Source organism: Bradyrhizobium guangxiense, from assembly GCF_004114915.1.
GTDB lineage: Bacteria > Pseudomonadota > Alphaproteobacteria > Rhizobiales > Xanthobacteraceae > Bradyrhizobium > Bradyrhizobium guangxiense.
The window spans coordinates 402,501-628,482 of sequence record NZ_CP022219.1 but is presented as its reverse complement, the minus strand read 5'-3'; the positions used below and the strand labels follow the sequence as shown (position 1 = coordinate 628,482).

Below are 225,982 nucleotides of genomic sequence, written 5' to 3'. Positions count from 1 at the left end.
GAAGCGCTTCCTGTCGATATCGGGCAACCCCGACGATGCCATCGCCGAGCTGCGTGCACTCACGACCGACGCGAAGCTCGATCTCGCCTCGGCAATCGACCAATTCGAGAGCCGGGTCGGCTTCATGGCGGCACGCGGCATCGACGTGAAGCAGACGCGCTTCTCGACCGCGTTCGGACGCGGCCTCGATTATTACACCGGCTTCGAATTCGAGCTGCATCACCGCGGCAACGGCGCCGAGCCGCTCGTCGCCGGCGGCCGCTATGACGGGCTGATGACCCAGCTCGGATCGGCGGAGCCGATCCCCGCAGTGGGCTTCTCGGTCTGGGTGGTTGCGCTGACCAAGATCGGCCGCAAGGTGGGAGCGTAATATCATGAGCGCGCCGTTCGTTCTGGCCGTTCCCTCCAAGGGCCGCCTGCAAGAAAACACCGAAGCCTTCTTCGCCCGTGCCGGGCTCAAGCTGTCGAAGGCCGGCGGTGCGCGCGACTATCGCGGGACCATCGCGGGCCTGGATAATGTCGAGGTCGCCTATCTCTCGGCGAGCGAGATCGCATCGCAACTGTCGCGCGGCTTCGCGCATCTCGGCGTCACCGGCGAGGATCTGGTGCGCGAGAATATCGCCGACGCCGACAAGCGCGTGTCGCTGATCGAGGGTCTCGGGTTCGGCTATGCCGACGTCGTCGTCGCGGTGCCGCAGGCCTGGATCGACGTCCGCACCATGGCCGATCTCGACGACGTCACCACCGGCTTCCGCGAGCAGCATCACATGCGGATGCGGGTCGCCACCAAGTTCGTCAACCTCACGCGCGCGTTCTTCCAGAGCCACGGCATCACCGATTACCGCATCGTCGAAAGCGCAGGGGCGACCGAAGGCGCTCCGGCGGCCGGCAGCGCCGAGCTGATCGTCGATATCACCACGACGGGCGCGACGCTTGCCGCCAACGGCTTGCGCGTGCTCGACGACGGCGTGATCCTGCGCAGCCAGGCCAATCTCGTGGCGTCGAAAGATGCCGACTGGTCGCCGCAGGCGCGGGAGACCGCGCGCGTCATCCTCGATCACATCGCGGCAAGGGCGCGCGCCAACAAATACCGCGAGGTCCGCACCCGCTTCCGACAGTGCGATGCCGCCCTGCTCGGCGAAGCCCACAGTCGGTACGGCGTCGAGGCGCCGTTCGGCGGACCGACCTCGTCAGGCATGCTGACGTTGCATTGCCCGCCGGGGCAGCTCTATGCGCTGGCGAGTTTCCTGCGCGAGCATGGCGCCGAGACCGTCTCGGTGGTTTCGCTCGACTACGTGTTCGACCGGGAGAACCCGCTGTTCGCCAAGCTGGAAGCGTTCCTGCGGCGGTGAGTCCCAGGTCCATTCAGCTTTGCGACAGCAAACGGCAGCTACCATATGCTGTTGAGATGATTTTGAACGCCTCTGGAACCTCGATCGATGACGCTGGGCTCTGACGTTTCCGGCATGACGACCACCGCGAGCAGCGCTGCCGCGCAAGGGCTGTCGATAGTCGTCCCCGTCTACAACGAGGCGGCGGGCCTCGCCGCCCTGCATCAGCGCATCTGTGATCTCGCCAAGACCGTGCGGCAGCGCTATCGGCTGTCTTGCGAGGTCGTCTATGTCGACGACGGTAGCAAGGATGCGACGCTGGCGATCGCCCGTTCGCTGCCGGCCGACGCGATCGACGTCCAGGTGGTGTCGCTGTCGCGCAATTTCGGCAAGGAGGCCGCGCTGATGGCCGGCCTCGACCATGCCCGGCTCGGCGCCGTCATGTTCATGGACGGCGACGGCCAGCATCCGCCCGCTCTGATCGAGCAGCTGGTGCGGCACTGGATCGACGATGGCTATGACGTCGTCTATACCGCCAAGGCGCATCGCGACAACGAGAGCTTCCTGCGCCGCGTCTCTGTGCACGGCTTCTACGCGCTGATCAATTGGGGCGCCCGCCAGAAGATTCCGGAGGACGCCGGCGACTTCCGCCTGCTGTCGCCGCGCGCCGTCGCAGCCCTCAGGCAATTGCCCGAGCGCAACCGCTTCTTCAAGGGGCTGGCAAGCTGGATCGGCTTCCGCCAGATCCGCGTCGACTACGAGCCTTCGGCGCGCGCCCACGGCGTCACCACCTTCAATGCCGCAAGCCTGCTTGGCCTGTCGATCGAGGGCCTGACCTCGTTCTCAGTGGCGCCCCTGCGCTTCGCCAGCCTGCTCGGGGTCATTCTCGCCGGAGGCGCTTTCCTGTTCGGCCTCTCGATCCTCTGGGAGGTGTTCACGACCGGCAAGCAGGTGCCCGGCTATCCCTCGCTCGTGATCGGCCTGATGACGATCGGCGGCGTGCAGCTCATCATGATCGGCATCGTCGGCGAATATATCGGCAAGATCCTCTCCGAGTTGAAGGCGCGCCCGATCTACTTCGTCGCCGAGCACAGTGAGAAGCACTTCGAGGCCGACGACGCCGCCAAGAGGACGGCGGCCGAATGAGCGCGGCCGCGGACCTGCGGCGGATCTGGCTCTGCGCCGACGATTACGGCATCAGCCCTGGCGTCAACCGCGCCATCCGCGACCTGATAGAACGCGGCCGCCTCAACGCCACCTCGGTGATGATGGTGGGCCCGGCGATCGAGCGCAGCGAGATCGAAGCGCTGCAGGCTTCCGCGACAGCGAGCCCGCGTTGCGCGATCGGATTGCACGTGACGCTGTCGGCGCCGTTCCGCCCCCTCACCATGCATTTCCGTCCGCTCGACGGCGACATGTTCATGCCGTTTCCAAAACTGTTGCGCGCCGGATTGATGCGTCGGCTCGATCGCGAGTTCGTCCGCAACGAGGTCAAGGCGCAGCTCGCCGCCTTCATGGACGCGTTCGGCCGCGCGCCCGACTTCGTCGACGGGCATCAGCATGTGCAGCTCTATCCGCAGGTACGCGACGGCTTTGTCGATGCGGTCAGCGAAGGCGCGCCAAACGCCTGGGTGCGCCAGGGCGGGCGCGACCTGCCGCTGAAGCAGCGGCTGGCCTCTCCCAAGGCCATGGTGCTCGATATCTTCAGCGCGCAATTCCGTCGCCGCGCCGGCAGCGCCGGCCTCAGCTTCAATCCCGGCTTCGCCGGCGCCTATGACTTCACGCGGGCGGCCGATTTCGGCGAGTTGATGCGGCAATTCCTGGAAGGCCTCCCCGATGGCGGCCTCGTGATGTGCCACCCCGGCTTCGTCGACGATGTCCTCAAAGGCCTCGACCCCATGACGGATGTCCGCGAGCGCGAGCACGCCTATCTCTCGGGCGATGCCTTCGCGCGCCTGCTGGCGGTCAGCGGCGCCACATTGGAATGAAACCGGCAGAAAGCAAGCGGCGAGGCGGCTTGTCGCATACCGAAATTTAATCCGGCCGGCACTGTTGGGGCCACAATGGAACCCTACATCTCCTCTCGCGCTTGGTTTTGCGCGAAGGAGACAGATCATGACGCCGCAGGAACGCCAGCTCGTCGACGACCTTTTCGACCGGCTTTCAAAGCTGGAAAACGCACCCCGTGATCCCGACGCGATCGCTGCGATCTCCGATGGGCTGCGCAAGGCGCCCGGCGCGGTCTATGCTCTGGTGCAGACCACGCTGTTGCAGGACGAAGCGCTGAAGCGCGCGAATGCCCGGATCCAGGAGCTGGAGGCGGCTCATGCGCCCGAGCAGGCGCAGTCCGGCGGATTCCTCGATACCATGCGCGACACGCTGTTCGGCGGCGGCCCGTCGCGCGGCTCGGTTCCGAACGTGCCGCCACGCGACGCGCGGCCGGTGTGGAACAGCGGCCAGGCGATGCAGCAGGCGCAGCCGGGCTACGGCGCACCGCCGCCTTACGGGCAGGCTTACGGCCAAGGTCCGGGCCAGGGTTATGGTGCTCCGCCGGCCGGCGGTGGCGGCGGCTCGTTCCTCGGCACGGCCGCGGCAGCTGCGGCCGGCGTCGTCGGCGGTTCGCTGCTGCTGTCCAGCATCCGCGGCATGATGGGCGGAGCGCACCAGCAGGGTTTTGGCGACAGCAGCCTGATCGAGGACCGTGGCGGCGGCAACAGCCCATGGGGCGGTAGCGACCAGTCCGGTGGCTCGCTCGCGCGCGATGCCGGCCTCAACGACATCGGCTCGAGTCGCGATTCCCGCCAAGATTCCGGCCAAGGCTTCTTCGACCAGGCCTCGAACGATCGGGACAATAACGATCAGAACTACGGCGATGATCGCGACGACGACACGGACATGGCCGACGACAGCGATTTCGGCGGCGGCGATGATGGCGGCAGCGATTACGCGTGACTCTTCTCCCTCTCCCCGCTTGCGGGGAGAGGCGAAGCATCCACATCACATCACCACGACCTTGGTGCCGACATTGACGCGGCCGTAGAGGTCGATGACGTCCTCGTTGCGCATGCGGATGCAGCCGGAGGAGACGTTGGTGCCGATGGTCCAGGGCTCGTTGGAGCCGTGGATGCGATAGAGCGTCGAGCCGAGATACATCGCGCGGGCGCCGAGCGGATTTTCCGGGCCGCCTTCCATGTGCCGGGGCAGATCGGGCCGGCGCGCCAGCATTTCGGCCGGCGGCGTCCAGTCCGGCCATTCGCGCTTGGCCGTGATCGACTTCACGCCCGACCAGGTGAAGCCGGGACGGCCGACGCCGATGCCGTAACGCATCGCCCTGCCATTGCCCTCGACGAGATAGAGGAACTTGTTCGGCGTATCGACCACGATCGTGCCGGGACTTTCCTTGCCGCTATAGTCAACGAGTTGCTTCTCGAATCTCGGATCGAACGGGCGCTGCCGAGGATCGACCGCGTCCTGCTGGAGCGCGCCTTGCTGATATCCGCCTTGTTGATATCCACCCTGCATCTGCGGCTCGCCCATCGGCGGCAGGCGGCGCTGATCGTAGTAACTCGGCTGCTGCTGATAGACCGGCCGCTCGGGCGCGTAGGCCGGACCGCGGCCGGGGCCATCACCGAACAGGAACTCGATGAAGCCGCCGCCCATGTTGGAATTGGAGGCGACACGGACCGGCGCCGGCGGCACCTGCGGCGCATAGAGCACCGCGGGCGGATCGTTCGGCACGGTGTTGTCGAAGGCGCAGGCGCCGTTCGCGCCGGCAAAAAAGGTGCAAGCGCTGCCGAGCAGCGCGACAGACATTCTCTTGAACATCGACGTACTCTGTACTGTTTCGTCTAGATCACATGCGCCGTGGAGCTGATGGCTGATCCGCCCCCTCGACGTGGTCAATAAAAGGCAAAAGCCGTTTTGTTTGGTAAACGAAACCGGCGTTTGGATTCACCACGTCGCGAGCGAAGCGGCAATTTGGCGATCAGCGTTTATTTTCGATGAACGCAGCGGAGTGATGGTTAATCGCCTCTTTGCCCGGCGTCGCGCGACGCCGCACAACAGTTCCGGCTGTGAACTTCGTGTTAAATCGCTTCTGCCTACAAAGACGCGTGAGTGAGGTGGGGGGAGTATCCTGATGGCTGTTCACCGCAAGCGTTTTCGCGTCGAGGATATCGTCAGCGGCGAGATGCCGATAATGGACGTTACTGAAGAGGCAGGCCCGATGCATAGCGAGATCATGGCTGAGCTGCGCGCGATCCGCGCCCAGATGGCGAAGGGCGTCACGGCGGCGCCGCTGTCCGGCAGCGCGGCCATGGCGGCGATCGACGCCTCCACTGCCCACGAACTTGCCGAAGCGCGCACCATGCTCGAGACCTATCGGGCGCAGATCGAGCAGTGCGAAAAGCTGAAGGTTGAACTCGACCTCATCCACGACGCCATCGACCGCACCAAACGCGAAATCGCGACGCTGCACGGCAAGAGCTTCGACGGCGGCGAAATGGCCAAGGTCAACGGCGAGCTCGGCGCGGTGGTCGGCGGCACCGAGCAGGCGACCCAGCAGATCCTCGAAGCGGCGGAATCGATCGACCAGGCCGCCAGCGCCATGTCCAAGGTGGACTCGATCGACCAGCAGAAGCGGCTCGCCGACGACATCCAGGAACGCGTCATCTCGATCTTCGAAGCCTGCAATTTCCAGGACCTGACCGGCCAGCGCATCAGCAAGGTCATGACCACGATGAAGTTCATCGAGCAGCATATCAACGCGATGATGGACATCTGGGGCGGCGTCGACGCGATCAAGTCTCACGTACCGGCGCAGGTCGACAATCGCAGCGAGGACGAAAAGCTCCTCAACGGCCCCAAGCTCGCCGGCGACGTCGGCCACGCCTCGCAGGACGACATCGACGCGCTGTTCGACTGAACGGACGCGACATGGGAAAAAGCAAAACGCCGGCCTGAGGGCCGGCGTTTTTGTTTTTGGAGTTGTGCTTCGCATCGTCATTCCGGGGCACGCGAAGCGTGAACCCGGAATCTCGAGGTTCCGGGTTCGGTCCTGCGGACCGCCCCGGAACGACGATCAGCACATCACGCCCTTGGCGCGCAGCGGACGTAGACCATGTTGCCGTAGCGGGTGGCGGCATCCTTGTCGATGAAGCGCGTGATCAGGACGCGGCCGTCGAAGGAGACGATCTCGCGGTCCTGCTCGCCGGGGGTCGGACCGGCCGGCCCGATATAGTTCTTGCCGCTCGGCGAGCCCTTCAGCCGCAGCTCCTGGGGCGTGGCTTGGTCGGCTAGATGCATGATCACACCGCCGGAGGAGCCGGCGGTGATCACGTAGGGATTCTTGCACTGGGCCCGGGCGGCAGCCTCGGTGCGGGCGCGGTCGGCCGGGTTCTGGAACGAGGCCAGGCCCCAGCGGCCCACGATCTCGTCGGCGCGAATGGTCGCAGGCATTTCGGGCGCGACGCCGGGCTCGGCGTCAGGCGGCGGCGAGGACGACGAGAAGGACGGCAGGTTCATCCCGCCGCCGCAAGCGCCCAGCAGCAGCGCCAGACAAGAAGCGGCCGCCAGATTGGCAACCGTGCGCGCGTGAGCTGAACTGATCATGGCATTCCCCCGAGCAAGACCATGGCCGCACCCCTCTCGCAGCCAAGCGCAAAACCGCTGCCGGAGCAATGACGTCCTTTGATACGCCGACGCCCCGAACAAGTTTCCAATGCCACCATCCTATATCCGCCTCACCAATCGCTTAACCACCTTTGCTTGACAGGATCGCGGCAAAGCCATATTTCCGGACCCACTATTAGCACTCGGAAAGCCCGATTGCTAAGCGCGCCGTTCGATCCTCGGGATAGGGGTTGGACGGAAGCGCCGCCCCACCCACTTCCACTACTTCCGAAGCGAGCCTCCAAAGGGAAACGTCATGGCTAAATCCAAATTTCGTCCGCTGCATGACCGTGTCGTGGTCAAACGTATCGACGCCGAGGAAAAGACCAAGGGCGGCATCATCATTCCCGACACCGCCAAGGAAAAGCCGTCCCAGGGCGAAATCGTCGCCGTCGGCCCCGGCGGCCGTGACGAGGCCGGCAAGCTGATCCCGATCGACCTCAAGGTCGGCGACCGCGTGCTGTTCGGCAAGTGGTCGGGCACCGAGGTCAAGATCGACAACGAAGACCTCCTGATCATGAAGGAGTCGGACATCATGGGCGTTCTGGCCTAAGGCCGTCCGCCTGAACGGCCGCTGAATGTCATGCCCGGATCCAGGCGATCCGGGCATCCATCATTCCGCCGTGCAGCACAAAAGCCGTACAGCACAAAACAAGACACATCACGACAGACGAGGGATTGCAGACATGGCTGCCAAAGACGTCAAGTTTTCCGGAGACGCGCGCGATCGCATGCTGCGCGGCGTCGACATTCTCGCCAACGCCGTCAAGGTGACGCTCGGCCCGAAGGGCCGCAACGTCGTCATCGAGAAGTCGTTCGGCGCGCCGCGCATCACCAAGGACGGCGTCACCGTCGCCAAGGAGATCGAGCTCGAGGACAAGTTCGAGAACATGGGCGCCCAGATGGTGCGTGAGGTCGCCTCCAAGACCAACGACCTCGCCGGCGACGGCACCACCACCGCGACCGTGCTGGCCCAGGCCATCGTGCGCGAAGGCGCCAAGGCCGTTGCCGCCGGCATGAATCCGATGGACCTCAAGCGCGGCATCGACACCGCGGTGGCCGCCGTCATCAAGGACATCGAGAAGCGCGCCAAGCCCGTCGCCGCCTCCTCCGAGGTCGCCCAGGTCGGCACCATCTCGGCCAACGGCGATGCCGCCATCGGCAAGATGATCGCCCAGGCGATGCAGAAGGTCGGCAACGAGGGCGTCATCACCGTCGAGGAGAACAAGTCGCTCGACACCGAGGTCGACATCGTCGAGGGCATGAAGTTCGACCGCGGCTATCTCAGCCCCTACTTCGTCACCAACGCCGAGAAGATGACGGCCGAGCTCGAGGACGCCTACATCCTCCTGCACGAGAAGAAGCTGTCGGGCCTGCAGGCCATGCTGCCGGTGCTCGAAGCCGTGGTGCAGTCGGGCAAGCCGCTCGTCATCATCGCCGAGGACGTCGAGGGCGAGGCGCTGGCCACCCTGGTCGTCAACCGGCTCCGTGGCGGCCTCAAGGTGGCCGCGGTGAAGGCGCCGGGCTTCGGTGACCGCCGCAAGGCCATGCTCGAGGACATTGCGATCCTCACCGGCGGCCAGCTGATCTCCGAAGACCTCGGCATGAAGCTCGAGAACGTCACGGTGAAGATGCTCGGCCGCGCCGGCAAGGTCGTGATCGACAAGGAGAACACCACGATCGTCAAGGGTGCCGGCAAGAAGCCGGAGATCGAGGCCCGCGTCGGCCAGATCAAGGCCCAGATCGAGGAGACCACCTCGGACTACGACCGCGAGAAGCTGCAGGAGCGCCTTGCCAAGCTCGCCGGCGGCGTCGCGGTGATCCGCGTCGGCGGCGCCACCGAGATCGAGGTCAAGGAGAAGAAGGACCGCGTCGAGGACGCGCTCAACGCCACCCGCGCCGCGGTGCAGGAAGGCATCGTCCCCGGCGGTGGCGTCGCGCTGCTCCGCGCCAAGAAGGCGGTCGGGCGCCTCACCAACGCCAATGACGACGTCCAGGCCGGCATCAACATCGTGCTGAAGGCGCTCGAGGCTCCGATCCGCCAGATCTCCGAGAACGCCGGCGTGGAAGGCTCGATCGTGGTCGGCAAGATCCTGGAGAACAAGTCCGAGACCTTCGGCTTCGACGCCCAGAACGAGGACTATGTCGACATGGTCGAGAAGGGCATCATCGACCCCGCCAAGGTGGTGCGCACCGCGCTGCAGGACGCCTCCTCCGTGGCCGGCCTCTTGGTCACCACCGAGGCCATGGTCGCCGAGATGCCGAAGAAGGAAGCCCCGCCCGCCATGCCCGCCGGCGGCGGCATGGGCGGCTTCTGAGCCTCCGACCCATTACGATGTTGCGAAGGCCGCCTCCGGGCGGCCTTCTTTTTGCCGACGATGGGCTCCGCTTTCCGATTCAATCCACGGCCAAAACCAACTACGGTTGCGCCGATTCTATTGTTTGAGCGTGATCTTTTCGGAAAACCGCTTCGCGCTTTTCCGGATCATGCTCATTGCTCGAGGATTTCGTCGATGCGCGCGCTTCTGGTTTGTTCGACAGCCCTGTTGGCAGTTCTGCTGGCAGCCTCGCCGGAGGTTGCCTCCGCCCAGATGAAGCTATCCCCCAAGGCCACGGCGCCCGGAGGCGTGGAGACGCGCTATTTCACCTCGATCGACGGGCTGATGGACGGCAATGCCGACGTGATCCTGAAGGAAACGCGCCAGGGCAAGACGGTCACGGCGGCCGTGCTCGACGTCTGTTACCCCATCGCGAAAAACTCCGACCGCAAGGACCGTTTCGTCGTCAATCTCCAGGTCGCAGGCCAGACGCTGACCGGCACGACGCAGAGCATCGGCGAGAAGGCGCCGGTCAGCGTCAAGCTGCTGCGCAAGCAGGCCGGGGACACCTTCGAATTCCGCGGCCAGATCAGCATCGGCCAGGTTGTGACCGAGGTGACCTCGCCGGACAATTCCGATCTCAGCGAGAAGGAATTCCTGGACAACCAGATCTCCGACGACGGCATCACGCCGCAGCCGAAGGATTTCACCGACGTCTCGCCGGAGGCGATCGCAGTCAAGGTCAAGCTGGATGCGGCGACCGACTTCCTGAAGAGCCTGAAGGGCCAGGAGGTCGAGGTGACGCTGGCGAGCCTCACCGTCGGCTGCGATGCGCTGCGCGCAGGCGAGCAGACCATCAACATGTCGGTCGATCCCGAGCGGGCTGGCGCGCTGCTGGCGAAATTCAAGGCGATGCCCGGCGTCACTGCCGCGGGCTGGACCGCGGGCATGACCGAGATGGACCGCACCATCCGCTTCGCTGCGGCCGACTGGCGCGAGGGCGACAAGATCAACCGCAACAAGCTCGCGACCGCGGTTGCGAACGTCTTGAGCCGGACGCTTGCGGCAAAGCCGGTCTCGCAGACCTTCAATCCCGCTACGGGCAAGCTCAAGCTGGTCTTCAAGCGGCCGAACCAGGATTTTCCGGCGCTTGAGCTGACCGACACCATCGAGGTCACCGGCCTCGTCTCGCCCGACAAGCCCGGCACGACCGACAAGCTCATGCTCTGGATCGGCAGCCCCGCGACGACGACGGCCGACGAGAGCAGCGGCGCCAAGCTCAACCTCTCCGACGACACCTCCGTCGACGAGGAAGGCGAGCAGCCGGACGACAACGGTTCGATCGAGGCGCTGACCAAGGAGCTCAAGGGCCAGCGCTGGGATGCCGACAAGTCGGTGTGGAAGTGAGGTCGTCATTCCGGGGCGACGCGTCAGCGTCGAAGCCGGAATGACCTGACGGTCAATTCCCGTTCACGCGAAAGCGCAGCGGCTTCGGGCCGATCAGCGTCAGCACGTCGCCCTGGCGCTTCCAGGTCTCGACGCTGCCCAGCGCTGCGACGAGATCGTCGTCGGCCTGCGCCTTGGCCTGCGGGCAGGAACGGTCCTGGATCTGCCCGGGAACGAAGATCACGGTGTTGCCGGCGACCGAGAACTGGCCCTTGCCACCCTTGCACCAGAGCTCCAGCACGACCTCGCCATGGTCGCCGATCTCGATGTTCGGAATCCGCTTGGAGCCGGCTTGCGGCAACGCTTCCAGCGTCATCTCGGTGCCGAACGGAAAACCGTCCTCGGCACGCGCGAGCGTGGACATCGCCAGCATTGCAACCGCAGCACACACCAACCGCTTGAGCGAAACCATGAAACCTCTCGACCGACCTGATTTGCGGCACCTTCTATAAGACGGCGGTGCCATTGAGAAGGTTCGCGCAACCTGGAGCGCGATCAGACCTTGATGAATCGTCATCGCGCTTCAGGTCGTTGATTACGCATGATCTCTCCGGAAAACCGCTTCGCACTTTTCCGGATCATGGTTTGGATGCAAAAATCCCCGGGGGGGGGGCGAACCTCGCGGGGATCTGCGTCGAAACCGGGCGTGGACTGCTACTTCAGGACCAGGGCCGTGAACGGATAGACATAGGCCTGCAACGTCACCAGCACACCGACGAGGCAGGCCAGCACGATCGAGTGCCAGAACACGAAGCGCAGGATGGTGCCTTCGTGGCCGTACCAGTTGGTGGCGGTGGACGCGACCACGATCGACTGCGCGTCGATCATCTTGCCCATCACGCCGCCGGACGAGTTCGCCGCGCCCATCAGGATCGGCGACAGGCCGAGCTGCTCGGAGGTGATCCTCTGCAGGTTTCCGAACAGCACGTTGGAGGCGGTGTCCGATCCCGTCAGCGCCACGCCGAGCCAGCCGAGCAGCGTGCCGAAGAAGGGATACAGCACGCCGGTTGCGGCGAACGCCAGACCAAGCGTGGCGTCGACGCCGGAGAGCCGCGTCAAGGTGCCGATCGCGAGCATCGCCGAGATCGTGATCAGCGAGATCGCGCACAGGCGGATGGTGCGGCCATACTCGGTCACGAGCCGGCCGGGTCCGACGCCCATCAGGAAGCCGGAGATAATCGCCGCGATCAGCATGCCCGTGCCGGTGAACGACAGGTAGGTGAAGCTGAACACCGCAGCCTCCTTGGTCGGCCCTGGCGCGACCGGCGGCATCTTGTTGATCATCTGGTGCAGCTCGGGCACCGGATAGTTCCAGATGAAGATCGAGTTCGCCCAGGCCTTGAAGGCGCCGTTGCCCCAGATCAGCATCACGATGCAGACGATGACCCACGGCAGCAGCGCGCTGAACAGCTCGCTCTGCGTCAGCGGCGTCTTGTCGAGCGGCTTTGCCGCCGCCATCGTCGCCGCCGATTCGTCGCGGCCGCGGAGCGCCGGCGACAGCCACAGCTGCCTGGGCTGCCAGACCTTCAGGAACAGGATCAGCGCACCCATCGAGATCAGCGACGCACCGATGTCGACGATCCAGGGGTTGATGTGGTTCGAGATCACATATTGCGGGACCGCGAACGACACGCCGGTGACGAGGATCGCCGGCCAGACGTCCTTCATGCCCTTCCAGCCCGCGAACGCCCACACCACCCAGAACGGCACGATCAACGAGAAGAACGGCAATTGCCGGCCGACCATCGCGCCGAGGATGTAGGGATCGAGCCCGGTGACCGAGGCGAGGCCCTGGATCGGCGTGCCCAGCGCGCCATAGGCGACCGGCGCGGTGTTGGCGATCAGCGAGAGGCCGGATGCCGCGAGCGGCGAGAAGCCGAGACCGATCAGCACGGCGCCAGTGATCGCGACCGGCGTGCCGAAGCCCGAGGCGCCCTCGAAGAACGCACCGAACGAGAACGCGATCAGCAGCAATTGCAGCCGGCGGTCCTCGGTAACGCCACCGACCGCGCGCTTGAGCAATTCAAACCGCCCGGTGCTCACCGTCACCTGGTAAAGGAAGATGACGTTGAGGACGATCCAGCCGATGGGGAAGAAGCCGGTGACGATGCCCAGCACCGAAGCGCGGATCGACATGTTCGCCGGCATGGTGAAGACGAAGATCGTGATCAGATTGGTCACGATCACGGCGATGACGGCCGCGATATGGGCCTGGACGCGGCCGCTCGCGATCAGGACCAGCAGCGTGACGACCGGCACCGCCGCCGCGATCGTCGACAGCACCGGGCTGTGCAGCGGGTCATAGATTTGATTCCACATGATCTTCCTCCCCCACGCATGTTTGCGGCAGGCGGCGCGCGTGGACAGCCGAACCTGCTTGACGCTGGAAGCGATAACCCCCGAGCTGGACGCGAATTCCTCGCGAATGCAGCGGTTCCCGTCCGCTCACAAGCTCGCGAAATCCCGGAGCACCCCACCCCGCGCCGTCGAACCCCATGCTAGGGTTGCAGGCTGCGACAAGCCAACGCAAATTGCAGACCTTGCGACTTTAGTCTAAGCGCGCCCATTTCCGCCATTGCCTCAGGTCGTTGGCACCGGGCATTTGTGCACACCCCCTGAGGAGACTCTGCTCTGTGAAGAACATCAGCGCCACGCTCGCGATCGTCTGGCGAATCGCCGTCCCCTATTTCCGGTCGGAGGACAAATGGGCCGGCCGCGGCCTGCTTGCCGTCGTCGTCGCCATGGAGCTGGTGCTGGTCGCGATCAATGTGCTGCTCAATCAATGGCAGAACCGGTTCTACAGCGCGCTGCAGGCCTACGATCTGCCCGAGTTCATCAAGGAAGTCTGGATCTTCCTTGGCCTTGCCTTCACCTTCGTCGCACTGGCCGTCTACAAGCTCTACCTCAATCAGTGGCTCCAGATCCGCTGGCGGCAATGGCTGACGCAGCATTATCTCGGCGAATGGCTCGACGGCGCCACCCATTACCGCATGCAGCTCAAGGGCGACGCCGCCGACAATCCGGACCAGCGCATCACCGAGGACGTCAAGACCTTCGTCGAACAGACGCTGACCATCGGCCTTGGCCTTCTGTCCTCGGTCGTGACGCTGGCCTCTTTCGTCGTCATCCTCTGGGGCCTGTCCTACAAGGCCCCCTTGTACCTCTACGGTACCGATATCGTCGTCCCCGGTTTTCTGGTCTGGTGCGCGGTGGCCTACGCCATCGCGGGTACCGCGCTGACTCACTGGATCGGCTCCCCGCTCATCAACCTCAATTTCGAGCAGCAGCGCTTCGAAGCCGATTTCCGCTTCAACCTGATCCGCGTGCGCGAGAATTCCGAGCAGATCGCACTTCTGAAAGGCGAGAACGCCGAGCGAGGGCGCCTGCTGCAGCGCTTCGGCTTCGTCATCGGCAATTGGTACGAGATCATGAGCCGGACCAAGCGCCTGACCGCCTTCACGGCAAGCTACAGCCAGGCTGCAACACTCTTTCCCTATGTGGTGGTGGCGCCTGCCTACTTCGCCAAGCGCATCCAGCTCGGCGACATGATGCAGACCGGCTCGGCGTTCGGCAGCGTGCAGGACGCACTGTCGTTCTTCGTCACCGCCTATCGCTCGCTCGCCGAATGGCGCGCGGTGATCGCCCGCCTCGACGGCTTCGAGATGTCGGTCAGCTCCGCCGCGCGCGGCGCCGCGCTCGAACCCTCCATCGAGGTCGCGCCGTCGAAGGGCAGGGCCATCGCCCTCGAGCAATTGCTGGTCAAACTGCCGAACGGCACGCCTCTGGTCGCAGCCGATGGCTTCACGATCCAGCCGTCGGAACGGGTGCTGGTGACCGGCGCGTCTGGCTCAGGCAAGTCGACGCTGTTCCGGGCCATTGCCGGCGTCTGGCCGTTCGGCACCGGCACGATCGCCATTCCCGAGAAGTCGAAGCTGATGATGCTGCCGCAGCGGCCGTATTTCCCGATCGGCCCGCTCGGCGACGCTGTGATCTACCCGGCCGAGCACGGCTCGATCCCGCCCGAGAGGATCCGCGACGCGCTGATTGCAGTCGGCATGCCGCGGCTGGCGGACCGGCTGGACGAGGACGGTCACTGGAACCGGACATTGTCGCTCGGCGAACAGCAACGCCTTGGGCTCGCGCGAGCGCTGCTGCACCTGCCGGACTATCTCTTCCTCGACGAGGCGACGGCCTCGCTGGACGAGCCGTCCGAGGACCGGCTCTATCGGCTGCTGACGGAGAAGCTGCCCCAGGCCACCATCGTCTCGATCGGCCACCGCTCGACGCTGGACGCCTTCCACACCCGCAAGGTGGGGTTGGTGGAGGACGGCGAGATCCGCGTCCTCGGCAAGGCCGGCGCGCCGGCCGAGAAGGAGCCGACGGCGGCGCGTTGAGGCGAGCCGGGAACGGCGCGCCGAACACCAGCTCGCGCCCGCGCTGACACACCCGGCCCCAAAAGCAAAAGGGCGGCAGGTTGCCCCGCCGCCCTCGTGAGTTACTCCCGAGAAGAAACTTACTTCAGGTTGGTCATCGCCGTCAGGTCGAAGGAAAGCTTGGCGACGCCGGCCGCGCTGCACCAGTTGGAGCCGAAACCGCCCGGGTTGATCGCGGTGAAGCTGCCGGTGAACTTCGCGGTGTGATCGCTGGTGAAGGCGTTGCAGTCGCCCTTGCTCAGGTCGGTGTCGTAGTAACGCAGATCGAGCGTGAACACCTTGTAGGTGAAGCCGACGCCGACGTTCCAGGTGTTATAGCTCGGCTCCTTGATGCCGTTCGCGTACACCGGATCGCCCGCGATGCCGTAGAAGATGTCGGACGTGCCGAACCACTGACGGCCGAACTCGCCCGACACATACATGCCGACGCCGCTAGCACCGAAGGTCGTGCTCGGCGCGGTCCACTTGGCGGTGATCGAGGCGTAGTTGCCCCAGGCGCCGAGGTTCAGGAAGTTCGGCGAATAGTACTCGTTGAAGCCGACGGTCCACTGGTCGTTGATGTTGATGTTCAGCTTGGCATAGCCTTCGTAGAAGCTCGCGCTCTTCTTGGCGAAGTTGCCGTTGATGGGAAGGCCGATCGCGCCCTGCGAGTAGTCGATGTCGCTGCCGCAATTGCCCTGCAGCAGGGTACCCTGCGAGCCGAAGCATTGTCCGCCCGGATAGAGGTAGCCCCAGATACCGAAGTCGAAGGCGAACATGCCGAAGGTCGGGCGGATACCACCGTAGATATCGACTTCCGCCGCGGCGCGGTTCGGGAAGGAGATGCTCTCAGCGGACGCACCGATGTAGAGCTGGAGGTCCTTGTTGACGTTGTAGCGCGGCTCGAAATAGGCCGTGACCGACGGTTTATGGTTCGACTGGGTGATACCGCGGAAGATGTAATCGCTCATGATGCCGCCGCCGAAGGCGATGTCCCAGGGATCGAAGGCCGGGGGCGGCGGGGCCTTCAATGCCTTCACGTGCAAATCCGCTGCGAAAGCCGAGCCCGTCGTCACCATTGCCAGCGCCGTTGCCAACAAAGCCACTTTTTTCATTTCGATCCCCATCACCAGTTCTTACCCAGTCGGATCCCGGAAGCCCCCCGGAGCAAACGACTTGTGTGCAAAATTGCGTTACTGCGACAATCTGGATCGAGCGATGAGGCCCGTGAAGCAAAAAACACGAGCATCTGCCGACTTTTTAGGCGTTTTGGCGATTCCACGGAAGGTTGTCGGCCTGTGTGTCTTCTCGATCACATTATTTGCACTCCAAAGTGCGCGGACGGACCGTGCAAGTACGGAGAGGCAACTGGTGTGTCAGCCGGGCCACGAATCGCCCTGGCGCTGAACAGCAACGGCTTCCGGAGGTGGTTGCGGCAATGCAAAAAAGGCCGCAGCGTCACCGCAGCGGCCTTCCTGTTGGCGATCGCGGTCTCGGGCAGGGACCTAGCCTTGCCCCTCGGCCGGCGCCGCTTCCGCAGAAGACGAAGGCATCGCCCAGCTTGTCTCGGCTGCCGGCTCGGGAGCCGGAGCTGCCGGCGGTGCTGACGGCTTCGGCGCGGGCGCTGCCTTCGCCTTCTTCGGTGCCGCCTTCTTCGCGGCCTTCTTCGGTGCAGCCGGCTTGGCGGCCTTCTTGGCCGATGCCTTCACCGCCTTCTTGGCCCCCTTCTTCGGGGCGGCTTTCTTCGAAGCTTTCTTGGAAGCCTTCTTGGCAGACTTCTTGGTCGATTTTTTCGCGGACTTCTTGGCTGCCTTCTTCGCGGACTTCTTCGCCGCTACAGCCTTCTTCGCCTTTTTGGCCTTCTTGCTTTTCTTCTTCTTCGCTTTCGCCATCGTGGTCCTCCTGTTGCCGCCGAACAATGGTCGATCGGGCGTCTTCAGCCGTCACCCCGGGAGGAAAGCTCAGCTCGACGTGTTGAGTGCCGGCCGCGACCCGCCCGTAGCCCAATCGAGAAGCTCAATCGTGTGTACGACCGGAACTGACGTGCCACTGGCAATCTGCACCATGCAGCCGATATTGCCTGCGGCAATCATGTCCGGCTTGACGCTTGCGATGTTGGCAACCTTGCGATCGCGCAACCGGCCCGCAAGCTCGGGCTGGAGAATGTTGTAGGTCCCCGCCGAGCCGCAACACAAATGGCTCTCGGGCACATCTTTCACCACGAATCCATTCTTGGAAAGCAATTCTTTCGGAAGGCCCGTGATTTTCTGCCCATGCTGCAACGAACATGCGGAGTGATAGGCAACGACGATGTTGTCCTGTCGCGCGGTCGGCTCGAGTCCGAGGCCGGCGATGTATTCAGTGATGTCCTTGGCGAGCGCGGACACCTTGGCCGCGTCGGCGGCGAACGCAGCATCCTCGCGCAGGAGATAGCCGTAGTCCTTGATCACCGTGCCGCAGCCGGACGTGGTCACCAGGATGGCGTCGAGCCCCTCGCCGACCGCTTCCTTCCGCCACGCCTCGACGTTGGCCCGCGCCCGTGCCAAGGCATCATGGTCATTGCCGAGATGATGGGTCAGCGCACCGCAGCACTGCTCGTCCCGAACCAGGACAACCTCGATGCCGTGGCGGGGGAGCAGACTGATGGCCGCCTGGTTGATGCGCGGTGCCAGCACTTGCTGGGCGCACCCCTGGAGCAGTGCGACGCGGCCGCGCTTCTTGCCCAGCGCCGCGAACACGCTGCCGCCGGCAGGCCCCGGCGGCGGCAGCCGGTTCGGAGCCAGCGCCAACATCGCCTTGATGCGCTGGATCAGGCCGGGCGTGGCCGAGGGCGGCGGCGTCGGCAGGAACACGGCAAGCGGTCGGGCGAGCCGGGCCAGCCACATGCTGGCGCGAAAACGCTGCGGGTCCGGCAGCACGAAGGCCAGCACCTGGCGCAGCAGCCGCTCGGCCAAAGGGCGCTGATAGCGCTGCTCGATCCTGACCCGGGCCTGGTCGACGAGGTGCATGTAGTTCACCCCGGACGGACAGGTCGTCATGCAGGCCAGGCACGACAGGCAGCGGTCGACATGCTTGACCACCTCGGCTGTCGGAGCCTGGTCCTTCTCCAGCATCTCCTTGATCAGATAGATGCGGCCGCGCGGGCTATCGAGCTCGTCGCCGAGCAGCACATAGGTCGGGCAGGTCGCCGTGCAGAAGCCGCAATGGACGCAGGCGCGCAGGATCTTGTCGGCTTCCGCGATGTCGGGGTCGGCGAGCTGCGCCAGTGAGAATTCGGTCTTCATCAGCCAGCGCTCCGCGTGAGCCGCCCCCGGTTGAGAATGGTCTTCGGGTCGAAGCTGGCGCGCACGCGCTCGCTCAGCGCGGCGATGCCGGCCGCCTGAGGATGGAACACGTCGACGTCGCGCCTGACATCGTCGGCCGCCCGGATCAACGTGGCGTGCCCTCCGACCGCGTTCGCACGCGCGCGCACCGCCGCGGCATGCGCGTCCGGCTTCGGCGGGAGCGCCGCCCAGATCAGGCCGCCGCCCCAATCGTAGATCACGTCGCCCCCCGTCTCGCCCGCCAGCTGCGTGCCGAGTGCCGCGCCCGAGGCCGGCGGGCAGACGATCCGCCAGACCGGCCAGTCGCCGAGCGCGCCGCTGGCCGCGAACGGCAGCACGTCGCGGACCGTGGCCCAAAGCGTCGCGGAGGCAACGTCCTCGGCCAGCGTCGCGGCTCCGAACGGCGCCAGCAATTCGCGCAGCGAGCCGGCGCGGTGGGCGGCGGAAGCCGTGATGCCCTCGAGCCGCAGCGCTGTCAGCGCCTCGCCCTCCCCTGCGAGATCGCCGAGCCCCTCGGTCTTGGCCCGGAACGGCGATTTCGGCAGATGCGCGGCACCGGAGACGTCGAAGGGCGAGCCGAGCGCCGCGGTCATGGCCTTGTTGGCGGCGGCATCATCGAGCCCGCGCAGCAGCAGCGTCCGCTCGGCCTCCGGCTTGGGCATCACCTTCAGCGTGACCTCGGTCATCACCGACAGCGTGCCCCAGGATCCCGCAAGCAGCTTGCAGAGGTCGTAGCCCGTGACGTTCTTCACCACCTTGCCGCCGGTCTTGAAGCTGTCGCCGAAACCCGAGACCGCATGCGCCCCCAGGAGATGATCGCGGGCGCCGCCCGCCCTGATCCGCCGTGGCCCGGCGAGCCCGGCCGCAATCATGCCGCCGACGGTACCTGATACCGGCGTGCCGAGCAGCGGCGCGGTGTCCATCGGCTCGAAGGCGAATTGCTGGTTCTTGGCGTCGATCAGCGCCAGCACGTCGTCCAGCGGCGCGCCGGCCTGCAGGGTGATGATGAGCTCGTTCGGCTCGTAGGAGGTAATGGCACTTAGCGCCGAGAGGTCGAGCACGGCATTGGTTGCCATCGCATGGCCGATGCCGCGCTTGGAGCCATGGCCGACGATCTCGAGCGGCTGCTCGTTGGCAATCGCCGCGCGCACCACCTCTTCGACGTCTTTGGCGTCTCTGACCCTGAGCGTATCCACGGGAAAAGGCGGTAGCGAAATTCGCCGCCAAAATCAAATGCGGCGTGACGCTGGCGACGATCATCGCCGGTGCAGTCGGGGCCCTGCCCGATGCCGACGACGCTTCGATCATCATCGATGCGTTCACGACATCGACACTTCGATCGCCGGCGAACCAAAGCCGACGGGCCCTCGCTACAAATCTGCGCCGATCGCGATCGAGACCAGCCGATGGAGACAGACATCATGAACCATTATGCCACGCAGAAATCTCTCAGCGACGCCGTCGACGGCGACGGCCTGCTCGTCGTCGCGCAATGGGAGGCAAAGCCTGATGAGGCCGACAGGGTTGCAGGGATTCTCGACCGCTTCCTACCGGAGGCGCAGCGCGAGGACGGCGTCAAGCTGTTCCTGATCTCGCGGGCGAAGGACAATCCGGCCCAGTTCCTGTTCTACGAGCTGTTCCGCGACGAAGCCGCTTTCAAGGCGCACCAGGAGAGTGCGCATTTCAAGACCTTCATCGCCGGTGAAGCCCTGCCGCTGCTGGCGAAGCGCGAGCGCGCGCAGTACGGATTGCTGTGAGCAATCTCATTCCCTCTCCCCTTGCAAGGCAGAGCAAATCGCAGATGGGAGTGATATCGCCTGTGGCCATCCTTCGAGACGCCCGCCGTTGGCGGGCCCTCAGGATGAGGACCGAGTGCGTTTCGCTGGTTTCAACGGGCTTCGATGCCGCTAAGCCTCATCCTGGGGAGACCGCGAAGCGGTCGTCTCGAAAGACGAGGCGCGCGCCCAGCTCGCGCAAAGAGCCAATGCGATAGCCCTGCCTTGCAAGGGGAGAGGGTGCTCCGTCACAGCGGACTAAAACCGCGGCAAATCCGGAAATGCCAGCTTGCCGGCATGCACATGCATGCGGCCGAGCTCGGCGCAGCGATGCAGGGTCGGAAATACCTTTCCGGGGTTGAGCAGGCCCTGCGCGTCGAAGGCGCATTTCAGACGCTGCTGCTGATTGAGATCGATCTCGCTGAACATGTCGGGCATCAGGTCGCGCTTCTCGATGCCGACGCCGTGCTCGCCGGTGAGCACGCCGCCGAACTCGACGCAGGCACGCAGGATGTCGGCGCCGAACGCTTCGGCGCGCTCGATCTCGCCGGGCTTGTTGGCATCGTAGAGGATCAAGGGGTGCAGATTGCCGTCGCCGGCATGGAACACGTTGGCGCAGCCGAGCTGGTACTTTTCCGAGAGCTCGCGGATTCGCGCCAGCGCTTTCGGCAGCGCGCCGCGGGGAATCGTGCCGTCCATGCAGAGATAGTCGGGCGAGATGCGGCCAACGGCCGGGAACGCGGCCTTGCGGCCGGCCCAGAACAGGTTGCGCTCGGCCTCCGAGGTCGAGATCTGGCAGGTGGTCGAGCCGCAGCCGTTGGCGATGGTCTCGACCCGTGTGATCAGCTCGTCGACCTCGATCTTGGGACCGTCGAGCTCGATGATGAGCAGCGCTTCCACGTCGAGCGGATAGCCGGCATGCACGAAGGCCTCCGCGGCGTGGATCGCGGGCTTGTCCATCATCTCCATGCCACCGGGAATGATGCCGGCGCCGATGATGCGCGCCACGCATTCGCCGGCGGCCTCGACCTCGGCAAAGCCCACCATCAGCGCGCGTGCCGTCTCCGGCTTTTGCAGGATGCGCACCGTGATCTCGGTGATGACGCCGAGCAGGCCCTCGGAACCGGTGATGACGCCCATCAGGTCATAGCCTGAGCTCTCCGCCGACTTGCCGCCGATGCGTAGGATCTCGCCGCTCATCAACACGATCTCGCAGCCGAGCACGTTGTTGGTGGTCATGCCGTATTTCAGGCAGTGCACGCCGCCGGAATTTTCCGCGACATTGCCGCCGATCGAGCAGGCGATCTGCGAGGACGGATCGGGCGCGTAGTAGAAGCCGGCATGAGCGACCGCCTGGCTGATCGCGAGGTTGGTGACGCCGGGCTCGGTGACGACGACGCGATTGTCGAAATCGATCTCGCGGATTCGCTTGAACTTGCCGAGGCCGAGCAGAACGCCGTCCTCCAGCGGCAGAGCGCCGCCGGACAACGAGGTGCCCGAACCGCGCGGCACCACCTTGATGCCTTGCTCTGCACAATATTTCAGGATGAGCGAAACCTGCTCGGTCGTATCGGGCAGCACGACGACCATTGGCGGTTGCCGATAGGCGGTGAGCCCGTCGGACTCATAGGCGCGCATCTCGGCAGGCGTATCGATCACGCCTTCGCCGGGCACGATTCTACGCAATGCAGCAACGATCTCAGCGCGCCGCGCGAGCACGGCCTGGTCGCTCGCGGGCATCATGATGGCCATATTACGAAGCTTTCGTCCACGGATGGAATTGTCCCGGCAAATCAATCATGTCTTGCCGCCTTTGGGTAGGTCCTCCGAAGGTCGCATTGCTTTGTTGCAGCGCAAGTTCTCTCTGGGACAAGTCTGCTACCAGGAAACCTGTCAAGGTTTCGCGGCTTGTCCCCTTGCACCGGACCTGCCAAAACCACAACCCTCCATCTGACCCCGGGAAGAGACGAAGAGCACACTTATGACAAAATTGACTTTCGGCGCGCTGACGATCCTCACCGTGATGGCCACCGCCCCCGCCGCGATGGCGCAGGATGTTGCGGCCGGCAAGACATCGTTCAACAAATGCCTGGCCTGCCACGCGATCGGCGAAGGCGCCAAGAACAAGGTCGGCCCCGAGCTCAACGGTCTCAACGGCCGCAAGTCGGGCACGGTTGAGGGCTATAGCTACTCGGACGCGAACAAGAATTCCGGCATCACCTGGGACGAGGCCACGTTCAAGGAATACATCAAGGATCCCAAGGCCAAGATCCCCGGCACCAAGATGGCGTTCGCCGGCATCAAGAACGAGACCGAGATCAACAATCTCTGGTCCTACGTCTCCCAGTTCGACAAGGACGGGAAGATCAAGCAGTAAACGCGCAAGCAGGCGGCCGCTAACGCATGATCCGGAAAAGTGCGAAGCGGTTTTCCGGAAAGATCATGCGCAAACAAAAACCTAAAGCGCGATGACGATTCATCTAAAACTCATCGCGCTTTAGTCTGCGGCCGCCTGTGCCGGGACGATTCTCCCGATCATCGTCTCGATCTCCGCCTTGACGCGGTCCGGCACGGCGTTCTGCACCATGTGGCCGAGATCGGGCAGCACGATCAGCTTCGTATTCGGCACCATGGCCGCGAACGGGCGGGCGTGGATGCCGGTCCTCACCGTCTTGTCCGGCTCGCCGGCGATGATCGTGACCGGGGCTTTGATCTCGCCATAGCGCGGAGCTTGCGCGGCGACGGCTTCCTTCAGCGTCACCAGGTCATAGGCATTGGCGATGAATTCGCGCGGACGCAGCAGCAGCGGCGTCGCGGAATCCTGCACGAACCCGTCAGGCATCATCTGCGGCAGAAAGACGCTGCGCGCGCCGGGCTCGGCGAGAAAATAGCCGAGCGGCAGGGTGATGGTGTAGGCGAGCAGCGGGCCGATCACCGGCGTCGCGATGATCTCGTTGTAGCGGCCGACGCCGCCACGCCAGGGATGGGTGACGGGCGCGAGCATGACGAGGCCCGCGACGCGGCCGGGATGATCGAGTGCAAGCCGCGCGCCGAGCGCACCGCTCCAGGAATGCACGACGAAGACCGCACGCTCGATCCCGAGCTTGCGAAGCGCCTCGTCGATCATCCGTGCCTGGATCTGCGGCGTGGAATCCTCGCGCCGCGCGCGCGTGCTCCAGCCGTGGCCAGGACGGTCGACCAGAATGACGCGACGATCCTTGGCAAGCAGATCGCCGAGCGGGCGCCGCATCGCTTCGAGATTGGAGCTTGCGCCGTGCAGCATCACGATCGGCAAGCCCGCGTCGCGCGGGCCGATGTCGACGACATGAAGCGTCGCGCCGTCGACCTCCACCATCTCGCCCTGCGGCGGAAAGGCACGCTGCACGGCGACGATTCCGGCCTGCGTGACCAGCGCCAGCAGAACCAGCGCCGTCACGACTGACATTACGATCATGGAGACAATCCGGGAGATCCAGGGCACACGGCAGCTACGGGTCTGAGAGGCGGCAGTTTCGCACCGCCGGCTTTCCGTGCTTCCACCGAAAATGCCGGGGCTGTGGATATGTGCACAATTCCAGAACGTAAAAGCCCAATGGAATCAACAATATTCCGCGGGGACCCGCAAGTCTCGAAACAGCTTCATGCGGCCGTCATCGCGGCCTCCATATAATCGCCATGGTCGGTTCCGCCATCTAGGCACGGGTGGGCGCCGATCCTCCTCGCAGGCCTCAGGGGATGTGGGAACGACCGGCAGAATTGTCCTGGTTTGAACCGGAGGATTTTCGATGAGCTTCAGATCGAACGACACTGCGATCGACGAGATCGTCGCGAGCTGCAACGGTGACCTGCGTGGTGCCGTGCGGGCGCTGCTCCTGATCAACGAGCATCTCGAGGCGGAGCTGGCAAAGGCCTACGCCGCGGTCGCCGATCGCGGCCTCGTCGAGCGCGGCGGCAGCGCGCTGCATTGAGCGCAGGCTAGTCCGTCCCGTCCTCGTCTTTTTCCTCGTCCGGCGTGAGTGCGGGACAGACACGGATCGTCGAGCGGGCGAGCTTGGCATCCGCCCTGGACTTGTAGGGACCGTCGCCGAACCAGATATCGCCGATGATGACCGGATTGCTGGTCACGATATTGCATTTTCCGGTGGCGCGATTGCCGACCACCCAGAACAGTCCGTCGGCGAAGCTCAACGTCCCCGACGCGAGCAGCAAGCACCCAGCAAGAATCAAACGTTTCATGGCTTTCGCTCCTGCCATGCAGGTAGGCCTGCGGCGGCACCGACAATAGCCCTCACGAGGCCGCGCTTCCGATCGTGGTTAATCCGAAGACGCCGCGTTCGCTCAAGAAATGATCGAGTTCTAGGCTAGATGTCGCGACCTTCGACCTTCTCGGTCAGCGCCTTGACCTGGTCGGGGATCTTTTCGAGATGCGGATTGACGGCAAGCGCCTTGCGATAGGCATCGAGCGCGCGCTTTTCGTCCCCGACCTCCTGCATGATCATGCCGAGGCCCGCGAGCGCGCCGAAATGGCGCGGCTCCCGGATCAGCACTTGCTGGATGTCCGCAAGCGACCGGCCATAGTCGTTCTGCATGTAATAGAGCGTGGCGCGCCGGTTCCAGGCCTCGATGTAGTCGGGCCTGAGCTTGATCACCGAATCGAGCAGCTTGATCGCGACCTCGATCTTCTTCGCATCGACCGCGGTCTTGGCGCGTGACATCAACAGCGCCGCGGTGTCGCTTGGGGTCTGCAACCAGATCGCCCAGATCCGCGCCTCGACATGCTTGGCGCTGACCTCGTCGGGCGCCGCCTTCAAGGCGCCGAACAGGAAATCGAGATTCTTGGTGCGATCGACCTTGGGCAGCTTGGCCGGCGCCTCGGGGAGCTGCTTCTGCTTGCCGGGCGGCTCAACCTGCTGCGCGTGGGTTGGCGCGAGCCCAATGGCTCCCAGCACGACGGCCAGACACAAAATGCGCGCAAAAGGGAATCTCACTGCCATGGGCAAAGTCTAGACGCGCAAAGCCGCCCTTGCAAAGCAAAGGCGGCGTCAAACAAGTGTGAGCCGTGGTCTTGCGGGGCGCGCGAAGGCGACCGGCAGGGCAAATTCAGCCCTGGCGAGCCTTGAAGCGGCGCTGCACCTTGTTGATCACATAGACCCGGCCCTTGCGGCGGACCAGGCGGTTGGCGCGATGGCGACCGCGCAGCGATTTCAGCGAGTTACGGACCTTCATGGCGGAATCCTGAACGTTCGAAAGGCCGTGTTCGGCACTACCGTTGCGGCACGCGCGAATGTGGCAAAATGAGATCTTTCCCGCTGGCGGACCGGCCGCCCGGGACGGGGCGGTTCTTAAGGCATGGCGGGCGGTGATGTCAATGTTAACTGCCCCGTTCCGAACCGGCAAATTCGTGAAAACAACCCCATGCACAGTCAAAGCGCCCGGATCGGCCCGATTTATCGTCCAGGAAATCAGAGCCTTTCGACGACGCCTTGCCAAATTCGTTATATCATATAATCAATTCGGCAACCTGTCGGGAGGAAACCCATGCCGAAGCTGAAGCTGCCTGATATCGACAATGTCGTCGCCATCGACATCCACACCCATGCCGAGGAGCCCTGCGGCTGTCATCCCGACGACGGCTATGACGACTTCCAGGCGCAGATGGCGGAATATTTCAAGTCGCCGAACAAGCATCCGCCGACGGTGCCGGAGACCGCGGCCTATTACCGCTCCAAGAACATCGCCGCGGTGATCTTCCCGGTCGATGCCGAGCGCGAGCCCGGCTTCCGCCGCTACAACAATTACGAGATGCTGGAGGTCGCTTCCGACCATCTCGACGTCCTTATCCCCTTCGTCTCGATCGATCCCCACAAGGGCAAGTTAGGGGCGCGCGAGGCGCGCAAGCTGATCGAGGAATACGGCGTCCGCGGCTTCAAATTCCACCCGACCATGCAGGGCTTCTACGCCAACGACCGCATGGCCTATCCGCTCTATGAAGAGATCAACAATGGCGGCGCGATCGCGCTGTTTCATACCGGGCAGACCGGCGTCGGCTCGGGCATGCCCGGCGGCATGGGCATGCGGCTGAAATATTCCAACCCGATGTACATGGACGACGTCGCGGCCGATTTCCCCGACCTCAAGATCATCCTCGCCCACCCCTCCTTCCCCTGGCAGGAAGAGGCGCTTTCGGTCGCGACCCACAAGCCGAACGTCTATATCGACCTCTCGGGCTGGTCGCCCAAGTATTTCCCGCCGATCCTGGTGCGCTACATCAACTCGATCCTGCAGGACAAGATGCTGTTCGGCTCGGACTGGCCGGTGATCACGCCGGACCGCTGGCTGTCGGACTTCGCCAAGATCGATATTCGCGACGAGATCCGGCCGAAGGTGCTGAAGGCAAACGCGCGCAAGCTGCTGGGGATCTAAGCGCTCCTCAAGCAACGCAGCGCATCGAGGGCTTCGATCGAGCAACCGAAGCCCTCATGCTCAAGACCTCAGACTTGCGCGAGGCCTCCATCGACGAAGACCTCGCCGCCGGTCATGTAGCTGCTGTCCGACGACGCCAGGAACGCCGCCACCGCGCCCGTCTCGGAGGGATCGCCGACACGCCCGATGGGCGTGGCGCTCCCAAGCGCATCGAAGGCTTCCTCGCCGACAATCTCCAGTGCCAGCTCCGTCTTGGTCGGCCCTGGTGACAGCACGTTGACGCGGATACCGGTGCCGCGCAGGTCCTGTGCCCAGCTCCGCGCCAGATTGCGGATCGCGGCCTTGGTCGCGCTGTAGATGCTGAATTGCGGCGTTCCCATCACACCCGTGCTCGACCCGGTGAGGATGATCGACGCTCCCTTCATCATCAGCGGCAGGGCTTTCTGCACCGTGAACACCAGCCCCTTCACATTGACGTCGAAGATATGATCGTAATGCTCGACCGTGATCTCACCGAGCGGCGCGAATAACCCGGTGCCGGCATTGGCGAACAGAATGTCGAGCCCGCCCCGTTCGGCCTTCACCGTCGCATAGAGCCGGTCGAGATCGGCCAGATCCGTCACCGAGCCCCTGACCGCTCGCGCCGAGGATCCCAGCTTCGCCACGGCGGCGTCGAGCTGCTCCTGTCGCCGGCCGAACAGATAGACGAAGGCGCCTTCGTCGACGAACCGTTTCGCCGCGCCAAATCCGATGCCGGTGCCGCCGCCGGTTACCACTGCCGTCTTGCCTTTTAGTCTGCTCATGATGTGCTCCTTCACTGAGGTTGCACTGAGCTGGCGGCGTACCCAAAAAATGTCAGACACGACTTTCCCGCCTGCACAGGCTCCGGCACCGGTCCAGAGCTGCACGCCGACTTTGCCCGGCTTCACCTGCGGCTTAGATGCGACCCTGCGGGTCATCGCCGGCAAGTGGAAGCCGCTGATCCTGTACTTCCTCGCCCAGGATGGACCGACCCGTTACGGCGAGCTCCGGCGCGCCATACGCGACGTCAGCGACAAGGTGCTGATCCAGCAGCTGAAGGAGCTGGAGGCCGATGGCCTCGTCAAGCGGACCGACTACAAGGAGGTGCCGCCGCGGGTGGACTATAGCCTCACTTCCTTGGGGCACAGCCTCGCCCAGGCTCTCGTGCCGCTCTGCGCGTGGGGCACGGAGCACATGGCGGAAGTCAGCCAGGTGTTCGCCGAACGGGCGACCTGGACGCGGCGAGAACGTCCGCCGGCTGTCTAGCTTGCGCGGCTCTTCGTTCGAGGTCTGCTCCGTCCCTGATCGCAGCGCGTTGATGCAACTCAGTCTGGCTTGGGCTTGGAGGCCAGAAGCACGAAGTTTTCGATGTAGAATAGTCTGGAGGTCCAGGTTTCGGGTCAACGACACCTCTGCTCTCAAACGTCGCCGGCTGTTTGTGCTGGCTGGCGCGATAGAAGAAGGGCAGATTCAAGCCGGTATGATTGCGAGCGCGCCGCTGAACTCTTCGCTATCTGTCTCTGGACTAATCCATAGCGTCGAATATGCCCGGACGGCCGATGGCCGAGAAGACGTCTGCCTTTGCATCGCCTACGAAAATTCCGACGAACTCGACATGTGGAAAGGCCTCAATCTTCAAAACGAGACGTTGGAAATAATGCCAGCAACGCGATCCATTTAGCCCTCTGCTGGCGGTCTTCGAGCGGCCACGATGTCCGCCCCGGGTCAAATCTCAACGCGAGTAATTCGCGTCCGCAGGATGCTGAAACAGACGTCAACTGGCGAGCCGTAGCTTCGCCGACGGCGCCGCTAAGTGACAGCTGAAGGAGAAACGCCGCCACTCAAGTCGAAGCTGGCGACGTCGCCAGCGAGACGGGCTGCGAGGTATCATTGGCCAACCGCCATAGAATACGAGCGGCGAACAACGGCAGGATCAGTCCAGCAATGGGCATTTTCGCGAAGCCAAATGGAAACATCAGAATGGGCAACATCCATAGCGCCAGCGAAAGAATTTGATCGGCCAACGTTTCGTTTTCGCGCTGACGCAGGAGCGCGACAATCCATCCGAACACAACCATGTCGTAGTTCATGATCCAAGGTGAAAACAAGAAGGTCGCGGTCACGAAGAGCGCCAGTGAGAGCACCGGATCGCGCTTGCGCCAGAACGTCCAAACCACCGCACCGACCGCAGATACCGACGCCACACCTTGCACCACCCAGGCCAGATCAGCCGGGACACCGGCAAGGCGGGCGTTGATCAAGGCTGAGGCAACGATCGGCCAGCCCATGACACCTGCCACCTCGAGCAGTTCGTGCTGTTGTGGCGCGACCTTGCGCCAATATTCCATCCAGATTTCCGGCCCAAGCCACGCTGCAGTCGCAGCGACAAGCAGCGCCGTTGTCACGACGGCTGAGCCAATGACGCGCCAGTGCCCTCTCAGCACCAACAAGATCGGGAGCAGGAGCCCGAGTTGCGGCTTGATGGTCAAAAAACCAAACAAGATTCCAGCCAGTATCGGTCGCCGATCGAGATTCGCCAGGCCACCGATGAGGAGCGCAGCGGTCAGAAAACCATTTTGGCCAAGGAATATGTTAACCGTAACGGCAGGGGCGACCGCCAGAAACGGCCAGTATTTTCGTTCGACACCACACGATGCTGCCGCCCAAACGTAGAGGGCAAGCCCGGCGACGCACCACGCGATGTACGACGGAAGAAAGCCAAGCAAGCCGAAGGGCCAGATGAGAAACAGAAGATGCGGCGGATACGACCAATACATCGGTGCTAAACCGGGGATGCCGGTCACCTTCGCCAGGGCAGCCATGTAGACGTCGAAATCAAACCAGTCCGCAGGACCGCCGGAGAAGGCCGATCGGCCACCCATCCAAGTGTTCAGAAAATCACGACCGACCGGAAAACCACCGGGGTCAAGCACAAAGGATGGGAACGACTGGGCTGCCGCCAGTTGGAAGTCCAGTACGACGACGACCAGCAGAACGGCCGCAGCCATTACGGTGAAGGCGGCATAGATCCTGACTGATGCCGAGGGGAACGCCGGTGCCAAGCTTGTCATGATTCATTATGCAGCTCAAAGGGTAAAGCCTCAGTTCACGGAAGGGCGGCGCAAGTACAGGGCAGCCAGGGCTTGATCCGACCCGATCAGGCTGATGAAAACGCGGGAGATTGGAGACGAAGGTGTGCACGCAAGCCCTGACGTTTCGGATCCCGCGTCTCGGGCATTGTCCGCAATGGATCACAGGCCGCCGATCACAGGTGCAGAGTTCCGCTTTGCTCTGGTAAGCTGACGGTTATGCTCACTCCCGCAAGTGGAGTTCTTGTCAGCACAACGGCCTGGAAGGACAGTCGATGAGAATCAACGCCGTCGTCTTCGATGCCTACGGAACACTCTACGACATCCAGTCGGTCGCCGAGATCACCGAGGATGCGTTTCCGGGCTATGGCGAGATCATCACGCAGGTCTGGCGGATCAAGCAGCTCGAATACACCTGGTTGCGCTCGCTGATGCGGCGCTACCAGGATTTTGCGGCCGTGACGCGGGACTCGCTGGCCTATACGCTGCGCGTGCTCGGGCTTGACTACGAGAAGGACGCGTTCGAGCGCGTGATCGAGAAGTACCTGCATCTCGATCTGTACCCGGATGCGACCACAGCGCTCACCGCGCTGAAGCCGCGAAAGCTTGCCATCCTCTCCAATGGCAACCCGGACATGCTGAATGCGCTGGTGCACAACACCAAGCTCGACCGCCTGCTCGACGCGACCATCAGCGTGGACGCGAAGAAGATCTTCAAGCCGAGCCCGGCGGCCTATGAGCTGATCGGCGAAGAGCTCGGCACCGCGCCTGAAGAGGTGCTGTTCGTGTCCTCCAATCCCTGGGACGTGGCGGGGGCAAAGTCGTTCGGGCTGAACGTCGCCTGGATCGAGCGAGTGACGCCGGAAGCCATGGCGCTGGCTTGCGTCGAGACTGAACTCGTGGCACCGCTCACGATGTTCAAGGCGATCCGCACCCAGATGGACGAGCTTGGCTTTGCGCCGGATTATCGTGTCCGCGCGCTCTCCGAGCTGCCGATGATTGCTTAGGCATCGCCGCCCGCAAGTCTTACATGAGCTGCCTGGAATGAGCCTGGAATCCGTTCGCGCCTTCTTCGCCGAGAAAGCCCCCGACATCACCGTCATCGAATCCCCGATCAGCTCGGCCACCGTGTCGCTGGCGGCCGAAGCCTATGGCGTCGAGCCCGGAATGATCGCCAAGACGCTGAGCTTGCGCGTCGGCGAACGCGTGATCCTGATCGTGGCCGCCGGCACCTCGCGGATGGACAACAAGAAGGTGAAGGCGCAGTTCGGCGGCAAGCCGAAAATGCTGGGGCTGGAGGAGGTCGCCGACATCACCGGGCACGAGGTCGGCGGCGTCTGCCCGTTCGGGCTGAAGTCGCCGCTGCCGGTCTATTGCGACATCTCACTGAAGGCCTTCGATGTGGTGGTGCCGGCCGCGGGCTCGACCCACAGCGCGGTGCGCATCACCCCCGACCGCATGGCCGAGCTGACCGCCGCCGAATGGGTCGATGTCTGTGACGTCAGGCCGTAAGGCGGCACCGATTACGATGCCTGATGCATTTGCCGGTCAGGGAGGCTAGCATGGCGCCGATGCCCGACGACAAGGTAAAGCGACGACTGACCACCGTGCTGTGCGCTGACGTGTACGGCTATTCTCGCCTTATGGAAGCGGACGAAACCGGAACGTTGGAGACACTCCGCCGCTACCGCACGGCCATTGCACGATTGGTCGAGCGCCATGACGGCCGCATCGTCAATACCTGGGGCGATGCCGTGATCGCGGAGTTCGCCAGCGTCGTCGAGGCCGTGCAATGCGCGGTCGAGATCCAGCAGGAGATCTCCAGTCAGGCCTCGGACGCGCCGGAGGCGAGCCCGATGCAGTTTCGCATCGGCATCAACCTCGGCGACGTGATGGTGGACGGCACCGACATCTATGGCGACGGGGTCAATATCGCTTCGCGCCTGCAAGAGCTCGCCGAACCCGGCGGCGTCGTGATCTCGAGCTCCGTCTACGATCAGGTGCACAACAAACTATCCGTCGGCTTCGACTGCCTCGGCGAGCGTCCCCTGAAGAACATCGCTCCCCTGACGAGCTATCGGTTGACGCTGGGTGGCCAAGCAGCCGGGCCGGGAAACTTCCCGATCGAGCAACGTGCAGCGCCTCCGGAGAGCGCGCGGGCTCCGCGATTGGACGACAGGCGCGCGCCGTCTTCGGCAACGAATGTCGTCTCGGATTGGCTGACAAGGCTGCCCCGCCCGGTTGCAGCGGCCCTCACGGTGTCAGCCTTCCTGATCCTGATCAATCTGTTCACCAGCAACAGGATCTGGTTTCATTGGCCAGTCGCAGCCATTCTGTTCGGCGTCGTCTTGCGAATGACGCTTGGACACCGACCTGAATCGGACAGCAGGACGGAGCGCTGAACGAGGCGGCGCGACCGCATGTCGCGCCACCAGACCCTCGCGGCACCAAATCTTCACGCTCAAGGCCGCGCACTTTTTCCGGATCGTGCGCTTGTCAGCGCCTAATCGTCATTATCGTCATAGGGACGCGGTTGCGCTGGCGGGGGTGGCGGCAGCGCATTATTGTAGCGCGGTGGCGGTGCGGCGCGATTGCGTGGGACCTGCTGCTGCGGTGGCATCTGGTTGTTGGACTGGAACACGGCACGGCAGCCGCTTGAGAGCTGCGGCGTGTTTTGCTGCAGGCACGCCGTGATGCGGCTCACGTCCGGGATCTGGTCGCTGCATAGCCGCCAGACGTCCGGCGTGCAGGCCATCTGCTGCTCCATGGTCCCGCGATATTCCTCGGCGAATGCTGCGCCCGGCGAGACGATGCCGCCGATCGCGAGCACGACACCCAGCGCAATCCGCTCTGTCCGCATGTCCCGATCCTTCTCGATTCCCTTCGATTTTCATCAATCAATGAGGCGGGAGCCGGTTCTGGACCAACAACAAAATGTGAAAACGCCGCTGGAACTCCTGAAGCTCCCGCTGATGCTTCAGCCCGTGGCGCCCCAGCAGCAGGACGCCGCCTACTCGACCTTGCCGATCTTCTTCACCGCCGCGATCAGCCGCGTGCTGTCGGTCGCGACGAATTGTGCGAAGGCCGGTGCGTCCTGATAGGCAACGAGACTGCCCGACGTTTCGAAAGCCTTGAGCACGTCGGGACTCGTCATCACCTGCGCCATCGCCTCGCGCAGGCGGGTCGCAATCGGCGCGGGAAGCGAACTCTGTGCGAACAGCCCTGCCCAGATGTACATCTCGACGTCCTTGTAGCCGAGCTCCTGGAAGGTCGGCACGTCGGGGAAGCTCGCGATTCGCTGCGCGCCACAATTGCCGAGCACGCGCAGCTTGCCGTCGTCGACCTGCGGCTTCAGCGTCCCCGGTGCGGCGGCGATGGCCTGCACCGTGCCGCTGAGGATCGCGGTAAGCGCGGGTCCTGCGCCGCGGAACGGCACATGCAGCAGCTTGATGCCGGCGCTGCTGGCGAACATCTCCATTGCCACATGCAGCGTGCCGTAGGGCCCGGACGAGCCGTAGGTGATCTGGCCCGGGCGCTTCTTCGCATCCTCGACGAAATCCTGCGCCGTCTTCCACGGCGCCGACGCCGACACGGCCAGCAGCGTGGGATCGGCGAGCACGCGCGCGATCGGCATGAACTGCGAGACCTCATAGGCGACCGGGCGGTCGAACAGACGGTCGGCCTCGGGAAGCACCGCGAGCGAGGACAGCGTCATCAGCAGCGTGTAGCCGTCGGGTTCGGCACGCGCCGCCGCGGCATTGCCGACCGAGCCGCCGCCGCCTCCGGCACGGTTGTCGACCACAACGGGCTTGCCGAGTATGCGCTCCAGCGCCATCGCCACCGGGCGCGCGGCAAGGTCCGCCTGCCCGCCGGCCGGGAACGGCACGATCATGGTGATGTTGCGTAGCGGATAGGCTTGGGCGAAGGCCGGATCCGGCAGAGCCGCCCGCAGCAGCGGCCATGCCGCAGCGGCACGCAAGAGATCGCGTCGATCCATGATGGGCCCTCCCCCTGATTTTCTTGTTTCGCTGTCAGCCTAGAGCATTTTCGGTTCTGATTGAATCAGAACCGAAGCTCTAGATTCTTGTTTTGACGCGTTTTCTTCACGCGAACCGGTGTCCACTTCGCTCGAAAACGCTCTAGCGCGCCAAACGGCAGGAACAAGACGTTTACGAAGCGTTAACCATGTCGCGCTCCGGCAGGAACGCATGTCTGGACCCGCTGTTGCCCTCTCAGGGAGAGTGAGTGATGCGGAATCTGGCGACCATCGACGTCGCGCTGGACGAGATGCTGGTGAATCTGGCGGCGATCGTGCTGCGGCTTTCGAAGCCCGAATTGACGCGGACGCCGGAAGCGCGGCGCGCTCTGGCGCAATCCGTCCATCAATACGGCGTGTGCGCGGCGCGCTCGAGCAATCCGCGCGTTCACGAATTGAAGACGCAGCTCGACGAGACGCTGAAGCCGACCTTGCGCATCGTCGCGATCGACGGCGTCAAGGTGTCGTAGTCAAGCCGCAAAGCAAGATGCCGTAGGGGGCAAAGCTTGCCCTTTGCGCGCCGTGCCCACCAAGGATCTATCCGGCTTTGGCGGCTTTCCTCGGCCGCCGCTTGCATGTGCCCGGCAGCTTCGCTGCGAGGAAATCGCCGAGCGCCTCGACGCGCGCTGGCCTTGGGCCGCCCGGCGGGGTCACCAGATGCACGGCGCCTTCGGCCTGCTTCCAGTCTTTCAGGATGACTTCGACGGCGCCGGAGGAGATGGCTTCGCCGACGATGAACTCGGGGAGCTCGGCGATGCCGAGGCCTGCGACCAGCGCCGGCATCACGGCTTCGCCATTGTTGACGCGGAGCTGTCCGCCCGGACGCACGCTGGCCTGCTCACCGGCCGCGTTGGTGTAGTGCCAGATGTTGGGCGTCGACATGTAGGCGTAGCTGAAGCATTTGTGCTCGGCCAGATGCATCGGGTGCGTCGGCCGGCCGTGACGCTTGAGATAGGACGGCGCGGCCACGGTGAAGCGCGGCATGGTGAAGAGCCGCCGCGCGATCAGCGAGGAGTCCGGCAGCCGCGCGATCCGCACCGCCATGTCGAACCCCTCGCCGATCAGGTCGACGGTCGCATCGCTCAGATGCAGATCGACAGAGACCTCCGGATAGGTCTCGAAGAATTCCGGCAGCAGCGGCGCCACCGCCTTGATGCCGAACGTCATGGGCACGGCGAGCCGCACCAGACCGCGCGGCGCCACGGATTGCGCCAGCGCCTCGTTCTCCGCGGCTTCGCCGTCGGCCAGAAGACGCGTGGCGCGCTCGGCGAGCTTGTGCCCGGCGTCGGTCAGCGCCAGCCGGCGCGAGGTGCGGTTGAACAGCCGCGCGCGGAGCCGCTCCTCGAGCCGCGTGACCGCCTTGGAGACCGTGGCCTTGGACATCGCCAGCTCGCTCGCGGCCCCCGCAAACGACCGCAATTCCACGACTTTTGCGAAAATCGCGAGCGCCTCGAAATCCGGGAGTTTTGCCATGGGAGCCGATCCGATCAGTAAATTTCAGGAAACAATGTGTTTCAACAGTTTCTATTTTTATACCACGGATGGAGGCTTATCCAAGAGGTCAATCGCAAACTCAGGGAATGGAGAAATCCAATGACCAAGAAGCTCTCGGGCAAGGTTGCCCTCGTCACCGGCGGCTCGCGTGGGATCGGCGCGGCAAGCGCCCGCGCCCTTGCTGATGAAGGCGCTGACGTCGCCATCAGCTATGTCGCCTCGCCGGAAAAGGCGGAAGCGGTCGTGACCGAACTGAAGGCCAGGGGCGTCAAGGCCCGCGCCTTCAAGGCCGATCAGGCGTCCGCGAAGGAGGTGACGCAGCTGGTCACCGACGTCGCCAAGGAATTCGGCCATCTCGACATCCTCGTCAACAATGCCGGCGTCGCCGCCGGCGGCGCCATCGACGATGCCAACGCGAATACGGACGCGCTCGCGCGCCAGGATCAGATCAACGTGCACGGCGTGATCGCCGCGATCCGCGCCGCCTCGCAGTTGATGGGTGAAGGCGGCCGCATCGTCACCGTCGGCTCGATGCTGGCCGACCGCGCCTCGTTCCCGGGCCTCGCCGACTACGTCGCCACCAAGGCGGCCGTGGTCGGCTACACCAAGGGCGCGGCCCGCGACCTCGGCCCGCGCGGCATCACGGTGAACGTGGTGCAGCCCGGCTCGATCGACACCGACATGAACCCGAAGGACGGCGGCGAGTTCGCCGAGACTCAGCGCAAGCAGCACGCGCTGCAACGCTTCGGCCGCCCCGAGGAAGTCGCCGCCGGAATCGTGTTCCTCGCAAGCCCGGACGCCTCCTTCGTCACCGGCACCGTGCTCAACGTCGACGGCGGGTTCGGCGCCTGATCAAGGCGCCACTCGTCCAACCCAAGGGAATTACGCAGATGATCGAACTCAGACCTTTCGACAAGCTCGGCGGCGCCGATCACGGCTGGCTGATAGCAAAACATCATTTCTCCTCCGCCAGCCATTATGATCCGAACAACATGGGTCACGGCGCATTGCGCGTGTGGAACGACGACGAGATCGCGCCGAACACCGGCTTTCCCGCCCATCCCCACGCCAACATGGAGATCATCACCTATGTGCGCGAGGGCGCGATCACGCACCAGGACAGCCTCGGCAACGAGGGCCGCACTGAAGCCGGCGACGTGCAGGTGATGAGCGCCGGCAGCGGCATCCGTCACTCCGAGTACAATCTGGAACCCACGAGGACGCGGATCTTCCAGATCTGGATCGAGCCGACGCAGCGCGGCGGCCAGCCGACCTGGGGCTCGAAGCCATTCCCCAAGGCCGACCGCTCCGGCAAGCTCGTCACCATTGCCAGCGGCCTTGCGGGTGACACCGACGCGCTGCCGATCCGCGCCGATGCGCGGGTGCTCGCCACCACGCTGAAGGCCGGCGAGAGCGCGGAGTACGCCCCGCAGACGTCGCGGCACGTCTATTTGGTGCCTGCGGCAGGCGCCGTCGAGATCAACGGCGTGCGCGTCAACGCCCGCGACGGCGCCGCGATCCGCGACGAGGAGAAGCTGACAATCACGGCACTCGAAGACTCCGAGCTCGTGCTCGTGGACGCGGCGTAGCGCGCCACACCCACAAACTCGTCATGCCCGGAGCCTGCCCCGGGCATCCATCACCTTCGCAAGGAGCTTTTCGAAGGGCGGTGGGTTGCCGGGCCTACGCCACGCCGAAGAGGCTTCGGCCTCGCAGACGGGTCAAGCCCGGCAACGACAGCGAACAAGCAAGCCACTTCCCCAACCCCAACGGAGACCACCATGACCAAAGTTCTCGTCCTCTATTATTCCGCCTATGGCCATATCGAAGCGATGGCCAACGCTGTCGCCGAAGGGGCGCGCGAAGCCGGCGCGACCGTCGACATCAAGCGCGTGCCGGAACTGGTGCCGGCTGAGGTCGCCAAGGCGTCCTACTACAAGGTCGACCAAGCCGCGCCGATCGCCAAGATCGAGGACCTCGCCAATTACGACGCCATCATCGTCGGCACCGGCACCCGTTTCGGCCGCATGGCCTCGCAGATGGCGAACTTCCTCGATCAAGCCGGCGGGCTCTGGGCCAAGGGCGCGCTGCACGGCAAGGTCGGCGGCGCCTTCACCTCGACCGCGACCCAGCATGGCGGCCAGGAGACGACGCTGTTCTCGATCATCACCAACCTCCTGCATTTCGGCATGGTCGTGGTCGGCATGAATTACGGTTTTGCCGGCCAGATGAAGCTCGACGAGATCACGGGCGGTGCGCCCTATGGCGCCACCACGATCACCGGCGGCGACGGCAGCCGTCAGCCCAGCGCCAACGAGCTCGCCGGCGCCCGCTATCAGGGACGCCAGATCGCGGAGACCGCCAAGAAGCTCCATGGCTGAGCTGCGTGGCTGAACTCCACGGCTGATGTGATCGCGGCATTCCCGTTCGGGAATGCCGCTTCAACGTGGGCCTTTGCCCATAGCCCGCGCGGCAAGGGCGGCGGCTGCGGGATAGCGACGCAGGCCCTGCGCGGCGTGGTCGCGCCATGCGAAAGGGGCGCCGCGCCAGGTCAGCGCGACACTGACATCGGTCAGCGGCACCCGCTCGGCGCCGAAGCGCCGCTTGTAATCCAGATTACCGATGCCGAGGTCGAAACGGCGCACGCCCTCGGCATGCAGCGCCGCCATGGTGCGTTCGGCGACGAGCAGCCCCGGCGAGCAGCTCGACCATGCAGCGCCGCCATGGCTGATGCGGAGCAGGTAATAGGTCGTGCCCTGCCTGACGCCGAATGACGTGCCGACGACACCCTCGTCGCAGACCAGCGCCGAAACGACGGCATAGCCTTCTGCGACGCCACGGCGGACGACCTCGCGATAGAACCGTGCATGGGTCTCGTCGTTGAGGACGAACCTCGTGCCGAGCTTACGCATGCGCACCTGCTGCTGGACATCCATCACGTCCATCAGTTCATGCGCGCGCGCGACGTCCCTGGCGATCTCGAACCTCGCGCCCTGGTGCCGGCTGAACACGCGCCAGCAACGCGGCATCTGCATGCGCTTGATCGACGCCTGATAGTCCGCATAGTCGTCACCCATCAGCACGAGATTGCCGTTGAGCGAGGAGGATCCGATCCGGCCGCGCAACACCAGTGGGTTCGGCTTTCCGCCGACCTCTGCCGGCATCTTTCTCATTCGGAGCAGATCGAAACGTTCGGGCGCCGCCCGCAGCGCATCGATCAGCGCCCGGTTGATCGCGTTCGTCACCGCGGTGTCCAGCGCGGCGTCGGGCGCCAGGATCGGCGCGTTGTTGTCGGAGACGCCGAGATCGGCGAATTCGACGATGCGGATGCCGCGCCTGACATGGCTGATCATCGGCACCATCGCGATGTCCTTGCCGCTGGCGGCATCAGAGATCACGGCAATCAACGGCGCGACATCTTGGAACGACTGGTACCAGGGGCCAAGCCAGTCGTCGCGTTGGAAAGCGGTGCAATGCCCGGCGTTCAGGCGCGAAGCGGCCTGACGCCAGTCACGCACGAAATCGACGCTGATGTTCGACGTGTTGGACACAAGACCATCTGATTGCTCGAGGCTGAGAGACGTCATCCGCGGGACATACGACTACTGAATGCTTCGAGATAGATTGTGTTTTGTCGCAGACCAACGTGAACGGCACTTATCGTTAAACCATCGCGAGGGCAGACAGCCTTGGATGCGACAAGCTGTCATGGCTTCGGCTCCGCTTGCGCGACGCACTGGAACCTCGCCAGGAAATGCAGACCGGCCGCCGCCAGGGCAAACAAGAACCAGATCGGGTTCTGCCGTTCGAGCAGGAAGGTCTCGGTCGCTCCATAATAAAGCCCGAACAGCCACACGGTGAGGAACAGCTTTGCCAACGCGCCGCTGCGGTTGCGGGTCTGGGCTGACTGGAAATTGCGGAGCGGTGCGAGCACGAAGATGAGGATCACCAGCAACAGCCCGGGCAGGCCGATGGTCACGGCGAGGTCGAGATAGCTGTTGTGGCTGTGCGCCGCGGACGTCGCCCATTCAGCGCCTTGCGCGGTCTGCCGTTCCGTGACGTCGTCCCAGAAGGCCGCATAGCCGTGACCGATGATCGGCTTCTCGGCGACGGCCGCCAGCGCGAACTCCCAGATGTCGGAACGGCCCGTGAAGGTGGGATCGAGGGGCAGCAGCCGCGTCATGGCCCCGAGCGCCGGACTCAGGACGCTGCCGACCGTCAGCAGGTTCATCACGACCAGCGGCACGAAGCAGATGATCCGCTTCAGCCACAGACCTGGGGTGACATAGACCAGCGAGGCGAGCACGTAGATCGCAAGGCACAACACCGACGAGGTCTTGCCACCGGTGAAGACCAGAAAGACACCGGCCAGCGCGGCAATCGCGGGTCCCATCACGAACGAGCCGACGGCGGACAAATAGATGCCGACATAGACCAGGATGGTCATCACCGGCGAGGCGACGTTCTTATGACCAAAACTGCCGCGCCAGTCGCCGGCGAGCTGCGGCTCGGTGATGTCGAGCGCGGTGTGCATCGAATATTGCGGTGCGAGGAAGACGCCGAGATAGCAAAGCGCGAGCAGCACCATCGCAGCGCCACCAAGACATATGTTGAAGCTGCGCTGCGTCGGCGGCAGCAATGGCATCAGGACGGCGAGCGACGTCACACTGACGAGCAGCACAAAGCGCTGCATCGACACGCCAGCGTTCTCCGAGAGGACGATGTTGATCAGCAGCCAGCCCACGAGGCAGAGATGAAGCGGTGTCAGCAGGGTCTTCAGCGCGGGTGCATCCCTGGCTGCGACGAACAGCACCGCGGCCGCCGCCAGGAGTCCCCAGGCGAGATAGGTCACCGCCATTCGTCCGCCGACGACGGTGGTGACATCGGGATTGCGCAGGTCCGGGAACGGATCGAGCGTCACCAGCACCAGCAGCAGCGACGCGACGGCGACCAGACAGCGCGCAGCTTGCGCGGCGTTCAGCTCCGCCAGGCCGTCGCGCAGGACACGGCCCAACGATCGGGCCTCGAACTCCGTCATGTCGGCCGCGCTGCGGTCCATGCTGCGGTCCATGGCTCAAGACACCTGATGACGGCGGTGAGGCCCCAGGTCCTGGCTCGGCCCGGTCATGCGTCCGTCCGCCGGCACGCTTGAGGCTTGCGCCGCCGGCTGCCGCACGATGCTCCGCGCGATCTCGTAATATTGCAGCGCCCGCTGCTCGAGCGTGAGACTGTCCAGGATATAGCCACGCGGATCGAACACGCCCGCGGTACAGCCGGCCCAGAAATTGTCCCAACCGGCCTCGAACCCCGCGAGGTCGACGAACTTGGCGCCGCAGCGTTCGTCCCAATACGGCACCGACGACACTGGCGCGAACCGCACGCGGTGCGGATAGTAGTCGGGGTCTCGCCACGGGCCGCCCGGATCCCAGGCGAAAACAGGCACGCCGCAGGACAAGGCCTGCTGATAAGCGATGCCCTGGCTCTCGTTCTGGCACAGGAAGATCATCGCGCGCGAGGCTGCCAGCGCGGCCTGATACTCGTCCTCCTTGTAGCTACCGTAGCGCAGCTCCGTGAACGAGCGCCCCTCCTTGACGAGCCGGGCGCGAACGGACGCGATCAGCTCCGGCTCATGGCGCTCGCGGTCCCAGTGGACCTTGTCGTAGATCAGCACATCGACGGTCTTTTGCGACGCCTGCGACGGCGCCCACAGATCGGTGTCGATGCCGACGGGCCAGGCCTCGGTGTCGGGCCAGTACGGCCGGTACATGTCGACATACCAGGGGCCGGGCACCACGACCTTCTTCACCGGCAGACGTTTGAACAGATCAGGGTCGTCGAGTGGATGATTATGCGCGGCGACGCCGAGCAGGATCGGATTCTTCCAGGCGAACTTGTCGAGCAGGAAGGTGCGGCCGATGATGCAGGCGAGCTCCTCGGGATGCTGCGCGATGTAGCCGTAATCGTTGACGCGGTAGCGGATCCCGAGCCGGTCGAGCCCCGCACAGAGATTGAGGAACACGCGAAGCTGGCCGCTCATGCGCGGTTCGCCGAGCAACAGGCGGCGCGCCATGCGCCTCAGATGCCGGTCGCCGGGAAACCAACGGTCGTCCTTGTCCTCATAGAAGAGGTTGAGGATCATCGCGTCGGGGTCGTGTTCGAATGTTTTTGTGGGCACTGGATCCATCCGCGGCAACCAGGTGCGCATTCTCGCATGGGACCGGCTGTCGCACTCTTCCAATTTTGCCACAGGCTTAATGCCAGCGGCTTAACGCTATTCTACGAAACCAGCGCCGCGCACGCCTTGCCACCAACCATTCGCCTGCAATGCGAGTATCATCGGCGGGCAGCCGAGGTTGCGATCGCCAGCGTTGCCACTCCGGCAGATGCGCCCTGGTTAACTGATCATTAACGACGAGCCGCAGCTTGATCACCGCCGAAGACGTTCTCGAACTGCCGGCCGCGTCGCGCGCGGCACCGGCAGCGCGCCTGCCGCTGTCGGTGAATACGGCCGCGTCGGTCTCCGTCGTCATTCCCGCCAAGAACGCCGCGGCGTATGTCGGCGAAACCATCGCGAGCGCGCTGGCAAAAGCCGGTGTCACCGAGGTGATCGTCGTGGACGATGGCTCGACCGACGACACCCTTGCGATCGTCCGCGCCGTCCGCGACCCGCGGCTGCGCCTGATCCGCAATGATTCCGCCGGCGTGTCGGCGGCGCGCAATCTCGGCGCGCGGTATGCGAGCAGCGAGTGGCTGCTCTTCCTCGATGCCGACGACCGCCTGCGTCCCGACGCGGTGGCGGCGCTGCTGGCAGCAGCGCATGGGGCTCCGCGCGCAGTTCTCGTCTACGGCGACTACAATACGATCGACAGCGAGGGACGGCAGATCGGCCGTCGCGACCTGTTGAAGGGACGCCGCAAGCCGTCCGGCGACGTGCTGTCGCGGCTCGCGGCCGGCAATTTCATCGTCAACGGCGGTATCGCGCTCGCACGCGCGGAGGCCTTCCGCGCCGTCGGCGGCTTCGACACCTCTCTCAGATATTGCGAGGACTGGCATTGCTGGTGCCGTCTTGCCGCGATCGGCGAGTTCGAGTTCACACCGAAGCTGCTGCTCGACTATCGCCTGCACACGGCCAACACCATGAACGCGGCGGTGCGGACGCCCAAGGATTTCTTCCCGGCCATCGCGCGGGTGTTCGACGACGGGCTGATCCTAGCCAGATTGCCCGAGGGCACGGCGCCCGGGCTGCGCCTCGCCGCCGAACTTCATCTCATCACCTATGCGGCGATGCAGGCGGTCCGCTTCGGCCGGTATCGCCAGGCCTTGGGCTATCTCGCGATGGTCGGCCAGCGTTCGCTCAAGGCGCTGCCGCGCGCCGCAGCCAGGACCACCCTCGCCCGTTTTGGGATCTGACCGGCGGCTCCGGCGTCAGGACACGATCTGCGAAGCCTCATAAGGCTTCGGCTCGACACCGAACGCAGCCAGCGCAGCACCGAACGCGACCATCATTGGGTGCATCGCGACGACGGCTTTCGACGAGGTCAACAGACCTGCGGAGCGCACCAGCGACAGCGGCAGGCGCCCCCGCATCTGCGCGAACACCCGCGCTCGCGCCGCCATACTCTGGGCGGCCTTGTACTGCACACGATAATTGATCGCGCCGATACGAAAGCCGCGCCTTGCGATCCAGCCGAGGCTGGTGCGGCTCTCCGGCACCGTCTCGGTGATGACGGCCTCCGCGGTCCAGTGGAATATCATGCCGGCGTCACGGCACCGCACGAAGAAGTCGCAATCGCCGCCGCCGAGAAAGTTGAACCGCAGGTCGAACGCCGGACGATCGAACCGCTCGAAAACGGACCGCGTAATCAGGCAATTGCCGCAGCCATAGATCAGCGGCACTGCGCCGGTGTAGTCGTATGTGGGACAGAAGGCCGGATGACGCGAAAGCCAGGGCTTGCTGTCGTCGTCGAACACCGGCAGCACCGGCCCGCCGACCACGTCGGCGCCGGTCGCCTCCGCGGTGCGGACCATCAGCTCGAGCCAGTCGGGCGAGGCGATCTCGTCGTCGTCGATCATCAGGAAGCGGGTCGCGGCGGGAAACAGCGCCTGCGCCGTTTCGAACGCAGCGTTGATTGCCTGGCAATTGCCCTGTCGCTTCTCGACGAGACAGACACCCTGCAGCCTGCCGGCAGCCAGGAACTCCGCGGCGACCGGTGCGCTTTCGCGCCGCGCAGCGTCGTTCTCGACCATGACGACGGCAAAGGAGCGCGGGGTACGCTGGCTCGCCAGCGAGTCCAGGGTCAGCCGCAGGTGATGCGGACGGCGGAAGCAGGGAATGCAGACGACAATGCCGACCGACAGGTCGATGACGCGGGAGCTCGCCACGATCTCCCGGTTGGGATCGCGCACGGCATCCGATATCCGCGTGGCGAACAGATCTGTCGGGATCAATGTCATGACGTTCTAGATGTCCGAGATAGGTTGAAAAAGCCCTGCTTCAATCACGCATCCCACGACGGCACATCGCCGCGGGACAGATGCGTCCCAAAATGAACAGCTCTACTGGGACGGCGCGCCGGCGCCATGCTCCGATCTTCCGGCCATTCCGAGACAACGCCCTGCGCTTAACCGCCTTCGCCTGTTTCTCGCGCGAATTCATGCCCGCGTGATACTGCAATTCGCAGTCCATGCGCCGACGATGGCTCAACATGAACAATGCCGTAGTTAACGCTTATGCGGATTAACCGGACCGTAAGCACTGCAACCGGTGAGGCGCCGCGGCATCAGATTTGCTCTTCGGGCACGCAGGATTTTTCCTGTAAATTTGAATAGAACAAGCGCGGTCAAACAAAATGAACAAGCCAGCCACGATCAATCTCGCGACAGCTACGGCGATCCAGATCCCCGCGGCCGTTGCACCCGTCCAGGCGCTGCATGATCTTGTCCCCGGCGAAGCCCGCGACAGCCTGCTCGCCGTTCACGATGTGCTGCACCGCGAACTGCCGAAAGGTCAGCTTGCCATCTATGAAGCCGGCGGCGGCTCGTGCAGCGTTCTGCCACCGGAATTGCTCAACCGCAGCAGGGTCACCGTCGTCGACATCGACGAGGACCAGGTCCGCAACAACACGTACGCAGACGAAGCCATTCTCGGCGACGTGCAGACCTATTGCTTCGAGCGCGAGACCTTCGATCTCGTGATCTGCTACAACGTGATCGAGCACCTGCCCCATGTCGACGCCGCACTCTTGAACTTTCGCGATGCGCTCAAGCGCGGCGGAATGATCCTGATCGGCGCGCCCAATCCCCGCTCCCTGTCCGGCGTCGTCACCAAATATTCGCCGCACTGGTTTCACGTCTGGTTCTACCGGCACGTCCGCGGCATCAAGGACGCCGGCATGCCCGGCGAGCCGCCATTCCCGACCTTCTTTCACCCGCTGGTGACGCTACCCCGGCTCGAAGCATTCGCGGCCGCCAACGGCCTCGAGATGGTCTACCGCCGTGAGGTCGAGAGTCCGCGCTATCCCGAGATGCGTCGGCGCAAGCCGCTGTTCGCGGCTCTCGTGGACGCCGGCGCCGCCGTGCTGAACGCCGTGCTTCCGCGCGGCATCGACGTCCGCCGCGGCGATTATCACGTCATCCTGCGCAAGAGCTGACGATCATGGCGCGCGCGCGTCGCATCGCGGAACAGGCGGCATCTCGCGGCCGGGCCGTGCGCGGTAATGAACCGTTAATCTCCGCAGCACCCCCGCACGTCAGGCGTCACGAGGACGCACGGCGGAGCGGCACGCGCTTAAACGCTTTGTTTGCCATTTCGGTGAATAGTCCCTCAATGAGTATGGTTAATTTTCCCTGTTGCGTTGATTGGGCGCCTATATCCCGGGCGCATGGCGTAGAGCGAAGAGTAACCCCTCAGCCTGCGGCATTTGGAATGGAAGCTGGGGATCATGCTTGACTATGACCAGCCGATAGATCGGGCGAAAACCGCGTCCCCGCACCGGGGCTCTTCGGCCGACTTCAACGTGCTGGAGCTCGCCAATCTGCTCTGGCGGCGCAAGATCGCGATTGCCGCGGCCGCCCTGCTCGGCGCCACGCTTGCCGTCACCATCGGCAAAAGCCTGACGCCTCGCTACACCGCCACCGCCCAGCTCTATGTCGATCCGCGCGAGCTTCAGCTCGTCGACCGCGAGCTGACGCCGCGCGCGCAGGACGTCTCGGGCATGTCCATGGTGGTGGAGAGCCAGGCGCGCCTGATCACCTCCAACAGCGTGCTGCTGCAGGTGATCCAGCAGGCCGGTCTCGACAAGGATCCGGAATTCGGCGGCGGCGCCGACGGCAGGAGCCTGGCGTCGTCGCTGCTCGGCCTGATCGGCCTTCAGCCTCCCGCGCCTACAGCCGCGGCGAACAGGGAAGTGCAGCTTGCGGCGCTCGATGCGCTAAACCGGCACATCACCATCCGCAAGACCGAGAAGAGCTTCATCGTCGACATCGAGGTCTGGTCGACCGATCCGGCGAAAGCGGCGATGCTGGCCAACACGCTGACCAGCGTCTACCTCGCCGAATCCCGCAACTCGCAAGCCTCGGCCGCACGACGCGCCACCAACGACCTCTCCAGCCGCCTGAAGGAGCTGCGCGAGCGGCTGCGCAACGCCGAAACCGCGCTCGCCACCTACAAGGCCCAGAACAATTTCGTCGGCACCCAGGATGCGCTGATCAGCGACCAGCAGCTCTCCGCCAGCAACCAGCGGCTTTCCGCGGCCCGTGCCGCGACCATGGATGCCCAGGCGCGGCTCGACCAGATCGAGGCCAGCCGCCGGACCGCGGCGGATGCCGGCGCAATACCGGAAGCGCTACAATCGCCGACGATCGCGAATTTGCGCGCGCAATATGCCGATGCGCGCAAGAAATATGCGGAGCAGGCCGGTGAGCTCGGCCCGCGCCATCCGGCGCTGCGCCAGACCGAGAAGCAGGTCGAGGACCTCAAGCGCACCATCAATGAAGAGATCGACCGCTTCGCGCAGTCCGCCAAGAACGATCTGACACGCGCCCGCGACTTCGAAGCCTCACTGAACCGGGCGCTGGAGGCGCAGAAGCGGCAGAGCGTCCAGCTCAGCCAGGCCGCCGTGCGCCTGCGCGAGCTCGAGCGCGAAGCCGACGCCAGCCGCGATGTCTACCAATCCTTCCTCAAGCGCTCGCGCGAGACCGAGGAGCAGGAGAGCCTGAACACCTCGGCCGCCCGCGTCATCGGCGAGGCGACCGTGCCGCAGCGGCGCTCGTTCCCGCCCGCCATGAGTCTGTTCGCCATGATCGGCTTCATCTTCGGCGCGCTCGCGGCCGCGAGCTGGTTCGTCGCGGCCGAACTCCTGTTCGCCGGCACAACCGCGCCGCTGCCCGCGCCGGCGCGCCGGGAGCGCAAGCCTCCGCCGGGGCGAACGCGCGCTACCGAGGTCGTGGCGTCCCCGGAGGCTGCGCAGCCTCAGCAGGTCTCGCTGGCGCCGGAAGCGGCGCAGGCCCTGCCCGAACTTGCCGCGCCATCGCTGCAGCCTGCGATGGTCGAAAAGCCCCTGGTCGAAAAGCCGCTGATCGCGCGCCTGCAGGAGGCCGACGTCATCCATACGCTTGGCGCCATTCTCGCCACCGGCGGCGGCATCGACCTGACGCGGCTGGGCTGGCCGACGCTGCGACCCGGCTTTCCCCTGACGAAGCTGCTCAACACCTGCCGCGACATGCGCGCTGCCGTGGCGCGGCGCGCCAGCGACAGGGCTATGCCCGTCATTGCGCTCGTCGGCGCCGGCGAGACCATCGGACGCAGCGTGAGCGCGCTGAACTTCGCGCTCGCGGCCGCGCGCGACGGCGCCCGCGTGCTGATGATCGACGCCGACCATCAGGCCCACGCGCTCTCGAACAAGCTCAGCCGCCCCGGCAAGAGCGAGCCGAGCCGACTCGGCTGGCTCTCGGTCGGCAGCAGGGCCGCACGCGAGATCAAGACGGTCAACGGCATTTCGGTGCTGCCGGCCGGCGAGAGCGATGCCGGCAAGGCTGCCGACGCGATCCGCAAGGCGATTGCACAGGCGCGCGCGGCGGGTGGCTATGACCTCGTAATCCTCGACGGCCCCGCGATGCCGCTCGCAGCCGGCAGCCGCAAGCTGCTCGATGACACCGACGCGCTGGTGGCAGTGCTGCCGACCAGCCTCGACATCAATGACAGCCTGGAAGAGATCCTGACCGCGCTCGGCCGCGCCGAGAGCAAGCTCGTCGGCGTCGTGCTTGACGAGCTCACCCCTGCAGCCGAAGCGCGCCAGCGAGGCAGACAATATGCTTGAACGCCGCGTCAACCTCGACGGACGGGCGGCAACTGCCGACGTGCCGCGGATCACCCTTGGCGGGCTGCGCATGGCCGCGCTCGACCTGGAAGCCACCGCCGATTTCATGATCGAGGCGACCGATCCCGACAATCGCATCGGCCGTCCGCTGTTCCTGACCTCGGCCAATGGCGAGGTGCTGGCGCGCTGCTCGACCGAGCCGCAGACCGAGCGCCTGTTCCGCGCCGCCGATCTGATCAATGCCGACGGCCAACCGCTGGTGGCTGCCTCGAAGCTGCAATCCTGGTTTCCGTTGCCCGAGCGCGTCGCAACCACGGACTTGTTCCACGTCGTCGCGCGCAAGGCCGAAGCGATCGGCCGCACCTTCTACATGTTCGGCGCCAGCGAAGCCGAGAACCTCGCGGCCGTCGAGAACGTCCAGAAGATGTATCCGAACCTCAAGATTGTCGGGCACAGCCACGGCTATCTGCGAGGTGAGGCGCTACGCGCAAAGGTCGAGGAGATCAACGCGCTTGCGCCGGACTATCTGTGGATCGCGCTTGGCGTGCCCAACGAGCAGGCATTCGTGAAGGAATTCACGCCACATCTCACCAATGTTGGCGTTATCAAGACATCCGGTGGGTTGTTCAACTTTTTGTCTGGAAGCCGTTCCCGCGCGCCGCGATGGATGCAGCAGGTCGGGCTGGAATGGGTCTGGCGCACCTTGCTCGAGCCGCGCCGCCTGTTCTGGCGCTATTTGACCACCAACCCCCGCGCGCTCTATCTTCTCTTCAGCCGCAGACGAACCCTCCGCTAAGAGAAGAGCAGAAGACGACATGACAGACCGACCGACCGTCCTCGTCACCGGGGGCGCGGGCTATATTGGCTCGCATGCCTGCCGCGCATTGACCGCCGCCGGCTACGAGCCCGTCGTTTACGACAATCTCTCGACAGGCCATCGCAGCTTCGTCGCGGGTCCTCTGGTGACAGGCGATCTGCTCGACGGCGCGGCGCTGGCACGCGCCTTCGCCGACCACAACATCACGGCGGTGATGCATTTCGCGGCGGCGAGCCTGGTCGGCGAGTCCATGGCCGATCCGCAGAAATACTATGTCAACAATGTGCAGGGTACGCTGTCGCTGTTGCAGGCGATGCGTAACGCGAATTGTCACCGCATCGTGTTCTCCTCGACCGGCGCCGTCTACGGCAATGCCGATTCCAGGGAACTGCCGGAAGACTTTCCCTGCGTGCCGATCAACCCCTACGGCGCATCGAAATGGATGATCGAGCGGATGCTCGCTGACTTCCGCTCGGCCTATGGCTTCGGCGCGTTCTGCCTGCGCTATTTCAACGCCAGCGGCGCCGATCCGGCCGGCGGCATCGGCGAGCTGCGCGACAACGAAACCCATCTCATTCCCCGCGCCATGATGGCGCTGCAGGGCCACGTCGACTTCGCGGTGTTCGGCGACGACTACGACACGCCGGACGGAACCGCGATCCGCGACTACATTCACGTCACCGACCTCGCGGCGGCGCATGTCGCGGCATTGAAGCTTCTGGAAGGCGGACATGCCGGCGGCAGCTTCAATCTCGGCACCGGTTCCGGCTTTTCCGTGCGCGAGATCCTCAACGCGATCAAGCAGGAGACCGGGCGCGAGGTGCCGCACACCGTCAAGCCGCGCCGCGCCGGCGATCCGACATATCTGGTCGCCGACCCCTCAGCCGCGCGAAAGGTACTGAACTTCGTGCCGGGTCACTCCGACCTCGCCACAATCATCCGAACCGCCTGGGCCTGGCACCAGACGGCGCATCCGTTCAGGTCGCGTTAGGCAACCGTAACATCCGTACCTTGCCCGCCGTGCGTCCAAACGGCTAGAATGCGTGCTCGTTGCCGCTGCCGGCCTATCGCCGACGGCCGCATTTTGCGGCATCGCCGACGACGAGGTCGCGATGCCTGGCTCTGCCGGCTGCGAGAGCCGATTTCTCCTGATGTCAGGACCACAATCGAATCCGCGTAGCGATCTGTCATCACGCGCGGATTCAAGGGAGTATCGACCGAATGCATCAGGCTGCCCGCCTGGAGTTCGAACGCGTGATGGAGGAGTTCGTCCGCTGGCAACTCGTGCCGACGGATGAGCGTTCGCCCGCGCCTGCCTGGTGGTGGGGGCCTGCGATGACCGTGGTCGACGACCAGGAAGCGATGAACTTCGCGTGGTGCCGCGAACTCGGCTTGCACGAAGGCACGAGCTTTGCCGAGGGGGCGCGGACGATTCTCGCGCTGTTCGTCGAACAGACCTCGCTGACGGGGCCCCAGGATTTTCCGAGCAAGGCCGAGGGCGGCGAGCACGACGTCCGCGAGCTGCACCCGCAGCCGTCAGACGACAGCGCGTTTCAGCCGTGACGCTGCCGCCTCCGTGGCTTCGTTGACGGCAACGTCCGGCTCCGGCTGGAGTGGCGGGGCGATAGGCAGCGCCATCGGCCGCAGCAAGTCCGCCATCTGTCGTGCCGGCAAGGGCTTTGAGATCAGGAAGCCCTGCATCTCGTCGCAGCCATGGGCGCGCAGGAACGCCTCCTGCTCGGCGTTCTCGACACCCTCGGCGACGACGGTCATGCCGAGCGCCTTGCCCATGCTGATGATCGCCTGCGCGATCGCCTGGTCTTCCGAATCCTGTGGCAGGGCCCGCACGAAGGAGCGGTCGATCTTGATGGTGTCGATCGGAAAGTGCTTCATCAGCGACATCGAGGAATAGCCGGTGCCGAAATCGTCGATGGCGAGGCGAATGCCGCGGCTCTGGATGGCGTCGAGCACCTTGAGCGCGCGACCGACATTGCGCATCATCATGCTCTCGGTGACTTCGAGCTGGAGCAGCACCGGCGACATGCCGCTGGCCGCGAGCGCTTCGTCGACGTCCTGCAACAGCTGCTCGTCGGCGAACTGCCGCGGCGACAGATTGACCGCCATCGACAGCGGCAGCAGGCCGCGGCGCTGCCAGGCCATCGCCTGCGCGCAGGCTTCGTTGAGCACCCAGCGGCCGATCGGCACGATCAGCCCGGTTTCCTCCGCGAGCGGAATGAATTGCGCCGGGGAGACGTTGCCGAGCTCGGGATGGGTCCAGCGCAGCAGCGCCTCCACGCCGGTGATCTGGCCGGTCTCCATCTCCACCTTGGGCTGGTAGTTCAGTGAAAACTGCTCGCGCTCCAGCGCCCGGCGCAGCGCGCTCTCCAGCGACAGCCGTTCGATCGACTGCGTCTTCACTTCCTTGGAGAAGAAGCGATAGCCGTTCTTGCCGTCCTCCTTGGCGAGATACATCGCCATGTCGGCGTTCTTGGTCAACGTCTGTGCGTCGGAGCCGTTGGCCGGATACATCGCGATGCCGATCGAAGCCGTGGTGTGGCACTCGTGCCCGGCCAGTTCCATGGGTTGGGCGAGCGCGGTCAAGAGCTCGGTCGCGATGCGCTGAACGTCGTCGATCTCGCCGCACTGGTCGAGGATCACCACGAACTCGTCGCCGCCGAGCCGCGCCACCACGTCGCTTGCCCGCAGCGCCCTGCGCAAACGGTTCGCCACCTCGAGCAGAAGCAGGTCGCCGGCCTCGTGCCCCAGCGAATCGTTAATGACCTTGAAGCGGTCGAGGTCGATGAACAGCACCGCAAAGCGGTGATCGTGGCGCTCTGCCGTGTCGATCGCCTCGCGCAAGAGCCCGTTGAAGGTCTCGCGATTCGGAAGGTCCGTCAGGCTGTCATGCGAGGCGAGGTACTCGATCCGCTCGTCCGCCTGGTTTTTGGCGTCGGCGCGGTCGAAATTCTCCATCGCAAAGGACACGTTGTCGGCAAGACGCTGCAACAGCTCGACGAACTCGGCCGTGAAGGTGGCCGGTTCGGTCGACATGTAGATCATGACGCCGACCGCCTGGTCGTGCACGACAAGCGGGAACGCCGCGCCCGAGCGCGCGCCGTCGCCGCGCACGATGGCGTGGAAGGCGCTCACGCGCTGGTCGTTGAGATAGTCGTTGCTGATGCAGGGCTGGCGCGTGCGGAACGCCGTGCCGCTCATTCCGCGCCCTTCGGGCCGTTCGGGGTCGATGGACAGACGGACGTTGCGCGTGGTGTCCGCGGACGGGCCTGCGCTCGCCACGATCTCCAGCTGATCGCTGTCGGCCTTGGCCAGCGCGATCGTGGTCGAGGTGAACTTGGCGCCGTTCGAGGCGGCGAGACACACGAGGTCGAACAGCTCGGCGCGCGACTTCGCCCGCATGATCGCCTCATTGGTCGCGCTCAGGGCCGCGAACATGCGCGTCAGCCGTTCCTTCTGCGCCTCGGTGCGGGCCTTCTCCTCGGCGCGATCGAAATTGTCGAGAGCAAAGGAGACGTTCTCGGCGAGGCGTCCGAGCAACTCGACCAGGTCGGGCGTGAACGTGTTCTCTTCGGGCGCGAGGAAAAGCAAGATGCCGATCGGCTCCTGGCCTGCCCTGAGAAGCGGGAAGCTGGCGGCAGCCCGCGTTCCATCCTCACCCGCCTTCGTCCGCCAGTACATCGAGCGCGGTTCGTTCAGATAGTCGTTCATGACGCTGGGCCGGCGGGTCCGCAGCGAGGTCCCGATGATGCCCTGGCCCTCGGGATGGCCGGCGGAGATATTGCAGGTCCGTTCGGCCATCCGCTCCTGCAGACGCCCCTTCACCGCGACGACGCGAACGAGCTCCTTGTCCTTGTCGATGAGGCCAATCGTGGCCGAGGCGAACACGTCGCCGAGGACGGCAGCCTGGCAGGCGGCTTCGAACAACTCCTCGCGCGTCTTGGCGCGGATGATGGCTTCATTGGTTGCGCTCAGCGCCTCGAACATTCCGCTCAGGCGATCGCGCTGCTTGTCCGCCAGTGCCTTCTCATCGGCCCGATCGAAGCCTTCGAGCGCGAAGGCGACGTTGGCCTGGAGCTTGCTCAGCAGCTCGACGAATTCATCCGTGAAGGTGCCGAGCTCCGGAGAGTTGAACAGGAACACGCCCTCGACCCGGTTGCCGCTGAACAGCGGCAAGGCCGCAGAGGATACGATGCCGTTCCGGCGGGCGCTGGCGTGCCACGGCGCGATGCGGTCGTCCGCGAGTACGTCGTTGCTGACGGCGGGCTGGCGCGTGCGGTAGGCGGTGCCCGTCAGTCCGCGACCTTCCGGCACCTGCTCGGAGATGGAGAATTTGAAGTTGCGAACCTCGTTCGCGTTCGGCCCGTAACAGGCGACGACGCGCAGCAGCTCGGCCTCGCGGTCGACCAGAGCGATGTTGGCCGAGGTGAATTTGGCGCCCTTGGCCGTCGCCTCGCAGACGAGGTCGAACAACTCGGTGCGCGAGCGGGCACGCAGAATTGCCTCGTTGGTGGCGCTGAGCGCGGCATACATGCGCGCCAGCCGCTCCTCCTCCGCCGCAATTCTGGCCTTCTCGGACTCCCGGTCGAAATTCGCGATCGCGAACGAGACGTTCTCCGCCATGCGCAGCAGCAGCGCGACGATCTCCTCGTCCTTGGCCCAGGAGCGGCTGATGAAGAACAGGAGCACGCCGACGCTTTCGCCGCGCTTGATCAGCGGCGCGACCACGCAGGCGGCCACGCCGGTATTGACGTTGGCCTGCTCCCACGGCGTGCCCCTGGTACGGCTGGCGAGATCGGACTCGACGACGGCTTTCTGCGTCCGGAACACCTCGCCGGAGATGCCCTTGCCGTAAGGATTTTCCGGGTCGACCGAATAGCGCGCCTGGGTGACGAGCTCGAGGTTCTGCCCGGTGGCCGCGACAGGCTTCATCCAGTGCGAATCCGGCTCGCGCAGCAGCACGATGGTCGCCAGCGATTTGCCGCCGTGAACCGAGGCGTCGCACACGAGCTGGTACAGCTCCTGCTCGGTCTTGGCGCGCAGGATGGCTTCGTTGGTGGCGCTGAGGGCGCCGAACATGCGGTTGAGCCGCCGCGTTGCGCGCTCGCTGGTCTGCTGCGCAGCCTCGCGCGCAAAGTTGTCCAGTGCATAGGAAATGTTGGCCGACATGCGCTCGAACAGCGAGACCATCTGGTCGTTGAGCGAATTGGCCTCGCGACGGGTCACCAACAACACGCCGACACCCTTGCCGTTGCAGAGCAACGGCAGCGCCGCAGCCGCGCCAATATGAGCCGCGGCTGCACCCTCGCGCCAAGCCAGGGAGCGCGGATCATTGAGATAGTCGTTGCTGATGCACAGCTTCTGATCGCGAAACGCCTCGCCCCCGACACCCGATCCTTCGGGGGTGCCGGCTTCCGTCGTGATCAGGATTGTGCGCAGGCGCGGAATGTCGTCGCCGGAGCCGGCCGCGAATCGCAATCGGCGTCCGTCCGGTTCGACCAGGAACACGGCGACGGCCAGGAAGTCCCCGCTGGAAAAGCCGGCGTCGCAGACCTTCTGGTACAGCTCGTCTGGCGATTTCGCATAGAGGATCGCCTCGTTGATGGCGCTCAACGCCGCAAAGGTGCGCGCGAGTGTCGTCGGCACGATCTCAGCTCCCGGGCATTTCTGCCTATTTCTCCCGGTGGCGTTATGAACGGCCATCGCCTAAGTGGTCGTTATTGCGCGGTGCAAACCCGCGATCAAAGTGAACGAGCTGCGAATAAGAGACGCCAAACTGTCGAAAATACCGCCGCGCGGCACGAGTCTTTGACGAAAGGCGCGCTCTCGTTACGAATTTGCAGCCCTGTATTGGTTTACGGGAGATTGATATCGCAGCTGCGCTTTGAGACGATGGCACCCAATGAGCAGCCCGTTAAGGGCACCAATCCGAGGGAACGCCAAGGGGAACGCCATGCCGATCGTCAAGGCCGATCGCCTCACGCGCATCAGCGCCGCCCTGCTCCGCGCCGCCGGAGCCTCGGAGGAAGAGGCTGACGCCGTTGCGATCGGCTGCGTCAACGCCAATCTAGCCGGCCACGATTCCCACGGCGTGATTGCCGTTCCCACCTATATCGACCGCATCAAGGCCGGCCACATCGTGCCGGGCGCCGAATGGTCCATCGTCCAGCAATCGCCGACCACGACCGTGATCGACGGCCATTGGGGCTTTGGTTTCCACGTCAACGCCAAGGCGATGGCGCTGACGATCGAGAAGGCAAGGACGGCGAACGTCGCGGCGTGCACGGTGTTCCGCCAGAGCCATGTCGGCCGCCTCGCCGCCTATCCCCTGATGGCGATGCGCGAGGGCATGATCGGGATCGCGACGGCGGATTCGGGCCGCTCGCCGAAGCACGTGGCGCCGTTCGGCGGCAAGGAGGCGCGGCTCGGCACCAACCCGATCTCGATCGCCGTGCCGTCCGATCTCGACGCGCCGTTCTACCTGGACATGGCGACCTCGGCGGTCGCGGCCGGCAAGATCCAGCTCGCGGTCGCGCGCGGCGAGGAGATTCCGACGGGATGGATCATCGACGCCGAGGGACGGCACACCACCGATCCCACGCAGTATCGCAGGGGCGGCGCGCTGCTGCCGCTCGGCGGCACCGAGGGCTACAAGGGCAGCGGCCTTGCGGCCATGGTTGAGGTGCTGTGCGGCCTGCTCACCGGTCTCGGCTTCGGCGTCGAGCCGACGGGGCGGCACAATGACGGCTGCTTCATGGCGGTGTTCAATGTGGCCGCGTTCCGGCCGCTGAAGGAGTTCAAGCGCGAGGTCGCCGAGTTCGCGCGCTATCTGAAATCGACGCCGCCCTCCGAGGGCAGCACAGGCGTCTACTATCCCGGCGAGATCGAGGGCCTGCGCGAGCAACAGCGCCTGCGCGACGGCATCGAGATCGAGGATGCCACCTGGGAGAAACTGCGCGCGCTGGCGCGCGAGTACCGGCTCGACACCGTGCTCGATCTGGCCTGACGGAATGTGGAGAGCAGCAGCATGACGCGACAGATGGTCCTGGTCGGCTTCCTTCAGGCCCAGAACTGCACCAACCTGCCGAGCTCATGGCGGCATCCGGACTCGCGCGACGATTCAATGTCCGCCGATTACTATCAGGAGATCGCCGGAATCCTGGAAGCCGGCAAGTTCCATATGGCCTTCTTCGACGACCGCCTGGCGATGCCGGACCGCTACGGCAACGATCACGCCCATACCGTCGAGTACGGCATCCGCTGCGTGAAGATGGATCCGCTGATCGTGCTGACCACGATGGGCATGGTGACCGAGAAGCTCGGTCTCGGCGCGACCTGCTCGACCACCTATTACGAGCCGTTCGACGTTGCCCGCCGCTTCGCGACGCTCGATCTGATGTCGGGCGGACGCGCGGGCTGGAACGTCGTTACCTCGCTCAATGACGGAGAGGCCCTCAACATGGGCCGGGATTCGCATCCCGAACACGACTCTCGCTACGACCGCGCCGACGAGTTCATGGAGGTGGTGCTCGGCCATTGGGACACCTGGGAGGACGGCGCCCTCATCATGGACAAGACAAGCGGCCGCTTTGCCGATCCCACCAAGGTGAAGCGGCTCGATCACAACGGGCCGGCCTTCAAGTCGCGCGGGCCATTCACCGTGCCGCGCTCGCAACAGGGCCATCCGGTGATCATCCAGGCCGGTGCATCCGGCCGCGGCCAGCGCTTTGCCGGCCGCTGGGGCGAGGTGATCTTCACCGCTGCGCGTAATCTCACTGCTGCCAAGGACGGCTACGCGGCCGTGCGCAATCAGGCCGCCAAAGCCGGCCGCGATCCCGACCAGATGTTCCTCTGCAATCTGACGACGCCGGTCTGCGCCGCGACCAAGGCCGAGGCCGAGGACAAGATGGCGCTGATCAACAAGCTGCCGCTCCAGATCGACGCCCTGTCGCTGCTTGCCGAAGCCCTCAACTATGACTTCGCCTCCAAGGACCTCGACGAGCCGCTGACGACGGACGAGTTGAAGAGCATGCAGGGCATTCTGGGCATCCGCGACGGCGTGCTGAAGACTTCGGGCAAGAGCAACCCGAGCGCCCGCGACTTCGTCACCTTTTCCGGCCGCGGCCAGGTCCAGGACGCCATGGTCGGCGGTCCCAAGGAGATCGCGGACAAGTTGGAGGAAATGTTCGTCGAGCGCGGCTGCGACGGATTTGTCATCGCGGCAACCTACGTCCCCGGCTCCTACACTGATTTCGTCCGGCATGTCGTGCCGGAGCTGCAGCGCCGCGGCCTGTTCCAGAGGGACTATCGCGGCAAGACGCTGCGCGAAAACCTCGGTCTGAGACGGCCCGCAGCCGGCGACTGGAAGGTGCAGCCGCGCGATGCGGCGGAATGATGGCGGGAATAGAATATGCGCTGGCTGAAATTTACCGAGACAGGCAAGACCTCGTGGGGGATCATCGAGGGCGATAGGGTCATCGCAGTCGAGGGCGATCCCTTCGGCGAATGGCAGCGCACCTCGCGCACGCATCCGCTGGCGCAGGTGAAGATCGAACTGCCGCTGATCCCCCGCACCTTCTATTGCGTCGGCTTGAACTATCTCAAGCACCTGAAGGAAGCCGCCGACAAGCGCGGCGAAGTGCCGGCCGTGCCAGACCGGCCCGAGATCGGCTACCGCGCCCAGAATGCGCTGATCGCGCATGACGAGGACGTCATCATCCCCTCCTTTGCGACGGACAAGATTCATTACGAGGGCGAGCTCGTCGTCGTCATCGGCAAGAAGGTGAAGCACCTCACCGAGCAGAATGCGATGGAGTGCGTGCTCGGCTACACCATCGGCAACGACGTCAGCGAGCGAAGCTGGCAGAAGGCCGACCGCAGCCTGTGGCGCTCGAAGAACGCCGACACGTTCAAGCCGATGGGCCCCTGGATCGAGACCGAGGCTGATCTCGACACAATGGAAACGGTCGTTCGCGTCAACGGCAGGGAGACCAACCGCTTTCACACGAACGACATGATCTTCGGCGTGGTGCCGTTCCTGGTCGAGCTGACCAAATATTTCACGCTGTGGCCCGGCGACGTGATCTGGATGGGCACGGATGGCGCCTCACCCGATATCAAGCACGGCGATGTCGTGGAGATCGAGATCACGGGCGTCGGCACGCTGCGCAACAGGTTCGTGCGGGAGGGGCGGTGACAGCCCCGTTGCAAGGTGCCGTGGGGTGGGCAAAGCGAAGCGGGCCCACCACCTCTCTCGATCCGGGAGAGATCGTGAGCACGGCGCAAGAGCGCCTTTGCCCACGGGACCTTCATCAAAACGGCAGGGCCACGCTGGTCTTGATCTCCTTCAGCACCACGTTGCTGCGGACATAGCGGATGCCGGGGATGCGGAACATGAACTCGTCGAGGAAGCGGTTGTAGGCCGCCATGTCCTGCACGACGACGCGCAGATGATAATCGGCATCGCCCGTGGTCGCAAAGCACTCGAGCACCTCGCGTCGCCTGGTCACCCGCGCGACGAACTCGTCGACGAATTTCGCGTCATGCCGTTCCAGCGAGACGTGGAGAATGGCCGACATCGTAAATCCCGCCTGCTCGCGCCCGACCAGAGCTGCATAGCCGCGGATGACGCCGCTCTCTTCCAGCGCCCGCACCCGGCGCCAGCAGGCCGAGGTGGACATGCCGACCTCGTCGGCCAGTTGCTGGTTGGTGGCGCGGCCATCCTTCTGAAGATGGGCGAGTATTCGCGTGTCCTGCTCTTCAATCATGGAAGCCTCCCAACTCGGGAACCTCTACCAAACTTGATCGCATTCCGCAAAATTCTACCGGATTTGTGACCTATGAGGAACAAAAAGGTAAGACCTACCAGCCTCGCAGGCATAACCTTCCATCACAGGACAGGGTGCCGCGCGAGGTCCGCCATGGACGCCATTCCGTCGCTCGACGTTTATGAACTTTCCGACCGCTACGAGCGCGAAGAGGGCCGCGTCTTCCTCACGGGAACGCAGGCCATCGTCCGCATCGCGCTCGATCAGATCAGGCGCGACCGTGCAGCCGGCCTCCACACCGCCGGCTTCATCTCCGGCTACCGGGGCTCGCCGCTCGGCGGCATCGATCTCGAGCTCTGGCGCATCCAGGAACGGCTGAAGCGGGACCGCATCGAGTTTCTGCCGGCCGTCAACGAGGACCTCGCGGCGACCGCGGTGCTCGGCTCGCAGCAGGTCGAGACGCAAGACGACCGACAGGTCGATGGCGTGTTCGGGCTCTGGTACGGCAAAGGCCCCGGCATCGACCGCTCCGGCGATGCGCTCAAGCATGGCAATGCCTACGGCTCCTCGCCGCATGGCGGCGTGCTCGTCGTCGCCGGCGACGACCATGGCTGCGTCTCCTCCTCGATGCCGCACCAGTCCGACGTCGCCTTCATGAGCTGGTTCATGCCGACGCTGCATCCGGCCGATGTCGGCGAATATCTCGCGTTCGGGGAATATGGCTACGCGCTAAGCCGCTTCTCCGGCATGTGGGTCGGCTTCAAGGCGATCTCGGAGATCGTGGAGTCGGGCGCGTCGGTCGCGCTCCACCCGCCGCGCAGCTTCCGCACGCCCGATTTCATACCACCACCGGGCGGCCTGCACTATCGCTGGCCAGATTTGCCGGGCCCGCAGATCGAAGAGCGGCTGGAGGCGAAGAAGCACGCGGTCTACGCCTTCGCAAAGGCCAATCCGATCGATCGTCACATCTACGACATTCCGGACGCCACCTACGGCATCGTCACCACAGGCAAGGCACATCTCGATCTGATGGAGGCGCTGCGACTGATGGGCCTCGATGAGGCCGCCTGCCGCAGCATCGGGATCGACGTCTACAAGGTCGGCATGGTCTGGCCGCTGGCGCTGCACGACGCCATGGCGTTCGTGAAAGGCAAGCGCGAGATCCTCGTGGTCGAGGAGAAACGCGGCATCATCGAAAGCCAGTTCAAGGAATATTTCTACGACTATCCCGGAGCGAAGCCCGAGCGCATGGTCGGCAAGCACGACGAAACCGGCGCACGGCTGATCTCCTGGATCGGCGAATTGTCGCCGCGCGCCCTCGCCGGCGTGCTGGCGCGCCGGCTCGATCCGATGTTCCCGGGCCTCAATCTCGCCGCGCGTGCGGCCGCCCTGATGCCGGAGGCGGCGCGCACGATCAATGTCTCCGGCGCCACGCGCACGCCCTATTTCTGCTCGGGATGCCCGCACAACATTTCGACGAAGGTGCCCGAGGGATCGAAGGCGCTGGCCGGCATCGGCTGCCATTTCATGGCGAGCTGGATGGACCGGGAGACCTCCTCGCTGATCCAGATGGGCGGCGAAGGCGTGAACTGGGCAGCGTCGTCGCGATTTACCGGGCACAAGCACGTCTTTCAGAACCTCGGCGAAGGCACCTACTACCACTCCGGCTCGATGGCGATCCGGCAGGCGATCGCGGCCAGGGCCAATATCACTTACAAGATCCTGTTCAACGACGCCGTGGCGATGCCCGGCGGCCAGCCGGTCGACGGCCCCATCAGCGTCCATGCGATCGCGCACAGCGTCCGCGCCGAAGGCGTGACGCGCATCGCGCTGGTGTCGGATGATCCCGCGCAGTTCGCGCCGTCCGACCTGCCGGCCGGCGTCACCATTCATCCGCGCGAGGAGATGGACGCCGTGCAGCGCGAGCTGCGCACCATCCCCGGCGTCTCGGTCCTGATCTACCAGCAGACCTGCGCCACGGAGAAGCGACGCCGGCGCAAGCGTGGGCAGATGCCCGACCCCAAACGCTTCGCCACCATCAACGATCTCGTCTGCGAAGGCTGCGGCGACTGCTCGGTGGAATCCAACTGCCTCAGCGTCGAGCCGAAGGAGACGCCGTTCGGCCGCAAGCGACAGATCAACCTGTCGGCCTGCAACAAGGATTTCTCCTGTCTCAACGGCTTCTGCCCAAGCTTCGTCACCGTCGAAGGCGCCACGCGCCGGAAGAAGGCCGCGAGCCAGATCGACGCAGTCGATCGCGCCGCCACGCTTCCCCTGCCCTCCTCCATATCGCTCGACCGCCCCTACGACCTGCTCGTGACCGGGGTCGGCGGCACCGGCGTGATCACAGTCGGCGCACTGATCGGCATGGCCGCGCACCTCGAACGTCGTGGCGTCTCGGTGCTCGACTTCACCGGCTTTGCGCAGAAATTCGGACCCGTGCTGAGCTACATCCGCCTCGCGCCAGACCCCGAAGCCCTGCACCAGGTACGCATCGACCAGGGCGCAGCTGATGCGCTGATTGGCTGCGATCTGGTCGTCAGCTCATCACCGAAGGCGTCCGGAACCTATCGCCGTGGCACGCGCGCCGCCGTCAACACCGCGGAGATGCCGACCGGCGACGTCGTCCGTTTCCGCGACGCCGATCTCGCCTCCGCCGCTCGCCTACGCGCGATCGGGCAGGTCATCGGCGAGCACAATCTCGGCACCATCAATGCCAACGCGCTGGCCGAACGGCTGCTCGGCGACACCGTCTATGCCAATATCATCATGCTCGGCTTCGCCTGGCAGCGCGGGCTGGTGCCGATCTCGCTTGCCGCGCTGCTGCGCGCGATCGAGCTCAACGGCGTCGCGGTCGAGCGCAACAAGCAGGCCTTTGCCTGGGGCCGGATTGCGGCTTCCGATCCCGATTTCCTGCCGAAGGCGAGCGACATGCCTGAGGTCGAGACGCTCGACCAGATCATCGACCGTTGCGCCGACTTTCTCACCGCCTATCAGGACAGTAGCTATGCGGCACGTTATCGAGCGACCGTCGCAAGGGTTCGCCATGCCGAGGCTGCCCTGAACAGCGAGGCCCTGACCGAGACGGTCGCACGCGCCCTGTTCAAGCTGATGGCCTACAAGGACGAGTACGAGGTGGCGCGGCTGCACATGCAGAGCGGTTTCCTCGACGAGCTGAAACGCGAATTCGAGGATGGCTTCACGGTCCAGTATCACCTCGCCCCGCCGTTCCTGCCGTCGCGGCGCGACGCACGCGGACGTCCGCGCAAACGCGCTTTCGGCCAGTGGATCCAGATGCCGCTCGCCATGCTCGCGCGCCTGAAGCGGCTGCGCGGTACGCCGTTCGATCCGTTCGGCTACGCCTCCGAACGGCGCGCCGAGCGCGAACTGATCGCCTGGTATGAAGCTCTGATCGAACGGATGCTCGGCGAACTCGACACGGCGCGTGTTCCGGATCTGGTCGCGATTGCAAAGGCGCCGATGGAGATCCGCGGTTATGGCCCGGTCAAGGATACCGCGATCGTGACGACGAAGGCGGAGGTCGGACGGCTGCTTGATCAACTCCGCGCGCGAACGCCGGTCGGGATGCGCGCCACCGGTTGACGCGGAACCGACGAGGCCTCAGCCTCCAAGCCCGAGGGGCGCCCTGACGGCACCCGCCAACCGGGTAATGCATCATGGATTTCGACCAGTTGACCCTGAGCCAGGCCGCAGCCGACCTCCGCACCGGAACAGTCACGAGTACCGCACTCACGACGGAGGCTCTGGCCCGCGCCAAGACCAACGCCGATCTCAATGCCTTCGTCACGCTGGACGAGGCCGGTGCCCTGGACGCCGCCGCAGCCTTCGATGCCAAGGGCGACAGGGCCCAGCCGCTCGGCGGTGTGCCGGTCGTGATCAAGGACAATATCGAGGTCGCGGGACTGCCTTGCAGCGCCGGCACGCCGGCGCTCAAGCGCTACGTTCCCAAGGTCGACGCTCCGGTCGTGGCAAGGCTGCGCGCTGCGGGCGCGATCATCATTGGCAAGACCAGCATGCATGAGCTGGCCTTCGGCATTTCCGGCTACAACACGGCGTTCAAGACCGGCGCCGAGTTCGGCGTCCGCAACGCCTATGACCGCGCCCTGATCGCCGGCGGCTCCTCGTCCGGAACGGGCGCGGCGATCGGCGCGCGCATCGTCGCGGGCGGACTCGGCACCGACACCGGCGGATCGGTCCGTGTGCCCGCCGCGCTGAACGGATGCGCCTCGTTGCGCCCGACCATCGGGCGGTATCCGCAGCAGGGCATCGCGCCAATCTCGCATACGCGCGACACCGCCGGCCCGATGGCCGCGACCATGGCCGATGTCGCACTGCTCGACCGCGTGATCGCAGGTGGCGATGCGCTCGCGGCGGCCGACCTGAAGCAGGTTCGGATCGGCATCGTGAAGACGATGTTGACCAATCTCGATGCCGACACCGAAGCCGCCTTCCGGGCCGCGATCGCGCAGATGAAGGTACACGGCATCGGGATCGTCGAGGTCGAGATGCCGCAGCTCGCCGAACTCAACGGCCGGGTCGGCTTCCCCGTCGCGCTGTATGAAGCCTATGACGACATGGTCTCGTATCTGAAGCACACCGGTACGGGCCTCACCATCGAAGCGCTGGCAAAGGATATCGCGAGTCCGGACGTGAAGGGTACCTATGACGGCCTCGTCATCCCCCGCAAGCTGCCGGGGCCCGGCGGCACGCTGGTCGATGCCAAGCCGATCTATGATGCCGCCATCAAGACCGCGCGGCCCGTGCTTCAGGCCCTCTACAGCGATACGTTTTCGGGCAATAGGCTCGACGCCATCGCTTTCCCGACCACGCCGCGCGTCGCGATCGCCTCCAACCCGGACTCCAGCAGTCTCGAGAACTTCGGGCTCTTCATCCAGAACACCGATCCCGGCAGCAATGCCGGCATTCCCGGAATCCAGATCCCGATCGCATTCGGCGCCAGCAGCAGATTGCCGATCGGGATTGAGCTCGACGGCCCCGCCGGCAGCGACCGCCGCCTGCTCGCGATTGGCATGGCACTCGATGATGTGTTCGGGCGGCTGCCGCCGCCACGTTGACGATCTTCTAAGGGCGAGCAAAGCGACTTGTCCGCCGAAGCTCGAAGAGCGCAGGCGGAAGCGTGCCCACGTTGTCTGTCCAATCATTGAGAGATCGTGGGCGCGGCGAAGGCGCCTTTGCCCACCTTACGGCACGGCCGCTGCCGGCGCGGCTCATGAATAGGGATTGATCAGCTTCTGCTGCTCGGCACTGTGTTGCGCGAGCATATCGATAAAGGTCCTGACCTTCGCCGACAGGTGATGCCGATGCGGATAGACCGCGTTCATCGACAGCTCGACCGTCCGATATTCCGGCAACAGGCGTACGAGCCGGCCGGCTTCGAGATCGTCCTGAATGAGAAACCCTGCCATCAGGCACACGGCCGCCCCCTCCAGCGCGACCTTCCGCAGCGCTTCACCGCTGTTGGTGACGAAGCTGCCGGAGATGCGTACCGAAGCTGGCGCGCCCTTGCGATCGAGGAAGCGCCACTCGTCGCCAAACGGATAGTTCAGGTGACGACCGCAATTATGCGCGGTGAGCTCGTCGAGCTTCTGCACCCGGCCGTGCTTCTCGATGTAATCGTGGGAGCAGCACAGCACATGACGCCAGGTCGCGAGACTGCGCACGATCAGGCTCGAATCCGGTGGCGGGGTCATGCGCAGGGCAACGTCATAGCCTTCCTCGATGAGATCGACGTCGGCCTCGCCCATGCGCAGATCGATCTTGAGCTCCGGATAGGTCGAGAGCAGTTTCGCCGCAATCGGCGCGACGAACGGCACCATGTGCGTGGCGACGTGGACACGCAACGTGCCGCGGGGCACCGACTGCAATTCGCTGGCGATGTCGTCGGCCTGTTCGAGATCGGCGAGAATCTGGGTCGAGCGGTCGTAATAGGCCTTGCCGATTTCGGTGAGGCTGACCTTCCGCGTGGTCCGGTTGAGCAGGCGTACGCCGAGCCGGTCCTCCAGCGCCTGGACGTGGTTGCTCACCATGGTCGTCGACATGTTGAGCCGGCGGGCAGCGGCGGAAAAGCCGCCGTTTTCGACCACGTGGACAAAGGCGGTGAGGCTGGTGAAGCGGTCCATGGCCCTGATTATCCGCTTCTACTGGATAATGCTTCCATAAATTCCAATATTATCACGAAGATCGGGACAGCGCATCTACGGAGCACCAGCCGCCCACGGTTCAGAACGGGCGTCCGGGAAATCCGAGGATGCCATGTCGAACGCTTCTTATGTCACTGAAACCAATTGGAAAATCAGCCTGCGCCTGTCCCGGCTGGCGATCCGGCGAGCAGCGGCCGGCCTGGCGCTGACGATCGGCATCGCGGTGGCCGGCGACTATGGCTACGACTATCTGAAAACGGGCCGCTACCTGGAATCCACCGACGACGCCTATGTGAAAGCGGACTCCACGATCATCGCGCCCAAGGTTTCCGGCTATATCGCCAAGGTGCTGGTCGGCGACAACGAGACGGTCAGGGCGGGCCAGACGCTGGCCAGGATCGACGACCGCGACTTCAAGACGGCGCTCGACCAGGCGAGGGCCGACGTCGCCGCTGCCGAAGCCTCGGTGCGCAACATCGACGCCCAGCTCGAACTGCAGCAGCCGATCATCGAGCAGAGCACGGCCGATGTCACGGCAGCGAGCGCTAATCTCAAATTCGCGCAGGAAGAGCGCGCCCGCTACGACGATCTGATGAAGTCGGGCTCGGGCACGATCCAGCGCGCGCAGCAGACCGACGCAGCGCTGCGCGCCAGCAGCGCGCAATTGCAGCACGCCAAATCCGGCCTCGTCGCCGCGCAGCGCAAGGTCGACGTGCTCACCACCCAGCGCGCCCAGGCCGCGGCCCAGCTCGAACGCGCCCGTGCCGTCGCGCAGCAGGCGGCGCTGAACCTGTCCTATACCGAGATCACCGCGCCGGTGGACGGCACGGTCGGTGCCCGTAGCCTGCGGGTCGGCCAATACGTCCAGGCCGGCACACAATTGATGGCTGTGGTGCCGCTCGATGCGGTCTACGTCGTTGCGAACTTCAAGGAAACCCAGCTCACCCATGTGCGCCCCGGCCAGCCGGTCGAACTGCACGTCGACAGCTTCCGCAACAAGACCCTGCGCGGCCATGTCGACAGCCTGTCTCCGGCCAGCGGGCTCGAATTTGCGCTGCTGCCGCCGGACAACGCGACCGGCAATTTCACCAAGATCGTGCAGCGCGTTCCCGTGAAGATCGTGCTCGACGACCACAGCCTCACCGGCCTCTTGCGCCCCGGCATGTCGGCCGTGCCGACCGTGGACACCAAGCAGACAGTGCTGGCGGAGCGCGAGACGGCCAGGCGCCTCGCCGACAACATGTCCCGCGCGAATGGCGGCTGAGCCATGAGCGCGCTCCAACCGACCGTCAACGCCGCCGCCAGTCTCCCCGCCCCCGCTGCACCCGCCGCGCCGGCGGTGTCCGCAAAAACCTGGATCGCGGTGATCGGCGCCACCCTTGGCGCCTTCATGGCAGTGCTGAACATCCAGATCGTCAACGCCTCGCTCGCGGACATCCAGGGCGCGATCGGCGCCGGCATCGACGACGGCGGCTGGATCTCGACGTCCTATCTGGTCGCCGAGATCGTGGTGATCCCGCTCTCCGGCTGGCTCGCGCAGGTCTTCTCGATCCGGATTTATCTTCTCACCAACGCGGTCCTGTTTCTGCTGCTCTCGGCGGCGTGCGCGCTCGCCCAGGACCTGCCGCAGATGATCGTGCTGCGCGCGGTGCAAGGCTTCACCGGCGGCGTCCTGATTCCGATGGCGTTCACGCTGATCATCACACTGCTGCCCCGCGGCAAGCAACCGGTCGGTCTTGCGCTGTTCGCGCTGTCCGCGACCTTCGCCCCCGCGATCGGCCCGACCATCGGCGGCTATCTCACCGAGAATTTCGGCTGGGAATACATTTTCTACGTCAACCTCGTCCCCGGCGCGATCATGGTCGGCATGCTCTGGTACGCGCTGGAGGCGAAGCCGATGAAGCTCTCGCTGTTACGCGAGGGCGACTGGGCCGGCATCATCACCATGGCGATCGGGCTGTCGGCGCTCCAGACCGTGCTGGAGGAAGGCAACAAGGACGACTGGTTCGGCTCACCTTTCATCGTCAAGCTCTCCGTGATCGCGGCCGTTGCGCTGACCGCCTTCCTGATCATCGAGTTGACGGTGAAGAAGCCGTTGCTCAATCTGCGCCTGCTGCTCCGCCGCAATTTCGGCTTCGGCATGCTCGCGAACTTCCTGCTCGGCGTCGCCCTGTACGGCTCGGTTTTCATCCTGCCGCAATATCTGTCGCGCATCCAGGGCTACAACGCCGAGCAGATCGGCATGGTGCTGGCCTGGACCGGGCTGCCGCAGCTCGTGCTGATCCCGCTGGTGCCGCGCCTGATGCAGAAATTCGACGCGCGGCTCGTGATCGGCGTCGGCTTCGTTCTGTTCGCGGCATCCAACTTCATGAACATCTACATGACCAACGACTACGCCGCCGACCAGCTATTGTGGCCCAATGTGGTCCGCGCCATCGGCCAGGCGCTGGTGATGGCGCCGCTGTCGGCGGTCGCAACCGCAGGCATCGAACCGGAGAATGCGGGCTCGGCCTCCGGCCTGTTCAACATGATGCGTAATCTCGGCGGCGCCGTCGGCATCGCGCTGCTGCAAACGGCCCTGACCAAGCGCGAGCAATATCACTCGAACGTGCTGATGCAGTCGGTCTCGGTGTTCGAGCAGGCGACGCGGACGCGACTGGAACAACTGACGCAATATTTTGTCAATCACGGCGTTCTCGACCGTGCGGACGCCGCGCATCGCGCCTATGTGGCGATCGGCCATACCGTGCAGAAGCAGGCCTATATCCTCGCCTTCAGCGACACCTTTTACCTGCTCGGCATGACGTTGATCGTGGCGCTCGCCGCGGTCCTGTTCCTGAAAAAGCCCGGCCAAACCTCGGCCGGTGGCGCCCATTGACGTCACCCAGCAAAGGAGAACGACGATGAAACCCCGCATGAACTACTATCAGGCCGCGCCCGATACGATCAAAGCACTGTTGGCGCTGGAAGAGCAGATCCAGTCGACGGGCCTGGAAAAATCACTGATCGAGCTGGTCAAGATCCGGGCTTCGCAGATCAACGGCTGCGCCTTCTGCATCAACATGCACACCGAGGACGCCCGCAAGCGCGGCGAGACCGAGCAGCGCATCTATTTGCTGAATGCCTGGCGCGAATCCCCGCTCTATTCCGACCGCGAGCGCGCGGCGCTGGCCTGGACGGAATCGGTGACGCTGATCTCAGAGACGCATGCGCCGGACGACGTCTACGAACAGGTCCGCGCACAATTTTCCGACGCGGAGACGGTGAACCTGACCATGCTGATCGGCGCCATCAACGCCTGGAACAGAATCGCGATCGCGTTCCGCGCGGTGCATCCGGTGAAGGTGAAGGCGTCGGCGGCGTAGGCAGCCACGTCCACGCAAGTACAGATCGTCATGCGCGGGCTTGACCCGCGCATCCATCTAAGACGATCTTCTGACTTGTGATGGATTGCCGGGTCAAGCCCGGCAATGACACTCAGACCGCCGTCGCCTTGGCGAACTCCACATAGATTTCGCGCAGCCGCGTTGCCATCGGGCCGGGCTTGCCGTCGCCGATCTTCTTGCCGTCGATTGCGATCACCGGCTGCACGAAGGACGAGGCCGAGGTGATGAAGGCTTCCTTGGCGGCGAGCGCCTCGGCGACCGTGAAGGAACGCTCCTCGACGCGAAGCTGGCGTTCCTCCGCAAGCGCGATCACGGCCTTGCGGGTGCAGCCGGGCAGGATCGCGTTGGAGTTCTTGCGCGTAACGATGACGTCGTCCTTGGTCAGGATGAACGCCGTGGAAGAGCCGCCTTCGGTCACATAGCCATCCTGCAGCATCCAGGCCTCGCCGGCACCGGCTTCCGCCGCGGCCTGCTTCGCCAGCACCTGCGCCAGCAAGGCCACGCTCTTGATGTCGCGACGTTCCCAGCGGATGTCGGGCACGGTGATCACGTTGATGCCGGTCTTTGCGACGGGAGCGTTGATGATGTCCTTCTCCGAAGTGAACATCACCAGGCTCGGCTTGACGTCGGCCTTGGGGAACGGGAAGTCGCGGCCCTTGTCGGCGCCGCGGGTCACCTGGAGATAGACGAGGCCGTTCACAACGTTGTTGCGCGCGATCAGCTCCTTCTGGAGCTCGGTGATGCGCTCGACGGTCTCCGGCAGCTTGAGCTTGATCTCGCCGACCGAACGCTCCAGCCGCGCCAGGTGCGAGGCGTTGTCGACCAGCTTGCCGTCGAGCACGGCCGAGACCTCATAGATGCCGTCGGCGAACAGGAAGCCTCGATCGAGGATGGAGATCTTGGCGTCCGAGAGCGGGACGAATGAGCCGTTGACGTAGGCGATCGGATCCAAGGCAGGTCTCCTGGCGAGAAGGGGGAATTTGGCGCGCTTATACGCCAGTTGAGAGCGTCGATCACCCCTCGTTTCGTCATTCCAGGGCATTCGCAAAGCGAATGAGCCCGGAATCTCGAGATTCCGGGTCTGGTCCTTCGGACCAGCCCGGAATGACGACAGAGTCAGTGCGACAGAATCTTCGACAAGAACTTTTGTGCACGGTCGCTGCGCGGCTTGCCGAAGAAGTCGTCCTTCGGGGCGTCCTCGACGATCTCACCGCGATCCATGAAGATCACGCGGTTGGCGACCTTGCGGGCAAAGCCCATCTCGTGGGTCACGACCATCATGGTCATACCCTCGCGGGCGAGATCGACCATGACGTCGAGCACCTCGCTGACCATTTCCGGATCGAGCGCGGAGGTCGGCTCATCGAACAGCATGACGATCGGGTCCATCGCGAGCGCACGGGCGATGGCAACGCGCTGCTGCTGGCCGCCCGAAAGCTGCGCCGGAAATTTCTGCGCCTGCTCCTTCAGGCCGACGCGCTCCAGGAGCTGCATGCCCTTGGTGACCGATTTGTCGTGCCCGCGGCCCAGCACCTTCTCCTGGGCGAGGCAGAGATTGTCGATGATCTTGAGGTGCGGAAACAGCTCGAAATGCTGGAACACCATGCCGACGCGCGAGCGTAGTTTCGGCAGGTTGGTCTTGGGATCGTTGACCTTGGTGCCGTCGACCAGGATGTCACCGCTCTGGAACGGCTCCAGCGCGTTGACGCACTTGATCAGCGTCGACTTGCCAGAGCCCGAGGGGCCGCAGACCACGACGACCTCGCCCTTGGTGACGCTGGTGGTGCAGTCGGTCAGCACCTGGAAGGTCGGGCTGTACCATTTGTTGACGTGGCTGATTTCGATCATGGCCGACACGCTCTATCGAATGATGGCGATGCGCGCCTGCAGGCGGCGAACGCCGAAGGACGCGATACAGGAAATGGTGAAGTAGACGACGGCTGCGAACAGATACATTTCGACGAGGCGCCCGTCGCGCTGCGCTACCTTGCTCGCCGCTCCCAGGAAGTCCGTGATCGACAGGACGTAGACCAGCGAAGTGTCCTGGAACAGAACGATGGTCTGCGTGATCAGAACCGGCAACATGTTGCGAAAAGCCTGCGGCAACACGACGTAGCGCATGGTCTGGGCATAGGTGAGCCCCAGTGCGCTGGCAGCTGCCGGCTGCCCGCGCGAGATCGACTGGATGCCCGCGCGCATGATCTCGGAGAAATACGCCGCCTCGAACATGACGAAAGTGATGAGCGAGGAAGCGAACGCGCCGACGCTGATCGGGCGCGAGGCGCCGGTCAGCCATTGCCCGATATAGGGCACCAGGAAGTAGAACCAGAAAATGACCAGCACCAGCGGCAGCGAGCGCATGAAGTCGACATAGAGGCCGGCGATGCGTCCGAGGGTCTTGTAGCCGGACAGGCGCATCAGCGCGAGCGCCGTGCCGAAGATGAGGCCGCCGAGGGCTGCGAGCCCCGTCAGCGTCAGCGTGAACGTCATGCCCTCGTAGAACAGATAGGGCAGCGCGCGGCGGATGACATCGAAATCGAAATTGCCGAGCATCGCTTATTTCCCCGTAATGTAGCCGGGGATCGCGACCCAGCGCTCGAGGAAGCGCATCGCGGTCACGACGACGGCGTTGACGAGGAGATAGAGGATGGTCGCGGCGGTGAAGGCCTCGAACACCTGGAACGAGAATTCCTGCATCGAGCGCGCCTGTCCGGTCAGCTCGAGCAGGCCGATGGTGATGGCCACCGCCGTGTTCTTGATGGTGTTGAGGAATTCGGACGTCAGCGGCGGCAGGATGATGCGGAACGCCATCGGCAGCAGCACGTAGCGATAGCCCTGCACGGTGGTGAGGCCGAGCGCAGTCGCCGCCATCTTCTGCCCACGCGGCAGCGACGAGATGCCGGCCTGCAGTTGCACCGCGACGCGCGCCGACATGAACAGGCCGATGCCGATCGCGGCTGTCCAGAACGGCGCGTTGGGCAATTGCTTCAGCCACAACCCGGCGGCTCTTGGCAGGATTTCCGGCAGCACGAAGAACCACAGGAAGAGCTGCACCAGCAGCGGCATGTTGCGGAAGAATTCGACGTAAGCGAAGCCGAACCAGGTGGCGCCCCGGGACGGCAGCGTGCGCATCACGCCGACGACGGAGCCGGCGATCAGTGCGATGATCCAGGCCAGGACCGCGGTCTTGAGGGTCAGCGCCAGGCCCGACAGCAGCATGTCGAGATAGGAGCCGGTCCCCATCGGGTTCGGCTGGAAAAAGATTCCCCAGTTCCAGTTGTAGTTCACGTGTCCCCCGCGCGAACGCGCCCGTCATTGGGCGTCCTTAGAGAAGTCTTGGGCGCCTATGCAAATGTCCGGCCACTCTGGTGTCAAGAGTGGCCGGACATGATCCGATCGAAAGATCGAGGTTTTATCTTACTTGTAGTCGTCCGGGTTCGGCGAGTCCGTCGGCTTGGCGAACTCGTTCTTCAGCTCGGCCGAGATCGGCGTGTTGAGGTTCAGCCCCTTCGGCGGGATCTTCTGCGTGAACCATTTGTCGTAGATCTTCTGGGCTTCGCCCGAGGTGTAGAGCGCCGCCGTTGCAGCATCCACCACCTTCTTGAAGGCGGCATCGTCCTTGCGCAGCATGATGCCGTAGGGCTCGGGCTTGGAGAACGCGTCCTTGGAGATATCGTAATCGCCCGGCGACTTCGAGCCGGCGACGAGGCTGGCGAGCAGGATGTCGTCCATGACGAAGGCGACCGCGCGGTCGGTCTCAACCATGAGGAAGGCCTCGGCATGGTCCTTGGCCGGGATAATGTTGGCGCCGAGGCCCTTCGCGACGTTGGCTTCGGTGAGCTGCTTGATGTTGGTGGTGCCGGCGGTCGAGACGACGGTCTTGCCCTTGAGGTCGTCGATCGACTTCAGGCCGCTCGACTTCTTGAAGACGTAGCGGCTAGCCGTCAGGAAGTGGGTGTTGGTGAAAGCGACCTGCTTCTGGCGCTCGGCATTGTTGGTGGTCGAGCCGCATTCGAGATCGATGGTGCCGTTCGCCATCAGCGGGATGCGGGTCGCCGAGGTCACCGGGTTGAGCTTGACCTCGAGCTTGTCGAGCTTGAGCTCCTTCTTCACGGCGTCGACGATCTTGTAGCAGATGTCCATCGCGAAGCCGACCGGCTTCTGGTTGTCATCGAGATAGGAGAACGGGATCGAGGAGTCGCGGAAGCCCAGCGTGATGGCGCCGGTGTCCTTGATGTTCTTCAGCGTGCCGGTCAGTTCCTGGGCCCCGGCCTGGCTGACGGCGAAGGTCGCGGCGAGCGCGAGCCCAATGCTACGGAAATGTTTCACTTTTTTCCCCTTTCAGGATGATGCGGCCGGATGCAAGCACAAATCGGCCCGGATTAGAATGTGACTTTCGGCTGGATCGAGGCTCAGGTTAACGGCTCAGTTTAGCGGTCTCGAGAGTGGTCCTGGCAACTGGCCGAGATCCCAGAACAGCCCGGCCATCACCGTCAAGGCCTCTTCGGTCAGAGGCAGCAGGATGTGCTCATTGGGCGCATGCTGGGAGCAACCGGGATACGAGTGCGGGACCCAGATCGTCGGCAGGCCCAGGATCTCGGAAAATACGTCGTTAGGCAGCGAGCCGCCGAAATTCGGCAGCACTGCTGGCGCCTTGCCGGTCGTCTCTTTCACTGAATCCGCCGCCCATTTGATCCAGGGGCTGTCGAAATCGGTGCGCGATGCAGCAAAACTCTGCGCCGCTCGCACCTCGACCATCGGGAAACCACGTTCAACCAGATGCGCGCGGACAGCGTCGATCAACCCCTCAATCCTGGTGCCGACCACAAAACGCAGCTGCAGCACGGCATTGGCCTGGCCCGGAATGGCGTTGGCCGGCTTCTCGATATTGCCGGACGACATCGCCAGCACTTCCAGCGTATTCCAGGCGTAGAGCCGTTCGGCGGCCGAAAGACCCTCCTCGCCCCAGTTCTCCGCGAGTGCGGGCTCGTCCGCAGTCGGCACCACTTGCACATCGGCCAGATAGGAGCGGATCTGATTGGTGAGCCGCGGCGGCTTCAGGGCGTCGAGCTGAAGGCGGCCGTGGCCGTCGACCAGCGTCGAGATTGCATTGACCAGAATGGTCGCCGGATTGGCCAGCACGCCGCCCCAATTGCCGGAATGGTGGCCGCCGTCGCGCAGGTTCACATCCAGATGAATGCGGAGCCCGCCGCGGCAGCCGAGGAACAGCGTCGGACGGTCAGCGGACAGACGCGGCCCATCGGAGGCCATGAACAAGTCTGCCTTCAGCGCGTCGCGATTGAGGTCGCAGACCTTGCCGAGATCGGGCGAGCCGATCTCCTCGCCCATCTCGACGATGAATTTGGCGTTGAAGCCGAGCTTGCCGCCGCGGGCATCGCGCACCGCGCGAAGGGCCGCCATGTTGATGCTGTGCTGACCCTTGTTGTCGGCGGTGCCGCGGCCATAGAGCCGCGTCCCCGCGACCGTGGTACGCCAGGGGTCGCGCCCGTCGCGCCACTCACCTTCCATGCCGTCGACGACGTCGCCATGGCCGTAGATCAGCACGGTCGGCACTGAAGCACTCTCGTGATGCTCGGCGAACAGGAACGGCGCCTTGCCGCTGGGGGACTCGACGATGCGGCTGGTGAAATCCAGCGCAGCGAATGCCGGCTGCATCTCCTGCTCCAGATAGGCGCGCAGTTCGGCGCCGCGCGACGGGTTCTGGCTTTCGGTCTTGAAGGCGACGCGGCGGTCGAGCTCGGCGAGAAATGCGCCGGATTTGAAATCCTCGCGGGCGCGGGCGATGGCGTCGGCTCTGGTCATACTTGCTTTTCGGGCTTTGAGACGAAGGACCTTACCCGACAAGGGTTGGCCTTCGAAAGTGGCGGGGACTTGGATAGTTCTTGTAGTTCTCTTGTAGTTCTCTTGCACTTCTCTTGGGATTTCGTCCTTGCTTCCTTGAGATCGGCTTGCCAAGCGCAGCTGCGACGCTGACTTTGGCCTTGCCAAGCGCAAGCGATATGCAAGAACTTCGCCAAGTTCGGGCTTCAAGTTTGGGGCGCACGTCTAGCATTCGAAGAGCGCTCAGTACAGAGCGCCGGGGAACCAGCATGGCCAAAGAGATCAGACTCAACGCATTTGCGATGAATTGCGTCGCGCACCAGTCACCGGGCCTGTGGACCCATCCGCGCGACCGCACCGCCGACTACAACCGCCTGCCCTACTGGATTGATCTCGCCAAGACGCTGGAGCGCGGCCGTTTCGACGGGTTGTTCCTGGCCGACGTGCTCGGGGTCTACGACGTCTATGGCAACAGCCCGGACGCGGCCTTGCGCAACGCGGCACAGACGCCGTCAAACGAGCCGCTGCTGCTGCTCTCGGCCATGGCCGCGGTGACACAAAACCTCGGCTTCGGCGTCACCAGCAATCTCTCCTTCGAGCCGCCCTACCCGTTCGCGCGGCGGATGTCGACGCTCGATCATCTCACCGAGGGGCGGATCGGCTGGAACGTCGTCACCGGCTATCTCGACAGCGCCGCGCGTGGCGCGGGCAAGGACAAGCAGACCGGGCACGACGACCGCTACGACATCGCCGACGAATATATGGAGGTGGTCTACAAGCTCTGGGAAGGAAGCTGGGAAGACGACGCCGTGCTGCGCGACCGCAAGCGCGGTATCTTCACCGATCCCACAAAGGTGCATCGCGTCAACCATGAGGGGACGAACTACCGCATCAACAACACCATTCACCTCAGCGAGCCCTCGCCGCAGCGCACGCCCGTGCTGTACCAGGCCGGCACCTCGCCGCGCGGCCGGCAATTCGCGGCGCGTCATGCCGAATGCGTGTTCATGTCGGGACCGTCGGCCAAGGTGATCGGGCCACGCGTCTCCGCAATCCGCCAGGAGGCCGCCGCGATCGGCCGCAACCCCGCCGAGATCCTGATGTTCTCGATGATGACGATCATCCTCGGCCGGACCGAAGCCGAGGCGAAGGAAAAGTACGCCGATTACCGGCGCCATATCAGCCCCGAAGGCGCGCTGGCGCTGATGTCGGGATGGACCGGCGTCGACTTCTCCGGCTACGACCTCGACCAGCAGGTGCGGCACGTCCAGAACGATGCCGGCCGCAGCGCCATGGACAACATCACCCGCGCCGATCCCGATCGGGTCTGGACCGTGCGCGACGTCATCGAGCATGTCGGTATCGGCGGCGCCGGGCCCGTCGTGGTCGGCACGCCCGAGAGCGTCGCTGACAAGATCGAGGACTGGTTCGAGAAGACCGACGTCGACGGGCTCAATGTCGCGTTCGCGATCTCGCCCGGCGATTTCGAGGATATCGCCGACATGCTGGTGCCGGAGCTGACCCGGCGCGGAAGGTACAAGAGCGAGTACGCAAAGGGCACGCTACGGGAGAAACTGTTCGGCGCCGGCCGCGCGCGACTCGACGCGCCACATCCGGCGGCGGGATATCGGGTGGGGAAGAAGGGGTAGAAACCACACACTGGCTGTCATGCCCCGACTTGACCGGGGCATCCAGTACGCTGCGGCGTCTCGGCTCTCACCGCTGCCTCTGGAATACTGGATCGCCCGGTCAAAGCCGGGCGACGACACGGAGTGTGTGGGACCTCGATCGCGCCTCAGACCGTCCCGTCCACCATCACCTCGATCAGCTTCGTCCCCGGCCGGTTGAACGCTGACGCGAGCGTCGCCTTCAGTTCGCGGGGATCACTCACCTTGATCGCCTCGCAGCCGAGCGCCTTGGCGACGCCGGCGAAATCCACAGGCGGATCGACAAAGTCCATGCCGACGTAATTGTCGTCGCCGTGAAAGGCGAGCAGGCGCTGCTTGATGATGCGGTAGCCGCCATTGTTGGCGATGACGACGTTGAGCGGCAGCTTGTGATGCGCCGCGGTCCACAGCGACTGGATCGAGTACATCGCGCTGCCATCGCCGGAGAAGCACACCACCGGACGATCTTGATTGGCGATGCTGGCGCCGACCGAGGCCGGCAGGCCCCAGCCGATGCCACCGGAGGCAAGGCCATGATAGCCGTAGCGGTCGCGATGCGGCCGCAGCGCCGTAACCTGGCGGCTGGAGGTGAGGCCTTCATCGACCAGGATGGCGTTATCAGGCATCGCCTCAACCATTTGCAGCACCAGATAGTCGGGATCGATGGGGCTACGGCCCGCACTCTTGCTGATCTGCTCGACCAGAGCAGCGCGCCGTGCAGCCCAGTTCTTCGGCGCAAGCTCGGCGAGACGCTGTCTTGCGCGGCCCGCGAGAGCCGTCCCGCCCAGCTCTTTCAAGACGGGGATCAGCGCGCGCAACGTTTCCTTCAGATCCGCCTTCAGCGCGATCTCGGCGCCGTAGTTCTTGGCGATCTCCCAATCGACGAGGCCGATCTGCACAATGCCGAGCCCGTCAGGCAACGCGTCGACCTCGCTATAGACCGACATCCGCAAGGGATCGCCGCCGAGCGCGATCAGGAGATCGTACGGCGCGAGCGTATCGCGGGCGGCCTTCTGCACGCGCGCGAGCGTGCCGACGAAGCTCGGGCTCTCAGACAGAAAGTGCGAGCCGTACGGCGTCGAGGACTGGTAGGCCGCAGCGCCGAGCAGCTCGGCCAGCTCGGCGGCCTCCTTCAGCGCGTCGCTCTTGACCACCTCGTCCATGGTGACGATGACGGGACGCTCGGCCTTCAGCAATCGCGCGGCAAAGGCCCTCAGGGCCTCGTCGGAAGGTTTCGTGCGCGCATCGATGCGGGTGGAGCGGCCGAGGTCGATGCCGGCTTCGCTGTTGAGGATGTCGCCCGGCAGCGAGATGAACACCGGTCCGGTCGGCGGCGTCGTCGCCACCTTGGCGGCGCGGCGCACGATGCGCGGCAGGTCCTCCAGCCGCGTCACCTCGACCGCCCATTTCACCAGCGGTTCGGCCATCCGCACCAGTGGGCCATAGAGCACCGGCTCCATCAGCCCGTGGCCCTGCTCCTGCTGGCCGGCAGTCAGGATCATCGGCGTGCCCGTGAACTGGGCGTTGTAGAGTGAGCCCATGGCGTTGCCGAGGCCGGGCGCAACGTGGACGTTGCAGGCGACGAGCTTTCCCGAGGCGCGGCTGTAGCCATCCGCGATCGCGACCACCAGGCTCTCCTGCATCGCCATCACATAGGTGAGATCAGGATGGTCCCTCAGCGCATGCATGATCGGCAACTCGGTGGTGCCGGGGTTGCCGAACAGATGCGTGATGCCCTCGTCCTTGAGTAGCGCGAGAAAAGCCGAGCGGCCGGTGATCTTGTTCTTCATGTTTCCTCCAGGGAGCGGACCGTTGCCGCAAGGCCGAGGCATGATGGCCGAATTCTTGGGAGCCGCGCAAGGAAGCGCGGTCATGGCTGCGTTGCGCGGGAGCAACGCAAGCGGTCCCTTACATCTCCTCGCGCCCGAGCTCGAATGGGTCCTCGCCGCCCGCGCGCTTCTTCTTTTTCGAGCGCTGCCAGACCACGCCGGGAAAGCCCTTCAGCGGCACCAGCGGCTCGCCGGGATAGGCCCATTCCTGCAGCTCCTCGATCGCGATGTGATAGAGCGGCTGGCGGCCGGGGCGCTCATTGAACAGCGCGCGCGGGATGTTGACCATATGCGGCCCGCGCGGGCGCTCATACGCGATCGGCGTGCCGCAATGCGAGCAGAAGCTGCGGGTGGTCTTCGTGGCCTTGTCCTCGTAGCGGGTCAGCGCCGTCTTGCCGGAGGTGAGGCGGAAGCGCTTCTTCCAGCTGCCGACATAGGTCGCGTAAGCCGCGCCATGTGCGCGGCGACTGGCGGCGGAGTGGTCATGCCAGGCCCAGCGCGCGGGGACATCGATCTCGAAGGTGACCTTGCCGCAGAGGCATTGGCCGGTGGCTGTCCCTGCGGCGACTGCGGCTTTGGCCATGGACGTCTCCCAGTTGTCATGCAAGCGCAGCGAAGCAATGTCGTCATTCCGGGGCGATGCGAAGCATCGAGCCCGGAATCCATCCACGTCTAGGTAATGCGGCCCGATGGATTCCGGGTTCGCGACTTCGTCGCGCCCCGGAATGACAGATCAGGCCGGCGTCAGCTCGTCATAGACAGGATAATCCGTATATCCCTTCTCCTCGCCGCCGTAGAACGTCGCACGGTTGTACGGCGTGATCGGGTAGCCGTGCTGCAGGCGGCGCGGCAGATCGGGGTTGGAGATGAAGATGCGGCCGAACGCGATAATATCGGCATGGCCCTCGGCGATCGCCGCGTTTGCGGTCTCGCCGGTGAAGCCGCCTGCGGTCATCAGCACGCCGCTGTAGAGCGGACGGAACAGCACCATCGCCGACGGCACGTTCTCCCAATGGACGTCGGCACGGCCGGCGCCGCTGGAGCGCGGCTCGATGAAATGCAGATACGCCAGGTCAAGCTTGTCCAGCGCCTTCACTACATGGGTGTACAGCGGCATCGGATCGGGCTCGCCGGAATCATTGGCGATGCCATGGGGCGAGAGCCGCACACCGACGCGGTTCGCACCCCAGACATCGATCGCCGCCTGCGTGACCTCGAGCAGCAGCCGCGCGCGGTTCTCGATCGAGCCGCCATATTGGTCGGTGCGATGATTGCTGCGCGACTGCAGGAATTGCTCGAGCAGATAACCGTTGGCGCCGTGGATCTCGACCCCGTCGAACCCCGCCGCGAGCGCATTCTTCGCCCCTTGCCGGAACGCCTCGACAATACCCCTGACCTCGTCGGTCTCGAGCGCGCGCGGCGTCTCATAGTCCGAGATCTTTCCGTCGGCGGTCATCGCCTTCATCCCGTCCGCCCTGATCGGGATCGCCGAGGCCGAGACCGGCAGCTCGCCGCCGTGGAATGAGGAATGCGAGACGCGGCCGACATGCCAGAGCTGGAGGAAGATGATGCCGCCCTTTGCGTGCACCGCGTCGACCACCTTCCGCCAGCCGGCCACTTGCGCCTCCGAATAGATGCCTGGTGTCGCCGGATTGCCGCGGCCGTGCGAGAGCACGGGCGAAGCTTCGGCGATGATCAGGCCGCCGGGCGTGGCGCGCTGGCCGTAATATTCGGCGTTGAGCGGTCGCGGCGAAAAGCTTTCGCGCTCGGCCCGCATGCGCGTCAACGGCGCCATCGCGACGCGATGCGCAAGCTTGTACGGACCGACCTGCAACGGCCTAAACAACGCTTCGAACTTCATGTGGTCCCCGGATGTCTATGAAAGGATGCGTATCATATAGCGAGGGACGGCACCGGAAAAGGCGCCGCCCCATGCAGTTATTCTCTCTCACGGAACGCGACAGAGCACGTCTTACGCCGTCTTGATCCAGACGGCCTTCACGTTGAGATACTCCTCGACATGCTGCTTGCCGGACTCGCGGCCGTAGCCGCTCATCTTATAGCCGCCGAAGGGCACTGCCGGATCCATCGCCTGGTAGCAGTTCACCCACACCGAACCGGCGCGCAGCGATTTTGCGACCGCATGCGCCTTGCTGACGTCGCGCGTCCACAGGCCCGAACCGAGGCCGAAGGTAGTGTTGTTGGCGCGCTTGACGAGCTCGTCCATGTCCCTGAAGGCGATCGCGGAGATGACGGGACCAAAGATCTCCTCTTGCGCGATGCGCATGTTGTCCTGGACGCCCGCGAACACCGTCGGCGAGACGAAGAAGCCCTTCGACAGCGCGCCTTCGGTGACGCGGCCGCCGCCGGCGAGCGCCTTGGCGCCTTCCTTTTGGCCGATGTCGAGATAGCCGGTCACACGTTCGAGCTGCTGCTCGGACACCAGCGGCCCGATCTGGACATTGGGATCAAGACCGTTGCCGACCTGCAGCTTCTTGCCGAACTCGGCGACGCGGCCGACGAACTCCTCGTAGATCGACTGCTCGACGAACAGGCGCGTACCGGCGCTGCAGATCTGCCCGGAATTGGCGAACACCGCCATCGCCGCGCCCGGCACGGCGGCATCGAGATCGGCGTCCGCAAACACGATGTCCGGCGACTTGCCGCCGAGCTCGAGCGAGACGCGCTTGAGGTTGCCCGCCGAGGCGCGGATGATCGACTGGCCGGTCACATGCGAGCCGGTGAAGGCGATCTTGTCGACGTCATGATGCGAGGCAAGCGCAGCGCCCGCGGTCTCGCCATAGCCGGGCACGACGTTGACGACGCCGGGCGGAATGCCTGCCTCCATTGCCAGCTCCGCGATGCGCAGCGAGGTCAGCGGCGCCTCTTCGGCGGGCTTGAGCACCACGGTGCAGCCGGTCGCGATCGCCGGTCCGATCTTCCAGATCGTCGCCGTAAGCGGTCCATTCCAGGGGATGATCGCGCCGACGACGCCGATCGGCTCCTTCAGCGTGTAGGAGAAGATTTCGCCCGGCAGCGAGTTCTCGATGGTCTCGCCGTGGATCGCCGTGGTCTGGCCGGCATAGTAGCGCAGCATGCCGACGGCGCGCAGGCGATAGGCGCGGGTGCGGCTGAGCGGCGCGCCCATGTCGAGCGTGTCGAGCTGCGACAATTCGTCGAAATTCTTCTCGACGAGATCGGCGAGCCTCAAGAGCAGATTCTGCCGCTCGAACGGCTTGACCTTGCTCCAGGGTCCCTCGAAGGCACGGCGGGGGGCGGCAACCGCGCGGTCGATGTCTTCCTTGTCACCTTCGGCGACGGTGGCGAGCAGTTCGCCGGTTGCGGGATTGCGGGTCTCGAAGCGTTTGCCTGAGGCTGCGTCGACCCACTTCCCGTCGATCAGCATCTGCTTGTAGGACCCATTCGCGAACGGATGGCGCGTGATCGGAATAGCCTGCGACACAGCCATGGCTGCACTCCCTGTCAGGTGATTGATTGGGTCGATCTGGGCGGGATCGTTGGTTCGACAAAGTACAACCCGGCCGGAGGGGCGTAAAGACGGCGCGGAGCGAAGACCTCCCATGCCGACTTGTGCAGGGTCGGACGAGGCGCATGCTATAACGCGACCGAGCGCAACGCAGCTTCGCCGGAGTCCAGCCATGTCGCACCCAGCCATCGTCAAAGACAACGTTGCCGTCGTCACAGGTGGCGCATCCGGAATCGGATTTGCCGCCGCCGCGGCGTTTGCGCGCACCGGCATGAAGGTGTGCATCGCGGATGTCGATCAGGCACGTCTGGCTGAGGCCGCAACAAAACTGTCATCCATCGCCGGTGCCGCGAACGTAATGACGGCCGTGGTCGATGTCAGCAAGACAGAAAGCCTGACGGAACTGGAACGCACTGTGCGCGAGCGGTTCGGCGGTACCGACATTCTCATGAACAATGCCGGCATCCAGCCCGGCAGCACGCTGTTCGGCGAGCCCGATCACTGGCAGCGCATCATCGACGTCAATATGTGGGGCATCATCAACGGCTCCCGCATCTTCGCGCCCGCCATGATCGCACGCGGCAAGAGCGGCCTCATCATCAATACCGGCTCGAAACAGGGCATCACCACGCCGCCGGGTGATCCCGTCTACAATGTCTCCAAGGCCGGCGTGAAGGCTTTCACGGAAGCGCTCCAGCACGAGCTACGCAATACCAGGGATTGCCGCGTGACGGCCCACCTGCTGATTCCGGGCTTCGTCTTTACCGGCCTCACCGCCAAGGGCCGCACCGAGAAGCCGGCGGGCGCCTGGACGCCGGAGCAGACGGTCGATTTCATGCTGGCGCGCCTGGAGGCCGGCGATTTCTACATCCTGTGCCCGGATAACGACGTGCCGCGCGCACTCGATGAAAAGCGCATGCTGTGGGCGGCCGGCGACATCATCGAGACCCGCCCGCCGCTGTCGCGCTGGCATCCGGACTACGCGGATGCATTCAAGAGATTCGTGGAGGGGAAGTGACTACCTGATCCTCATGGTGAGGAGCGCGCCCTTGCGCGCGTCTCGAACCATGCAGGCCCGGCTGCGACAGCCCGGCCTCGATCCTTCGAGACGCCCGCTTACAGCGGGCTCCTCAGGATGACGAATTGGAGTATTCGCGGTGCGGCAGGTTCACGCGAGCGCCCTACAACGTCTCCTGCTTGTGCCCGCAATTCTTGCAGGCGAACTTGACGCGGCTCTGGCCCTTCTCCGCCTGGACCCGGTTCGGCGCGCCACACTTGCCGCAGATCGCCTCGATGCGGGTCGTGCCCTGCTTGACGACGATCGTCTTCTTTTCCATCGATTCGCGGATCAGGCGCTCGGCCTCCTCACGCAGCGATTGTTTCGACAAAGCTCGTCTCCGCCTCTGAAAAGCGCGAGAGCCATATCGCACCTGCCGTCGAAGCACAATGCGGGATGCGGATCACCGGCCCGATCGAAACGTCATGGCCGGCTGGTCGCGGACGCGAGAGCCGCGGCAGCGCTGCTGCGCGGCTCTCTTGCTCGTCGCCCGGATTGGCTCGAGGCGCTGCGTTCAAGCGGCCTTGGAAACCTCCATCAGCAGCCGCTCGGCTTTGGCATCCTCGATGCGGTTCACCAGCCGGCTGCTCTCGTGATTGTCGCGTACGGTCTTGGTCAGCGTGATGCAGGTCTGAATCAGCATGACCATGCCCATGGTGAGATAACCCTTCATCCAGAGGTCGATCGGCAGGAAGAAGATGCCGATCGCAACCAGGAAGGCTGAGGCTGCGAAGGACGCGTATGTGAAGCTCACCCAGGCGCTGCTGTGGGGCTGGCCGTTCTGGTTCATGATGGTCTCCTGTGAGTTCGAATGATGATGAGATGTGGGCTCAGGCAGCCGGCGCGCGCCTGGACTTCAATCGCGCCAGCACGTCGTCTGCGGTGGTCTTGAGGCGGGGGCCGAAGCCCTGTTCGGCGAGCGGGGCGAGTACGCACAGGAGGGTTCAGCGCGGCTCGACAGCGGCATGACGCTCAGGAAGTCGGGCAGTCGCTCGCCCATATCGAGGAAGTCGCGGACGCGCTCCACGGGCAATACCGGGCGACCTTGCGCAACCGCGTGCCGGACAAGCCGCCGCCGCCGATCTATTCCTTCAGCCGAGGCCTCGGCGTGCACGTGTTCTCGGCGATGCCCGTGATCGTCAACAACCGCGTCGCCGGGGTGATCTACACCACGCGGACGCCGAGCAACATCTTCGATCATCTCTACCAGGAACGGGCCAAGTTCGTGCTGGCGGGGCTCGCCGTCATCTTCGGCACGATCGCGATCAGCCTCGTCTTCTCCCGCACCATCCCCCTGCCGATGCGCGAGCTGATCGAACGCGCCGCCCGGATCGGCCGCGGCGACCGCGAGGCGTTCCAGCCGCTCCGGCATTACGGCACGCGCGAGTTCGCCCAGCTCTCGCATAGCTTCCTCGGCATGGCCGAACAGCTCGCAAGGCGCTCGGACTATATCGCGACGTTCTCGGCCCATCTCACCCACGAGCTGAAATCGCCGCTGACCTCGATCAAGGGCGCGGCCGAGCTGCTGCAGGATTCGGTTCAAGGCAAAGCCGAGGGCCTGACGCCGGCCGAGCAGAAGACGTTCATCGCCAACATTCTGTCCGACACCCAGCGGCTGGAGGCGATGGCGCAGCGACTGCGCGATCTGGCCCGCGCCGAAAGCCTGCCGCAGAACGAGCGTACCGAGCTTGCACCCGTGATCGCCGACCTCCGGAGCCGGTTTCCGGCAAGCGATATCTCGGCCAGCGGCAGCCTCGACCGCCCCATCGGCATGTCCGGCGAAAAGGCGCTGATCGTGCTGTCGCATCTCGCCGACAACGCAGTGCGGCACAAGGCGAGGTCAATCCGGCTGGAGGCGGTGGACGAGCGGACCACCCTGCTTCTGACGGTCAGCAACGACGGCGAAGCGATCTCGGCGCCGAACCGCGACAGGATTTTCGATGCGTTCTTCACCACCCGCCGCGACCAGGGCGGGACCGGGATGGGGCTTGCGATCGCGCGCGCGGTGATGGCGAGCCATGGCGGCTCGATCAGGCTCAAACCGACTGAAGACGGCGCCGCCTTCGAACTCCAGTTCCCTGTCGCCTGAGGCGCGATGAGGTCATCGCCCCACAGTTTATTTGGCATGATCTATTCGGAAAACCGCTTCACACTTTTCCGGATCACGCCTAGATGGCGAAGACCCAGGCGGCGACGATGGCGCCGATCGTGACCAGACCGGCGATGGTCCAGCCGGCGGCATATTCCAGCTCAGGATGACCGGTCGCCCGCATGATCTCTGCCGGATCGGCGGTATGCTTCTGTGCCATGACAGCCTCGCACGTTACTTCCCGCGTCTTATGTAAGTCGCATCAGCCGTCTTTAGGTTCCATCACGGAAATGCGAGGAATGACGCAGCTTGGCTTGTTCGCCGAACCGGACGCAGGGCCGGCCGGCCTTCGCTACTGGGACAATTTTATCGATGCCGCCGCCGAGCAGGCGCTGATCGGCCGCATCGCAGCATTGCCGCTGCAGCGCTTCCAGTTCGGGGCGTTCGAGGGCAACCGCCGGGTAGCGTCCTTCGGGTATCGCTATGACTACGCGCTGCAGCGGCTGAGCGAGGCGGAGCCGATCCCGGACTGGCTGCTGCCGGTCGCGCGTCAGGTCGAGGCCTGGGCGGGGCTGCCGGAGGGCAGCGTCCGGCAGGGGCTCTGCACCGACTATGACATCGGCGTCGGCATCGGCTGGCACCGTGACAAGCCGCATTTCGCCGAGATCCTCGGCCTGTCGCTCGGCTCGGCCTGCAAATTCCGCTTTCGCCGCCGCAGCGGCGACAAATGGCAACGCTATACGCTCGAGGCGCAGCCGCGCTCGCTCTATATGATGCAGGGCGAGGCGCGCGCACTGTGGGAGCACAGCATCCCGCCGGTCGAGGCACGCCGTTACTCCATCACGTTCCGGACCCTGAAGTGGACTTAGCGCGGCCGGCGGAAGCAAAAACGCGAAAACAACCCCATGCAAAGTAGAGCGCCCGCTCCGCCGGATGCGCGGTGACGCCGCTTAGCGGTTTGATACGTCGGTGCAAAACCGTCGCGTCGCGCAATGCCCTTCCGGCTTGCAGCTTGCCTTGCAAATCCCGTTGCATGCTAGACTGGCGGACACATTCCACGGCAGGAGGGACGCATGGCCGACAACACGGCAAAGCGGGGCGGGGCTGATCGCGCCCTGATCGCCATCAGCGAGAAATACGAAGTCGCCTACTGGTCGAAGAAGTTCAAGGTGACCCCGGCCAAGCTGAAATACGCCGTCAAGAAGGTCGGCCATTCCGCCAAGAAGGTCGAGGCGTATATCAAGCTCCAGAAGCACCGAGCTTCCGACAAGAGCCGGATTGCGCTGAGCGAACCCTACGAGGTCCGCTACTGGTCGAAGAAGTTCAAGATCACTCCGGCGAAGCTGAGGCTGGTGGTCGGGGTGGCCGGCCATTCCTCCAAGAAAGTCGAAGCCTATCTCGCCGCCCAGAAGGCCGCGAAGAAGAAGGTGGCCAAGAAGACGGCGAAAAAGGCAACCAAGCGCAAGAAGGCCGCCTGAGGCCTGCCCCGGGAGATATGGATGCAAACCCGCAACCCGGATCCAATCGCGTCGGCCTCGCCGAGCCAACGGTGCCGTGAAATCGCCTCAAGGCCAACGAATAAGGCGATTTGAAAAGACAGGCCAAACCCGCGAACCAAAATGAGGGGCGCAAGGCCGGCACCATGATGAAGAACCATCTCGTATTTTTCCTGCTTTTGACCATGACGGCGGCATCCGCACATGTCGGCTTGCCGGTGCGGCTGACGGGGTCTCCCGATCTCGTCCTGGCAGGCCTCACCGACTCCGACACCACCGCCGGCGGCACCGCGCGGCTGTGCGAGCAGGTCACCTTCTCGCGCGGCCTGCGCTACGGCGAGAGCGAAGCCAACGTGCTGGATGTCGCCACCAGCGCCACCAAGGCGGACACGCCGCGGCCGGTGCTGCTGTTCGTGACCGGCGACACGTTCACCGGCGACCGCGCCGCGCCGGACTTGTCGCGCCAGATCCAGGACCAGGCGATGTGCTTTGCCGCGCGCAACGACATGATCGGGGTGCGAGTCAATTATCGCCTGGCGCCCTCGGCGACCTGGCCAGCCGGGGCGGCCGACGTGGCGGCGGCGCTGTCCTGGGTTCACGGCAATATCGACCTGTTCAACGGCGATGCCCGAGAGATCGTTGCGGTCGGCTACGGCGCCGGCGCCTTCCATGTCGCGACCCTGCTGGCGCATCCCGAGCTTCAGACCGACCGCGCCGATGTCGCCGCCGTCGTGCTAATCTCCGGCATCTACCGCGCCGGCAAGGACGCGAACGACAGCGAGAAGGCCTATCTCGGTGGCGATGCCACGCAATACGACAACCGGTCGGTGTTCCCCGGCATCCTCAATGTCGACGTGCCGATCGTGCTGGCCTGGGCCGCCGATGATTCCGCCGGCATCGTTGCGCAGGGCGAAACCCTGAAGAAGACGCTCTGCGGCGCCGGTCATTGCCCGCGCAGCGCGCTGCTCCGCAGCCGGGACGGCATCGCAAATGCCTTCGGTCTCGACGGCTCGGGCGACAGTCTCGCCGAGCCGACGCTGCTGCTGGTGAAGCAGCTCGAGGCGCGGGGGCTACCGTAAGTCAGCGCGGCTCCTTATCGCCGACTCACATACGCCATTTGCTGGGCTACTTTCTCTCCCGCCCTCTCTCCGCAAGGGACCAACGAGGACGAAGGTTAGGGAGAGGGGTACCACGGAGGGATTCTCTCCATCAGAGAGCGCTACGCGCGCGTAACGACCCGTCAACACGCCTGCCGTTTCATTCGCCCCCATGCGCTCGTGTGAAGACGCCGCACCAAGCCACACGATTGCCAAACGCTTGACTTATATCAACTCGCCTTGGTGCGAACTGAGCCGACCTCGTTGGGGGCCAACGACAAGGTGTCGAGCATGCGCGTCACCGGAAGAGTGCTGTTCGTTCTGATCGTCGCTTTCGCCTCGCTGGGGGCGATGTCGCAGCAACGCGCCGAGCAGCCGGCGAGCGACGAGGACGTCCGCATCGGCAATGTCATGCCGTATTCGGGCGCGCTTTCCGAATTCGGCGCGATCGGTCAGGCGGAAGCCGCTTATTTCGACATGATCAACGCGCGCGGCGGCATCAACGGCCGCAAGATCCGCTTCATCACCCGCGACGACAATTCCGATCCGTCGACCGCGCTCGAGCTGACGCGCAATCTGGTCGAGAAGGACGGGGTGCACCTGATGTTCGGCTCGTTCGGCACGCCCGGCAACCTCGCCACGCGCTGGTATCTGAACGAGAAGAAGATCCCGCAGCTTTTCGTCGCTTCCGGCGACGAGGAGCTGAGCCAGGCCAAGGCGTTCCCCTGGACCATGGGCTGGCAGCCGTCGATCCGGTCGGAGGGGCGCATCTACGCCAACTACATCCAGGCCTATTACCCCAGGAAGAAGATCGTCGTGCTCTGGCAGAACGACCAGTTCGGACGCATGCTCTACAAGGGAATCCAGGACGGCCTCGGCGATCTCAATCGTCATGTCCTGGTCGACATCGCCTTCGACATTGGCGATGAGCACCTCGACGGGCACGTCTCGATCCTCAAGCGCGCCGGCGCGGATATCTTCGTCTTTCTCGGCGTGCCGTCGACGGCATCCAAGGTGATCAAGCTGGCGGCTTCGCTCAACTGGCGCCCGGTGTTCATCGTCAACGATGCCTCCGCCTCGATCGCCAATGCGATGGCGCCTGCGGGCCTCGAGAATTCGGCCGGCGTGATCGCGGCAACCTTCCTGAAGGATCCGAGCGCCCCCGCCTGGAAGGACGATCCCGCCATGAAGGAATGGTTCGCCTTCATGGACAAGTACCATCAGGTCGAAAGCACCAACAACAGCGCCGCGGTCTACGGCTACGCCGCGGCCGAAGCGTTGACGCAGGTGCTGAAGCAATGCGGCGATGACCTGTCACGCGACAACATCATGCGACAGGCGGCTTCGCTCAGAGGCTACAACCCCTCCGTCGCGCTGCCCGACATCAGGATGAACACCTCGCCGAGCAACTATCTGCCGATCAGGCAGATGCGGCTCGTCCAATTCGACGGCCGCTCCTGGCAGCCCTTTGGTGATGTGATCGAGACGGCGTTCACGGAAGGGGCAGCACGGTAACAGTTGGACTCTTATCCTCCCCTGGAGGGTAAGGAAGCCGCCTCACGCCGGCTTGAGCGAGGCGAGCGCGTTCTCCAGCAGCGAACGTACGCGAGCGGTATCGCCGGATTTCACCACAGCGGGGTCGAGGTAAAGCTCCAGCCCCGGCGCGCGCTCGGTGATGATACCGCTTTTCTCCGCCGCCGCGTCGTTCAGCGCATCGACCGAATAGGGAATGACCTCGCGGCTGATGCCCTTCATGGTGATCGCAGGCAGCGCGTGGGCGCGGACGATGTCGCTGACAAGCGCGAAGGTCTCGTAGCTCAGCACGATGCCGCCGGGCTCGGCGATCGACTGCAGGCGCGCGGCGAGGTTCGCTTCGGCACCGATGATGGTGTAGTCCATACGGTCGGTGCTGCCGAAATTGCCGACATTGCAGTAGCCGGAATTGATGCCCATGCGCGAGCGGAACGGCTGCTCGATGCCGGCCGCCCGCCATTTCGCGTTGAGCTCGGCAAGGCGCTGCTGCATGCGCCAGGCCATCTGCAGGCAGGCCTGCGCGTCGGCGCGGTCGCCCCTGGTCTCGGGATCGCCGAAGAAGATCAGCATGGCGTCGCCGATGAACTTGTCGATGGTGCCGCCATATTCATGGGCGATCGCCGACATCTCCGTGAAATATTCGTTGAGGAGCTGGGTCAGTTGCTCCGGCTGCAGCCGTTCGGCGGTGGCCGTGAAGTTCTGGATGTCGGAGAAGAAGATGGTGAGCTTCTTGCGCTCGGTGTGGATGGTGACGTCCTTCTGGCCCGAGAAGATGCTCTTGTAGACCTGCGGCGGGATGTAGCGCGAGATCTTCATCGACAGCGAGGCCAGGAAGTCGTTGGCGGATTCGAGCTCCTTGTTCATGGTCTTGATGCGGCCGGCCTGGCGGCGCTGCAGCGACAGGAACGACAGACCGCTGCCGGCTGCGATCAGGAAATAGGCCAGCAGGAACTTGAACGAGAAGATGTTGGCGGCGATCGGCTGGGCGATGATCACCTCCTGGATGCCCCTGACATCGCCGACCTTCCAGTCCTTCTTCGGGCTCTCGGGGTGGCTGTTGTGGCAGCTCACGCAGGCCGGGCCCATGGTGACGGGCGCGACCAGGCGGACCTTATCGTTGAACAGCGAGGTCTCGGTCTCGACGATCTTCTGCTCGGGATCCTTGCGGAGCGTATCGAGTGCGTCCTTTTCGAACTTGTCGAGCTGGTGTGGGGCGCGATTCTGGAACGGGAAGTCCGAGACGAAGCGGTAGGTGATGTTCTCCTGCTGTGCGCCGATCACCCGCCCGAGCTCCAGCGACAGCGTCGCAGGGATCGGGATGGCGCCGGGGACGGATTCGTAGTTGTGAACCACCCTGGTCGTGCCGTTCGGATTGGCCAGCACGCGCCCGACCACGTTGGACGCGTAATAGCTGCGCACGCTGGTGATGACCGAGTTGAGATCGGCCGCCTGCCGGCGCAACGCCGTCTTGCTCAGCTCGGTCAGGTCCAACCACACCGCAAGCGGCAGAGCAAGCAGGAGGAAGGCGATCGCGGCGCCCGTGAGGATGCCGTTCTTGCGCTGCTCTTCGGAGATCTCTTGTTTCACTCTGTGGCTCCGTTGTGTGCAATCTTATCGCAAATCTTCGGGATTGGCGACAAGGCATGCCGCGGCACAGAGCCAACAAAAGCGGCTTCGCGCAACCCCATTTTATGGTGGTCGCAGCAAGCACCTTTTCGTTTCATGACGAATGTTTAAAATCGACATCGAGTGCCATTCACGCCGCCGGGAGATCCTCCAAATGACCGAGACCATCCGCATCAGGCGCTTCAACGCGCGGCCCGTGATCGTGCCGATGACCCTGCCGCTCCAGACTTCGACCGGAGCGGTCGCCCGGGCGCCGCTGGTGCTGATCGACTGCGAGACCGACCAGGGCGCGCGGGGGCATGCCTACCTGTTCTCGATCACGCCAGCGGCCCTGAAGCCGCTGACGGCGATGGTCACGGAAATGTCAGATCTCGTCGCCGGCGACGAGCTGCTGCCGTTCGAGATCGAGCGCAAGCTGAGCCAGCGCTTCACGCTGCTGGGCCTCGCGGGCCTGCAGCGGCTGGCACAATCCGGCATCGACATGGCGGCTTGGGACGCTCTGGCGCGCAGCAAGGGCCTGCCGCTGGCGCGGCTGCTGGGCGGCGCACCGAAGCCGGTCAGGGCGTACAACTCGAAAGGGCTCGGCATCATGCCGGCGGGGGCCGCCGTAGAGGAGGCGCACAAGTTGTTGGCCCAGGGATTTCAGGCCGCCAAGATCCGCGTCGGCCGCCCCGATGCACGGGAGGATCTCGCCGTCGTCCGCGCGGTGCGCAAGGCCGTCGGCGACGAGGTGACGCTGATGTGCGACTACAATCAGGCGCTGACGGTCACCGAGGCCATCTGCCGGGGCGAGATGCTCGACGACGAGGGCCTGAGCTGGATCGAGGAGCCGATCCGTCACGACGACTATGCCGGCTGCGCCCGCATTGCCGACGCGCTGCGCACGCCGGTCCAGATCGGCGAGAACTTTGACAACGCCTTTTCGATGCAGGCGGCACTCTCGGCGGAAGCTTGCGACTACGTGATGCCGGACGCACAGCGGATCGGCGGCGTCACCGGCTGGCTGGGCGCCGCCGCGCTCGCCCACGCCGCCGGCATCGAGATGTCCTCGCACCTGTTCTCGGAGGTCAGCGCGCACCTGCTCTGCGTCACGCCGACCGCGCACTGGCTGGAATATGTCGACTGGGCCGACGCGGTGCTGGCAAAGCGGCTGACGATCAAGGACGGCTTTGCGCTGCCGAGCGAGGAGCCGGGGAATGGGATTGCGTGGGACGAGGCGGCGGTCGCCAAATATCTCGTCACATAGGCGCCTGCTACGACCGGACGGCGGCAATCATGTTCAACTCGACCGGCGCCCCTCGCGGCAACTCGGCGACACCGACGGACGTCCGCGTGTGACGACCGCGATCGCCGAGGCGTTCGATCAGCCGGTCGGAGGCCCCGTTCATGACTTGCGACTGCTGGGTAAATCCAGGCGCTGACGCGACATATCCCACGACCTGCAGGACCTGGACGATCCTGTCCTCTCCGCCCGTTGCGTGGTTGATGGCGGAGATGCAGAGATCGGCGCACAGGGCGGCAGCCTCCTGCGCGGCCGCGATATCGACGCCAGCGCCGACCTTTCCAGCATACAGCAGCTCCTCGCCGCGACGGGGCAGCTGACCGCTGACATACGCAATTCCACCATGGATGATGACCGGCAGGTAGTTGCCGCCGGGCTTGTTGACGCCGCTCATCTCGAAAGCCTGCCTGTTTCGCATCGGGCCAAACGACGCATCCGTATGCATCGCTGGACGAGTGGACAATGGCAGGCGCCACGTCACCGATCAAGGGCGTGCGTCCACTCGGTGGTCGATCGACTCCATCGAGGCATAGCGAGTGACGCCGGCAGCGACGAGCCTGCAGAAGCTGAGAGTGATGCGGCCGTAGAAGGCGCCTGCTCCAGGGTCCGAGGATGCGAAACGATAGGAGGCGCCGAGACCGCGAGCGATCGCCAGCAATCCCATGATCTCGTGGTGCGTTAGCGCCGAGTGAATGCCGAGCAGCGAAAGCAACAGGGCTTGAACGCCGACGCTGCTCATGACGGCCTCGCCTCGATGCTTGGCATCGGCAGAAACTGCGCGCGACGAGCGCTTCTCCATTGATATGGCGTATCGCCGGCGAAGCGTTTGAACACCGTCGTGAAATGAGCCTGCGTCTGGAACCCCACGGTCAAGGCGATGTCAACGAGCGAGACATCGGCCCGCTGCAGCAACTCCTGGGCTCGCTCGATCCGCCGCTTCAGCAAATAAACGTGCGGCCGCATGCCGACGGCCGCCCGGAACTGCGCGGCAAAATGCATCCGGCTCAGACCGGCCACGGCGGCCAGATGCTGCAAGGTGATCTTAGCGTCCAGATTGTCGTCGATATACTGCATGACGCGCTTCAGGCGCCATTTCTGCAGTGAGCGCACTGTCCGACAGGCTTGCCCTTCGCGGTCGCCCTCGGCCGACTCGGAGTGGCCTCGACTGATCACCGTCCGCCGGCTGGCCTTGCGGGTCAACATGGCCAGACGCAACGCGTCGACAAGGATGGCGGAATGGGGATTATGCATGGCTTTGGTAGCCGCGAGGGCATCCGAGAGGCGCCGCATCACCTGGTCCGTGACCTCCTCGACATCCGTCTCCCGATCCGACCCGGCGGACACGCGCGCAAGACATTTCGCGGAGACCTTGAAGCTCTGCCCGCCGTCAGCCGATCCTCGCACCTCCGTCGCGGGCGGCTCGATGGCCAGGGCGACATCCAAATGCACGAGGGACAACGTCATTGCCTCCTCGCCGGGGCGCGGCGAACGTTTCGATGGCCGCAATTGCGGGCCGTCGATCGACGAGACGTCCATTGCGGCGGCGACATGATCCTTGGCGGCTTGCGGGTATGACATCTGCAGCGACATCGTCGAAACTCCTTGTCCCAATTCGCACCGGCAAGGCCTGGCAGGCTGTCCGGATGCGATGGGAGCAGAGTAGTTCGGCGGTCGGCGCGCTCCATTCTACGCGCGGGTGCGTGGATAAGGTCTCGGGTTAACCGCGTCATACCTAGGTATGATCGCAGCACAGTCACCGGGCGAGAGCGCGAGCGGAACGCCTCATCCGTAGCCACCGGTGACCGAACCCGGTGGCCGGGCGCCCCTGCGGTAGTTTGACGCGCCCGCGATCGGCGAGATCACCGAAGAGCCTCGTTCTGCCGGGAAGCTTGCTGTCGATCCCCGCGCCGCTTCAACTTCCCACGAGGTCTTCCATGAGAGCACGAAAATCACCTGGCCGGATATTGTGGACGCGATGAAATCGAGGCATCAACGCGGCTGCAATGAGAAGAGCACAGCCTGTGACGATGACGAACCTTGATCGGTCCACGGGTTCAGCCATGAGCCGCGCCGGCTTGCGGTTCTGGTCTGCCGCCCTTGCCCTTGCGGTGTTCATGGTCGACGTGCTGACGCCGCTCGAGGGCGCGGTCGCCGTCCTCTACGTGGTTGCGATCCTGCTGGTGGCGAGGACGAACCGGCGCAACGACATCGTCATCGCCGCAGCCGGCTGCATCGTCCTGACCATAAGCGCCTATCTCGTGTCGCACGGTCTGCAGACGATCGCCTCGCCTGCCCTTCGCGCGCTGGTGAGCCTCGCGGCCATCGGGATCACGACCCTGCTGGTGCTGCAGAATCACGCGGCGACGACGCGCCTCGCAGCCCAGGCGCGACTGCTCAATCTCTCGCATGACATGATTTTCGTCAGGGATCGCAGCGGTGTGATCACCTTCTGGAACAAGACTGCGGAACAGACCTACGGCTGGTCCGCCGACGAGGCGCTCGGCCAATCCGCCGACAGGCTGCTGCGGACTAGCTATTCCAACCGGCGGGAAGTCATCGAGACCGGCCTGCTCGAAACCGGGCGATGGGAAGGCAGGGTCGAGCAGCGCACGAAGGCCGGCGCGATCCTCACCGTCGATGCCCGATGGGCCCTGCAGCACGACCATCTCGGCAAGCCCGTGGCGGTGCTCGAAACGCACACGGACGTCACGGACCGCGTGGCGGCTCACAGCGCACTGGTGCAGAGCGAGCAGCGATACCGCCGGATGTTCGACGCAACTCGGATCGGCGTCGTCGAGGAGGACTGGAGCGGATTGCGGGCGGCGCTGGATTCGCTACCGACGCGCGGGGCGGATCTACGGGATTATCTGGCGCGACATCCCGATTTCGTCCGGCATGCCCGCGGGCTCGCCAGAATCGTCGCCGTCAATCCCGCCCTGCAGAAGATGGCGGGAGCAGGCAGCTCTGCGGCCTTCGTCGAGAAGGCGGACAAGCTGCTGGGCGAGAACGACCGCAGTTTCCTCGACGCCCTGGTCGCGTTCGCGCAGGGAGAGCCGTTCCACGAAGGAGAGACCGAGCTGGTGCGGCTCGACGGACGCAAGGTCCCCGTGCTGTTCACGATCACCTTTTCGCCTCAATCCGGCGAAGATCACGACGTGCTCGTGTTCGTCGTCGACATCACCGAGCGCAAGCAGGCGCAGGACGCGCTGCTCGCAGCGCAGGCCGACCTCGCCCATGCTGCGCGCGTTGCCACCCTCGGCGAGCTCAGCGCCTCCATTGCGCACGAGGTGACCCAGCCGCTGGCGGCGATCGTCACCAGCGGCGAAGCCGGCCTGCGCTGGCTGCGGCGCGACGTCCCCGATCTGAAGGAGGTTGCGACGACGATCGGCCATGTCGTTGCTCAGGGCCGCCGCGCCAGCGAGATCGTGACCCGCATCCGGACCTTCCTGAAGAAGGCCCCTGCCCAGCAGGACCTGCTGCACATCGGCGAGATCGTCGAGGAGGCAACTGCGCTGGTTGCGCGCGAGCTCGCCAAGCACGATGTCTCCTTCGTCCTCGAGATGGAGCCCGACCTGCCGCCTATTCGCGGCGACCGGATTCAGCTGCAACAGGTCCTGGTCAATCTTCTGATCAATGCCGGGCAGGCCATGTCGGGCCAGCCCGGTTCCCGCACCATCACGCTGCGCGTCGGTACCGCGAACAGCGAAACGCTTGGAATCACGGTGCAGGACAGTGGCCCGGGCATCCACCCTGACGACCTGCCGCGCCTGTTCGATCCGTTCTTCACCACGAAGGATGGCGGAATGGGCATAGGGCTTGCGATCAGCCGAACCACGGTGGAAGCTCACGGCGGCCGATTGTCGGTGGCGAGCACTCCGGGTTCGGGAGCGACATTCCGCCTGACACTGCCATATAGCCAAGAACACGCCTTGCCATGACACGACCAAACCAGGCCCACCCGCCGGCGCCCCCCTCGATCGTCATCATTGTCGATGACGATGCAGGCATCCGCGCCTCACTCGACAGCCTGTTCCGATCGGTCGGCCTCGCGACGCGGCTGTTCGGCTCGCCGGCCGAACTACTCGGCAGCTCACTGCCCGACGGCCCCGGCTGCATCGTGCTAGACGTCCGCCTTCCGGGCGTCAGCGGGCTCGATCTGCAGGGCCAGCTCGTCCGGCAGGGCATTAGCTATCCGATCATCTTCATGACCGGCCATGGCGACATTCCAATGTCGGTACGCGCCATGAAGGCCGGCGCCGTCGATTTCCTCTCCAAGCCGTTCCGCGACCAGGACATGCTCGATGCCGTAACGGCGGCGCTCGAGCGCGACGCGCAGCACCGCGCCGAAGCCGCGACCAAGGAGGACATCCGGGCCCAGTACGAGACCCTGACGGCGCGCGAGCGCGAGGTGATGGGCCATGTCACCGCCGGCCTGATGAACAAGCAGGTCGCCGCCCTGATCGGCCTCAGCGAGATTACCGTCAAGATCCACCGCGGGAACGTCATGCGCAAGATGGGGGTTAGGTCACTGGCCGACCTCGTTCGCAAGGCCGAGGCGCTCGGGGTCTCCCAAACCCGCAGGACTACGGACCAAACCTGAGTATAATTTCAGCGGGCATGCCAGGGGTGCATAAGGCGCCATCGGCCGCGCAACGGGAGATATCCTCCTCGTCTTGCGGAACACCGCGGTCAGGATTGTGCGCGAATGGCCAAAACCCCCGTGATTGCAATCGTGGATGACGATGAAGGCGTTCGTACGTCGCTTGCGAGCCTGGTTCGCTCGCTTGGCTACGAGGCCGATGCCTACGAGTCCGGCGTCGACTTCCTGCAGCATGCGGCGGGAGACGATCCAGCCTGCATGATCGCCGATGTTCAGATGCCCGTGATCACCGGCGATGAATTGCAGGCCCAGTTGGTCGCCTCCGGCCGCCGCTTTCCGATCATCTTCATGACAGCGTTTCCAAGCGAAGCCGTACGTCAGCGCGTGATGGCCGCTGGCGCGCATTGCTATCTCGGCAAGCCTTCGAGCGGCGACGAGATCATCCGCTGTCTCGAGGACGCGTTGGCAGGCCAGATGCCGTAACCCATCCGTACGCCTCTCGCGCAACGGCCCCTCGTTCCCAGCCAGGCGTGCATTCCGGCAAGCGGGTTGGTAGACCGGAAATACCGGCAGGCCCGGTAACCCTCATATTCGGCCTCGACTTTATCGACATCGGCGGGCGGCCCGCTCTGCCGGAAACGGATGAGGCACGATGCCAGTGACCGCCACCAGTGCTGCCGCGCCGCGCCCGCTGGTCTTCGCCGGCTTCCCGGCGAACTCCTGGGCCTTTGCGCTGCGGATGTGGCTGGCGATGATGCTCGCACTCTATGTGAGCTTCTGGCTCGAGCTCGAATCTCCGTCGTCGTCTGCCCTCACCGTCGCCATCCTGGCGCTGCCGACACGCGGTCAGGGCATGGAGAAGGCCGGCTACCGGCTGTTCGCAACCGCCATCGGCGTTGTCGCATCGATCGCAATCGCGGGCCTGTTTTCCCAGACCGACGGTCTCCTGCTCGCCGTGCTCGGCATCTGGATCGGGCTCTGCGTCTATGCCGCCGGGATGCTGGACGGCAATCGCGCCTATGCCGCGGCGCTCTGCTGCATCACCGTCGCCCTCGTCGATATCCAGCAGATCGACACGCCGCTCCAGGTGTTCCCGGCCGGCGTCGCCCGCGGCGCCGGCATTGGCATCGGCGTCCTTGCGGTGGCGCTCGTAAACGAGATTCTGGCCACGCCGGACTACCATCCGGTGCTGGCAGGCCGCATCGAGGCGCTGCACCGCGGGGTCACGCGCCTCGCGCAAGGTGCCGAGCCTGCCTCCGCGCCGGCTGCCGCGAGATTGTTGCATGACATCGCGGCACTGCGTCCGGAGATCGCCAGCCTTGCGACGGAATCGAGCATCGGCACAGCGAGGGGCGCAGCCGCGCGCTCCGCGCTGGTCGACCTCGTCAGCGCGCTGTCGCTCGGCCGCATGCTTGCGGCACTCCCCGCCGCCTCCACGGCTTCAGCAGGACTGATGGCGATGTCCCGATCCTGGCTCCAGAGCGAGATCAGCCGAAAGAACGCACAGGTCCGCGGCAGCCTCGGTGCGCTGCGTGAGGGGACGCGTCCTTATCGTGCATGGCGCGCACCGCTCTATCGCTCGCGCCGCATTGCGGCGGAAACCGCCGCACGGGCCACGATCTCTTTCACGCTGATCGCGCTGTTCTTCGTGCTGACGGGCTGGCCGGCCACCGAGCTCTGCCTCTCGCTCGTCGCGGCGATCATCGGCCTCGGCTCGACGACGCCCGCACCACGCATCTTCGCGCTGGTGACGGTGACGGCGATACCGATCGCCTGCGTGCTGGCAGGCGTTCTGAAATACCTCGTCTTCAACGGCGTGTCCGAATTTCAGCTGCTGGCGATGGGCCTTGCGCCTGTCGTCATCGGCCTCGCACTGCTGATCTCATTGCCGAACCCAATACTGTCGTCCCTCGGTCGGCTCGTCCTGGTGTTCACGATCGCCGTTCTCGCACCGACCAACCCGCAGAGCTACGCCCCCGGGGTGTTTCTGGAGACGAGCCTCTTTGCCTGCCTGTCGGCGGTGCTCGTCTTCGCGGCGCAGTCGCTGCTGCCCCCGCTGTCGGGCGATCGGCGAGTTCGGCTGCTGCTGGGAGAGACTCATCGCGAGCTGAGGGACCTCGACAGCGGACGCGCGCGAGACCTCGCGCCGGAGGAAGCCGCGTTTCGCGACGCGGCGCGGATCGAGCAGATCGTAACCGCAAACGGCGCCTTGCCTCTCGATGGTCAGATCACGGCCAAAGCGATGCGCGGCTTCGACCAAGCTGAAGCGTTGCGGCGCTGCCGCGCCGAACTGGACAGGCTGCGACAGGGCCCGCTCGCCGGAGCGGCCCAGGACGCGCAAGACGCCCTCGCCCGCCGGAACACCAGCGCAATCCTCGCGGCTGCCGAGGCGCTGCGTCAGGCGGCAGCGCGCAGCAACCTGTCCGCCAATTCGGCCATCGCCATGCTGATTCCAGCGAGCGGCGCATTCGCACCGTCACAGTCTCCAAACCAGGGCGAACGGCCATGACGCACACCTACCGGGAGCTCGTGGTCGGTGGCGTGCTGATCGCCCCCATCGTCTCCTACGCAGCAATCGCGCTGCTTGCGTTCCTGCTGCTCCGCCCGCTGCTGCGTTTCGTCGGATTCGCAAGATTGTTCAGCAACCCCTCGCTGGCCGAGCTCAGCCTCTACGTCGCGATGTTCGGCCTGCTCGCACTGTTCTGCTAGGGAGAAAGAGCCATGGATGCCACCCTCCCCCGAGAGGTCGCGGCGCTCCGCGGCGAACCGTCGGCCGAGGTCCAAGCCGACGCCACCGACACCGTGGGCATGCCGGACACCATCGCGCGCGATACCGGCGATCGCGTCGCGGAGAACGGCAGGCCCCAGGAACCGGCCACGGACTCCGCGATGCCGCGGCGCAAGACGGTCGTCCGTTTCATCCGCGACGCCAGCAGGCATCTCGCAACCCTCGGCATCGCAATGATCGCGGTCCTGATATCGGTTGCGACCTGGCAGCACTATGTCACCGCGCCCTGGACGCGGAACGGCAGTGTCCGCGTCCAGGTCGCCAACGTCGCGCCGCAGGTCGCGGGCAAGATCGTGGAGCTCCGTGTGGGCGACAACCAATTCGTCCACAAGGGCGACGTCCTCTATGTGATCGATCCGTTCGACTTCGAGGTCGCCGTCCGCATCGGCAAGGCCCTGGTCGACCAGCGCGCCGCGGACCTGGTGGTGAAGCAGGCCGAGTTCTACCGGCGCCAGCATCTATCCGATCTTGCGACGACACCCGAAGAGCAGCAGATCTATGCCGGAAATGCCGCGCAGGCGAAGGCCGCCTACGAGGCAGCGGCACATCAGCTCGCGCAGGCGGAGCTGAACCTGAAGCGCACCAGCGTGACCAGTCCGGTCGACGGCTACGTCACCAACCTCTTGCTGCGAGTCGGCGACTATGCGGTTGCCGGCGTCAGCAACGTTTCCGTCATCGACTCCAACAGCTTCTGGATCGACGGCTATTTCGAGGAGACCAAGATGGCGCGGGTCTGCGTCGGCGATCGTGCCGAAGCGCAACTGGTCGGCTATCCCCGGCCGATAATGGGACACGTGAAGACCATCACGCGCGGCGTCAGCGTGTCGAACGCCGCCACGGGCACGCAGGGCCTCCCCAATGTCGATCCGATCTACACCTGGGTGCGGCTGGCACAGCGCGTACCGGTGCGTCTTGCGATCGATACGGTGCCGCCGGATGTGCCGCTCGTCTCCGGCATGACGGCGACGGTGACGATCCAGCAGCCATCCCCAAGCGGCGGCCAAACCTGGTCGGACCGGTTCCGCACCAGCTTCGTCGATCCCGTCTCCGATCTGTTCGGCGCGGGACCTTCACCCCGTCCGAATTGCCTGCAGGCGACATCGCAGCAGCGCCCCGCGGTGGAGACGCTCCCCTATGCACGCGAGCCCGCGGTCACGCCGGCAGAGAAGGTCGCACCCGGCCTCACGCCCGGCATCGACGCCTCGCCGCGCCTGCCCTGAGGCTGACCGTGTCGCGACGGTCCGCGTCGCCCGCTAACACCGGGCGCTCACCCAAGTGTCTGATCGCTTTGCTCGAATTGACCCTTTTCGACACGCGGCCGCGCCCGGTGCACTTGCAAGATCTAACACCCTTTAAGCAACCCTAACGAGCCTTGCGACGGCTTCCGACCTATCGTTCGAGCATGAACCAATTGCATTCTGCAAGCCGACCACGGCGACAGAATCCAGGACACGGGACGAACCATGCTCAACGATGTGCAAGCAGGCGACGCCTGGTCGACCTGTCAACCCGACCGTCACGAACCCGATTTCTCGCTGGAAGCGCGCGCGCTTCCCCGCGAGCGAAGATGGCGTCAGTCCGGCCAACATGCCGGCGACGCGCCTGAGGACATCACGATCTCGCGCTGGATCTGTACGCAAACAGGCACAAGGCGGGAAGAAGCCACGGCCCCTGCCGACAGATACTTCCTCGCCCTCGCTTTGAAGGCGACCCGCATCAGACTGAGCAGAGACCGACACGTCATCTTCGACGGCAGCATGCCGGCAGGCACCCTGTATGTCGGCGCACCCTCGCAGCAGCTCAGCGCAGTGTTCTCCGCCCCGTACGATTTCGTGCACTTCCACGTCTCGGCCAGCATCTATTTTCCGCACCCCCGGCCTGGAACGGATCCTGCCTCGCCCGAAATCCTGAACGATCTCGTCCTGCTCCGGGATCCCTTTGCCGAGCAACTCGCGAGAGCGCTCACCGATCATGGCCAGTTGGCCGACCGGGATTTTGCCTGCTGCGTCGGCCGGACGCTGGCGATGCACGTTGCGCGGCGCGAACGTCCACACACGAAAGTCAACGCGCTGGCGAAGTGGCGGTTACGGCGCGTCCAGGAATTTGTCGGGACGCATTTCGACCGCTGCATCAGCCTGTCTCAATTGGCCAAGGTCGCGGGACTGTCGCGGATGCATTTCGCCGCCCAGTTTCGCGCCGCGACGGGCTACCGACCGCGAGAGTACCTGCTGCACGAACGCATCGAACGCGCTAAATCGCTGCTGTCGAGTTCGGACACGCCCTTGGCCGAGGTGGCGCTGGCCGTCGGCTTCTGCACGCAGGCGCATTTCTCGACCGTGTTCAAGCGGATGACGGGTGACACGCCTGCGCGCTGGCGGAGCGCCGTCCGCAACGCGCCAGCTTCGTCGAGCCTCTCGAACGGCAATCCCGTGTCGATACGCAAGCCCGCGTCGCACGTGTTGCGCGCGGACCTCTCGTGAATCATGCGAAATGAGAAACAGCAGGGGTTCGTGAAATACGCTGGCCGCGGAATTGGCCATGGTGTGCGTGTTACGTGACTTAAGACCCCCAAGTCACGGCTCCAGCCTTCCTCCTCCCCGGGCAACGAGCATCTAGGGGCCGTCCTCCCCCCAAAAAGGACGGCCCCCTTTTTTTCGACAGCCACGACGCGATCGGCCGTATCGCCCTTTCGGCACTTGCCGGCCCTAAAGCGCGATGAGATCTAGATGAATCGTCGTCGCGCCTTAGGTTATTCTTTGCGCATGATCTTTCCGGAAAACCGCTTCGCACTCTTCCGGATCATGCTCTACGAGCTCAGGTGGCGCATGAGCCAGCTGCGGACGCCCTGAAGACTTCTGAAATCGTCCAGCGCGCGCGCGGGAAGCTCGGGTGCGATTTCCGCGGCCATGCCGCTCAGTGCATGTCCCGGCCCCAGCTCTAAAAAGCCCGTCGCCCCCGCCTCGACACAGGCTTGCAGACAATCGGCCCATTGCACAGTCTGCGAGATCTGTGCGGCGAGCTTGTCCAGACCGGTCTCGCGAGAGACCACCGGACCGGCATCGATTCCGCTCAGAATGCGCGCATCGGTCCGCGGCGGGAACGACACCGGCGCCATCTTCAAGGTCTCGCGAAATGCCACAGATGCTTCAGTAAGCCGCGGGGTGTGGGAGGCAACGTCGACCGGCAAGGCGACGATCCTTGCGCCGTGCATCGCCCGCGCCTCTTCAGCGATTTGGCTCAAGGCCTCCCGGCCACCGCCGATGACAAAGGCATCGCCCGGATTGACGATGGCGATCGCTGCGCCGTGGCGCTCGCAAAGGCGAGCGACCTGGTCTCGCGCAAGACCCCGGACGAAGATCAGCCCGTCGCCGGCCTGCGTCGCTGCATCCATAATCTCTGCGCGGCGCGCGACGAGGTCGAGCGTGAGGATCGCGTCGAACAGGCCGCCGACGCCCCAGGCGGCGACCTCGCCGACGCTGTAGCCGGCAATGATAGCGTCACGCGGAATGGCATCGCCGAGCGCGGCCGCTGCGGCGAGTGCCTGTAGGGTACAGAGAATCTGGCCGGCGCGGTTGCGATGCAGGGCCTCATCGGCTTCGCGGCGCACGAATTCGCGAGGATCCCTGCCACCGAGCAATGACGCCGCGTGCGCAAACAGACGCGAAGCCTCCGGTGCATCGCCCGTGATGGCGAACATGTCCCGATGCTGCCTGCCTTGTCCCGAGCACAGGATCGCGACTGTCATGGCTGAGGCCTAATGGGGAGAGAGCATCGCGATCGCAATCGCAAGGGTCACGACGCTGAAACCGGTGCTGGCGATGACCATGGAGCCGATCGTCGCGGAGTCCAGCCGGTAATTGACTGCGAACAGGATGCCGAAGAAGCCCGAGGGCAATGCCGCGAGCAAAATCGCCCTGTTCGCGGCATCGGGCGCGAGATGCAAGCCGTAGACGATCGCCGCTGCCACCAGCGGACGTATAATGTCCGCAGCCCCCCTTGCGACAATCACTCTCCAGTCCAGACGGAGCGACTGGGCGGACAGAACGAGACCGGTGAGGAACAGGGCAACTCCTGCAGCCGCGTTCCCGATCAGGGCGAGGCAGGCGTGAACAAGCGCATCGAGGTTCAGGTCGCACAACGAGAGCGCAATGCCAAGCGCGGGTGCCCACACCACGGGCTTGGCGAACGCGCGGCGCAACGCCGTCAGAACCGGCTGCGACGGCCCGTCGGCGCCGCGGGCCTTGGCGGCGCTCATCTCCACGATCACGAGGGTCAGTGGGCTGACGAGGATCGAGCCGGTTGCCAGCGCGACGGCAACCGGGACGACACCGGCCGGCCCGAGTACGGTGGACAGGATCGGCAGACCGACGCCGGCAAGATTTGGAAAACCGACCGTCAGAGCCTGCACCGATGCGTCGGACCTCGTCGCCGCAAAGAAGGTGCGCTCGAACCAGTACCAGCCGACATAGACGACCAGTATCGTCACGCCGAACACCAGGAAGACCGGAGCTTGCTCGGTGAAGCGGTCGCGCGGGGCCGATGCAGTCGCGGCGAACAGCGAGGCCGGCAGGGCGAAATCCATCACGAGCGCATTGAGACCTTCGACGTGACCATTGTCGACCATGCGAGCCTTGCCTGCGACGAACCCCAGCAGCAGGACGAAGAACACCGGCACCAGCGCCATCAGGATGACATTCGACGTCGTGATGTCGGCCGCTCATGCGCGTCGACGAAGAGCGCCATGGCGAGCAGGTCGGCCGATCCACCCGGGCTGAGACGGCGGGCGACGAAGCTCTCGTGGATCGATTGCGCCCGTGCGCGCCAAGCGGGCACGCAGACGCCGCCTGAAGCAATGAAGTGACCGGCAGCGTCGTGCGCGAAGCGAAGGCCGTCGAGCCCGCCGCGATGCAGGAGGTTGGTATCCTCGACCGATGCGATCAGGGCAAAGCACGCCTCGACCCGGGCGGCTTCCGTATCGTGCGGCACGACAGACATTGCGCGCCGCAGGGCTGGTAGCCCGATCCTGTAGACACTCGGAAATCCCGTCGCCGCCTCGATGCGCGCACCGCCGGCGTGAAAGCGGCGGCGGACCGCGCTGCCATGGCTGTGCAGCAGCACCGGACCCTCAAGGATGCTGCCGCCCCACAGGCGCGTCACGACATCGCCAAGCGGAAGCCTGGGATCGACCAACCCGCCGGCTCTCGCGCCGGCGGCCGCGCACAGCAGTCCGAGCCCGAAGATCGCGCCACGATGCGTGTTGACCCCCGACGTTGCAGCGAACATCGCGCGTTCCGCCTCGAGGCCGATGATCCGCAGCCGGCCCATGCCGCAGCCGAGCGCGCCCGCGTCGGCCAGGCGTTGCAGATATGGCCCGATCGCCGCAGCGCTGCGGCGAAACGTGCCCGCATCCATATCGTCGTGACTGCCGTTGTCGACGTGGCTCACGAGCCCCGGCTTCGGCCAGGTTTCGATCTCCTTGACGAGGCAATCAGCGGCGACAGCGCCGATGGCGGAGACATCGGGCGCGATCTGCGCCCAGCGCAGCGCCGTCCGCTCCACGCCTCTTGCGGCTGTGGCGATCATGATGCCATCGCTCCCGACATGAACTGATGCCTGCCGAGCAGGACCACGCGTTCGATGCTCTTGACCAGAAGCTCGCTCGCGCCGCCGTGGAATTCGCGCCAATTGACCGCAGCGCCGTCCGCACCCATCAGCTCGCCATCAAGCCGCATCGGTGCATCGGCCTCGATCGCGGCGACTTCGGCGACAAGGCGATCGATGTCGGTCTCGGCTCGAAACTCGAACAGGACATCGAGATCGGAACGTGCCGTCACGTAGTCCAGTCCGGTCAGCGACTGCCAGGCCAGGCTGCCGAAGACGCGCGCGTCCATCGCATGGCGACGTGCCAGCGCGTCGAGCCGGTCGAGCGTCGGCCACCAGTTGCGCGGTGCGTAAGCCCGCGCCTGCCGCAGCAGCGGCGGCCTCGCGACGGACGTGACGTGGTCGTTATCGAGCAGGAGGGAAATCCGCCTCTTGCCGGCCGAGGGCGGCAAGGGCAGTCCCAAAGCGAGGCCGTCAGCCTCGCATGGCAAAGCGCGGCGCCTGATCGTCGGCCATCGCATTTTGGGCCAGCGCGCGACCAGCGCGTCCGTGGCGAGATCGCCGCGGGCGTCCAACAGCGCGCGCCATCCTGCCGGACTGACGAAGACGAGGTCGTGACGACCCGGTGGACGCTCAGCGTGCTTGCAGGGCCAGGTCACGAACCCGCTCCGCAATCTCGGCGGCCTTGAGTCGGCCGCCACGCGCCCTGCCGAGCGCATCCCGCCCGTCCCGCGCGGCCAGCATGTCGGCCAGCAGCGCCTCCAGCTGATCGACAAACGGGGCGGCATGACTCCACGTCATGTGAACAGCGCCCATCTGCGCGAGATTGGACAGGCCCGGAGCGAACACCGGCGTCGACTTCGCCTTTTCTTCCAGCGCTTCCATCGACAGCTTGGTCACCTTCGCCATCGACGGCAGGTCCATCACCGCGGGGTCTGCCCCCGGAAGCCCGACCAGCACGCGGGTTGCAAGGCCCGTCGCAAGCAGCGCACCCGCGGCCGAATGACCATAGAGCAGGCCGATGGTCGGCCGGCCGTTCATGTCGGCGTGGATCAGCACCTTGGCCAGATGCGCAAGGAACTCGTTGAGCCCGAGCAGCTCGTCGCGCTTGCTCATGCGCTGGCTATCGCTGTCGACGAGCACCAGGATCGCCCCCGAGTCCCGGTCGATCGACTTGAGGACATGGGCGGACAATCTGATCGCCTCGTCGACGCCCAGCGCTGTCCGGTCGGCGACACCGAGAACGAGCATGCGGTCGCCGGATCGCAGCGTCGCCGAGCCGAGAAGAACCCCCTTGTCGTTCCGGACCTCATGGCCATCGGGGAAGAGTGCAGGGAGGATGTCATCGAGCGTCACGGCTGGTCCTCCCGATCCTGTCGGCGAGCGCAATGAACTGATCTGCCGACAGCTCCGGAATCGTTTCGGCATGCGCGATGCCTTCCGCCGTCCAGATGTCGAGAGCATCGGAGCAGGCGCCGAAGCGGCGCACCCTGTCGGCAAGCCGCTCCTGCTCCGCCTTCAGACTGTCGAGGCCGAAGGAACCGACCAGATCCAGCAGTGCCAGTGCGGCCTCACGAAAATCCTGCACATTGTCGTCGGCGAAGACGTCGGCGGTGCCGAGTAGCCGGCGATGCTTGCCGCCCATGGTACGCCAGACCAGCGCGCGGTCGTGGGAATCGAACTCCTCGACGCCGCGATTGGTCTCGATCACTTCGGGGCCCGAGACCGCGATGCGTCCGGGCTCCGAGACCGCGAGCGCCGAGCAGCAGCCTGCGATCAGGCCGCCGCCGCCGTAGCATCCGGACCTGCCCCCGATCAGGCCGATCACCTTCACGCCGGCGGCGCGCGCCTCCATCACCGCCCGCATGATCTCGGCGATGGCGAGCTCACCGGCATTGGCTTCCTGCAACCGCACGCCGCCAGTGTCGAACAGGATCAGGACGGGGATCGATCCGATCTGGCGCGCGGCGCGGAGCAGCCCTGTCAGCTTGGCGCCATGCACCTCGCCGAAGGCGCCGCCCATGAAACGTCCCTCCTGTGCGGCGACCAACACCGGCGAGCCGTCGAGGCGGCCGCGGCCGACGACGATGCCGTCGTCGAACTGCTCGGGAAGATCGAAAATCTTCAAGTGGGGACTGACCTCGCGCTGCTCCGGCCCGATGAACTCGACGAAGCTGCCGGCATCGAGCAGCAGTTCCAGCCGCGTTCGGGCCGACGCCTCGTAGAAGCTGGTGCTGCGGGCGCGCTCGGCCGGTGTGATGTCCTTGAGTGGCGCGGTCATTTGCCGTTCTCCGCGATCAATCGGACCGCCTGCGCCAGCCGCAGCGAGACCGTATCAGGGCGCGCGCCGCCGTCGTTGATTGAAAATCTCAGCCCGCCGGGCGAATAGCGCTCGACGAAATCGCCGATCACGGCGGTCCAGACCTCGCCGAAACCGACCGCCGCGGTCCTGATCTCGAGGGCGCATTCCGCATCCGGCAGGACGCGCTCCACCAGCACTTCCAGATTGCCCGAGGCGACCACGCCGACGATTGCGCTCTGCCTGGTGCCGCCGGCCGGTGTGCGAACCTTGTGCTCAAACCTGAGATCTTCCATGGTCCGTCCTCACCAGTTCCTGAATTTCGACGGCGGCGCATAGAGGCCGCCCGACCAGCGCACGAGATCCTTGATCGAGCGCGCCGCCAGCAGGCTGCGATCCGCATCGAGGGGATTGATGCCGAGATCTTCCGGCCGGCGGATCACCCCGCGCTCGCGCAACTGCGCGACCATGTTGCGATCGCGTCGGCGGCCGACATCGGTGTAGCCCGCGACGCCGCGGATGGCCTGCTCGCGTTCCTGCGCGGTACGGCACAGCAACAGGTTCGCGACGCCCTCCTCGGTGACGATGTGCGTGACGTCGTCGCCATAGATCATGATCGGCGCGAGTTCGAGGTTCAGCTTCTCGGCGAGCTCGAGGGCGTCGAGCCTCTCGACGAACAGCGGCACGTTCTTGTCGCCGAATGTCTCGCCGATCTGCACGACCAGCTTGCGGCCGCGGCGCATCAGGGCCGCGCCATCGGGATCAGCCTCGGCTCCCGCCTTCAGCCAGGGCTCGCTCGGATGGCGGCGCCCGCGCGCATCCGCGCCCATGTTCGGCGCGCCGCCGAACCCCGCGATGCGGGACGTGGTGACGGTCGACGAATTTCCCTGCAGGTCGATCTGCAACGTGGAGCCGATGAACATGTCGCAGGCATAGAGACCGGCGGTCTGGCAGAAGGCGCGATTGGAGCGCAGCGAGCCGTCGGGGCCGGTGAAGTAGACGTCGGATCGGGCGCGGATGTAGTCATCCATGCCGCCCTCCGAGCCGAACGAGTGGATCTGCCGCACCCAGCCCGACTCGATCGCGGGAATCAGCGCGGGATGCGGGTTCAGAGCAAAATGAGTTGCGATCCTGCCTTTCAGTCCCAGCCTTTCGCCGAAGGTGGGCAGCAGCAGCTCGATCGCAGCCGTGCTGAAGCCGATGCCGTGATTGAGCCGTTGCACGCCATAGGGCGCATAGATGCCCTTGATCGCGAGCATCGCGGTCAGGATCTGTCCCTCGGTGATCGCGGCCGGATCGCGCGTGAACAGCGGCTCGACGAAGAACGGCTTGTCTGACTTGACGATGAAGTGCACGCGGTCCGCCGGGATGTCGACCCGCGGCACCGTCTCGACGATCTCATTGACCTGGGCGATCACGATGCCGTCCTTGAAGGCGGTCGCCTCCACCACGGTCGGCGTGTCCTCGGTGTTGGGGCCGGTGTAGAGATTGCCTTCGCGATCGGCGCTGACGGCGGCGATCAACGCGACCTGCGGCGTCAGGTCGATGAAATAGCGGGCGAACAATTCGAGATAGGTGTGGACCGCGCCCAGCTCGATCTTGCCGCCGAACAGCATGCGGGCGATGCGCGCCGATTGCGGCCCGGAATAGGCATAGTCGAGGCGTTTCGCGACGCCGTGGTCGAACAGGTCCAGATGTTCGGGAAGAACCACGCCCGACTGCACCATATGCAGTTCGTTGACCCTTGCGCGATCGACGGCGAGAAGCGCCCGACTGAGCAGATCGGCCTGCTTCTGGTTGTCACCCTCGAGGCAAACCCGGTCGCCGGGCCTGATGACGGCCTCAAGCAGGCGCGTCGCGTCGTGCGCCTCCACAATCTTGCCGCGGGCGAGCCCGGCGCCGGCTGCGATGCGAGCATCGCGCGCGGCGCGGTTGTTCTGCCAGCTGGTGTTCACGGAATCCTCCTGATGGGCAGTCAGGTCGGCGGGAGTGCTGTCGCTCCCGCCGTCCTTCCTTCCGCCGGCGTGCGTCAGGACCGGCAAAACACGTCGTCAGCGCGTGGCCGGTTGATCGATGCTGCGGGCGGCGCGGGTGATGACGGCCGCCACTTCCTTCGGATGCGACTCGTAGACCGAGTGGCTGGCGCCCGGGATCACCGTGGTGTGGCTCTTGGCACGCTCGTAGTACCAGCGCTCGAGATCGGGATTGATGATCTGGTCGCTGCCGGCAACGATGCCCCAGCTCGGCTTGGTCTTCCACGCAGCCGCAGTGAGCGGCGTGCTGAACACCTGCGTCGCGGCCGGGACCTGCGAGCGCGCAACGAACTCGGCACGCTCGCGCGGCAGATCGGGCGCGAACAGTTTCGGGAATTGCACGGGATCGAGATAGGTGAACTTGTCGGGCGTGACCTTGATGACGCCTTCGGTCTTGCCGAGCACACTCGGCGTCTTCTTGCCGAGCGCCGATTCGTCCTCGCCGACATCAGGCGCATGCGCGGCGACGTAGACGAGACCGACGACATTGGGATGGACGCCAGATTCGGTGATGATCGAACCGCCATAGCTGTGGCCGACGAGGAGTGTCGGGCCGTCTTGGAGATCGAGAATGCGCTTCGCCGCTGTGACGTCGTCGGCAAACGAGGTTTCGGGCTCCTGCACCATCGTCACGCGAAAACCTTCCTTGGTCAGGATTTCGTAGACGGGCTTCCAGCCCGACGCATCGACCCAGGCGCCGTGCACCAGGACGATGTTCTTCAGCGGTTCCGCGCGCGCCGGGGTGACGGTCGCGAACACGGAGAGGGCGGCAGCGAGCGCAAGGCCAGCGTTGAGGTGTTTCATGTCGGGATCACTCCGGGTTGGAATGATGCGACACTAAGTTCGACGCTCCCTTACGTATTTCAGCAAGTAACGGCCCTTGCCACTTCGCACGCCGGCAAGTTTGCCGCAGCGCCGGTCCGGTGCACGCCCGGCTTCTCTGATGGCACGACCTCGTACGCATGTAGAGCTGCCGGCGTTCATAAGCGAAAGACGACTCGTATCGGCTCCGTCATTCGAGACAGGCGTTCAATCACCAACACGAGAGGATCGACAATGACATCGAATTCACTCATCCGGATTGCAGCTGCGCTTATATTCTTCCTGGAAGCGGCCTCCCCGGTTCATGCAGCGACCTGCGAGAATTCGATCGGACGTGTGCAGGCGCAGCTGGACGCGGCGATCGAGAAGAATGCCGGCGCGCATGGCTGGGGCCCGGAAAGCCTCGATGCGCTGCGCAGTCATCAGCCGACACCGCGATCGCTGGCGCAGGCGGAGGGCCCGAGCGGGGCGCATCTTCTCCTGGCGCTCGATGCCCTCGACCGCGCGCGTGCCGCGAACCGCTCCAGCGACATCGCCGGATGTCGCCGGGAGCTGTCCGAGGCAACGCTGCTGCTTCAGAAGCGGCCACAATGAGGGGGATGCGTCCCGATCGTGCGGCCAGACAGCGGGACGTGCATTCAGGGAATACCGGCACGCCGGCCGCTCCCTATCGTTCCCAAGCAAATGAGAGACTCCGGAGCAGCCTATGCGAGAACAACCCTCATCGAGCAGGTTCGGATGTCGCCGGTTAGCATCGATGCATCTGCGCGTGGCGCTCGCAGCTGGCCTGATATCGATGATCCCGGCTGCGGCAAATGCGCAAATAACGCCGCCGACAACGCAACCCTCCGTCAATATGCCCGCAACCTCGCCGCTCAACCTGGGCTCGTCGCGGCCTGAAGGCATTCCGCTGGGTTCGACCGAAATCGCAACGCCCGGAATATCCCCGATCAATCCTTCGCCGGGCATGACCAATTGCGCCGTATCGGGCAATTCCGGATCGTCAGGAGCCGTGTTCGACGGCGGCGGGCTCTCCGGAAGCGCGTCACTCGGCTGTCCCAACGGCACAACAACGTCGTCGGCCCTGCCTCCCCAGACATCGACGGTCGGGCGCGTCGGGATTCCGCTCGGGTCCACCGAGCTGGGCGGCGCCGGAATCGGTCCGTTCGTGCCGGTGCCCGGCCCCACGTCCGTGGACGGCACGACGTCAAGCGACGGCTCCGGCAATCCCTGAGATCAACAAGGACCATCACCGTGAAGCGGAACCTGACCATTGCACTCGTTGCTCTCGCCGCGATCCTGATCGGAGGAAGTCTCTGGTTCTTCGGCAGCGAGCGCAAGCCGGCCGTCGCGGCCGCCCAGGTGCCCGTCGTTGTGCCTGTGGTTGCCGCCACCGTCACCGGCAAGGACGTGCCGATCTATCTGCGTGGCATCGGCACGGTGATCGCCTACAACACCGACGTCGTGCGCAGCCAGATTCAGGGGCAGATCGTCAAGATCGCCTTCACCGAAGGACAGACCGTCAAGACCGGCGACCTGCTCGCCCAGATCGATCCACGGCCCTACGAAGCCCAGATCGAACAGCTGACGGCCAACCGCGACAGGGACCAGGCGCAGCTTGCGAATGCCGAGGCCAATCTCTCCCGCTACAACCAACTCGGCGACAAGGGCTATGCGACCCCCCAGCTGATCGAGACGCAGACGGCGCAGGTGGCGCAGCTCAAGGCCGCAGTGAAGGCGGACCAGGCCCAGATCGATCAGGCCAACGTCCAGCTCAGCTACACGCGCCTGACATCGGCGATTCCCGGCATCACCGGCGTTCGCCAGATCGACGTCGGCAACGTGATTCATCCGACCGACCCCAACGGCCTCGTCGTCGTGCCCCAGATCGAGCCGATCTCGCTGCTGTTCACGTTGCCGCAGACAGATCTGCCGGTGATCCAGCAGCACGCCGCAAAGGGAGAGCTGAAGGTCATCGCCTACAGCCAGGACAACAAGATGAAGCTCGACGAGGGCACCCTGCTGCTGGTCAACAACGAGATCGCGGGAACGACCGGCACCGTCCAGCTCAAGGCGGTATTCCCAAATCATGAGCACCGGCTGTGGCCGGGCCAGCTGGTGAATGCGCGCCTGCTGCTCGAGATCCAGAAGGACGCGCTCACTGTCGCCGGCTCGGCCGTGCAGCAGGGGCCGAGCGGCAGCTATGTCTATGTCGTGACCGACGGCCAGACGGCAGCCTTGCGTCCCGTCCATGTCGCGCAGATCAGCGACGGCCAGGCCCTGATCGACCGGGGGCTGAAATCCGGCGACGTCGTCGTGGTCGACGGCCAGTACCGGCTGACGGAGGGCAGCCGCGTTCGCGAGCTGCACGGCAAGGCGGCGCAGGAAGCCGACCTGCAGAGCGCCGTGCAGGACGCGATCCCATGAACCTCTCCGCGCCTTTCATTCTGCGGCCGATTGCGACCGCGCTGCTGATGGCCGGCCTGCTGCTGTGCGGTCTTGCGGCCTATCCGCTGCTGCCGGTCGGCGCGCTGCCGAACGTCAATTACCCGACGATCCAGATCTCGGCGCAATTGCCCGGCGCCGATCCCGGCACCATCGCCTCGTCGCTCGCGACCCCGCTCGAGCAGCAGCTCAGCCAGATTCCGGGCGTCACGCAGCTCACCTCGTCCAGCGCGCTCGGCGTCGCCCAACTCACGGTGCAATTCGAGCTGTCGCGCACGGTGGACAGTGCCGCGGTGGACGTGCTGGCCGCGATCAACGCCGCAAGCCCGTTCCTTCCGCCGAACATCCCCTACCCGCCGACGATCAGGAAGGTGAACCCGGCGGAAACGCCGATCATGCTGATCGCGCTGACGTCGGATTCGCTGCCGCTGACCACGGTGGACGCCTATGCCGAGAACATCCTGCTGCCGAAGATCTCGCAGGTGCCCGGTGTCGGCCTCGTCGGCATCGGCGGCCAGCAGAAGCCCGCGATCCGTGTCCGCGTCAATCCGCAGGCGCTTGCGGCCCGCGGCATCGGCCTCGAAGACGTCCGCAACGTCATCGCCGGCGCCAATGTGGATCTGCCCAAGGGTACGCTCAACAGCCCGCGCGTCACCTATACGCTGAATACCAACGACCAGCTGTTGAAGCCTTCGGCTTACGAAGACCTCATCATCGCCTATCGCAACGGCTCGCCGGTGCGGATCCGCGACGTCGGCAATGCGATCGAGGCGCCTGAGAACGACCTCCTGGCCGGCTGGTACGGCAAGGAGCCCGCGATCATCCTCGCGGTCCAGCGCGTTCCCGGCGCCAACGTGATCGAGACCGTCGACCGGATCAAGAAGCTGCTGCCGCAGCTGCAGGCCTCCGTTCCACCGGCGATCAAGGTGACGATCGCGGCCGACCGCACCGCCACCATCCGCGCTGCGGTCTCCGACGTGCAGTTCACGCTGCTGTTGACGGTCGCCCTGGTGGTGATGGTCATATTCCTGTTCCTGCGGAATTTCTGGGCTACCGTCATCCCGGCGATCACGGTCCCCCTGGCGCTGGTCGGCACCTTCGCGGTCCTCTACGTGCTCGGCTACAGCCTCGACAACCTCTCACTGATGGCCTTGTCGATCGCGGTCGGCTTCGTGGTCGACGATGCCGTCGTCGTCATCGAGAACATCGTGCGCCATCTCGAGCAGGGCATGACGCCGATGGAGGCCGCGCTCAAGGGCTCCGCCGAGATCGGCTTCACGATCGTCTCCATCACCCTGTCGCTGATTGCGGTATTCATCCCGCTGTTCCTGATGGGCGGCTATGTCGGCAAGCTGTTCCAGGAATTCGCCGTCACCATCACCGCCTCCCTGCTGCTGTCGCTGGTCATCTCGCTCACCCTGACGCCGATGATGTGCGCACGCCTGCTGAAGGATGATTCGCGACGGAAGCACGGCCGGGTCTACCTTCTGTTCGAGCGAGGTTTCGATGCCCTGCTTGCGCTCTATGCGCGGGGCCTGCGCGTAGTGCTGCGGCATCGCTTCGCGACGCTACTGGTCATGCTCTCGACCATCGCGCTGACCGGCTACCTCTACGTGATCATCCCGAAGGGCTTCTTCCCGCAACAGGACACCGGGCAGATCGTCGGCATCACCGAGGCTGCCCAGGACATCTCCTTCCCCGCGATGTCGGAACGCCAGCAGGCGATCGTCGACATCCTGTCCAAGGACCCGGCGATCCAGTCGGTAGCAAGCTATATCGGTCCGGGAGGGCCGACGGCGACGCTCAACCAGGGCCGCATCTTCATCGTCCTGAAGCCGAAGCCGGAGCGCAAGGCGAGCGCCGACCAGATCATCGAGCGGCTGCGTCCCCGGCTCGCCCACATCCAGGGCATCACGCTCTACATGCAGGCGGCACAGGACATCACGATCGGCGCACGCCTGTCGAAGACGCAATATCAGTACACTCTGACGGATGCCGATTCCAACGAGCTCACCCACTGGTCGGCGATCTTCCTGGAGAAGCTGCGCGGGCTCGACGTCATCAGCGACGTCGCCAGCGACCAGGCCAATGCCGGCCCGCGGCTGGAGGTCACCGTCAATCGCGAGGTCGCCTCGAGCTTCGGCATCCTGCCCACGACGATCGACAATGCGCTCGACGACGCCTTCGGCCAGCGCATCGTCTCCACCATGTTCACCTCGCTGAACCAGTACCACGTCGTGATGGAGGTCGATCCGCGCTTCCAATACGGGCCCGAAGCGCTCAAGGACATCTACCTGAACTCGGCCACCGGCCAGCAGGTCCCGCTCAGCACGCTGGTTCACAGCGTGATCAAGCCGGCCCCGATTCTGATCAATCACCAGAGCCTGTTTCCGTCGGTGACGATCTCGTTCAACCTGAAGCCCGGCGTGGCGCTGGGCGATGCGGTGACGGCAATCCAGAAGATCGAGAAGGAGACCGGCAAGCCCGCTTCGCTGTCGACCTCGTTCCAGGGCAATGCGCAGGCCTTCCAGTCCTCCCTGTCGGGCACGCCGCTCTTGATCGGGGCCGCGCTGATCGTGATCTACATCATCCTCGGCGTGCTCTACGAGAGCCTGATCCACCCCATCACGATCCTGTCGACGCTGCCTTCGGCCGGCATCGGCGCTCTGTTGCTGCTGCTCGCAGTCCACATGGATCTCAGCGTCATCGCCATCATCGGCATCATTCTCCTGATCGGCATCGTGAAGAAGAACGGCATCATGCTGGTCGACTTCGCCCTCGAGGTGGAGCGCCAGCACGGGCTCAGCCCGGAAGAGGCGATCTACCAGGCCTGCACGTTGCGCTTCCGCCCGATTCTGATGACGACGATGGCGGCGCTGCTCGGCGGCGTGCCCCTGATGATCGGCTCCGGCACCGGCGCGGAGCTGCGCCAGCCGCTCGGCTATACGATCGTCGGCGGCCTGATGCTGTCGCAGATCCTGACGCTCTACACCACGCCCGTGGTCTATCTCTATCTCGACCGGCTCGGCAACTGGCTGACTGGGCGCAAGCCGCGGGCCGAGACATCCACCCCATCCACGACCGAGGCAGAGACGGAAATGAGTCATGAATCCGCTTGAGAACGTGAAGACCGGGATGACGGCGGAAAAGCTGGTGACCGTCACGAGCGAGATGACCGTCGGCCATGTGGTGCCGGGCATGCCTGAAGTCTACGGCACGCCGACGATGATCCTGCACATGGAAATGACTGCCGGATCGGCAGTTCAGCCGTTCCTTCCCGCGGGTCATGTCAGCGTCGGGATGATGATCAATATCCGCCATCTGGCGGCAACGCCGATCGGCCGCACGGTGCGCGCGACGGCACGGGTCGTTGCGATCGACGCCAGGAGCGTCCTGTTCGAGGTCGAGGCCTGGGACGGCGACCGCAAGATCGGCGACGGCACCCACCGACGTGGCGTCGTCAATGTCGCCGAGTTCGAGCAGCGCTTCGGCGTCACGAGGCCAACGGCCGAGATGGCCTAAGATCGCACGTAGCGCGGCAGCAGCTTCGTGCGTTTCGTCGGCGGCGCGCTAGACCTGCTCGTATGACGCTCGAACGCCTGGATGGCTCCGCTCCCGTTCAGCCCCAGCGATGGTGGCGTCGTGTGCTCGCAAGCCGGCTCAATCTGGCCATCAACGCGGTTCAGGCCATGACTCAGGCGGGATCTGACGATCGCAGGATCGTCATCAGCACGGTCAGGCAGGACGCGGCCATGTTGTGCTGCTCCGTGGAGGACAACGGTCCCGGGATCGCCGCCGAACATGTGGACCGGCTCTTTGAGAGCTTCTTCACGACCAAAGAGAGCGGCGTCGGCATGGGACTGCCCATCTGCCGGTCGATCGTCGAGGCACATGGCGGCCGGATCGGCGCGGAGGACAGCGCCGCACATGGCGGCGCCCGCTTCTGGTTTACTCCGCCGCTATTCCCCGGTGGCGGCCGAACGCACCAGGCGGATCGGGACGCCCTTGTATGACGGCGTGTAGCTGAGAGGATCGCGGGCATAGAGCGGCACCAGCGGATTGGTTTCCGGATAATACGCCGCGCAGCAGCCGGTCGGGAAGGAATAGGCGACGACACGGAAGTTGCGCACGATCCGCTCGGCGCCGTCGGTCGAGGCGGTGACCAGATCGACGCGATCGCCGTCGACCAATCCCCGCTTCTTGAGCTCGTATTCGTTGAGGAACACCACGTCGCGCTGGCCGAACACGCCCCGATAGCGGTCCGACATCGAGTAGAGCGTGGTGTTGTACTGGTCGTGGCTGCGTATGGTGGTGAGCCACAGGAAATCGTCATCGCTCTGCGGCGGATCCTCGCCGCACCCCGGGAAGACCAGGAAGTTGGCCTTGCCCGACGGCGTCGCCCAGATGCGTTCGCGCGCCGTCGAGGTGAGATGGAAGCCACCGGGGACGCGGATGCGGGCATTGTACCCCTGGAAGATCGGGAACACCGCCTCGATCGCATCGCGGATGCGGTCGTAATCGGCAACGAAACCGTCCCAATCGACCACCGTACGCTCGCCCAGCGTCGCCTTGGCGACGCCGGCGATGATCGCGACCTCGCTGAGAAGATGCTCCGATGCCGGCTTGTTGCGCCCGCCCGACGCATGCACCATCGACATCGAGTCCTCCACCGTGACCGACTGCGGCCCCGATGCCTGGATATCGATCTCGGTGCGGCCGAGGCACGGCAGGATCAACGCGGCGCGGCCGTGGATCAGGTGGCTGCGGTTGAGCTTGGTCGAGACATGGACGGTCAGATCGAGCTTACCGAGCGCCGCCTGGGTCGCCTGCCAATCCGGAATGGCGGCGGCGAAATTGCCGCCCATTGCGAAGAAGGCCTTCACCTCGCCGCGGATCATGGCTTCCAGAGCGGTCACCACGTTGTGTCCCGGCTCAGCCGGAGGCTTGAAGCCGAAGCGCTGCTCCAGGCGATTGAGAAAATCCGCCTTGGGGACCTCCGTGATCCCCACGGTGCGGTCGCCCTGAACGTTGGAATGACCGCGAACTGGACAGACGCCGGCGCCTTCGCGCCCGACATTGCCGCGCAACAATGCGAGGTTGGCGATCTGCTGTACGTTGTTCGCGCCGCGCCAGTGCTGGGTGACGCCCATGCCGTAGACGATGATGGCGCGCTCTGCCTTCATATAGGCGGCGGCTGCATATTCCATGTCCTCGCGCGCCAGGCCGGACTGGCGTTCGATGTCGGGCCATTGCGTGCGCTTGAGATCTTCGATCAGCGCTTCGATCCCGACGGTGTCCCCGCCGATGAAATCCCAGTCGAGGATATCCGGCTGCTCGGCAGCACGGGCAGTCTCGTCCGCCTCCACCAAAACTTTCATGATACCCTTGAGGACAGCAACGTCACCGCCGACCCTCACCTGGAGGAGCTTCGAGCTGATCGTGGTCGACGACAGCGTGATCATCTCGACCGGGCTCTGCGGTGCCTGGAAACGCTCCAGTGCCCGCTCACGGAACGGGTTGAAGGAAATGATCGATGCGCCGCGGCGCGCCGCATTGCGCAGGCTGGTCATCATTCGCGGGCTGTTGGTTCCCGGATTTTGACCGAAGATGAAGATGCAATCGGCCTTGTCGAAATCCTCCAGCAGCACGGTACCTTTGCCCACCCCGAGCGAATGTGGCAGGCCGACGCTGGTCGCCTCATGGCACATGTTCGAACAGTCGGGGAAATTGTTGGTGCCGTATTCGCGCACGAACAGCTGATAGAGGAAGGCCGCCTCGTTCGAAGTCCGCCCGGACGTGTAGAACTCCGCCATGTTCGGATCCGGCAGCGCCTTTAGCTCGCGACCGATCATCTCGAACGCATCGTTCCACTCCACCGGAAGGTAGCGGTCGGTTGCAGCATCATAGGCCATCGGATGCGTGAGCCGCCCGACCATCTCGAGGTCGTAATCATTCCAGCTCGCGAGCTCCGTGACAGTATGCCCGGCAAAGAATTCGGGCGTGCAGCGCTTCGAGGTTGCCTCCCAGGCGATCGCCTTGCCGCCGTTCTCGCAGAATTCGAACGACGAGGTGTGTTTCGGATCCGGCCACGCGCAGCCGGGACAATCGAAGCCTTCCGGCTGGTTCATCCGTCTCAGCGTCGCCGCGCCCTTCAGCGGCACGCGCTGCACCAGAAGCGCCTCGCCGAGCGCCTTGAGTGCACCCCAGCCACCGGCCGGTTCACGGTAGGGACGAACCGATTTCGTGGTCATCTCGACATCTCTCGATCCTGCAATTCTCCGGGCCAGTTAAGGATCGCGCAGGCAGAGCCGTCTTCTCAAAATGAAGCACAATTTCTCAATTGCACACGTTTGGTCCGGGCTGCCCGCCACAGCAGCCAGTGCATTCCGGCAAAAAGAGCGCAGTTCCCGGAAGCTGAAACGGCGACTGAAAACTAGGTTTGGCAGCTGGAGCCCCATCGCCACGGAGGGCTTTCGACAATTTTCAGGAGCGACCCAACATGTTTTCAAGACGTGATCTGCTGGCCATGTCTGCGGCAGGCGCCGCCATGGTCGGCTCCAGCGCCCAGGCCGCAACCTTCGGCAATCCGGACGAGCCGCCACAAGGCGCGGTGAATGCCAGGAGCCCCGGAAGCCTGACCGATCCCGGTCCGCAGAATCCGGCCCTCGCCAAGCAATTCCCCTCCGCGCAAACCCCACCGGCGACGGATGTCGGCGGATTACCGATGGATTGGGCCTCGTTCAACAATGCTCCGAAGCGCATCCAGAATGGCGGCTGGGCCCGTCAGGTCACCGTCGAGGACTTCGCCATCTCCAAGGAGATCTCTGGCGTCAACATGCGCCTGGCCGCCGGCGGCATCCGCGAGCTGCATTGGCATCAGGCCGCCGAGTGGGCGATCATGACCTATGGCTCCTGCCGCATCACCGTGCTCGACACCCAGGGGCGTCCCTATGTTGGCGACCTCAAGGCCGGCGACCTCTGGTACTTCCCGCCGGGCGCGCCGCATTCGCTGCAGGGCCTGGGGCCTGACGGCTGCGAGTTCGTGATCTGCTTCGACGACGGCCACGCCAACGAGTTCAACACGCTGCTGGTGACGGATTGGCTCGCCCATACGCCGCCCGAGGGGCTGGCCAAGAACTTCGGCGTTGCGGTCGAGGCCTTCGCGAATATCCCGCTGCACAATCTCTGGATCTTTCAGGGAGCGGTGCCAGGCGATCTCGCCGCCGATCGCACCGCAATCGCCAAGCATGCGGAGGCGCCGCCCTACCCCTTCATCCATTCGCTCGGCAGCTCGACCCCGGTCAAGGAGAGTTCCGCCGGCAGCATCCGCGTTGCCGACAGCAGCAATTTCAAGGTGGCCACCACCGTCGCTGCGGCGCTCGTGACGATGCCGCCGGGCGCGGTACGGGAGATGCACTGGCACCCGAACGCCGACGAGTGGCAGTACTACATCAAGGGCAAGGCACGGATGACGGTGTTCGACACCGGCCCCAACGCGCTGACGACGGATTTCTCGGCCGGCGACATCGGCTATGTCCGCCGCAATCTCGGCCATTATGTCGAGAATATCGGCGACAGCGAGCTGCAGTTCGTCGGCGTATTCCGCGCGCCGCGCTACGAGGAGGTCTCTCTCTCCAACTGGCTGACGCACACGCCGCCCAAGCTGGTCGCCCAGCATTTCAACATCGACGAGAAGCTAGTCGCGCAATGGCCGGACAACAGCCCCGGCGTCATGCCCAGGTCCTGAACAAGGCAATAAACCGCCCCGAACAAGAAAGGCGCCGAAACCGGCGCCTTTCTTGTTGTTCGCGGTTCGGGCCCGTCGCCGTCAGTAGTGATCCGCCGCCGTGGCCGTCTTGCCGCGGAAGACGCGATAACCCACCGCGACATAGAGCAGCATCAACGGGAACACAAACAGGCCCTCGCCCCAGAACATGAAGGCGAGACTTGCATGCGGCGCCGCCGCCTCGTCTATCGTGACGACGAACGGGATCATGTAGGGCCAGAATGACAGGGCAAGCGTGCCGAAGGCCGACGCAAAGATCAGCGCCACCATGTGGAACGGCCAATAGTCGTCATGGCGCAAGATGCTGGTGGCGAGCACTGCGGCGGCACCCGCGCCGATCAAGGGAAACACGAACAGATAGGGCCGCTGGATCCAGCGGCGCAGGATTGGCAGATGCTCGACAAGCGCATGCGTGAAGACGACCACGAGGAAGGCCAGCACGGCGACCGCTAGGAATGGGATCTGACGCCGCGTGGCGTCGCGGATCGGGCCCTCGCACTTCCTCACCAGCCAGCACGCCCCAAGCAGCGCATAGCCGAAGCACAGGCCGATCCCGCACAAGACCGAAAAGCCGGTTAGCCAGCCGAAGGTTCCGCCGACATATTCGCCGTTGGAGAATTGCAGCCCCTTGACCAGCGCCCCGACCATCGCGCCCTGCATGAAGCTTGCGGCAAACGATCCCACGGTGAAGCTGATGTCCCAGATCTGGCGCGAGCGCGAGGCCTTGCCGCGAAATTCGAACGCGACACCACGAAGAATCAATCCCAGCAGCATGACCACGACCGGGATGTAGAAGGCGGACATCAACATGGCATAGACCACGGGGAACGCACCCCACATGATCACGCCGGCGACGACCAGCCAGGTCTCGTTGCCGTCCCAGACCGGAGCGATCGTGCGCAGCATCTCCGCACGCCCCGCCTCGCCATCGGCGAGGCCGAACAGCATGCCGACGCCAAGATCGAAGCCGTCCAGCAGAAGATAGATCAGAATGCTGATGGCCAGCAGCGCAACCCAGAACATCACCATGTCTATTCTCCCGCTTCGAAATAGCTGTGCGACGCCGGCGCCTGGTCGGCGAGCGACATCGGCCGATTGGGGACCGGAACGTGCAGAGGCTTGCCGCCCAGGCCGGCCGGGCCGGCGCGCAGCAGCCGGTAGATGTAGTAGGTCCCGAACGAGAAGATGAAGGCATAGACCGCAACGAACAGGATCAGCGAAGCGGTCGCGGCGGCCGCCGTCAGAGATGGCGTCACGGCATCGGCGGTCCGCAATACGCCGTAGACCGTCCATGGCTGGCGGCCAACCTCCGCCGTGTACCAGCCGGTGAGGATCGCGATCCACGGCAGCGGAAAGCTGAGGAAGATGCCCCACAGCAGCAGACGGCTGCGCTCAAGCCGATGCTTGAGCGGGAGCCAAGTCCCGAGCCAGGCCAGCCCCAGCATCACGAAGCCGCAGCCGACCATGATGCGGAAGGCGAAGAACGGGATTGCCACCGGCGGCCGGTCCTGCGGCGCGAAGCTGGTCAGGCCGACCTCCTTCGAGGTCAGGCTCATGCTTGCGATGATGCTGCCGAGCACCGGAATCGAGATGGCATATTTGTTCGATTCGGTGGTCGAATCCGGGATCGCGATCAACACCTCGGAAGCCGGTTGCTCGTCGTGCCAGCGCGCCTCGATCGCCGCGAATTTGGCCGGTTGATAGTCGTGGACGTAGTCGCCGACGAGATGTCCGATGAAGAGCTGCGCCGGAAGCAGCACCGCTGCGAGCGCAAGGCCCATGCGCAGCATCACATGCGCCTCGGCCCGATAGGTCCGCCGCAGCAGATACCACGCGCCGGTCGCAGCTACGCAGAACGCGCCGGTGAGATAAGAGGCGAGCAGCATGTGCGGAAAGCGGACCCAGACCACGCGGTTGAAGATGATCTGCGCCCAATCGTCAGGCACGAACTGGCCGTTCTGCAGGACATAGCCGGTCGGCACCTGCATCCAGCTGTTGTTGACCATGATCCAGAACGCCGACAGCGTGGTGCCGAGCGCGACCATCGCGGTCGAGAACAGGTAGAACCAGGGCGGCACCCGCGGCCGACCGAAGATGAGGATACCGAAGAAGCCGGCCTCCAGCATGAAGGCGGTAAACGTCTCGTAGGACAACAGCGGCCCCTGGATCGGGCCCGACATCTTCGAGAGCACGCTCCAGTTCGTTCCGAACTGGAACGCCATCACCACGCCCGATACCACGCCCATGCCGAAGGCGACGCCGAAGATCTTGAGCCAGAACTCGAACAGGGTCCGGTAGACGCGCCTGCCGCTGTACTGGTGCATCGCTTCGAGCACGGTGAGCCAGGCGGCAAGCCCGATCGTGAACGCCGGGAAGATGATGTGGAACGAGATGGTGAAGGCGAACTGCAGCCGCGAGAGGAGAAGCGCCGTCGGATCCATGGCAAGCCCCCCTCTTCTCACGCCCGCTTCGCAACCGCCGGCGCGCGTGCGGCCGGTTGCGGGATGTTATCGACCTTGAGCACCTCCGCCGTCGCAGCGCGGATCACGTTCATGTTGAACTGCGTTCCGCCGCCCGTCGTCCAGACGTGAAGCGGAAACATATCGTGATGCTGGCCCGCGAGAATCTCGTCGCAGACGTGGATGATCAGCTTGTGGATCTTGCCGTCGAGACGACCGCCCGCGTGGTTGGCGGTCGCGGCCGCCTTCTTCAGGATTGCATAGGACTTGATCATCTCGCGCGGCATGAGATCCCTGCCGATGCTGAAATGTTCGAGCGATCGTTGCGTCTGCGCGCCCCAGAGCTTGTCCGCGGGAACGGACACTTCACCCAGGCTGTCTGTCTCTTTGCGGAGTTCGTTCATCCTTGCCTCCCGTGGCAGTCGACGTCGGAAGCGCCATCCCGGCACCTACTGAAGACGATACGGCGCGCACAGCGCTGCCCGCTTCCGCGAACGAACGCGCCTTTGCCGAATGGCATGGTGCGACGGCGCGCCGCGAGAGAAACCGCTCAGCCGGGGTCTCGGCTGATCCGGTTCCGCCGGCACAGCAACAGTGCGCACGCCGACAAAGCGATCGGCACCGCAAGACTGGCCGCGCCGAGCCGCGTCGTGACAAAGCCACCGATGGCGGCGCCGCATAGGAACATCAGGCAGAGCACGAGCATGGCGCCGCCTCCGTGCGAGGCGTCGCGATCGGATGGCGACACGAATTCATCGATGGCGCGCAGCATGTTGCCGGTGACGGTGACCGAGAGATAGCTCCAGCGTCCGACGCGCCTGAAGCTGGCCGACTGCAGCGCGACGCCGAAGGAGACTCCGAGGATGGCAACCGGATCAGGTATCCGGTGCAGTAACAGCATCACGGCGGCGAGGCAGATGATCTCCACAACGAGACAGCGTAGCGGCGCCTGGATGCGGATCGCCACCCATGCGCCGAGAAGAAAGACGACGATCGGAAGCAGATGATGCGCCGCCCGCTGCCATTGCCCCGAAAGGGCATCGATGCCGAGGAAAACGACGTTGCCGGTCTGCGAGCTCGCGAATACGCCGCCGAGCGAGAGCCAGGTGAAGGCATCGAGAAAGCCGCCGGACATCGTCAGCAGGACCGCAACCGGAAGCGAGTATTCCGTAGCAAAGACGGCCGCCCGCAGCCCAGCTGCGGGCTCCGGAGATGCGGCCTGTATCGACATGCCGGGCGGCCCGCGGGGTCAACACCCCGTGCGCGGCGCAGCCTCGTCGGGCAGCAGAACGCGTCGCGGGTGCGTGAAGACGCCGTAGCCGTCATCGCGGGCAATCGCCACGAGCGTGATGCCCGCATCCTTCGCGGTCTGGATGGCAAGCGCGGTCGGTGCAGACACGGCCACGACGACCGGCACGCCCATCATCGCCGCCTTCTGCACCATCTCGACCGAGACACGGCTCGTCAGCAGCACGGCCCCGTCGCGAGCCGGGCTGCCGTCGCGCATGATCGCGCCCGCGAGCTTGTCCAGCGCATTGTGGCGGCCGACGTCCTCCCTGACGAGGCCGATGCCAGTGCGAGGGCTCCAGAACGCCGCCGCGTGCACGGATCGCGTGTGCTGGTTCAATGTCTGCAGAGGAGAGAGCGCCTGCATCGCGTTCAACAGGTCTCGCGCATGAAAAGCGATGCCACGGCCTTCCACCCGCGTGGGCGTCCGGCGCGCCTGTTCGAGGCTTTCGATGCCGCAGAGTCCGCAGCCGACCGGACCGCTAATGGCGCGGCGACGGGCGGCCAGGGACGCCGCGCGGTCCCCATCGAGCCACATCCGCACCTCGACGCCAAGCTCGTTCGGAATCAAATCGATGCTCCCGATCTCGCTTCGCCGTTCGACGATGGCTTCCGTGAGGCTGAATCCGATGCCGAAATCCTCCAGATCGGCCGGCGTACCCATCATCACGGCATGGGTCGAGCCATTATAAGTGAGCGCGATGGCCGTCTCCTCGGCCACCAGCCGCGAAGTCGACCGGGTCTGACCGCCGCGCCAGGCAATCTCCCAATGCCGCGTGAATGTCGAACCTGTCATCATGGCTCACACCGTCGCCGGCTGGACCGAGTGGCGGGGCGCCCGGCTTCTGAGCGCGAGCCCGAATGCAATGAAGCCCCAGCCTTGGAAGATCAGGTCGACCACCAGCATCGCACCGAGCAGCCACAGGCCAATCGCCGGCCAGGCTGCCACCAACATGACGGCGACGCAGAGCGTCAGAACGCCGGCCGCAACGATCCAGCGCCAACCTGCAGCCGGCCGCATATGAAAGCCTGCCCGGATCCGCACCACTCCGGCGACGAGCAGGAACGCGCACGCGGCGAGAGACAGCGTGAACGAGGCCAGAACCGGATCGCAGAGCACGATGATCCCGGCCGCGCCGTAGACAACGCCCGCGAGCAGCCAGAATAGGAATCCCCGCATGCCGCGCACCGAAAAGGCATGCACGACCTGGAAGATGCCGGCGACGGTCATGGTCGCGCCAATGACCAGCACGGAGGCGAGACTGGCCGCCATCAGGTTCGCGGATGCGATGCCACCGAGAATCAATTCGCCTGCGCCAAGCGCAACGAACCGGCCCCATTTTCCGCTGATCGCTTGGATAGCTCTTCCGAGCGACGCCTTCGAGTTCGACATATCCGTCATGGCTTGACCCTTGCACGTGTGACCGGTCTTCCGGTCACGGATAGGAGCAAGCGTACAGGTGGGCCCACGCCCCATCTTTCACGGAAGCGACGATATTTTTGATCTGCACGATGCGGAGCATTGGACGCGGCAACCTTGCGGAGACGAACAGAACGCCTTGCGATCTTGGCATGCCCTGCGACAGCGCGTGCTAGATCTGCCTCCGACAGCAGGCCAATCACGGACACAAGTTCGTCGTCGATCCGCCGCACGAATTCGCGCAACAGCATGCGCTTGGGGCTCGCGCTATTGTCCCGCAGGAGCTCCGGGAGACCGCTCATCTTTGACCCGCCTCCCGGCTCGATGGCCTGCGCTGCGCTTACGAATTCGGGCGGCCTCGCCCGGTCTCGTAGAGGAACCAGATCCGCCGCTCGGTCTCGTCGATCCAGTTTTCCAGCAGACTGGCGGTGGCGACATCGCCATGTTCGTCGCAGAGCTCGTGGACCCGGCGCATTTCTCGCGTCAGTTGCTGGTTGTCACTGCGCAGCTCGGCCAGCATGTCTTGGGGGTCGACATAATCGGCGTCATTGTCGAGAATGCGCTGCTCGCGCGCGATTTGGCCGATCGAGCGCAGCGTGGTGCCGCCGATCTTGCGCGCCCGCTCGGCGATATCGTCGGTCATGGCAAAGATCTGCTCGCCCTGCTCATCGAGCAGAAGATGGTAGTCACGGAAATGACTGCCCGATACGTGCCAATGGAAGTTCTTCGTCTTCATGTACAGCGCGAAAACGTCAGCCAGCAATGCTCTGAGCGCGGCAGGAATATCGCGGTTTGCATTGGCCCCGAGATCCGTCGGGCTTTGGAGGTCTGCTTTGGTCATGGTCGGCATCCTTGCTGGGGTGGGAAAACTTTAATCAGGCGGCGGGCGACCGGTCTTTCTGACCCGAAAGGATCATTCCCGGACTGCACGCCCGCCTGCGCACTCATTCGGCGGGCTTCATCCGCTCCCGCTGCGGCAGCGGCGAGATCGTCGCGAAAACGCCATCACGGCGGATCAAGGCGTGGAACAGCGCTGCCGCCAGATGCAGCAGCACCAGGGCGAAGAATGCGAGGCCCAGATAGACATGGGCGTTCCAAAGCAACGTATGCGCGCGGTCGCTCTGCGGCAGGAATTCCGGAATTTCGATCCCGCCGAACAGGACCACCGGATAGGCCGCGGCCCAGAGCATGCCGAGCCCAAGCAACGGCATGAGGATCATGAAGCCGTAGAGCAGCAGGTGCGACAATCGCGCGCCGAGCTTGATCGCCGGCGGTAGATCGGCCGGCAACGGCGGTGCGCCGAGACGAAGCCGCAGCGCCAGCCTGACAAGGACAAGGATGAGAAGCACAACGCCGAGCGTCTTGTGGATCAGGATGAGCGGCAGGTATTTCGGCGCCACGGTGGACACCATGCCGACACCGATGAAGAGCATGGCGATAATGCAGAACGCCATCAGCCAGTGCAGCAGCCGCTGGGTCGGGGCGAACCGATGTGGGGGACGGGTCATGGCTTGGCAACTCCGCTTCTCGGATAGTCCCCGGCTTCGGCCGCGCGCAGATCGTAGGATTTGCGATAGACCGACGAGCGCGCAGCCGGGAAAGGATCGTCAGAGATACGGATTCCCCGCGGCAGCACGGTCGGATCGAAATTGATGTCGCGGCAGGGTCCATCGCGCTCCGCTTCAATTCGCTGCACGACGAGCGTTCCGACCTGTACCTTGCGCCGGTTCTCCGGCCAGGCCCTGCTTGGATCCGCGGTCGGATCGCCGGGATCGGCCACGGTAGTGACCATGGTCCATCGTTGCGGGGCAGACTGCACCCGATCCGTGATTTCCTGCTCGAGAAAATCCGGGCCGCGTTTTTTCAGCTCCGCCTGGGCGATAGGAGTAGGCTCTGCCGTGGGCAGCAGCGACCACCGCACGGCGTGCTCATCGCCCCTCGCATTCGTGAAGACGAAGCTGTTGAGACTGTTGTAGGGCTCCTCCGCATAGCTTCCGGTCCAGGGCGCCGCGTTGGCCCAGGCCGCGAAAGCTGCGAACTCCGGATTGGCGCGGGTGAACGCCGTCATCGCCTCCGGATCCTTCTTGCCGGCCGCAACCAGCAGGTCGTGAAACGCCTCGGGCGTGGAGACCGCAAAGAACGGCGGATTGATCATCGCCATTCGCCACTCCTCGCCGTCCGCCGCCGATATCTGAAGGCCGACGCCGCGAACGCGCACTGTCGCATCCACCGCATTCGGATCGGCGGTGCCGAGATTGAAACGACCGAGGACCGGATAGCGGCCCTGCACGAACATCTGGGCCCGCGACAGTTCCACACCATTCCCGTTCGCTTCGAACGTGCCGGTGAAGCAGATTCCCTTGGCATGGTTCCGCCGATGTCCGAGTGGCGGACCGCTTGGAGGCGTCAACGCCGCGATCATCAGATCCGGCGTGAGACGCGAAGGCGAGAGCCACCCCGCGGTGTACGCGAAGGCCGCGGCGCTACAGCCAATGACGGCGGCAATCAGGATGAGCGATCCAAGGCTCGAACGCCCCGGTATACCTGCCAGTTTCATCAAGTCTCCTTGCAATGCGGAGGCGCCTGGCGATCGAACGCCCAGCGCTCCGCTCGAATGATATCGGTCTTTTTTAGGGGGTCGACGCTGGCGCGATCTTCCCAAACGCACCGTAAATTTCACGAAGGCACGCCCGGCCGCATCGTCGCCGGCGGCTTCCGGCATTTTGAAGATACTTCGCGGTCGAACTTTTCGCCGCGGCTGCGTGCAATCCGGATACAGGCGCGCGGAATGGGAAGATCGCCCCAATCCATCAGAGCATGCTGACAGCCGCGCCCGGAAAGCCCATTCCCGCGTCAGCCGCGCTCACCGCGCTTCAATCCGAACGTCTCAGCAGCCGCGACAGATCGATCCTTCGAGCATCTTCTCGAGCCGCGCGTCCTCCTTGTCGATGGTCTGGTTCGTCCCCAGCAAGGGCCCGCGCATTGCGTGATCGCCGCTCTCGGCTGACGGAAGCGCGGTGCCGAGCGAGTTCGTCCCGGGCCTGCCGGCACTGGTACCGAGCGCACCGCCGTGCGCCATCGACATCGGCGAGCCGACGCCACCGCGGGCAATCGCGGCGCCCGAGAGCGCAAGACAGATGACGACGAAGAGAAACGAGATCGGCTTCATGGCTTGCACTCCAAATGCTGCATGACCTGCATACAAAACTGGGCGCCGCGTGCGATTTGACCATGCACGATCGCGCGATCGAGTCTGACGTCGGTGACAGGATTCCATGCGACAACGCACAGGGTATTCGTCGAACGCCTGAGCACCATGTCCCGCACTCGGCCATCCTCCCTCAAGCGTGATGCGTGCTCACGGGTTTTGCGGACCGAGCGATCTATATGTCAGGCATAGAACAGAACTCCGGAAACGCCACCAGCCGAGCAGCGATCTCGCTCAAGCGACGCTCCGCACGAGACACAATGGAGAATCGCCATGAGTGCATTAAAGATCCTGATCGCTGCGGCACTGATCTCAACAGCAACACTATCGTCTGCATCGGCCGCTTGGTCATTCGCCGACCAGGAGCCGGCGACCTATGCCTCGATGTATCCCGACCGCGATGTGCTGAATGGCGGCGCGTTGACGCCTGCGGGACGCATGGGACTCGAGCGCCCCGGCGGCGCCGCTCCCGTGTTCGGCGCAAACCATGTTCACGAGCATCACTGGCGCCGATGACAGGACGTAGCGACCAGACCCGATGCGCTTGCCAGTTGGAGGCAACCATCGTCCGCGTCTCGAACGGCGTACGGCCGCGTCATGCGCGCGCAATTGCGATGGCATCGCGGGCATGACTCCGTGCAAAGGCGAAAATCATCGTTCGATCGATACTGCAGATCCGGCGCACGCATACACATGTCTGGCGAGCGAGCCGAGGCGTTCCCGGCATCGCTTTGTCAAGGAGACGTACGATGACGACACTGAAACTGCTTTCGGCCGCACTGATCGCAGCGGCGATGGTTGCTTCCCCGGCGATGGCGCGCGAAGGCAACACGAATGCGCGCCGGGCGAATGTCGATGCCTACGCATCGGCGCAGCGTGTTCCGGTCACCTCCAAGCGCGGCTGCACGCGGGCTCCGGATGTCGGCGCCTATGCAACGGCCCCGTGGCGCCGCCCGCCCTGCGAGCCCACGTCCGGCTACTAAGTCCTCGAGCCCGACGAAGCTCCTTCGGCGCGACGCAATCGCGCGGCAGCCGAAGCAGACCGCCGCACGGTCTCGGGGCTCTTCCATCTCGCGCTGGAAGGAGGAATGGCAGCCCCTCGTGACGCTGTCATTCCTCCGATTCCAATCGGCAGATGCCGGATCGTTCGCTCTGTCTCCACCGCCGCGCGGTCGATCGGAATCTCACGCTGACCGAGATCGCCTATGCCTGCGGCCATGCGAGCTCCGCACACTTCTCGACGAGCTTCGGACGCGCGACGGGTACGATCGTTGCGTAGCCCGTGAGGCGAGCGTCGATGCGCAGCGCCCCCTCAGCAGCCCGGCGGCAAAACCGGCGAGACGCCGGGCGTCGGCGCGGCCCCTGTTGCGTTGGCCGGCATTACTGTCGCAAGCGTCGCCAGATTCATCGTCACGCCTTCCGCGCAGGCCGACGTGTTGGGGCTCGGCGCGATCGCAGCATTTGGGTCTATGCCCGTGCCGCCAGCGTCAGTGATGACCTGCGGGATCGTGCCGGGCGAGGGTCCGGCCGGCACGTCCGCGATCGAGAGCGGCAAGGATGCAGCGCTCGCCACCACGCCGCCCGGCGCTGAACTGCACGCGGTGATCGGCGCCGTCCCTGCCGGCGCAGCCGCGGGAACGGTCCCGATCGAGCTGGTGTTCTGCCCCATCGCCGGCGCGATCGGGGCCGCGCTGCCTGACGCCGGCAATCCCATGTTCGATACGATCGGGGTCGCCGGCACCTGCGTCGGAGACGCCGATGGTGGCGCACAGACGACGACCGTCCCTGGCGTCGTCGGATCCAGCGCGAGCGGGACGGGTGCCAGCGTGGTATCGGGCGCGCCAGGCAAAGTCGCCGTGGAAAACGGCCCGGGGCTATTGAGCGGTGACGTGACGATTGCGCCCGGCACGGTCGGAAGGCCCATCGCTGTGCTGCCGGTCGTCGCCACCTGGGCTTTGCCAGCAGAGCAGCCGAGCAAGAGGGCAGCGAGCGCCGCGCACACGATCCGGATCATGTCTGCGTCTCCTGGCTCCCATCCTGCTTGCGAATCGCGATCTTGCTGCCCTCGGCCAGGCTGACCGACGGATTGAGCACGACCTGCTCGCCGGGCCGCACGCCCTCACGCACTTCTATCGACGTGCCGAAATCCCGCGCGATCGAGACCTTCTGCAAATGAACGACGCCGTTGCGCACGACTACGACATGGAGACCGTTCTGATCGAAGACCAGCGCGTCGGCCGGAATCGACACTGACGGAGTCTTGCGCGGGATCGACAGCTCGACGGTGCAGTAGATGCCGGGATTCAGGGCGCCGTCCGGATTGGGGACGTCGATCTCGGTCAGCAGCGTTCTGCTTCCCGGCTGTAACGCGGTCGCGATGCGCGTGACCTTTCCCGGAAAGATCCGGTCCGGGATCTCGGGAACGCGAATCTCGGCATCAACGCCCGGCGCGATGCCAAAGGCCTCGTCCTGCGGCACGAAGACCTGGGTTCGGATCACGTTCGAATGCATCAGCGTGAACATGAAGGTCGATCCGGCCTGAACAAGGCTGCCATTGTCCACATTGCGTTGCGTGATCACACCGTCGAATGGCGCGACCACGCGCTGATAGGCTTTCTCCTGCTGAAGCACGCGAATCTGTGCCTCTTGCGCGGTGATGTTCGACTGCGCCACGTTCACGGCCGCCTGCTGGGCGCGCAGGGTGAGACGGTCGTTGTCGCCCTGCTGGGCCGTCAACCAGCCCTGCTTGACCAGATTGCTGTCCCGCGCATTTGTGACGTCGGCAAGCTCCCGGCTCGCTTGCGCCTGCTGCAAGGCGGCCTGGTTTTGCGCCAGCGTCGCCTGCGCCTGCGCGATCTGCTGGTCGAGCTCCGGCGCAGTGATCTCCGCAAGGAGACCGCCCTTCTTCACGCGATCGCCGATATCGACGTAGCGCTTCTCGATGTAGCCGCTGGCCCGCGCGAAGATGTTCGCCGCCTCGAACGCCGTCGTGGTCGCCGGCAGCGCGACCTTCATGATGTCGCCGCTGGCATGGACAGTCGCCACCCGAACTTGCGGAATGGCAGTCCTGATTTGCTGTGTCGACACAGCCAGATCGCGTGCGGCCTGATAGTATCGCCATCCGCCCACGCCAAGACCGCCGGCAAGGAGCAGGAGCATGGCGCCGCCGAGCCAGGCGCCGCCGCGCCGGCGTCGCGGACGCACATCCTTGCCGGGCAGCTCCACGATGCGGCAGCTTTCCGGATCAGGCCGGTCGCTCACCCCGTCGCTATCGGTCCGCATGCGAACATCGCTCATTCCGGTTGCTCCTCGAATACGCCGTGGCGGGCCTTGCCGTCATTGCCCTTGCGTAGCCAGGCGAAGAGATAAGGCACGATCAGCAATGTCGTCGGCGTCGCGAACAACACCCCGCCGATGACGGCGCGGGCAAGCGCCGCGTTCTGCTCCTCGCCCGGGCCTCCGATCGCCATCGGGATCATGCCAACGATCATGGCGGCGGCCGTCATCAGCACGGGGCGGATTCGCGTGCGGCCTGCATTCAGTGCAGCTTCGAAAGCGGACTGCCCCTTCAGCTGCGCCTCACGCGCGAAGGTCACGAGCAGGATGGAATTGGCCGACGCAACGCCAACCGCCATGATCGCGCCCATCAGCGAAGGCACGTTCAGCGTCGTCCCGGTGATGAACAGCATCGTCACGATGCCGCAGAAGGTCGCCGGCAACGCCATGATGACGACCAAGGGATCGCCGAAGTTCTGGTAGTTCACGACCATCAGCATGTAGACCAGGATGGCGGCAAACAGCAGCCCGATCCCGAGATCGCGGAACGATTGATGCATGCTCTGGATCTGTCCCAGGACCTGAATCGAATTTCCCGGCTGGAGCTGCTTTTGAAGCGCCGAGGTCACTTTGTCGATATCCGCCGCGACGCTGCCGAGATCGCGCCCCTGCACGCTCGCATAAACGTCAAACACCGGTTGGACATTGGCCTGATTCAAATTGGTCGGCACCGTCCCGCGCTTGAAGGTCGCGACATTACCGAGCAGGCCCGGCACCGTCTGCCCGCTTGCAGCCAGAGAGGCCGACACCGGCGTGTTCGCCAGCGCGTTGAGTGAATTGGCGCGGTACTCCGGCGTCTGCACAGCGAGATAATAGGGAATGCCCGATGTCGGGTCGGTCCAGAAATTTGGCGAGACCTGGGCCGACGAACTGAGGCTGACATTGATGTTGGTCGCGACCGTGCTGGCGTTGAGGCCCAGTTGAGCGGCCCGGGTCCGGTCGATGTCGGCATAGAAGGCCGGCGCATCGACTTCCTGCTGGAGATGCGCATCGACGATCCCGGGAATTGCCGCCAGGCTCTTCTCGAGCTCCTTGGCCACCGACAGATTATTGGCGCCGTAGCCGACGGTACGGACATCGATTTGCGCCGGCAGGCCGAAATTCAGGATCTGGGTGACGATATCTGCCGCCTGGAAATAGAAGGTGTCCTCCCGGAATGCTGCCGGCAAGACCTCGCGCAGCTTCCTGACGTAATCCGCGGTCGGCCTGTGGCCGTCCTTGAGCGATATGAGGATCGTGCCGTCGTTCACCCCTATCGTCGAGCCGTCCGTGAAAGCCAGATTGTAGGGGCGCGCCGGCAGTCCGATATTGTCGACGATCAGCCCGCGATCCCGGTCCGGAATGATTTGACGGATCTTGTCCTCGATCGCCTGGAAGATCGCCTCGGTGCGCTCGATGCGGGTGCCGGCGGGCGCACGAACATGGAGCTGGATCTCGCCGCCGTCGATCAGGGGATAGAAATCCCTGCCCACGTAGACGAACATGAAGGCCCCGAGAGCCAGCACGAGCGCGGCAGCGACCGGCACGATGCTGCGACGCCGGAGCAGCATCATCAAGAGCTCGGAATAACCCTCGCGCAGGCGCTCGAAGGCGCGCTCGAACATGGCCGAGGCGCGCGAAAACAGGCCAGGTGGCCTCTCGTCCTCGCCATGGCGCCGCTCGCCCTTCAGCAACAAGCCGATCGTGATCGGCGTGAGAGTCCGCGACAGCACGTATGACGCCAGCATCGCGAACACCACCGCAAGCCCGAGCGGCGTGAAGAGGTATTTGGCCGGTCCTTCGAGGAATACGACGGAGGTAAAGACGCAACTGATCGCGAGCGTGGAAACCAGTGTCGGCACGGCGATTTCGGCCGCGCCGTGCAGCGTCGCCTCCGACAGCGGCATCCCCTCCTCGGTCCAGAGGCGATGCGTGTTCTCGATCGTAACCGTGGAATCATCGACCAGGATGCCCACAGCGAGCCCCAGCCCGCCCAGCGTCATCGTGTTGAGGGTCTCGCCCAGGAAATGCAGGACGACGAGCGAGGACAGCATCGCGAGCGGGATGGAGATCAGGATCACCAGCGTCGACCGCCACGACCCCAGAAATACCAGGATCATCAGCGCCGTGAGCCCCGCCGCGATCGCGCCTTCGCGCAGCACCCCGTCGACCGAATGGGTGACGAAGACCGACTGATCGAACAGTTCGCTGATCTTCAACCCGGCAGGAGCCGAAGCCCGGATCGAGGCCAGGGCCTGCTTGACCCCATTGACGACGGCAAGCGTCGACGCGTTGCCGTTCTTGATCACGCTGAGCAGGACCGACCGGTGACCGTTCTCGCGCACGATGTTCTGCTGGACCTGCGATCCGTCGCGGACCTGGGCAACATCCTTCAGCAGGATGGTCGCGCCGTTCGCGAACTTGACCGGGATCATATTGAGATCCTTGATCGAGGCGGGCGTCGCATTGGTCCGGATGGGGTACTGGGTATCGCCGATCTTCGCCGTGCCGGTCGGCAGCGTCAGGTTCTGGGTGTTCACCGCATTGACGATGTCGAGCGGCGTCAATCCGCGCGACAGCAGCTTGCTCGGATCGATATCGACCATGATCTGCCGGTATTTTCCGCCCGCAGGCGTCGGCAGCGTCACCCCCGGGACCGGAGCCAGCTGCTGCCGGATCCTGTAGATGCCGAAGTCGTACAATTGCTGCTCGTTCAATTTGTCGGACTCGAGGCTGAGCTGCAGTACCGGAACGCTCGAAGCATTGAACTGCACGATGACGGGCGGCTGAATGCCCGGCGGCATCAGCGCCCGGATGGCGTTCGTTGCGGAAACGATCTGCGAGATCGCGAGATCGAGATTGACGTCCGGCTGAAAGTAGATCTTCTGAACCGACAAGCCGTTGAGCGTCTGCGCCTCGATGTTCTTGATGCCGCTGACATTCGCGCTGATCGAGTACTGGCTGTACGTGCTGACGCGCTGCTCCATCTCCGGCGTCGAGAGGCCCGTATAGCTCCAGATGACCGTGACGACGGGAATGCGGATCTCGGGAAAAATGTCCGTCGGCATCGACCAGACCGCGATGCCGCCGAGAAACAGGATCAGCGCCGCAAGCACATAGAACGTGTGCGGAAACCGGAGCGCAAAGCGGACAATTCCCATGATGACGCCTGCCTCGAGCGAGTTGCGCGAAATCTCTGTTCAGTTGGCGGCGATGCGCGACCGTTCAAATGAAAACGCGTTCAGCATCGCTGGCCGTTGGCGCCAGGGATGGCGCCTGCGTGGCACGGAGCGCGGCTTGCCTGACCTTCGCGAAGGCGCGAATCTCGATCTGCCGAACGCGTTCGCTTGAGATCGAGAGCTCGCGGGCGAGCTGATCGAGTGTCGGCGGATGCTCAGCGAGCCGCCTCGCCTCCAGCACGCGGCGCTCCCGCCCCGTGAGGACCTCGAGCGCAGCGCGCAGGGCACCGGACCGACGCTCCGTCTGATCCTGATCGGCAAGGATGGCCTCGGCGTCGCTCGCTTCGTCCACCAGCAGGGTTTCCCACTCGGCACCTTGCTCGTCGCCGCCAACCCGCGCATTCAGCGACAGATCGCCGCGCAGGCGGCAATCCATCTCGATCACGTCCCGCTCGGACACATTTAGCTTGGCGGCAATCGCCTCGACAACGTCGGGCGTAAGCCCCACCACCGCGCCGCCGGCGGTCTTCCTCATCTCGCCGCGGAGCCGGAAGAACAGCTTCTTCTGGGCTGCCGTCGTTCCAATTTTGACCAGCGACCAGGAGCGCAGGATGTATTCGTGGATGGCGGCCTTGATCCACCACATCGCATAGGTGGAGAACCGCGAGTTTCGGCCGGGCTCGAACCGTGACGCAGCAATCACGAGCCCGAGATTGGCCTCGGCCATGAGATCGGCGAACGGCAGACCATATCCCCTGTAGCTCCGCGCGACCTTGGCGGCGAGGCGGAGATGGCTCGTAACGAGCGCATTCGCGGCATCGCCATCCCGCGTCTCCTGCCAGCGCCGCGCAAGCTGCTGCTCCTGCTCGCGCTCGAGCAGATCGTAGCGGCCGATCGCTGTGGAATACGCATTGGCCAGGGCGGTCGCTGTAGGCCTGGCCGGCACGGCGAAATCGATCTTGCTCAAACCCGCGTGACTCGTTGGCATCTCTTGCTCCCACATTCGAACCGGCGAACGGAGCGTAAGAGGCCTCCGACTGACGGCGCCAGTAAATTGGACTTAACAAGCCTGAATTCGCTTTCAGATATCTCGACGTGATTTCCGCTTCGCACGCATTGCGCATGCTCCTCGCGGTCACATCGGCGCGAGGCTCGCGTGACGCGAGCGAGTGGGGTCGGATGCCGCGGCCCCGCGTGACATCGCTCGCGCCGCGGCGAGAATCTCCACCCGTCCGCCGGGCGTAGGGCAAATGGTCAGGCGAAAGCCGTGTAGCTTGACGATGGCAGCGACGAGGCTCAGTCCCAGCCCCACGCCCGGCGTATTGCGCATCTTGTCGGAGCGATAGAACCGCCGCAGCACCGCCTCCCGCTCTCCCTCGCCGATGCCGGGACCTGTATCACTCACGCCGACGCGCACGGTCTTGTCGTCCGACACCAGTTCGAGCGTCACCCTTCCGCCGCGCGGCGTGAATTTGACGGCGTTGTCGACGAGATTGGCAATCGCCTCGAACAGCAGGTCCCGATCGCCCCGCACCTCTGCGTTGCGGTCGATCGCGAGGCAAAGCGCGATGTCCTTGTCTTCGGCGATGGGTTCATAGACGTCGCATACCTGCCGCAGGATCTCGTCGAGCGCGACATCACCGAATCCGGCCGTGCGATTGCCGCTCTCGATTTCGGCCAGGCGCAGCAACGCGGTGATGATCGCGAGCGATTGGTCGATGCCGGCTATGGACTTGTCCACGACGTCCTGAAGGTTCTCCAGCGTGGCCGCGTGCGTACGACCGCGCTCCAGCGCCAGGCGGACCCGCGTAAGCGGCGTCCTGAGATCGTGGGCAATGTCGTTGCCGACACCGGCCAGCGCGTTGATCGTTGTCTCCATCTCATCGAGCATGCCGTTGACGATCCTGGCCAGTCGCGCAAACGGATCGTCCGCATTGGTCTGCGGCAGCCGCTCGCGGAGATTGCCGGCCACGATGCGCTGAACATGCCGGTTCACCTGCTCGACGCGCCGCTGGGCGCGGATGCTGAGCCAGGCCCCGGCCAGCAGGCAGAAGCAGAATGCCGGCAGCAGACCGAGCAGCAGCGCCTGCCCGACGACACTGGAGATCTCGCGCATCTCGTCGACATTACGCCCCATCACGAGGATGTGGCCGTTGCCGAGCCGCCTGCCCGCGGCCTTGACGATGGCTTCGTGAGCTGCCGGCGGCGCGAGCCGGGCGAGCCGCACGCTCTGCACCGGCCCGCCGAGATCGAGCTGCGGTGGCAAGCGCGCGATATTGCCGGAAAGGCGAACGCCCGTGGCGTCGAACAGGCCGGCATATTGCACGCCCCTGGAGTCCTGCTTGAGATGATCGGAAATCGCGTCGTTGAGGCGGGCGGGCGGCAGCTCGGCCAGGAAGTTGAGCTGCGTTGCGATCATGCGGTCGGATCGCATGACGAGGTAGTCGTCGATCTTCCAGTAGATGAAGGCGAACAGGGCGGCGACGAACAGTGCCAGCGTGGCCGCCACCGCAGCAGTCCAGAGGAAGGTGTTCGAACGGATGAACTCAATCTGGCGCATCGATCGGCCGACCTATCAGCGGACGCGCAGGATGAATCCCGAGCCGCGAACGTTGTGGATGAGCTGGGTCTCGCCCGAGCCGTCGACCTTGTGGCGAAGGCGACCCATGTGCACGTCGATGAGATTGGTCGTCGCCGGAACGAATTTGTAGTTCCAGACCTCCTCGAGCAGCATCGCGCGCGTCAGCAGTTGGTCGCTCCGGCGCATCATGTATTCGAGCAGGCGGAATTCGCGCGGCAGCAGATCGATCTCCCGCTCGCCGCGCCGGGCGGTCCGCTCGATCAGGTCGAGCTCCAGCGGGCCGGCACGCAGCGTGGTCTCGCGGCTGTCGATCGGACGGCGCAGCAGCGCCTCCACCCGCGCGACGAGTTCGACCAGCGCGAACGGCTTTGTCAGATAGTCGTCGCCGCCGACCCGGAGGCCGCGCACCCTGTCATCGACCGCGCCGAGCGCGCTCAGCACCAGCACCGGCGTCCTCACCTGGTCCTTGCGCAGCGCCTCGATAACAGTGAGCCCGTCCATTCCGGGCAGCATGCGATCGACGATCAGGGCATCGGGCGAGGATTCGCGGGCGCGGTCGAGACCGCCGATGCCGTCGGGCGCCCATCGTACCTCGAAGCCATGCTCGGTGAGCTCCGACACGATCGCGTCGGCGGTCTCGGTGTCGTCCTCGATCAAGAGAATGCGCGTCATGGTGCTGGCCCCACGTCCTGCGAGACGTTGAGGCCGGCGGCGAGGCATCGGCTCGCTGGTCCGCGACGTCATGTTCAATGCCCCTTCGGGCCGAACATGCGGGGCAGCACCGTCATACGATGCGCCGCCGGCTCGTCACGCAGATAATCCCGCGCGGGATCGAGCACCATTAAATAGCATGTCAGGGACACCGGAAGCGCCGCGGCCGACGGCGCGAGGGCGATTCGATCTGCTGTCGCCATGATCGTCTCTTATCTCCATGCAGCGGGACGCTCCTGCAGATATGTTCGCGACGAGGCCGCCGTTACGCGCCGGCAGCGCGAACGTTGCCGGTTTGCACGATCGTGCTTGCCAGCAACGCCGCCATCACGGGCCGTTGAAGGCGGGTGAGCAATTCGTGCGTTTGGTTCACGCCCGATCGTACGCATCTCCGTGGCAGGCCGGCCTTGGACTGCCTGCTGTTGTCACACAAGGAGAATCCCAATGACCACGCTCAAGCTGTTGTCGACCGGACTGGTCGCTGTCGCCGTGCTCGGAGGCCCCGTCATGGCGCGCACCAGCCATGCCGTCACGCATCCATCCGCCATGCAAGCCGATCCGGTCACATCGCAAGGGTTCGCCGATCAGGGCGGCCGCGCCTGCGTTCCGGCCCCGCGTGTTGGCGCGTTCGCGACAGCGCCGTGGACCGGCAACAACGTGCCCTGTGAGCCGGGCACCGGCAGCTTCTGATCGCAGGCGATCGCGGCCAGCCGGGCGGGCGCCTCGTCCAGCGGTTGCCGTTCAACGATGCAGGCGGGCCCGACCTTGGGCCCGCCCTTGCTCTGCAGTGCGCGCCGGCGATGCGCCGGATCATTTCGACGATGCGCTGCCTCCCATGCCTGACATCGAATTCAGTGGGGCGGCCGCGCGAGCTTCCCATCTTCTTTCACGCAGGGGCTTGCCGACGACACGAGGCGCAAGCGAACGCATCGGCCGCCGCGCACCCAGACACGAAAGGAGTCCCTCATGAAACGAGCATTGATGATCCTGGCGACAGCGACGCTTGCCTCCGCGCTGGCTGTCGGAACGGCCGAGGCGCGTGGCGGTGGTGGTGGCGGCGGCGGCCACGGTGGCTTTGGCGGTGGCGGATTCGGCGGCGGCCATATGGGCTTTGGCGGCGGCGGCGCGCATTTTGGCGGCATGGGACATGCCGGCGGATTCGGCGGCGAGCACCTCGGCTTCGGCGGTCACGGCGGCGGGCTTCGCCAGCACGCCTTTCACCGCTATGGCGGCTTCGGGCGCGGATATGGATCCTACGGCGCCTATCCGGATTGCTATGACTGGTATGAGCTGCACCCCTACCAGTCGCTGCCGCTGAGCTGCAGCTAACCCAGCGCACGCAGCAGCCCTTAATCCGGACCAGCCAAGCGCATTGCCGTCCTCGTCGAAGATAAAGGCGATGAAGGCGTCGTACTCTTACGAAAACGAGATGCTCCCTCGGGAGCATCTCGGGCGCTGGGGCCTAGATGGCTATGGCCGAAGCGATGATCGAGAAAGAGCACGCGGCCCTCTGCCGTTACCTTCGGAGTAACGTGGGGGAAGCAAGGCCATGCTTCGGCATCCCTCGCCAGGGGTCTGGAAACCGAGCGTCCGCATTTGGACAGCCAGCCTCATTTGGACGGGGCAGCCTGCGCCGAAATGGGCCTTCGTGGAAATCTCGTGGAAACCACCTCTTCAGGCCGCAGGCGCAGGGCGCCTAAGTCATTGAAGAGGATGGTGGGCACGACAGGGATCGAACCTGTGACCCCTACCATGTCAAGGTAGTGCTCTCCCGCTGAGCTACGTGCCCTAAAAGTCCACTTGCGTCGGGTGGGGTCCCTATAACGGCTCAGGTGACCCGGCGCAAGGACGGAACGGGGCCGATTTAGGCCGCCAGCATCTTGTTCACTTCACTGACCAATTCGCGCAAGTGCACGGGCTTGGACAGCACCTTGGCGTTCTTGGGGGCGTCCGAATCCGAGTTCAGGGCGACCGCGGCAAAGCCGGTGATGAACATGATCTTGATGTCGGGGTCGAGTTCCGAGGCCCGGCGCGCGAGCTCGATGCCGTCCATTTCCGGCATCACGATATCAGTGAGCAGCATCTCGAACGGCTCTTCCCGCAACCGCTGATAGGCGGCCATGCCGTTGTCGTGGGACGAGACCTGAAAACCGGCGTTTTCCAGCGCCTTGACCAGGAAGCGGCGCATGTCGTTGTCGTCTTCGGCGAGCAGGATCTTTGGCATGGCAGGAATCGTCGAATCCCCAGAGGATATCAGCAGAGGTCACTAAGCCCGACAGAGGGTAAATTTGGGGTGAAAATCTTTACCCTGGACCGGCTGCGCTGCCGCCCTCTTGTGAACCGGAAAACGGCTCGAATCAATCGAGCCGCACGGGCATGTCCCCGGCTCGCTGCCCACACGGTTAAGACGTGTTCCAATGGGCCTCACATCTTTTCGCTTGGCAGAATGGTTGCGATTCCGGACAATGACGACACATAAGAGCCGCTCGATCGGCCGAATCGATGCGGTCTGGCCCCTGCCAGATCCCGGCGCGAAGGGACGAAGCCTGAGAAGATGACCCGGTTTGACGGCGAGACGTCGCCAGCCTTCGAGATCGTGGAGCCCGCGCAATGGCGCGCGCCGGTTATCTTCAACTCGCCCCATTCCGGCTCGACCTATCCGGACGAATTTTTGGCGGCCTCGCGAATCGACCTGCTGACGCTGCGTCGGTCCGAAGATTCCTTCATGGACGAGCTGATCGGCCATCTGAGCGAGCGCGGCTTTCCGACCGTCAGGGTCAACTTTCCCCGCTCCTATGTCGACGTCAATCGCGAGCCCTATGAGCTCGACCCGCGCATGTTCACCGGCCGTCTGCCGAGCTTCGCCAACACCCGCTCGATGCGGGTCGCCGGGGGCCTCGGCACCATTCCGCGCGTGGTCGGCGACGGGCAGGAGATCTACCGCGACCGCATCCTGGTCGACGATGCGCTGGGGCGGATCGAGACGCTGTACAAGCCTTATCACCGCGCGCTGCGCCGGCTGATCAACAAGGTGCACCAGATGTTCGGCACCGTCGTGCTGGTCGACTGCCACTCGATGCCGTCGGTCGGCGTGTCCCGCGACGAGCCGCGCCGGCCCGACGTCGTGATCGGCGACCGCTACGGCACGAGCTGCACACCCCTTCTGCCCGACCGGGTCGAGGAGACCATGGCCGGACTCGGCTATTCGATCGGCCGCAACAAGCCCTATGCCGGCGGCTTCATCACCGAGCATTACGGCAATCCCGCGAGCGGCCTGCACGCGGTGCAGCTCGAGCTCAACCGCGCGATCTACATGGATGAGCGGCGGCGCGAGCGCGGTCCACGCTTTGCCCAAGTGGCGACCGACTTCGGCGTTCTCGCCGACGTGCTGGCGACCACGATTCCGTTCGGCGACCTCGGCCCGTTCCAGGCGGCCGCAGAATAGGGCCGGCTTTCCTTCGCACGATCGGGTTACAAGATCGGATCATCTGCGACTGGCGCGAAAGCGTTTCGCTTCGCAGCTTTGCGCGTACCGAATTGAAAGCACGAGCCCCAAGAAAAAAGGGCCGCTCGCGAATGACGCAAGCGGCCCAAGTCTAGGGAGGAAACGCCCAAGGAGGGCAGCGGTAACGCCAAGCGCTACCGCACCGCAACAATATGCGACCGCGCCGCACAAAGTGCAAGGGTTTTTGAGCCGTTTCCCATGCAATATGCACATGGCTCAATTGCTTCCATGGAAACCCAGATTCAGTTTCTTTGATAAGGAAATTCAATGGGTTGATAATCATTTGCATACGCACGAGGCATGGTCGGAACTAAGTTTTCAACTCCGTGATCGATATTTGGCCAGCGGGTGGACTTGGATGAGGCAGCCCGCTCCGGCATCCAAAATACCAGGGAGCAAATCAAGACAGCGCTGCCCGCGGGAGGCGAATTGAGCTAGGCAGGAGCCGAGGTTCACCCAACTTTCGCTTTGAGGATTCCGCCTGTGACGGTGATCGACTTCTCCGCCTTCATCGGACGGCTCGCCACCGCCTCCGGCGAAACCATCCTGCCGTTCTTCCGCACCTCGCTGTCGATCGACGACAAAAGCAAGACCAAGGATTTCGACCCGGTCACCGAGGCCGACCGCGCCGCGGAGGCGGTGATGCGGCGGCTGATCAAGGCCAACTTCCCCCAGCACGGCATCGTCGGCGAGGAATTCGGCAACGAGCGCGAGGACGCCGACTATGTCTGGGTGCTCGACCCCATCGACGGAACCAAATCCTTCATCGGCGGCTTTCCGATCTGGGGGACGTTGATCGCGCTGCTGCACAAGGGCGCGCCGGTGTTCGGCATGATGCACCAGCCTTTCATCGGTGAGCGCTTCTCCGGCGACAACGGCTCGGCCAATTACAAGGGCCCCTCCGGCGAGCGCCGGCTCCAGGTTCGCCGCTGCGCCTCGCTCGCGGAAGCGACGACCTACACCACGAGCCCCTTGCTGATGAACGAACGCGACCGCGCCATCTTCGGCCGCATCGAGCAAGGCGCGCGGCTGTCGCGCTATGGCGGTGACTGCTACTCCTACTGCATGCTGGCGGCGGGGCACGTCGATCTCGTGGTCGAGACCGAGCTGAAGCCCTACGATATCGCAGCCCTGGTCCCGATCGTGACCGGCGCCGGCGGCGTCGTCACCACCTGGGAGGGCAAGCCGGCCCAGGGCGGCGGCCGCATCGTCGCCGCGGGGGACGCCAGAGTTCACGAAGAAGCCTTGAAGCTGCTCAACCAATAACCAGCGCGAGCGGGAGGCTTGCATGACCATCTCGCGCAAGCTGCTCGTTGAATTGTTCTCGAGGCTGTTCCTGGGACTGTTCCTGCTGCTGCCGTCAGCAGTGACGGCGCAGAATTTTCCTTCCAAGCCGATCAAGCTGATCGTGCCGTTTCCGGCCGGCGGCCCCAACGACATCATCGCCCGTGTGATCGGCGAGCGCATGTCGGAGCTGTCGGGCCAGCCGGTCGTGATCGACAATCGCGGCGGCCAGGGCGGCGTGCTCGGCACCGACGCCGTCTCCAAGGCGCAGCCGGACGGCTACACCATCGCGATCTCCTCAGCCGGCGCGCTCGCAATCAGTCCGAGCATGGAGAAAGTCGCCTACGATACGCTGACCGATCTCACGCCGGTGACGCTGGTCGCGACCGTTCCGGAGATGCTTGTGGTTGCGACCAACGTGCCGGCCAAGGACGCCAGCGAGCTGATCGCGCTCGCCAAGGCGCAGCCCGGAAAGCTCAACTTCGCCTCCTCCGGCCCCGGCAGCCTGCCGCATCTGGCCGGTGAGCTATTCAAGCTGACGGCCAGGATCGACATCGTCCACGTGCCCTATCGCGGCGCGGCACCGGCCGTGAACGACCTGTTGGGCCAGCAGGTGCAGATGACGTTCCTCGACCTCCCGGTGCTGCTGCCGCAGGTCAAGGCCGGCGCGCTGCGGCCGATCGCGGTCGGCTCCGCCGAGCGCGCACCGACCGCGCCGGACGTGCCTACTCTTTCGGAAGCGGGTTTTCCCGATCTGCGCGTCGAGAACTGGTACGGCATGGTCGCGCCGAAAGGCACGCCGAAGGAGATCGTCACGGCGCTGCATACACTGACGACGAAAGCGATGGCGGATCCCACAGTGAAGGAGAAACTCGCAGCCCAAGGCGCGACGCTGGTCGGCGATGAGCCGGATCACTTTCGCTCATTCATTGCGGACGAGACCAGGAAGTGGGCGAAGGTGATCAAGGACGCTGGGGTGGAGATGGCGAAGTAGTCTCGCCTACCCTCCCTGGAAGGCCCTGGAAGGGGAGGGTAAGAACGGCATCACACCGCTTCTGCCCGCAAGTGCTCCACCAGCATCTTGGCCGGCCGGGGCAGTGCCTTGAAGCTGCGCGCGCAGATCACGAGACGGCGGTTGGCCCAGCCATCGCGGAGCCGGACCATGGCGAGCGGCATCAATTTGGCGCAGCGGCGGGCGGCGGATTCGGGGACCAGGGCAACGCCGACATCGGCGGCGACCATCTGGCAGATCGCGTCGAAATCGCGCAGGCGCGCGCGGAAATGCGGGCGCATGCCGAGCCGGGCCGCGTGCTTGGAGATGTGCATCTGAAGCGCGGTGGCGCTGGTCAGCCCGACGAAATCACAACTCCCCGCTTCCTGAAAATCGATCTGGCGCCGGCCGGCGAACGGTCCGCGGCGCGAGGTCACCAGCGTCAGGCGGTCCTCGCTGAACACGAAACGCTCGATATGGTCGGGCAGCGCGTGCTCGGCGGCGAAGCCGAGATCGGCGGCGCCCGCGGTGACCGCGGCTGCGATGTCGGTGCTCTCGCGCTCCTCGATGTCGACGGCAATGTCGCGATGCTCGCGCAGGAAGCCGGCAAGCGCCTTGGGCAGATGCTCCGACAGGCCCGAGGTATTGGCGAGGAAATGCACGTTGGCGCGTACGCCGCTGGCAAAGCCGGCGAGATCGCCGCGCATGGCGTCGATCTGGTGGATCACGAGCCGCGCATGATCCAGCAGGCTCTCGCCGGCCGCGGTCAATTCGACACCGCGCCGCCCGCGCTTGAGCAGCGCGACGCCGAGCGCGTCCTCGAGCCCCTTGATGCGGGCGCTGGCCGAGGCCAGGGCGAGGTGCGAGCGCTCCGCGCCGCGGGTGATGCTGCGCTGGTCGGCGACGGCAATGAAGAGCTGGAGGTCGACGAGGTCAAAGCGCATGGCAGGTCTCTTTTTATTGGTGGAGCATGATCTTGGCGGAAAACCGCTGCGCACTTTGCGCTAACGCGGCCCTGCGGGTCCGGATCATGCTCTGCCTTCGTATAGAGCGAAGGCTCACTCCGTAACCTCCAGATTGTGCGCCCGCGCTGCTTCGGTCAATGTGCCGGCATGATCGACCCGCTCCTCATCCTCATCGCCGCCGTCTTCCTGCTCGCCGGATTCGTCAAGGGCGTGATCGGGCTCGGCCTGCCGACGGTGTCCATGGGCCTGCTCGCCGTGAGCATGGCACCGGGCCGTGCCATTGCCATCGTGATTGTGCCGGCCATCGTCACCAACATCTGGCAGACTTTCGTCGGCCCCTATCTGCGCGATATCCTGCGGCGGCTGTGGCCGCTGATGATCGGCACCGTGGTCGGCTGCTGGCTCAATGCCGGCGCGCTGACAGGCCCGCATGCGCGCTACGGCACGATCGTGCTCGGCGTCCTGCTTGTCACCTACGCCGTGATCGGGCTGAACAAATTCCAGTTCCGCGTCGCGCCCCAGAACGAGAAATGGGTCGGCGGTGTGGTCGGCATCGTCACCGGCGTGATCTCGGCCTCGACCGGCGTGCAGGTGATCCCCTCGATGCCGTTCATGCAGGCGATCGGCATGGAGAAGGACGAGCTGGTGCAGGCGCTCGGCGTCTTCTTCACCACCGCGACGCTGGCGCTCGCCTTCAATCTCACCGCCGGCGGATTGCTGACGCCGGCCAACGCGGTGCCGGGCGCCATCGGGCTCACCATGGCCTTTGCCGGCATGTTCATCGGCCAATCGGTACGAGCGCGGATGCCGGCGGAAGCCTTCCGCCGCTGGTTCCTGATCGCGATGATCCTGCTCGGCCTTTATCTGGCCGGCGGCGCGCTGGCAAAGGAGTTCGCCTGAAGCCTACGATTTCGGCTCAAAGCCCGGCACCCATTTCTCGTGCTGGGGCAGATCGTCATGGATCGTCCACCATGGCGCGCGCGAGGAGGTGAAGACGTGCAGGCGGGGCCTGGCTTGCGGGTCATCGTCGAGCAGGCCGGCGGGGATGCTGATGGTCGGCAGGTAGCTGGCCTTGCCCGGCGTCAGGCAGCCGCAAATCTTGCAGCGATGGCGGAAACTGCCCGGCGCGGATTGGTAAGCCACCGTCATGTCTTCGCCCGTCACGAAGCGAAACTTGCCGGCATCGACATGGGCGTAGGTGGCAAAAGCCGCGCCGGTCAGTTTGCGGCAATTGGCGCAGTGGCAGTGCGTCAGCGCCCGCACCTTGTCGATCTCGAAATGCACGGCGCCGCACAGACAGCTTCCACGAATCATCGAAACCTCCCGGCCGCGGCTTCGATCGAGGCCGCATCTCATCCGTTTGAAGGAGTTACCGGCTCTCCAGCATGGCGACGCGGATGCCGAGATAGATGAAGAGGCCGCCGAGCGCGCGGTTGACCCAGGCGATGGCGCCCTCCGAGCTGCGCAGACGGTGGGCAGCCTTGGCCGCAAACGCCGCCAGCACCAGGCACCACAGCGTTCCCGTGAAGATGAAGATCAGGCCGAGCGTCAGGAAGGCGAGCGGCTTATGCGGTGCATCGGCTGCGACGAATTGCGGCAGGAACGCCAGGAAGAACAGCGCGACCTTGGGATTGAGTGCGTTGGTGAAGCCCCCCTGAAGGAAGCCCCGCCGCAGCGAGCTCCGCATCGGCTCGTCGATCGCCGCCGCCAGCACCGGACGCGACCACAGCATCTGCAGTCCCGTGACGACCAGATAGGCCGCCCCGACCAGCTTCAGGATCGAGAAGGCGGTCGAGGAGGCCATCAGCAAGGCCGAAAGGCCGATCGCAGCGCCCGCAACATGGACAAAACAACCGCAACTGATGCCGAATGCGGCGGCGGCACCACCCCGCCACCCCATCTGCATGCTGCGGCCAATGACGTAGACCGAGTCCGGCCCCGGCGTAATGTTGAGCAGCACGCCCGACAGGATGAACAGCCAGATTTCGTGAATGCCCAGCATACGAGCCCCCTGCCGCCGTCCGGGCGGTCGCAATTCCGCTTAGTCGGTTCATTCCTCCCCGTCCACCGCCGGAATCGCGTAGGATTTACCTCGAATTTGCAATGCGGATCATACTTCCGCTCGGCCTCATCTGCTCTATAAAGGCAGAGTTCTTGAAATGCGGGATTCGAGGCGACTTGCCACGTTGTGTGGCCGGTCTGTCCTCCCTTGGAGCTCCGAGAATATGGAAAGACGTCTGGCCGCCATCGTCTGCGCCGATGTCGTCGGCTACTCGCGCATGATGGGCAGCGACGAGGCCGGCACCCATGCCGCCTTCAAGGCCCATCGCGCGGCGATCCATCCCATCATCCTCAATCACGGCGGCCGCGTCGTGAAGAACACCGGCGACGGCTTCCTGCTCGAGTTCGCTTCGATCGTCGGCGCCACCGAGGCCGCGATCGCGATGCAGACGCTGATGGCGGAGCGCAACCAACATCTGCCCGCCGACCGCGCCATGCAGTTCCGGCTCGGCATCCACATGGGCGACGTCATCGCCGACGAGGACGAAGTGTTCGGTGACGACGTCAACATTGCCGTTCGTCTCGAATCGGTTGCGAGCCCTGGCGGCTTCGCGATCTCGGCCAAGGCCTATCGCGAGGCAAGCAAGCATCTCACCGTTCCGCTGACTGATGCCGGCAACCACCGCTTCAAGAACATCAAGGATCCGGTCGGGGTCTTCACCTGGACGTCCGAGGGGGCACCGGCGCTCGCGCCCGAGCTCCGGGAGGCCTCCACCCTCTCGCAGCAGTACCGCACCGCGATCGTCGGCGTGCTGCCCTTCGCCAATCTCAGCGACGCCCAGGACGAATATTTCTCCGACGGCCTCACCGAGGATCTGATCCACGCGCTAGCGCTGCAATCCTTCTATCGCGTGCTGAGCCGCAACTCGACCTTCGCCTTCAAGGGCAAGAACACCAGCACGCGCCTGATCGCGCGCGAGATCGACGCCACCTATCTGATCCAGGGTTCGGTGCGGCGCGCCGGCGCCAAGATCCGCGTCACCGCGGAGCTGATCGCGCCGGAGACCGGCGAGCAGCTCTGGACCGGCCGCTACGACCGCGACATCGGCGATCTCTTCGCGATGCAGGACGAGATCACCACCAACCTGTCCGCCGCCATCGCCACCGAGATCGTCCGGGCCGAGGCCTCCGCGCCGGCGCGCCTGAGCACCGACGTGACCGCCTGGGACCGTTTCCTCAAGGGACTGTCGCACTACTACCGGCAGACCAAGGAAGACCTCGCCGCCGCCGTCGAGCTGTTCCGGGAGGCCATCGGGCTCGATCCCAAACTGTCGATCGCGCATGCCTATCTCGCCACGATCCAGATCCAGAGCATCCAATTCGGCTGGGTCAAGGGCACGCGCGAGATGTGGGCCGAGGCGATGAACCTCGCAGAAACCAGCGTCCGCCTCGACCCGCGCTCCTCCTTCGCGTTCTCGATCCTGTCCTGGGTCCACGCCATGGAGGGACATTACGAGGCCGCGATGGACGCCGCCAAGCGCGCGGTCGCGCTCAACCCCTACGACAACGGCGCGCGCGGCGTGCTCGGCATCTGCCATTTCGTCGTCGGCGAGCACCGCGAGGCGATCGAGCTGTTCTCGATGGCCGCGCAGCGCGACAACAGCGACCCGCGCTATCAATGGGCGGCGCTGAACGCCTTCAGTCACTACCTGTTGCGCCAATATGACGCGACCCTGTCCTGGGCGCGCGAGCAGCTCTACATCAACCCAAACCACATGCAGGCGCTGGCAATCCGTGCCGCTGCGTTGGCGCAGCTGGGGCGAAGCGACGAGGCAAGCGAAGCCGCCCGCGTGCTGATGAGCAACTACCCGACCCTCAACGTCGACCGTCACCTGCGCAACTTCCATTGGAAGAAGCCCGAGCATCTCGCCCATTATCGCGAGGGGCTGCTGAAGGCGGGCGTGCCGCTCGGCAAGCTGACCCTGGTCCAGAGCGACGTCAAACGCGCCGCCGAATCCTGACCGCGGGCGCAGTCCCCCTGCGGCCGTTTCCACACCTCTCGACCGAAACACACCTGCCTATGTTGACAGGACAGTGAATTCGGCCACACTCCACCACACGCCCAAGTAGTATAGCTCGCTGTCGGTTTGTTAGGACTTTCCGCGCTTGATCGGCGCGGCATTTCACGATTCGCCGTTTTCAGGATTTTGGGCCATGCACGACCCCGCTTCGAAGCTGCCTTTCAACCCCTCCATCCAGGTCTCGCCGAACAATCCCTGCCCCTTCCTGCGCGGCCTCGTCGGCGAAGGCTTTGTCGAGGGCGGCGCTGTCCCGCTGCGAACGCTGTCGCAGACCATCGCCAATGCAAGCGGCGAGACCGGGCTGAAGAAGACCTCGGCCCGCATCCAGGTCCGTGGCGTCACGCTGATCGCCAATGGCGCCTGTCACATCCTGCAAAGCATCTTCTGGGGCGCGCAGCTCGATAGGCTGCGCGGCGGCCCACTCGACAAGCTCGGTGCCGGCTCCCGCATCCTTGGCGTCGACGGGCGCGTCAACGAGAACGAGATCGCACGATTCGCCAGTTTCGGCAGCACCTATGCCGACCCCGATGGCGGCGGCACTGAGACCGGGCTCAACGCCTCGCAAATCCAGACCTTCATGAAGGACAACCTCAAGCGCGCCGGCAATCAAGCGCGCTGGTACTACCGGATCCTGATGAAGTTCGAATGGCCGATCCTGCTCAAGATCATGGGCAAGGGTCAGGGTGACGACCGCTATCTCAGCGTGGCCGAGGTGAGGACATTGTTCAACGAGCGCAAATTCCCGGACAGGATCACCCAGAGGGTTGTCGCCCAGCCGGTCAAACCGCCCTCGCTGATCCTGCGCGCCGCCGGCGGCCTCGCCGCCGCGCTCCTCGTCTTTGGCGTCGTCGCGCTGCGCTTTCCCGATCAATTCCAGCCGATGCTTCCCGGCATCCTCGGCGATCTCGTGGCGCCGCCACTGCCGCAGCTCGTCGAACCCAAGGCTGCATATTGGCTCGAGCAGAACTGGGCGCTGGAGGACCGGCACTGGTTTCATCACGCCAGCCAGGGCACCGCGACCTTCCCGGTGCCCTATAGCTGGTTCATGGCGCTCGAGCAGCCGCGGCTGCATTTCTTCGCAAAGCCCGGCATGCTGCATGACAGCGACCATCTGCAGCGCTTCGGCTTCATCCCGAGCCCGCAGACGATCAACACCGACGATGCCACGCTGCGCCGATTCGGCTACGCCAACGTCTATGACAAGACCAAGCCGGTGCCGGCGCGGCTTTGGGATCCGCCAGTCAATTGGGGGGCCCAGGCTGAAAATGTCGACGGCCTGCCCGTCGGCTTTGCGCGCATGACCGGCGTCGCCGATCCCGCGACGGGCCAGATCGGCGAGGACCGGATCGGCCTGACCTGCGCCGCCTGCCACACCGGCCAGATCCAATACAAAGGTATCGCCATCCGCTTCGACGGCGGTCCGGCCATGACCGATCTGAGGAAGCTCGAGGTCACGACCGGTCTGTCGATTGCCTACACGCTGCTCGTGCCGGGTCGCTTCACGCGCTTCGCCGATCGCGTGCTCGGCCCCTCCGCCAGCGCTGAAGACCGCGATGCACTGAAGCAGAAGCTGCGCACGATCAGCACATTCCTGATCGACTGGGAGAAGACCTACGCGAAAACCATCGCCGGCAAGACGAGGCTCAACCCGAAGACAAAGCGGGAAGAGCCGCAAGAGAACACCGAGGAGGGATATGGTCGTCTCGACGCGCTCAACCGCATCGGCAATCAGGTCTTCGCCCAGGACATGGCGATCAGCGGCCTCAGCGGTTTCGAAAAGAACCTGCATGCCCAGGACGCGCCGGTCAGCTTCCCGCCGATCTGGACCGTGCCCTGGCTCAAATACGCGCAATATGACGCTTCGATCGAACAGCCGCTGATCCGCAATGCCGGCGAAGCGCTGGGCGTGACCGCGCTGCTCAATCTGTCCGACAATACCCCCAAGGACAGGCTATTTCGCTCCTCGATGGACATCAAGAATCTGAACTGGATCGAGGATCTGCTGAAGGGGTCGCCGCCCTATCCGAAGAAGCAACTGTCCGGACTGACATCGCCGAAATGGCCGTCGGACATCTTTGGCGATGCTGCCTGGAAGATCGATGACGAGCGCGTCAAGCGCGGCCGTAAGCTCTATGCGGAGCTCTGCGCCGAATGTCATCTCGGTCCGGTCAACGACAAGGCGTTCGACGCCGAGTTTCCAGCCCAGAGCATCTGGGCCTCGCCACGCTGGGAGACCATCGGCAACGACAAATTCCTCAATGAGGTTCAGAAGAGCGTGAAAGGCATGGGCACCGACCCCGCTCAGGCGGGCGTGCTGGCAACGCGAACGGTTCAGGTGCCGGGCTTCCTCAAGCTCGATCCCACGCAGAATCTCAATGCCTGGTGGAGCTGCAATCTGCCCGATATTTCGTCGACCGACATGCCGTACTCGCTTGGCCTGATGGTGCTCGTCGACATCGTTAGCCGCAAGGCGATGGACGATGCGAACATCGACCCGAAGGTTCAGGATGCCTGGTGGGGCAAGCGCAAGAACTGCCCGAATCCCGGTCCGCAGCCGGCCGACAAGAACGAGCCGGGGCCCTGGTACCGCGCGCGACCGCTCAACGGTGTCTGGGCCACCGCGCCTTACCTGCACAACGGATCGGTGCCCTCGCTCTACTGGATGCTGAGCCCCGCGGCCGAGCGCCCGAAATCGTTCTGCATGGGCGGCGGTCGCGACTATGATCCGAAGCAAGTCGGTTTCGCGGTCACTGACGGCGAGAGCTGCAAGACCGGGCAGACGCGCTTCTCGACGCGCGCGTCTGATGGCACGGACCTGTTCGGCAACAGCAATCTCGGCCATTCGTTCGACGGCACGCCAGGCCCCGGCAAGGACGGCACCATCGGCCGCCCGCTCAAGGAGCAAGAGCGCTACGATCTGATCGAGTATTTGAAGACGCTGTGAATGATCTCGTCGTCATGGCCGGGCTTGTCCCGGCCATGACGAAGATCTTCACTTGAACAGCGGCGTGCCCGGGACGAAGGCGTCGAAGGCGGCCCAGAACTGGGAGCGGTAGCGGTCCTGCTCCTGCAGGATCTCGTGCTTGGCGCCGGCGATCACGAGGTGGGAGCCGGCGCGCAAATGATAGGCGAATTCCTCGATCGCCGCGGTCGAGACCACGGTGTCGTTGGAGGCCGCCAGCATCAGGATCGGCTGGCGGATCTCGGAGGGGTAGTTGACGCGCTTGAACGTGTGCATCGCGCGGAAGGCGGTATCGGCCCAGGCGACCGTCGGTGACGCCAGTCCGAGCGTCGGGTCCTCCTCCAGGATCGCGGCATTGCGCGCATAGCGGACCGGATCGCTGGTCACGGGATTGTTGATGAAGGGATCGAGCCCGGTGAGGCGGTCGCTGCCGCCGGGGACATAGCGGCCGCCCTGCCCGAGTAGGCGCATCGTCTTCAGCAACGCACGGACCGGAAACGAGGTGGTGCGGCCGGGCAGGTCGATCATCGGTGCCGACAGCACCATGCGGTCGAACCAGCGCTTGCCCGCATGCGCCACCCGCAGCATCACTGTGCCGCCCATGGAGTGGGCCAGCGCGAAGAAGGGCGGAGGACAATCCGGCAGCACCACCTGCTGCACGAACGTCTCGACGTCGATCTCGAAATCGGCGAAGTCGCGCACATAGCCCTTGCGCGGATCGCGCAGGCGGCGCGAGGAATGGCCCTGCCCGCGCCAGTCGATCATCGCCACCGCAAAGCCGCGGTCGCGCAGGTCCCGCACGGTCTCGAAATATTTCTCGATCTGCTCGCTGCGCCCGGTGAAGACGCAGACTGTGCCCTTGCGGCCGGCGGGCGGCGCCCAGCGCGCAAAGCGCAGCTCGACGCCATCGGGGGTTTTGATGGTGCCGCTGACGACGTCTTCGGGGACGGGGTTGGACGGGATCGAGACCAGCGTCATAGGCGGGAAGTGCTGCAAATCAAGGGGCTAAAGCGCCGTAAAGGCGCAAATGCCGCCCTCTTGAACGCCGTCTCGTTCCACCCATATCACCTTCGTGCAGGCCGCTACCAGTGTTTCGGAACCGGAACATCAGGCTGCACACAGACGAAAGCCCGGCCCGATTGGCGGGCGGGGTACCAACAGTCGCTCAATGGAGGACTTGACCATGCGTAGTTACGATCTCACCCCGTTCTATCGTTCCACCGTCGGCTTCGACCGTCTCTTCAACCTGCTCGACCAGGCCGGTTCGGACGGCAGCAGCCCGGGCTATCCCCCCTATAACATCGAACGTACCGGCGAGAACGCCTACCGCATCACCGTTGCGGTTTCGGGCTTCGCCAAGGACGAGCTCTCCATCGTCGCGAAGGAAAACACGCTGACGATCAAGGGCGAGAAGGTCGCCAACGAGAACAGCAAGAACGAAGTGCTGTACCGCGGCATCGCCGCGCGCGCCTTCGAACGTGCTTTCCAGCTCGCCGACTTCGTGCAGGTGAAGGACGCCTCGCTCGAGAACGGGCTGCTTCACGTCGACCTCGTCCGTGAGATTCCCGAGGCGAAGAAGCCGCGCCAGATCGCGATCAACGCCGGCACAAAGACGCAGGTGATCGAGAACTCGGCCGCGCAGGCCGCCGCGTAAATCGCGCCCCACTTCCAAGTTATGAAAACGCCCCGGTGCCCCGGGGCGTTTTTGTTTTGCACTGCATCACAGAGCAGTGAAGACGAGTAACGCCGCTGTCTCTCCCTCCGTCCTTTGGGCATCGACCCCAAAACAAGACGGAGAACGATCATGTCACTTTGGCGCAGCCTTTTTGTCGCCGTGAGCCTTTTGGCGGCTTCCCTCGGCCTTGCACATGCGCAGGCACCACAAACGGTGAAAGCCAAGAACGTGGTGCTGGTGCACGGCGCCTGGGCTGACGGCTCGAGCTGGTCGGAGGTGATTCCGATCCTGCAGGCCGCGGGCCTGCATGTCACGGCCGTACAGAATCCGCTGTCGTCGCTTGCCGACTCCGTCGAGGCGACCAAGCGCGCGCTGGCCGAGCAGGACGGTCCCACGGTGCTGGTGGCGCATTCCTGGGGCGGCACCGTGATCAGCCAGGTCGGCACCGATGCGAAAGTAACTGGTCTCGTCTATGTTGCCGCCCGCGCGCCGGATGCGAACGAGGATTTCGTCGCGCTGTCGAAGCAATTCCCGACGGGACCCGCGCGCGCCGGCATCGTCGAGCGCGACGGCTACACCAAGCTCTCGGAAGAGGCCTTCCTGAAGTACTTTGCCAATGGCGTGAAGCCGGAGCAGGCCAAGGAGCTCTATGCCGTGCAATGGCCGACCGCAGCCTCGATCTTCGCCGGCCGCACCAGTGAGGCGGCCTGGCACTCCAAGCCGAGCTGGTACGCGGTGTCGAAGAACGACTACACCATCAACCCCGATCTCGAGCGCTTCCTCGCCAAGCGCATGAACGCCACCACGATCGAGCTCGATGCCGGCCACCTCTCGCTGGTGTCGCATCCGAAGGAGGTGGCGAATTTGATCCTGGAAGCGGCGGGATATCCCCGGAGCTGAAGGGAATCACTGAAATGAGGAAGGCGCCTGAATTCCTCAGGCGCCTTTTGTTTTGCCCGCCTGCCGTCGCGTCAAGCTCGGAGCGCTAATCCAGCCCCTGCGCCGCCGGCATCTCCTGCGTCGGCAGAATGGTTGGGGCCGGCTTCACCTGGCCGACCGTTGGCGCGGCGGCCTCGGTCGGCTTGGCCTGCGCGGCAGCGGTCTGCTGCGCGGCCTGCGCCTGCGGCGCTGCAGGCTCCGCCGGTTTGGTGGCGGCGACCGGCGTCTCGCCGCGTCGCGGGGCGGCCTTGGGCAACGGCACGGTGCGGCTCGCAACATGCGGGATGGCGGCCGGCGGCCGCGGCGGGCCGCTGCGGATCACGGTCGGCGGCGGCAGCGCGCTTTGCGGGCCATAGGGCGCGACCGCGCGCTCGTCATAACCGGGCGCCATGCCGTAGGCGTCGGCGGCCGGCATGAAACGGATGATCCGGCCGTCGCGGGCATCGATCACGAGCCGGCCATCGTCGCCATGCCGGTCGATCACCGCGATGGTGTACACGCTGCCGCGCAGGCGCGGGATGCCGAGCGGCGAGAAGCCGTTGTCGCGCAGCACCGCATAGACCTCGGTCGGCGGCAACACCTCCGGCGCCGGGCCGCGCCCGTCGTAGCCATAGCCATAACGCGGCGGCGGCGCGGCCTCGGGAGGCCCGTAGGGTCCGTCGAAATCCGACACCAGGACCACCGTCCCCCTCACGATACCGCTGGTGGCAACTTGCGCCAAACCCTGCCGTTGTCCGGCGCTCACGACCAGCGCCAGCGTGGCGGCAGCCACACATCCTGTGAAAAACTTCATCGGTCGACACGCTCCTGTCAGGCCCCGGCTGGCTGGCGCTCTTTCGCTTCTTGCGGCGTGGCGCGCCTTCCGAAGAGTTGATCCGAAGCTTCATTTGGGATTTCGGCGTCCACAGGGCCGGATCGGGGCGCGTTTGCTTCAAAACCGGGGCTGCGCAACTTTTGGAAAGCGATTGATTGACTTATCGGGAATCGGGACTTTCGCGCGCTTGTGTGCTAGACAAAAATTTGGCAAGGTGATGGTTAGGACAGGAAGACTGTCTCAATTTTGCTTGCGGTCCCGGCACAGGGATTGCAGCGAAAGTCGGTGCTTTCGAGCACCATAAGGCAACGGGCAAAGCCGTTCTCGGGGACGAGGAACGCCTTGGCCTGAATTTAAGAAAATGCGGCTCGCAGCGGACGAGCGGTGACCCAGAGGCGGGTGCCGCGGAACGCCCAAGGTGCGCCGAAGATGGCGGTGAGGCAGCTTGCCGCACGGAGAGGACAGGAACAATGAACGGGTCGCAATTCGAGCGCGCAAACATCGTGGCAGACCAGCTGTCGGCGACGGTCGCCTCGAAAACGACCGATCCGATTCAGGAGCACAATTCGCGGCCCAAAGCCGAAGGCCTGTACGATCCGGGCCTGGAGAAGGACTCTTGCGGCGTCGGCTTCATTGCCAACATCAAGGGCAAGAAGTCGCATGAGATCGTCTCGGACGCGCTGAGCATCCTCTGCAATCTCGAGCATCGCGGCGCCGTCGGTGCCGACCCGCGCGCCGGTGACGGCGCCGGCATCCTGGTGCAGATCCCGCACGTCTTCTTCAGCCGCAAGGCCGGTGAGCTCGGTTTTACTCTGCCGGAGCCCGGCGAATACGCCATCGGCGCGCTGTTCATGCCGCGCGACACCGCCTGGCGTAACGTCATCAAGAGCATCATCGCCGACCAGATCAAGGAAGAGGGCCTGACCCTGCTCGGCTGGCGCGACGTGCCGACCGACAATTCCTCGCTCGGCGTCACCGTGAAGCCGACCGAGCCCGCCTGCATGCAGGTGTTCATCGGCCGCAACGGCACCGCCAAGACCGAGGACGAGTTCGAGCGCCGGCTCTACATCCTGCGCAAGTCGATCTCGCAGGCGATCTACCAGCGTCGCGACCGCGGCCTTGCAGGCTATTACCCCTGCTCGATGTCCTGCCGGACCGTGATCTACAAGGGCATGTTCCTGGCCGACCAGCTCGGCAAGTACTATCCCGATCTGCACGAGAAGGACTTCGAGAGCGCGCTGGCGCTCGTGCATCAGCGCTTCTCGACCAACACCTTCCCGGCCTGGTCGCTGGCGCATCCCTATCGCATGATCGCGCATAACGGCGAGATCAACACGCTGCGCGGCAACACCAACTGGATGGCGGCGCGCCAGGCTTCGGTGAGCTCCGAGCTCTACGGCAAGGACATCAACCGGCTCTGGCCGATTTCCTATGAAGGCCAGTCGGACACGGCCTGCTTCGACAACGCGCTCGAATTCCTGGTGCAGGGCGGCTACTCGCTGCCGCACGCCGTCATGATGATGATTCCTGAGGCGTGGGCCGGCAATCCCTTGATGGACGAGAAGCGCCGCGCGTTCTACGAATATCATGCCGCACTGATGGAGCCGTGGGACGGCCCCGCCGCGATCGCCTTCACCGACGGCCGCCAGATCGGCGCCACGCTCGACCGCAACGGCCTCAGCCCCGCGCGCTATCTCGTCACCAAGGACGAACGCATCGTGATGGCGTCCGAGATGGGCGTGCTGACGATCCCTGAGGATCAGATCATCACCAAGTGGCGCTTGCAGCCCGGCAAGATGCTGCTGGTCGACCTCGAACAGGGCCGCCTGATTCCCGACGACGAGATCAAGGCCGAGCTCGCCAAGAGCCATCCCTACAAGGAGTGGCTGGAGCGGACCCAGATCGTGCTGGAAGACCTGCCGAAGGTCCCGACCACGGGCGTGCGCTCCAACCTGTCGCTGCTCGATCGCCAGCAGGCGTTCGGCTACAGCCAGGAAGACATCGCCATCCTGATGACGCCAATGGCTGCGACCGGCGAGGAAGCCGCGGGCTCGATGGGCAACGACACGCCGATCTCGGCGCTGTCGGACAAGGCCAAGCCGCTGTTCACCTATTTCAAGCAGAACTTCGCCCAGGTCACCAACCCGCCGATCGACCCCATCCGCGAGGAGCTGGTGATGAGCCTCGTCTCCATCATCGGACCGCGACCGAACCTGTTCGACCTGCAGGGCATGGCCACGACCAAGCGTCTCGAAGCGCGTCAGCCGATCCTGACCGATGCGGACCTCGAGAAGATCCGCTCGATCTCCGAGGTGGCGGACACCCACTTCAAGTCGCGCACGCTGGACACCACCTTCCACGCCGGTCTCGGGGCGGCCGGCATGGACCAGGTCCTGGACGAGCTCTGCGCCCGTGCGGAAAGCGCGGTGCGCGAGGGCGTCAACATCATCATCCTGTCCGACCGCATGGTCGGCACCGACCGGGTTCCGATCCCCTCGCTGTTGGCCTGCGCCGCCGTGCATCACCACCTGATCCGCACCGGCTTGCGCACCTCGGTCGGCCTCGTCGTCGAATCCGGTGAGCCGCGCGAAGTGCATCACTTCGCCTGTCTTGCCGGCTATGGCGCCGAGGCGATCAATCCGTACCTCGCGTTCGAAACCATCATCGCGATGAAGGACCGCCTGCCCGGCTCGCTCGACGACTACGAGATCGTCAAGCGCTACATCAAGTCGATCGGCAAGGGGCTCTTGAAGGTGATGTCCAAGATGGGCATCTCGACCTATCAGTCCTATTGCGGTGCGCAGATCTTCGACGCGGTCGGTCTGAAGGCTGATTTCGTCGCCAAGTTCTTCGCCGGCACGCATACCCGCGTCGAAGGCGTCGGCCTGCCCGAGATCGCGGAAGAAGCCGTGCGCCGCCATGCCGACGCGTTCGGCGATGCGCAGATCTACAAGAGCGCGCTCGACGTCGGCGGCGAATATGCCTATCGCAGCCGCGGCGAGGACCATGCCTGGACCGCCGAGTCGGTGTCGCTGCTGCAACACGCCGCGCGCGGCAATTCGCAGGAACGCTATCGCGCCTTCGCCAAGATCCTCAACGAGCAATCGGAGCGCCTTTTGACGCTTCGCGGCCTGTTCCGGATCAAGGGCGCGGAAGAGGAGAAGCGAAAGCCGATCCCGCTCGACCAGGTCGAGTCGGCCAAGGACATCGTCAAGCGTTTCGCCACCGGCGCGATGAGCTTCGGCTCGATCTCGCGCGAGGCGCACACCACGCTTGCCATCGCCATGAACCGGATCGGCGGCAAGTCGAACACCGGTGAAGGCGGCGAGGAAGCCGACCGCTTCAAGCCGATGCCGAACGGCGATTCCATGCGCTCGGCATCAAGCAGGTCGCCTCCGGCCGCTTCGGCGTCACCACGGAGTACCTCGTCAACTCCGACATGATGCAGATCAAGATGGCGCAGGGTGCCAAGCCCGGCGAGGGCGGCCAGCTGCCCGGCCACAAGGTCGATGCAACCATCGCCAAGGTACGGCACTCGACGCCGGGCGTCGGCCTGATCTCGCCGCCGCCGCATCACGACATCTACTCGATCGAGGATCTGGCGCAGCTCATCTACGACCTCAAGAACGTCAACCCGACGGGCGACGTCTCGGTCAAGCTGGTCTCCGAGATCGGCGTCGGCACGGTCGCCGCGGGCGTCGCCAAGGCGCGCGCCGACCATGTCACCATCGCGGGCTTCGAGGGCGGCACCGGCGCTTCGCCGCTGACCTCGATCAAGCACGCCGGCTCGCCGTGGGAGATCGGCCTCGCCGAGACCCACAGACGCTGGTGCGCGAGCGGCTGCGCAGCCGCATCGTGGTCCAGGTCGACGGCGGCTTCCGCACCGGCCGTGACGTCGTGATCGGCGCGCTGCTGGGCGCCGACGAGTTCGGCTTTGCCACCGCGCCGTTGATCGCGGCCGGCTGCATCATGATGCGCAAGTGCCATCTCAACACCTGCCCGGTCGGCGTCGCCACCCAGGATCCGGTGCTGCGCAAGCGCTTCACCGGCCAGCCCGAGCACGTGATCAACTACTTCTTCTTCGTCGCCGAAGAAGTCCGCGAGATCATGGCGAGCCTCGGCTTCCGCACCTTCAACGAGATGGTCGGCCAGGTTCAGCTGCTCGACCAGACCAAGCTGGTCGCGCATTGGAAGGCCAAGGGCCTCGACTTCTCCAAGCTCTTCGTCAAGCAGAAGGAAGAGAAGGGCCAGAAGATCTATCACTCCGAGCGCCAGAACCATCATCTGGAGGCTGTGCTCGACCGCACGCTGATCGAGAAGGCGCAGCCCGCGCTCGACCGCGGCGCGCCGGTGAAGATCGAGGCCGCCATCAACAGCACCAACCGCTCCGCAGGCGCGATGCTGTCCGGCGCGGTCGCCAAGATCTACGGCCATGCCGGCCTGCCCCACGACACCATCCATGTCAGCCTCAAGGGCACCGCGGGTCAGGCCTTCGGCGCGTGGCTCGCCCACGGCGTCACCTTCGAGCTCGAGGGTGAAGCCAACGACTATGTCGGCAAGGGCCTCTCGGGCGGCAAGATCATCGTCAAGCCGCCGAAGAACTCCGCCATCGTGCCGGAGGAGAGCATCATCGTCGGCAACACCGTGATGTACGGCGCGATCGAGGGCGAGTGCTATTTCCGCGGCATCGCCGGCGAACGTTTCGCCGTGCGTAACTCGGGCGCGGTTGCCGTGGTCGAGGGCGCGGGCGATCATTGCTGCGAATACATGACCGGCGGCATCGTGGTCGTGCTCGGCAAGACCGGGCGCAACTTCGCGGCCGGCATGTCCGGTGGCATCGCCTATGTGCTCGACGAGGCCGGCGACTTCGACCGGCTGTGCAACCTCAGCATGGTCGAGCTCGAGCCGGTGCTGTCGGAGGAGCTGATCAACGCCGGTACCTATAACCACGCCGGTGACCTCGAGGCGCATGGCCGGGTCGACGTGTTCAAGAACCTGCTCGCCTCCGACGTCGAGCGGCTTCACGTCCTGATCTCGCGCCACGCGAAAGCCACCGGCTCCAAGCGCGCCGCCGACATCCTCGCCAATTGGAAGGACTGGCTGCCCAAATTCCGCAAGGTGATGCCGGTCGAGTACCGGCGCGCGCTGCGCGAAATGGCCGCCAACGCGGACGCCGAGCCGAAAATCGCGATCGGGGCGTAATATAAAAGCCCTCATGGTGAGGAGCGCGATAGCTGCGTCTCGAACCGTGAGGTCACCATCCGGACCCCCATCCTTCGAGACGCGGCGCCAAGAGCGCGCCGCTCCTCTGGATGGGGAGTGAGAGAACAAACGAGTTAAGCGGCAGGGACTTCGGGTTTAATGGGCAAGATCACGGGTTTTCTGGAAATCGAACGGCATGACCGCAAGTACACCCCGGTCGCCGAGCGCGTGAAGCATTACAAGGAATTCGTCGTTCCCCTCTCCGAGAAGGAGGTGCGCGACCAGGCCGCGCGCTGCATGAACTGCGGTATTCCCTATTGCCACGGCACCGGCTCGGTCGCGCCCGGCACGCCCGGCTGCCCGGTCAACAACCAGATCCCCGACTGGAACGACCTCGTCTATCAGGGCAATTGGGAAGAGGCCTCGCGCAACCTGCACTCGACCAATAATTTCCCGGAATTCACCGGGCGCATCTGCCCCGCGCCGTGCGAAGCATCGTGCACGCTCAACATCGACGACAACCCGGTCACCATCAAGACCATCGAATGCGCGATCGTTGACCGCGCCTGGGACAATGGCTGGCTCAAGCCTGAGGTCGCCGCCGTCAAGACCGGCAAGAAGGTCGCCGTGATCGGCTCGGGTCCGGCCGGCATGGCCTGCGCGCAGCAACTCGCGCGCGCCGGCCACGACGTCCACGTCTACGAGAAGTACGCCAAGGCCGGCGGCCTGCTGCGCTACGGCATCCCCGACTTCAAGATGGAGAAGGGCGTCATCGACCGCCGCGTCAAGCAGATGGAAGGCGAAGGTGTCACCTTCCACTACAACAGCCATGTCGGCGCGGACGGCAATGTCGATCCGCGCGAGATGCTCAACGAGTACGATGCGGTGGCGCTGACCGGCGGCGCGGAAGCTCCGCGCGACCTGCCGATCCCCGGCCGTGAGCTCGCCGGCATCCACTACGCCATGGACTTCCTGCCGCAGCAGAACCGCCGCGTCTCCGAGGAGCCGCTCGGCGGCGTCCAGGAGATTTTGGCCGGCGGCAAGCACGTCGTCGTCATCGGCGGCGGCGACACCGGAAGCGACTGCATCGGCACCTCGCTGCGCCAGGGCGCGCTGTCGGTCACCCAGCTCGAGATCATGCCCGCCCCGCCCGAGCGCGAGAACAAGGGCCTGACTTGGCCGAACTGGCCGCTGAAGATGCGGACCTCCTCCAGCCAGGCCGAAGGCGCGGTGCGCGAATACGCCGTGCTGACCCAGAAGTTCTCGGGCGAGAACGGCCAGGTCAAGAAGCTGCACTGCGTGCACGTCGACGACAAGTTCAAGCCGATTGCCGGCACCGAGTTCGAGCTCGATGCCGAGCTCGTCCTGCTCGCCATGGGTTTCGTCCATCCCGTGCACGAAGGCCTGCTGAAGCTGCTCTCTGTCGAGCTCGACCCGCGCGGCAACGTCAAGGCCAACACGCTGGACTACCAGACCTCGCGCCCGAACGTGTTCTCCGCCGGCGACATGCGCCGCGGCCAGTCGCTGGTGGTGTGGGCCATCCGCGAGGGCCGGCTGTGCGCCCGGTCGATCGACACGTTCCTGATGGGGAAGACGGATTTGCCGCGGTAGGCTTTGTCATTCCGGGGCGCGCCACTTGGCGCGAGCCCGGAATCCATCCGGACGCAAGGTTGGTGAATAAATGGATTCCGGGCTCGCGCTTCGCGCGCCCCGGAATGACGAGCGGAGAGAGCCACGCCTCCGCGCTACATCTCATCCGACGTGTGCCGGCAGGCGCACTAGTTCTGCAGCCGCACGCCCACCATCACCACCGTGCCCTGCGAGCTCGACCCCGGCTGGTTCGAATCCAGGATGTCGTGACGCAGCGTGCCCTTGACCCAGATGTTGCGGTTGAGCTTGTAGATCAAATTGCCTTCGAGCGAGTAGGTTTTGTCGTTGCGACCCTGGTTCTGGTAATCGTAGGTGCCGTAGGTGAACTTGCCGATTGCGGTGAGCCAGCGGCGGAAGTCGTGGTCGACCTCGGCCGAGTAGGTGCGCACCAGCACGCCGGAGGAGCCGGGGATGGTGGTCTCGGCGATCTGCGTGTCGGTGAAGAATTTCACCGTGGTGAGGCCGCTCGCATTCCAGATCAGAGAACCCGTGGTCAGAAACCCTGCGAGCTGGCTGAGGCGCGGGTCGGTGTAGTTGCGCGCGGAATAGCCGACCGAGATCTCGCCGGTGAGGATGCGCGAGAACTCGAAGGACGAGCCCACCTTGGCATAGCCGCCGTTCGAATCGCGGAAATAGCCGTTGCGGTCGGCGGCCTGGTCGTGGACGCGGGTGTCGCCCTGGATCTCGACGAACGGCTTCAGGCCCGGCTTGAGATCGTAGGAGAAGCGCCCCACGCCGCCATATTGGTTGAAGTCGCGATCGTTGTTGCTGAACGTCGACCCGTCAGTGAGTTTCGAATCCGTATAGGCGGTGCGATCGACGGTGGCGCCGGCGGCGACCTGGAAACGATTGAAAGTCTGGTCGAAGCCGACCGTCGTGCCGTAGGCAGCGTACACGGGATATTTCTGCAGGCCGGCCTGCACGTTCGGGCTGCCGGGATTGTCGGTGGCGAGCCGCAGGCGCAGCTGCGAGGTCAGCTTGAGGTCGCGATCGACGTCGAGGCGGCCGTCGACATGGCCGGTGAAGTCGGGACGATTGGCCTCGACCGGCGAAGGCGAGGCAAAACCGTCGACCGTCGCCGGCATGTTGTTGGTGTAGCCGGAGAACGAGCCGCGCAGGTCAGCGACCAGCGCGTGGCGCTCCCAGTCCGACATCACCAGGAGATCCGGCGCGACGACGTAGACCGGCGAGCCGACCGGCTTGTTGAGACGCGTCGGATTGGTGTCGTAGCCGGTGGAGAGCTCGAGCCCGCCCTTGATCAGGAAGCTGCCGGCATAGTCGCCGACGGCGCCGAACGGATCGTCATCCGCCTTGAGGCGGCGGCGCAGCGGCTGGCCGGGCACGCTGCCTGCCATCGCCGCCGGCACCGGCGCCCTGTTCGCCGACGCAGATGGCGGCGGCGCGATCTTCGGCAGGCCGAGCGTGGACGGCGGCGGCGCTGTGGTCGGCACCGGCGAGCCGGGCCCGGCCGCGCGCTTCGGCTTCGGCTGGCCGGGATAGAGCTTGGGCTGCTGTCGCTTGCGGTTGAGCGCATCGTAGCCGGAGCCGCCCGCGCCGGTGGCGGCAGGCAATCCGTAGGTCGGGACCTGGCCGACGCGCGAGGTCGCCGGCCTCTCACGGGCCTTGCGCGGATCGGCACTGGGATCGGGCAGCGCCGGCAATGCATCCGACGGCGCCTGCGGCACGCCCGCCGTGCGGCGCGTCGGCAGCGTGTCGGGCGAGGCGAAGCCGCCGCGGTTGGGGTTGAACAGATCGGGCGTGAGGCTCTGGGCGGTTGCCGGGGCGCTTCCGAGGACCGTCAGCGCAAGGCATGGCAAAGCCGCGCGCAGGACTTGCGCGCGTTTGCTCCGGCCGGTGCCTGGAGACGACCCCACGGTGGAATAACTCCAACGAAATCAAACACTTTCCTGACGGTCTCCGCCGGCTGGCGGGAACCATCGTTAATGGAGTTAAAACAATTATGGTTAATGAGGCGTTGAGGAGCTTGGCGCCCTCGTCGCCTCCAGGGCCGCGGCATGCTAAGGAGGCGCCGACCGGGCGAACGCCCCCTCCTCCCTGGACCAGACCATGCCGAGTTCGAAACCGCTGATGACCACATCATCCGGCCCCATCCCCGACAGCGTCGAATCTGCGCTCCGCACCCTGGAGACGGAGAGCGGCGGCATCAACGCGCTCGCAGCCGCACTGCGCGGCCCGCTGGGCGAGACGTTTGCAAAAGCGGTCGACCTGATCCGCAGCGCCAAGGGCCGCGTCATCGTCACCGGCCTCGGCAAGTCCGGCCATATGGGGCGCAAGATTGCCGCGACGCTGGCCTCGACGGGCACGCCCGCCTTCTTCGTGCACGCCGCCGAAGCCGGCCATGGCGACCTTGGCATGATCACCACCGACGACGTCATCATGGCGCTGTCCTGGTCCGGCGAGCAGCCGGAGATGAAGAACCTGGTGAACTATTCGGCGCGCTTCGCCATTCCCATGATCGCCATCACGTCGAACGCGGCCTCCTCGCTCGGCCAGGCCGCCGATATCGTGATCGAGCTGCCGAAAGCGCGCGAGGCCTGCCCACACAATCTGGCGCCGACCACCTCGACGCTGATGCAGGCCGCGATCGGCGACGCGCTCGCGATCGCGCTGCTCGAAGGCCGCGGCTTCACCGCGCTCGAGTTTGCCCACTTCCATCCCGGCGGCAAGCTGGGCGCGATGCTGAAATTCGTCCGCGACTACATGCGCACGGGCACGGAAATCCCGGTCAAGCCTGAAGGCACCGAGATGTCGGAGGCCGTGGTCGAGATGTCGGCGAAGGGCCTTGGCTGCGTCTGCATCGTCAACGATGCGGGCGAGGCCGTGGGCATCATCACCGACGGCGATCTGCGCCGCCACATGCGCCCCGACCTGCTGACGGCGTCGGTCGACGAGATCATGACCAGGCAGCCGAAGACGGTGCCGCCCTCGATGCTCGCCACCGAGATGATCGAGGTGCTGAACACCCGCAAGATCACGACGCTGGTCGTCACCGAGGCGGGCAAGGTGGTCGGCATCGTGCACCTGCACGATCTGCTGCGGGCGGGGGTGGCTTAGGCACGCTGTCTCAACTCGTCATTCGCGTGCGGCAAAGCAGGTAGAAGACCCTCACACTGAGGAATTGAAAGCTACGCCGGAAACCGCGCCGCCGTCTCCTCCAGCGGCAGCCGCAGTCCGTTCGCCAGATACGACACCGTGCGGTAGAAGCCGCACAGCAGCATGATCTCCAGGATCTGCGCCTCGTCGTAATGTGCCGACAGCGCGGCGAATTCCTCATCGGTGAACGTCGCGCGGGCATGCAGCGCGTCGACCGCCGCAATCAGCGCCTGCTCGCCCGGTGACCAGCACGGCGACGTTGCATCGCCCTGCACGGTCGCACGCACCTCCGCCTCGGTGAGCTTGGCCGGCCCGGCGAAGACAGCGACATGCACGCCCCATTCATATTCGCAGCGATTCAGCGCGCAGGTGCGGTCGATGACGATCTCGCGCTGGCGAAGCGACAGCGGTCCGGGATCGAGCAAGCCGCCGGCGCGGAACTTGTCCCAGGCGCGGGCGTGTCCCGCCATCACCCGGAACAGCATCAACGGCGGCGCGCCGCGCATGATGCGGTCGAATTGCTGCTGGATCTCCGGTGGATAAGGCGGGGTGAGCGGCGCAAGGCGCGGCACGGCCTGGGACGTGGCAGAAGACATGGGCTGCTTCCGTTGCTACATTTATCGTAGCAATAAGCTACATTATCTGTAGCGCAACGCAAGGGGGCCCGATATGGCGAAACAGGCAGCATCAGAACGCCGCGTGCGCGGTTCGCGCACCGGGCGGCCGATCATGGCGCTGCTGGACCTGCTCGGCCGGCGCTGGGCCTTGCGGATATTATGGGAATTGCGCGATGAGCCCCTGACCTCGCGCGCGCTCCGTACGGCCTGCGACGAAGCCTCGCCCACGGTGCTGCAGGCGCGGCTGACAGAGCTGCGCGAAGCAGGGTTCGTCGAGCTTGGCGACGGTGGAGGCTATGGGCTGACGGCGCTGGGGCGGGAATTGTGCGCGACATTCATGCCGCTGCACCGGTTTGCCGAGCGGTGGAAAAGGTAGCCCCGCTCTTACCTCCCCTCCAGGGGGGGGTAAGAATCACGCCGCCGCCACCGTCAGATTGGCACCGTCCACCTGCACCACCTTCCCCCGCGTCCCCGCCGGCGTGTCGGGGCCCGCGACGCGCCAGACCGTGTCGCCGATGCGCACGGTCCCGCTGCCGTCGATGATCGGCTTCTCCAGCGTGAACTCGCGGCCGAGCAACGCCTCGGTGCGCTTGTTGAGGAAAGGGCTGGCGCTTGCGTCCGGCTTCGGCCGGGCAAGGCGGCGCCACACCGGCACGGCGGCAGCGGCGAACAGCGCGAACATCACGAGCTGGATCTGCCAAGAGATCGCCACCGCGAACGAGATCAACCCGACAAGCAGCGCAGCTAACCCGAGCCAGAACAGGAAGACACCCGGCGCCAGCACCTCGAGCGCCATCAGGATGAAGCCGAAGATCAGCCAGTTCCAGGTGCCGAGCGATACGAACATGTCGGTCATGACACGACCTTCTATCATTCGCGCACGCCCCTGTCGGGGTCATGCGCCGGTGACTAACCCTGCCGCGGCGGTACCACGGGCGGCGTGCTGCCGGTGGTCGGCACCGAGCCGGTGCGACGGGCGGCGGCCGCTGCGGACGCCGCGCTCTCGCCGAACGTTGCCTTGGCGATCTCGCCGATGCCGGCGAGCGAGCCCAGCATGCTCACGGCTTCCACCGGCAGCATGATGATCTTCTGGTTTGGCGCGTCGGCGAACTGGCCGAACGCCTTGATATATTTGTCGGCGATGAAATAGTTCAACGCGGCAACGTCGCCCTTGCCGATGGCTTCCGACACCGCCAGCGTCGCCTTGGCCTCGGCTTCGGCCAGGCGCTCGCGCGCCTCGGCATCGCGGAAGGCGGCTTCGCGGCGGCCTTCGGCCTGCAGGATCTGGCCCTGCTTGGCGCCCTCGGCGCGCAGGATCTCGGACTGGCGCTGGCCTTCTGCAGCGAGAATGTCGGCGCGCTTGACGCGCTCGGCCTTCATCTGGCGGCCCATGGCTTCGACGAGATCGGCCGGCGGCACGATGTCCTTGATCTCGATGCGGTTGACCTTGACGCCCCAGGGCGACACCGCGGCGTCCACGACGCGCAGCAGGCGTTCGTTGATCTCGTCGCGATGCGACAGCACCTGGTCGAGATCCATCGAGCCCATCACCGAGCGGATATTGGTCATCGTCAGGACCGTGATCGCCTGGGTGAGGTTGGCGACCTCGTAGCTTGCCTTCGCGGCGTCGAACACCTGGAAGAAGGCGACGCCGTCGACCGTCACCGTGGCGTTGTCCTTGGTGATCACCTCCTGCTCGGGAATGTCGATCACCTGCTCCATCATGTTGATCTTGCGTCCGACGCGATCGAAATAGGGCACGATCAGATTGAGCCCGGGGCTGAGCGTCTGGGTGTATTTGCCGAATCGCTCGATGGTCCAGTCATAGCCCTGCGGCACCGTCTTCACGCCGGCCACCAGCGTGACGATGACGAGCAACACCAGAACAATCGCGAAAATATCGAAACCGCTCATAGCTCCTCCAAGGCGGGCAAGAAGCCGGGAAAAGCCCTTTCCCGCGCTGTCATTGGTCGGGATCACGACCTTACCGGTTCAGCGGTCGCAATTCACGTCGGTATCGGCGCAATTCTGCACAAGGAGCACAGCCAGAGAACGGTCATGATATGTATTTGCGACAGGCTCTTGAAAGCGAGCGGGCGCAGACTTAGTGGCAAAGGTTAACAATTTGCGCCGTCACGGAGAGCTCTATTCGATGACGTCGTCCGCGATTGCGAGCAGCCCCGGGGCAAGCGTGACGCCGAGCGCCTTGGCCGCCTTCAGGTTGACCGTAAGCTCGAACTTGGTGGGGTTCTGCACCGGCAGATCGGCCGGCCGTGCGCCCTTCAGGATGCGATCGATATAGTCGGCGGCGCGGCGGAGCTGCTCGGTGCTGTCGGTGCTATAGGACATCAGCCCACCTTCGTCGACGAAGGTGCGGCTCCAGAACACCGCGGGCTCGCGCGCCTCCGCAACGGTCGCCAGAAGCTGGGCGCGGTTGGCCATGGTGAAGAAATCCGGCAGAACCAGCAGCCCATCGGCCTTGCGCGAGGCGAGCGCCGCGATCGAGGCCGTGTCATGCACCGGCGCGGGCTCGACCGTCATTTGGAGCGCGCGGGCAGCGTCCTCGATCGTGCGCAGCATCAGGGGCGCGAACGGAGCGGTGGCGGGATTGTAGACGACGGCAACGCGGGACACCTTCGGCGTGACCTGCGTCAGCATCTCCAGCCATTTGCCGGCCAGGGGGCCGTCGTAATCCGTGAAGCCGGTGAGGTTGCCGCCGGGATGCGCGAGGTTTTCGACAAAGCCCTGGCTGACGGGATCGGTGACGACGGCGAACACGATCGGGATCGTCGTGGTGCGCCGGCGCAGCTCTTCGACCGAGGGCGTGCCGACCGCAAGCAGGATGTCGGGCTTGAGCGCGATCAGCTCGTCGGCGAGCTGCGCGATGCGGGCGCGGTCGCCGCCGCCGCTGCGCCAATCGACCTTGAGATTGTCGCGCTCCTTCCAGCCATGGCCGGCGAGCGCCTCGACCAGGACCATGCTGCGGGTCTGGCCGATCGCATCATCGGCAGCCGTGACCGAGAGCACGCCGAGCCGCCGTGTCGCGTTCGGCTGCTGCGACAGGGCTGGCGCCGGCAGCGCTGCGAGCATCCCAAGAAGCGCCAGGCACCGGCGGCGGTTCATGGGACGCCCATCAGATCCAGCCCTGGAGTTCGCGCCGCACCAGGGTACGGATCACGTCCATGCCGGGCTTGCTGTCGTTGAGGCAGGGGATCGCGGAAAAATCTTCACCGCCATTGTGCTTGAAGATCTCCGCGTTCTCCTGCGCGATCTCCTCCAGCGTCTCCAGGCAGTCGGCGGAAAAGCCCGGCGTCACCACCGCGATGCGGCGCACGCCTTCCTTGGCGAGCCGCTCCATGGTCTTGTCGGTATAGGGCTGGAGCCACTCGGCATTGCCGAAGCGCGACTGGAAGGTCAGCAGCAGCTTCGTCTCGTCCATGCCGAGCCGACGGCGCAGCGCCGCAGTCGTGGCGATGCAATGGGTCTGGTAGGGATCGCCCTTGTCGACATAGGATTTCGGCATGCCGTGGAAGGACGCCACGAGCAGCTCCGGCACGAATGGCAGGCTCGCCAGATGCGTCTCGATCGAGCTCGCGAGCGCCTCGATATAGGCCGCATCCTCATAATAAGGCGGCGTCACCCGCAGCGTCGGCTGGTTGCGCAGGCGGGCGAGCACGCGGAACACTTCGTCGCAGACGGTTGCCGAGGTCGAGGCGGAGTATTGCGGATAGAGCGGAACCGCCAGGATGCGCTCGCAGCCTTTCGCGATCAGCGCGTCGATGCCCGACTTGATCGAGGGATTGCCGTAGCGCATCGCCCAGTCCACCACGACGTGGTCGCGATCCGACAGCGCGGCGGCGAGCTTGTCGGCTTGCGACCGCGTGATGGTCTTCAGCGGCGACTCGTTCTTCTCGGTGTTCCAGATCTTCTGGTAATCCAGCGCCTTGGTGCGGGGGCGGCTACGCAGGATGATCCCGTTCAGCACGGCCTTCCAGACCAGCCCCTGGTCCTCGATGACGCGGGCATCCGAGAGGAATTCCTTCAGGTACACCCGCACGCCCGGCGCATCGGCCGTGTCGGGCGTTCCGAGATTGATCAGGAGCACGCCGACGCGCGGCAAGGCGGATTGGGCGGCCGGTCTCGCGGCCTCGATGGGGACGACACTGGTCATGGCTCTGTGGGTCGCGCGTTGGTCCGAACTTGTCAAGATGAGGGCGGTTTCGCTAGGGTCGCACCCAGGCGGGGGGAATGACGATGACACTCGCGGAATGGTGCGTCTTTGGAGCGCTGCTGCTCTACCTGTCTACGATCGTCTCGATCAAATGGATCAGGTTTGGCCGCTTCGACAATTCCCGGCCGCGCGACCCTGCCTTCTATGAGGACGCGCTCTCGCAACGCGCGCTTGGCGCGCATCAGAACGGCATCGAGACCTTCCCGTTCTTTGCCTTCGCGGTCCTGCTTGCCGAATTCAGGGATTCGCCGCAGCGTCTCGTCGACGAGCTCGCGGCGCTGTTCCTGATCGTGCGGATCGCCTATGTGCTGACCTATCTCGGCAACCGCCCGACGCTGCGCTCGATCCTCTGGAGCGTCGGCTTTGCGATCAACCTCGGGATCTTCTTCATGCCGGCGTTGAAGCGGTTCCTGCCGGTGTGAGGCGGCCTCACGCCGCCAGATGACGCTCGCGCGTGGCGATGAGGTCGCGGATCCATGCCGCGATCGGCACCGGCCGATGGGTTTCCTGATTGGTGTAGACCCACACGATCTCGCCGGTCACCAGCGCATCCGTGCCGCCCTTCCGGAAAATAGCGAGCTCGAACACAAGGCTCGAATTGCCGATCCGCACCACGCGAGCGCCGACGTCGAGCTCCCAGTCGAACCCGACCGGCGCCTTGTACTCGATCAGCGACTTCACGACATGGAAGTCGATGCCGGTCGCCTTTGCGTCGGCGTATTGGTCATAGCCCAGTGCGCGGAAATATTCGGTGATGGTGGTGTCGAAATAGGTCAGGTAATGCGCGTTGAAGACGACGCCCTGGCCGTCGATCTCGGAATAGCGCACCCGGAACGGGTGAAAGAACCAGAAATCTTCGCGCGACATGGAATCCCCCGAAACGTTCTTGTTTGGTTTGATGGTCTGAATAGCGGACCGGAGGGAGTTCGCAAAGGTGCTGGCCCGGATGATCCATCCTCGTCATGGCGAGTAGCCCCTGCGACGAAGCAAGGTGCGGGACTGTCATGTCCAGCTAGCGCCGCGAACCGCAGACGCTCCCTCAAAAACACGTCGTCCGTTCGGCGGCGATGTAGCCGAACAAGAGGCCTGCACCGAACAGCAGCACGACGGCCGCCGCAGCAAATTCGATGCCGCGCATAAACAGAGCGCCACCGCCGTCGCGGCCGGCGCTGAGGCGCGCGGCGACGTCCTTGGCGAAGACGGTGATAACAGCGATGGCGGCGACCGTGATTGCGGTGCCCAATCCCATCAGGAAGGTCGCGGCGATGCCGGCCCAGAACAGACCTTGGGCGAGTGCGAACACCAGGACCAGGATTGCACCCGAGCAGGGACGGATGCCGACGGTGAGAATCGCGGCAAAACCGCGCCGCCAGCCGCCGGGGCCGGCGAGCTCGCTCGGCGTGGGGCCGTGAGAATGACCGCAATGCTCGTCATGGACGTGATCATGCCCGTCGTGGGCGTGCGCATGGCCATGGCCATCGTGGTGAGGATGATCGTGGTCGTGATGTCCATGCCCATGCGCATCATGATGATGGTGATGATCGTGGTCATGATGATGCGGCACGCCCGCGATCGCCGGCACCGGCTGGGCCGCCTGCAGTGCGCGGATGAAGGTGCGGCCCTTGACCCAGACGAGGCGCAAGCCGAACAGCGCGATCAAGGCGTAACTCGCGATCTCGATGGCGCCTTCCGCCTTGCACATGGTCTTGGCGGTGGCATTCAGGATCCAGGCCGAGATGCCGACGATCAGGATCGCCACCAGCGACTGCATCAGGGCGGACGCAAACGACAGCGCGATGCCGCGCCGGGCGGTCTCGCGGTTGGCGACCAGATAGGAGGCGATCACCGCCTTGCCGTGGCCGGGGCCGGCGGCATGAAAGATGCCATAGGCGAACGAGATGAACAGCAGCGTCCACACCGCCGATCCGTCGGACTTGGCGGCGCGGATGGTGGCCGACATCTGGCGATAGAATTCCGATTGCTTTGCCAACAACCAGCCGATGAGGCCGCTCGCTTCGGGTTCGGCCGCCTGCGCGGGGCGCGGCACGCCAAAGGGGTTTTGTGCAAGGAGATCGTGGAGCACGGCATCGGTGACGATCACGACCAACAGAACCGTCACGCAGGCGATCAGCCCGCGGGTGAGCGGGGAGAGATGCGGCTTCAAGGGCAATCCACCGTGATCTTGTTGGCGAACATCATGCCGAAATTGCTGTTCTCGCCGTTCATGAAGGTTTGCTCGTTGAGCTTCTGCGCGGTCGCGGTGCCGTCGCTCGGCCGATCCAGCCTCATCTGGCAGCCCGCGGGCGCGCCGACCAGCTTGACGGGATTCTCCTTGGCCATCTGGAAATCGATGAAGAAGGAGCGGTCGAACACTTCGAGCACCAATTGCCTCGGCTTGACCGGGTTCTTCAGCGGCAGCGTGAAGTGCAGGGTCAGGACGGTGTCCTTGTAGTCGAGGAAGTAGTCGACCGGCTCCTGGAATCGCTCCTTCTTACCGTCGGCCTTGGCAAAGGTGAAGTAGGCGTATTCCTTCAGCGACTCGACATTGGTCTGCGCCAGCGGCCCGAGCTCCTCGCGCGTGTAGGCCCCCTTGGTCTTGCTCTCGAGCCCCTGCACCGCATAGGCCGAGAACATGTCGTCGAAGGTCCAGGCGTGGCGGACACCGGTGATGGTGCCGTCCGCGGCATAGAGCAACTCGCTGGTCGCGGTGATCCAGACATGCGGATGCGCGCTCGCCGCGCTTGCGGCAAGCGACACGCCGGCGCCGAGCAGCAGACCGAGAAGGGCGCGCATGTGCATCAGGCGGCCTTGGCGCTGTCGAGCAGGCCGCGCCGGCGTAGCAGCGCGTCGGGCTCCGGCGGGCGGCCGCGGAAAGCCTCATAGGCGGCTTCCGGATCGACCGAGCCGCCGCTCGAATAGATGTCGTCATGCAGACGCTTGGCGACAGCGGGATCGAAGATGTCCCCGGCCTCCTCGAACGCGCCGAAGGCGTCGGCGTCCATCACCTCGGACCACATGTAGCTGTAATAGCCGGCGGCATAGTGGTCGCCGGTGAAGATGTGGCCGAACTGCGTCGGCCGGTGACGCAGCGCGATCTCCTCGGGCATGCCGATCTTCTCCAGCTCGCGGCGCTCGAAGGCGCGGACATCCTGCGCGGCCGCGGCCGGCTGGGTGTGGAACTCGAGATCGACCAGGGCCGAGGACACGAACTCGACCGTGGCAAAGCCCTGGTTGAACTTTCGCGCGGCGAGGAAGCGCTGCAGGAGGTCGTCCGGCAGCGGCTCGCCGGTCTGGTAGTGGCGGGCAAACTTCTGCAGCACCTCGGGCCGTTCCTGCCAGTGCTCGTAGAGCTGGGAGGGCAGCTCGACGAAGTCCGTGAACACCGATGTGCCCGACAGCGAGGGGTAGGTCACGTTGGAGAGCATGCCATGCAGGCCGTGGCCGAACTCGTGGAACAGGGTGCGGGCATCGTCGGGCGACAGCAGCGCGGGCTCGCCGTCCGCGCCCTTGGCGAAATTGCAGATGTTGAGAACGAGCGGCGCGACGTCGCCGTCGAGCTTCTGCTGGTCGCGCAGCGAGGTCATCCAGGCGCCCGAGCGCTTGGACGGCCGCGCGAAGTAATCGCCATAGAACAGCGCCTTGTGCTTGCCGTCCCTGTCCTTCAATTCCCAGACCCGGACGTCGGGATGCCAGACCGGAACGTCCTTGCGCTCCTCGAAGGTGACGCCGAACAGGCGCGTGGCGCAGTCGAAGGCGGCTTCGATCATGTGGTCGAGCGACAGATACGGCTTTATCGCCGCGTCGTCGAAATTGGCGCGCTGGAGGCGGAGCTTCTCGGCGTAGAAGCGCCAGTCCCAGGGGGCGAGCTTGAAATTGCCGCCCTCCTCCGTGATCAGCGCCTGCATCTCGTCGCGGTCGGCGAGTGCCCGGGCGCGAGCCGGCTTCCAGACCCGCTCCAGGAGGCCCCGCACCGCATCCGGCGTCTTGGCCATGGAGTCCTCGAGCCGGTAGGCGGCGTAGGTCGGATAGCCCAGGAGATTCGCGCTCTCCTCGCGCAGCTTCAGGATCTCGACGATGGCGGCGTTGTTGTCGTTGGCATTGCCATTGTCGCCGCGGGCGACGAAGGCCTTGTAGACCTTCTCGCGCAGATCGCGGCGCGCCGAGCTCTTCAGGAATTGTTCGACCGAGGAACGCGAGAGCGTAACGATGGCCTTGCCTTCCATGCCGCGCTCTTCCGCCGCAGCCCTGGCGGCGGCAACAAAGCTTTCCGGCAGGCCCTGGCGGTCATCCTCCCCCAGCTCCATGACCCAGTCCTGCTCGTCGCCGAGCAGATGATGGCTAAAGCTGGTGCCGAGCTGGGCGAGCCTCTCGTTGATCTCGGCCATCCGCGTCTTGGCCTCCTCGGAGAGCCCGGCGCCGGCCCGGTGGAAGCGGGTGTAGGTGCGCTCCAGGAGACGGAGCTGCTCGGGCGACAGGCCGAGCGAGGTGCGGTTCTCGTGCAGCTGGGCGATGCGACCAAACAGCACGGCGTTCATCATGATCGGATTCCAGTGCCGCGCCATCCGCAAGGAGACCTCCTTGTCGATCTCCAGGATGGCCGGGTTGGAATGTGCCGAGACGAGGTCGTAGAACACCGCCGCGATCTTGCTCAAGAGCTTGCCGGAGCGCTCCAGCGCCGTGATGGTGTTGGCGAAGTCGGGCGCGGCCGGATCGTTGGTGATCGCCGCGATCTCGGCGGAGTGGTCGGCGAAGGCCTGCTCGAAGGCCGGCAGGAAGTGCTCCGGCTTGATCTCGTCGAACGGCGGGGGCGCAAACGGCGTCACCCAGGCATTCAGCAGCGGATTGGCCTCGGAGTCCGTAATTCGGCGGGGTTCTGACATCACAAGTCCCGATTTTCATGGCTCGATCGTTGCTGCCAGCTATAGCACGCGATGGGGCTTTTTTGGGCCATTTGGCCTTGCTCCCGGCCGCCTTTTCGAGGAGATTGCGGCCCTCCAAGCCACGGACCCCGAGCTCATGAACGCGCCTGCTTCCTCGTCCCGCCAGATCGTCTGGCCCAGCGTCATCACCGTCATCAGCGCCGCCATCCTGATCGGTGCCGAAGTGTTCGGCGCAGCGTTCGCCGGTGGCTGGGCGCTCGCGATCCTGTTCGGGCTCGGTGACCAGGGCACGCACATCCTGCAGGCCGTGCTGTTCGCACTCGGCGTGCTCGTGATGACGGCATTCATCCGCGGAGCCCAACGCGTCGAGCCCTTTACGAAACGCGGCTGACGCTTCTCGCGCGCGACAGACGCGCTGCACAGAAAACTTAACGCTCGTTCATCTTCCGCGTCGCTCGCGCAACACTGCGCAAGCAGATGTTAGGCAATTCTGTTCGCAGCCTAAAAAAATTCTTGCGAAGCCGAGTCAAAACACTTATGTGCGGACTTGCCCAATTTCGCACGTGCCTGTGGTCGTGTGTCAGTCGGTAGGTATCCGGACAAGAGGCCGGACAGCCGCCAAGGGGTGAAGAAGCCGAGGGGCTCTTCGGAAGTGCGGAAGTCGGAAGGCTCATAGCCGGAAGACGAAAGCAAACCCGGAGCGCCCAGCATCTCTCTCAAAGAGATGCCTTGTCGAAGGTGACTTCGCCCTTTGCAACCGTGACTGGCAGCCGGAGGCGAACCGGCGCACCCCGCTCTCAACGGGGGACGCGACTTAAAGCAACGACGGATCGGGCTTTTTTGGTCTCTACCGGCAGTCCAACGCCGGCGCGGGCTACTGAAAAGGCTTGTCCTTCATTGCCAGGTGTGCGGGCGGGAACACTCCCAACCAATCCACGGCAGCACAGTCTGGTTTGAGTCTTGTGGCTTTGTCGCGCCTCCATCGCGCGATCGGCCAGAGCACTCTTATCCGACGTCATGTTTTGAACGGGCCCGTCGCTGGGCCGTTTGGGAGAGTGCCATGACCGAACGTATCCAGGAATTCCTGCGCAACCGCCGCAAGGATGGCCTCGACACCGAGCCGTGCCTCGTCGTCGACCTCGAGGTCGTGCGCGACAATTATCAGAGCTTCGCCAAGGCGCTGCCCGACAGCCGTGTGTTCTACGCCGTGAAGGCGAACCCGGCGCCGGAAGTGCTGGCCCTGCTCGCCTCCATGGGCTCCTGCTTCGACACCGCCACCGTCGCCGAGATCGAGATGGCGCTGGCTGCGGGTGCGACGCCCGACCGCATCTCCTTCGGCAACACAATCAAGAAGGAGCGCGACATCGCGCGCGCCTTCGCGCTCGGCATTCGCCTGTTCGCGGTCGATTGCGCCGCCGAGGTCGAGAAGGTCGCCCGTGCCGCCCCCGGCGCGAAGGTGTTCTGCCGCATCCTCTATGACTGCGCCGGCGCCGAGTGGCCGCTGTCGCGCAAGTTTGGCTGCGATCCGGAGATGGCGGTCGAGGTGCTCGACCTCGCCAAGCGCCTGCGCCTGGAGCCGTGCGGCATCTCCTTCCATGTCGGCTCGCAGCAGCGCAAGGTGAAGGCGTGGGACCGTGCGCTGGCGATGGCCTCGCAGGTGTTCCGCGACTGCGCCGAGCGCGGCATCAACCTGACCATGGTCAACATGGGCGGCGGCTTCCCGACTAAGTACCTGAAGGACGTGCCGCCGGTCGTGACCTACGGCCGCTCGATCTTCCGCGCCCTGCGCAAGCACTTCGGCAACCAGATCCCGGAGACCATCATCGAGCCGGGCCGCGGCATGGTGGGCAACGCCGGCGTCATCGAATCCGAGGTCGTGCTCATCTCGAAGAAGAGCGACGAGGACGAGGTGCGCTGGGTGTACCTGGACATCGGCAAGTTCGGCGGTCTCGCCGAGACCATGGACGAGTCGATCCGTTACGCCATCCGCACCCGTCACGACGGCGCGGACATGACGCCGTGCGTGCTCGCAGGTCCGACCTGCGACAGCGCCGACGTGCTGTACGAGAAGAACCCGTATCCGCTTCCCGTCACGCTCGAGATCGGCGACAAGGTGCTGATCGAAGGCACCGGGGCCTATACGTCGACCTACTCGTCGGTGGCGTTCAACGGCATCCCACCGCTGAAGACGTATCACATCTGATCCGCCTCTCTGTCTGAGGCCTGACCAACCCGGGAGCCGGCTTGCCGGCTCCCTTCCCGACATCTCGATTTCTGACGACGTCTTGGACCGGCGTGCTGATCGCACATCCGTTCAAGCGGGGACTGACGCGCCATGACTGCTTTTCGGAAGCCACAAGTCACCCTCACTTCGAAAGCCGCTCCGTTCGCGATCCGTGCGGAGCGTGCAGCCGACGTCGCGATGCGTGAAGCGCTGCTGGATGTCTGCTTTGGCGAGAACCGCCATGACCGCACCTGCCAGCGCCTGCGCGACGGACGTGCCCCCGCCACAGGTCTCGCCCTGTCGGCCGTGCGCGAGGGCAAGCTCGTGGGAACCGTGCGGCTGTGGCACGTCAGCGCCGGAGGCAGGCCCGCTCTGGTCCTCGGACCACTGGCGGTCGACGCCGCCTGCCGCGAACTCGGGATCGGCGCCGCGCTGATGCAACAAGCGCTGGCTGCCGCCCGGGCGCGCGGGCATGACGCCGTGATCCTGCTCGGCGATGCGCCTTACTATGCCCGCTTCGGCTTCTCGGCCGAGAAGACCGGTGCGCTCGCGCTGCCCGGCCCGTTCGAACCCGACCGCCTGCTGGCGATCGAATTCCAGGCCGGCGCGCTCGATGGCGCCGAGGGGATGATCGTCCCGACCGGCGCGGCCCTGCCCAAACGGAGGGTAGTTCGTCCCGTCCAGGCGCACGCGGCCTAAGACACCGCCATGATGGCGACGGCCGCAGCGGCGCTCCGCGGCAGCGCCCGGCCGCGCCTGTGCCAAGCGCGTTCCTTTGGGGTTGCGTGGGCCCCGGAAACGCCGTTTAACCCCGCAAAACCACCTCTTCAGTCGAGGCCCATCACCATGCCCCGTCGCCTGATCTCCACCGGCTCTCCGCTCGAGAAGACCGTCGGCTACAGCCGTGCCGTGATCGACGGTGAGTTCGCCTTCGTCGCGGGCACCACGGGCTATGACTACGCCACGATGACGATGCCGGCCGACGTCACGAGCCAGTCACGCAACTGCTTCAAGACCATCGCAGCCGCCCTGAAGGAGGGTGGCTTCGAGATGGCCGATATCGTCCGTGCGACCTACTACGTCACCGACGCCAGCTACATCGATGCCCACTTCGCCGTCTGCGGCGAGGTCCTCGGTGACATCAGGCCGGCTGCGACGTTGCTGGTCGTCAGCGCTCTCGCCAAGCCCGAGATGAAGGTCGAAATCGAAGTCACCGCCAAGCGCCGCAGCGTCTGACAAGCGCCGTGGCGCCTGATCCCACCCACCTCTGCCCGCCAGCACGTTCCGGAGAAACCGTCCCATGAGCCCTCCCTCGCAGATCTACGCGAAGATCACCGGTCCCATCGTCATGGTCGGCTTTGGCTCCATCGGCAAAGGCACGCTGCCGCTGATCGAGCGGCACCTCGACTACGACAAGTCGCGCATCACAGTGCTCGATCCCAAGGACGAGGGCCGCAAGGCGCTTTGCGAGAAGCACAATGTCCGCTTCATCCAGAAGGGCCTCACCAAGGACAATTATCGCGAGGTGCTGACCCCGCTGCTCACGGAGGGCGGCGGCCAGGGGTTTTGCGTCAATCTCTCGGTTGATACCGGCTCGACCGACATCATGGAGCTCTGCAACGAGCTCGGCGCGCTCTACATCGACACCGTCAACGAACCCTGGCTCGGCTTCTATTTCGACGCTTCGAAGGGTCCGGAAGCGCGCTCGAACTACGCCCTTCGCGAAGTGACACTGGCCGCCAAGAAGGCGCGCCCGGCGGGCTCGACGACGGCCGTCTCCTGCTGCGGCGCCAATCCCGGCATGGTTTCCTTCTTCGTCAAGCAGGCGCTGCTCAACGTCGCCGCGGACCTGAAGCTCAATGCCCCCAAGCCGAAGACCAAGGCCGAATGGGCGGATTTGATGCGGCAGGCCGGCATCAAGGGGATTCACATCGCCGAGCGCGACACCCAGCGCTCCAAGAAGCCGAAAGAGCCCGACGTCTTCGTCAACACCTGGTCGGTGGAAGGTTTCCTCTCGGAAGGCATGCAGCCGTCGGAGCTCGGCTGGGGCACCCACGAGAAATGGATGCCCGAGAATGCGCATACCCATGAAGCCGGCTGCGGCGCTGCCATCTACCTGATGCAGCCCGGCGCCAATACGCGCGTGCGCACCTGGTGCCCGACCCGCGGTGCGCAATACGGCTTTCTCGTCACTCACAACGAGTCGATCTCGATCGCCGATTACTTCACCGTGCGCGATGCTTCGGGCAACGCAATCTATCGGCCGACCTGCCACTACGCCTATCATCCGGCCGACGACGCCGTGCTGTCGCTGCATGAGCTGTTCGGCCGCGCCGGCAAGATGCAGGAAAAGCACCACATTCTCGAAGAGGACGAAATCGTCGACGGCATCGACGAGCTCGGCGTGCTGCTGTTCGGCCACGACAAGAATGCGTACTGGTACGGCTCGCAGCTCTCCATCGAAGAGACCCGCGAGCTCGCGCCCTACCAGAACGCCACCGCGCTGCAGGTAACCTCCGCCGTGCTCGGCGGCATGGTGTGGGCGCTGGAAAACCCGAACGAAGGCATCGTCGAAGCCGACGAGATGGATTTCGATCGGCTCCTGGAAATCCAGCTGCCCTATCTCGGCCCCGTGAAGGGCTTCTACACGGAATGGACGCCGCTGACGGATCGTCCGGGGTTGTTCCCGGAGGATATCGATACGTCTGATCCGTGGCAGTTCAGGAACGTGCTGGTGCGGTGAGGGGCGCGAAGCTTCTCACCCCGCCGGACTGTCATGCCCCGGCTTGACCGGGGCATCCAGTACGCTGCGGCTTCCGCGGGCAATGACACCGAGTGTGGAGAGGAGCGCTACTTCTTCTCGATCGGCGGGGCGATCTTCTCTGCCGGGGCCGGCGGCAGCGCCGGCTTGGTCGCTGCGCCCTGCGTTTGCGGATCGGGGCGCGCGGGCTCGGGAGCGGGCGTGGTCGGCCGGTCGCCGCCGGGCTTGGCTTCCGCAGGCTTGTTCTGATCGTCGGACGGCGTGCCCTGGAGCGGCGGCGTCGCCTGGGCCAGCTCCATGCGGCTCTCGGCCCGGATTTGGGCCAGCGAGATCGCCGACACGATGAGTCCTGCTGCAAACAGCGAGCAGGCAATTGCCAGATCGAGCTTCAGTCTGCGCTTGTCATCCGGGCCGGGCATGTCGATCACCGCCTTTATCCGCGGAATCAACGAAACTGGGCCCCACCGGTTCCGGCACGAAGGGCGGGAACCGGCCGTCTGCGCGCCAAAACGACGCCCTATTCCGTCGTGCTGACTTCCCAGGTGGCATGGCGCACGCCCGGCAAATGCTGGAGATCGGTTGCCACCGCGTTCAGCTCGTTCGGATCGACGGCGCTCGCGACGAGCTTCGCGACAATCTCCAGCATGTCCTCGCCCATCTCGACGACCTCGACGTCGGCGACCGGATATTTCGCGGCCTCGAGCTTGTCGACGAGGCGGTCGCGCATGTCCGGCAAGGCATCGGCAGCGACGGCGAGCTTGAAATAATAGGTCGCCTCCAGCGCCTTCTCGTTCAGCGGGATGCGATTGATGGCATTAACCAGCGGACGCAACATGGTGTTGCCGGCGATGACGAACGCGGTCAGCGCGGCCGCTTGCGCGACCATGTCGGCGCCGGCGCAGGAACCGACCGCGGCCGAGGCCCACAGGGTCGCCGCGGTGTTGAGCCCGCGCACGTCCATGCCCTGCTTCATGATGACGCCAGCGCCCAGGAAGCCGATGCCGGAGACGACGTAGGAGATCACCCGCACCGCGCCATCGGCACCGTCCAGATGCATGGCGAGATCGACGAAAGCGGCAGCTCCCACCGCGACCAGCACGTTGGTGCGCAGGCCCGCGGTGCGCTGGCGATATTGCCGCTCGGCGCCGATCAGCGTGCCCAGCACGAAGGCGGTGGTCAGGCTGACCAGCGTGTCGAGGAAATCAGCAAGTTGGAAGGTCGTGAGAAATCGCATGGCCCCCTATACGGCCGGAACCATGACGGATTAAAGCTCGAGCAGCCCGCCATCCCCATTTTCGTCGGCAAACGCCAGCAGCGTGCCCTCGGCATTCCATGCGAGCGCCGCGACCGGTGGAGTGCCGTTGCGGCGAACCAGGATCTCCGCACCGTCCTCCAGCCGCACCATCAGCACGGTGCCGTCGCTGTAGCCGGCGGCGAGGATGTCGTTTTTGGGGTGGCAGGCGACGACCGCCACGCGCGCCTGCAGCGGCGCCAGCATCGCGGGCTCCTTGCCCATCGGACCGTCCTTGCTGCCGAACGGCCATATGATGACGGTGTCGGCGCCCGAGGTGGCGAGCCCCTTGCCGCCAGCACTCCACGACATCGAGCGGACACGGCCGGGATAGCCGGTCATGCGCATGTGCCTGTTGTCGGCGAGCCGCCAGCCGTGCAGCGCGGGCTCGTGCATCGCGGTGACCAGGAATTTGTTGTCCGGGCTGAAAGTGACGGCGTGATGCGAGCCGGCCCAGGGCAGGAATTCGGCCGATCCTTCCATGTTCGGAAACCACAGGGTCGCGCCGTTGTAATGCGCGATCGCGAGCCGCAGGCCTTTCGGCGCAAACGCAAGCCCGCCGACGGTTGAGGGCACCTCGAGCGACTTCTCCTCGTTCTTGCCGCTCTTGACGGTGGCCGTCTTGCCGGCAGACCAGGCGAACGCGCCATCGGCATGCAGCGCCACCGCGTCGATCCAGCGCCGCTTCGAATCGGTGGCGAGCAGCGTCACCTCCCCCTTGGCATCGAGCGAGACGACCTTGCCGTCGTCGCCGCCCATCACCAGGCGCTTGCCGTCCGAGGCGGTGGAGAGAATGCCGCCGCTGTGAACGGCGACGGTGGAAATCTCACCCTTGGCGTCGACGAAGGCCACGTTCTCCTCGCCGCCGACGAAGGCGGCGCGGGGTCCGAGGAAATGCACCGAGGTCACGGCCATGCCGAGCGCAACAGGCTTGACGCGGTCGGTGACGGAGACGATCGAGGCGGAATCGGGGGCCGGCGTAAACTCTTTCATCACGGGACGATGCAGCTCTCAAAACCCTTGCGGATCGCCTCTTCCGGCAATTCGCGGCCGATGAAGACGAGGCGGCTCTCGCGCGGCTCGCCGTCCTTCCATTTCCGCTGGTGATTGCCCTCCAGCATCATGTGGACGCCCTGGAAGACGTAGCGGTCGTCGTCGTCATGGAACGCGAGGATGCCCTTGGAGCGCAGGATCTTGCCGCCCTCGACCTGCACCAGGTTCTGCAGCCAGGGCATGAACACGTTGGGATCGAGCGGCTTGTCGGTCTTGAGGGAGAGCGACTGCATGTCCTCGTCGTGATAGTGCTTCAGGCCGTGGCCGTGATCATGGTGATGATGGTCGTGGCCATGATGGTGGTGATGATCATGGTCGTGGTCATGATCATCGGCTTCGAGGAAATCCGGCTCGATGTCGAGGATGCGGTCGAGGTCGAACGCGCCGCGGTCGAGCACGTCGGCCAGCGCCACCGAGCAACGCTCGGTGCGGTGGAGTTTCGCATAGGGGTTGATGCCGCGGATGCGGGCCTCGACCTCGGCAAGCTCGCCCTTGTTGACGAGATCAGTCTTGTTCAGGACGATGACGTCGGCAAAGGCAATCTGGTTCTTGGCCTCGGGCGCATCCTTGAGCCGGTCGGACAGCCATTTGGCGTCAGCGACCGTGACGACTGCGTCGAGCCGCGCGTTCTTCTGCACGTCCTCGTCGACGAAGAAGGTCTGGGCGACGGGCGCGGGATCGGCAAGTCCGGTGGTCTCGACGATGATGGCGTCGAACTTGCCCTTGCGCTTCATCAACCCGTCCATGATGCGCACGAGGTCGCCGCGCACGGTGCAGCAGATGCAACCGTTGTTCATCTCGAACACTTCCTCATCGGCGCCGATGATGAGGTCGTTGTCGATGCCGATCTCGCCGAATTCGTTGACGATGACCGCGTATTTTTTGCCGTGGTTCTCCGACAGGATGCGGTTCAAGAGCGTGGTCTTGCCGGCGCCGAGATAGCCGGTCAGCACGGTCACGGGAATTTTTGGGGAGGTCGCTTCAGACATAACAACTCCGGACTTAAAGGCTTTTTCGCGCGACGCGAGGCGGGGTGGCCCCTGCCCTTAGTGGTCAAGCGCGCTGGTCAGGGCCTTTATATTGTGCCTGACCATGTCAATGTAAGTGGGTGCAGGCCCCTTTTCGCCGGTCAAACCGTCCGAAATCAGGGTCCCACCGACTTTCGAGCCGGTCTCCGCCGCGATCCGCCGGATCAGCCGGTCGTCGCTGATATTCTCTAGGAACACGGCCGGGATTTTCTGGGCCTTGATCTGGCTGATGATGGCCGCGATGTCGCGCGCGCTCGGCTCGGTTTCGGTGGAGACGCCCAGGGGGGCGATGAACTGGATACCGTATTCGGCGGAGAAATAGCCGAAGGCATCGTGGGTGGAGATCACCTTGCGCCGGTCCGGTGGGATCCTGGCCACGGCCTCGCGGACCTCGCGATCAAGCGTTTCGAGCTTTTCCAGATAGGCCTTGGCCCGGGTGCGGAAGAAATCGGCATCGTCAGGATCGGCTGCGGCCAGCGCATTGGCAATATCCGTCACGTAGATCCTGGCGTTGGGGACGGACTGCCAGGCATGGGGGTCGGCGCCCGAGCCGAGCTTGAGCGGGGCGATGCCGGCACTGGCCGTGACGACCGTCGCCCTGCTGCCGGAAGACTGCACGAGCCGCGGCAGCCAGCCTTCGAGCCCGAGCCCGTTGACGATGACGAGCTTCGCTTCCGCGACACGTTTCGCATCGGCGGGCGGCGGCGTGTAGACGTGGACGTCGCTATCGGCCCCAACCAGCGTGGTCAGATTGATCCTGTCGCCGCCGACATTGCGGACGAAATCGGCGAGGATCGAGAAGCTCGCGACGACGTTGAGCCGCTCCGCGGCGTGCAGCGGCGAGGCGATCAGCAGGAATACGCAAAGCAGGATCCGCGGCATCGTCACGCTTCCAGATGCCGGCCGGGAAACATCTGCCGGACGATGCCGCCGACACGCCCGAACAGGACCGAGACGATATAGAGCACCGTCGCCACGAGGATGATTGCAGGACCCGACGGCACCCGGGTCTGGAACGACAGCACGAGGCCGGCATAGCCGGAGACAGCGGCGGCGACCACCGCGATGCAGATCATCGCAGTGAGATCGCGCGACCAGAACCGGGCGATGCCCGCGGGCAGGATCATCAGGCCGACGGCCAACAGCGTGCCCAGCGCCTGAAAGCCGTTGACGAGGTTGATGACGACCAGAGCGAGGAAGGCAAGATGCGCGGGCCCGCCGGCGCGGCTGACAGTGCGCAGGAACAAGGGATCGACGCTCTCGATCACCAGCGGGCGGTAGATCACGGCGAGCACCAGCAGCGTGATCGTGGCATTGAAAGCAACTACCAGCAGGGTCTGGTCGTCCATCGCCAGTATGTTGCCGAACAGCACGTGCAAGAGGTCGATATTGGTGCCCTTGATCGAGACGATGGTCACGCCCAGCGCCAGCGAGGCCAGATAGAAGGTCGCGAGCGACGCATCCTCCTTCAGCCCGGTCGAGCGGGCAACCACACCGGCGAGGATCGCCACGGCAAAGCCGGCGATGAGACCGCCGGCCGTCATGGCGAACAGATTGAGGCCGGAGAGCAGGAAGCCGACTGCGGCGCCTGGCAGGATCGCGTGCGCCATGGCGTCGCCGACGAGGCTCATCCGCCGTAGCATCAGGAACACGCCGATCGGCGCGCCGGCAAACGACAGCGCGATCACGGCGGCGAGCGCGCGCCGCATGAACTCGAATTCGGTGAACGGACCGATCAGCGCGTCATAGGCCATCTGCGGTCACGCGGCCCGCGAGCTGATGTCGTCGGCCGCGCAGGCCGCGGCGGTGTCGTCGAAGGCCTCGCACATCCGCATCGCGACCAGCAGGTTTTCCGGCGTCAGGGCCTCCGCCGTCGGCCCCCATGCCACCGGGCCGCGCGCCAGCACCAGCGTCTCGCTGAAATGGCTGCGCACCATCTCCATGTCGTGCAGCGCGGCGACCACGGTGCGGCCCTCGCCGTGCCATCGCTTGACCAGCGCGAGCAGGTCGGCGGTGGTTTTGCTATCGATGGCGTTGAAGGGCTCGTCCAGCACGATGAGCGCAGCGTCCTGGAGCAACACGCGCGCGAACAGCACGCGCTGCATTTGCCCGCCCGAGAGCGTGCCGATCGGGCGGTTCTCGAAGCCGTTGAGGCCAACGGACGCGATCGCGCGCAGGATCTTTTCGCGGGCCGCCTTGCCGATACCGCCGAACAGGCCGGCGCGGCGCCACAGGCCGGTGCCGACAAAATCGAACACCGAGATCGGGAAACTGCGGTCGATCTCCGCGCTCTGCGGCAGATAGGCGATGTCCCTGCTGTCCAGCCCGCCAAGATGGATGCTGCCGTCGAGCGGACTAAGGATACCGACGATGCCGCGCAGCAGGGTCGACTTGCCGGCGCCATTCGGGCCGATCACGGCGACCAGCGCACCTCGCGCGACCTCGCCGTTGAGATGGTGCACGGCGGGATGGCGGTCGTAGCCGAGCGTGACGTTGTGAAAATGCAGCGCCGCCATCGTTACCTCATCGCCAGGAAGACCACGCCCCAGAGCACGGTACAGACGGCGAGCGCCGCTGCGAGGCGGCCTGCCATGGTCATGCGCAGGATCGACCAGGGCGCCGCCTGGGCGGGATGCGGCGAGGTCGCATCGTGGACATGGGCGTGGGTGTGATCGTGCCCGTGGCCATGGGAATGGTCGTGAGCATGGTCGTGATGATGGGCGTGGGACGCGGCGGGAACCATCCACGAATGTTATATTATAACATTACGCCTGTCCACGGCCGGGCTGTCATTCCGGGGCGGCTCACGGCTTCCCGATCACCATGGCGATGGCGGCGGCCACGAAGGGGAACGGCACCGAGACGGCGCAGCGGAACCAGACGAATCGGGCCGGCATGAACGGGATTTCCCACAAGATCACCCGCTGGAAGGCAAACAGGGCCCAGGCGACGACATAGGCCACCACCTGGGGCACCCCGCCGCCGGACTTCAGCGCCACCGTGCCAATGGAGAAGCCGATCACCGGGCCGCCGGGTGTCGCGGCGCCGGCGACCACGGCGCTCGCAACCCCAAGCCAGCCGCTGTCCGGGCCGAGCCAGCCGGTGATCACCTCCTGCGGAATGATGGCGGCGATGTAGCCGGAGCCGATCACCCCTAACGCGATCCGCGGCGCGATGTTGATGAAGTCCATCGAGCCTTCGCGCAGCGAGGCCACAAACACCGGGCGCCCACGACGGAAGGCGATCAGGCCGACGCCGATCACCGAGCCCCACAGCAGGATGTCGATGAGAAGCGCTGCGCTCAATTCTCGTCGTCCTTGGCGAGCGGCTTCGGATAGAGCCGGACATAGACGAAACGGCCGAGCGCGCCGGCGAGCACCGGCAGCGGCAGCGAGATCAGGATCCGCCACAGCGTGAAATCGGTGCCCATGATGGGGATTTCCCAGGCCACCGCCCGGCCGTAGCCGATCAGCGTCCAGCTCACGACCATGGCGATGGTGGCGCCGAAATCGGCGCCGACGGCGAGCAGCGCGCTCGCCACGGGGTAGGCGGTGAAGGGCCCACCGGGCAGGATCGCGCCGAAGGCAGTGCCGATCAGGAGGCCCATCAGCCCGGATTTCGGTCCGAGCGAGCGCGAGACTTTTTCGTGCGGCAGGATTTCCGAGATGAAAGCGCCGAGCAGGCAGCCGGCGAGCACGCGCGGCAGGATGCCCGAGAACAGCGAGAGATCGTGGGTCAGAATGTCGAGAACGCCGTCGGTGCCGTCACGGCGCCAGACCAACGCCGCACTCACCGCGACCAGAACTGCGATGATGATGGTGGACCAGCCGATCGGCTTGCGGACCCGCCCAGGCCGCGGCTCAGACTCCGCGTCCTCGGCAGGCGCAGGGTGGTTCGGGGAAGGGTCTGACAACGGGTGTGGAGCGGCTCGAGGGGGATGCCCGTCCTGATTAGGGGCGACGTCCGTGCGATGCAAACGGTACAATCACAGGCCGATACGCGCGTCGCGCAGGGCAATTCCGCACAGCAAAAAGGCGGCCATTGATGCGACCGCCTTTTGTCATTCCGGGGCGTGCGAAGCACGAGCCCGGAATCCATTTATCCACACGGACCGACGCCCAATGGATTCCGGGCTCGGCGCTGACGCGCCGCCCCGGAATGACCGAGCAAAAATTTACACCTTCTCGAACAGCGACTCGACGTATTCCCAGTTCACGAGGTTCTCGACGAACGCCTTGAGATAGTCGGGACGGCGGTTGCGATAGTCGATGTAGTAGGAGTGCTCCCAGACGTCGCAGCCGAGGATCGGGGTGGCGCCGTGCACCAGAGGATTCTCGCCGTTCGGGGTCTTGGAGATCTCGAGCTTGCCGTTCTTGACCTGAAGCCAGCACCAGCCTGAGCCGAACTGGCCGACGCCGGCCGCCTGGAAATCGGTCTTGAACTTCTCGAAGCCGCCGAGGTCCTCGTTGATCTTCTTCTCGAGCTTGCCGGGCAGCTTGGTGCCGCCGCCATTGGGCTTCATCCAGCTCCAGAAGTGGATGTGGTTGTAGTGCTGGCCGGCATTGTTGAACACCGCAGGGTTCTTGCCGAACGAGCCCTTGACGATCTCCTCAAGGGACTTGCCTTCCCATTCGGTCCCCTTGAGCGCGTTGTTGCCGTTGGTGACGTAGGCCTGATGATGCTTGTCGTGATGATATTCCAGCGTCTCCTTCGACATGTACTGGCCGAGGGCGTCATAGGCGTAAGGGAGTGGGGGCAGCGTAAAGGTCATGGGTTCTTGTCCGCAACTGGTGGGGAACGAGTTCTAACGGTCACCCCTTATAGAAGGTTCCGCAGCCGTTAAATACCTTCAATTTGCGAAAACGCGCGATGCGACCGCTTGGCCGGATTGCATAAAATCGACGCAAGCGCAGACATTGCCCGCAGGCGTCATCGGTCGCCGCAAAATATCATTGCCTTTGAAGCGCTTATGACAGAACGAATGCACTACGAAGCGGAGCTCCGAAGGACCAGGCCATGAGCATTGAGATCGACATCCTGAACGGCGACGCCTCGTGGCCGATCGCGGAGCCGCTGCATCAGGCGGTCTGGGGACCGCAGATGGTTGCGGACAAGCCCTGGGCTCACGTCAAATGGGCCAATGCCGACCTGCGTGTGCTGATCGAGACGCCCGAGGATGGCCTCATCTGCCATGTCGGCATCTACTTCCGCACGATCACGTGGAACGGACAGAAGACGCATATCGGGGGCATCGGCGGCGTCTGCACGCGGGAAGACCAGCGCGGCCGAGGCTATGCAACCATGGCAATCGACGCAGCGGTGCATACGATCCGCGCCAACGAGGCGGCCCGCTTCGCCCTGCTGTTCTGCGAGCCGCATAACGCCGCCTTTTACGCCGCCAGGAGCTGGCTGCCCTTCAACGGCGAGGTCTATTGCGAGCAGCCGGAGGGGCGGATCCGGTTCACCTACATGGCGCCCTACGTCTTCCACATCGTCCGCGCGCCGACCCTGGGCACCATCGACCTCTGCGGCCTGCCCTGGTGAGCCCTGCATGGCGAGGGGTGGCGCGGACATCGCGCGCCCGTTAATATGTCGATCATCATCCAATATTCCGCCCGGTGACAGATGACGATCGACGCTCCCGTAGACGCTGCCCCGCCGGTTGCGCCGGTCGCCTCCCCAATCGCCAGCCTCCTGACCGCGCCGATCCTGCCGACGCTGCTCCGGCTCGCGATCCCCAACATGATCGCGATGGTCGGCAGCACGCTGGTTGCGGTGGCCGAGACGTCCTATATCGGCCGGCTCGGCACCATCCCGCTCGCCGCGATCGCGCTGGTGTTTCCGTTCGCAATGCTGACGCAGATGATGAGTGCGGGCGCGATGGGCGGCGGGGTCTCCTCTGCCATCAGCCGCGCGCTCGGCGCAGGGGATCGCGACCGCGCCGCGACGCTGGCCTTGCATGCCGCCATCATCGGCCTCTGCGGCGGACTGTTCTTCACGGCGATGATGCTCGGCTTCGGCCGCACCTTCTTCACGTTGCTCGGCGGCCGCGAGCGCGTGCTGGAAGAGGCCTGCGGCTACTCGCAAGTGCTGTTCTCCGGCGCCGTCGCGATCTGGCTCGTCAACACCCTGGCCTCGGTGATCCGCGGCACCGGCGACATGCGCCTGCCCTCGATGACACTGATCGGGGCGAGCGTGCTCCAGATCGCGCTCGGCGGCACGCTGGGGCTCGGCCTGTTCGGAGTGCCGCAATTCGGCATGCCGGGCGTCGCCAGCGGCCAGCTGATCGCGTTCAGCTGCGCTGCGGTCTTCTTCCTCTGGTATCTGTTGTCCGGCCGCAGCCGGCTGCAGCTCGACTTCCGCGCATTTCATTTCGAGCGCGCGATGTTCCTGGACATTCTCAGAGTGGGCGCGGTGGCCTGCCTGTCGCCGCTGCAGACCGTGCTCACGATTTTGATCTTCACCAAGATCCTGGCGACCTTCGGCACCGAAATGCTGGCAGGCTATGGCATCGGCTCGCGGCTGGAATTCTTGCTGATCCCGATCACCTTCGCCTTCGGCATCGCCTCGGTGCCGATGGTCGGCATGGCGATGGGCGCTGGACATGTGAGGCGGGCGCGGCGTGTCGCCTGGACCGCAGCTGCGGCCTCCGGCCTCACGGTCGGGCTGATCGGCCTCGTCGTCGCACTCGCTCCGTCGCTGTGGGTCGGGCTCTTTACGGGCGATCCCGGCGTCACCGCCGCCGCGCACAGCTATTTCCATTGGGCCGGGCCGGCCTTCGTGTTCTTCGGCATAGGCGTGTCGCTCTACTTCTCCTCGCAAGGCGCGGCGCGCGTCGGCGGGCCCGTGCTGGCCTCCACCGCGCGTCTTCTGATCGTCGCGATCGGCGGCATCGGTCTGATGACGGCGCAGGCGCCGGCCTGGACGTTGTTCGCGCTGGTCGGCGGCGCTATGGTCGTGTTCGGCCTGTCGACTGCGGCGTCGGTTGCCCTCGCGCGCTGGGGCAAATGAGCGCAGCCGGATCAGCGTAGGCGAAAACGCAGGAATGTGATTCCAGCCAGCGTTGCACTATCCTGTCGGGCTGCTATGGAGGCGCTCCATTTTCGGGGCCTCTTTCATGACTTCCAGATTCGCATCTCTCATCCTCCTCCTTGCCGCGCTGCTTGGTACATCTGCCGCTCGTGCGCAGAACATCGACGGGACGTGGCTGACCCAGGCGGGTGATGCGCGCGTCAAGATCACCAAATGCGGCAGCGGCATCTGCGGTGTCGTCGCCTGGCTGCGCGAGCCCTACGACACCGCAACCGGCCAGCCCGCCACCGACAGCAAGAATCCCAATCCCGCACTCGCCAAGCGTCCGATCATTGGTTTACCGCTGTTCAGCGGCATGCCACCGGCGGGGCCGAACAAATGGTCCGGCCAGATCTACAATGCCGATGACGGCAGCACCTATGCCAGCAGCGTCACCGTGACGGGAGCAGATTCGCTGCGGGTCGAAGGCTGCGTCGGCGCACTTTGCGGTGGCGAGACCTGGACGCGCGCGGGGCGGTGAGCAGCTCTCACACCATCATCGCCTTTAGCGCCGTCGCCGCCGAGGCGTAGCCGCCCCGTGCGCCGTCGATGAAGTGCACGTGATCGCTGCGCAGGACCGACGGGGTGAAGCAGGTCATCATGGCGGCGTCCTGGCGATGGAGGCCGTAGCGCACGGTGCCCTCGCGCGCGGCGGCCGCAAGGCGATCGCTGAGCGTGCGTTCGAGCTGCGGCGTACAGTCGAGGATCATGCGCAGGCCGTCGTCATATTTTCGGAAGTCCGAATTCTCGACGACCTGACGCCGGTAGATGTTGGGCACGAAGCCGCCGACCTTGAGGTCGAAACGCATGACCAGATAGACGAACAAGGTGTAGGCCAGCACGGTCGCGCGGCGCGCGAGTAGCGACTTGCCGCGCCGGGTGCGGGCCTCGTAGTCCAGCCCCTGCGGCGGCCATTTCAAGGGCGGCCCCTGCGACGGCACCGGGCGCGCACCGTCAGGGCTGCGCTCGACGAGATCAATGATGTCCTCGATCACCTTGCGAAAGAGCTGCGGATCGGCGCCGCGTGCAGGCATCACCAGCACCGACAGGATCAACCCACGTGAGGCCGGAATCACCTCGAAGCGGCAGGACAGGCCGGACAGATCGGGCTGCGTGCCGGCTGGCGCCTCGGCGACCGCAAACTCGCCGCGCTTCATTGCGGCGTCGGCCCAGGCGAGCCCGCCGCCCGAGAACATCGCGTAGGACAGGTTCGCCGACGGCCCGAAGCGCGCAACGCGCACGTCGAGACCCTGCGCGCGGATGGCGCTCACCGGCACCAGCGCGACCCGCATCGTCAGGTCGAGATCTTCCCGCACCCAGGTCGCGGTCGCGGCCAGCGCCTCGCGGGCGGCATCGAGGTCGGAAGGTGCCACCGCGAAGCTGGCGCCGTCGCCGCCGAACACGAAGGGGAATTCGCGGCCCTCCAATGCGTTCGTCACCGCCGCGATCACGGCCGCACCGGCCATGTTGACCGCCTTGTAGCGCTGCGCGGCGATCGCCTTGGTGGAATCGACGATATCGGCAACGCCGATGTTCCAATCGTCCGGGAGCGGAGCATAGAGCGCAGGATCCATCAGGCTGGTGAAGCCGCGGAACACTGGAATGTCGCCATAGAAGGATTCGCCTGACGTCATCGGGAATGCCGGATAGTTGGAATGCGAGACAAATACGTGGCAGGATCGATCCGGGTTTGCCGGCCGGCGGCCGCTTTCGATCTTTGGCCGAAACGGGCCAGGACAACAAGGTGCGGCGACAACAGGATCCGGCCGCGCTGCAATGCCGCAGCGGGTCATTGATCGGCATCAAACGACCAGCCTGGAGGTGCGGCTATCGTTGCTGAGCTCCAACGCTTGCATGGGATGATCGAGGTGTCCGACTTCGGAAACAAGGACTCCACCTCTCCGGTTCGGCGGCGCACGGGCATCGACCCGATCAGCGCCGTGAAGCTGCCCGAACGACTGACCGAAGCCGTCGATGCTTGGGCCGAGGCTCATCGCCTGACCCGCGCGGATGCCATCTGCAAGCTGATCGAGCTGGGCCTCAAGATCGCGCCGCCGGTGCTCTCCTCCGAGCATCCGATCGCCTCGGACCCCACCAGGATCGAGGAGATCGCAGTCCACGAGATCGAGGCGCTGCTCGATCCGGCCCTGCCGGCGGACGAACGCGAACGCCGCATCCGCCGCCTCACTGAGGGACCGCCTGAATTCTCACATCAACGAATTGACCTGCCGAAGGACGCGCCGAAGCACCGGACGTGAGCTGCTAATGCAGCTTCGCGTCCTGACGCTTGCGCAAGGTGTCGAGCGATGCATCGTGGCAGCCGACCAGGCGCACGAATTGCTGGGGGTACATTTCATGGCCGTGACTGCCCGAATTCTGGTGCGTCATCGGCAGGCAACGGATGTCGTCCGGCTTCGCGCGGGATTGCTCGGTCCGGCCCCGAGTTGAAGCGGTCATGTTTGGCATGGCCATGGACTGCTCCCTGTCAATTAGGGCAGATCGATTGACGTAACCCAATCGATTGCGGGGCATCTTACGACCAAATCCGGCGGAATGTCATTGTGCCCGATCAACGCAATCGTAGCGGCCGGGTTCCGCCTATGCGGTATTCCCGGCGTCGATCGTGAACACGGCCCCGGTGACGTTGCGGCCGCCTTCCCCCAGCAGATATTCCACCATGCGCGCGACGTCGTCGGTCTCCGGCAGGCGGCGCAGCGCGCTGCGCCCGGCGATGCGCTTGCGCCCCTCGTCGGACAGATTGTGCGTCAGCTCGGTGTCGATGAAGCCCGGCGCGATTGCGTTCACGGTGATGCCGACCTTGCCGACCTCGCGCGCCAGCGAGCGGGTGAAGCCGGCGGCAGCGGCCTTGGTCGCACCATAGACGGACAGGCCGTTATAACCGGTCGTGGCGATAATCGAGGACATGTTGATGATGCGGCCGGCGCCGTCCGCCATCATCTGCCGCGCCACATATTTGGTAAGGATGATCGGCGACAGCACGTTGAGTTGCACCAGCGCCTCGATCTCGGAATTATGCATGGTGGCGAGCAGGCCTTCGGTGCCGAGGCCGGCATTGTTGACGAGGCCGTAGACCGGGCCGAACTCGTCGCGCACGAGCTTTGCGAAAGCCGGGATCGCGTCGATCACGGCGAGATCGCAGGAACGGAAATGCAGCCGCCCGCCCGCCTCGGTAATTGCCGCCTTGAGCTCGTCGCTCTCGCGCCGCGCCGCCGCGATCACGTTATAGCCGGCACCGACCAGGCGTCTGCCGATCGCAAGACCGATGCCGCGGCTGCCGCCGGTGACGAGAACGTTCCTATGCATCGGTGCGCGCCAGTTTTCCGGCCGGGGTGACATCGAGCGCCTCGACGAAGCGGATCACCGCCGGCACCTTGTGGGGGGCAAGCTGCGCGCGGCACCGGTCCAGGATCTGGTCGCGGATCTCTTTCGCGCGCGCCGGGTCGGTCCCGTCGGCGAGGATCACATCGGCGACCACGATGCCGCCGGTGATCGGGCTCTTGCGCGACTTGGCCCGCGACATCCGCACGTCGGGATGGCGGTTGATCACCGCCTCGATCTCTTCGGGGTGAACCTTCAGCCCGCCGATATTGATGATGCCGCCGCGGCGGCCGACGAAATAGTAGCGCTCGCCGCGCAGCTCGACGATGTCGCCGCTGTCGACGAATCCGTCCGCATCGGTGAGCGGCGCGGCGCTGCGGCCGACATAGGCATGCGCAGTGCGCGTCGAGCGGATCCGCAGCGAGCCGTCGACCACCTTCATCTCGACGCCGTCGCGATTGCCGAGATAGTCGGCCGGAAAGCCTTCCAGCCCGTCATTCACCGCAAAGCCGACACCGGCTTCGGTCGAGGCATAGGCATGACCGACGGAGGAATTGGGGAATGCGGCCTTCAACCCGTCCAGCACTGCCTGGTCGGCGATTTCACCGGAAAGGCGGACGTAAGACGGCGCGAATTGCGCGGCCGAACCGCTCATCAGAAGCTTGCGCCAGTGCGAAGGCGTGCCGGAGATATGCGAGACACCACGCGCCTTCAGCCGCGCGACGTGATCGCCGAGTGCCTCATGCGGATCCGACAACACCATCGAGCCGCCGGAGAGAACGGCACGAAGGAAGATCTGCAGGCCGCCATAGCGGCGGATATCGTAGAACGTCGCCCAAACCGGCGCAGGTCCGCGCGCGGGGCCTTCGGCGACGATGGCACCGGTCAGCGCCTCCAGCGTATGGCCAACGATCTTCGGCACGCCCGACGTGCCCGAGGTCAGCATCAGCCATTCCGTGGCGCGTTCGGTCTGGGCCGGCACAGTGGGTTGAAGCGGCAATTGTGCAGTGACGACGAGCGATACGCCCGAATTGACCCAGCGATCGGGCTCGTCGGTGACGACGGCATCGATCCCGGCATCCGCGATCAGCGCGTCGAGATGTGCCGGGTTGAGATCGGGCGGGCAGAGCAGCATGCGACGCGCGATGCCGTCGAGCTCGATCATGGCAAGGCCCGACCGGAGCTGGTCGGACAATTTGAGCAGCACCGAGCGGCCCGACAATCCGCGCAGGCGGCCGCCGAGGACCGTCTGCGACAGGATGTCGGTCAACGACACGACCTCATGCGCATCGGAGATCGTGCGGCCCTTCAGCTCCGCGCCGAGATGGTCGCGGAGCGCAAAGATCTCACGCGGGGACATTTTCGTAGGCCCGCACGAAATCACCCACCGTGGCGGGGAACGCTGCGTCCTCGGAAATGGTGAAGGGGTCGACGCCGGTCTCATCCTCGAGGCGCGCGACCAGAATGGCGAAGGCGAGCGAATCGAAGCCCGTCTCGTGCAGCGACAGATCGTCCGAGAGTTCGGGAAGCGTGACGTTTTGCTCCTTGGCGATCTGCCGGATCGCCTCAATGACCTTAGACCTTACCGACATGGCTGGCTCGCTTTGTTATCGTTGGTGTTGCGGCGGCTCTTGCTGGCCGCCTCCCATGGGCGTTTGCTTACCCGACAGAAGTAAATGTCTTCTTGGACAATTCAGATAAAATTGGAGCTATCTGCGGATTTTGGCGGGACCTACAGCCGGATCGAGCCGTCCAGGATGCGTGCATGAACCTCGGCGTCGAGCGGGAGATAGGCCCCGGATCTCAAGTCCGCCATGAACAGCGGATCGGAAATCGTGGCGGGATCGAAGCCTTCCCGCGACAGATCGCCCTTCTTCTGCTTGAACGTCTCGGTCGCCTGGAGCTCGCGCGAAACGCGGACGAAGACGGGATGTGCATAGGCCGGCAGGGGCTGCGCGGGATGTGCGGGCAGCGCCGTAATGTCGAACCCCTCGTTGACGACGATGGCGCTCATGCCGGCGCGGCCGTCGGTGCCGGGGATGCTGACGCCGTAGGTGGTGGCGTCGACCACGCCGGTGAAATCGCGCATCGCGTCGTTCACCTCCGAAGTCGCGACGTTCTCGCCCTTCCAGCGGAACGTGTCGCCGATGCGGTCGACGAAATGGAAGAATCCCTTTTCGTCGATCCGCATCAAATCGCCGGTGCGGAACCAGGCATCACCCTTGGCGAACACATCGCGGAGAATCTTCTTCTCGGTCTCGCCGGCGTCGGTGTAGCCCTCGAAGCGGCCGCCGCCTTCATCGGCAGTGCCGATGCGGCCGATGGCTTCGCCGGCCTCGCCGCGGGCGCAGGCGACGCAAAACCCCTCTTCGTTGCGCAGCGGCGCGCCGCTGTCGGGGTCGAGCCTGACGAGATTGGCGGGGGAGCGATGCGCGAGCAGTGGTGGGATGCGGCCGATCGCGCCCGGCTGGCCCTCGACGTTGAACAGCGAGAAATTGCCTTCCGTCGCCGCATAGAATTCGAGGATACGGGGAATGGCGAACCGGGCCTGAAAGTCTTCCCAGATATCGCCGCGCAGGCCGTTGCCGCAGACGAGGCGGAGACGATGGCGGTTCTCGTATTCCGACGGCGCCGCCTTGAGCAGATAACGGCAGAGCTCGCCGATATATTGAAACAGCGTGCAGTCGTGACGAACAATGTCGGACCAGAAATGCGAGGCCGAGAACTTCTCTGCGATCACCACCGAGCCGCCGGCAGCGAGCATGCTGCAGGGCGCGACGATGCCGCCGACGGAGTGGAACAGCGGCAGGCAATCATAGAGCCGGTCCTGCGGACCTGCGCCGGTCAGACCGGCGAACCAAAAACCCCAATTGAGAATGCGCCGGTGACTGATGCTGGCGGCCTTCGGCAGACCTGTCGTGCCCGAGGTGTAGATCAGCAGCGCACGATCGGCGATGCTGACCTCGCCGTGCTCCTCCGGCGACAGGAGCCCATCGTCCAGCGCCGCAAGCGCGACATCGATGGCGCGATCACTGCGGGAATCGCCATGCGTCCATACCTTGGCCTCTGTCTTCAGATGCGGCGCTGCGCCCTTCAGCGTCCCCATCAACTCGTGGGCGACGATGATATGCGTGGGCTTGGCGACGTCGATGCAATGCGCGAGCGAGGGCCCGACCAGCTTGGTGTTGAGCAGCGCGACCACGCCGCCGACCCGGCTGATCCCGAGCCAGGCCGCGACGTAGTCGACGCCGTTCGGCATGATCAGCGCGACAGTCTCGCCCTTGGCCAGGCCGACCGAGCGCGCCCAGCGCGCGTAGCGATTGATGCGCTTCGACAGACCCGCGTAATCGAGGCTTGTGTCATCCGCAAGCAGCGCGAGGCGGTCCGGCTGGCGCTGCGCCCAATCGTCGACGACGTCGGCGAACAGGCGACCCGGCAGAGCCTCGATCCGCGCGGTGAGCTCGATGGCCTTCAGCCAGATCTTCGAAGCCGAAGGCGTGCGCAGGGCTTTCGGTCGCTCGATGACGCCGGTGGTCATATTGTTCACTCTTTCGGGCCGCTCGCAGGTTTCCAGCAATATAGTCCGCGCGCCCTGCCCAGTTGTTAAGAGGCAAGGTAAAACTCCGTTAGTGCGCGATTAACTCTAGCCATCCTTTACCAAGCCGAGGGGATCGGCGTGCGCGGCTGCACAATTCTTGCGATAGCAGAGCGAGAACGGGATGCAGACCATGATCACCAGACGACATTTTCTCCAGACTGCCGCCGGTGCCGCAGCCGCGCTCGCGGCGCCGCGCGCTTTTGCGCTCGGCAACCCCTCCTATCCCTCGCACAGCGTGAAATGGGTGGTGCCATACGCACCAGGTGGCGCAACCGACGTGCTGTCGCGGCTGCTGTGCCAGCGGCTGTCCGACCGGCTCGGCCAGACCTTCGTCGTCGAGAACAAGCCTGGTGCCGGCAGCAACATCGGGACGCAGGCAGTCATCACCTCGGCACCCGACGGCTACACGCTGCTGCTGACCTCGACTGCGAATGCGATCAACGCCTCGTTCGATCCGGCGTTGCCCTATGATTTCGCCCAGGGCATCGCGCCCGTCGCGGGAGTCGCGCGGATTCCGCTGGTGCTGGTCGTCAACAACGATCTGCCGGTGAAGACCGTCGCCGACTTCATCGCCTACGCCAGGGCCAATCCCGGCAGGATATCGATCGCCTCCTCAGGCATCGGCACCTCGCTGCACCTCTCGGGCGAATTGTTCAAGTCGATGGCCGGTGTGCAGTTCACCCACGTCCCCTATCGCGGTTCGGCGCCGGGCTTGACCGATGTGATGAGCGGGCAGATTCAGGGCATGTTCGACAACGTCACCTCGTCCTTCGAGCTGGTGCGCGCCGGCAAGCTGCGCGCCCTCGGCGTCACCACGCGCGAGCGCTCCGAGATCCTGCCCGACGTGCCTTCAATCGCCGACACGCTGCCCGGCTACGAGACGAGCTCGTTCTACGGCGTCGGCGCCCCGCGCGACACACCGCGCGAGATCGTCGATCTGCTCAATCGCGAGATCGACGCTGCGCTGTCCGATTCCGTGATCAAGGCCCGCATCGCCGAGCTCGGCGCCATCCCGCTGCATGGCAACGCCAGTGAGTTCGGCGGCATGCTGGCGGCCGAGACCGAGCGCTGGCGCAAGGTGGTCGAGCTGTCCGGGGTCAGGAAGGAATAGCCATTGAAAGCACTAAAGCATGATCCGGAAAAGTGCGAAGCGGTTTTCCGGAAAGATCATGCGCAAACAACAACCTAAAGCGCGATGACGATTCATCTAAATCTCATCGCGCTTTAGTCTTGCGAGCATCCGCTCGCCAGCGGTAGCAGCAATCGTCTGGCGTTAGCCGCCACGCCTGTGGCGAAACTGCTGCGGCGGCGGATTGAGCGGGTAGTACGGATTGAGATCGCAGATTGCGGAGCGACCCGAAGCGGTGGCGCGGCACTGCGGTAACGAGGTGAAGGAGCAGTCGTACCACTCACCGCCTCCCCCGTTCGCACCTGAATAAACATGCATGCAGACGGGGTATCGGGGATCAAAGGTCTGCGCCTGCAACGGCTCTGCCGTGAGCAGTGCGGCTGCGGTCAAGACCAGGCCGAACGAGAAGCGCATCAACACTATTCCGGTCTGCAGCATCGCGGATCGCTATTGCACCTTCTTGTGGCGCCGGCGCTGCTGCGGTGGCTGGTCGAAGGCGTAGTAGGGGTTGAGGTCGCAGCTGGCCGAGCGACCCGATGCGGTCGCGCGGCACTGCGGCAGTGAGGTGAAGGAGCAGTCGAAATAGTCCCCGCCGCCCCCGCCGAAGCCGCCGCCGGGCGTGTAAACGTGCATGCACACCGGGTAACGCGGATCATAGGTCTGGGCGCTGGCATCTGCCGCGACCAGCAGCGTGGTAATCGCGGTGAGGGTCAAGATCGACAAGCGCATGGACGTAATCCTCGAATCGACGGCGTCGGCTGGTGCCGACGGCCTGCTATGGCATAACACCAGGCCGGAGGCGACTGTTCCCAGGGACAGATGACGGCAAGGTGAGAGCGGTGCACTGCGGCGCTATACGCCGAGGCCCTGCAACACCAGCCGGTTCAGCCTCGCCGCAAACGCAGCCGGGTCCTCTGGCAGCTCGCCGTCGAGGATTTGCGCCTGCTCGAGCAGGAGCAGGCTGAGATCATCGACCGCCGTCGAACCGGCTTGCGCCTTGGTGATCGCAGTCACGAGCGGATGGCGCAAATTGATCTCGAGGATCGGCTTTGTGCGCATGCCGCGGGTCTGCTGCGACAGGATGCGCTCGAGCTCGCGGCTCGGGCCCTGGCTGTCGGCGACGAGGCAGGAGGCCGAGCTGGTGAGCCGCGTCGAGGCCTTGACGTCGCTGACGCGCTCCCCGAGCGCGGCCTTGATCACGGCGATGGTGGCGGCTTCATCGGCGGGCGGCGCCTCCTTCTTCGCCTCGTCGGCCTCGTCGACGCGCGGGATCAGGTCGAGATTGAGATCGCCCTGGCTCAGCGATTTCAACGGCTTTCCCTCGAACTCCGAGGGCATCGAGGTCCAGAAGGCGTCGACGGGATCGGACAGCAGCAGCACCTCGATGCCGCGCGCGGTTGCCGCCTCGAGCCGCGGATTGGATTTCAGCCGCTCGATGCTGTCGCCGACGAGATAGTAGATCTCGGTCTGGTTCGGCTTGAAATCGGCAATGACCTGCTTCAGCGAACGCTTCTCGCCCGACGTCGTGGTGAAACGCGACAGCGCCAGCAGCTTTTCGCGCCGCTCGAAATCCTCGTAAATGCCTTCCTTGAGCACCGCACCGAACGCGTCCCAGATCTTGGCAAAGTTCTCCGCATCCTTGTCGGCGAGGCTTTCGAGCTCCGACACGACCCGGGTCGCCACCGCTTTGCGGATCTGCGCCAGCTGCGGATTGTTCTGCAGCATCTCGCGGGAGATGTTGAGCGGGAGATCCTCGCTGTCGACGACGCCGCGGATGAAGCGCAGGTACCCCGGCAACAGATCGGCATCATCGGTGATGAAGACGCGCCGGACGTAGAGCTTCACGCGCCCCTTGCGGTTCGGCTCGAACAGGTCGAACGGCTTGGTCGAGGGCGCGAACAGCAGCACGGCGTAGGAGTAGCGTCCTTCGGCACGGTAGTGCAGCGTCATCGCGGGATCGTCGAAGGCCGACGCGATCTGCTGATAGGCCTTCTTGTAATCGTCCGCGGTCAGCTCGGATTTCGAGCGCTGCCACAGCGCACTCGCCGAATTGATCTGGCGCGGCTCGCCTTCTTCCGGCACGAGCTCGATGGGGAACAGGATGTTGTCGGAATAGGCGCCGACGATACGCTCGATCTCGTAGGTCTCGAGATATTTCTTGGCATCGTCCTTCAGGTGCAGGACGATCTCGGTGCCGCGCTTGACGCGCGCGGCTTCCTCGTCACTGGCACGGGCGATCTCGAAGCCGGAGCCGCCGGAGGACGTCCAGGTCCAGACATCGCTCTCGCCGGCGCGGCGGCTGATCACGGTGATCTTCTCGGCGACCATGAAGGCGGAATAGAAGCCGACGCCGAACTGGCCGATCAGGCCGAGGCCGTCCTTGGCCTCCTTCAGCTTCGACACGAACGCCTTGGTGCCGGAGCGGGCGATGGTGCCGAGATGGTCGATCAGCTCCTGCCGCTCCATGCCGATACCGTTGTCGGCGATGGTGAGCGTATTGGCCTTCTTGTTCGGGATGATCCGGATCTTGAGCGCATCGCCGTCGCCCAGCAGGGCCGGGCTGGCGATCGCCTCGTAGCGCAGCTTGTCGCAGGCGTCGGAGGCATTGGAGACGAGCTCGCGCAGGAAAATATCGGTCTCGGAATAGACGGAGTGCACCATGAGGTGCAGAAGCTCGGAAACCTCGGCCTGGAAGGGCTGCGTATGCACAGCCGTGTCTGACGTCGTCATGCGTTTACCCGGTCAAAACGAAAGGGAAGAAACCCGGGATATAGCGCGAGGGGACAGGGGATCAAGTGGACGTGAACGATCGCCCTCCCGGCGGGAGGACGATTTGTCCGGTTCTTCGGCGAATCAGGTCACGCAGCGGCCGGGCTGGAGCAGCTTGGCGACCTCGGTGAGGGAGCTGACCATCGGCTCGCAGGCGATCGTCGGCTTGTCGCGAACCTTCTTCTGGTTCTGGAGCAGTGCCGGCGGCTTGGCGTTGCCGGTCTCGATCACCGCGGGGACCCGCAGCAGCACCGAGGTATCGGCGAGGTCGTTCAGCCGCATCGAGACGGTCCGAGTGGGAACCGCAGCCGGCTTGATCTCGGCAAGGCGGTCGGCCTTGCCGGCACGATTGACGTCATGGCTGGACAGGGAGTTCGAACTGTAGGTGGGCACATCGACAACCGCCTGCCAGCGGTCAGCCAGGTCATGGCCTGAGGCCAATTGCACCGCCCCGAGCGTTGCCGCAATCGCAATGGCGCCTAAAAAAACCTTTTGAATCTGTGACATGGCTGTCGATCCCTCGCCCCATGGCAATCACGGGAACAACGCAGGGCGAGGACCGGGGGTTCTTGGCCGTTACGATCACTTAACCGTGTGCGACAAATGCAGCAGGGCGCAAAATATTTCGCAACGCGTGGAACGACTCGCGCAGCCGGGAGTCGTCTCAGCAGCCGGCTATTCCCCCCTGCCCCATAAGCCGGCGACGTAGGGCGCGACTGTGGTGATGCCAGTCGCGCCTTACTTTTGTCTGGGGATCACTTTGGTCCGGATTATTTGGCTTTTCCCGTGAGCCACTCCCGCCCCTCGCCATAGAGCTTCTCGACCTCGGGCCCGATCAGGCCGGGCATGTCGCGCTTGACCTTGTAGCCGATCAGCTCCTGCATGTAGGCGAGATGGCGATAGCCTTCGGGCAGCGCGGCCAGCGCTTTCTGGTCGAGCTGAAGCGTCGCGGCGGGATCGACCGGATCGATCCGGTCCTTCTCGTAGATCGGCTGACGGCGGACGATGCCCCATGTGCCAATTCCTGATTGGTCCTGCCGCTTCTCCAGGAAATCGTAGAACCGTCCGGTGCAGACGACGTCGCAGAGCACGTCATGCACCAGGGCCCGCTGCGAGATCGTCATCTTGGTCTGCGCAATGGCCCGCTCGCCGGCGAGATCGATGCTGGTGCCGCCGAGGAAATGCAGGATGCGAACGCCCTTGGCGAACCCCTCCTGGCTGACGCGCATGAAATCCCGCGCCGGCCCCTGAAACCAGGTCGCGGACATCCAGCCCTCCTCGTGCCAGACCGTGGCAAAGCGCTCCCAGTCACCGGCATCGCGCCACACCGCCCAGTTCTCGACGAGGTCGCGGATGGCGAGACGATCGAGGAGTTGCTGGTCCATGGGCTCATCTCCGATTGGCATCAAGGAGGAGGTATGGGCGGCGAATTCGATATCCGTCAAGCGCGGCGAGCGAGCATGAAAAATCCGGCGTGCCTTGCAGCACGCCGGATTCGATCTTTTCGCGAACGAGGTCTTACGCCGCCGGCGCCTTCGGCGCGCGGTTACGCGAGTTGCGTTGGAAGAACAGGGCCTGGCTCGCCACCGCCGACACCATCGCGGGCTGGAACGGTTTTGAGATCAGGAACGCCGGCTCGGGCCGCTCGCCGGTGAGGAAGCGCTCGGGATAGGCGGTGATGAACACCACCGGCACCTCGAAGGTGCGCAGCAGTTCGTTGACCGCGTCCAGGCCCGACGAGCCGTCGGCGAGCTGGATGTCGGCAAGGATCAGGCCGGGCCGCTTGTTCTTGGCCAGCGCCACCGCATCGGCATGGGTGCGGGCGACGCCGACGACGTTATGGCCGAGATTCTTCACCAGGCTTTCGAGGTCCATGGCAATGAAGGTCTCGTCCTCGATGATCAGCACATCGGTCGCGATCTCGGCCGCCATCTCGCGGCCCGCGGCATCTGCAAGCCGCCGCGTCTCGCCGACATCGGTGCCGAGGATGTAGCTGACTTCCTCTTCCGAAAATCCCTCCAGCGAGAGCAGCAGGAAGGCCTGCCGCGGCAGCGGCGTGATGTTCGAGAGCCGACGCTCAGGCGGCATCGGCAAAGTCGTCACCTCGGAATCGTCGTTGACGGAGACCGAATTCCAGATCTGGGTGAACAGCCGGAACAGCCCGGCGCGCGGCCCATGGCTCTCGTCGAGCACCGCCGGATCTCCCAACATGGCTTCCAACATGGCTGCGACATAGGCGTCACCGGAGGCCTGGCTGCCCGTCAGGGCGCGTGCGTACCGGCGCAACAACGGCAAGTGTTCAGCAACAAGCTGTGAACGGGACATCCCCACTCCATTCGTATTCGGGCCGGCCTCAGCGAAACAGGAACAACGAGGGGAGGCCGGGGTTCCCCTGCTGGGCTGACTACGCCTCAGGACAAGAAAAGTTCCGCGAGAGGGGGAACTTTTCCTCGAACCTGGAATTGTGCCTATCCAGGGAACGGCTCCCGGTTGAGAAAACTTCTCGAATTTACAGTTACTTAACTCGGGGAAACGTGGAACAGGTCATGAAAGATCTTAAGTCTCAAGCAACCAGAAGCACGACCCCCGGCAAGGGAGGGCTCACTCCGGAGATTCAATCCCGGATCGGGCACCAGCTGCGCGCCATGTATGACGACGTGGTGCGGCAGGGGGTTCCGGATCGGTTCGCAGAACTGATCAAGAAGCTTGATGCCCAGGGAGCGGCACCCCAAGTGGAAAATGACGGGGGATCTAACGACAACAACAATGGGAGGGATTAATGCCTCTCACGGACTCCCTGCGTAACGACATCCTGGCGGCCGTACCCAGCCTGCGCGCGTTCGCCATCTCGCTCAGCGGCAATGCGGACCGCGCCGATGACCTGGTGCAGGAGACGTTGCTCCGCGCGCTTGCCAACATCGACTCATTCCAGCCCGGCTCCAACCTGCCGGCGTGGCTGTTCACGATCCTGCGCAACCTGTTCCGCTCGGACTATCGCAAGCGGCGGCGCGAGGTCGAGGATGCCGAGGGCAACTACGCCAAGACGCTGAAGACGCAGCCGTCGCAGAATGCGCATCTTGAGTTCGAGGAATTTCGCACGGCGCTCGACAAGCTTCCGCAGGACCAGCGTGAAGCGCTGATCCTGGTCGGCGCCTCCGGCTTCTCGTACGAGGACGCGGCTTCGATCTGCGGCTGCGCCGTCGGCACGATCAAGAGCCGCGTCAATCGCGCCCGCTCGAAGCTCGCCGCGCTGCTCTATGTCGACGGTGCCGAGGACTTCGGGCCGGACGAGACCGTGCGAGCCGTGATCGGCGGCAGCGGCGGCTGACGGCCGGCGTCAAGCGAACCGAGACCAACGAAGGCGGCCGTTTCCGCGGCCTCCTTCGTGCGTCCGAAAGGCGGCGCCCCCGATCACTTCTCCACAAAGGTCACGGTATCCGCGACGCTGGCGCGCGAGGTGCGGTAGCTGTTGATCTTGTGATTGTTGTCGGCATAGCCGAACGAAATGCCGCAGACGACGCGGCGGTCGTCGGGCAGATTGAAGTGGCGGCGGATCAGGCCGGAGCGCCGCGCGAGCGCCGCCTGCGGAATCGTGCCGAGCCCGAGTGCCTGCGCCGCCAGCATGAAATTGCTGACATAGGCGCCGCAATCGATCGCACCGTAAATGCCGAGCGGCTCGTTGGTGTGGATGATCGCGACGTGCGGCGCGCCGAAGAAATTGTAGTTCTCCAGCGCCTGCCTGGCATAAGCCATCTTGTCGCCGCGGGCGATGCCGAGCGTGTTGTAGAGCTGAAACCCGCTTTCGCGGCGGCGTTCGAGATAGACGCCGACATATTCCCGCGGCGGGGGGAAATCGTAATCGTCGCCGAGACCCTTTGAGGCTTCCGCATAGATCGCCTTGCGGAAGCGTTCCTTGGCTTCGCCGCTGGCGATGATGACCTGCCAGGGCTGGCTGTTGCACCAGGACGCGGTGCGCTGCGCGGTGGTCAGCACATGCTCGATGGTGGCGCGGTCGACCTGCTTGGGCAGGAAGGCGCGGACGGAGTAGCGCTCGTTGAGGAGCTCTTCGAGCACACCGATGCGGTCGTTCTGGTTGACTTTAGCGTCCATGGATCAGCTCGCGCTCTTCTCGTAGGATGGGCAAAGGCGCATCGCGCCGTGCCCACGACGGACCCCGCAGCACCTGCATATGGTGGGCACGCTTCGCTTTGCCCACCTTACGAGGTGCAGCGAGAGGTGAGATCACCGCCCCTTGGTCGGGATCTTGTTGTACGGCACGTCCTTGTCGACGCGGATGTCGCCGGGCAGACCCAGCACGCGCTCGGCGATGATGTTGCGCAGGATCTCGTCGGTCCCGCCGGCGATGCGCATCGAGGGCGAGGACAGCAGCATCTGCTGGAACTGGCCTTGCACCGTCTCCTCGTCGTTGCCGGTGAGAACACCGGCCGCGCCCTGCAGGTCCATGGCGTAGGTCGCGATGTCCTGCAGCATCATGCCCGACACCAGCTTGCCGATCGAGTTCTCCGGGCCAGGCCGCTCGCCCTTCGACAGCGCCGAGATGGTGCGGTAGCTGGTGTATTTCAGTCCGCTCGACTTCGCCGCCCAGCTCGCCAGCTTCGAGCGCACCGCGGGATCGTCGATCGCAAGCCCGTCCTCCAGCATGAGGTTGGAGCAGAACTCGAACATCTCAGGCACGCCGGTCGCAAGCCGCGCGCCGATCGACATGCGCTCGTTCATCAGCGTGGTCAGCGACACGCTCCAGCCCTCGCCGACGGCCCCCAGCCGCTGGCTGTCGGGAATCACCACGTCGGTGAAATAGACCTCGTTGAACTCCTGCATGCCATTGGCCTGCTTGATGGGGCGAACCTCGACGCCGGGGCTCTTCATGTCCAGGAAGAACATGGTGAGGCCCTTGTGCTTGGGCACGTTCGGATCGGTGCGCGCGATCAAAAGTCCATAGTCGGAATAATGCGCACCCGAGGTCCAGATCTTCTGGCCGTTGACGACCCAATTATCGCCCTTCTTCTCCGCGCGCGTGCGAAGCCCCGCGACATCGGAGCCGGCGGACGGCTCGGAGAACAGCTGGCACCATATCTCCTCGCCCGCGGCCAGCTTCGGCAAGTAACGGCGCTTGGCGTCCTCGCTGCCGAAGGCCATTACGGTCGGGCCGCACATGCCCTCGCCGATCTGGAACGGCTGCGTCAGCTTGCCGTAGACGCCCTCCTCCTGCTGCCAGATCCCCTTTTCGATCGGCGTCGCGCCGCGGCCGCCATATTCCCTGGGCCAGTGCAGGCAGGCCCAATTGCCCTCGAACTTCTTCTTCTGCCAGGCCTTGCCGACATCGACGATGTCGTGATTGGCAAGACGAATGCGGCCGAGTGAGGATTTCGACAGCTCGGCATGCAATTCCTTCGGCGCATTGGCGTCGATCCACTTGCGCGCGGTCTCACGGAATGCGGCTTCCTGCGGGGTGTCGTCGAAATTCATGGCGCTTCCCTTTTGTTGTCATTCCGCGGCGCGCAACGCGCGAACCCGGAATCCAGAGGTTACTTACGCATCTCGAGATTCCGGGTTCGGCTCGCCGCCCCGGAATGACGGCTATTTCCTTCCCCTCGTCGGGATCTTGTTGAACGGCACGTCCTTGTCGACACGGATATCGCCGGGCAAGCCCAGCACCCGCTCGGCGATGATGTTGCGCATGATCTCGTCGGTGCCGCCTTCGACGCGGGTGCCCGGCGCGCGCAGCAGCATGGCCTGGAAGCGGCCGGCCAGCTCGCCATCCTCACCGCTGACGACACCGGCCGCGCCCTGCAGATCCAGGGCGTAGGTCGCAACGTCCTGGATCATGGAGCCTGCGACCAGCTTGCCGATCGAGTTTTCCGGCCCCGGCCGCTCGCCTTTCGACAGCGCCGAGATCGCGCGCATGCTGGTGTATTTCAGCCCGCTCGCCTTCACCGCCCAGTTCGCAAGCTTCGAGCGCACCGCGCGATCCTCGATCGCGGGGCCATCGTCGAGCATCAGGCTGGAGCAATACTCGAACAATTCTGGAAAGCCGGTCGAGACGGCGGCGCCGATCGCGCTACGCTCGTTCATCAGCGTGGTCAGCGAGACGTTCCAGCCGTCACCGACCTCACCGAGACGCTGATGATCGGGAATGCGGACATTGGTGAAATAGACCTCGTTGAAATCCGAGGCGCCGCTCGCCTGCTTGATCGGCCGCACCTCGACGCCGGGACTCTTCATGTCCAGGAAGAACATGGTGAGGCCCTTGTGCTTGGGCACGGTCGGATCGGTGCGCGTGAGCAGAATGCCGTAATCGGAATAATGCGCGCCCGAGGTCCAGATCTTCTGGCCGTTGATGACCCAGTCGTCGCCATCCTTTTCGGCGCGCGTGCGCAGGCCCGCAACGTCCGAGCCGCCGGCAGGCTCGGAGAACAGCTGGCACCAGACCTTCTCGCCGGAGGCGAGCGGCGGCAGATATGTCCGCTTATGCTCCTCGCGCGCGAACGCCATCATGGTCGGCCCGCACATGCCATGGCCGATGATGAACATGCGGGAGAGCTGGCCGAACGGCCCCTCCTCCTGCTGCCAGATCACGCGCTCGATCGGCGATGAGCCGCGACCGCCATACTCTTTCGGCCAGTGCAGGCAGGCCCAGCCGGCGTCGGCCTTCTTCTTCTGCCAGGCCTTCGCCACTTCGAGAATGTTGGCGTTCTTGAGCACGGTGCGGCCGAGCGAGGATTTGCGCAGCTCCTCCTCATATTGCCTGGGCGCGTTCGCGCTGATCCAGGCGCGGGCGATGGCGCGGAATTCGGCTTCCTGCGGGGTGTCGTCGAAGTTCATGGTCTTGCCTCTCTGTCATTCCGGGGCGCGCGCCGCGCGAACCCGGAATCTCGATGTTATTCACTCATCTCCAGATTCCGGGTTCGGCGCTACCGCGCCGTCCCGGAATGACGACAACATCAAGCCGCGTTTTTCTTCCGCATCCGGTCGATCAACTGGTCTTCCCAATAGGACAGGCTACCGAGGCCCAGCGCCATTGCGTTGGCGCGGCGGTAGTACATGTGGCAGTCGAACTCCCAGGTGAAACCCATGCCGCCGTGAACCTGGATGTTGTTCTTGGCGCAGTGCTGGAACGCCTGCGTCGCGCTGATGCGGGCGGCAGCCGCGGCTTCCGGCAACTCGGCCGCGTTGGTCGAGAGCGCCCAGGCGCCGTAATAGCTGTTGGAGCGCGCTAGCGTCGCCGAGACATACATGTCGGCGAGCATGTGCTTGCCCGCCTGGAACGAGCCGATCGGACGGCCGAAGGCGATGCGGTCGAGCGCGTAGTCACGGCCCATCTCCAGCGCGCGATCGGAGCCGCCGACCTGCTCGAACGCGCACAGCACCGCGGCGCGGTCAAGCACCTGAGTGAGGATGCTCCAGCCCTCGCCGGCAGCGCCGAGCGGCTCGGCCTTGCAATCTCGAAAGGTGATCTCGGCCTGTCCGCGGGTCGGATCGAGATTGGTGAGGCTCTTGACCTCGACACCACCGGCCTTGAGATCGACCAGGAACAGCGAGATGTCATTGTCGCGCCCGCTCGATCCCGTGCGTGCGGCGACCACCGCGAAATCGGCAATAGCACCGTCGGCGACGGGCTTCTTGACGCCGTTGAGCACGCCGTTCGCAGCCGTCAGCTTGACGTTCTTCGGCGACGGGTTGCCCTTGCCCTCGAACAGCGCCAGCGTGCCGATCGCCTCACCCTCAGCGATCGCAGGCAGCCATTTCTTCTTCTGCGTGTCGCTGCCCGCAATCAGCAGTGCTTCGGCGGCGAGGTACACGGTCGAGGAGAACGGCACCGGCGCGTTGGCGCGGCCCATCTCTTCCGCGATCACGCAGAGCTCGAGATGTCCGGCGCCGGCACCGCCGAACTCCTCGGGGATTGCGACACCGAGAAAGCCCATCTCAGCGAGACCCTTCCAGAGCTCCTTGTCGTAAGGCGCCTTGCCGTCGAGCACGATTCGCACCGCCTTGGGCGAGCATTTCTCAGTCAGGAACTTGCGTGCCTGGTCGCGGAGCTGCTTCTGGTCGTCGGAGAAATCGAAGTTCATGGCGGGCTACCTCTTATTCGTCGTCATTTATTGCCGTCATTCCGGGTTCGCGCTGCGCGCCCCGGAATGAGGAGGTGAGAGAGTTGCGTACTCATCGCAGCACGATCACGTCTTCATCCGGCGTGTCCGTATAGAGCCGCTCGACCAGCGCCGCGCGGCGCTCGAGGCCGGCGCGCTGATTGATGTAGCCTTTGTCGGTGAGCTCGTTGCCGTCGATCGAGGGCGGTTCGACCATCAGCATCGCACGCGCGATGATGCGGCTGCTGGCGCCCTCGCACTCCCGGTTGTGGGTCTCCAGCCCGCGCCTGAAACAGGCGATCACATCTGGGTGCTTCACCGCCTCAGCAAAGCTCAAATCGGGATTGCCGACGAGCTGCCGGCAGGCGTGAAGGTTTGGCCAGGCCAGCAGGCCGATGAATGGGCGGTCCTGCCCGGCGATTAGCGCGTCGTGCACCACCGGCGTCGCGGCTGCGATCGCATCGGTCCGCAGCGAGCCCACATGCACGAACGTGCCCGTGGTGAGCTTGAAGTCTTCCACCACGCGGCCGGCAAAGATGATGCCTTGCAGCGGATCGGAATCGTCGACGAAAATGCCGGCATCGCCGATGCAGTAGAATCCTTCCTCGTCGAACATCTTCTTGGTCAGCTCCGGCTGGCCGAAATAGCCGGGCGTGACATTGACGCCGCGCAGGCGCAATTCGTATTTCGAGCCGCAGGGCACCATCTTCAACTCGACGCCGGGAAATGGCAGGCCGATCAGGCCGACGCGCTCGGTATCCCAATAGGTGCCGGTCGAGGTCGGCGCGGTCTCGGTCGAACCCCAGCCGGTGTAGAACACGATGCGCTCGCCGGTGGTCTTCACGGCGAGGGCCTGCATACGGTCGTAGAGATCGTCAGGCAGCCGTGCGCCGCCATAGGCCATGATCGAGAGGTTCTTGAAGAAGGAGCGGCAGAGCGCGTCGTCCTTCTCCATGGCGGCCGCGAGCGCCGCATAGCCGGCCGGCACGTTGGCGTAATAGGTCGGCGAGATCTCGCGCAGATTGCGCAGCGTCTCCTCGAACTGGCCCGGCATCGGCCGGCCGTCGTCGATGTAGAGCGTGCCGCCATCGACCAGGATCGGGTGAAACGCCGCATTGCCGCCCATGGTGTGATTCCACGGCATCCAGTCCAGCATCGTCGCGATCGGTCCGCTGGGCTCCCTGGGACGAACCTGCATCATCATCGCCGCATTCGCGCACATCATCTCCTGCGTGTTGATGACGGCCTTGGGCATGCCAGTCGAGCCCGATGTGAACAGCAGCTTGCCGACCGTCTGCGGCGTGATCTTCGCGATCGACGCATCGACGTCCTTCGTCACCGGTGTCGCCGCGAGCTCGGCAAAGCTGACGCTCTCGATGCCCTCACATGGCCGCGCGACATGAACCACGGTGACGCCGGTGAGATCGAGCGCCCTCAGCGCCTTCTCGAAGGTCGGCCCGTCCTGCACCATCACCACGGCCGGCTCGATCAAGTCGAACAGGTACTTCAGCTTGACGTGGTCATGGCTCATCAGCGAGTAGGCGGGCGACACCGGCGCCGCGGGGACGCGCGCCTGCATCGCGGCCTGCGTCATCAGCGCATGCTCGATCGAATTGCCGGACAGGATCGCAACGGGGCGACCATCGAGTCCGAGGTTGAGCAGACCTTGCGTCAGCGCATCCACGGTGCGCTTGGCGTCGCCATAGGAGACTTTGCGCCATTCCCGGTTCGGGCCGCCGCGTTGCGCCAGCCAGATGCGCTCGGGCGCTTCCTTCGCCCATTTCGCCAGCGACGCCGGAATGTGCGTCTCGTAAGTCTGCAGTGGAATGCGCGACTTCAGCAGCACCGTGCCGTCGGCGCGGCGCTCGACATCGATGTCGCGCTTGAGCCATTGCACCTTGCGAAAGGCGGGTTTCGTCATCACAGCCGCCGCGCTTCCACCCATTTTGCGTCTCCCGGAATTACTGTCCTTTACGGATCGTTCTCGTTCAGCGCTTGATATAGACAGGCTTTCGCTTCTCAAGGAAGGCCCTGATGCCTTCCGAAAATTCCTCGGAGCGGCTGCACAGAACCTGATTGCGATCCTCCATCGCGATCGCCGCTTCCAGCGACCCCGCATCGACGCTCATGTTGAGGCATTCCTTGGACAGCCGCAGCCCCACGGGCGAAGCCGTCATCATCGCCTCGACATAGGGCTCGGCCGCCGCGTCGAGCTTGTCCTCGTCCACGACCTCCGAGACGAGGCCGACCGCGAGCGCGCGCTCGGCGCCGATGAAGCGTCCGGTGAGGATCAACTCGGACGCGACGGACACGCCGACGAGGCGCGGCAGAAAATAGCTGGTGCCGATGTCGCAACCGCCGAGGCCGAGCTTGATGAAGGCGCAGTTCATCCGCGCCGACTTGGTTGCGATACGGATGTCGGAGGCAAGCGCCAGCGCAAAGCCGCCGCCGGCGGCTGCGCCCTGCACCAGCGCCAGGATCGGCTGCGGGCAACGCCGCATCAGCATCACGATGTCGGCGATGCGGCGCTGCGAATCCAGCGACTCCGTGACGCCGGGAGGTTCCTGCTGCCCGGCCCGGCGAGCCATCGCGGCCTTGAGATCGAGGCCCGCGCAGAAATTCCTGCCGGCGCCCTTCAGGACCACGACGCGGGTGTCGCGGTTACGCTGCAGGCCCTGGAAATAGACGTTGAGCGCATCGATCAGCGCCGGATCGAGCGCGTTGAGGCTGTCAGGCCGATTGAGCGTCACCCGGTCGACGCCGTCGTCATGCTCGATCAGCAGCGGTTGGGACATGGGGCCTCGCACATCAGTCGTGAGCCGAACTGCCACCCTCCCCTGCAGGGGGAGGGGCGATCGCGCGCAGCGCGAGCGGGGTGGGGTGACGGTCTCACCTCGCCCACACTGGCCGAGTGGAGAGATCACCCCACCCCGGCGCTTCGCGCCGACCCTCCCCCTCCAGGGGAGGGTAAAAAGAGCGTCGTCTACCTTGGCGCCATGCGGATGGCGCCGTCGAGGCGGATGGTCTCGCCATTCAGCATCGGGTTCTCGACGATGTGCACCGCGAGCATACCGTATTCGTTGGCATCGCCGAGGCGTGAAGGATGCGGCACCTGGGCGCCCAGGCTCTTGCGGGCCTCTTCGTTCAGGCCCATCAGCAGCGGGGTGAAGAACAGGCCGGGCGCGATGGTGTTGACGCGGATCTTCTGGCTGGCGAGATCGCGCGCGGCCGGCAGGGTCAGGCCGACAACGCCGCCCTTCGAGGCCGAATAGGCGATCTGGCCGATCTGGCCTTCGTAGGCCGCGACCGACGCCGTGTTGATGATGACGCCGCGCTCTTCGCCGACGGGTTCGATCGTGACGAGGCGCTCGGCGAACAGCCGCAGGCAGTTGAACGTGCCGATCAGGTTGACGTTGATGATGCGCGCGAACTTTTCGAGCGGGTATACGCCATCGCGGCCGACGATGCGCTGCGAGCCGCCGATGCCGGCGCAGTTCATCAGGACGCGCGCGACACCGTGCGCGGCTTCTGCCTTGGCGATCGCCGCCTTGATCTGCTCTTCGCTGGTGACGTCGGCATGCAGCGCCACGCCCTTCACTTCGGCGGCGACCTTCTCGGCGTTTTCCTTGCTCTGATCGATCACGCCGATCTTGGCGCCCTTGGCAGCCATGGCGCGGGCGGTCGCGGCACCAAGGCCAGAACCACCGCCGGTGATGAGAACGGCTGCGTCTTTCAACTGCATTGCTTGTACCTTTCCTCTGCCTTTTCCTTGGGCGTTTCTTCTCTAGACTTGTGAACGATCGGCCGGACTATCCGGCCGCAGCGGCTTCCCCGGCTTGCGTGAGGATGCCGCCGCAGATCAGCGTTTCCATGTGCTTGATGTATTGCCGGCAGACATCGTCGTTGACCGGGCCAACGCCAGTGGCGCGGGACATCGCGTGCCGGCCGAAGAACAGATGATCGCAGGCACCGATCAGGCTGGTGTAGAACAGCACCGGATCGGTCGGGCGGAATTCACCGCGGCTGACGCCTTCAGCCAGGAGGCGGCGGTGGAAGTCCAGTAGCGGCGCAACGAAAAATTTCGAAACTTCGTCGGCAGAGCTCGCGGTGGTTTCGTGCAGCAGATAGTGGATCAGCCGGTTCATGTACGGGAACCGGTGATAGGCGCGGATGATGCCGGCGATGTGCAGCTTCAGTTTCGCCGTCGACGTGATCGGCTGCGCCAGCAGATATTCGAGATTGGACATCTCGGTCGCGGCATCCCGCGCCAGCAGCGCCAGCAAGAGGCCGTCCTTGTTGCCGAAGTGATATTTGACCAGCGCGGCGTTGGCGCCCGATTTTTGCGCGATATCGGAGAGCGAAATCTCGATCGAGGAGCGCTCGATCATCAGCTCGCTCGCGGCCACCAGCAATTTCTCCGCCGTGGAATTCTTTCCGCTGGGAAGCCTGTTCGGTACGCTGGTAGCCACGGAGATCCCTGTTTGGCCGCTGGAAGCGGGGCGCAGATAAGCGCAAGCAGCGCCTCATCACAAGAGTTAATTGATCGATTGACTAAACGATCTCCCGTCCCTTAAATCCGTCCCCGACAACCAACCCATTCAAGAATTCAGGGAGAAACCGACATGGCCGAGGCTTATATCGTCGCCGCTGCGCGTACCGCCGGCGGGCGCAAGGGGGGCCGCCTCGCCGGCTGGCATCCGGCCGATCTCGCCGCGAAGGTGCTGGACGAGCTGGTCGACCGCACCAAGGTCGATCCGGCACTGGTCGAGGATGTGATCATGGGCTGCGTGATGCAGGTCGGCGAGCAGTCCAACAACGTCGCGCGCAACGCGGTCATGGCGTCGAAACTGCCGGAGAGCGTGCCGGGCACCTCGATCGACCGCCAGTGCGGCTCCTCGCAGCAGGCGCTGCACTTCGCCGCACAAGCCGTGATGTCCGGCGCGATGGATGTCGTGATCGCCGCCGGCGTGGAGTCGATGACGCGCGTGCCGATGGGTCTGTCATCCCAGCTTCCGGCCAAGAACGGCTTTGGCAATTACAAGAGCCCGGGCATCGAGAAGAAGTATCCCAACATCGTGTTCAGCCAGTTCACCGGCGCGGAGATGATGGCCGAAAGGTACGGGCTCTCCAAGGACGAGCTCGACCAGTACTCCTACGACAGCCATCAGCGCGCGATCGCGGCAACACAGGCCGGCCACTTCAAGCAGGAGATCGTGCCGCTCGACATCACCCGTGCCGACGGCAGCAAGGACACCCACCACATCGACGAAGGCATCCGCTTCGATGTCACGCTCGACGGCATCAAGGGCGTCAAGCTGATCGCCGAGAACGGCAAGCTGACCGCGGCCAGCGCCAGCCAGATCTGCGACGGCGCCTCCGGCGTCATGGTCGTGAACGAGAAAGGCCTGAAGCAGCTCGGCGTCAAGCCGCTGGCGCGCGTCCATCACATGACCATGATGGGCGGCGATCCCGTGATCATGCTCGATGCTCCCTTGCACGCCACCAAGCGTGCGCTGGAGAAGGCCGGCATGAAGATCGACGACATCGACCTATTCGAGGTCAACGAGGCCTTCGCCTCGGTGCCGACCGCTTGGCTGAAGACTACCGGCGCCGATCCCGAGCGTCTCAACGTCAACGGTGGCGCCATCGCGCTCGGCCATCCGCTCGGCGGCTCCGGCACCAAGCTGATGACGACGCTGGTGCATGCCCTGCATCAGCGCGGTAAGCGCTATGGCCTGCAGACCATGTGCGAGGGCGGCGGCATGGCCAACGTGACGATTGTCGAACGACTGTAAGAAGAACAAAAGCGAGTAGTGCGCGGCGGGGAGCGGATGGTGAATAGGCGAAGAGCGGTTTGCCCTTCTTCCCTATTCGCCATTCGCTACCCGCCAATCGCATTTTGAGGAAGCGCCATGACCCACCCCTCCATCCAAGCAAAGACGACGCCCGACAAGATCGCCTACCGGATGGCCGGAACCGGCAAGGCGATTACCTATCGCGAGCTCGACGAGCTCTCGAACCAGGGCGCACAGCTGTTCCGCTCTCTCGGGCTCAAGGCCGGCGACCACATCGCGCTGTTGATGGAGAACCGCCTCGCCTTCATGGAGATCTGCTGGGCCGCACAGCGCAGCGGGCTCTATTACACCGCGATCAGCCGCTACCTGAAGCAGGACGAGATCGACTACATCATCGCCGATTGCGGCGCCAAGGTCGTGATCACGACGCCGAAATGCGCCGACCAGATCAAGGCCCTGATCAAGGGCACGCCAAGCGAGCCGATCTTCTACATGATGGACGACCCTCTGCCCGGCTTCCGCTCCTACGACAAGGAAGCCGCCGCGCAGCCGACGACGCCGATCGCGGACGAGGTTGCCGGCTACGACATGCTGTATTCGTCCGGCACCACCGGCCGCCCGAAGGGAATCAAGAAGGCTTTCGAAGGCAACAGGATCGACGTGCCGAACGCCTTCCTGCGTGTGCTTTGCGCCGACATGTGCGGCATGAACGCGGAGAGCACTTACCTATCACCAGCGCCGCTCTATCACGCGGCGCCCCTGCGCTTCAACATGATGGCGATCGTGCTCGGCGGCACCTCCATCATCATGGAGCACTTCGACGCCGAAGAGTTCTTGAAGCTGGTCGAGAGATACAAGGTGACGCAATCGCAGCTGGTGCCGACCATGTTCGTGCGCATGCTGAAGCTGCCGGACGAGGTCCGCACCAAATACAACGTTTCCACGCTGAGAGGCGCGATCCACGCCGCCGCGCCCTGCCCCATCGACGTCAAGGCGAAGATGATCGAATGGTGGGGGCCGATCCTGATCGAGTATTACGCCGGCTCGGAAGGCAACGGCGTCACCGTCTGCAACTCGCAACAATGGCTGGAGCACCGCGGCAGCGTCGGCCGCGCCGTGGTCGGCAAGATCAAGATTCTCGACGAGAACGACGAGGAGCAGCCGGTCGGCGAGATCGGCACCGTTTATTTCGCCGACGCGCCCGCGTTCACCTATCACAACGATCCCGAGAAAACGAAGAAGGCCTACAACGCCAAGGGCTGGTCGACGCTCGGTGATGTCGGCTATCTCGACAAGGACGGCTTCCTCTACCTCACCGACCGCAAGTCCTACATGATCATCTCCGGCGGCGTGAACATCTACCCGCAGGAGACCGAGGACGTGCTGATCACCCACCCCGATGTCGCCGACGTCGCGGTGTTCGGCGTCCCGAACGAGGAGATGGGCGAAGAGGTCAAGGCGGTGGTGCAGCCGCACGACATGAGCCGCGCCGGCAGGGCGCTGGAGGCCGATCTGATTGCCTATTGCAAGGGCCGGCTCTCCGCCATCAAGTGCCCGCGCTCGATCGATTTCGAAGCCGAGCTGCCGCGCACGCCCACCGGCAAGCTGGTGAAGCGGCATCTGCGCGATAAGTATTGGCCGAAGACGACGGTGAAGATTTAAGGCGCTCTTTCTTACCCTCCCCTCCAGGGGAGGGTTCGAGAGCCCTCAATCGAACAAACTCGGCGTGTGGTTCACCAGTGCGCCTTCGATCTCCAGCATCTTCAGCTTGGTGACCACGCCGCCGTTGGCCGAGAAACCGCCGGGCTTGTTGCCGGCGGCGAGCACGCGATGGCAGGGCACCACGATCGGGCACGGGTTGCGGCCGAGCGCCTGGCCGACGTCGCGCGACAGCTGGACGCCGCCGAGCTGTTTTGCGATATCGCCATAGGTGATGGTCTTGCCGGGCGGGATGGCGCGCGCGATCTCGTAGACGCCGCGATTGAACTCGGGCACGCCATCGAGGTCGAGCGGGATGTCGGTGAGATCATCCGGCTCGCCCGCCAGCAGTCTTGTCATGCGGTCGATCGCCTCTCGCACCTCGGCGGTCGGCTCGGCTTCGGTGGCGTCGGCATGGCGCTGGCTGATGCGGGTGCGGATCTTCTGCTCGCCGCCCATCGGCAGCTGCGTGCCGTTGATGCCGCGCGGACCCCACGCGATGGCGCAAAGGCCGATCTTGGTATCGAACAGGGCAAAATGCTGGTCGGTCATGGCTTGTTTCCCGCTTGCGTCCTCGTCGCATGCCCCCAATGTGCTCTCGGCCTAAATCTAGGCTTGGAAATAGTTGCGATCCACCCGGTTTCCGGGAATCTTGCACCGGAGTTCCGCCCGTCCCGCGAGTCCTGAATGCAAAGCCTCTACGTCAACGGTTACGACATGCCCTATCTCGACGTGGGCGAAGACAGGGGCCGGCCGCCGCTGGTCTGCGTGCACGGCTCGCTGAACGACTTCCGCGTCTGGGGCTGCGTGCTCGGGCCGCTGACGCAGCGGCATCGGGTGATCGCCGTCAGCCTGCGCCACTTCTTCCCGGAAAAATGGGATGGGGTCGGCGACAGCTATTCGATCGCCCAGCATGTCCAGGACGTCACCGCCTTCATCGAGAAGCTCGACCTCGGCCCGGTCGATTTGATGGGCCATTCCCGCGGCGGGCACATCTGCTTCCGCGCCGCTCAGCAGCGTCCCGATCTGCTGCGGCGGCTCGTGCTGGCGGAGCCCGGCGGCGAGCTCGATGCGAGCCTCGATCCTGATTGTGTCGGGGGCCCCTCGCCGTTGCTGGCGCGCTTCACCGCCTCGGCCGAGAAGATCGCGGCCGGCGATGTCGACGGCGGTCTTGCCGTCTTCGTCGACACGCTGGAGGGCGCCGGCACCTGGCCGCGGCTGCCGGCAATGGTGAAGCAGAATTTGCGCGACAACGCCTTTACGCTGATCGGCCAGGTTCGCGACACCCGCCCGCCGTTCTCGAAGGCGGACGCGGAGGCCATCAAGATGCCGACGCTGTTCATCCTGGGCGCGCGGACCAAGGGCGTGCTGCCAAAGGTGCTGCATGCGCTCGCGGCGCATGTGCCCTACTCCAAGACAGCGATCATCCCGAACGCGACGCATCCGATGTTCGAGCAGGCGCCGCAGAAATTCTCCGAAGTCGTTCTCGACTTCTTGGCAGGTTGATTCTTGGTGAGCTGATCATGCAGAGCTTCCGCGTCAACGGTTACGACATGGCCTATCTCGAGGTCGGAAGCGCCCCGCCGCTGATCTGCGTGCACGGCACGCTCGGAGACTTCCGCACCTGGTATTCGGTGCTCGGCCCGCTCTCCAAAGTCCATCGCGTGATCGCGGTCAGCCTGCGGCACTTTTTCCCAGAACATTGGGACGCCGTCGGCGACGACTACAAGATGGCGCAGCACGTCGCCGACGTGATTGCCTTCATCGAACAGGTGAAGCCCGGACCTGTCGATCTGATGGGCCATTCGCGCGGCGGCCACATCGCCTTCCGCGTGGCGCAGGCGCGGCCTGACCTGTTGCGAAAACTGGTGCTGGCCGAGCCGGGCGGCGATCTCGATGCTAGCCTGCCGGCGCCGGCAGGCACGCCCGCACATCCGCCGCTCGCGGCCCGCACCGCCCGCTCGGTCGAGATGATCCGCGCCGGCGACCTCGAGGGCGCGCTGCGGAACTTCTATGAAGGCATCGAAGGTGATGGCTCGTGGCGGCGCGTGCCTGCGGCGGCGAAGCAGCAACTCCGGGACAACGCGCTCACCTTCCTCGGCCAGATCAACGAGCAGCGCCGGCCCTATACGCTCACCGATGCGCAGGCGATCAGGACGCCGACGCTGCTGATCGGCGGCGGCGCCACCACCGGGAGCCTGTCGGTGATGTGGCGCGTGCTCGCCGAGCATATCGCGGGAGCCGAGACGGCGGTGATCGCGAAGGCCGGCCACTGGATGTTCGAGCAGGCCCCGCTCGAATTCGGCGAGGTGGTGAACAGGTTCCTGGCGGAGTAGCCACCCTCTCCCACAACAAGGGGGAGAGGGCGCAGCCGCCTCACACCTTCCAGACGCCGACCGGCATCTTGATCGTTGCGTTCAGGCGGTTCCAGACGTTGATAGTCGCGATCGACAGGATCAACGTTGCAGGCTCGCGCTCGTCGAAATGCTTGTCGGCCTCGCGCCAGATCGCGTCCGGCACCGGATCCTCGCGGTCGGCGAGCCGCGTGACGGCCTCGGTCAGCGCCAGCGCGGCGCGCTCGGCGTCGGTGAAATAAGGCGCATCGCGCCAGGCGGACACGGCGAACAGGCGCTCGTCGGTCTCGCCGAGCTTGCGGGCGATCTTCGGATGCATGTCGACACAGACGCTGCAACCGTTGATTTGACTGGCGCGCAGGTGCACCAGTTCCAGGAGCTTTTCCGGCAGGCCCTGCTTGGTCAAATTGCCGAGAGACTGAAGGACATTCATGGCTTCGGGCAGGACCATGACCGGGTGATTCATGCGGGCGTGCATTTTTTGCGTCTCCATTACTCGAATCTCGAAGGTTCCGGTCACATCGACCGGATTGGCTTCGTCATGGGCATGACGGATCGCGACCAGGGAATGTGACCGATGAGCCAAACAAATTCTGAAGAAAATTTTTTGACGCAGCAATTCGAGGCCAGCAGGGACCATCTCAGAGCGGTGGCCTACCGGATGCTGGGCGCTCGCGCCGAGGTCGACGATGCCGTGCAGGAGGCCTGGCTGCGGGTCAGCCGCTACGACATGTCCGATGTCGCGAATTTGCGCGGCTGGTTGACCACCGTGGTCGCGCGCATCTGCCTCGACATGCTGCGCACACGGAAGTCGCGCAAGGAGGAGCCCGATGGGCCCGCATGTGCCGGAGCCGGTCGACGAGACGCGGGAGCGCGAGGCGGAGATGGCTGACTCCGTCGGCGCGGCACTGCTGGTCGTGCTGGAGACGCTGCAGCCCGCGGAGCGACTCGCCTTCGTGCTGCACGACATGTTCGCGGTGCCGTTCGAGGAGATCGCGCCGATCGTCGGCCGCTCGGTCGACGCATCGCGGCAGCTCGCGAGCCGGGCGCGGCGGCGGGGGCAGGGAGTGCCGGTGCCCGAGACCGACCTGTCACGCCGGCGCGGTATCGTCGATGCCTTTCTCAAGGCATCGCGCGAGGGCAATTTCGAGGGGTTGCTGGCCGTGCTCGATCCCGACGTCGTATTCCGCGCCGACCAGGCCGCGGTGCGGCTCGGCACGCTGGCGGAGATCCGCGGCGCGGATGCGGTCGCAGAGCTCTACAAGGGCCGCGCCCAAGCCGCGCGGACGGCGCTGGTCGACGGGGAGATCGGCGTTGCCGTCATCCTCGGCGGACAGCTGCGCATCGCGCTGCGCGTGTCATTCAGAGGCGACCGCATTGCCGGGATCGAGGCGCTGGCCGATGCGGAGCACATCGCGGCGCTCGACGTGGAGGTGCTGGAGCATTGAGGCCGCGGCGCCAATATCGCGAAAACAACCCCATGCACAGTAGCCGGCCCAAGCAATATCAATGACTTATGAGACTTGACGCGAAGGCGTCAGGTCTCCCTCCGATACCGCTTGACGCGCCCACCGCACGAAGCGTAGCTTCGCATACGGAATTCCGTATTCCCATTATCTTCGGAGCTGCCGGCGTGATCCCTCTCGACCCGCTCCCGAACCTGATCGACCAGGTCTATGCGCGGATCCTGGAGGCGATCTCCGACCGCACGCTGCAGCCCGGCCAGCGCATCCGGCAGAACGAGCTCGCGGACAAGCTCGGCGTCTCGCGCCAGCCGGTGTCGCACGCGCTTCATCTCTTGCACCGGCAGGGTCTCGTCGCCGAGAGCGGCAAGCGCGGCTTCGAGGTCACCCAGCTCGATCCTTCGCGCATCCGCCAGCTCTACGAGGTGCGTGGCGCGATCGATGCGTTGGCCGCGCGGCTCGCCGCGGAGCGTGCCGCAACCGACGCCGCAGGACGCGCGCGGCTGGACGCGGCGCTCGCAGCCGGCCGCCGCATCGACCGCAACACGACGCTGGCCGAGCTCATCGTGCTCGACGTCGATTTTCACCGCGCGATTTATCAGCTCGCCGGCAATCCCGTGATCGAGGAGACCATTGCGCCGCAATGGCCGCATATGCGCCGCTCGATGGCGACGGTGCTGTCGGAGCTCGACTATCGCGGCAGCGCCTGGGCCGAGCACGCCGACATCGCCAGACACATTCTCGCAGGCAACGCGAAGGCCGCCGAACGCGCGGCGCTGGCGCATGCGCAGACAGCGGGACGGATGACCGAGGAGAGACTGAGGGCGACGGACGAGGCGGCGGCGTAGCCGCCGTCATTCCGGGGCGACGCGTAAGCGTCGAGCCCGGAATCCATCAGGCAGCAAGCGCTGAGGAGAAATGGATTCCGGGCTCGTGCTTCGCACCCCCCCGGAATGACGAGAAAACAAAACAGGAGGACGACCCGATGAAACTGTCCCAGGAGCAATTGGAGTTCTTCCACCGCGAGGGCTGGCTGTTTCTGCCCGAGCTGTTCGCCCAAGAGGAGGTCGACCTGCTGGCGCGGGAGGCGGTCGGCATCTACGACGCCAACCGGCCGGAGGTCTGGCGCGAGAAGAGCGGCGCGCCGCGCACGGCTTTTGCCGCGCATCTCTACAACGAGGCGTTCGGCATCCTGGGCGCGCATCCGCGCATGATCGAGCCGGTCGAGCAGGTGTTCGGCGAACCCGTCTACATGCATCAGTTCAAGATCAACGCGAAATCGGCCTTCACCGGCGACGTCTGGCAATGGCACCAGGATTACGGCACCTGGAAGCGCGACGACGGCATGCCCGAGCCGCGCGCGATGAACATCGCGATCTTCCTCGACGAGGTGATGCCGATCAACGGCCCGTTGATGCTGGTGCCGCGCAGCCAGAACGCCGGCGATCTCGAAGCCTCGCATGACCTCGCCACCACCTCCTATCCGTTGTGGACGCTGGACGAGGCGACGGTGACGCGCCTCGTCGAGCAGGGCGGCATCGTCGCGCCGACCGGCAAGCCCGGCGGCATGCTGATGTTCCACGGCAATCTGGTGCACGGATCAAGCGGCAACATCACCCCCTACCCGCGCAAGATCGTGTACCTGACGCTGAACGCGGTCTCGAACTACATCCGCAAGCCCACGCGGCCGGACTACATCGCCCATCGCGATTTTGCGCCGATCAAGACCGTGGACGACGATGCGCTGCTGCGGCTTGCCCGTGCCCCGCGGCAGGCGGCGGAGTAATCTGTCATTCCGGGGGCGACGCGGAGCGTCGAACCCGGAATCCATCGGCCTGCAGAGACTGCGGAAGAATGGATTCCGGGCTCGCGACTTCGTCGCGCCCCGGAATGACGAGCTTTGATTGTTGCACCTACGGACATCCCCCATGAACCTCTTCCGCCTCCTTCAGGTCCGCGCCTCCGCCGGCAAGCCCGTTCGTGTCGCATTGATCGGCGCCGGCAAATTCGGCTCGATGTTTCTGGCGCAGGTGCCGCACACGCCGGGGCTGGAGGTGCCCATCATCGTCGACATCGACCGCGAACGCGCGCGCGAGGCCTGCCGCACGGTGGGCTGGAGCGCCGAACGGATCGCGTCGACCGTCTTCACCGATGACGGCGCGCGCGCCATTGCCGGCGGTGCGATGGATGTGGTGGTGGAGGCGACCGGCAATCCCGCGGTCGGCATCCGCCACGCGCGCGCCGCGATCGCCGCGGGTAAGCATATCGTGATGGTCAACGTCGAAGCCGACGTGCTGGCAGGCCCGCTGCTCGCCGAGGAAGCGCGCAAGGCCGGCGTGGTCTATTCGCTCGCCTATGGCGACCAGCCGGCGCTGACCGCCGAGATGGTCGATTGGGCCCGCGCCACCGGCTTCCGCGTCGTCGCGGCCGGCAAGGGCACGAAATATCTGCCGGCCTACCACGACGTGACGCCTGACGGCGTCTGGCAGCATTACGGCCTGACCGCGGGCGAAGCGCAGTCGGCCGGCATGAATCCGCAGATGTTCAACTCCTTTCTCGACGGCACCAAATCGGCGATCGAGATGGCCGCGATCGCCAATGCCTGCGCCCTCGACGTGCCCGCGGACGGCCTGCTGTTTCCGCCCTGTGGTGTCGATGATCTGCCGCACATCATGCGGCCGCGTTCGCGCGGCGGCGTGCTGGAGCGGCCGGGCGTGGTCGAGGTCGTCTCCTCGCTGGAGCGGGACGGGCGGCCCGTGTTTCGCGATCTGCGCTGGGGCGTCTATGTCGTGCTGGAGGCGCCGAACGACTACGCCGCCGACTGCTTCAAGCAATACGGCCTCAAGACCGACGCCAGCGGACGCTATGCGGCGATGTACAAGCCCTATCATCTGATCGGGCTCGAGCTGAACATCTCGGTGCTGTCGGCCGCGCTGCGGGGCGAGCCGACCGGCCAGGCGAGCGGCTTCCGCGGCGACGTCGCGGCGGTCGCCAAGCGCAATCTGCGCGCGGGCGAGATGCTGGACGGCGAAGGCGGCTACACGGTGTGGGGCAAGCTGGTACCGGCCGCCGCGAGCCTGAAGGCCGGCGCGCTGCCGATCGGCCTCGCGCACCGCGTGAAGCTGAAGCATGACGTCGCGCACGGCGCGGTGGTGCGCTGGAGCGACGTCGAGTTCGACGCCGGCAATGAGACAGTGAAGACGCGCAAGGCCATGGAGGCGACGTTCGCAAGTTAAGGCAGCAACCGATCCTGCTTCGCCTGCCTGAACCACTTCCTGAACATGTCCTCGGTATCCATCATCTCGGTGAAACCGGCGCGGTTGATTTTCACGGTCGAGACGATCGAGGGCGGACCCGCCTCGGTGTGGTCATAACGCATGCTGTAGTCGGCGTATTGGAACGACAGGCCGACAAAGTCGGCAAGGCCCGGCGATAAGAGATGGTGTTTGCGTCTGAGCTCATCCCAGGGCGCAATCCAACTCGGGAATTCTTTCGCCAGCGAAAGTGGCACCGGCTTTCCCGGCTTCATCTCCAGCGCGTCGGCCACCGAGGGCCAGATGTTCTCCCAGGTGAAGACATCGCCATTGGTGACGTTGAAGACCTCGTTCTGCGCCGTCCTGGCTTCGCCTGACCAGGCGATCGCGCGGGCGAGGAGGTCGACATCGACGGCCTGCCCCACGCGCGCGGCGCCGCCGGGAAAATCCAGCGGCCGATCTTGCTCACGCAGCATCGCGGCGTAGACGCCGAGAGGCGGGATCAGATCCATCGCGCTGCCCATGGCAAGGCCGACGATCAAAACGGGGCGCAAAATGCTCCAGTGCCAGGCCTTGCCCTTCTGGAGCTCGCGCAGGAAATTTTCCTGGGCCCAATAGAAATTGGGCTGCTCATACATTTCGGAGCGGCCCTCGCGCGCCGGCACGGCCAGGGGGCGAACATGGACACCATAGGCCTTGGTCCCCTGCAACAGCGCGACATGTCTGAGCTCGGGCGCCGCCGGCTCGAGCGCGCCCATCAGATTGCGCAGCATGACATCGTTGATCTTGATCTGCTGCTCGTCGCGCCAGCCCTCGACGAGCTGCGGCGCCTCGTACAGCGCGGCGTAGACCAGATGGGTCGCGCCCGCGAACTCGGCCGCAGCGCGGCGGCAATCTGCGGCGCTGGAGAGATCGATTGAGACGTGGCGGGCACCATAGAGGTTGCGCGGCCGGCGCCGCGACAGCGCCACGACTTCGCAAGGCTCCGATGTGCCGAAGTGCCGCAAGGCGGCGTTGCCAACGAGACCGGTCGCACCGGCGACCACGACCTTCTTGCCCGCCATTGCGCGCTCCCTTTGACTGTTGCCTCATTGTCTAGCAGGACGCTGATGGTCACGACTTGTGTCTGGCAGGCTTCGCAGTCGCGAAATGGCGGGGCGCTTGATTATCGCGAGATGAACGGTCATCCTTGCTGACGGAACCGCATGCTCGGTTTCCAGCAAAAAGGAGCCCATCAGGGCCATTCGGAAACGTCTAGACCAATTCAACAAAAGAACGTCGATCCTTGACGCAGGGGCGACACCAAGATCGTTTCCCTGCGCGACGCATCGACGCAATGGAAGGGATACCCATGAAACGTCGTGATTTTCTCAAGGTGACGGGCGCCAGCCTTGCCGCAAGTACCACCGTCGCCGCGCCAGCGATCGCGCAGAGCTCGCCCGAGATCAAGTGGCGCTATGCCACGAGCTGGCCGAAGTCGCTCGATACGCTCTACGGCGGCTGCGAATTTTTCTGCAAGCAGGTTGCCGAGATCACCGACAACAAGTTCCAGATTCAGCCGTTTGCGGCGGGGGAGATTGTCCCAGGTCTGCAAGTGCTGGACGCCGTGTCAAACGGCACCGTCGAGATCGGCAACACTGCGCTCTACTACTACTGGGGCAAGAACCCCGCTTTCACCTTCGCCACCGCGCTGCCGTTCGGCTTGAACACGCGCCAGCAGATTTCCTGGCTGCTGTGGGGCGGCGGGCAGGAGCTCGTCAACGACCTCCTTAGGGAATACAATGTTTACGGTATTCCGACCGGCTCGACCGGCGCGCAGATGGGCGGCTGGGTCAGGAAGGAGATCAAGACGATCGACGATCTCAAGGGCCTGAAGATGCGGATCGGTGGCTTTGCCGGCACCATTCTCGCCAAGCTCGGTTGCGTGCCGCAGCAGCTTGCCGGCGGCGACATCTACCCGGCACTCGAGAAGGGCACGATCGATGCGGCCGAATGGGTCGGTCCCTACGACGACGAAAAGCTCGGGTTCGCGAAAGTCGCGAAGTACTACTATTATCCTGGCTGGTGGGAAGGCACGAGCCAGGGCCACAACATCATGAACATCGAGAAGTGGAATTCGCTGCCCAAACACTACCAGGCAGCGATCGGCGCGGCGTCACGCGACGCCTTCACCTGGATCACCGGCAAGTACGACGCAGTGAACGCCCCGGCACTCAAGCGTCTGATCGTGGGTGGCGCAATCCTCAAGGCCTTTCCGCAGGAGGTGCTCGAAGCCTGCTACAACGCAGCTCATGAGATTTACGCCGATCTCTCCAAGACCAACCCGCATTTCGGCAAGATGCTCTCCAGCATGAATGCTTTCAAGAACGACTCGCTGCCCTGGACGCAGGTCGCCGAGCTCAGCTTCGACGGCTTCATGGCGCGGATGCGGGCCAAGACGTGAGGCGGTAGCGCCCGCACGACCAAAGACTGAGAAGCCCCGAAGATGCCTCCGGGGCTTCTTCCGTTGAGCACAGTCTCATAGGGGCGCGGCGATGCGCTGGAGCGATGTCGAGTTCAACGCCGGCGATGGGACGGTAAAGACGCGCAGGGCCATGAGGCCGCGTTCGCAGCGCAGCATTGAAGGAGCGGCGATAGCGCAACCAAAGTGCGCTTGATTTGCCATCTCCCTTTGGTCCATCCTGCCCCTCGATCCGGGAACTTAGAATTTCGGACGCTAATAAACGTCGGCCACCGGCGAAGACAAAGCGACGACAAGATCGCGATCCCTCGTCGA

General features: G+C 64.8%; 213 protein-coding genes, 1 tRNA gene and 5 pseudogenes (1 of these 219 running past the window's edge). 98 read left to right on the top strand and 121 right to left on the bottom strand.

The window, feature by feature from the left end:
* The 5 genes from X268_RS02990 to X268_RS02970 all read left to right on the top strand — a co-directional run.
* Nucleotides 1–370, top strand: the end of a protein-coding gene (locus X268_RS02990) for an ATP phosphoribosyltransferase regulatory subunit (RefSeq protein ID WP_128923548.1). It extends 782 nt beyond the left edge of the window; only the last 370 of its 1,152 coding nucleotides appear in the window; the start codon falls outside the window, past its left edge; it ends in the stop codon at nucleotides 368–370.
* A 4-nt stretch (nucleotides 371–374) separates the two neighbouring features.
* Nucleotides 375–1,352: an ATP phosphoribosyltransferase gene (gene hisG / locus X268_RS02985; protein WP_128923547.1), complete on the top strand. Its 978-nt coding sequence runs from the start codon at nucleotides 375–377 to the stop codon at nucleotides 1,350–1,352.
* Between the two features lie 87 nt (nucleotides 1,353–1,439).
* The gene (locus tag X268_RS02980; RefSeq protein ID WP_128923546.1) at nucleotides 1,440–2,477 is read left to right on the top strand and encodes a glycosyltransferase family 2 protein; all 1,038 of its coding nucleotides are present in this window, start codon (nucleotides 1,440–1,442) and stop codon (nucleotides 2,475–2,477) included.
* Nucleotides 2,474–3,319: a ChbG/HpnK family deacetylase gene (locus X268_RS02975; RefSeq protein ID WP_128923545.1), complete on the top strand. Its 846-nt coding sequence runs from the start codon at nucleotides 2,474–2,476 to the stop codon at nucleotides 3,317–3,319. The genes X268_RS02980 and X268_RS02975 overlap by 4 nt, the downstream gene beginning before the upstream one ends.
* Nucleotides 3,320–3,446: 127 nt before the next feature.
* Nucleotides 3,447–4,283 (top strand): DUF2076 domain-containing protein, encoded by an 837-nt coding sequence (locus tag X268_RS02970; protein ID WP_128923544.1) that lies wholly within the window; start codon nucleotides 3,447–3,449, stop codon nucleotides 4,281–4,283.
* Nucleotides 4,284–4,328: 45 nt separating this feature from the next.
* On the opposite strand, the gene X268_RS02965 is transcribed toward X268_RS02970, so the two are convergent.
* Nucleotides 4,329–5,156, bottom strand: coding sequence for a L,D-transpeptidase (locus tag X268_RS02965; RefSeq protein WP_128923543.1), 828 nt, complete (start codon nucleotides 5,154–5,156; stop codon nucleotides 4,329–4,331).
* A gap of 313 nt (nucleotides 5,157–5,469) precedes the next feature.
* Here X268_RS02965 and X268_RS02960 point away from each other — a divergent pair, with 313 nt between their 5' ends.
* Nucleotides 5,470–6,255, top strand: coding sequence for a protein phosphatase CheZ (locus tag X268_RS02960; RefSeq protein WP_128923542.1), 786 nt, complete (start codon nucleotides 5,470–5,472; stop codon nucleotides 6,253–6,255).
* A gap of 164 nt (nucleotides 6,256–6,419) precedes the next feature.
* On the opposite strand, the gene X268_RS02955 is transcribed toward X268_RS02960, so the two are convergent.
* A complete protein-coding gene (locus tag X268_RS02955; protein ID WP_164937495.1) occupies nucleotides 6,420–6,941 on the bottom strand; it encodes a hypothetical protein in 522 nt (173 codons plus the stop codon).
* Nucleotides 6,942–7,257: 316 nt separating this feature from the next.
* On the opposite strand from X268_RS02955, the gene X268_RS02950 reads away from it, so the two are divergent.
* From X268_RS02950 to X268_RS02940, 3 genes are all read left to right on the top strand, one after another.
* The gene (locus X268_RS02950; RefSeq protein WP_027525027.1) at nucleotides 7,258–7,554 is read left to right on the top strand and encodes a co-chaperone GroES; all 297 of its coding nucleotides are present in this window, start codon (nucleotides 7,258–7,260) and stop codon (nucleotides 7,552–7,554) included.
* 133 nt (nucleotides 7,555–7,687) lie between these two features.
* The gene (gene groL / locus X268_RS02945; protein WP_128923540.1) at nucleotides 7,688–9,319 is read left to right on the top strand and encodes a chaperonin GroEL; all 1,632 of its coding nucleotides are present in this window, start codon (nucleotides 7,688–7,690) and stop codon (nucleotides 9,317–9,319) included.
* Between the two features lie 195 nt (nucleotides 9,320–9,514).
* Nucleotides 9,515–10,726, top strand: coding sequence for a hypothetical protein (locus X268_RS02940; RefSeq protein ID WP_164937494.1), 1,212 nt, complete (start codon nucleotides 9,515–9,517; stop codon nucleotides 10,724–10,726).
* 52 nt (nucleotides 10,727–10,778) lie between these two features.
* On the opposite strand, the gene X268_RS02935 is transcribed toward X268_RS02940, so the two are convergent.
* Complete coding sequence (locus tag X268_RS02935; RefSeq protein WP_164937493.1) at nucleotides 10,779–11,177, bottom strand: META domain-containing protein; 399 nt, start codon at nucleotides 11,175–11,177, stop codon at nucleotides 10,779–10,781.
* A gap of 242 nt (nucleotides 11,178–11,419) precedes the next feature.
* A complete protein-coding gene (locus tag X268_RS02930; protein WP_128923539.1) occupies nucleotides 11,420–13,084 on the bottom strand; it encodes an L-lactate permease in 1,665 nt (554 codons plus the stop codon).
* 314 nt (nucleotides 13,085–13,398) lie between these two features.
* Between X268_RS02930 and X268_RS02925 the strand changes: the two genes are divergently transcribed.
* The gene (locus X268_RS02925; protein WP_128923538.1) at nucleotides 13,399–15,159 is read left to right on the top strand and encodes an ABC transporter ATP-binding protein/permease; all 1,761 of its coding nucleotides are present in this window, start codon (nucleotides 13,399–13,401) and stop codon (nucleotides 15,157–15,159) included.
* A gap of 119 nt (nucleotides 15,160–15,278) precedes the next feature.
* On the opposite strand, the gene X268_RS02920 is transcribed toward X268_RS02925, so the two are convergent.
* The 4 genes from X268_RS02920 to X268_RS02905 form a co-directional block, all read right to left on the bottom strand.
* Nucleotides 15,279–16,292, bottom strand: a complete 1,014-nt coding sequence (locus tag X268_RS02920) for a TorF family putative porin (protein WP_164937492.1) — start codon at nucleotides 16,290–16,292, stop codon at nucleotides 15,279–15,281.
* A 390-nt stretch (nucleotides 16,293–16,682) separates the two neighbouring features.
* Entirely contained in the window at nucleotides 16,683–17,069 is a 387-nt protein-coding gene (locus X268_RS02915) for a histone (RefSeq protein ID WP_128923536.1), read from the bottom strand.
* A gap of 69 nt (nucleotides 17,070–17,138) precedes the next feature.
* Complete coding sequence (gene glcF, locus X268_RS02910; RefSeq protein WP_128923535.1) at nucleotides 17,139–18,461, bottom strand: glycolate oxidase subunit GlcF; 1,323 nt, start codon at nucleotides 18,459–18,461, stop codon at nucleotides 17,139–17,141.
* Nucleotides 18,461–19,696 carry an FAD-binding protein gene (locus X268_RS02905; RefSeq protein ID WP_128923534.1) on the bottom strand — a complete coding sequence of 412 codons (1,236 nt, stop codon included), beginning with the start codon at nucleotides 19,694–19,696 and terminating at the stop codon, nucleotides 18,461–18,463. The genes glcF and X268_RS02905 overlap by 1 nt, the downstream gene beginning before the upstream one ends.
* 225 nt (nucleotides 19,697–19,921) lie before the next feature.
* Here X268_RS02905 and X268_RS02900 point away from each other — a divergent pair, with 225 nt between their 5' ends.
* Entirely contained in the window at nucleotides 19,922–20,257 is a 336-nt protein-coding gene (locus X268_RS02900; protein WP_128923533.1) for a putative quinol monooxygenase, read from the top strand.
* Between the two features lie 276 nt (nucleotides 20,258–20,533).
* Here the strand turns inward: X268_RS02900 and X268_RS02895 are convergent, their stop codons facing one another.
* Nucleotides 20,534–22,027: an FAD-linked oxidase C-terminal domain-containing protein gene (locus X268_RS02895; protein ID WP_128923532.1), complete on the bottom strand. Its 1,494-nt coding sequence runs from the start codon at nucleotides 22,025–22,027 to the stop codon at nucleotides 20,534–20,536.
* A gap of 229 nt (nucleotides 22,028–22,256) precedes the next feature.
* Between X268_RS02895 and cycA the strand changes: the two genes are divergently transcribed.
* Nucleotides 22,257–22,652, top strand: coding sequence for a cytochrome c-550 CycA (gene cycA / locus X268_RS02890; protein WP_128923531.1), 396 nt, complete (start codon nucleotides 22,257–22,259; stop codon nucleotides 22,650–22,652).
* Between the two features lie 120 nt (nucleotides 22,653–22,772).
* On the opposite strand, the gene X268_RS02885 is transcribed toward cycA, so the two are convergent.
* A complete protein-coding gene (locus tag X268_RS02885; protein WP_164937491.1) occupies nucleotides 22,773–23,729 on the bottom strand; it encodes an alpha/beta fold hydrolase in 957 nt (318 codons plus the stop codon).
* 331 nt (nucleotides 23,730–24,060) lie between these two features.
* Between X268_RS02885 and X268_RS02880 the strand changes: the two genes are divergently transcribed.
* Nucleotides 24,061–24,243: a hypothetical protein gene (locus X268_RS02880; RefSeq protein ID WP_128923529.1), complete on the top strand. Its 183-nt coding sequence runs from the start codon at nucleotides 24,061–24,063 to the stop codon at nucleotides 24,241–24,243.
* Between the two features lie 7 nt (nucleotides 24,244–24,250).
* On the opposite strand, the gene X268_RS02875 is transcribed toward X268_RS02880, so the two are convergent.
* The 3 genes from X268_RS02875 to ykgO all read right to left on the bottom strand — a co-directional run bounded on the left by X268_RS02875 (nucleotide 24,251) and on the right by ykgO (nucleotide 25,501).
* A complete protein-coding gene (locus X268_RS02875; RefSeq protein WP_128923528.1) occupies nucleotides 24,251–24,511 on the bottom strand; it encodes a hypothetical protein in 261 nt (86 codons plus the stop codon).
* Between the two features lie 125 nt (nucleotides 24,512–24,636).
* Nucleotides 24,637–25,269: a tetratricopeptide repeat protein gene (locus X268_RS02870; RefSeq protein WP_128923527.1), complete on the bottom strand. Its 633-nt coding sequence runs from the start codon at nucleotides 25,267–25,269 to the stop codon at nucleotides 24,637–24,639.
* A 106-nt stretch (nucleotides 25,270–25,375) separates the two neighbouring features.
* Nucleotides 25,376–25,501, bottom strand: a complete 126-nt coding sequence (ykgO, locus tag X268_RS02865) for a type B 50S ribosomal protein L36 (RefSeq protein WP_006611362.1) — start codon at nucleotides 25,499–25,501, stop codon at nucleotides 25,376–25,378.
* Nucleotides 25,502–25,813: 312 nt separating this feature from the next.
* Between ykgO and X268_RS02860 the strand changes: the two genes are divergently transcribed.
* Nucleotides 25,814–26,698 (top strand): amidohydrolase family protein, encoded by an 885-nt coding sequence (locus X268_RS02860; protein WP_128923526.1) that lies wholly within the window; start codon nucleotides 25,814–25,816, stop codon nucleotides 26,696–26,698.
* A gap of 68 nt (nucleotides 26,699–26,766) precedes the next feature.
* On the opposite strand, the gene X268_RS02855 is transcribed toward X268_RS02860, so the two are convergent.
* Nucleotides 26,767–27,501, bottom strand: a complete 735-nt coding sequence (locus X268_RS02855) for an SDR family NAD(P)-dependent oxidoreductase (RefSeq protein WP_164937490.1) — start codon at nucleotides 27,499–27,501, stop codon at nucleotides 26,767–26,769.
* A gap of 112 nt (nucleotides 27,502–27,613) precedes the next feature.
* Between X268_RS02855 and X268_RS02850 the strand changes: the two genes are divergently transcribed.
* Nucleotides 27,614–27,985 carry a winged helix-turn-helix transcriptional regulator gene (locus X268_RS02850; protein ID WP_128929125.1) on the top strand — a complete coding sequence of 124 codons (372 nt, stop codon included), beginning with the start codon at nucleotides 27,614–27,616 and terminating at the stop codon, nucleotides 27,983–27,985.
* Between the two features lie 575 nt (nucleotides 27,986–28,560).
* Here the strand turns inward: X268_RS02850 and X268_RS02845 are convergent.
* Nucleotides 28,561–29,790 carry a glycosyltransferase family 87 protein gene (locus tag X268_RS02845; RefSeq protein ID WP_128923525.1) on the bottom strand — a complete coding sequence of 410 codons (1,230 nt, stop codon included), beginning with the start codon at nucleotides 29,788–29,790 and terminating at the stop codon, nucleotides 28,561–28,563.
* Between the two features lie 293 nt (nucleotides 29,791–30,083).
* On the opposite strand from X268_RS02845, the gene X268_RS02840 reads away from it, so the two are divergent.
* The 3 genes from X268_RS02840 to X268_RS02830 are packed head-to-tail and all read left to right on the top strand — an operon-like array spanning nucleotide 30,084 to nucleotide 32,210.
* A complete protein-coding gene (locus X268_RS02840) occupies nucleotides 30,084–30,815 on the top strand; it encodes a haloacid dehalogenase type II (protein WP_128923524.1) in 732 nt (243 codons plus the stop codon).
* A 37-nt stretch (nucleotides 30,816–30,852) separates the two neighbouring features.
* Nucleotides 30,853–31,320 (top strand): YbaK/EbsC family protein, encoded by a 468-nt coding sequence (locus X268_RS02835; protein ID WP_128923523.1) that lies wholly within the window; start codon nucleotides 30,853–30,855, stop codon nucleotides 31,318–31,320.
* Between the two features lie 59 nt (nucleotides 31,321–31,379).
* Nucleotides 31,380–32,210: an adenylate/guanylate cyclase domain-containing protein gene (locus tag X268_RS02830; protein WP_128929124.1), complete on the top strand. Its 831-nt coding sequence runs from the start codon at nucleotides 31,380–31,382 to the stop codon at nucleotides 32,208–32,210.
* A gap of 101 nt (nucleotides 32,211–32,311) precedes the next feature.
* Here X268_RS02830 and X268_RS02825 read toward each other — a convergent pair whose 3' ends face one another.
* Together X268_RS02825 and X268_RS02820 are read right to left on the bottom strand one after the other, a co-directional pair.
* Nucleotides 32,312–32,668, bottom strand: a complete 357-nt coding sequence (locus X268_RS02825) for a hypothetical protein (RefSeq protein WP_128923522.1) — start codon at nucleotides 32,666–32,668, stop codon at nucleotides 32,312–32,314.
* 150 nt (nucleotides 32,669–32,818) lie between these two features.
* Nucleotides 32,819–33,805, bottom strand: a complete 987-nt coding sequence (locus X268_RS02820; protein WP_128923521.1) for a Bug family tripartite tricarboxylate transporter substrate binding protein — start codon at nucleotides 33,803–33,805, stop codon at nucleotides 32,819–32,821.
* Nucleotides 33,806–34,056: 251 nt separating this feature from the next.
* Between X268_RS02820 and X268_RS02815 the strand changes: the two genes are divergently transcribed.
* Nucleotides 34,057–34,314 (top strand): hypothetical protein, encoded by a 258-nt coding sequence (locus tag X268_RS02815; RefSeq protein WP_164937489.1) that lies wholly within the window; start codon nucleotides 34,057–34,059, stop codon nucleotides 34,312–34,314.
* Between the two features lie 67 nt (nucleotides 34,315–34,381).
* On the opposite strand, the gene X268_RS02810 is transcribed toward X268_RS02815, so the two are convergent.
* Nucleotides 34,382–35,317 carry a LysR family transcriptional regulator gene (locus X268_RS02810; RefSeq protein WP_128923519.1) on the bottom strand — a complete coding sequence of 312 codons (936 nt, stop codon included), beginning with the start codon at nucleotides 35,315–35,317 and terminating at the stop codon, nucleotides 34,382–34,384.
* A 120-nt stretch (nucleotides 35,318–35,437) separates the two neighbouring features.
* Between X268_RS02810 and X268_RS02805 the strand changes: the two genes are divergently transcribed.
* From X268_RS02805 to wrbA, 3 genes are all read left to right on the top strand, one after another.
* A complete protein-coding gene (locus tag X268_RS02805; protein WP_128923518.1) occupies nucleotides 35,438–36,190 on the top strand; it encodes an SDR family NAD(P)-dependent oxidoreductase in 753 nt (250 codons plus the stop codon).
* Nucleotides 36,191–36,228: 38 nt separating this feature from the next.
* Nucleotides 36,229–36,927, top strand: coding sequence for a pirin family protein (locus X268_RS02800; RefSeq protein ID WP_128923517.1), 699 nt, complete (start codon nucleotides 36,229–36,231; stop codon nucleotides 36,925–36,927).
* Nucleotides 36,928–37,119: 192 nt separating this feature from the next.
* Nucleotides 37,120–37,719 (top strand): NAD(P)H:quinone oxidoreductase, encoded by a 600-nt coding sequence (gene wrbA / locus X268_RS02795; protein ID WP_128923516.1) that lies wholly within the window; start codon nucleotides 37,120–37,122, stop codon nucleotides 37,717–37,719.
* A 60-nt stretch (nucleotides 37,720–37,779) separates the two neighbouring features.
* Here wrbA and X268_RS39175 read toward each other — a convergent pair whose 3' ends face one another.
* From X268_RS39175 to X268_RS02780, 3 genes are all read right to left on the bottom strand, one after another.
* A complete protein-coding gene (locus X268_RS39175; RefSeq protein WP_164937488.1) occupies nucleotides 37,780–38,925 on the bottom strand; it encodes a GNAT family N-acetyltransferase in 1,146 nt (381 codons plus the stop codon).
* Between the two features lie 119 nt (nucleotides 38,926–39,044).
* Nucleotides 39,045–40,397 (bottom strand): O-antigen ligase family protein, encoded by a 1,353-nt coding sequence (locus tag X268_RS02785; protein ID WP_128929122.1) that lies wholly within the window; start codon nucleotides 40,395–40,397, stop codon nucleotides 39,045–39,047.
* 15 nt (nucleotides 40,398–40,412) lie between these two features.
* Entirely contained in the window at nucleotides 40,413–41,513 is a 1,101-nt protein-coding gene (locus X268_RS02780) for a glycosyltransferase (RefSeq protein ID WP_128923515.1), read from the bottom strand.
* Nucleotides 41,514–41,761: 248 nt separating this feature from the next.
* Between X268_RS02780 and X268_RS02775 the strand changes: the two genes are divergently transcribed.
* On the top strand, nucleotides 41,762–42,748 hold the full coding sequence (locus tag X268_RS02775) for a glycosyltransferase (protein WP_128923514.1): 987 nt from the start codon (nucleotides 41,762–41,764) through the stop codon (nucleotides 42,746–42,748).
* A 15-nt stretch (nucleotides 42,749–42,763) separates the two neighbouring features.
* On the opposite strand, the gene X268_RS02770 is transcribed toward X268_RS02775, so the two are convergent.
* The gene (locus X268_RS02770) at nucleotides 42,764–43,792 is read right to left on the bottom strand and encodes a glycosyltransferase family 2 protein (protein WP_128923513.1); all 1,029 of its coding nucleotides are present in this window, start codon (nucleotides 43,790–43,792) and stop codon (nucleotides 42,764–42,766) included.
* A 395-nt stretch (nucleotides 43,793–44,187) separates the two neighbouring features.
* Here X268_RS02770 and X268_RS02765 point away from each other — a divergent pair, with 395 nt between their 5' ends.
* The 5 genes from X268_RS02765 (at nucleotide 44,188) to X268_RS02745 (ending at nucleotide 50,035) form a co-directional block, all read left to right on the top strand.
* On the top strand, nucleotides 44,188–44,988 hold the full coding sequence (locus X268_RS02765; protein WP_128923512.1) for a class I SAM-dependent methyltransferase: 801 nt from the start codon (nucleotides 44,188–44,190) through the stop codon (nucleotides 44,986–44,988).
* A gap of 291 nt (nucleotides 44,989–45,279) precedes the next feature.
* Nucleotides 45,280–47,655 (top strand): exopolysaccharide transport family protein, encoded by a 2,376-nt coding sequence (locus X268_RS02760; RefSeq protein ID WP_128923511.1) that lies wholly within the window; start codon nucleotides 45,280–45,282, stop codon nucleotides 47,653–47,655.
* Complete coding sequence (locus tag X268_RS02755; protein WP_128923510.1) at nucleotides 47,648–48,451, top strand: WecB/TagA/CpsF family glycosyltransferase; 804 nt, start codon at nucleotides 47,648–47,650, stop codon at nucleotides 48,449–48,451. The genes X268_RS02760 and X268_RS02755 overlap by 8 nt, the downstream gene beginning before the upstream one ends.
* Nucleotides 48,452–48,470: 19 nt before the next feature.
* Nucleotides 48,471–49,463 (top strand): UDP-glucose 4-epimerase GalE, encoded by a 993-nt coding sequence (gene galE, locus X268_RS02750; protein ID WP_128923509.1) that lies wholly within the window; start codon nucleotides 48,471–48,473, stop codon nucleotides 49,461–49,463.
* A gap of 230 nt (nucleotides 49,464–49,693) precedes the next feature.
* Nucleotides 49,694–50,035, top strand: a complete 342-nt coding sequence (locus X268_RS02745) for a hypothetical protein (RefSeq protein WP_128923508.1) — start codon at nucleotides 49,694–49,696, stop codon at nucleotides 50,033–50,035.
* On the opposite strand, the gene X268_RS02740 is transcribed toward X268_RS02745, so the two are convergent.
* The gene (locus tag X268_RS02740) at nucleotides 50,009–54,133 is read right to left on the bottom strand and encodes a bifunctional diguanylate cyclase/phosphodiesterase (RefSeq protein ID WP_164937487.1); all 4,125 of its coding nucleotides are present in this window, start codon (nucleotides 54,131–54,133) and stop codon (nucleotides 50,009–50,011) included. The genes X268_RS02745 and X268_RS02740 overlap by 27 nt on opposite strands.
* Before the next feature lie 307 nt (nucleotides 54,134–54,440).
* Between X268_RS02740 and X268_RS02735 the strand changes: the two genes are divergently transcribed.
* From X268_RS02735 to X268_RS02725, 3 genes are read left to right on the top strand one after another with little or no spacing between them, the layout of a single operon-like run.
* Nucleotides 54,441–55,493, top strand: coding sequence for an Ldh family oxidoreductase (locus tag X268_RS02735; RefSeq protein ID WP_128923506.1), 1,053 nt, complete (start codon nucleotides 54,441–54,443; stop codon nucleotides 55,491–55,493).
* 21 nt (nucleotides 55,494–55,514) lie between these two features.
* Nucleotides 55,515–56,882 (top strand): LLM class flavin-dependent oxidoreductase, encoded by a 1,368-nt coding sequence (locus X268_RS02730; RefSeq protein WP_128923505.1) that lies wholly within the window; start codon nucleotides 55,515–55,517, stop codon nucleotides 56,880–56,882.
* Nucleotides 56,883–56,897: 15 nt separating this feature from the next.
* Nucleotides 56,898–57,683, top strand: coding sequence for a fumarylacetoacetate hydrolase family protein (locus X268_RS02725; protein ID WP_128923504.1), 786 nt, complete (start codon nucleotides 56,898–56,900; stop codon nucleotides 57,681–57,683).
* A 115-nt stretch (nucleotides 57,684–57,798) separates the two neighbouring features.
* Here the strand turns inward: X268_RS02725 and X268_RS02720 are convergent, their stop codons facing one another.
* Nucleotides 57,799–58,254, bottom strand: a complete 456-nt coding sequence (locus tag X268_RS02720; RefSeq protein ID WP_128923503.1) for an Lrp/AsnC family transcriptional regulator — start codon at nucleotides 58,252–58,254, stop codon at nucleotides 57,799–57,801.
* A 153-nt stretch (nucleotides 58,255–58,407) separates the two neighbouring features.
* Between X268_RS02720 and X268_RS02715 the strand changes: the two genes are divergently transcribed.
* Complete coding sequence (locus X268_RS02715; RefSeq protein ID WP_128923502.1) at nucleotides 58,408–61,857, top strand: indolepyruvate ferredoxin oxidoreductase family protein; 3,450 nt, start codon at nucleotides 58,408–58,410, stop codon at nucleotides 61,855–61,857.
* Nucleotides 61,858–61,931: 74 nt separating this feature from the next.
* Complete coding sequence (gene iaaH, locus X268_RS02710; protein ID WP_128923501.1) at nucleotides 61,932–63,350, top strand: indoleacetamide hydrolase; 1,419 nt, start codon at nucleotides 61,932–61,934, stop codon at nucleotides 63,348–63,350.
* A 153-nt stretch (nucleotides 63,351–63,503) separates the two neighbouring features.
* Here iaaH and X268_RS02705 read toward each other — a convergent pair whose 3' ends face one another.
* On the bottom strand, nucleotides 63,504–64,415 hold the full coding sequence (locus X268_RS02705) for a LysR family transcriptional regulator (RefSeq protein ID WP_128923500.1): 912 nt from the start codon (nucleotides 64,413–64,415) through the stop codon (nucleotides 63,504–63,506).
* A gap of 133 nt (nucleotides 64,416–64,548) precedes the next feature.
* Between X268_RS02705 and X268_RS02700 the strand changes: the two genes are divergently transcribed.
* From X268_RS02700 to X268_RS02690, 3 genes are read left to right on the top strand one after another with little or no spacing between them, the layout of a single operon-like run.
* Entirely contained in the window at nucleotides 64,549–65,700 is a 1,152-nt protein-coding gene (locus X268_RS02700; RefSeq protein WP_128923499.1) for an HlyD family secretion protein, read from the top strand.
* 3 nt (nucleotides 65,701–65,703) lie between these two features.
* Nucleotides 65,704–67,314, top strand: coding sequence for an MDR family MFS transporter (locus X268_RS02695; RefSeq protein ID WP_128923498.1), 1,611 nt, complete (start codon nucleotides 65,704–65,706; stop codon nucleotides 67,312–67,314).
* Between the two features lie 25 nt (nucleotides 67,315–67,339).
* Nucleotides 67,340–67,801: a carboxymuconolactone decarboxylase family protein gene (locus X268_RS02690; protein ID WP_128923497.1), complete on the top strand. Its 462-nt coding sequence runs from the start codon at nucleotides 67,340–67,342 to the stop codon at nucleotides 67,799–67,801.
* Between the two features lie 112 nt (nucleotides 67,802–67,913).
* On the opposite strand, the gene X268_RS02685 is transcribed toward X268_RS02690, so the two are convergent.
* The 6 genes from X268_RS02685 to X268_RS02660 all read right to left on the bottom strand — a co-directional run bounded on the left by X268_RS02685 (nucleotide 67,914) and on the right by X268_RS02660 (nucleotide 73,645).
* A complete protein-coding gene (locus X268_RS02685) occupies nucleotides 67,914–68,774 on the bottom strand; it encodes a D-amino-acid transaminase (protein WP_128923496.1) in 861 nt (286 codons plus the stop codon).
* Nucleotides 68,775–68,938: 164 nt separating this feature from the next.
* Complete coding sequence (locus tag X268_RS02680) at nucleotides 68,939–69,670, bottom strand: amino acid ABC transporter ATP-binding protein (protein ID WP_128923495.1); 732 nt, start codon at nucleotides 69,668–69,670, stop codon at nucleotides 68,939–68,941.
* 12 nt (nucleotides 69,671–69,682) lie between these two features.
* A complete protein-coding gene (locus X268_RS02675; protein ID WP_128923494.1) occupies nucleotides 69,683–70,375 on the bottom strand; it encodes an amino acid ABC transporter permease in 693 nt (230 codons plus the stop codon).
* 3 nt (nucleotides 70,376–70,378) lie between these two features.
* The gene (locus X268_RS02670; protein ID WP_128923493.1) at nucleotides 70,379–71,110 is read right to left on the bottom strand and encodes an amino acid ABC transporter permease; all 732 of its coding nucleotides are present in this window, start codon (nucleotides 71,108–71,110) and stop codon (nucleotides 70,379–70,381) included.
* 129 nt (nucleotides 71,111–71,239) lie between these two features.
* Entirely contained in the window at nucleotides 71,240–72,151 is a 912-nt protein-coding gene (locus X268_RS02665; RefSeq protein ID WP_128923492.1) for an amino acid ABC transporter substrate-binding protein, read from the bottom strand.
* A 96-nt stretch (nucleotides 72,152–72,247) separates the two neighbouring features.
* Nucleotides 72,248–73,645: a M20 family metallopeptidase gene (locus X268_RS02660; protein ID WP_128923491.1), complete on the bottom strand. Its 1,398-nt coding sequence runs from the start codon at nucleotides 73,643–73,645 to the stop codon at nucleotides 72,248–72,250.
* 287 nt (nucleotides 73,646–73,932) lie between these two features.
* Between X268_RS02660 and X268_RS02655 the strand changes: the two genes are divergently transcribed.
* A complete protein-coding gene (locus tag X268_RS02655; RefSeq protein WP_128923490.1) occupies nucleotides 73,933–75,312 on the top strand; it encodes an LLM class flavin-dependent oxidoreductase in 1,380 nt (459 codons plus the stop codon).
* 146 nt (nucleotides 75,313–75,458) lie between these two features.
* Here the strand turns inward: X268_RS02655 and X268_RS02650 are convergent, their stop codons facing one another.
* The 4 genes from X268_RS02650 to X268_RS02635 form a co-directional block, all read right to left on the bottom strand.
* Nucleotides 75,459–77,120, bottom strand: a complete 1,662-nt coding sequence (locus X268_RS02650) for a thiamine pyrophosphate-binding protein (RefSeq protein WP_128923489.1) — start codon at nucleotides 77,118–77,120, stop codon at nucleotides 75,459–75,461.
* A 118-nt stretch (nucleotides 77,121–77,238) separates the two neighbouring features.
* Nucleotides 77,239–77,742 carry a GFA family protein gene (locus tag X268_RS02645; protein WP_128923488.1) on the bottom strand — a complete coding sequence of 168 codons (504 nt, stop codon included), beginning with the start codon at nucleotides 77,740–77,742 and terminating at the stop codon, nucleotides 77,239–77,241.
* 150 nt (nucleotides 77,743–77,892) lie between these two features.
* Complete coding sequence (locus tag X268_RS02640) at nucleotides 77,893–79,020, bottom strand: alkene reductase (protein WP_128923487.1); 1,128 nt, start codon at nucleotides 79,018–79,020, stop codon at nucleotides 77,893–77,895.
* A 111-nt stretch (nucleotides 79,021–79,131) separates the two neighbouring features.
* Nucleotides 79,132–80,628, bottom strand: a complete 1,497-nt coding sequence (locus tag X268_RS02635) for an aldehyde dehydrogenase family protein (protein ID WP_128923486.1) — start codon at nucleotides 80,626–80,628, stop codon at nucleotides 79,132–79,134.
* Nucleotides 80,629–80,818: 190 nt separating this feature from the next.
* Here X268_RS02635 and X268_RS02630 point away from each other — a divergent pair, with 190 nt between their 5' ends.
* The gene (locus tag X268_RS02630) at nucleotides 80,819–81,664 is read left to right on the top strand and encodes an SDR family NAD(P)-dependent oxidoreductase (protein ID WP_128923485.1); all 846 of its coding nucleotides are present in this window, start codon (nucleotides 80,819–80,821) and stop codon (nucleotides 81,662–81,664) included.
* 163 nt (nucleotides 81,665–81,827) lie between these two features.
* On the opposite strand, the gene X268_RS02625 is transcribed toward X268_RS02630, so the two are convergent.
* From X268_RS02625 to X268_RS39935, 3 genes and pseudogenes are all read right to left on the bottom strand, one after another.
* On the bottom strand, nucleotides 81,828–82,034 hold the full coding sequence (locus X268_RS02625; RefSeq protein WP_024337446.1) for a hypothetical protein: 207 nt from the start codon (nucleotides 82,032–82,034) through the stop codon (nucleotides 81,828–81,830).
* Between the two features lie 183 nt (nucleotides 82,035–82,217).
* The gene (locus X268_RS02620; protein ID WP_128923484.1) at nucleotides 82,218–82,493 is read right to left on the bottom strand and encodes a YiaA/YiaB family inner membrane protein; all 276 of its coding nucleotides are present in this window, start codon (nucleotides 82,491–82,493) and stop codon (nucleotides 82,218–82,220) included.
* 40 nt (nucleotides 82,494–82,533) lie between these two features.
* Nucleotides 82,534–82,623, bottom strand: a pseudogene (locus X268_RS39935) (PspA/IM30 family protein); the annotation flags it as partial.
* Between the two features lie 53 nt (nucleotides 82,624–82,676).
* Between X268_RS39935 and X268_RS02610 the strand changes: the two are divergent.
* Nucleotides 82,677–83,792 (top strand): annotated as a pseudogene (locus tag X268_RS02610) (HAMP domain-containing sensor histidine kinase); the annotation flags it as partial.
* Between the two features lie 79 nt (nucleotides 83,793–83,871).
* Here the strand turns inward: X268_RS02610 and X268_RS39170 are convergent.
* A complete protein-coding gene (locus X268_RS39170; RefSeq protein WP_164937486.1) occupies nucleotides 83,872–84,012 on the bottom strand; it encodes a hypothetical protein in 141 nt (46 codons plus the stop codon).
* A 79-nt stretch (nucleotides 84,013–84,091) separates the two neighbouring features.
* Between X268_RS39170 and X268_RS02605 the strand changes: the two genes are divergently transcribed.
* From X268_RS02605 to X268_RS02590, 4 genes are all read left to right on the top strand, one after another.
* Nucleotides 84,092–84,661 (top strand): alpha-ketoglutarate-dependent dioxygenase AlkB, encoded by a 570-nt coding sequence (locus X268_RS02605; RefSeq protein ID WP_128923483.1) that lies wholly within the window; start codon nucleotides 84,092–84,094, stop codon nucleotides 84,659–84,661.
* A gap of 204 nt (nucleotides 84,662–84,865) precedes the next feature.
* Nucleotides 84,866–85,270: a DUF3606 domain-containing protein gene (locus tag X268_RS02600; RefSeq protein ID WP_128923482.1), complete on the top strand. Its 405-nt coding sequence runs from the start codon at nucleotides 84,866–84,868 to the stop codon at nucleotides 85,268–85,270.
* A 167-nt stretch (nucleotides 85,271–85,437) separates the two neighbouring features.
* The gene (locus tag X268_RS02595) at nucleotides 85,438–86,367 is read left to right on the top strand and encodes a carboxylesterase family protein (RefSeq protein WP_128929121.1); all 930 of its coding nucleotides are present in this window, start codon (nucleotides 85,438–85,440) and stop codon (nucleotides 86,365–86,367) included.
* Nucleotides 86,368–86,676: 309 nt separating this feature from the next.
* Complete coding sequence (locus X268_RS02590) at nucleotides 86,677–87,900, top strand: ABC transporter substrate-binding protein (RefSeq protein WP_164937485.1); 1,224 nt, start codon at nucleotides 86,677–86,679, stop codon at nucleotides 87,898–87,900.
* Between the two features lie 42 nt (nucleotides 87,901–87,942).
* Here X268_RS02590 and X268_RS02585 read toward each other — a convergent pair whose 3' ends face one another.
* Nucleotides 87,943–89,505, bottom strand: a complete 1,563-nt coding sequence (locus X268_RS02585) for an adenylate/guanylate cyclase domain-containing protein (protein WP_128923481.1) — start codon at nucleotides 89,503–89,505, stop codon at nucleotides 87,943–87,945.
* Between the two features lie 193 nt (nucleotides 89,506–89,698).
* Here X268_RS02585 and X268_RS02580 point away from each other — a divergent pair, with 193 nt between their 5' ends.
* Nucleotides 89,699–90,790: an enolase C-terminal domain-like protein gene (locus X268_RS02580; RefSeq protein ID WP_128923480.1), complete on the top strand. Its 1,092-nt coding sequence runs from the start codon at nucleotides 89,699–89,701 to the stop codon at nucleotides 90,788–90,790.
* A gap of 7 nt (nucleotides 90,791–90,797) precedes the next feature.
* On the opposite strand, the gene X268_RS02575 is transcribed toward X268_RS02580, so the two are convergent.
* The 3 genes from X268_RS02575 to X268_RS02565 form a co-directional block, all read right to left on the bottom strand.
* Complete coding sequence (locus X268_RS02575) at nucleotides 90,798–91,220, bottom strand: RidA family protein (protein WP_128923479.1); 423 nt, start codon at nucleotides 91,218–91,220, stop codon at nucleotides 90,798–90,800.
* A 90-nt stretch (nucleotides 91,221–91,310) separates the two neighbouring features.
* Nucleotides 91,311–91,565 carry a hypothetical protein gene (locus X268_RS02570; RefSeq protein WP_128923478.1) on the bottom strand — a complete coding sequence of 85 codons (255 nt, stop codon included), beginning with the start codon at nucleotides 91,563–91,565 and terminating at the stop codon, nucleotides 91,311–91,313.
* On the bottom strand, nucleotides 91,562–92,416 hold the full coding sequence (locus X268_RS02565; protein ID WP_128923477.1) for a helix-turn-helix domain-containing protein: 855 nt from the start codon (nucleotides 92,414–92,416) through the stop codon (nucleotides 91,562–91,564). Before X268_RS02565 ends, X268_RS02570 begins: the two co-directional genes overlap by 4 nt.
* A gap of 470 nt (nucleotides 92,417–92,886) precedes the next feature.
* Here X268_RS02565 and X268_RS02560 point away from each other — a divergent pair, with 470 nt between their 5' ends.
* The 7 genes from X268_RS02560 to X268_RS02530 all read left to right on the top strand — a co-directional run bounded on the left by X268_RS02560 (nucleotide 92,887) and on the right by X268_RS02530 (nucleotide 100,694).
* A complete protein-coding gene (locus X268_RS02560; protein WP_245477757.1) occupies nucleotides 92,887–94,764 on the top strand; it encodes a PAS domain-containing sensor histidine kinase in 1,878 nt (625 codons plus the stop codon).
* Nucleotides 94,761–95,426: a response regulator transcription factor gene (locus X268_RS02555; RefSeq protein ID WP_128923476.1), complete on the top strand. Its 666-nt coding sequence runs from the start codon at nucleotides 94,761–94,763 to the stop codon at nucleotides 95,424–95,426. Before X268_RS02560 ends, X268_RS02555 begins: the two co-directional genes overlap by 4 nt.
* 105 nt (nucleotides 95,427–95,531) lie before the next feature.
* Nucleotides 95,532–95,909: a response regulator transcription factor gene (locus tag X268_RS02550; RefSeq protein WP_128923475.1), complete on the top strand. Its 378-nt coding sequence runs from the start codon at nucleotides 95,532–95,534 to the stop codon at nucleotides 95,907–95,909.
* Nucleotides 95,910–96,078: 169 nt separating this feature from the next.
* Nucleotides 96,079–97,935 carry an FUSC family protein gene (locus X268_RS02545; RefSeq protein WP_128923474.1) on the top strand — a complete coding sequence of 619 codons (1,857 nt, stop codon included), beginning with the start codon at nucleotides 96,079–96,081 and terminating at the stop codon, nucleotides 97,933–97,935.
* Nucleotides 97,932–98,135, top strand: a complete 204-nt coding sequence (locus tag X268_RS02540) for a DUF1656 domain-containing protein (RefSeq protein ID WP_128923473.1) — start codon at nucleotides 97,932–97,934, stop codon at nucleotides 98,133–98,135. The genes X268_RS02545 and X268_RS02540 overlap by 4 nt, the downstream gene beginning before the upstream one ends.
* 12 nt (nucleotides 98,136–98,147) lie before the next feature.
* Entirely contained in the window at nucleotides 98,148–99,434 is a 1,287-nt protein-coding gene (locus X268_RS02535; protein WP_128923472.1) for an HlyD family secretion protein, read from the top strand.
* A 243-nt stretch (nucleotides 99,435–99,677) separates the two neighbouring features.
* Nucleotides 99,678–100,694: a helix-turn-helix domain-containing protein gene (locus X268_RS02530; RefSeq protein WP_128923471.1), complete on the top strand. Its 1,017-nt coding sequence runs from the start codon at nucleotides 99,678–99,680 to the stop codon at nucleotides 100,692–100,694.
* Between the two features lie 326 nt (nucleotides 100,695–101,020).
* Here the strand turns inward: X268_RS02530 and X268_RS02525 are convergent, their stop codons facing one another.
* From X268_RS02525 to X268_RS02485, 9 genes are all read right to left on the bottom strand, one after another.
* Complete coding sequence (locus X268_RS02525; RefSeq protein WP_128923470.1) at nucleotides 101,021–101,959, bottom strand: acyltransferase domain-containing protein; 939 nt, start codon at nucleotides 101,957–101,959, stop codon at nucleotides 101,021–101,023.
* A gap of 9 nt (nucleotides 101,960–101,968) precedes the next feature.
* Complete coding sequence (locus tag X268_RS02520; RefSeq protein ID WP_128923469.1) at nucleotides 101,969–102,898, bottom strand: AEC family transporter; 930 nt, start codon at nucleotides 102,896–102,898, stop codon at nucleotides 101,969–101,971.
* Nucleotides 102,898–103,797 carry a triphosphoribosyl-dephospho-CoA synthase MdcB gene (mdcB, locus tag X268_RS02515; RefSeq protein ID WP_128923468.1) on the bottom strand — a complete coding sequence of 300 codons (900 nt, stop codon included), beginning with the start codon at nucleotides 103,795–103,797 and terminating at the stop codon, nucleotides 102,898–102,900. Before mdcB ends, X268_RS02520 begins: the two co-directional genes overlap by 1 nt.
* The gene (gene mdcG, locus X268_RS02510) at nucleotides 103,794–104,474 is read right to left on the bottom strand and encodes a malonate decarboxylase holo-[acyl-carrier-protein] synthase (RefSeq protein ID WP_128923467.1); all 681 of its coding nucleotides are present in this window, start codon (nucleotides 104,472–104,474) and stop codon (nucleotides 103,794–103,796) included. Before mdcG ends, mdcB begins: the two co-directional genes overlap by 4 nt.
* A complete protein-coding gene (gene mdcE, locus X268_RS02505; RefSeq protein WP_128923466.1) occupies nucleotides 104,449–105,171 on the bottom strand; it encodes a biotin-independent malonate decarboxylase subunit gamma in 723 nt (240 codons plus the stop codon). Before mdcE ends, mdcG begins: the two co-directional genes overlap by 26 nt.
* Nucleotides 105,158–106,096: a biotin-independent malonate decarboxylase subunit beta gene (locus X268_RS02500; RefSeq protein WP_164937484.1), complete on the bottom strand. Its 939-nt coding sequence runs from the start codon at nucleotides 106,094–106,096 to the stop codon at nucleotides 105,158–105,160. The genes mdcE and X268_RS02500 overlap by 14 nt, the downstream gene beginning before the upstream one ends.
* Nucleotides 106,093–106,410: a malonate decarboxylase acyl carrier protein gene (mdcC, locus tag X268_RS02495; protein WP_128923465.1), complete on the bottom strand. Its 318-nt coding sequence runs from the start codon at nucleotides 106,408–106,410 to the stop codon at nucleotides 106,093–106,095. The genes X268_RS02500 and mdcC overlap by 4 nt, the downstream gene beginning before the upstream one ends.
* Nucleotides 106,411–106,419: 9 nt before the next feature.
* Nucleotides 106,420–108,069, bottom strand: a complete 1,650-nt coding sequence (mdcA, locus tag X268_RS02490; protein ID WP_128923464.1) for a malonate decarboxylase subunit alpha — start codon at nucleotides 108,067–108,069, stop codon at nucleotides 106,420–106,422.
* A gap of 96 nt (nucleotides 108,070–108,165) precedes the next feature.
* A complete protein-coding gene (locus tag X268_RS02485) occupies nucleotides 108,166–108,951 on the bottom strand; it encodes an alpha/beta hydrolase (protein ID WP_128923463.1) in 786 nt (261 codons plus the stop codon).
* A 252-nt stretch (nucleotides 108,952–109,203) separates the two neighbouring features.
* Between X268_RS02485 and X268_RS02480 the strand changes: the two genes are divergently transcribed.
* From X268_RS02480 to X268_RS02455, 6 genes are all read left to right on the top strand, one after another.
* Complete coding sequence (locus X268_RS02480; RefSeq protein ID WP_128923462.1) at nucleotides 109,204–109,563, top strand: hypothetical protein; 360 nt, start codon at nucleotides 109,204–109,206, stop codon at nucleotides 109,561–109,563.
* 163 nt (nucleotides 109,564–109,726) lie between these two features.
* Nucleotides 109,727–110,203, top strand: coding sequence for a hypothetical protein (locus X268_RS39165; RefSeq protein ID WP_164937483.1), 477 nt, complete (start codon nucleotides 109,727–109,729; stop codon nucleotides 110,201–110,203).
* 20 nt (nucleotides 110,204–110,223) lie between these two features.
* Nucleotides 110,224–111,396: an efflux RND transporter periplasmic adaptor subunit gene (locus X268_RS02470; protein WP_128923461.1), complete on the top strand. Its 1,173-nt coding sequence runs from the start codon at nucleotides 110,224–110,226 to the stop codon at nucleotides 111,394–111,396.
* Nucleotides 111,393–114,533, top strand: coding sequence for an efflux RND transporter permease subunit (locus tag X268_RS02465; RefSeq protein ID WP_128923460.1), 3,141 nt, complete (start codon nucleotides 111,393–111,395; stop codon nucleotides 114,531–114,533). Before X268_RS02470 ends, X268_RS02465 begins: the two co-directional genes overlap by 4 nt.
* Complete coding sequence (locus X268_RS02460; RefSeq protein ID WP_128923459.1) at nucleotides 114,520–114,936, top strand: thioesterase family protein; 417 nt, start codon at nucleotides 114,520–114,522, stop codon at nucleotides 114,934–114,936. Before X268_RS02465 ends, X268_RS02460 begins: the two co-directional genes overlap by 14 nt.
* Nucleotides 114,937–114,998: 62 nt before the next feature.
* Complete coding sequence (locus X268_RS02455; RefSeq protein WP_283818282.1) at nucleotides 114,999–115,427, top strand: ATP-binding protein; 429 nt, start codon at nucleotides 114,999–115,001, stop codon at nucleotides 115,425–115,427.
* On the opposite strand, the gene X268_RS02450 is transcribed toward X268_RS02455, so the two are convergent.
* Nucleotides 115,374–117,665, bottom strand: coding sequence for an FdhF/YdeP family oxidoreductase (locus tag X268_RS02450; RefSeq protein WP_128923458.1), 2,292 nt, complete (start codon nucleotides 117,663–117,665; stop codon nucleotides 115,374–115,376). The two genes, X268_RS02455 and X268_RS02450, sit on opposite strands and share 54 nt — an antisense overlap.
* A gap of 248 nt (nucleotides 117,666–117,913) precedes the next feature.
* Here X268_RS02450 and X268_RS02445 point away from each other — a divergent pair, with 248 nt between their 5' ends.
* Nucleotides 117,914–119,161, top strand: coding sequence for an oxalate decarboxylase family bicupin (locus X268_RS02445; protein ID WP_128923457.1), 1,248 nt, complete (start codon nucleotides 117,914–117,916; stop codon nucleotides 119,159–119,161).
* 81 nt (nucleotides 119,162–119,242) lie between these two features.
* Here X268_RS02445 and cydB read toward each other — a convergent pair whose 3' ends face one another.
* From cydB to X268_RS02395, 10 genes and pseudogenes are all read right to left on the bottom strand, one after another.
* A complete protein-coding gene (gene cydB / locus X268_RS02440) occupies nucleotides 119,243–120,229 on the bottom strand; it encodes a cytochrome d ubiquinol oxidase subunit II (protein WP_128923456.1) in 987 nt (328 codons plus the stop codon).
* Between the two features lie 2 nt (nucleotides 120,230–120,231).
* Complete coding sequence (locus tag X268_RS02435) at nucleotides 120,232–121,641, bottom strand: cytochrome ubiquinol oxidase subunit I (protein WP_128923455.1); 1,410 nt, start codon at nucleotides 121,639–121,641, stop codon at nucleotides 120,232–120,234.
* A 104-nt stretch (nucleotides 121,642–121,745) separates the two neighbouring features.
* Nucleotides 121,746–122,063, bottom strand: a pseudogene (locus X268_RS02430) (lyase family protein); the annotation flags it as partial.
* A 146-nt stretch (nucleotides 122,064–122,209) separates the two neighbouring features.
* Nucleotides 122,210–122,890, bottom strand: a complete 681-nt coding sequence (locus tag X268_RS02425) for a YoaK family protein (RefSeq protein ID WP_128923453.1) — start codon at nucleotides 122,888–122,890, stop codon at nucleotides 122,210–122,212.
* 18 nt (nucleotides 122,891–122,908) lie between these two features.
* On the bottom strand, nucleotides 122,909–123,745 hold the full coding sequence (gene fdhD, locus X268_RS02420; protein ID WP_128923452.1) for a formate dehydrogenase accessory sulfurtransferase FdhD: 837 nt from the start codon (nucleotides 123,743–123,745) through the stop codon (nucleotides 122,909–122,911).
* Between the two features lie 3 nt (nucleotides 123,746–123,748).
* Nucleotides 123,749–124,348 (bottom strand): HdeD family acid-resistance protein, encoded by a 600-nt coding sequence (locus tag X268_RS02415; RefSeq protein WP_128923451.1) that lies wholly within the window; start codon nucleotides 124,346–124,348, stop codon nucleotides 123,749–123,751.
* 358 nt (nucleotides 124,349–124,706) lie between these two features.
* Nucleotides 124,707–125,207, bottom strand: a complete 501-nt coding sequence (locus X268_RS02410) for a Dps family protein (RefSeq protein ID WP_164937482.1) — start codon at nucleotides 125,205–125,207, stop codon at nucleotides 124,707–124,709.
* Between the two features lie 103 nt (nucleotides 125,208–125,310).
* Nucleotides 125,311–125,874 (bottom strand): cytochrome b, encoded by a 564-nt coding sequence (locus X268_RS02405; protein ID WP_128923449.1) that lies wholly within the window; start codon nucleotides 125,872–125,874, stop codon nucleotides 125,311–125,313.
* The gene (locus tag X268_RS02400) at nucleotides 125,871–126,923 is read right to left on the bottom strand and encodes a catalase family peroxidase (RefSeq protein WP_128929117.1); all 1,053 of its coding nucleotides are present in this window, start codon (nucleotides 126,921–126,923) and stop codon (nucleotides 125,871–125,873) included. Before X268_RS02400 ends, X268_RS02405 begins: the two co-directional genes overlap by 4 nt.
* A gap of 330 nt (nucleotides 126,924–127,253) precedes the next feature.
* Complete coding sequence (locus tag X268_RS02395) at nucleotides 127,254–127,535, bottom strand: hypothetical protein (RefSeq protein ID WP_128923448.1); 282 nt, start codon at nucleotides 127,533–127,535, stop codon at nucleotides 127,254–127,256.
* A 312-nt stretch (nucleotides 127,536–127,847) separates the two neighbouring features.
* Here X268_RS02395 and X268_RS02390 point away from each other — a divergent pair, with 312 nt between their 5' ends.
* Together X268_RS02390 and X268_RS02385 are read left to right on the top strand one after the other, a co-directional pair.
* The gene (locus X268_RS02390) at nucleotides 127,848–128,090 is read left to right on the top strand and encodes a hypothetical protein (RefSeq protein WP_128923447.1); all 243 of its coding nucleotides are present in this window, start codon (nucleotides 127,848–127,850) and stop codon (nucleotides 128,088–128,090) included.
* A gap of 233 nt (nucleotides 128,091–128,323) precedes the next feature.
* A complete protein-coding gene (locus tag X268_RS02385; RefSeq protein WP_128923446.1) occupies nucleotides 128,324–128,557 on the top strand; it encodes a hypothetical protein in 234 nt (77 codons plus the stop codon).
* 329 nt (nucleotides 128,558–128,886) lie between these two features.
* Here the strand turns inward: X268_RS02385 and X268_RS39160 are convergent, their stop codons facing one another.
* The 7 genes from X268_RS39160 to X268_RS39155 all read right to left on the bottom strand — a co-directional run bounded on the left by X268_RS39160 (nucleotide 128,887) and on the right by X268_RS39155 (nucleotide 137,563).
* Entirely contained in the window at nucleotides 128,887–129,588 is a 702-nt protein-coding gene (locus X268_RS39160; protein ID WP_164937481.1) for a hypothetical protein, read from the bottom strand.
* Nucleotides 129,585–130,871, bottom strand: a complete 1,287-nt coding sequence (locus X268_RS02375; protein WP_128923444.1) for an efflux RND transporter periplasmic adaptor subunit — start codon at nucleotides 130,869–130,871, stop codon at nucleotides 129,585–129,587. Before X268_RS02375 ends, X268_RS39160 begins: the two co-directional genes overlap by 4 nt.
* On the bottom strand, nucleotides 130,868–134,050 hold the full coding sequence (locus X268_RS02370; protein ID WP_128923443.1) for an efflux RND transporter permease subunit: 3,183 nt from the start codon (nucleotides 134,048–134,050) through the stop codon (nucleotides 130,868–130,870). Before X268_RS02370 ends, X268_RS02375 begins: the two co-directional genes overlap by 4 nt.
* 64 nt (nucleotides 134,051–134,114) lie before the next feature.
* On the bottom strand, nucleotides 134,115–135,056 hold the full coding sequence (gene rpoH / locus X268_RS02365; protein ID WP_128923442.1) for an RNA polymerase sigma factor RpoH: 942 nt from the start codon (nucleotides 135,054–135,056) through the stop codon (nucleotides 134,115–134,117).
* A gap of 147 nt (nucleotides 135,057–135,203) precedes the next feature.
* Complete coding sequence (locus X268_RS02360) at nucleotides 135,204–136,628, bottom strand: sensor histidine kinase (RefSeq protein ID WP_128923441.1); 1,425 nt, start codon at nucleotides 136,626–136,628, stop codon at nucleotides 135,204–135,206.
* Between the two features lie 15 nt (nucleotides 136,629–136,643).
* Nucleotides 136,644–137,321, bottom strand: a complete 678-nt coding sequence (locus X268_RS02355; RefSeq protein ID WP_128923440.1) for a response regulator transcription factor — start codon at nucleotides 137,319–137,321, stop codon at nucleotides 136,644–136,646.
* Between the two features lie 74 nt (nucleotides 137,322–137,395).
* Nucleotides 137,396–137,563: a hypothetical protein gene (locus tag X268_RS39155; protein ID WP_164937480.1), complete on the bottom strand. Its 168-nt coding sequence runs from the start codon at nucleotides 137,561–137,563 to the stop codon at nucleotides 137,396–137,398.
* A gap of 241 nt (nucleotides 137,564–137,804) precedes the next feature.
* Here X268_RS39155 and X268_RS02350 point away from each other — a divergent pair, with 241 nt between their 5' ends.
* Both X268_RS02350 and X268_RS02345 read left to right on the top strand, forming a co-directional pair.
* Complete coding sequence (locus tag X268_RS02350; RefSeq protein ID WP_128923439.1) at nucleotides 137,805–138,050, top strand: hypothetical protein; 246 nt, start codon at nucleotides 137,805–137,807, stop codon at nucleotides 138,048–138,050.
* Between the two features lie 276 nt (nucleotides 138,051–138,326).
* Nucleotides 138,327–138,689 carry a hypothetical protein gene (locus tag X268_RS02345; RefSeq protein ID WP_128923438.1) on the top strand — a complete coding sequence of 121 codons (363 nt, stop codon included), beginning with the start codon at nucleotides 138,327–138,329 and terminating at the stop codon, nucleotides 138,687–138,689.
* 385 nt (nucleotides 138,690–139,074) lie between these two features.
* Here X268_RS02345 and X268_RS02340 read toward each other — a convergent pair.
* Nucleotides 139,075–139,149: transfer RNA gene (locus X268_RS02340), tRNA-Val, on the bottom strand.
* Between the two features lie 75 nt (nucleotides 139,150–139,224).
* On the bottom strand, nucleotides 139,225–139,584 hold the full coding sequence (cpdR, locus tag X268_RS02335) for a cell cycle two-component system response regulator CpdR (protein WP_007597092.1): 360 nt from the start codon (nucleotides 139,582–139,584) through the stop codon (nucleotides 139,225–139,227).
* A gap of 330 nt (nucleotides 139,585–139,914) precedes the next feature.
* On the opposite strand from cpdR, the gene X268_RS02325 reads away from it, so the two are divergent.
* The 3 genes from X268_RS02325 (at nucleotide 139,915) to X268_RS02315 (ending at nucleotide 143,143) form a co-directional block, all read left to right on the top strand.
* Nucleotides 139,915–140,805 carry an N-formylglutamate amidohydrolase gene (locus tag X268_RS02325; protein WP_128923436.1) on the top strand — a complete coding sequence of 297 codons (891 nt, stop codon included), beginning with the start codon at nucleotides 139,915–139,917 and terminating at the stop codon, nucleotides 140,803–140,805.
* A 543-nt stretch (nucleotides 140,806–141,348) separates the two neighbouring features.
* A complete protein-coding gene (gene hisN / locus X268_RS02320; RefSeq protein WP_128923435.1) occupies nucleotides 141,349–142,131 on the top strand; it encodes a histidinol-phosphatase in 783 nt (260 codons plus the stop codon).
* A 22-nt stretch (nucleotides 142,132–142,153) separates the two neighbouring features.
* A complete protein-coding gene (locus X268_RS02315) occupies nucleotides 142,154–143,143 on the top strand; it encodes a Bug family tripartite tricarboxylate transporter substrate binding protein (protein ID WP_128923434.1) in 990 nt (329 codons plus the stop codon).
* A 50-nt stretch (nucleotides 143,144–143,193) separates the two neighbouring features.
* Here X268_RS02315 and X268_RS02310 read toward each other — a convergent pair whose 3' ends face one another.
* Nucleotides 143,194–144,084, bottom strand: a complete 891-nt coding sequence (locus X268_RS02310; protein WP_128923433.1) for a LysR family transcriptional regulator — start codon at nucleotides 144,082–144,084, stop codon at nucleotides 143,194–143,196.
* Nucleotides 144,085–144,252: 168 nt separating this feature from the next.
* Here X268_RS02310 and X268_RS02305 point away from each other — a divergent pair, with 168 nt between their 5' ends.
* Nucleotides 144,253–145,005 carry a sulfite exporter TauE/SafE family protein gene (locus tag X268_RS02305; RefSeq protein ID WP_128923432.1) on the top strand — a complete coding sequence of 251 codons (753 nt, stop codon included), beginning with the start codon at nucleotides 144,253–144,255 and terminating at the stop codon, nucleotides 145,003–145,005.
* 3 nt (nucleotides 145,006–145,008) lie between these two features.
* Here the strand turns inward: X268_RS02305 and X268_RS02300 are convergent, their stop codons facing one another.
* The gene (locus X268_RS02300; protein ID WP_128923431.1) at nucleotides 145,009–145,419 is read right to left on the bottom strand and encodes a GFA family protein; all 411 of its coding nucleotides are present in this window, start codon (nucleotides 145,417–145,419) and stop codon (nucleotides 145,009–145,011) included.
* 55 nt (nucleotides 145,420–145,474) lie between these two features.
* Nucleotides 145,475–146,107 carry a LysE family translocator gene (locus X268_RS02295; protein WP_128923430.1) on the bottom strand — a complete coding sequence of 211 codons (633 nt, stop codon included), beginning with the start codon at nucleotides 146,105–146,107 and terminating at the stop codon, nucleotides 145,475–145,477.
* Nucleotides 146,108–146,330: 223 nt separating this feature from the next.
* Between X268_RS02295 and X268_RS02290 the strand changes: the two genes are divergently transcribed.
* Nucleotides 146,331–148,127, top strand: a complete 1,797-nt coding sequence (locus X268_RS02290) for an adenylate/guanylate cyclase domain-containing protein (protein WP_164937479.1) — start codon at nucleotides 146,331–146,333, stop codon at nucleotides 148,125–148,127.
* 193 nt (nucleotides 148,128–148,320) lie between these two features.
* A complete protein-coding gene (locus X268_RS02285; RefSeq protein ID WP_128923428.1) occupies nucleotides 148,321–151,131 on the top strand; it encodes a di-heme-cytochrome C peroxidase in 2,811 nt (936 codons plus the stop codon).
* Between the two features lie 48 nt (nucleotides 151,132–151,179).
* On the opposite strand, the gene X268_RS02280 is transcribed toward X268_RS02285, so the two are convergent.
* The gene (locus X268_RS02280) at nucleotides 151,180–152,127 is read right to left on the bottom strand and encodes an alpha/beta fold hydrolase (RefSeq protein ID WP_128923427.1); all 948 of its coding nucleotides are present in this window, start codon (nucleotides 152,125–152,127) and stop codon (nucleotides 151,180–151,182) included.
* A 205-nt stretch (nucleotides 152,128–152,332) separates the two neighbouring features.
* On the opposite strand from X268_RS02280, the gene X268_RS02275 reads away from it, so the two are divergent.
* Both X268_RS02275 and X268_RS02270 read left to right on the top strand, forming a co-directional pair.
* Nucleotides 152,333–152,803, top strand: a complete 471-nt coding sequence (locus X268_RS02275; RefSeq protein ID WP_164937478.1) for an Hsp20 family protein — start codon at nucleotides 152,333–152,335, stop codon at nucleotides 152,801–152,803.
* Between the two features lie 150 nt (nucleotides 152,804–152,953).
* Nucleotides 152,954–153,724 (top strand): alpha/beta fold hydrolase, encoded by a 771-nt coding sequence (locus X268_RS02270; protein ID WP_128923425.1) that lies wholly within the window; start codon nucleotides 152,954–152,956, stop codon nucleotides 153,722–153,724.
* An 85-nt stretch (nucleotides 153,725–153,809) separates the two neighbouring features.
* Here the strand turns inward: X268_RS02270 and X268_RS02265 are convergent, their stop codons facing one another.
* A complete protein-coding gene (locus tag X268_RS02265) occupies nucleotides 153,810–154,556 on the bottom strand; it encodes a hypothetical protein (protein ID WP_128923424.1) in 747 nt (248 codons plus the stop codon).
* Nucleotides 154,557–155,047: 491 nt separating this feature from the next.
* Here X268_RS02265 and X268_RS40825 point away from each other — a divergent pair, with 491 nt between their 5' ends.
* The 4 genes and pseudogenes from X268_RS40825 (at nucleotide 155,048) to X268_RS02255 (ending at nucleotide 161,390) form a co-directional block, all read left to right on the top strand.
* On the top strand, nucleotides 155,048–158,020 hold the full coding sequence (locus X268_RS40825) for a glutamate synthase central domain-containing protein (protein ID WP_430648252.1): 2,973 nt from the start codon (nucleotides 155,048–155,050) through the stop codon (nucleotides 158,018–158,020).
* Nucleotides 158,017–158,642 (top strand): annotated as a pseudogene (locus X268_RS40820) (glutamate synthase-related protein); the annotation flags it as partial. The gene X268_RS40825 and the pseudogene X268_RS40820, both read left to right, overlap by 4 nt.
* Nucleotides 158,643–158,684: 42 nt before the next feature.
* The gene (locus X268_RS40815; RefSeq protein WP_430648393.1) at nucleotides 158,685–159,779 is read left to right on the top strand and encodes a GltB/FmdC/FwdC-like GXGXG domain-containing protein; all 1,095 of its coding nucleotides are present in this window, start codon (nucleotides 158,685–158,687) and stop codon (nucleotides 159,777–159,779) included.
* A gap of 159 nt (nucleotides 159,780–159,938) precedes the next feature.
* Nucleotides 159,939–161,390: a glutamate synthase subunit beta gene (locus tag X268_RS02255; RefSeq protein ID WP_128923423.1), complete on the top strand. Its 1,452-nt coding sequence runs from the start codon at nucleotides 159,939–159,941 to the stop codon at nucleotides 161,388–161,390.
* A gap of 167 nt (nucleotides 161,391–161,557) precedes the next feature.
* Here the strand turns inward: X268_RS02255 and X268_RS02245 are convergent, their stop codons facing one another.
* On the bottom strand, nucleotides 161,558–163,303 hold the full coding sequence (locus X268_RS02245; RefSeq protein ID WP_128923422.1) for an outer membrane beta-barrel protein: 1,746 nt from the start codon (nucleotides 163,301–163,303) through the stop codon (nucleotides 161,558–161,560).
* A gap of 193 nt (nucleotides 163,304–163,496) precedes the next feature.
* On the opposite strand from X268_RS02245, the gene X268_RS02240 reads away from it, so the two are divergent.
* Nucleotides 163,497–164,504: a KpsF/GutQ family sugar-phosphate isomerase gene (locus X268_RS02240; protein WP_128923421.1), complete on the top strand. Its 1,008-nt coding sequence runs from the start codon at nucleotides 163,497–163,499 to the stop codon at nucleotides 164,502–164,504.
* 71 nt (nucleotides 164,505–164,575) lie between these two features.
* Here X268_RS02240 and X268_RS02235 read toward each other — a convergent pair whose 3' ends face one another.
* Nucleotides 164,576–165,139, bottom strand: coding sequence for a carboxymuconolactone decarboxylase family protein (locus X268_RS02235; protein ID WP_128923420.1), 564 nt, complete (start codon nucleotides 165,137–165,139; stop codon nucleotides 164,576–164,578).
* Between the two features lie 73 nt (nucleotides 165,140–165,212).
* Between X268_RS02235 and X268_RS02230 the strand changes: the two genes are divergently transcribed.
* A complete protein-coding gene (locus X268_RS02230) occupies nucleotides 165,213–165,536 on the top strand; it encodes a winged helix-turn-helix transcriptional regulator (RefSeq protein WP_128923419.1) in 324 nt (107 codons plus the stop codon).
* Between the two features lie 36 nt (nucleotides 165,537–165,572).
* Here X268_RS02230 and X268_RS02225 read toward each other — a convergent pair whose 3' ends face one another.
* The 4 genes from X268_RS02225 to hemH all read right to left on the bottom strand — a co-directional run bounded on the left by X268_RS02225 (nucleotide 165,573) and on the right by hemH (nucleotide 169,331).
* A complete protein-coding gene (locus tag X268_RS02225) occupies nucleotides 165,573–166,016 on the bottom strand; it encodes an NfeD family protein (RefSeq protein ID WP_128923418.1) in 444 nt (147 codons plus the stop codon).
* A 53-nt stretch (nucleotides 166,017–166,069) separates the two neighbouring features.
* The gene (locus X268_RS02220; protein ID WP_128923417.1) at nucleotides 166,070–167,074 is read right to left on the bottom strand and encodes an SPFH domain-containing protein; all 1,005 of its coding nucleotides are present in this window, start codon (nucleotides 167,072–167,074) and stop codon (nucleotides 166,070–166,072) included.
* Nucleotides 167,075–167,305: 231 nt separating this feature from the next.
* Nucleotides 167,306–168,283 (bottom strand): ABC transporter substrate binding protein, encoded by a 978-nt coding sequence (locus tag X268_RS02215; RefSeq protein ID WP_128923416.1) that lies wholly within the window; start codon nucleotides 168,281–168,283, stop codon nucleotides 167,306–167,308.
* Nucleotides 168,284–168,293: 10 nt separating this feature from the next.
* Nucleotides 168,294–169,331, bottom strand: a complete 1,038-nt coding sequence (gene hemH / locus X268_RS02210) for a ferrochelatase (RefSeq protein ID WP_128923415.1) — start codon at nucleotides 169,329–169,331, stop codon at nucleotides 168,294–168,296.
* A gap of 83 nt (nucleotides 169,332–169,414) precedes the next feature.
* Here hemH and X268_RS02205 point away from each other — a divergent pair, with 83 nt between their 5' ends.
* Complete coding sequence (locus tag X268_RS02205) at nucleotides 169,415–169,813, top strand: MAPEG family protein (RefSeq protein ID WP_128929116.1); 399 nt, start codon at nucleotides 169,415–169,417, stop codon at nucleotides 169,811–169,813.
* Nucleotides 169,814–169,820: 7 nt separating this feature from the next.
* Here the strand turns inward: X268_RS02205 and X268_RS02200 are convergent, their stop codons facing one another.
* The 4 genes from X268_RS02200 to X268_RS02185 form a co-directional block, all read right to left on the bottom strand.
* The gene (locus X268_RS02200) at nucleotides 169,821–170,258 is read right to left on the bottom strand and encodes an acyl-CoA thioesterase (protein WP_128923414.1); all 438 of its coding nucleotides are present in this window, start codon (nucleotides 170,256–170,258) and stop codon (nucleotides 169,821–169,823) included.
* Between the two features lie 172 nt (nucleotides 170,259–170,430).
* On the bottom strand, nucleotides 170,431–171,555 hold the full coding sequence (locus X268_RS02195) for a nickel/cobalt transporter (RefSeq protein WP_208764416.1): 1,125 nt from the start codon (nucleotides 171,553–171,555) through the stop codon (nucleotides 170,431–170,433).
* A complete protein-coding gene (locus tag X268_RS02190) occupies nucleotides 171,552–172,190 on the bottom strand; it encodes a DUF1007 family protein (RefSeq protein ID WP_128923412.1) in 639 nt (212 codons plus the stop codon). Before X268_RS02190 ends, X268_RS02195 begins: the two co-directional genes overlap by 4 nt.
* On the bottom strand, nucleotides 172,190–174,271 hold the full coding sequence (locus X268_RS02185) for a M3 family metallopeptidase (RefSeq protein ID WP_128923411.1): 2,082 nt from the start codon (nucleotides 174,269–174,271) through the stop codon (nucleotides 172,190–172,192). The genes X268_RS02190 and X268_RS02185 overlap by 1 nt, the downstream gene beginning before the upstream one ends.
* A gap of 136 nt (nucleotides 174,272–174,407) precedes the next feature.
* On the opposite strand from X268_RS02185, the gene X268_RS02180 reads away from it, so the two are divergent.
* The 5 genes from X268_RS02180 to X268_RS02155 all read left to right on the top strand — a co-directional run bounded on the left by X268_RS02180 (nucleotide 174,408) and on the right by X268_RS02155 (nucleotide 179,238).
* A complete protein-coding gene (locus tag X268_RS02180) occupies nucleotides 174,408–174,662 on the top strand; it encodes a hypothetical protein (RefSeq protein WP_128923410.1) in 255 nt (84 codons plus the stop codon).
* Nucleotides 174,663–175,331: 669 nt separating this feature from the next.
* On the top strand, nucleotides 175,332–176,474 hold the full coding sequence (locus tag X268_RS02170) for a type III PLP-dependent enzyme (RefSeq protein ID WP_128923409.1): 1,143 nt from the start codon (nucleotides 175,332–175,334) through the stop codon (nucleotides 176,472–176,474).
* 132 nt (nucleotides 176,475–176,606) lie between these two features.
* The gene (locus tag X268_RS02165; RefSeq protein WP_128923408.1) at nucleotides 176,607–177,194 is read left to right on the top strand and encodes a GNAT family N-acetyltransferase; all 588 of its coding nucleotides are present in this window, start codon (nucleotides 176,607–176,609) and stop codon (nucleotides 177,192–177,194) included.
* Between the two features lie 147 nt (nucleotides 177,195–177,341).
* Nucleotides 177,342–177,731 carry a RidA family protein gene (locus tag X268_RS02160; RefSeq protein WP_128923407.1) on the top strand — a complete coding sequence of 130 codons (390 nt, stop codon included), beginning with the start codon at nucleotides 177,342–177,344 and terminating at the stop codon, nucleotides 177,729–177,731.
* 64 nt (nucleotides 177,732–177,795) lie between these two features.
* A complete protein-coding gene (locus tag X268_RS02155; protein ID WP_128923406.1) occupies nucleotides 177,796–179,238 on the top strand; it encodes a homospermidine synthase in 1,443 nt (480 codons plus the stop codon).
* A 107-nt stretch (nucleotides 179,239–179,345) separates the two neighbouring features.
* Here the strand turns inward: X268_RS02155 and X268_RS39150 are convergent, their stop codons facing one another.
* From X268_RS39150 to X268_RS02100, 11 genes are all read right to left on the bottom strand, one after another.
* Nucleotides 179,346–179,675: a hypothetical protein gene (locus tag X268_RS39150; RefSeq protein ID WP_164938085.1), complete on the bottom strand. Its 330-nt coding sequence runs from the start codon at nucleotides 179,673–179,675 to the stop codon at nucleotides 179,346–179,348.
* A gap of 98 nt (nucleotides 179,676–179,773) precedes the next feature.
* Entirely contained in the window at nucleotides 179,774–180,490 is a 717-nt protein-coding gene (locus X268_RS02145) for an MgtC/SapB family protein (RefSeq protein WP_128923404.1), read from the bottom strand.
* A gap of 30 nt (nucleotides 180,491–180,520) precedes the next feature.
* Nucleotides 180,521–181,540 (bottom strand): WD40 repeat domain-containing protein, encoded by a 1,020-nt coding sequence (locus X268_RS02140; RefSeq protein ID WP_164937477.1) that lies wholly within the window; start codon nucleotides 181,538–181,540, stop codon nucleotides 180,521–180,523.
* A complete protein-coding gene (locus tag X268_RS02135; protein WP_128923402.1) occupies nucleotides 181,540–182,589 on the bottom strand; it encodes a CobW family GTP-binding protein in 1,050 nt (349 codons plus the stop codon). The genes X268_RS02140 and X268_RS02135 overlap by 1 nt, the downstream gene beginning before the upstream one ends.
* A 57-nt stretch (nucleotides 182,590–182,646) precedes the next feature.
* The gene (locus tag X268_RS02130; RefSeq protein WP_128923401.1) at nucleotides 182,647–183,510 is read right to left on the bottom strand and encodes a metal ABC transporter solute-binding protein, Zn/Mn family; all 864 of its coding nucleotides are present in this window, start codon (nucleotides 183,508–183,510) and stop codon (nucleotides 182,647–182,649) included.
* 2 nt (nucleotides 183,511–183,512) lie between these two features.
* Nucleotides 183,513–184,382, bottom strand: coding sequence for a metal ABC transporter permease (locus tag X268_RS02125; protein ID WP_128923400.1), 870 nt, complete (start codon nucleotides 184,380–184,382; stop codon nucleotides 183,513–183,515).
* A 6-nt stretch (nucleotides 184,383–184,388) separates the two neighbouring features.
* Nucleotides 184,389–185,144 carry a metal ABC transporter ATP-binding protein gene (locus X268_RS02120; protein ID WP_128923399.1) on the bottom strand — a complete coding sequence of 252 codons (756 nt, stop codon included), beginning with the start codon at nucleotides 185,142–185,144 and terminating at the stop codon, nucleotides 184,389–184,391.
* A 2-nt stretch (nucleotides 185,145–185,146) separates the two neighbouring features.
* The gene (locus X268_RS02115) at nucleotides 185,147–185,371 is read right to left on the bottom strand and encodes a hypothetical protein (protein ID WP_128923398.1); all 225 of its coding nucleotides are present in this window, start codon (nucleotides 185,369–185,371) and stop codon (nucleotides 185,147–185,149) included.
* Between the two features lie 61 nt (nucleotides 185,372–185,432).
* Nucleotides 185,433–185,933 carry a hypothetical protein gene (locus tag X268_RS02110; protein ID WP_128923397.1) on the bottom strand — a complete coding sequence of 167 codons (501 nt, stop codon included), beginning with the start codon at nucleotides 185,931–185,933 and terminating at the stop codon, nucleotides 185,433–185,435.
* Nucleotides 185,930–186,541, bottom strand: a complete 612-nt coding sequence (locus tag X268_RS02105) for a permease (protein ID WP_128923396.1) — start codon at nucleotides 186,539–186,541, stop codon at nucleotides 185,930–185,932. Before X268_RS02105 ends, X268_RS02110 begins: the two co-directional genes overlap by 4 nt.
* 261 nt (nucleotides 186,542–186,802) lie before the next feature.
* Nucleotides 186,803–187,399 (bottom strand): superoxide dismutase, encoded by a 597-nt coding sequence (locus tag X268_RS02100; protein WP_128923395.1) that lies wholly within the window; start codon nucleotides 187,397–187,399, stop codon nucleotides 186,803–186,805.
* A gap of 245 nt (nucleotides 187,400–187,644) precedes the next feature.
* Between X268_RS02100 and X268_RS02095 the strand changes: the two genes are divergently transcribed.
* The 3 genes from X268_RS02095 (at nucleotide 187,645) to X268_RS02085 (ending at nucleotide 190,180) form a co-directional block, all read left to right on the top strand.
* Complete coding sequence (locus tag X268_RS02095) at nucleotides 187,645–188,172, top strand: GNAT family N-acetyltransferase (protein WP_128923394.1); 528 nt, start codon at nucleotides 187,645–187,647, stop codon at nucleotides 188,170–188,172.
* A gap of 81 nt (nucleotides 188,173–188,253) precedes the next feature.
* Nucleotides 188,254–189,639, top strand: a complete 1,386-nt coding sequence (locus X268_RS02090; protein WP_128923393.1) for an MATE family efflux transporter — start codon at nucleotides 188,254–188,256, stop codon at nucleotides 189,637–189,639.
* A gap of 106 nt (nucleotides 189,640–189,745) precedes the next feature.
* Nucleotides 189,746–190,180, top strand: a complete 435-nt coding sequence (locus tag X268_RS02085; protein ID WP_128923392.1) for a DUF2147 domain-containing protein — start codon at nucleotides 189,746–189,748, stop codon at nucleotides 190,178–190,180.
* Between the two features lie 7 nt (nucleotides 190,181–190,187).
* Here X268_RS02085 and X268_RS02080 read toward each other — a convergent pair whose 3' ends face one another.
* The gene (locus X268_RS02080; protein WP_128923391.1) at nucleotides 190,188–191,333 is read right to left on the bottom strand and encodes a DUF3095 domain-containing protein; all 1,146 of its coding nucleotides are present in this window, start codon (nucleotides 191,331–191,333) and stop codon (nucleotides 190,188–190,190) included.
* Nucleotides 191,334–191,558: 225 nt separating this feature from the next.
* On the opposite strand from X268_RS02080, the gene X268_RS02070 reads away from it, so the two are divergent.
* Nucleotides 191,559–191,957, top strand: a complete 399-nt coding sequence (locus tag X268_RS02070; RefSeq protein ID WP_128923390.1) for a hypothetical protein — start codon at nucleotides 191,559–191,561, stop codon at nucleotides 191,955–191,957.
* 4 nt (nucleotides 191,958–191,961) lie between these two features.
* On the opposite strand, the gene X268_RS02065 is transcribed toward X268_RS02070, so the two are convergent.
* The 5 genes from X268_RS02065 to X268_RS02045 all read right to left on the bottom strand — a co-directional run bounded on the left by X268_RS02065 (nucleotide 191,962) and on the right by X268_RS02045 (nucleotide 196,585).
* Complete coding sequence (locus X268_RS02065) at nucleotides 191,962–192,171, bottom strand: hypothetical protein (protein WP_128923389.1); 210 nt, start codon at nucleotides 192,169–192,171, stop codon at nucleotides 191,962–191,964.
* Nucleotides 192,172–192,297: 126 nt separating this feature from the next.
* Nucleotides 192,298–193,023: an SDR family NAD(P)-dependent oxidoreductase gene (locus X268_RS02060; RefSeq protein ID WP_128923388.1), complete on the bottom strand. Its 726-nt coding sequence runs from the start codon at nucleotides 193,021–193,023 to the stop codon at nucleotides 192,298–192,300.
* Nucleotides 193,016–194,398 (bottom strand): class I adenylate-forming enzyme family protein, encoded by a 1,383-nt coding sequence (locus tag X268_RS02055; protein WP_164937476.1) that lies wholly within the window; start codon nucleotides 194,396–194,398, stop codon nucleotides 193,016–193,018. Before X268_RS02055 ends, X268_RS02060 begins: the two co-directional genes overlap by 8 nt.
* A complete protein-coding gene (locus X268_RS02050; protein WP_128923386.1) occupies nucleotides 194,385–194,630 on the bottom strand; it encodes an acyl carrier protein in 246 nt (81 codons plus the stop codon). Before X268_RS02050 ends, X268_RS02055 begins: the two co-directional genes overlap by 14 nt.
* Nucleotides 194,631–194,770: 140 nt before the next feature.
* The gene (locus X268_RS02045) at nucleotides 194,771–196,585 is read right to left on the bottom strand and encodes a long-chain-acyl-CoA synthetase (protein WP_128923385.1); all 1,815 of its coding nucleotides are present in this window, start codon (nucleotides 196,583–196,585) and stop codon (nucleotides 194,771–194,773) included.
* 181 nt (nucleotides 196,586–196,766) lie between these two features.
* Here X268_RS02045 and X268_RS02040 point away from each other — a divergent pair, with 181 nt between their 5' ends.
* Entirely contained in the window at nucleotides 196,767–197,747 is a 981-nt protein-coding gene (locus X268_RS02040; protein WP_128923384.1) for a Bug family tripartite tricarboxylate transporter substrate binding protein, read from the top strand.
* A gap of 162 nt (nucleotides 197,748–197,909) precedes the next feature.
* Here the strand turns inward: X268_RS02040 and X268_RS02035 are convergent, their stop codons facing one another.
* From X268_RS02035 to X268_RS02010, 6 genes are all read right to left on the bottom strand, one after another.
* Entirely contained in the window at nucleotides 197,910–198,179 is a 270-nt protein-coding gene (locus X268_RS02035) for a DUF3551 domain-containing protein (RefSeq protein ID WP_128929115.1), read from the bottom strand.
* A 33-nt stretch (nucleotides 198,180–198,212) separates the two neighbouring features.
* Nucleotides 198,213–198,494, bottom strand: coding sequence for a DUF3551 domain-containing protein (locus X268_RS02030; protein ID WP_128923383.1), 282 nt, complete (start codon nucleotides 198,492–198,494; stop codon nucleotides 198,213–198,215).
* Between the two features lie 123 nt (nucleotides 198,495–198,617).
* Complete coding sequence (gene htpG, locus X268_RS02025) at nucleotides 198,618–200,495, bottom strand: molecular chaperone HtpG (protein ID WP_128923382.1); 1,878 nt, start codon at nucleotides 200,493–200,495, stop codon at nucleotides 198,618–198,620.
* Nucleotides 200,496–200,618: 123 nt separating this feature from the next.
* On the bottom strand, nucleotides 200,619–201,041 hold the full coding sequence (locus X268_RS02020) for a hypothetical protein (protein ID WP_128923381.1): 423 nt from the start codon (nucleotides 201,039–201,041) through the stop codon (nucleotides 200,619–200,621).
* A 263-nt stretch (nucleotides 201,042–201,304) separates the two neighbouring features.
* Nucleotides 201,305–201,919 (bottom strand): nuclear transport factor 2 family protein, encoded by a 615-nt coding sequence (locus X268_RS02015; protein WP_128923380.1) that lies wholly within the window; start codon nucleotides 201,917–201,919, stop codon nucleotides 201,305–201,307.
* Nucleotides 201,920–202,052: 133 nt separating this feature from the next.
* Entirely contained in the window at nucleotides 202,053–202,859 is an 807-nt protein-coding gene (locus tag X268_RS02010) for a response regulator (RefSeq protein WP_128923379.1), read from the bottom strand.
* 221 nt (nucleotides 202,860–203,080) lie between these two features.
* Here X268_RS02010 and X268_RS02005 point away from each other — a divergent pair, with 221 nt between their 5' ends.
* Nucleotides 203,081–203,314 (top strand): NepR family anti-sigma factor, encoded by a 234-nt coding sequence (locus X268_RS02005; RefSeq protein WP_164937475.1) that lies wholly within the window; start codon nucleotides 203,081–203,083, stop codon nucleotides 203,312–203,314.
* Nucleotides 203,314–203,862: a sigma-70 family RNA polymerase sigma factor gene (locus tag X268_RS02000; protein ID WP_018316216.1), complete on the top strand. Its 549-nt coding sequence runs from the start codon at nucleotides 203,314–203,316 to the stop codon at nucleotides 203,860–203,862. The genes X268_RS02005 and X268_RS02000 overlap by 1 nt, the downstream gene beginning before the upstream one ends.
* Before the next feature lie 83 nt (nucleotides 203,863–203,945).
* On the opposite strand, the gene X268_RS01995 is transcribed toward X268_RS02000, so the two are convergent.
* From X268_RS01995 to X268_RS01960, 8 genes are all read right to left on the bottom strand, one after another.
* Complete coding sequence (locus tag X268_RS01995; RefSeq protein WP_128923377.1) at nucleotides 203,946–204,644, bottom strand: nitroreductase; 699 nt, start codon at nucleotides 204,642–204,644, stop codon at nucleotides 203,946–203,948.
* A 132-nt stretch (nucleotides 204,645–204,776) separates the two neighbouring features.
* A complete protein-coding gene (locus X268_RS01990) occupies nucleotides 204,777–206,021 on the bottom strand; it encodes an acyl-CoA dehydrogenase (RefSeq protein ID WP_128923376.1) in 1,245 nt (414 codons plus the stop codon).
* A gap of 111 nt (nucleotides 206,022–206,132) precedes the next feature.
* Nucleotides 206,133–207,377, bottom strand: a complete 1,245-nt coding sequence (locus tag X268_RS01985) for an acyl-CoA dehydrogenase (RefSeq protein ID WP_128923375.1) — start codon at nucleotides 207,375–207,377, stop codon at nucleotides 206,133–206,135.
* A gap of 119 nt (nucleotides 207,378–207,496) precedes the next feature.
* The gene (locus X268_RS01980; RefSeq protein ID WP_128923374.1) at nucleotides 207,497–208,624 is read right to left on the bottom strand and encodes an acyl-CoA dehydrogenase family protein; all 1,128 of its coding nucleotides are present in this window, start codon (nucleotides 208,622–208,624) and stop codon (nucleotides 207,497–207,499) included.
* A 91-nt stretch (nucleotides 208,625–208,715) separates the two neighbouring features.
* Complete coding sequence (locus tag X268_RS01975) at nucleotides 208,716–210,587, bottom strand: AMP-binding protein (protein ID WP_128923373.1); 1,872 nt, start codon at nucleotides 210,585–210,587, stop codon at nucleotides 208,716–208,718.
* 43 nt (nucleotides 210,588–210,630) lie between these two features.
* Nucleotides 210,631–211,437: an enoyl-CoA hydratase/isomerase family protein gene (locus X268_RS01970; protein WP_128923372.1), complete on the bottom strand. Its 807-nt coding sequence runs from the start codon at nucleotides 211,435–211,437 to the stop codon at nucleotides 210,631–210,633.
* Nucleotides 211,438–211,625: 188 nt separating this feature from the next.
* Nucleotides 211,626–212,384, bottom strand: a complete 759-nt coding sequence (locus X268_RS01965) for an SDR family NAD(P)-dependent oxidoreductase (protein WP_128923371.1) — start codon at nucleotides 212,382–212,384, stop codon at nucleotides 211,626–211,628.
* Nucleotides 212,385–212,451: 67 nt separating this feature from the next.
* Nucleotides 212,452–213,111, bottom strand: a complete 660-nt coding sequence (locus X268_RS01960; RefSeq protein ID WP_208764415.1) for a TetR family transcriptional regulator — start codon at nucleotides 213,109–213,111, stop codon at nucleotides 212,452–212,454.
* A 153-nt stretch (nucleotides 213,112–213,264) separates the two neighbouring features.
* Here X268_RS01960 and X268_RS01955 point away from each other — a divergent pair, with 153 nt between their 5' ends.
* The gene (locus tag X268_RS01955) at nucleotides 213,265–214,437 is read left to right on the top strand and encodes an acetyl-CoA C-acetyltransferase (RefSeq protein WP_128923370.1); all 1,173 of its coding nucleotides are present in this window, start codon (nucleotides 213,265–213,267) and stop codon (nucleotides 214,435–214,437) included.
* Nucleotides 214,438–214,554: 117 nt separating this feature from the next.
* On the top strand, nucleotides 214,555–216,099 hold the full coding sequence (locus tag X268_RS01950) for an acyl-CoA synthetase (protein WP_128923369.1): 1,545 nt from the start codon (nucleotides 214,555–214,557) through the stop codon (nucleotides 216,097–216,099).
* Nucleotides 216,100–216,144: 45 nt separating this feature from the next.
* Here the strand turns inward: X268_RS01950 and X268_RS01945 are convergent, their stop codons facing one another.
* A complete protein-coding gene (locus X268_RS01945) occupies nucleotides 216,145–216,687 on the bottom strand; it encodes a methylated-DNA--[protein]-cysteine S-methyltransferase (RefSeq protein ID WP_128923368.1) in 543 nt (180 codons plus the stop codon).
* Between the two features lie 135 nt (nucleotides 216,688–216,822).
* Between X268_RS01945 and X268_RS01940 the strand changes: the two genes are divergently transcribed.
* Nucleotides 216,823–217,641, top strand: coding sequence for an alpha/beta fold hydrolase (locus X268_RS01940; protein WP_128923367.1), 819 nt, complete (start codon nucleotides 216,823–216,825; stop codon nucleotides 217,639–217,641).
* A 17-nt stretch (nucleotides 217,642–217,658) separates the two neighbouring features.
* A complete protein-coding gene (locus X268_RS01935) occupies nucleotides 217,659–218,471 on the top strand; it encodes an alpha/beta fold hydrolase (RefSeq protein WP_128923366.1) in 813 nt (270 codons plus the stop codon).
* Nucleotides 218,472–218,511: 40 nt separating this feature from the next.
* Here the strand turns inward: X268_RS01935 and X268_RS01930 are convergent, their stop codons facing one another.
* Nucleotides 218,512–218,967 carry a carboxymuconolactone decarboxylase family protein gene (locus X268_RS01930; RefSeq protein ID WP_128923365.1) on the bottom strand — a complete coding sequence of 152 codons (456 nt, stop codon included), beginning with the start codon at nucleotides 218,965–218,967 and terminating at the stop codon, nucleotides 218,512–218,514.
* A gap of 99 nt (nucleotides 218,968–219,066) precedes the next feature.
* Here X268_RS01930 and X268_RS01925 point away from each other — a divergent pair.
* The 4 genes and pseudogenes from X268_RS01925 to X268_RS01910 all read left to right on the top strand — a co-directional run bounded on the left by X268_RS01925 (nucleotide 219,067) and on the right by X268_RS01910 (nucleotide 223,188).
* Nucleotides 219,067–219,937 (top strand): annotated as a pseudogene (locus tag X268_RS01925) (sigma-70 family RNA polymerase sigma factor).
* Between the two features lie 185 nt (nucleotides 219,938–220,122).
* Nucleotides 220,123–220,800 (top strand): GntR family transcriptional regulator, encoded by a 678-nt coding sequence (locus X268_RS01920; RefSeq protein ID WP_128923364.1) that lies wholly within the window; start codon nucleotides 220,123–220,125, stop codon nucleotides 220,798–220,800.
* Nucleotides 220,801–220,937: 137 nt separating this feature from the next.
* A complete protein-coding gene (locus X268_RS01915) occupies nucleotides 220,938–221,738 on the top strand; it encodes a phytanoyl-CoA dioxygenase family protein (protein ID WP_128923363.1) in 801 nt (266 codons plus the stop codon).
* A 142-nt stretch (nucleotides 221,739–221,880) separates the two neighbouring features.
* The gene (locus tag X268_RS01910) at nucleotides 221,881–223,188 is read left to right on the top strand and encodes an NAD(P)H-dependent oxidoreductase (RefSeq protein ID WP_128923362.1); all 1,308 of its coding nucleotides are present in this window, start codon (nucleotides 221,881–221,883) and stop codon (nucleotides 223,186–223,188) included.
* Here X268_RS01910 and X268_RS01905 read toward each other — a convergent pair.
* Nucleotides 223,185–224,270 carry an NAD-dependent epimerase/dehydratase family protein gene (locus X268_RS01905; protein ID WP_128923361.1) on the bottom strand — a complete coding sequence of 362 codons (1,086 nt, stop codon included), beginning with the start codon at nucleotides 224,268–224,270 and terminating at the stop codon, nucleotides 223,185–223,187. The genes X268_RS01910 and X268_RS01905 overlap by 4 nt on opposite strands.
* Before the next feature lie 287 nt (nucleotides 224,271–224,557).
* Between X268_RS01905 and X268_RS01900 the strand changes: the two genes are divergently transcribed.
* Nucleotides 224,558–225,649, top strand: a complete 1,092-nt coding sequence (locus tag X268_RS01900) for a TRAP transporter substrate-binding protein (protein WP_128923360.1) — start codon at nucleotides 224,558–224,560, stop codon at nucleotides 225,647–225,649.
* The last annotated feature ends 333 nt before the right edge of the window (nucleotides 225,650–225,982 follow it).

Bases quoted from the DNA above. Each gene is read 5' to 3' on its own strand.
- groL (WP_128923540.1), top strand. From the start codon at position 7,688: ATGGCTGCCAAAGACGTCAAGTTTTCCGGAGACGCGCGCGATCGCATG.
- X268_RS02545 (WP_128923474.1), top strand. From the start codon at position 96,079: ATGCCAGTGACCGCCACCAGTGCTGCCGCGCCGCGCCCGCTGGTCTTC.
- X268_RS02720 (WP_128923503.1), bottom strand. From the start codon at position 58,254: ATGATTGAAGAGCAGGACACGCGAATACTCGCCCATCTTCAGAAGGAT.
- X268_RS02395 (WP_128923448.1), bottom strand. From the start codon at position 127,535: ATGAAGCCGATCTCGTTTCTCTTCGTCGTCATCTGTCTTGCGCTCTCG.
- X268_RS02160 (WP_128923407.1), top strand. From the start codon at position 177,342: ATGCCCCGTCGCCTGATCTCCACCGGCTCTCCGCTCGAGAAGACCGTC.
- X268_RS01995 (WP_128923377.1), bottom strand. From the start codon at position 204,644: ATGGACGCTAAAGTCAACCAGAACGACCGCATCGGTGTGCTCGAAGAG.
- X268_RS02020 (WP_128923381.1), bottom strand. From the start codon at position 201,041: ATGTCACAGATTCAAAAGGTTTTTTTAGGCGCCATTGCGATTGCGGCA.
- X268_RS02390 (WP_128923447.1), top strand. From the start codon at position 127,848: ATGAGTGCATTAAAGATCCTGATCGCTGCGGCACTGATCTCAACAGCA.
- X268_RS02140 (WP_164937477.1), bottom strand. From the start codon at position 181,540: ATGAAAGAGTTTACGCCGGCCCCCGATTCCGCCTCGATCGTCTCCGTC.
- iaaH (WP_128923501.1), top strand. From the start codon at position 61,932: ATGGATTTCGACCAGTTGACCCTGAGCCAGGCCGCAGCCGACCTCCGC.
- X268_RS02690 (WP_128923497.1), top strand. From the start codon at position 67,340: ATGAAACCCCGCATGAACTACTATCAGGCCGCGCCCGATACGATCAAA.
- cpdR (WP_007597092.1), bottom strand. From the start codon at position 139,584: ATGCCAAAGATCCTGCTCGCCGAAGACGACAACGACATGCGCCGCTTC.
- X268_RS02155 (WP_128923406.1), top strand. From the start codon at position 177,796: ATGAGCCCTCCCTCGCAGATCTACGCGAAGATCACCGGTCCCATCGTC.
- cycA (WP_128923531.1), top strand. From the start codon at position 22,257: ATGACAAAATTGACTTTCGGCGCGCTGACGATCCTCACCGTGATGGCC.
- X268_RS02135 (WP_128923402.1), bottom strand. From the start codon at position 182,589: ATGTCTGAAGCGACCTCCCCAAAAATTCCCGTGACCGTGCTGACCGGC.
- X268_RS02930 (WP_128923539.1), bottom strand. From the start codon at position 13,084: ATGTGGAATCAAATCTATGACCCGCTGCACAGCCCGGTGCTGTCGACG.
- X268_RS02935 (WP_164937493.1), bottom strand. From the start codon at position 11,177: ATGGTTTCGCTCAAGCGGTTGGTGTGTGCTGCGGTTGCAATGCTGGCG.
- X268_RS02975 (WP_128923545.1), top strand. From the start codon at position 2,474: ATGAGCGCGGCCGCGGACCTGCGGCGGATCTGGCTCTGCGCCGACGAT.
- X268_RS02310 (WP_128923433.1), bottom strand. From the start codon at position 144,084: ATGCGCTTTGACCTCGTCGACCTCCAGCTCTTCATTGCCGTCGCCGAC.
- X268_RS02240 (WP_128923421.1), top strand. From the start codon at position 163,497: ATGCCGAGTTCGAAACCGCTGATGACCACATCATCCGGCCCCATCCCC.
- X268_RS02920 (WP_164937492.1), bottom strand. From the start codon at position 16,292: ATGAAAAAAGTGGCTTTGTTGGCAACGGCGCTGGCAATGGTGACGACG.
- X268_RS02635 (WP_128923486.1), bottom strand. From the start codon at position 80,628: ATGGCTGTGTCGCAGGCTATTCCGATCACGCGCCATCCGTTCGCGAAT.
- X268_RS02220 (WP_128923417.1), bottom strand. From the start codon at position 167,074: ATGAGCGGTTTCGATATTTTCGCGATTGTTCTGGTGTTGCTCGTCATC.
- X268_RS02785 (WP_128929122.1), bottom strand. From the start codon at position 40,397: ATGGACCGCAGCGCGGCCGACATGACGGAGTTCGAGGCCCGATCGTTG.
- X268_RS02050 (WP_128923386.1), bottom strand. From the start codon at position 194,630: ATGTCGGTAAGGTCTAAGGTCATTGAGGCGATCCGGCAGATCGCCAAG.
- X268_RS02180 (WP_128923410.1), top strand. From the start codon at position 174,408: ATGAACGCGCCTGCTTCCTCGTCCCGCCAGATCGTCTGGCCCAGCGTC.
- X268_RS02640 (WP_128923487.1), bottom strand. From the start codon at position 79,020: ATGAAGTTCGAAGCGTTGTTTAGGCCGTTGCAGGTCGGTCCGTACAAG.
- X268_RS02455 (WP_283818282.1), top strand. From the start codon at position 114,999: ATGACGCTCGAACGCCTGGATGGCTCCGCTCCCGTTCAGCCCCAGCGA.
- X268_RS02370 (WP_128923443.1), bottom strand. From the start codon at position 134,050: ATGGGAATTGTCCGCTTTGCGCTCCGGTTTCCGCACACGTTCTATGTG.
- X268_RS02675 (WP_128923494.1), bottom strand. From the start codon at position 70,375: ATGCTCGGCAATTTCGATTTCGATGTCATCCGCCGCGCGCTGCCCTAT.
- htpG (WP_128923382.1), bottom strand. From the start codon at position 200,495: ATGACGACGTCAGACACGGCTGTGCATACGCAGCCCTTCCAGGCCGAG.
- X268_RS02580 (WP_128923480.1), top strand. From the start codon at position 89,699: ATGACCGAGACCATCCGCATCAGGCGCTTCAACGCGCGGCCCGTGATC.
- ykgO (WP_006611362.1), bottom strand. From the start codon at position 25,501: ATGAAGGTCCGTAACTCGCTGAAATCGCTGCGCGGTCGCCATCGCGCC.
- X268_RS02735 (WP_128923506.1), top strand. From the start codon at position 54,441: ATGCCGATCGTCAAGGCCGATCGCCTCACGCGCATCAGCGCCGCCCTG.
- X268_RS02605 (WP_128923483.1), top strand. From the start codon at position 84,092: ATGACGCAGCTTGGCTTGTTCGCCGAACCGGACGCAGGGCCGGCCGGC.
- X268_RS02445 (WP_128923457.1), top strand. From the start codon at position 117,914: ATGTTTTCAAGACGTGATCTGCTGGCCATGTCTGCGGCAGGCGCCGCC.
- X268_RS02845 (WP_128923525.1), bottom strand. From the start codon at position 29,790: ATGACAAGCTTGGCACCGGCGTTCCCCTCGGCATCAGTCAGGATCTAT.
- X268_RS02290 (WP_164937479.1), top strand. From the start codon at position 146,331: ATGGAAAGACGTCTGGCCGCCATCGTCTGCGCCGATGTCGTCGGCTAC.
- X268_RS01945 (WP_128923368.1), bottom strand. From the start codon at position 216,687: ATGACCGACCAGCATTTTGCCCTGTTCGATACCAAGATCGGCCTTTGC.
- X268_RS02100 (WP_128923395.1), bottom strand. From the start codon at position 187,399: ATGACCTTTACGCTGCCCCCACTCCCTTACGCCTATGACGCCCTCGGC.
- X268_RS02620 (WP_128923484.1), bottom strand. From the start codon at position 82,493: ATGAACCAGAACGGCCAGCCCCACAGCAGCGCCTGGGTGAGCTTCACA.
- mdcC (WP_128923465.1), bottom strand. From the start codon at position 106,410: ATGGAAGATCTCAGGTTTGAGCACAAGGTTCGCACACCGGCCGGCGGC.
- X268_RS01950 (WP_128923369.1), top strand. From the start codon at position 214,555: ATGACCCACCCCTCCATCCAAGCAAAGACGACGCCCGACAAGATCGCC.
- X268_RS02540 (WP_128923473.1), top strand. From the start codon at position 97,932: ATGACGCACACCTACCGGGAGCTCGTGGTCGGTGGCGTGCTGATCGCC.
- X268_RS39160 (WP_164937481.1), bottom strand. From the start codon at position 129,588: ATGATCCGGATCGTGTGCGCGGCGCTCGCTGCCCTCTTGCTCGGCTGC.
- X268_RS02880 (WP_128923529.1), top strand. From the start codon at position 24,061: ATGAGCTTCAGATCGAACGACACTGCGATCGACGAGATCGTCGCGAGC.
- X268_RS02485 (WP_128923463.1), bottom strand. From the start codon at position 108,951: ATGAAACACCTCAACGCTGGCCTTGCGCTCGCTGCCGCCCTCTCCGTG.
- X268_RS02590 (WP_164937485.1), top strand. From the start codon at position 86,677: ATGCGCGTCACCGGAAGAGTGCTGTTCGTTCTGATCGTCGCTTTCGCC.
- X268_RS02450 (WP_128923458.1), bottom strand. From the start codon at position 117,665: ATGACCACGAAATCGGTTCGTCCCTACCGTGAACCGGCCGGTGGCTGG.
- X268_RS02900 (WP_128923533.1), top strand. From the start codon at position 19,922: ATGAACCATTATGCCACGCAGAAATCTCTCAGCGACGCCGTCGACGGC.
- X268_RS02360 (WP_128923441.1), bottom strand. From the start codon at position 136,628: ATGCGCCAGATTGAGTTCATCCGTTCGAACACCTTCCTCTGGACTGCT.
- X268_RS02700 (WP_128923499.1), top strand. From the start codon at position 64,549: ATGTCGAACGCTTCTTATGTCACTGAAACCAATTGGAAAATCAGCCTG.
- X268_RS02500 (WP_164937484.1), bottom strand. From the start codon at position 106,096: ATGACCGCGCCACTCAAGGACATCACACCGGCCGAGCGCGCCCGCAGC.
- X268_RS02855 (WP_164937490.1), bottom strand. From the start codon at position 27,501: ATGAGCAGACTAAAAGGCAAGACGGCAGTGGTAACCGGCGGCGGCACC.
- X268_RS02200 (WP_128923414.1), bottom strand. From the start codon at position 170,258: ATGTCGCGCGAAGATTTCTGGTTCTTTCACCCGTTCCGGGTGCGCTAT.
- X268_RS02680 (WP_128923495.1), bottom strand. From the start codon at position 69,670: ATGATCGAAATCAGCCACGTCAACAAATGGTACAGCCCGACCTTCCAG.
- X268_RS02830 (WP_128929124.1), top strand. From the start codon at position 31,380: ATGCCCGACGACAAGGTAAAGCGACGACTGACCACCGTGCTGTGCGCT.
- X268_RS02745 (WP_128923508.1), top strand. From the start codon at position 49,694: ATGCATCAGGCTGCCCGCCTGGAGTTCGAACGCGTGATGGAGGAGTTC.
- X268_RS02085 (WP_128923392.1), top strand. From the start codon at position 189,746: ATGACTTCCAGATTCGCATCTCTCATCCTCCTCCTTGCCGCGCTGCTT.
- X268_RS02095 (WP_128923394.1), top strand. From the start codon at position 187,645: ATGAGCATTGAGATCGACATCCTGAACGGCGACGCCTCGTGGCCGATC.
- X268_RS02300 (WP_128923431.1), bottom strand. From the start codon at position 145,419: ATGATTCGTGGAAGCTGTCTGTGCGGCGCCGTGCATTTCGAGATCGAC.
- X268_RS02760 (WP_128923511.1), top strand. From the start codon at position 45,280: ATGCTTGACTATGACCAGCCGATAGATCGGGCGAAAACCGCGTCCCCG.
- X268_RS02170 (WP_128923409.1), top strand. From the start codon at position 175,332: ATGACCGAACGTATCCAGGAATTCCTGCGCAACCGCCGCAAGGATGGC.
- X268_RS02080 (WP_128923391.1), bottom strand. From the start codon at position 191,333: ATGACGTCAGGCGAATCCTTCTATGGCGACATTCCAGTGTTCCGCGGC.
- X268_RS02530 (WP_128923471.1), top strand. From the start codon at position 99,678: ATGCTCAACGATGTGCAAGCAGGCGACGCCTGGTCGACCTGTCAACCC.
- X268_RS01970 (WP_128923372.1), bottom strand. From the start codon at position 211,437: ATGTCCCAACCGCTGCTGATCGAGCATGACGACGGCGTCGACCGGGTG.
- X268_RS02435 (WP_128923455.1), bottom strand. From the start codon at position 121,641: ATGGATCCGACGGCGCTTCTCCTCTCGCGGCTGCAGTTCGCCTTCACC.
- X268_RS02465 (WP_128923460.1), top strand. From the start codon at position 111,393: ATGAACCTCTCCGCGCCTTTCATTCTGCGGCCGATTGCGACCGCGCTG.
- X268_RS02090 (WP_128923393.1), top strand. From the start codon at position 188,254: ATGACGATCGACGCTCCCGTAGACGCTGCCCCGCCGGTTGCGCCGGTC.
- X268_RS02650 (WP_128923489.1), bottom strand. From the start codon at position 77,120: ATGAAGAACAAGATCACCGGCCGCTCGGCTTTTCTCGCGCTACTCAAG.
- X268_RS02835 (WP_128923523.1), top strand. From the start codon at position 30,853: ATGAGCCTGGAATCCGTTCGCGCCTTCTTCGCCGAGAAAGCCCCCGAC.
- X268_RS02730 (WP_128923505.1), top strand. From the start codon at position 55,515: ATGACGCGACAGATGGTCCTGGTCGGCTTCCTTCAGGCCCAGAACTGC.
- X268_RS02565 (WP_128923477.1), bottom strand. From the start codon at position 92,416: ATGTCGCTGCAGATGTCATACCCGCAAGCCGCCAAGGATCATGTCGCC.
- X268_RS01990 (WP_128923376.1), bottom strand. From the start codon at position 206,021: ATGAATTTCGACGACACCCCGCAGGAAGCCGCATTCCGTGAGACCGCG.
- X268_RS02950 (WP_027525027.1), top strand. From the start codon at position 7,258: ATGGCTAAATCCAAATTTCGTCCGCTGCATGACCGTGTCGTGGTCAAA.
- X268_RS02575 (WP_128923479.1), bottom strand. From the start codon at position 91,220: ATGAGCGGCGTCAACAAGCCCGGCGGCAACTACCTGCCGGTCATCATC.
- X268_RS02065 (WP_128923389.1), bottom strand. From the start codon at position 192,171: ATGGCCATGCCAAACATGACCGCTTCAACTCGGGGCCGGACCGAGCAA.
- X268_RS01940 (WP_128923367.1), top strand. From the start codon at position 216,823: ATGCAAAGCCTCTACGTCAACGGTTACGACATGCCCTATCTCGACGTG.
- X268_RS02010 (WP_128923379.1), bottom strand. From the start codon at position 202,859: ATGTCCCGTTCACAGCTTGTTGCTGAACACTTGCCGTTGTTGCGCCGG.
- X268_RS02840 (WP_128923524.1), top strand. From the start codon at position 30,084: ATGAGAATCAACGCCGTCGTCTTCGATGCCTACGGAACACTCTACGAC.
- X268_RS02305 (WP_128923432.1), top strand. From the start codon at position 144,253: ATGATCGACCCGCTCCTCATCCTCATCGCCGCCGTCTTCCTGCTCGCC.
- X268_RS02355 (WP_128923440.1), bottom strand. From the start codon at position 137,321: ATGACGCGCATTCTCTTGATCGAGGACGACACCGAGACCGCCGACGCG.
- X268_RS39165 (WP_164937483.1), top strand. From the start codon at position 109,727: ATGCATCTGCGCGTGGCGCTCGCAGCTGGCCTGATATCGATGATCCCG.
- X268_RS02235 (WP_128923420.1), bottom strand. From the start codon at position 165,139: ATGTCTTCTGCCACGTCCCAGGCCGTGCCGCGCCTTGCGCCGCTCACC.
- X268_RS02800 (WP_128923517.1), top strand. From the start codon at position 36,229: ATGATCGAACTCAGACCTTTCGACAAGCTCGGCGGCGCCGATCACGGC.
- X268_RS39170 (WP_164937486.1), bottom strand. From the start codon at position 84,012: ATGGCACAGAAGCATACCGCCGATCCGGCAGAGATCATGCGGGCGACC.
- X268_RS02215 (WP_128923416.1), bottom strand. From the start codon at position 168,283: ATGAACCGCCGCCGGTGCCTGGCGCTTCTTGGGATGCTCGCAGCGCTG.
- fdhD (WP_128923452.1), bottom strand. From the start codon at position 123,745: ATGATGACAGGTTCGACATTCACGCGGCATTGGGAGATTGCCTGGCGC.
- X268_RS02070 (WP_128923390.1), top strand. From the start codon at position 191,559: ATGATCGAGGTGTCCGACTTCGGAAACAAGGACTCCACCTCTCCGGTT.
- X268_RS01910 (WP_128923362.1), top strand. From the start codon at position 221,881: ATGAACCTCTTCCGCCTCCTTCAGGTCCGCGCCTCCGCCGGCAAGCCC.
- X268_RS02875 (WP_128923528.1), bottom strand. From the start codon at position 24,511: ATGAAACGTTTGATTCTTGCTGGGTGCTTGCTGCTCGCGTCGGGGACG.
- X268_RS02345 (WP_128923438.1), top strand. From the start codon at position 138,327: ATGAAACGAGCATTGATGATCCTGGCGACAGCGACGCTTGCCTCCGCG.
- X268_RS02410 (WP_164937482.1), bottom strand. From the start codon at position 125,207: ATGACCAAAGCAGACCTCCAAAGCCCGACGGATCTCGGGGCCAATGCA.
- X268_RS02645 (WP_128923488.1), bottom strand. From the start codon at position 77,742: ATGGCCAAAGCCGCAGTCGCCGCAGGGACAGCCACCGGCCAATGCCTC.
- X268_RS02940 (WP_164937494.1), top strand. From the start codon at position 9,515: ATGCGCGCGCTTCTGGTTTGTTCGACAGCCCTGTTGGCAGTTCTGCTG.
- X268_RS02040 (WP_128923384.1), top strand. From the start codon at position 196,767: ATGATCACCAGACGACATTTTCTCCAGACTGCCGCCGGTGCCGCAGCC.
- X268_RS02825 (WP_128923522.1), bottom strand. From the start codon at position 32,668: ATGCGGACAGAGCGGATTGCGCTGGGTGTCGTGCTCGCGATCGGCGGC.
- X268_RS02125 (WP_128923400.1), bottom strand. From the start codon at position 184,382: ATGGCCTATGACGCGCTGATCGGTCCGTTCACCGAATTCGAGTTCATG.
- X268_RS02630 (WP_128923485.1), top strand. From the start codon at position 80,819: ATGTCGCACCCAGCCATCGTCAAAGACAACGTTGCCGTCGTCACAGGT.
- X268_RS02970 (WP_128923544.1), top strand. From the start codon at position 3,447: ATGACGCCGCAGGAACGCCAGCTCGTCGACGACCTTTTCGACCGGCTT.
- X268_RS02980 (WP_128923546.1), top strand. From the start codon at position 1,440: ATGACGCTGGGCTCTGACGTTTCCGGCATGACGACCACCGCGAGCAGC.
- X268_RS02870 (WP_128923527.1), bottom strand. From the start codon at position 25,269: ATGGCAGTGAGATTCCCTTTTGCGCGCATTTTGTGTCTGGCCGTCGTG.
- X268_RS39155 (WP_164937480.1), bottom strand. From the start codon at position 137,563: ATGGCGACAGCAGATCGAATCGCCCTCGCGCCGTCGGCCGCGGCGCTT.
- X268_RS02425 (WP_128923453.1), bottom strand. From the start codon at position 122,890: ATGTCGATACAGGCCGCATCTCCGGAGCCCGCAGCTGGGCTGCGGGCG.
- X268_RS02005 (WP_164937475.1), top strand. From the start codon at position 203,081: ATGAAAGATCTTAAGTCTCAAGCAACCAGAAGCACGACCCCCGGCAAG.
- X268_RS02520 (WP_128923469.1), bottom strand. From the start codon at position 102,898: ATGGCGCTGGTGCCGGTGTTCTTCGTCCTGCTGCTGGGGTTCGTCGCA.
- X268_RS02035 (WP_128929115.1), bottom strand. From the start codon at position 198,179: ATGCGCTTCTCGTTCGGCCTGGTCTTGACCGCAGCCGCACTGCTCACG.
- X268_RS02715 (WP_128923502.1), top strand. From the start codon at position 58,408: ATGGACGCCATTCCGTCGCTCGACGTTTATGAACTTTCCGACCGCTAC.
- glcF (WP_128923535.1), bottom strand. From the start codon at position 18,461: ATGAAGACCGAATTCTCACTGGCGCAGCTCGCCGACCCCGACATCGCG.
- X268_RS02770 (WP_128923513.1), bottom strand. From the start codon at position 43,792: ATGACATTGATCCCGACAGATCTGTTCGCCACGCGGATATCGGATGCC.
- X268_RS02705 (WP_128923500.1), bottom strand. From the start codon at position 64,415: ATGGACCGCTTCACCAGCCTCACCGCCTTTGTCCACGTGGTCGAAAAC.
- X268_RS02965 (WP_128923543.1), bottom strand. From the start codon at position 5,156: ATGTTCAAGAGAATGTCTGTCGCGCTGCTCGGCAGCGCTTGCACCTTT.
- X268_RS02860 (WP_128923526.1), top strand. From the start codon at position 25,814: ATGCCGAAGCTGAAGCTGCCTGATATCGACAATGTCGTCGCCATCGAC.
- X268_RS01980 (WP_128923374.1), bottom strand. From the start codon at position 208,624: ATGAACTTCGATTTCTCCGACGACCAGAAGCAGCTCCGCGACCAGGCA.
- X268_RS02535 (WP_128923472.1), top strand. From the start codon at position 98,148: ATGGATGCCACCCTCCCCCGAGAGGTCGCGGCGCTCCGCGGCGAACCG.
- X268_RS02295 (WP_128923430.1), bottom strand. From the start codon at position 146,107: ATGCTGGGCATTCACGAAATCTGGCTGTTCATCCTGTCGGGCGTGCTG.
- X268_RS02285 (WP_128923428.1), top strand. From the start codon at position 148,321: ATGCACGACCCCGCTTCGAAGCTGCCTTTCAACCCCTCCATCCAGGTC.
- X268_RS02960 (WP_128923542.1), top strand. From the start codon at position 5,470: ATGGCTGTTCACCGCAAGCGTTTTCGCGTCGAGGATATCGTCAGCGGC.
- X268_RS02225 (WP_128923418.1), bottom strand. From the start codon at position 166,016: ATGACCGACATGTTCGTATCGCTCGGCACCTGGAACTGGCTGATCTTC.
- rpoH (WP_128923442.1), bottom strand. From the start codon at position 135,056: ATGCCAACGAGTCACGCGGGTTTGAGCAAGATCGATTTCGCCGTGCCG.
- X268_RS01935 (WP_128923366.1), top strand. From the start codon at position 217,659: ATGCAGAGCTTCCGCGTCAACGGTTACGACATGGCCTATCTCGAGGTC.
- galE (WP_128923509.1), top strand. From the start codon at position 48,471: ATGACAGACCGACCGACCGTCCTCGTCACCGGGGGCGCGGGCTATATT.
- X268_RS02765 (WP_128923512.1), top strand. From the start codon at position 44,188: ATGAACAAGCCAGCCACGATCAATCTCGCGACAGCTACGGCGATCCAG.
- X268_RS02265 (WP_128923424.1), bottom strand. From the start codon at position 154,556: ATGAAGTTTTTCACAGGATGTGTGGCTGCCGCCACGCTGGCGCTGGTC.
- X268_RS02725 (WP_128923504.1), top strand. From the start codon at position 56,898: ATGCGCTGGCTGAAATTTACCGAGACAGGCAAGACCTCGTGGGGGATC.
- X268_RS39150 (WP_164938085.1), bottom strand. From the start codon at position 179,675: ATGCCCGGCCCGGATGACAAGCGCAGACTGAAGCTCGATCTGGCAATT.
- X268_RS02570 (WP_128923478.1), bottom strand. From the start codon at position 91,565: ATGAGCAGCGTCGGCGTTCAAGCCCTGTTGCTTTCGCTGCTCGGCATT.
- X268_RS02820 (WP_128923521.1), bottom strand. From the start codon at position 33,805: ATGGATCGACGCGATCTCTTGCGTGCCGCTGCGGCATGGCCGCTGCTG.
- X268_RS02695 (WP_128923498.1), top strand. From the start codon at position 65,704: ATGAGCGCGCTCCAACCGACCGTCAACGCCGCCGCCAGTCTCCCCGCC.
- X268_RS02480 (WP_128923462.1), top strand. From the start codon at position 109,204: ATGACATCGAATTCACTCATCCGGATTGCAGCTGCGCTTATATTCTTC.
- X268_RS02255 (WP_128923423.1), top strand. From the start codon at position 159,939: ATGGGCAAGATCACGGGTTTTCTGGAAATCGAACGGCATGACCGCAAG.
- X268_RS02000 (WP_018316216.1), top strand. From the start codon at position 203,314: ATGCCTCTCACGGACTCCCTGCGTAACGACATCCTGGCGGCCGTACCC.
- X268_RS02030 (WP_128923383.1), bottom strand. From the start codon at position 198,494: ATGCGCTTGTCGATCTTGACCCTCACCGCGATTACCACGCTGCTGGTC.
- X268_RS01975 (WP_128923373.1), bottom strand. From the start codon at position 210,587: ATGGGTGGAAGCGCGGCGGCTGTGATGACGAAACCCGCCTTTCGCAAG.
- X268_RS02325 (WP_128923436.1), top strand. From the start codon at position 139,915: ATGACCCGGTTTGACGGCGAGACGTCGCCAGCCTTCGAGATCGTGGAG.
- cydB (WP_128923456.1), bottom strand. From the start codon at position 120,229: ATGGTGATGTTCTGGGTTGCGCTGCTGGCCATCAGCATTCTGATCTAT.
- X268_RS02555 (WP_128923476.1), top strand. From the start codon at position 94,761: ATGACACGACCAAACCAGGCCCACCCGCCGGCGCCCCCCTCGATCGTC.
- X268_RS02660 (WP_128923491.1), bottom strand. From the start codon at position 73,645: ATGACCAGAGCCGACGCCATCGCCCGCGCCCGCGAGGATTTCAAATCC.
- X268_RS02280 (WP_128923427.1), bottom strand. From the start codon at position 152,127: ATGACGCTGGTCTCGATCCCGTCCAACCCCGTCCCCGAAGACGTCGTC.
- X268_RS02805 (WP_128923518.1), top strand. From the start codon at position 35,438: ATGACCAAGAAGCTCTCGGGCAAGGTTGCCCTCGTCACCGGCGGCTCG.
- X268_RS02375 (WP_128923444.1), bottom strand. From the start codon at position 130,871: ATGAGCGATGTTCGCATGCGGACCGATAGCGACGGGGTGAGCGACCGG.
- X268_RS01985 (WP_128923375.1), bottom strand. From the start codon at position 207,377: ATGAACTTCGACGACACCCCGCAGGAAGCCGAATTCCGCGCCATCGCC.
- X268_RS01905 (WP_128923361.1), bottom strand. From the start codon at position 224,270: ATGGCGGGCAAGAAGGTCGTGGTCGCCGGTGCGACCGGTCTCGTTGGC.
- X268_RS02165 (WP_128923408.1), top strand. From the start codon at position 176,607: ATGACTGCTTTTCGGAAGCCACAAGTCACCCTCACTTCGAAAGCCGCT.
- X268_RS01955 (WP_128923370.1), top strand. From the start codon at position 213,265: ATGGCCGAGGCTTATATCGTCGCCGCTGCGCGTACCGCCGGCGGGCGC.
- X268_RS02595 (WP_128929121.1), top strand. From the start codon at position 85,438: ATGAAGAACCATCTCGTATTTTTCCTGCTTTTGACCATGACGGCGGCA.
- X268_RS02350 (WP_128923439.1), top strand. From the start codon at position 137,805: ATGACCACGCTCAAGCTGTTGTCGACCGGACTGGTCGCTGTCGCCGTG.
- X268_RS02460 (WP_128923459.1), top strand. From the start codon at position 114,520: ATGAATCCGCTTGAGAACGTGAAGACCGGGATGACGGCGGAAAAGCTG.
- X268_RS02115 (WP_128923398.1), bottom strand. From the start codon at position 185,371: ATGGTTCCCGCCGCGTCCCACGCCCATCATCACGACCATGCTCACGAC.
- X268_RS02400 (WP_128929117.1), bottom strand. From the start codon at position 126,923: ATGAAACTGGCAGGTATACCGGGGCGTTCGAGCCTTGGATCGCTCATC.
- X268_RS02015 (WP_128923380.1), bottom strand. From the start codon at position 201,919: ATGGACCAGCAACTCCTCGATCGTCTCGCCATCCGCGACCTCGTCGAG.
- X268_RS02145 (WP_128923404.1), bottom strand. From the start codon at position 180,490: ATGCGATTTCTCACGACCTTCCAACTTGCTGATTTCCTCGACACGCTG.
- X268_RS02275 (WP_164937478.1), top strand. From the start codon at position 152,333: ATGCGTAGTTACGATCTCACCCCGTTCTATCGTTCCACCGTCGGCTTC.
- X268_RS02405 (WP_128923449.1), bottom strand. From the start codon at position 125,874: ATGACCCGTCCCCCACATCGGTTCGCCCCGACCCAGCGGCTGCTGCAC.
- X268_RS02525 (WP_128923470.1), bottom strand. From the start codon at position 101,959: ATGACAGTCGCGATCCTGTGCTCGGGACAAGGCAGGCAGCATCGGGAC.
- X268_RS02815 (WP_164937489.1), top strand. From the start codon at position 34,057: ATGCGGAATCTGGCGACCATCGACGTCGCGCTGGACGAGATGCTGGTG.
- mdcB (WP_128923468.1), bottom strand. From the start codon at position 103,797: ATGATCGCCACAGCCGCAAGAGGCGTGGAGCGGACGGCGCTGCGCTGG.
- X268_RS01965 (WP_128923371.1), bottom strand. From the start codon at position 212,384: ATGCAGTTGAAAGACGCAGCCGTTCTCATCACCGGCGGTGGTTCTGGC.
- X268_RS02885 (WP_164937491.1), bottom strand. From the start codon at position 23,729: ATGATCGTAATGTCAGTCGTGACGGCGCTGGTTCTGCTGGCGCTGGTC.
- hemH (WP_128923415.1), bottom strand. From the start codon at position 169,331: ATGACCAGTGTCGTCCCCATCGAGGCCGCGAGACCGGCCGCCCAATCC.
- hisG (WP_128923547.1), top strand. From the start codon at position 375: ATGAGCGCGCCGTTCGTTCTGGCCGTTCCCTCCAAGGGCCGCCTGCAA.
- X268_RS02810 (WP_128923519.1), bottom strand. From the start codon at position 35,317: ATGGCAAAACTCCCGGATTTCGAGGCGCTCGCGATTTTCGCAAAAGTC.
- X268_RS02915 (WP_128923536.1), bottom strand. From the start codon at position 17,069: ATGGCGAAAGCGAAGAAGAAGAAAAGCAAGAAGGCCAAAAAGGCGAAG.
- X268_RS01930 (WP_128923365.1), bottom strand. From the start codon at position 218,967: ATGCACGCCCGCATGAATCACCCGGTCATGGTCCTGCCCGAAGCCATG.
- X268_RS40825 (WP_430648252.1), top strand. From the start codon at position 155,048: ATGAACGGGTCGCAATTCGAGCGCGCAAACATCGTGGCAGACCAGCTG.
- X268_RS02655 (WP_128923490.1), top strand. From the start codon at position 73,933: ATGGCCAAAGAGATCAGACTCAACGCATTTGCGATGAATTGCGTCGCG.
- X268_RS02270 (WP_128923425.1), top strand. From the start codon at position 152,954: ATGTCACTTTGGCGCAGCCTTTTTGTCGCCGTGAGCCTTTTGGCGGCT.
- X268_RS02560 (WP_245477757.1), top strand. From the start codon at position 92,887: ATGAGCCGCGCCGGCTTGCGGTTCTGGTCTGCCGCCCTTGCCCTTGCG.
- X268_RS02755 (WP_128923510.1), top strand. From the start codon at position 47,648: ATGCTTGAACGCCGCGTCAACCTCGACGGACGGGCGGCAACTGCCGAC.
- X268_RS02955 (WP_164937495.1), bottom strand. From the start codon at position 6,941: ATGATCAGTTCAGCTCACGCGCGCACGGTTGCCAATCTGGCGGCCGCT.
- X268_RS02120 (WP_128923399.1), bottom strand. From the start codon at position 185,144: ATGGCGGCGCTGCATTTTCACAACGTCACGCTCGGCTACGACCGCCAT.
- X268_RS02055 (WP_164937476.1), bottom strand. From the start codon at position 194,398: ATGTCCCCGCGTGAGATCTTTGCGCTCCGCGACCATCTCGGCGCGGAG.
- X268_RS02130 (WP_128923401.1), bottom strand. From the start codon at position 183,510: ATGCCGCGGATCCTGCTTTGCGTATTCCTGCTGATCGCCTCGCCGCTG.
- X268_RS02385 (WP_128923446.1), top strand. From the start codon at position 128,324: ATGACGACACTGAAACTGCTTTCGGCCGCACTGATCGCAGCGGCGATG.
- X268_RS02895 (WP_128923532.1), bottom strand. From the start codon at position 22,027: ATGGCCATCATGATGCCCGCGAGCGACCAGGCCGTGCTCGCGCGGCGC.
- X268_RS02190 (WP_128923412.1), bottom strand. From the start codon at position 172,190: ATGCACATGCGCGCCCTTCTCGGTCTGCTGCTCGGCGCCGGCGTGTCG.
- X268_RS02415 (WP_128923451.1), bottom strand. From the start codon at position 124,348: ATGACGGATATGTCGAACTCGAAGGCGTCGCTCGGAAGAGCTATCCAA.
- X268_RS39175 (WP_164937488.1), bottom strand. From the start codon at position 38,925: ATGACGTCTCTCAGCCTCGAGCAATCAGATGGTCTTGTGTCCAACACG.
- X268_RS02230 (WP_128923419.1), top strand. From the start codon at position 165,213: ATGGCGAAACAGGCAGCATCAGAACGCCGCGTGCGCGGTTCGCGCACC.
- X268_RS02315 (WP_128923434.1), top strand. From the start codon at position 142,154: ATGACCATCTCGCGCAAGCTGCTCGTTGAATTGTTCTCGAGGCTGTTC.
- wrbA (WP_128923516.1), top strand. From the start codon at position 37,120: ATGACCAAAGTTCTCGTCCTCTATTATTCCGCCTATGGCCATATCGAA.
- X268_RS01900 (WP_128923360.1), top strand. From the start codon at position 224,558: ATGAAACGTCGTGATTTTCTCAAGGTGACGGGCGCCAGCCTTGCCGCA.
- X268_RS40815 (WP_430648393.1), top strand. From the start codon at position 158,685: ATGGCGAGCCTCGGCTTCCGCACCTTCAACGAGATGGTCGGCCAGGTT.
- X268_RS02060 (WP_128923388.1), bottom strand. From the start codon at position 193,023: ATGCATAGGAACGTTCTCGTCACCGGCGGCAGCCGCGGCATCGGTCTT.
- X268_RS02205 (WP_128929116.1), top strand. From the start codon at position 169,415: ATGACACTCGCGGAATGGTGCGTCTTTGGAGCGCTGCTGCTCTACCTG.
- X268_RS02600 (WP_128923482.1), top strand. From the start codon at position 84,866: ATGGCCGACAACACGGCAAAGCGGGGCGGGGCTGATCGCGCCCTGATC.
- X268_RS02185 (WP_128923411.1), bottom strand. From the start codon at position 174,271: ATGTCAGAACCCCGCCGAATTACGGACTCCGAGGCCAATCCGCTGCTG.
- X268_RS01915 (WP_128923363.1), top strand. From the start codon at position 220,938: ATGAAACTGTCCCAGGAGCAATTGGAGTTCTTCCACCGCGAGGGCTGG.
- X268_RS02550 (WP_128923475.1), top strand. From the start codon at position 95,532: ATGGCCAAAACCCCCGTGATTGCAATCGTGGATGACGATGAAGGCGTT.